The sequence below is a fragment of the Pseudescherichia sp. genome (assembly GCF_032052675.1).
In the GTDB taxonomy this organism is placed as follows: domain Bacteria; phylum Pseudomonadota; class Gammaproteobacteria; order Enterobacterales; family Enterobacteriaceae; genus Pseudescherichia.
Map to the genome: position 1 here is coordinate 111,179 of NZ_DAMBWA010000005.1, position 166,083 is coordinate 277,261.

Here is a 166,083-nt window from a genome sequence, read left to right on the forward strand (position 1 = left end):
TCATCATCCAGGGCGCGCTTGCAGAGCGTATCACCCCACGGCACAGAGAGCCCTTCCGGGATATTCATCTGCTTGCTGTTCCGGGCATACAGAATATGCTGAAGGCGGGCGTCAATATCGATTTTGGTCAGGTAGGTTGACTCCATTTCGGTCACCAGCTCAAGCATCTCTAGCAGCTGGCGAACCAGGCTTTCTACAGATTGTTCACTTGCGAGGGTTTCCGAGACGCGAGCCAGAATAATATCTGACATGTCTATCTTTTACTCCGGTATAAAGGAAAAACCCCTTATACGTTATGGTGAATATTTGGACTATGCGTACAGTAAAACATGAAAAGCGGCGGATTCATATATCATGTTTTCCCATCGGCAGGAAAACATCAGCGGTTTTGATCGCAGGCATGAATTACTGTGGTGACAATGACATGTCTCTCAGAGTAAAATTTCGCTTAGGAATTATCCTAACCGCAAATTCTTTTTTCTGTGAACGAGAGAGCTATGTTTCAGTTAAAACCGGGCAGCCTGGCGATGGTTATTGGCGCACAAACGCCTGCTGGACGCCGCAATATTGGTAAATCCGTAGAGCTGTTTGCCCTGTGTCAGCCAGGAGACCGTTTTCTTAACCCGGTTAACGGCGTGATAACCGACATGCCGGTGACAGCCCCACGCGCCCTATGGCTGGTTACCGGCGATGTCGTGGCCTTTGACGGCCAGCAGGGATTCGCGTTCGTACGTGCTGAACACCTGATGCCGCTTCTGCCGGATCCCCAGCCGGAAGAGGTCGACGCTCGTGAGTGGTGCTAACCCGCAGCCCACCTATTTTAAGGTATTGTGATACCAGTAAAAGATCGGTAATCTGAGGCTCCTTATGTTATCCGTAATTTGCCCCTGACATAAGGACTCCTGCATGGAACACACTCCTTTGAAAAAAACGCTGCGTATCGCTCTCGTAGGCGACTATAACCCTGACGTTGTTGCGCACCAGGCTATCCCTCTGGCTATTGATGATGCCGCCGCCGTGCAGGAACTGATAGCTGACTATGACTGGTTGGCAACCGATGAGATCGCCAGCGCAGACGACCTGGTGGGCTATGATGCCATCTGGGTCGTACCGGCAAGCCCCTATAAAAATGCCCAGGGCGCCTTTACGGCAATTCGCTATGCCCGCGAGAACGGCGTGCCGTTTCTTGGCACCTGCGGCGGATTCCAGCATGCGCTAATCGAGTATGCGCGAAATGTAATGGGATGGGACGATGCAGCCCATGCAGAAACCGATAGCGAAGGACGCATGGTCGTCACGCCGCTGGCCTGTTCGCTGGTGGAGCAAACCGGCACCATTGAACTACGTCCCAATACGCTGATTTCCCGTGCCTACGGCAAAGATGCGATTGATGAGGGCTATCACTGTAACTATGGCGTAGCACCAGAGTTTGCCGCCGAGCTGGATAAGAGCGATCTTCGGGTCACCGGCTGGGATGAAGAGGGGGAAGTGCGCGCCGTTGAACTGGTCACGCACCCGTTTTTTGTTGCGACGCTGTTCCAACATGAGCGTGCTGCGCTGAGCGGGCGTCCTGCTCCGCTGGTCCATGCCCTGCTGCGCGTCGCCAGTAATTAATCTTCTGTAGCGCCACCTCTACCGGGCGTCGATCTCGCGATCGCGTCCGGCAAAGATGCCAAATACGGCCATCACCACCGACAGCAGGGCGCAGGCGATGAGCGGAATACGCCAGTCGCCGCTGGCGTCGTGGATCTTACCCATTAGCGGTGGACCAAACGCTGCCAGCAGGTACCCCACCGATTGCGCCATACCGGAGAGGGCCGCCGCCTGATGCGCCGAGCTGGCGCGCAGACCGATAAAGGTCAGACCGAGGATCATCGTCGCTCCCGAACCAAAACCAAAGATGACCGTCCACAGCACCGCGTGAGCGGGAACCAGCCACAGCCCGGCGGCGCTGACGGCGCACATCAGCGCCACCAGCGCGGCGATGCTGCGCTGATCGCGCAGGCGGTGCAGAATAAGCGGAATAGCAATACCCGGCGCGGCGGTTGCCAGCTGTAGCAATCCGTGGAGGGAACCCGCCTGAGTTTCGCTGTAGCCCAGGCTGAGCAGGATCGCCGGTAGCCAGCCGATAATCACATAGTAGATAAGCGAGTTGATGCCTAAGAAGAGCGTCACCTGCCAGGCCAGGGACGATCGCCAGATCCCGCGGTTTTGCAAAGTGCCCGCCTGGGTCAAACTGCTCGCCGCCCGACGGCCTGTCTGGGGTAGCCACAGCAGCAGGGCGAGGAGTGGGAAAGCCATCAGCATCAGCAGCGCCCCCCGCCAGCCAAACCCATGTAGCGCAAGAGGCACAACCAGCGCCGAACCCAGCGCCGCGGCTGCCCCCATCGTCAGCGAATAGGCGCCTGTAAGCTTCGCAACCTGGCGGGGAAAATCGCGCTTAATCAACCCGGGCAGCAGCACGTTGCCCAGCGCAATCCCACAGCCGATGGCCGCCGTACCGATAAACAGCAGCGTCGCAGACGGCAGCGAGCGCAGGGCAATACCTGCACAGATAAGGATCAACGCCGTGGCGAGGCTACGCTCTATGCCAAACCGGCGTGCGGCACCGGCCGCCAGCGGGGAGATAAGCGCAAAAGCCAACAGTGGCAGTGTCGTCAGCAGCCCGGTTTGCGCCGTGGTCAGGCCGTAGTCAGCGCGAATGGCATCCAGCAGCGGGGCGGCACCGGTAAAGGTGACGCGAAGGGTGGTGGCAATCATTAAGATCCCGGCAATCAGCAGCATTCCCTGTTTGCGGCCGGAGGAGGTCAGGCTAGTCATTGTTTTCTCAGGTTGAATACGTTGCTGACAGGATAACGCTTTTTCTCAGGGATGAAAGCAGCGGACCGTGCCTGAATATTTTCTGCTTATATAGCCACATTCTATTTATGGATTTAGAGAGTTTATGGCGAGCATGGGGCTTAGATAAGCACATTCTTTGGCTGCACTGTTTTTCATAACTTTTCTGGATATGTAATGCACTTTTTGATATTTGTCTGCCGCCGATGCTTATGTGAACGTAGCGCTTAATACTTATAACAAGGGATAACAGGGATTAAGCATGGCAACTCTTACACAGTCTAAAAAAGCCTGGACGCTCTCCGCGCTGGCACTCCTTTCAACGCTCTCTTTTGCCGCTCACGCCGACAAACTGGCCGATATTAAATCGGCTGGCGTAGTGAAAGTCGCAACCTTTGATGCTAACCCGCCGTTTGGCGCAGTCGATCCTAAAACTCATGACATCGTGGGCTATGACGTTGACTTCGCTAAAGCGCTGGCCAAAAGCCTCGGCGTGAAGCTGGAGCTGGTCGCCACCAACCCGGCGAACCGTATTCCGCTATTGCAGTCCGGCAAGGTTGACCTGATCGTTGCCGACATCACTATTACGCCGGAGCGTGCGCAGGTTATCGACTTCTCTACGCCGTACTTTGTTACAGGCCAGCAGTTCCTGGTGGCGGCAGACGGCGCGGATAAGCTGGACGCCTACAGCAAGTCACGTATCGGCGCGGTGAAAGGCACGACCGGCGAACAGGCGCTGCATCAGCGCTTCCCGCAGGCGCGCGTGCTGGCCTATGACGATATTCCGCTGGCCCTGACCGCGCTACGTAACGGTAACGTACAGGCGATCACTCAGGACAGCACCATTCTGGCTGGCCTGCTGGCAGAAGCGCCGGATAAAGCCAAGTTCAAAATTCTGCCGGATCTGCTCTCTAAAGAGGAGATTGGTGTGGGCGTACCTAAAGGTGAAACGGCGCTGCTGAACGCGGTGAACGACGAGCTGGTGAAGCTTGAGCAGAGTGGCGACGCGGCCAAAATCTACGATACCTGGTTTGGTCCGCAGACCAAAACGCCTCAGCCGCGCAGCTTTAAAATAGAAGCGAAGTAATATGTTTGCAGGTCTTTTCTCCGCCTCTGTGGCCAGTGCCACGGAGGCGTTTCCCGTGCAGGCGGGCACGGTAGAGTTCCGCCAGGTCAGTAAGCGCTATGGCAATCACCCGGTCTTAAAGCAGATCGATCTTAAGGTTCATGCTGGTGAAGTGCTTGCCGTCTGCGGGCCGTCCGGCTCGGGTAAATCGACGCTGATCCGCCTGATCAACCAGCTTGAGACGGTGAGCGAAGGCGAAATCTACGTTGACGGTAAACCCACCAGCAGCCTGACAGGCAAGGCGCTGCGCGAGCTACGACGACATGTAGGCTTTGTCTTCCAACAGTTCAACCTCTACGCCCATCTTAACGCGCTGGATAATATCACCCTCGCGTTAACCAAAGTGCACGGCCAGCCGCAGCGTGAAGCGGAGGAGACGGCGCTGGCGCTATTGGAGCGGGTCGGATTACGCGATAAGGCGCACCATCTGCCCTCCCAGCTCTCTGGGGGCCAGCAGCAGCGAGTGGCAATCGCCCGCACCCTGGCGGCAAAGCCGCATATTATCCTGTTTGACGAGCCGACCTCGGCGCTCGATCCCGAGACGATCGGTGAAGTGTTACAGGTCATGCGCAGCCTGGCCCACAGCGGCATGACACTGATCGTGGTGACCCATGAGATGCAGTTTGCCCGCGAGATAGCCGACCGGGTGATCTTTATCGACGGCGGTGAAATTCTTGAGCAGGCTGCACCGGAACAGTTCTTTACCGCTCCGCTGCATCCCCGGGCGCAGCGCTTCCTGCAGAAGGTGCTTAACCCGCTGCATGCAGAAAACCGGGAGCTGTAATGAACATCCATCTCGACTGGGCCGGGGTGCTTACCGGCCAGCCTGCGCAGTGGATCCTTTCCGGTTTTCTCACCACTATTTGGGTCACCGTTGCTGGCATTTTACTGGCCACGGTGCTGACCGTACTGCTGCTCTCCCTCAGGCTGGCAGGAGGCGCGCTGGGGCGCGGAGTGGTCGCCGTATGGGTATCGCTGTTTCGCAACACGCCGCTGCTGGTTCAGCTGCTGTTCTGGTATTTTGCCGCCTGGAACCTACTGCCGCAGGGTTTTCGTCAGTACGTCAATGACGATCACGCCTTCAGCATCCTGCCGGGGGACGTCTGGTGGTTTACACCGGAGTTCCTCAGCTCTGCCTGGGCGCTGGGCCTGTTTACCGCCGCCTTTTTGGTGGAGGAGATTCAGGCCGGGCTGCATGCCGTAGCAAAGGGGCAGATTGAGGCGGCTAAATCGCAAGGATTCAGCGAGCTGGCGCTGTTTCGTTGGGTGCTGCTGCCCCAGGGGTTACGCAACGCCTGGCAGCCGGTGGTGGGACAGTATCTGAACCTGATGAAGCTCTCGTCGCTGGCGACCGGGATTGGCTTTGCCGAGCTAACCTATCAGACCCGGCAGATTGAGAGCTACAACGCCCATGCGCTGGAGGCGTTTGCCGTTGGCAGCGTTCTCTATCTGCTGCTGGGGCTGGTGATGAGCCTGCTGTTCAACGCGCCGGTGTGGTGGCGTGCCGCGCGACAGGAGAGGGCGATGGCGCGCAGGGAGGTGCATGATGATCGCTAATATCACGGTAATTACCGATAACCTGGACTATCTGCTGCTGGGCCGGGCGGCTCAGGGCGAGCCGGGCGGGGTGCTGCTGTCGGTGCTGATGACGCTTGGGGCGGCGCTGCTGGCTTTTCCCGGCGGGATCGCGCTGGCCTGCCTTGCCTGGCGCTTCAAGGGCTGGCCGCGCAACGTGCTGTTTGCCTGGGCGGAGATCATCCGCGGCATTCCGCTGATCTTCGTTATCTTCTGGCTGTGGTTTCTGCTGCCGATGTTAACCGGGGCCGATCTGCCCGGTGCGGTGACCGTGACTCTGGCGCTGGCGTGGTTTACCTCTGCCTCGGTGATGTACTCCACGCTTGCTGCCATCGGCTCGTTGCCCAAGGGACAGCATGAGGCGGCGCTGGCGGGAGGCTTCAGCAGCGTCCAGCTGCTGCGCTGGGTGCTGCTTCCGCAGGCGCTGCGTAACGCGCTTCCCTCTTACGTGGGGCTGCTCATTGCCCTGCTGAAAGACACGTCGCTGGCGTTTATTGTCAACGTCCCGGAGCTGACCACCGTCGCGGGCCAGGTCAACAGCCGGGTGCAGGTCTATCCGGCAGCGCTGTTTATCTTTACCGGACTGGTCTACTACCTTCTCTGTACCCTGTTGGAGCACTCGGTTAAGCGCTGGCAGCGCCGTAGCTTACTGGCGGCCAAGTAGCAGCGATACCAGACCCGCCGCAATCAGTGGCCCGACCGGCACGCCCCGGAACAGGGCCACGCCCAGCACCGTCCCTACCAGCAGTCCCGCTACCAGCGAGGGCTGCGCGCTCATTAGCGCGACGCCGCGTCCGCCAAGCCACGAAACAAAGATCCCAACCGCAATGGCAATCAGCGACTTCCAGTTTACAAAGGAGTGCAGCAGCGTTGAGGGCGGCAGCGTGCCGCTGGCGATCGGGGCCATGACGCCGATGGTGAGAATGATAATCCCGATGGTCAGGCCCTGTTTCTCAATCCACGGAAAATAGACGTTCAGCGGGGTCATGCGGATCATAATCAGCACCATGATCGACACGGCAACGGTAGTGTTGTGGCTAATGAAGCCAAGGGCAGTCAGGCCCAGCAGGATAAACAGCGTGGTATCGAACATAAAGGGTGGTTCCAGGCAAAAAAAGAAGCCCGCTTACTTTACCCTATCTGCGTATGGCAGCAGAACTTTTTCACCCCGCTACGAAAGTTCCTAAAAGTTTCACTTAAAAACAGTTTGGCTGTCATTGAATGTTCATGTCGCCCTATTATGAATGCTGTATCGCGCAGAAAAGAGACGACAAAATGAACGATCCGATGCTGACCGAGACGCTGATTATTACCTCATCCTTTTTAGGCATCATCGCCGTGCTGGTCGCGTCGGTGCTTATTCTGGAGCGGATGGGGTGACAGACGCCGGGTGGCGGCTAACGCCTTACCCGGCCTACACGTTCTGCATGCTGTTGTAGGCCCGTGCAAGCGAAGCGCCGCCGGGCAGCCGGTAAATCGCTTTACCGGCTGGGTAGGTGTTAGTTGTGAGAATCCGAGGTCTGTTTATGGAACAGCTCGCGGAAGACTGGGTAGATATCCTCCTGGTCGCGGATATGCTGCATAGCAAAGTTTTCAAACGTTGCCTGCAGATGCTCATACTCACGCCACAGGGTCTGATGCGCTCGACGGGTGATCTCGATATAGCTGTAGTAGCGCACCACCGGCAATATTTTCTTCGCCAGAATCTCATGACACAGCGGTGAATCATCGGCCCAGTTATCGCCATCCGACGCCTGCGCCGCATAGATATTCCACTGCGCCGGATCGTAGCGCTCCTTAACTACCTCATCCATCAGCTTCAGCGCGCTAGAGACAATCGTCCCGCCGGTCTCCTGAGAGTAGAAGAACTCATGCTCGTCGACCTCCTTCGCCTGCGTGTGGTGGCGGATATAGACCACCTCTACGTTCTTATAGGTTCTGCTCAGGAAGAGATAGAGCAGAATATAAAAACGCTTGGCCATATCCTTAGTGGCCTGGTCCATTGAGCCGGAGACGTCCATCAGGCAAAACATCACCGCCTGACTTGAAGGCTCCGGACGCTTCTCGTAGTTCTTGTAACGCAAATCAAAAGTGTCGATGAACGGGACACGCTCGATCTTAGCCCGCAGCTCAGCAATCTCCTTACGCAGTCGCTCCTCTTCCAGCAGCTGTGCAGGCTCACTCTTCGCAACGGTTGTCAGATCCTCCTCCAGCGCCCGCAGCTCGCGCCGTTTACCCGCCGTCATCGCCGTTCGGCGTGCCAGCGAATTTTGCAGCGAGCGCACGACGCTGATGTTGGCTGGCACCCCGTTGGAGGTGTAGCCCGAGCGGTGCGTTTTATACTCGTTAAGCTGCCGATGCTGGTTCTTCTTCAGGTTTGGCAGGGCCAGATCTTCAAACAGCAGGTCAAGGTACTCATCTTTCGAGATCTGAAAGACAAACTCGTCCTGGCCTTCGCCATCCTGGCTTGCCTGACCCTGGCCGCTACCTCCGCCACCGCCGCCGCCCTGCGGACGTTCGATACGGTCGTTCTGCACAAAGTGATCGTTGCCAGGATGTACACGGTTGCGTAGGCCACCCCGACCCTGGTGGAACATGGGTTCGCTAATATCTTCTGAAGGAATAGAGACGGACTCGCCGCTCTCTACGTCGGTCACCGAGCGCTTGTTGATCGCCTCGGAGATCGACTGCTTTATTTGCGATTTATAACGGCGCAAGAAACGCTGACGGTTAACCGTGCTCTTGTTTTTGCCGTTAAGACGCCGGTCGATGAACCAGGTCATAAGCCCTCCATCCACGGTGCTTTGCCGTTCCAGTGGTCGGCCCGGTAGGCGTGTGCGCTACCGGGCCTCTGTTTTAGGACGATTTACGAACGCGCAGATACCATTCGCACAGCAAGCGCACCTGTTTACGGGTATAACCTTTCTCCATCATCCGGTCGACAAAATCGTCGTGTTTCTTCTGCTCATCCGTAGAGGTTTTGGCGTTGAACGAAATCACCGGCAGCAGCTCCTCGGTGTTCGAGAACATTTTCTTCTCGATGACCGTGCGCAGTTTTTCGTAGCTGGTCCAGTTCGGATTGCGGCCGCTGTTATTGGCGCGGGCGCGCAGTACAAAGTTGACGATCTCATTGCGGAAGTCTTTCGGGTTGCTGATCCCGGCAGGCTTCTCGATTTTTTCCAGCTCTGCGTTCAGGGATTCACGGTCAAACAGCTGACCGGTATCCGGGTCGCGATACTCCTGATCCTGGATCCAGAAATCCGCATAGGTCACGTAACGGTCAAAAATGTTCTGACCGTATTCGGAGTAGGATTCCAGGTAGGCGGTCTGGATCTCTTTACCAATAAATTCGGCATATTTTGGGATCAGATAACCCTTCAGGAACTCAAGATAGCGTTCGGCCTGCTCTTGAGGGAACTGTTCACGCTCAATCTGCTGCTCCAGCACATAGAAGAGATGTACCGGGTTCGCCGCGACCTCAACGTGGTCAAAGTTAAAGACCCGGGAGAGAATTTTAAATGCGAAGCGCGTCGATAGCCCGTTCATCCCTTCGTCTACCCCGGCGTAGTCCCGATACTCCTGATAAGACTTCGCTTTCGGATCGGTGTCTTTCAGACTTTCGCCGTCATAGACACGCATTTTTGAGTAGATACTGGAGTTTTCCGGCTCTTTCAGACGCGAGAGGATAGAGAAGCGAGACAGCGTCTCGAGGGTTCCCGGCGCGCAAGGGGCATGAGCCAGCTCGCTGTGATTAAGCAGCTTCTCGTAAATTTTGATCTCTTCCGAGATGCGCAGGCAGTAGGGCACCTTCACGATATAGACGCGGTCAAGGAAGGCTTCGTTGTTCTTGTTGTTACGGAATGTCACCCACTCAGATTCGTTCGAGTGAGCAAGGATAATGCCGTTGAATGGCAGGGCGGAGATCCCCTCCGTACCGTTGTAGTTCCCCTCCTGGGTTGCCGTCAGCAGCGGGTGCAGCACCTTAATCGGCGCTTTAAACATCTCGACGAACTCCATGATGCCCTGGTTGGCCCGGCACAGCGCGCCGGAGTAGCCGTAGGCATCAGGATCGTTCTGGGCATGGTTTTCCAGCTTGCGGATGTCGACTTTACCCACCAGCGCGGAAATATCCTGGTTATTCTCATCGCCGGGTTCGGTTTTGGCGATGGCGATCTGCTCCAGGATGGACGGCCATACTTTTACTACCCGGAACTTAGTGATATCGCCACCAAATTCATGCAGGCGCTTGGCCGCCCACGGTGACATAATCGTGCCGAGATAGCGGCGCGGGATGCCGTACTCTTTCTCAAGGATCTGCGCATCTTCCTGCGGGTTAAACAGGCACAGAGGGTGGTCGTTTACCGGGCTACGCTCGCCGTTGGCGCTCAGTACATAGATCGGCACGCGCTGCATCAGTGATTTCAAGCGCTCAGCAAGGGAGGATTTACCGCCGCCGACCGGCCCCAGCAGGTAAAGGATCTGTTTCTTCTCTTCCAGCCCTTGTGCAGCGTGTTTCAGATAGGAAACAATCTGCTCGATGGCATCCTCCATGCCATAAAACTCTTCAAACGCTGGGTAACGTGCGACAACCCGATTCGAAAATAGACGGGAAAGCCTGGGCTCAAGAGCTGTATCTACCATCACGGGCTCGCCGATAGCCGTAAGTAGCCGTTCTGCCGCATTCGCATAGGCGCTGCGATCCTGGCGGCAAATGGTGAGAAACTCCTGCAGGGTGAACTCTTCGTCCTTGGCAGCTTCATAACGCTGGCGATAGTGATCGAATATATTCATGGCATGCCGTCCTTTCGTTTTAGCACAAGAAAAGAGCCGTTCATATGAATAGTGGAGGCTCCCGGAAGAGATAAGCTGAACGACGCTAGCTCTACTTCAGCACCGGAATACAGCAACCCTTATGCCAGGTTGTGAACGCCAGCAGTTAACGCGCCCGCGATACACCTTCTTAAAATTAAGCGTAGATGGCATTTGCAAAACTTGCATTGCACGGCAATCTACTTTCAATGACATATCAATAACTCATCTAAATTTATTTTCTTCATAGATAAAGGGTGGTGAAGACGATTCATCTCTCTGTCATCTAACCTTAAGCAGGTTGTCATGCTAAAAAAGCATGCTGTTGCGTTCAGTTATATAATAATCAGTGAAAAAATTTGGGATGACGGAGGCGGGCGGTTACACTGCTCCCGCTGATTATTTGACTACAGGAAGGAAAGGATTGTGACCAAACTCAAATTTCTGGCGCTTGGTGTATTTATCGCATCATGTGCCGCAACGGCAAACGCAGCGGGCCCTTGGTCGATTGGCGCGGGCGTCGGTGTGCTTGAGACACCTTATAAAGATTACGATCGCGAAGTCGCCCCCGTCCCGGTGATCAACTACGAAGGCGAGAACTTCTGGTTCCACGGCCTCGGCGGCGGCTACTATCTCTGGAACGATGACAGCGATAAGCTCTCTATCACCGCCTACTACAATCCGTTCCACTTCCGGCCGAAAGACAGCGATGACTGGCAGCTGCGCCAGCTCGATAAGCGTAAATCTACGCTGATGGCGGGTCTGTCTTATGTGCATAACACCCAGTACGGTTTTTTACGCACCTCACTGGCTGGCGACACGCTTGATAACAGCAACGGTATCACCTGGGATCTGGCCTGGCTCTACCGCTATACCAACGGCGGTCTAACCCTGACGCCGGGGATTGGTGCCGAGTGGAGCAGCGAAAACCAGAACGAATACTACTACGGCGTCTCGGGTCATGAGTCTCGTAGCAGCGGTCTGCGTACCTATGATCCAGACAGCGACTGGAGTCCGTACCTGGAGCTGAGCGCCAGCTACCAGCTGAACGATAGCTGGAGCGTATATGGCATAGGCCGCTATACCCGTCTGGGGGATGAGATCAAAGACAGCCCGATGGTTGATAAGTCCTGGGCCGGGGTCTTCTCTACCGGGGTGACGTACAGCTTCTAACGCTTATACTCAAAGCATCGTGCATTCCACATGCACGATCCAGACATATCAACAGGGCGCTTGCGCCCTGTTTGTTTTACGGTAGGGCAATCGTTCCAGGAGAATCAAACCAGGAGGAAACCATGACAGAAAAACGTGTGCAGTTTGCCGACAGCCAGCCGCTGGCCGCTATCGGGCAGGGCACCTGGTATATGGGTGAAAATCCCCGTCAGCGGCAAAACGAGGTGGCAGCGCTTCGCGCCGGACTGGATCTCGGCCTGACCCTTATCGACACTGCTGAAATGTACGCCGACGGTGGTGCAGAGGTGGTGGTAGGTGAAGCGATTATGGGCAGGCGCGACGAGGTGTTTCTGGTGTCGAAGGTCTATCCGTGGAATGCGGGGGGCCAGAAGGCGATTTCCGCCTGTGAAGCCAGTCTACGCCGTCTCGGCACCGACTATCTCGATCTCTATTTGCTGCACTGGCGCGGTAACTACTCTCTGGCCGAAACCGTTGCGGCGATGGAGACCCTGATCCGCCAGGGAAAAATCCGCCGCTGGGGCGTCTCCAATCTCGACTATAGCGATATGCAGGAACTCTGGCAGGTTGAGGGCGGGAAAGCATGCGTGACCAACCAGGTGCTCTACCATCTCGCCTCCCGCGGCATTGAATTTGATCTCCTGCCCTGGTGCCAGCAGCAGCATCTGCCGGTGATGGCCTACTGTCCGCTAGCTCAGGCTGGCCGCCTGCGCGATGGCCTGCTGGAAAACGCTACCGTTCGCGAGATCGCCCACGGGCATGACGTCAGTGCCGCACAGGTGCTGCTGGCATGGGTTATCAGCCATAAGGGTGTAATGGCGATCCCGAAGGCCGCCAGCGTCGCGCACGTTAAGGAGAACGCTGCCGCGCTCGATTTAACTCTGTCAGCGGATGAACTGAGCCAGCTTGATCGTGCCTTTCCGGCACCGGGCCGCAAAACGCCGCTGGATGTGGTGTAGAGAAAAAGCCCTCTCTGGGTGAGAGGGCACAGCGCGTTTAACGATTAACGCTTGCTCACGCGAATGGTTTGCGCCAGACGGGACGGCTTCTCTTCGGTGGTTTTCTGCGGTACGGTCACGCAGGCTGACTCCACGCAAACAAAGGTTTTGTAACCATCGTCCGGCATATCGGCCATGCTGACAGAGAGGGCCGGGCCTGGGTTCCAGCCCACCACGTTGCTGTGATGGTGGTGGATCACCTCAATCGCGCGATTTAGCGCACCGTCGTGGATAACGCTGCACGCTTCCGGATTGAGATAGACACGGTCGGTACGGTCCGGGAAGGTCTGCACGCCGTCGGTCAAAACATCTTCCTGGGCGTTGTTCACCTTATCGATAAAACGATCGCCGAGCCCGCTAACCTTCACCGCGCTGATGTCGCCCACGTTAAAATAAGTGTGCAGGGCGGAGGTGGTCTCAAACTCGCCGTGGGCTTCCAGCTCAATCTCACAGGTCTGGCAAAGCTTAAAGCGGGCAAAGAGGGTGAAATCGTGCGGCCACAGTTCACGGGTCGCGTCGCTGCTTTGCAGTTCAAAGGTCAGCACCACGCCGTTCTCATCTTCGTTATGGGCGGTGAGCGTCCACGGCAGGATGCGGGCAATACCGTGGGCGGGCAGACCCTGCTGCTGCGCCGGGCCAAACCACGGCCAGCACACGGGTACACCGCCGCGCAGCGCCACGCCATTTTTGAACGGCGTATTGCCGCTCAGCCACAGCACTTCCTCTTCGCCTGCCGGTTTAAACGAGAGCAGATGCGCGCCCTGTAGGGCAAAAGAGGCTTTTACCTGCGGGTGATCGATGACAAGCACCTCCAGCTCGTCCAGCTGGCGGCGGGAAATCACCGGGGTAATGTGTTCGACTACCGGAAGAGCAAAAATTTTATTAATCATATTCGTATCCCTCAATCCTCTGTCTTAAGCCAAAAAAAAGAGCGACCGAAGTCGCTCTTAAGTTGAGTGTCACATCTTATTTGGAGATGTGCGCAATCAGGTCCAGTACTTTGTTAGAGTAGCCGGTTTCGTTGTCGTACCAGGAGACCAGTTTAACGAAGTTGTCGTTCAGTGCGATACCTGCTTTGGCATCGAACACGGAAGTGCAAATTTCGCCGTTGAAGTCGGTGGAAACAACGTCGTCTTCGGTATAACCCAGAACGCCTTTCATTTCGCCTTCAGAAGCGGCTTTGATGGCTTTCTTGATCTCTTCGTAAGACGCTGCTTTTTCCAGACGTACGGTCAGGTCAACAACGGATACGTTCGGAGTCGGAACGCGGAACGCCATACCGGTCAGTTTGCCATTCAGTTCTGGCAGTACTTTACCTACTGCTTTAGCAGCACCGGTAGAGGACGGGATGATGTTCTGGGACGCGCCACGGCCGCCGCGCCAGTCTTTGTGAGACGGGCCATCAACGGTTTTCTGAGTAGCGGTAGTCGCGTGAACGGTAGTCATCAGGCCTTCGATGATGCCGAAGTTGTCGTTGATAACTTTCGCCAGCGGTGCCAGGCAGTTGGTGGTGCAGGATGCGTTAGAAACGATGTCCTGGCCTTCGTATTTGTCAAAGTTAGCGCCTTTAACAAACATCGGGGTGTTATCTTTAGACGGACCGGTCAGAACAACTTTTTTCGCGCCAGCAGTGATGTGCTTACGAGCAGTCTCGTCGGTCAGGAAGATACCGGTAGCTTCAGCAACAACGTCAACGCCGATTTCGTCCCATTTCAGGTTAGCCGGGTCTTTTTCAGCGGTAACACGGATGGTTTTGCCGTTAACAACCAGATGGCCGTCTTTGACTTCAACGGTGCCGTTGAAACGACCGTGAGTTGAGTCATACTTCAGCATGTACGCCATGTAGTCAGCGTCTAACAGATCGTTGATGCCAACGATTTCGATGTCAGAACGTTCCTGAGCAGCACGGAAAACAATGCGACCGATACGGCCAAAACCGTTGATACCTACTTTGATAGTCATATATTCCACCAGCTATTTGTTAGTGAATAAAAGGTTGGCTGTAAAATTACAAAAACCTTACGCAGCGTCAAGCGGAATCGTGTCAATCATTGCGACAAATCAATCCTGTGCATAACCTTTGCGCGGCGATGTCGTCTCACTATTCCAATCAGCTACAACCCGTATGGGGCCGCCGGCGTGGATTTTAAAGGGCATGCAGGATAAAAACGTGAAATAGATCACAATTCCTCCGCTACATTTTCGCACCGCCTAAGTTTAGAACAAAAGTCAGGACGCCACTGTTAATGTTTTGTTAGAATCACACAAAAGATGTAAATGACCCTATAGCGAGAAGCAAGCATATGGCTAATCACTCCTCTCAGGATGACCTGAAAAAAAGCCTTACTGAAATGCAGTTTTATGTGACGCAAAACCACGGCACAGAGCCGCCGTTCAGCGGTAAGCTGTTGCATAACAAGCGCGAAGGCGTCTATCACTGCCTGGTGTGCGATGCTGCCCTGTTTAACTCTCAGAGCAAATATGACTCCGGCTGCGGCTGGCCAAGCTTCTACGAGCCGGTCAGTGAAAATGCTATCCGGTATCTTAACGATTACTCACATGGCATGCAGCGAATTGAGATCCGCTGCGGCAATTGTGACGCCCATTTAGGCCATGTTTTCCCGGATGGCCCACAGCCGACCGGGGAGCGTTTCTGTGTCAATTCGGCCTCGTTGAGCTTCAACGATGAGGCTGACGGCGAGCAGATTAAGGGCTAGAGAATCGATTCAGCAAATTATTCCACCAAAGCGGGTGAACGATGGAAATTAATGAGCTTGTGGCAAGCATGACGCCGGAAGTTTATCAGCGGCTGGCGACGGCAGTTGAGACCGGGAAATGGCCCGATGGCGTGGCGCTAACGCCGGAGCAGAAAGAGAACAGCCTGCAGCTGGTGATGCTCTGGCAGGCACGTCACAATACCGAGGCGCAGCATATGACCATCGATACCAACGGCCAGATGGTGATGAAGAGCAAGCAGCAGCTGAAAGAGGAGTTTGGCATCGCGCCCAAACCGATCGCGACGTTCAAGTAATGCATTGGTAAACGCCGGGCGGCACTGCGTTTGCCCGGCCTACACACCCATGTAGGCCCGGTAAGCGTAGCGCCACCGGGCATTAATCAGGCGTGGGTCTCTACCCAATCTGCCAGCGTATAGAGCGTTGCCCCTTCGGACGCCATCTCCATAAACGCCTGAGCGCTGTCCTGCTTACCAATATTCACTCCCCGGCAGCCGTCGGTTATCACGTTGACCTGATAGCCCAGCTGTAGCGCATCCAGCACGGTAAATTTCACGCAGTAGTCCGTCGCCAGACCCAGCACGATAAGCTCGGTGATACCGCGCATGCGCAGCCAGGCATCCAGCCCGGTCTTCTGCTTATGGCCGTTGTCAAAAAAGGCGCTGTAGCTGTCAATGGTCCGGTTTTCACCTTTGTGAAAGACCTCGTCAATGGCTTTTTGCTGAAGCAGGGGATGCAGCTCGGCACCCTCGCTTCCCTGAACGCAGTGATCGGGCCAGAAGGTTTGCGGAAGCCCATCCAGCGTTCCCTGGGTATAGGGCTCTACAGCGTGCTGGCTGGCAAAGCTGCCATGATCGGCCGGGTGCCAATCCTGACTGGCTACTACCGCATCGCCACGCACTTTACACCAGTCGATCAGCGCATTAGCTACGTCAACTACGCTGTCGCCCTCCGGGACCGCCAGCGCCCCACCGGCACAAAAATCGTTCTGTATATCCACCAGCAAGAGTGCGCGTTGTGTCATGACAAGCTCCTTATTCGTCCGGGGTTAGCTCGCCGCGCAGGTTCTGGGTCATCGCCTGGCGAATGGCCTCGGCGTCCAGATCCTGGCTTAGCAGCCAGTGTAGCTTAGTCAACGTCGCCTCAACCGTCATGTCCGCGCCGCCGATGACACCCGCATGGGCCAGTGCGTTGCCGGTGGCGTAGCCGCCCATGTTCACCTTGCCAGACATACACTGGGTGAGATTAACCACCACAATGCCACGCGCGCTGGCTGCCTCCAGCTCGCGCAGAAACTCGCCATTCTGTGGCGCGTTGCCTACGCCATAGGAGCGCAGGATCAGCGCCTTTACCGGCTGGCGCAGGAAGTTGCGCACCACGTCGGCGGAGATGCCTGGATAGATCGTCACCACGCCGATCGGCTGCGGGGTAATGCGGTGAACAATTAGCTCACCGTTGCAGCGCGGCGCGCCGGGGTTGCCGAGGCGACGGATATGGATGCCCGCTTCCAGCAGCGGTTGCAGGTTCGGGGAGTCGAAGGCGTTAAAGCCGTCCGCGTGGGCTTTTGTGGTACGGTTACCGCGAAACAGACGGTTGTTGAAGAACAGCGTCACTTCGTTAATCGGATAGTTAGCCGCGACATAGAGGGCGTTGAGCAGGTTAATCTGCCCGTCAGAGCGCAATTCCGCGAGGGGTATTTGTGACCCTGTCACTATTACCGGTTTGCCAAGGTTCTCCAGCATGAACGACAGCGCCGAGGCGGTAAAGGCCATTGTATCGGTGCCGTGCAGGATCACAAAGCCATCGTAGCGATCGTAGTTAGCTTTGATATCGTCTGCGATGTGCTGCCAGTCTTCGGGGGTCATATCCGACGAATCCATCAGCGGATCATATTCGTGGATAGTAAAGTCTGGCATCTCTGGACGATGAAACTCGGGCATCAGCGCCAGCTGGCGTTGCAGATGGCCAGAGACCGGAATGTATCCCTGTTCCGAACGCTGCATGCCAATGGTCCCGCCGGTATAGGCGACGTAAATTGATTTTTTTTGCATGGTTGTCTGTTCTTCTACTGCAAAGAAAATCCCCCCGTTAACGGGGGGAGATGTATTATCGGATGTTGGCGCAGGTCAGGCAAAACGCGTAGCGGCTTTGCGGATCGTTAAATACCGCCAGCTTGTCAGTCTCGGTTTTGACCGTATCCGCCGCCGCTGCCAGCGGGGCGGGCAGGTAAGCCTGCAAGGCCTGCGGCAGCATGGCGCGGATCTCACCGGAGAAACCGTCCATCATGCGAGCCAGGAAGGTCGGCTCGTCCTGGTAGTACTCGATATGCCACTGCTTCAGCTTCGCCAGCTCGGCAGCTTTTGCCACGGCATCGTCGAAATCACCCAGCGCATCCACCAGACCGTTGTTTTTCGCATCCTCGCCGGTCCAGACGTGACCCTGAGCAATCTTATCGACCTGTTCCGGCGTCGATTTACGCGCCTGAGCCACAAGAGAGATAAAGCGCTGATAGCCGTTCTCGATGCTCAACTGCATCATCTCCTGCACCTGCGGCGGCAGAGCTTTAGTGACCGACACATCTGCCAGCGGGGAGGTGGCCACACCGTCCGTATGCACGCCCAGTTCATTAAGGCTCTTCTCGACGGTGTTAATCACCCCGAAGATACCGATGGAGCCGGTGAGCGTGCTGGGGTTAGCCACAATGTAGTTGGCCGGGGTGGAGATCCAGTAGCCCCCCGATGCCGCCATACCGCCCATCGAGACTACCACCGGCTTGCCCGCCGCCTTCGCTGCGGCCAGTTCGGCACGGATCACCTCTGAAGCGGTGACGCTGCCGCCAGGGCTGTTAACCCGCAGCACGATGGCTTTAACATTGGGGTCGATGCGCGCGTCACGGATCTGCGCGGCGGTGGTGTCACCCCCCACGTTGCCGGCCGACTCTTCCCCGTCCATGATCGCGCCGTTGGCAAAGATCACCGCCACGCTGCTGCCCACTTCACTCGGTTTTTTCAGTGGATAGTCATACATGCTAATCGCGCGATAGTTTTTATCCTCATCGCTCCAGCCAAACTGTTTTACTAACGCTTTTTCAGCATCGGCGCTGCTGCCCAGCGTATCAACCAGCTTGTTGTCCAGCGCGTATTTAGCGGTGTCGCCACCCACTTTGCGTAAGCCATCCAGCACGCCCTGGGCGCCTGGGAAGAGCTGCTGCGGGGTGATCTGGCGGTTGGCGGCAATCGTACCCAGGTAGTTCTGCCAGAGTTCGCCAATCCAGCGGCTGTCAGCCTCGCGCGCGGCGGGGGACATATCGTCACGGATAAACGGCTCAACGGCAGATTTATAGGTACCCACACGGAAGACGTGGGTCGAGACCTTCAGCTTGTCGAGTAGCGATTTGTAGTAGAGGCCGTTAGTGGCAAAGCCGTGCAGATCTACCATGCCCTGCGGCGAGAGCCACACCTTATTGGCAAAGCTGGCAAGGTAGTACTGCCCCTGGCTGTAGTTATCCCCGACGGCATAGACCGGTTTGCCGCTGTCGCGGAACGCCTTCAGCGCCTTGCCGATATACTGCATTGAGGGCTGATCGGCCCCGGCAAAGTTTTTCAGATCGAGGACAATACCCGTAATATTGCGATCGGCCTGCGCCTGGCGAATAGTCTCCACGATATCAAACAGGGAGTTCTCCTGCAGACGGTCAGAGCTGGCGCCAAACAGCTGGCGGCCCAGCGCGCTCAGCTTGCTGCTGCTGGAAGGTTTATCTACCACCACGCCGGTAATATCAAGAAGTAATGCACCCCGACTGGTATGCTCAGCCGTGCCAGAGCTCAGCTGCATCCAGATGCCGACGCCTACCAGAATCAACAAGATGAAAAAAATATTGAACACCAGCTCACGCATAAAGTTGAGCGCTCGCCACGTCCATTTAAAGAATCCGGCAATAATACGCCAAAGGGTTCGCATGTCTTCTCCCTAACCTGATTAACAACCACCGCACCCCGTGCGGGAATGTGCGGTTATCCTAATTACACGACGGCCTCTTGTCAGCAGGAATCACCGTCGGCGCTGTAACAAAGTTCCCGCGCATGTTAATTTTATGCCCAAATTTGATGACAGGAGTTAACTAATGGACGCACTAGAACTGCTCGTTAACCGTCGCAGCGCCTCCCGGCTGGCTGAACCCGCGCCGGCAGGGGAAATTCTTGAGAACATCCTGCGCGCGGGTATGCGTGCACCGGACCACGGTACGCTGCAACCGTGGCGCTTTTTCATCGTAGAAGGGGAAGGGCGCGAGCGTTTTAGCCAGCTGCTGGCGCGCGCAGCCACCGAGGCCGGGCAGGAAGAGAAGGATATCGATAAGGCCCGCAGCGCGCCGTTTCGTGCGCCGCTGATTATTGCGGTAGTTGCGCACTGTGAAGCCCACCCGAAGGTGCCGCGCTGGGAGCAGCTTCTCTCCGCAGGCTGCGCGGTAATGGCGATGCAGATGGCGGCGCAGGCGCAGGGCTTTAACGGCATCTGGCGCAGCGGGCCGCTAACCGACAGCCCGGTAGTGCGCGAAGCGCTGGCGTGCCGCGAGCAGGATCAGATTGTGGGCTTCCTCTACCTCGGCACGCCGCAGCTGAAGGCTGCTACCACGGTGAGCATCCCGGATACATCCCCTTTCGTCCGCTATTTCTAAGCGCTACCATAATGGGATCGAATTGACAGGAGATGTCCATGAGCGAGCAGGCTATTCGTTTAACACAGTACAGCCACGGTGCAGGTTGCGGGTGCAAAATTTCGCCAAAGGTGCTGGAGACCATTCTGCATAGCGAGCAGGCGAAATTTGTCGATCCTAATCTGCTGGTCGGCAATGAGACGCGGGATGACGCGGCGGTGTACGATCTCGGCAACGGAACGAGCGTCATCAGCACCACCGATTTCTTTATGCCCATCGTGGATAATCCCTACGACTTTGGCCGTATCGCCGCGACCAACGCCATCAGCGACATCTATGCGATGGGTGGTAAACCGATCATGGCGATCGCGATCCTCGGCTGGCCGATCGCCACGCTGTCGCCGGAGATCGCCCGGGAGGTGATCGAGGGTGGGCGCTTTGCCTGCCAGCAGGCGGGAATTGCGCTGGCAGGGGGGCACTCCATCGACGCACCGGAACCTATCTTCGGTCTGGCCGTTACCGGCATTGTGCCGACCGCGCGAGTGAAGAGAAACAGCACCGCCGAGGCGGGGTGCAAGCTATTTCTGACCAAACCGCTGGGGATTGGCGTCCTCACTACCGCCGAGAAAAAATCGCTGCTGCAACCAGAGCATCAGGGGCTGGCGCGGGACGTGATGTGCCAGATGAATATTGCTGGTGCCGCCTTTGCGAACATCCCAGGGGTGAAAGCCATGACCGACGTCACCGGCTTTGGCCTGCTCGGTCATCTGAGCGAGGTGTGCCAGGGGGCGGGCGTGCAGGCGCAGGTACGCTATGAGGCGGTGCCCAAGCTGCCTGGCGTAGAAGAGTACATTGCGCAGGGCGCGGTACCCGGCGGTACGCAGCGCAACTTTGCCAGCTACGGTCACCTGATGGGGCCTATGCCGCAGGCGTGGCGGGATCTGCTCTGCGATCCGCAAACCTCCGGCGGCCTGCTGCTGGCGGTCTCGCCGGAGGCGGAAGCGGAGGTGAAAGCCACCGCCGCCGAGTTTGATATCACCCTCAGCGCCATCGGCGAGCTGGTGACGGCCCGGGCGGGTCGCCCAATGATTGAGATTATTTAAGCAATGCGGTTGTTTATTGCCGAGAAACCCAGCCTGGGTCGCGCCATTGCCGACGTGCTGCCTAAGCCCCATCGCAAGGGCGACGGCTACATCGAGTGTGGCAATGGTCAGGTGGTGACCTGGTGCATCGGCCATCTGCTCGAGCAGGCGCAGCCGGACGTCTATGATAGCCGTTACGCCCGCTGGAGCCTGGCGGATCTGCCTATCGTGCCCGAGAAGTGGCAGCTGCAGCCGCGCGCCTCGGTCACCAAACAGATCAACGTGATCAAGCGTCTGCTCGGCGAGGCCAGCGAGATTGTTCATGCTGGTGACCCGGATCGCGAAGGCCAGCTGCTGGTGGATGAGGTGCTTGACTACCTCCAGCTCCCAGCGGAGAAGCGCCAGCGCGTCCAGCGCTGTTTGATTAACGATCTCAACCCGCAGGCGGTAGAGCGAGCCATTGGTCGCCTGCGCGCCAACAGCGAGTTTATTCCGCTCTGCGTCTCGGCGCTGGCGCGGGCAAGGGCCGACTGGCTCTATGGTATCAATATGACCCGCGCCTGGACGCTGCTGGGGCGCAACGCGGGCTACCAGGGGGTGCTCTCGGTGGGGCGCGTCCAGACCCCGGTGCTGGGGCTGGTGGTGCGCCGCGATGAAGAGATTGAGAACTTTGTCGCTAAAGATTTCTTTGAGGTCAAAGCGCATATCGTTACGCCGAAGGATGAGCGCTTTACCGCCCTTTGGCAGCCGAGCGAGGCCTGCGAGCCGCATCAGGATGAGGAGGGGCGTCTGCTCAACCGGACCCTGGCGGAGCACGTGGTCAAACGGATCTCCGGTCAGCCAGCCCACGTTACCCGCTATAACGACAAGCAGGAGTCGGAGCCCGCGCCGCTGCCGTTCTCGCTCTCTTCATTGCAGATTGAGGCGGCAAAGCGCTTCGGGCTGAGCGCGCAAAACGTGCTGGATATCTGCCAGAAGCTCTATGAGACCCATAAGCTGATCACCTATCCGCGCTCTGACAGCCGCTATCTGCCAGAGGAGCACTTTGCCGGACGCCATTCGGTGATGAAGGCCATTGGCGTGCACGCCCCGGACCTGCTGCCGCAGCCGGCGATCGACGCAGATCGGCGTAACCGCTGCTGGGACGATAAAAAGGTCGACGCCCACCACGCCATTATTCCCACGGCGCGCAGCAGCACGGTGAACCTTCATGAGAATGAAGCGAAGGTCTATGGCCTGATTGCCCGTCAGTATCTGATGCAGTTCTGCCCGGATGCGATGTTCCGCAAGTGCGAGATCGAGCTGGATATCGCCAACGGCAAGTTCCTGGCGAAGGCGCGTTTTCTGGCCCAGGCCGGGTGGCGGACCCTGCTCGGCAGCAAAGAGCGGGACGAAGAGAACGACGGCACGCCGCTGCCGGTGGTGGCGAAGGGCGATGAGCTGCTGTGTGAGAAGGGGGAGGTGGTTGAGCGCCAGACGCAGCCGCCGCGGCCTTTTACCGATGCCACGCTGCTTTCGGCCATGACCGGGATTGCGCGCTTCGTGCAGGATAAAGATCTCAAGAAGATCCTCCGCGCCACCGACGGTCTGGGCACAGAAGCGACTCGTGCAGGGATTATCGAGCTGCTCTTTAAACGTGGGTTCCTGCACAAGAAAGGGCGGAGCATTCTCTCTACCGACGCGGGACGGGCGCTGATCCACTCTCTGCCGGAGATGGCCGCAAGGCCGGATATGACCGCCCACTGGGAGTCAGTCCTGACGCAGATCAGCGAGAAACAGTGCCGCTATCAGGACTTTATGCAGCCGCTGGTGGGCACGCTCTATCAGCTGATCGATCAGGCGCGCAGTACGCCGGTTCGCCAGTTTAAAGGGATTGTTGCGCCGGGCGGCGGCGATAAGAAGAAATTCACTCGCCGTAGGCCCGGTAAGCGTAGCGCCACCGGGCAAGCCGAAACTTAAATTACACCCTGGCCGATCATCGCGTCGGCCACCTTCACGAACCCGGCAATGTTTGCCCCGCGCACGTAGTGGGTCTGTTTACCTTCGCCGCCGTACTCCACGCAGGCGTGGTGAATATCCAACATGATGTGGTGCAGGCGTGCATCGACTTTCTCTGCTTTCCAGCCCAGGCGCGCGGCGTTCTGCGCCATCTCCAGACCGGAAGTGGCGACCCCGCCCGCGTTGGCCGCTTTGCCTGGCGCAAACAGCACCCCCGCCTCAAGGAACAGATCGGTAGCTTCGATGGTAGTGGGCATATTCGCGCCTTCCGCCACCGCCTTCACGCCGTTGGCGATCAGCTGACGGGCTGCTTCCTCGCCCAGCTCGTTCTGGGTCGCGCACGGCAGAGCGATATCCACCGGCACGGACCACGGCTGCTTGCCTTCCAGCCAGACCAGGCCAAACTCGCGGGCGTAGTCGGCGAGACGGCCATCGCGGCTGGCTTTGATTTCGCACAGGCGCGCCAGCTTCTCAACCGTAAAACCAGCTTCATCTACCACGGTGCCGCCGGAATCGGAGGCGGTGATAACGCGAGCGCCAAACTGCATGGCTTTTTCGATAGCGTACTGCGCCACGTTACCGGAGCCAGAGACCGCCACACGCATCCCTTCAAAGCTCAGGCCGTGACGCTTGAGCATCGCGTCAGTGAAGTAGACCAGGCCGTAGCCGGTCGCTTCGGGGCGGATCAGGCTGCCGCCGAAAGAGAGTCCCTTGCCGGTAAAGACGCAGGCGCTGCTGTTGGAGAGCTTTTTCATCATCCCCGCCATAAAGCCCACCTCGCGGCCGCCGACGCCGATATCTCCTGCGGGAACGTCGGTGTCAGGCCCCAGATGGCGATACAGCTCGGTTATCAGCGCCTGGCAGAAACGCATCACTTCACCTTCGCTTTTGCCCTTGGGATCGAAGTCGCTGCCGCCTTTCCCCCCGCCCATCGGCAGGGTGGTGAGGGCGTTTTTAAAGGTCTGCTCAAAGCCAAGGAACTTAAGGATCGACAGGTTTACCGAAGGTTGGAAGCGCATGCCGCCCTTAAATGGGCCGATAGCAGAGTTAAACTGCACGCGCCAGGCGCGGTTGACCTGCACCTGATTCTTATCATCTACCCACACCACGCGAAACTGGATCACCCTCTCCGGCTCTACCAGCCGCTCAAGCAGCGACATTTGACGATAGTGCGGATTTGCTTCAAGAAATGGCCAGAGCGTGGTCATCACCTCGCGAACGGCCTGCGCAAACTCGCTCTGATGCGGGTCGCGCTGTTGAACATGGGTAAGAAATGATTCCAGAGAGCGTGCTTGATCCATAGAGATAAGTTCCTCTTATAATAAATTATGTGCGTTGTGTGAGCGTTTTAGCGCTGTTTTCGACTATACCACCCGTACCACTTTGCCAGGCAAGCGAAAAGTTGACCCGCAAAGGGAAATTTATAAGTGAGCCAAAGTCATAACTAAAAACGATGAGTAGATAAATTAAAGGAACCAGCCCGGTTTACCGTTATAGTGATCGTCAGAACTAAAAAAGGAAGCATCATCGATGAACCGTTACGTGATTGCACTGCTTGGACTTTTATCCGCTGGGGCGCAGGCTGACCCTATCCGCCCGGACGTGGAGGTGAACGTTCCGCCAGAGGTCTTTAGCGCGGGCGGACAGCGTCCGCAGCCCTGTAATCTGTGCTGTATCTATCAGGATCAGAACTACTCGGAAGGCGCGGTGATCAAGGCAGAGGGGGTACTACTGCAGTGCCAGCGCGACGAACGTACGCTCAGCACTAACCCGCTGGTGTGGCGGCGAGTACGGGAATAAGTGTGTTTAATGCCCGGCGGCCGCCTGCACGGGCCTACATGTGGCAAGCTCCGTAGGCCGGGCAAGGCGTATCCGCCGCCCGGCGTTATCTAACCGGATCAGAGCGTAAAGCTGGCCCATACCGGCGCATGGTCGGAGGGCTTCTCCATGCTGCGGATATCGTAATCGATGCCGGTCTCCTGGCAACGGCTTGCCAGCGACTGGCTGGCGAGCAGCAGATCGATACGCAGCCCACGGTTGTCATCAAACCCTTTTGAGCGGTAGTCGAACCAGGAGTAGCGATCCTGCGTTTCCGGGTTCGCGTGGCGGAAGGTATCCACCAGCCCCCACTCCAGCAGGCGGCCCAGCCACTCACGCTCTTCCGGCAGGAACGAGCACTTGCCGCCGCGCAGCCAGCGCTTACGGCTCTCTTCGCCGATGCCGATATCGAGATCCGTGGGGCTAATATTCATGTCGCCCATGATTAGTACCGGGCTATCCTTCTTCAGCTCGTTATCCAGATAGCTCTGCAGATCGGCATAAAACTTCTCTTTCGCCGGGAATTTTGTCGGATGGTCGCGGCTTTCGCCCTGCGGGAAATAGCCGTTGATCACTGTAATATTGCCGAGCGTAGAAGGGATCTCTGCCATGATGATCCGGCGCTGCGCCTCGCCGTCGTCACCGGGAAAGCCGCGACGCACTGAGACCGGTGTCTCTTTAGTCAGCAGCGCCACGCCGTAATGCCCTTTCTGGCCGTGATAAAAGACGTTGTAGCCCAGCTTCGCCACCTCTTCGAGCGGGAACATATCGTCGTGAACCTTTGTCTCCTGCAGGCCAATCACGTCCGGCTGGTGTTTCTCTACGATTGCCGCCAGCTGATGGGGGCGCGCGCGCAGCCCGTTGATATTAAAAGAAACAAATTTCATATTTTCTGCCACATAGCCAATAAGTAAGCCCAGATGTTAACAGAAAAAACGCAGCGTATCCGCTCTGGATTAGTAATATGCATCACGCCCTATAAAAGGGCAGTCTGCACCGCAATAGAGCGCTAAACGGCGGTAAGTTTCGCTTGCGATCACACTTCCAGAATTAAATTTTATCCCTGCATAAATCTGCTGCTCTCACACCTCGCCATCGGCCTTTTTAATAATATTATTCACTTTTTATGCAGTTTTATTGAATAGCGTTCTGCTGTAACTCATTGATATTTCGTTTCCGCTCCGACGTTATGCATTTTTATCGCTGGCTGGCACGATGCGTGCAATCTACATTCACAGGGCCAATGTTCACAATAATTAACATATTAACAACGTTTCATTTACCTGATGAGGTTGCTATGTCTCTGTCAGTTACGCGTGAGAGTTTTGATGAGTGGATGCTGCCGGTGTATGCGCCTGCACCTTTTATTCCGGTTCGTGGTGAGGGTTCCCGCCTGTGGGATCAGCAGGGGAAAGAGTATATCGACTTCGCTGGCGGCATTGCCGTTAACGCGCTGGGCCATGCTCACCCGGGCCTGTGCCGCGCCCTGAGCGAACAGGCGGGCAAGTTCTGGCATACCGGCAACGGCTACACCAACGAGCCAGCGCTGCGGCTGGCAAAACGACTTATCGATGCCACTTTTGCCGATCGGGTCTTCTTCTGTAACTCCGGCGCGGAAGCCAACGAGGCAGCGCTTAAGCTGGCGCGCAAATATGCGCACGACCGCTATGGCGCGCAGAAGAGCGGCATTGTCGCCTTTAAAAATGCCTTTCATGGCCGGACGCTGTTTACCGTCAGCGCCGGAGGCCAGCCTACCTACTCGCAGGATTTTGCCCCGCTGCCGCCAGATATCCACCACGCGGTGTTTAACGATATTGCCTCTGCTCAGGCGCTGATTACCGATGCTACCTGCGCGGTGATTGTTGAACCCATTCAGGGCGAAGGCGGCGTAGTGCCAGCGAAGCCCGAATTTCTACAGGCGCTGCGTGAGCTGTGCGATCGCCATAACGCGCTGCTGATCTTTGATGAGGTGCAGACGGGAGTGGGGCGTACCGGCGAGCTCTATGCCTATATGCACTACGGCATCACGCCGGACGTGCTGACCACCGCCAAAGCGTTGGGCGGTGGTTTTCCGATTGGCGCGATGCTGACGCGAGAGGCATTCGCCAGCGTGATGACCGTCGGCACGCACGGGACAACCTACGGCGGTAATCCGCTGGCCGCTGCCGTGGCGGGGGCGCTGCTGGATAACGTCAATAACAGCGCTTTCCTTGATGGTGTGAAGCAGCGCCAGCAGGCATTTGTCGAGCAGCTACAGGGAATCAATGCCCGTTTGGCCCTGTTTAAAGAGATCAGAGGCGTCGGCCTGCTGATTGGCTGCGAGCTGAACGCCGCCTGGAGTGGGAAAGCCAAACAGATCGCCCAGCTTGCTGCCGAGGAGGGCGCGATGGTGCTGATCGCCGGAGGCAACGTGGTGCGCTTCGCCCCGGCGCTAAATATCAGCGACGAGGAGATCCGCATCGGCATAGAACGCTTCTCCCACGCCTGCGAACGATTTCTTGCGGGGTACGCAACATGATGGTGATCCGTCCGATTGAGCACAGCGATCTGCCCGCCCTGATGCGGCTGGCGGGAAAAACCGGGGGCGGGCTCACTTCGCTCCCCGCCGACGAGGCCACGCTTGCGGCGCGTATCACCAGGGCACGACAGACCTGGCAGGGCGAGCTGCCCAAAAGCGAACAGGGCTATCTGTTTGTGCTGGAGGATACAGACAGCGGCACGGTGGCCGGAGTCTGCGCTATTGAGGTTGCCGTCGGGCTGAACGATCCCTGGTACAACTATCGGGTCGGCACCCTGGTGCATGCCTCCAAAGAGCTTAACGTCTACAACGCCTTGCCTACGCTGTTTTTAAGTAATGACCATACCGGTAGCAGCGAGCTGTGCACCCTGTTTCTCGATCCCGACTGGCGTAAGGCGGGTAACGGCTACCTGCTCTCTAAATCGCGGTTTATGTTTATGGCGGCGTTTCGCGATCGCTTTAACGAAAAGGTCGTCGCCGAGATGCGCGGCGTGATCAGCGAGGATGGCTACTCGCCTTTCTGGGATAGCCTGGGGAAAACGTTCTTCTCGATGTCCTTTAGCCGTGCCGATCGCCTGTGCGGCATCGGGCAAAAGGCTTTTATCGCCGAGCTGATGCCCAAGCATCCTATCTATACCCAGTTCCTGTCGGCGGAGGCGCAGGCGGTAATCGGAGAGGTGCATCCGCAAACTGCCCCGGCCCGTGCGGTGCTGGAGAAAGAGGGTTTTCGCTACCGGAACTACATCGACATTTTCGACGGCGGTCCAACGCTGGAGTGTGATATTGACCGGGTTCGCGCCATACGCAAAAGCCGCCTGGTAGAGGTGGCCGAAGGGCAGCCCGCGCCAGGGGAGTGGCCGCTCTGCATGGTGGCTAACGAGCAGTACCAGCAGTTTCGCGTCATGCTGGTAGCCGCTAACCCGGATACCGAACGGCTGGTGCTGAGCGCCGCCCAGCTGGACACCCTGAAATGCCACCCGGGCGACACGGTTCGCCTGGTACGCCTCTGTGCCGAGGAGAAAACAGTATGAGCTTATGGATTAACGGTGACTGGGTGACCGGTCAGGGCGTCCGGCGTGAGAAGCGCGATCCGGTGAATAGCGATCTGCTCTGGCAAGGAGAAGATGCAGATGCCGAGCAAGTTGCCCAGGCATGCCGGGCTGCCCGCACCGCCTTTCCCGGCTGGGCGTCGCAGCCTTTTGCTGCCCGCCAGGGCGTAGTGGAAAAATTTGCCGCGCTGCTGGAGGAGAATAAAAGCGCGCTGACGGAGATCATTGCCCGGGAGACAGGCAAGCCGCGCTGGGAAGCGGCAACGGAAGTTACCGCCATGATTAACAAGGCTGCCATCTCGATAAAGGCCTGGCATGTGCGGACCGGCGAGCAGCAGACGGCAATGGCGGACGGCGCGGCAACCCTGCGCCATCGTCCCCACGGCGTGCTGGCCGTTTTCGGCCCCTATAACTTCCCGGGGCATCTTCCTAATGGCCACATTATTCCGGCCCTGCTGGCAGGTAATACGCTGGTGTTCAAGCCCAGCGAGCTGACGCCGCACAGCGGCGAGGCGGTGGTGAAGCTCTGGGAGCAGGCTGGCCTGCCTGCTGGCGTGCTCAATCTGGTACAGGGCGGACGTGAAACGGGTCAGGCCCTTAGCAGCCTGCCGGATCTTGATGGCCTGCTCTTCACCGGCAGCGCCAGCACCGGTTACCAGCTGCATCGCCAGCTTGCCGGACAGCCAGAGAAGATCCTCGCCCTTGAGATGGGGGGAAACAATCCCCTGATCGTGGATGACGTGGCGGATCGTGATGCCGCCGTGCACCTGACGATTCAATCGGCGTTTATTACCGCCGGTCAGCGCTGTACCTGCGCCCGTCGCCTGCTGGTGAAGCGCGGCGCGGAAGGCGATGCTTTTCTCGCCAGGCTAGTGGAGGTTGCAGGTCGCATCGTGCCCGGTAGCTGGAACGCCGAGCCACAGCCGTTTATCGGCGGGCTGATCTCTGAGCATGCCGCTGAGCAGGTTTATCAGGCATGGCAGGCCCATGAGGCGCGCGGCGGCAGAACCCTACTGGCGCCGAAGCGCCTTAAGGCCGCAACCTCGCTGCTCACGCCGGGTATCATCGATCTCACCGGTGTGGCGAACGTGCCGGACGAGGAGGTATTCGGCCCGCTGCTGGGGGTCTGGCGCTACGATAGCTGGGAAGAGGCGATTACGCTGGCCAACGCCACCCGCTACGGGCTGGCCTGCGGCCTGGTCTCGGCGGATCGCGAGAAGTTTGATGCTCTGCTGCTGGCGGCGCGGGCCGGGATCGTTAACTGGAACAAACCTCTGACCGGCGCGGCAAGCACGGCCCCCTTTGGCGGCATCGGGGCGTCGGGTAACCATCGTCCCAGCGCCTGGTACGCCGCCGACTACTGCGCGTGGCCAATGGCGAGCCTGGAGTCTCCCAGTTTGACGCTGCCGGAGACGCTCAGCCCGGGGCTGCACTTTACACCGGAGGAGGGAGCATGAAGGCGCACGAGGTAAACTTTGACGGCCTGGTGGGGCTGACCCATCACTATGCCGGACTCTCTTTTGGTAACGAAGCGTCGACCAGGCACCGTAATCAGGTTTCCAACCCAAAACTGGCAGCGAAGCAGGGCCTGCTGAAGATGAAGGCACTAAGCGACGCGGGCTTCCCCCAGGCGGTGATCCCGCCCCAGGAGCGGCCCAACGTGGCGGTGCTGCGTCAGTTGGGGTTCAGCGGTAGCGATGAGCAGGTGGTTGGCAAAGCGGCAGCACAGACGCCGGAGCTGCTCTCGGCAGCCAGCTCGGCCTCATCCATGTGGGTCGCCAACGCTGCGACAGTCTGCCCCTCCGCCGACGCGCTGGATGGCCGGGTGCATCTCACCGTTGCTAACCTCAACAACAAATTTCATCGTTCAAGCGAAGCGCCGACCACCGAGGCGCTGCTGCGGGCTATTTTCCGTGACGAGGCTCGTTTCTCCGTGCATTCGGCGCTGCCGCAGGTAGCGCGCTTTGGCGACGAAGGCGCGGCAAACCACAATCGTCTTGGCGGGGAGTATGGTGAGCCGGGTCTTCAACTCTTTATCTACGGACGCGAGGAGCACGGCCACGCTGCACCCGAACGCTATCCTGCTCGTCAGACCCTGGAGGCAAGCCAGGCGGTAGTGCGGCTAAATCAGGTCCATCCGGATCGGGTCATGTTCGCCCAGCAGAACCCTACGGTCATTGACGAAGGGGTATTCCACAACGATGTGATAGCGGTAAGCAATCGCCAGCTGCTGTTCTGCCATGAGCGAGCCTTTGTTAAGCAGTGCGGGCTGCTGAGTCATCTGGCGGAGCGCGTGCCAGGCTTTCAGGCGATTCAGGTGCCGGAGGAGGCGGTATCGGTGAAGGATGCCGTAGCAACCTACCTGTTTAACAGCCAGCTGCTGAGCCGGGAAGATGGCTCGATGGTGCTGGTGGTGCCCCAGGAGTCACAGGAGCACACAGGCGTCTGGCGCTATCTCAACGGTCTTCTGGCAGAGGATAATCCGATCCGCGAGCTAAAAGTGTTCGATCTGCGGGAGAGCATGGCTAACGGCGGCGGTCCGGCCTGCCTGCGCCTGCGCGTGGTGCTGACGGAGGCGGAGCGGCAGGCGGTTAACCCGGCGGTGATAATGAACGATGCGCTCTTTAATCGACTCAATGAGTGGGTGGATCGCTACTACCGCGATCGTTTGACCCAGGCCGATCTTGCCGATCCACAGTTGCTGCGGGAGGGGCGGGAGGCGTTAGACCAGCTGTCGCAGCTGCTGGATCTTGGCTCGGTCTATCCTTTCCAGCGTTAACGGAGACGCTATGCAAGATTTTCTCGCTTTAACGTTGGCTGGAGCCCATCCTGATAAGCCACATGGTGACACTGTCACGTTTAGTTGGCGCTGGCACGCTGAAGGTGTGCTGGAGCTTATGCCGCATCAGCCTGTAGAGCGTGCCCTTGTGCTCTCAACGGGGATCCACGGCAATGAGACCGCCCCGGTTGAGATAGTCGATAGGCTATTAAAGGCGCTATTTGACGGCTCGCTGACGCTATGCTGGCGTGTGCTGGTGGTGCTGGGCAATCCTGAAGCGCTGCGTACCCATCAGCGCTATCTGCATGCCGATCTCAATCGCCTGTTTGGCGAGCGCTGGCAGGGTTATCCCCCCAGCCTGGAGACCGAGCGAGCAGCGCAGCTTGAGCAGGCGCTGGACCGCTTCTTTACCGACGGCGCGACAGAGACGCGCTGGCATCTCGATCTGCATACCGCGATACGCGGCTCGCATCACCTGCGCTTCGGTGTTTTACCCGCCCGTACAACGCCGTGGAATGAATCATTCCTGCAATGGTTAGGCGATGCGGGGCTGGAGGCGCTGGTCTTTCACCAATCACCGGGTGGCACCTTTACCCACTTTAGCTGCGAACGATTCAACGCGCTGGCCTGCACGCTGGAGCTGGGGAAAGCACTTCCCTTTGGCGAGAACGATCTTAGCCAGTTCGCGGTGACCCAGAGTGCCCTGGCGGCATTGCTAAGCGATACTCCCTGGACAAGCCAGCATAAACCCGTGCTGCGCTACCGCGTTGCGCAGCAGATTACGCGTCACGGAGAGAGCTTCCATCTCTGTATGTCTGCCCAGACGCTTAACTTCACGCCATTTAGCGCGGGAACTCTGCTGGCAGAAGAGGGGGAGAAGCGCTATGTAGTCCAACATGAGACAGAGTACGTATTATTTCCAAATCCAAACGTTGCCCCTGGCCTGCGGGCAGGTTTAATGCTTGTGGAGATGAAATAGAAAAGCGGTTGAGGGTATTACAGATTTTTCTTACAAAACTGCTTTATTAATAATCGATGGAGGAGTATGCTCCTCCATATTGCCTTCAAAATCATCGCTTTGAATATTTTCGCTACACCTCTCCATCTTTTTTCCTTATTATCTTCATAATTGCGCAGAAAGTGTTTTTTATACTTTCACTGTTTTACCGTTGCACTGATTAATTGACGAAAAAGGTCGTAAAGTTAATCTCGTCAACACGGCAACGTGCCGTAAGAATAACTGAAAGAAGGATAAAGACTATGCGTAAATTAACCGCTCTGTTTGTTGCCTCTACCCTGGCGTTCGGCGCTGCTAACATGGCTCACGCTGCCGAAACCACAGCCGCACCGGACAACGGCGCAGCAATGCACCATAAAGGCAAAATGGGTCCGCATCACGATATGATGTTTAAAGACCTCAACCTGACCGACGCGCAGAAACAGCAGATCCGTGAGATCATGAAGAGCCAGCGTGACCAGATGAAGCGTCCATCAGTGGATGAGCGCCGCGCCGCCCATAACATTATCGCCAGCGACACCTTCGACAAGGCGAAAGCGGAAGCGCAGATTGATAAAATGGCCGAGCAGAACAAAGCCCGTATGCTGGCCCATATGGAAACCCAGAACAAAATTTATAACATCCTGACGCCGGAACAGAAAAAGCAGTTTAATGCCAATTTTGAGAAGCGTCTGACAGAACGTAAAGCGCCAGAAGGTAAAATGCCTGAACCTGCTGAGTAATTCGGCACACTTTCTTAAGACCGCCGGTCTTGTCCACATCCCCCCATCGGGCTGTGGGCAGGCCCGGCGGTTTTTTCTTTGATCCCCTCTTTGTTAGCCGCTAACGAAACGGTATGCTCATGGCGAACAGCAATCGATAACAAAAAAGCGTGACGGCCTTAACCGTTGCGCGGACGCGCGTGCGTGTCATTGAGGGTGATGATGGAATACTTTGATATTCGTAAAATGCCGGTCAACTTATGGCGAAATGGCGCAGGGGAGACCCGTGAAATTTGCTGCTTCCCGGCAGCAACCCGTGATTTTGACTGGCGCGCCAGTATTGCTTCGCTTGCCAGCAACGGCGGTTTTCCGCAGTTTACCGGCGTAGACCGGGTAATTACCTTGATTGAGGGGGGAGAGGTCACGCTTGATGGCGGCAGCGCATTTAACCATACGCTTAAGCGACTCCAGCCCTTTACCTTCGCTGGCGAACAGCTGGTAAAGGCGCAGCTCTCTGACGGTCAGATGTCGATGGATTTTAATATTATGACTCGCCGGGATCGCTGTCAGGCGAAGGTGCGCGTTGCCGATCGCACCTTCACAACTTTTGCTTCACGGGGCGGGGTGGTGTTTGTCCTGAGCGGGGCGTGGCAGCTGGGAGATAAGCTGCTCACTGCCGATCAGGGCGCCTGGTGGCAGGAGGGGCATCATACGCTGCGGCTACTGAAGTCAGAAGGCCAGCTGCTGTTCAGCGAAATCACCTGGCTGCCGGGCCACTAATGCCGTAACTGCCCGCCTGCGGCTGGCGACACCGCAGGCGGGCAACGTTTACTCCGTCGGCCAGGGCAGTTCGGTAATATCGTGCTGACCGGTAATCAGCGGCTTACATAGGATCTTATATCCGTCCTGATCGAAGCTTGCCTGGGGACGCGGCAGGCTGGCCGCCTCGTCAAGCGAATCCACCGAGCCTAGCCACAGCCAGTTGTGGATAATGTGGTACTGCGTCATCTCGCCGCTGCTCTCTTTGAGCGCTACCGGGCCGCGCCACGGCCAGCACACCAGCCGCGTACGCTCAAGCGCGTCAATCAGTCGTTGATTATGCGCCTCTACGCTCTCCTTGCCGCAGCACGCGCCCGCGCAGCGGTTAAGCGCTGAGCGAAAACAGCCGCGGCCTCGGGTCAACGACTCCAGCCCCAGCAGACCGTAGCAGAGCTTTTGCTCGTCGGCGATGCTTTGCAGCGTTTGCAACGCTGCCCGGCGGTTGGCGAACAGACCATACAGCCCCGGCTGTGCCGAGAAGTCGACTTCACGGGCATAGACGACCTGCGGTTTTTCACCCTCCAGCAGCAGAGAGCAGAGCTGGCGATTACGCCGCAGCCGTTTGTTGAACAGCGGCTGCTGCTCCTTAATCAGCTGTGCCTCCAGCAACAGCGCGCCAATTTCACCGGCGGTACGCACCCAGGTGATGCGCCGCGACTGGCGCAGCATGGCGGCCTCATCCGCGGTGCGCAGATGGGAGAGCACGCGGCTGCGAATATTGATGCTCTTGCCGATATAGAGCGGCATCGCTTCACTTTCGCCATGAAAGAAGTAGACGCCGGGATGCTTAGGTAAAGCCTCAAGCCACGGCCGCAGATGTTCGGGATACTCATAGATAGCCGCCGCTTCAAAATCCAGACGCGGGGCCGATTGACGCCTCACCACAGATAAACTCCTGATACTGGTTACTTATCCAGTGTAGCAGGCAATGAGTGGTGAAAAAAGAGGCGGCTTGCGCCGCCTGAGGAATTTATTTTTTCCAGAAGTCGTCAAAAACGGTGATCGGCGGGCGGCGCTTGTGCTCGGTTTTCAGATACCAGCCCTCAATAATGCGGGCGGTGCCTTCATCCAGCGTTTTGCCTTCCAGATAATCATCAATGTTTTCATAGGTGACACCCAGCGCGGCTTCATCCGGCAGAGAGGGGCGATCGTCCTCCAGATCCGCCGTCGGCGCTTTTTTGTAGAGATGCTCCGGGCAGCCCAGATGTGCCAGCAGCTGTTTACCCTGCCGTTTGTTAAGGCGGAACAGCGGGTTGATATCCGTACCGCCATCGCCGTACTTGGTGTAAAACCCGGTTACCGCCTCGGCGGCATGGTCGGTACCTACTACGACACCCCCGGTCATGCCAGCAATGCTGTACTGGGCCTTCATACGTTCACGCGCTTTCTCGTTGCCGCGCACAAAATCGCTTAGCTCAATACCCGCTTCGCGCAGGGCCTGCTCACTGGCCAGCACGGCAGATTTAATATTAACGGTCAAGACGCGATCGGGCTTAATGAAGTTGATAGCGTCCTGGCAATCCTGCTCGTCAAACTGCACGCCGTAGGGCAGGCGCACGGCGATAAACTGCAGCGCTTCGTTGCCTGTCTCCTGACGCAGCTCACCGATCGCCATCTGGCTAAGCTTGCCAGCGAGGGTCGAATCCTGGCCGCCGCTGATGCCCAGCACCAGGGTTTTTAAAAACGGGTGCGCTTTAAGATAGGCTTTGAGAAAATCTACACTGCGGCGAACTTCTTCTTCCGCATTTACCGTTGGCTTGACGCCAAGCGCTTCAATAATTTCATGTTGCAGAGTCATTAAACATCCTCCGTTAGTGGCCAGCCGGGCCAGTGGCAATATCGCTCTCTAATAAAGCTAACCCGTTGGCACGCAAACGACAAGGCTGTCGCCGCTGAGTGCCGTAATTTACGGCGGTTTAGTAGCTTATAACAGTTTTATTAGAATTTTCCGAAAGTTATACCATGCCGAACGACGGGTTGAAAAAAGTTATTTTATATTCCAGGCTTAGATAACGCGCTGATACAACAGCGGATAACAAGAGGAAGGATTATGAATATGAAACTCGCAGGAATTATGGGTGCAGCAGCAGTTATGGCGATGCTGGCAGGGTGTACAGCTTACGATCGTACTAAAGATCAGGTCACCACGCCGGTAGTTAAAGACGTTAAAAAAGGCATGACCCGTGCGCAGGTTATGCAGATTGCAGGTAAGCCGTCCTCAGAAGTGACGATGATCCACGCCCGTGGTACCTGCCAGACCTATATCCTGGGTCAGCGCGATGGTAAAACTGAAACCTACTTTGTGGCGCTGGACGATACCGGCCACGTTCTGAATTCGGGCTACCAGACCTGTGCGGAGTACGATACCGACCCGCAGGCCCCGAAACAGTAATGCTATTTTAGCCTGAGCACGAAAAAACCGGCGTAAGCGCCGGTTTTTTTATGGCGTGAAGTCCATCAGGCCGGGATGGCGCTGATTTTACTTGCCCGGGACCAGACGCGGTGTCCCGCCAGCTGGGCCAGGAAATCATCGACAAAGGTGCCGGACGCATCATCTGCTTCGATAATGCCTGCCTCGCTCTGTGCATCTACTTTCAGCGTCTGCTTAAACTGCCGCGCATCGCCTGCCAGCGCAATCACCTTCAGGTGCTTATAGGCCTCCAGCAGGTAGTAGGCCGCGTCGCCGTTGTTCAGCAAATTGCTTACGTCACCGCCGGGAACGATAACCGCATCGACGGTCACCGAAGGCGATCCGGCAAAGGTGCCCGCCACCGACAGGCTTGAACCATCGTCGGCTGTTACTTCCCCCATTCGCGAGTAGAGCAGTTTGGCGTGTACGCCTTTCGCCCGCAGCCCCTGCAAAATAGTCAACAGTTCGCTGGCAACCACCTTATCGTTAAGCAAAATGGCAACCACTCGGCCCTTAACGCTGGCATCCGGCTGGGCGTAAAGGCTAAGCGACGGATCGCTTGCTACCCCGTTAACCTCTTTAGGTGGGGAGACGTTGAGCTGCTCATCCGTCAGGGAGATACCCAGATTTTTTGCTACCGACAGCGCCAGCATAGTATCAATGCAGGCCAGCTGATCGACGACCCGCTCGCGAATGTATCCGCGTACCACTTTGCTCAGCTCAAAGCTAAAGGCATCAATAATATGCTGCTGCTCGTGCGGGGTTTGGCTTTGCCAGAAGAGACGCGGATGAGCGTAGTATTCACCAAACGACGGGCTGCGCTCGCGGATCTTGTTGCCCTCGATCCGCTCTTGATAAGACTCAAAGCCGCCGCGTTTTGGTCCGGGAGGCGTTTCTCGCGGCCAGTTATCGTTGATCGAGTTCGGCTCGTAGTTCGCCGGGTTGGTATCGATATCCATGCGGTGCATGCCGTCGCGCTGGAAATTGTGGTACGGGCAGGTGGGGCGATTAATGGGAATTTCGTGGAAGTTTGGCCCGCCGAGGCGGCTGATCTGCGTGTCGGTATAGGAGAAAAGGCGCCCCTGCAGCAGCGGATCGTTGGTGAAATCCAGACCGGGAACGATATGGCCTGGGTGAAACGCGGCCTGCTCGTTTTCCGCAAAGAAGTTATCCGGATTGCGATTCAGCACCATTTTGCCCACTCGCTCAACGGGCACCAGCGCCTCGGGGATCAGCTTGGTCGGGTCGAGCAGGTCAAAATCAAACTTGAACTCATCCTCTTCCGGGATCAGCTGTAGCCCCAGCTCATACTCGGGGAAGTCGCCGGCCTCAATGGCCTCCCACAGATCGCGGCGATGAAAATCGGGGTCGCGCCCGGTGAGCTTCTGCGACTCATCCCACACCAGCGAAGCTTTACCCGCCACCGGCTTCCAGTGGAAGCGAACAAATGTCCCTTTGCCTTCGGCGTTAACCAGGCGGAACGTATGGATACCAAAGCCTTCCATTGTGCGGTAGCTGCGGGGAATACCGCGGTCCGACATGGCCCACATCACATTGTGCAGCGTCTCCGGCTGCAAAGAGACGTAGTCCCAGAAGGTATCATGGGCGCTCTGTCCCTGCGGGATGGCCCAGTGCGGCTCCGGCTTCACCGCGTGGACGAAATCGGGAAACTTATGCGCGTCCTGGATAAAAAAGACCGGCGTATTGTTGCCGACCAGATCGAAGATACCCTCTTCGGTATAGAACTTTGTGGCGAAGCCGCGAATATCACGCACGGTATCCGCTGAGCCAGCGCCGCCCTGTACGGTAGAGAAGCGGACAAATACCGGGGTCATCTTCTCGGGATCGCTGAGGAAATCCGCTTTGGTAATATCCTTGAGGCTCCTGTAGGGCTGAAAATAGCCGTGCGCCGCCGAGCCGCGGGCGTGAACAATACGCTCTGGAATACGCTCGTGGTCAAAGTGAGTGATCTTCTCCCGCAGGATAAAATCCTCCAGCAGCGTCGGACCGCGATTGCCCGCGCGTAAGGAGTTTTGATCGTCGCTGATGCGTACCCCCTGGTTAGTGGTCAGGGGAAAGTCTTCGCTGCCTTTGCGAAAGGTCTCCAGTGCGGTGAGCTTTTCATTATGCGTATCGGGAGCCTTTAAGCTGCCTGGGGCAGTGGGCTGCTCGCCTGGAGGGGTAGGGCGAGGATCGGGGCGGTGGGAGTTATCTTCGGGCGCCAGGGAGTCAAGGCCTGGCTGGGATTCGCTGGGATCGTGTACCGGTGAACGATGGCCGTGTGGGTTTTTCTCATTATGCGACATTGTGCTCGTCTCCTGTTTTCATTGCTGAAAGGGTGGCCGATGTAACGTCAAAAGCCTTATAACTATAGAGCAACCCCGTGTTTTTACCGTGAAATCGGCTATCATAGTGGCTGCCTGTATCTGCAATCTGTTTTAGTGAACCCGCGCTTATGAAACCTTTTCGTCAACAGAATCGTCCTGTTATCAGCTATGTACCCCGCGTGGAGCCTGCGCCGCCCGATCACGCCAATAAAATGGAGGGGTTTCGTGATGTCTGGCTGCTGCGCGGCAAGTACGTGGCGTTTGTGCTGATGGGAGAGCGTTTTCGCCGTTCACCGGCGTTTAGCATGCCCGAGGCGGCCCAGCGCTGGGCAGAGCAGATGCGTCAGGAAGGGGAGATTGACGAGGCGTAGCATTGCCCCAAAACGAAATGCCCGGCAGCGTCTGCCGCCGGGAACATGGATTTTAGCGATGCGCCAGTTCGGCACTCTCTTCGCTATTTAATACCTCTTTATCGGTCTGCTTCAGCCACTGGCTGGTGAGCGTTCCGGCGGTCATGGAGCCGTTAACGTTCAGCGCGGTACGGCCCATATCGATCAGCGGCTCGACGGAGATCAGCAGCGCCACCAGGGTAACCGGCAGGCCCATCGCAGGCAGAACAATCAGCGCCGCGAAGGTAGCCCCGCCGCCCACGCCCGCTACGCCAGCCGAGCTGATGGTGACCATACCCACCAGAGTCGCGATCCACAGCGGATCCAGCGGGTTAATCCCTACCGTCGGCGCGACCATCACCGCCAGCATCGCCGGGTAGAGACCGGCACAGCCGTTCTGGCCGATAGTAGCACCAAAGGAGGCTGAGAAGCTGGCGATAGACTCCGGCACGCCCAGGCGACGAGTCTGCGCTTCCACGTTCAGTGGAATAGAGGCGGCGCTGGAGCGGCTGGTGAAAGCAAAGGTCAGCACCGGCCACACTTTACGGAAGAATTTCAGCGGGCTAACGCCATTTACCGCCAGCAGAATACCGTGAACCACAAACATGATCCCCAGACCCAGGTAGGAGGCAATAACAAAGCTGCCGAGCTTGATGATGTCCTGCAGGTTAGAGCCTGCCACGACCTTGGTCATCAGCGCCAGCACGCCATACGGCGTCAGCTGCATCACCAGACGTACCAGCTTCATCACCCAGCTCTGCAGGGTATCGATAGCGGTCAGCACGCGCTGCCCCTTCGGCGCATCATCTTTCAGTAGCTTCAGTGCGGCTACGCCGAGGAAGGCAGCGAAGATCACCACGCTGATGATGGAGGTCGGATTCGCTCCGGTCAGATCGGCAAACGGATTTTTCGGAACGAAGGAGAGCAGCAGCTGCGGCACGCTCAGATCGGCGACCTTGCCCGCGTAGTTGCTCTGAATGGCGTTCAGGCGCGCGGTCTCTGCCGTACCCTGCACCAGCCCTTCGGCGGTAAGGCCAAACAGGTTCGTCACCAGGACCCCGACCAGCGCTGAAATCAGCGTCGTAAACAGCAGCGTGCCGATAGTTAAGACGCTGATTTTACCCAGCTGCGAGGCATTATGCAGGCGGGCTACCGCGCTCAGAATAGAGGCGAACACCAGCGGCATGACGATCATCTGCAGCAGCTGAACATAGCCGTTGCCCACCACGTTAAACCACTGGATCGAATCTTTCAGCACCTGGCTCTCTGCGCCATAGATGGCCTGTAACGCCAGGCCAAACACCACACCAATCGCCAGACCGACCAGCACTTTCTTTGCCAGACTCCACTGCTTATGGCGCGTCTGTGCCAGCAGAAATAGCAATGCTACGAACACCACGATGTTCGCAATTAATGGGAAATTCATTTCAGATCTCCTGAACGGTTTTTTATCAGGCGACGCGTTGCACGCCGCCCTGTTGCCGCCAAGGTTAGCAGAAGTGTGATTTAGGTCTTATATCCAAATGGAATGGGTTATAAGTAAACGTGCAAATTAGCCGACTTAATGACCGGATTGCTGGTTAATAAACCGATTGAACTCACCTTGCAGGGTATTGATCACCTGTGAAGACCAGCGCACTGCACTGTTATCGGGCACGCCCTGAGGCATCCATACAGCGTAGGTAAAGAGCACCATGCAAAGTACGCGCTCAAGTTGGTTACCACGCTGCGGCGTGAGAATAGGCAGGCGGAAACGCCAGCGGCAGGGCCACAGCAGCGGCACACCGGCGGGCGTCAGCATATCGGCCAGAATATGGCTCAGGTAACCCAGCACCATGCCCTGTAGGACATCGGCAGGGATAAACCAGCTATCGGGAACTTTAAGATAGAAGAGCGTTACGGCGATAAACACCGCCAGCAGGCTATGGGTAAACCCCCGATGGCCAAAGGCCCGGGCGATCGGTTTCGAGATCCACTTCAGACGCTGGCCAAGAAACGATTTCGGATGATCGATATCCGGAAGCAGGCAGGTAACAATGGCTGAGGGAACGACATGCCACCAGTCCCCTTGCGCGAGCACAGGAGTAAGCTCGGCGTTTTTGGCAAACACCGCGCAGGCAATGGAAAAAAGGAGGTGTCCTTCCGCCGTCATGATCATACTCACTTAACTGTCGAAGTATACAGTATAGGGTTTTTGTACAGTAGGCGGAAGAGGTGACGGTGTAACACTTTGTCACCGTTTTACTTTTTTTACATTAACGGGACAAAATGCATGCTATCCGCGCAGATCTTGCCCAGCGAGCTGGGCGAGCGACTCAAGTTTGACGTTGGCCAGCGCATAGCGCGGGTCCTGACGGTTCTCCTCCGCGGGCACCACGATGGCGCGCATGCGAGCCGCTTTAGCCGCAATCATGCCGTTAACCGAGTCCTCAAGCGCTACGCAGGTGAGAGGATCAACGCCAAGCTTTGCCGCGCAGTCGAGATAGACCTGCGGGTGAGGTTTACTGTAGGGCAGCGTCTGTGCTGAAGCCAGAGCATCGAAATAGTCGCTCAACTCGAAAAGCGACAGCACTTTCTCCAGCATATAGAGCGGCGAGGCCGAGGCCAGACCAATTTTGAGCCCTTCGGCTTTACACAGCGCCAGCGCCTCGCGCACGCCGGGCAGCAGCGGACGTCTCTCTTCGACCAATGAGAGGGTCCGCTGAATGATTCGGTCAGTCACTTCCTGTTTTCCTGGCCCGCTCCAGGGCTGCATGGCATACCAGAGATCGACCACCATATCGATACGTAGGCCCAGCGTATCGGGCATCTCATGGCGACGAGAGACATCGACACCGAGGCTGGATATCACCTCCAGCTCGGCCCGGTCCCAAAGCGGCTCGGAGTCGATAAGCAGGCCATCCATATCAAAAATAGCGGCGAGGATCTGACGCGGGGTTGACATAACAACCTCTCCTTGTGAGTGGAATAAATAGACAGATGAACGATCATTATGGCTGTTACCAGAGGATAACGCTTTTAAAGTCGGGCGAAAATCCTGTTCTGAAGGTAGACTTAACCCGCAAATGGAACGTCTTAAACAAGGGGAATTCATGACGTATCAACAAGCTGGACGCATTGCCGTGCTCAAGCGCGTTCTGGGATGGGTGATTTTTATCCCGGCGGTGGTATCCACCCTGATTTCCGTATTTAAATTTATGTACGATCACAGCGAAAAGCAGCCGGGGATTAACGCCGTCATGCTGGATTTCGCCCATGTCATGATTGAGATGATGCGTTTTAATACGCCGTTTCTTAACTTCTTCTGGTATAACTCGCCAACGCCTGATTTTCACCAGAAGCTGAATATCGGTTTTTGGATCATTTTCGCCCTGATTTTTATCGGATTGGCGCTGCAGGCCTCCGGGGCACGCATGAGCCGCCAGACCCGTTTTCTGCGCGAGGGGGTAGAGGATCAGCTCATCCTTGAGCAAGCGAAAGGGACGGACGGATTAACCCGCGAGCAGATCGAGTCGCGCATTGTCGTTCCCCGTCACACCATCTTCCTGCAAATTTTCCCGCTCTATGTGCTGCCCGTGATTGTCATCGTTGCCGGCTACTTCTTCTTTACCCTGCTCGGGTTTATGTAGCCGCAACACAAGCCTGGCCGCGCTGACTAAGCGGCCAGGATCCTGTCCAGCGACTGCTGGGCCGTTACCAGGTGCTGCCCACCAAAGAGGATCGCCCGGTTAAACAGCGTATAGAGCTGATAGACCGGCTGGCGCTCAAGAAAGCCGTTCGGCAGCGGCAACACCGCCTGATAGCCATCATAGATCTGCGGCGGCTGCTCCGGATGGAGCGGCAGCATCGCCAGATCGCACTCTCTGTCGCCCCAGTAGCAGGCCGGATCAAAAATGTAGGGGCCGTGCGGGCCAAGCGCGCAGTTGTTTGACCAGAGATCGCCATGCAGTAAAGAAGGCTGCGGCTGGTGGGAGGCGAGGCGCTGCTGGATATGCTCGACAATGGCATCAATATTGCCAAACGCCAGCCCCTTTTCCGCAGCCAGCTCAAGCTGCCAGCCGATACGCTGCTCGGCAAAAAAGGTTGACCAGCGACGCTGCCAGGCATTTGGCTGCGGGGTGGTAGAGAGATCGTTATCGAAGTCGAGGCCAAACTGCGGCTGCTCACTCCACTGGTGCAGTCGCGCCAGCTGCTGGCCGAGCAAAAAAGCGTTATGCGCGTCCAGCGGGCGGGGAGGGAGATACTCCATGACTAAAAAACTGTAGTCGCGATCGCTGCCGACTGCCGCCACCTCCGGGACGCTGACCGTACGGCTGCGTGCCAGAAGCTCAAGCTGATCTGCCTCAGCAGTGAAGATAGGCAGCATTTCGCGTTCATCACACTTCACAAACAGATCGCGACCACCGAAGCGGATATGCCATGCGGCATGGATCTCTCCACCCGGCAGTTCATTGCGCAGCTCGATTTCACCTTCACCCAGCTGCTCGCTTAATAGACGACTAACGGCTTGCCACATGCTCTCTCTCCCCTGCAATCTGCCAGATTAAAGGTTAGCGCGCTAACGCAGCGTAAAATACGATTTTGCGCACAGCCTGGAGGTCAGGCAAGCGCGATGGCACTTATTGCTGCTGTGCCGTCAGCCAGTTCTCCCAGGTCGTAACGTCAATATCGGGCTGCCGATCAAGCGCGCTCTCTGCGAGCGCCAGCGCATGCGCCTTAATCTCCTCTTCACTCAGCGGACTCACCAGGCCAAACGTATTGGTTCCCAGCTCATGGACCTTGCCGTCGTCATCGCTCAGGGTGAGTAGATACCCGGCAAGCGTGAAGGTGTTATTAAGTTCGTTGATTTCAGCCAAGCTATGCTCGTGAAACTTTACCGTTATTACGTAGCGAGTGATATCCCCACTGGCCATAGGTCACCTCTTTGTCATTACACATTGTTAATGCAACACTTTTTTGATAGGCGATTATCATTTCCGGCACAGATAATCATATATTTTTTGGGTATCTTCCTGAGCGCAGAGGCGTGTCCCGTGGTTGATCGTCGCCGCGCTGCCAGCAGCAACGCCAAAGCGCACCATATCCTCCAGCGAGGCCTTCTCTGCGAGCTTGAGCGTCATTGCCCCTACCATGCTGTCACCTGCGCCCACCGTACTCTGGCTTTTTACCGGAGGAGGAACCACCTGGACACACTGCTGTTCATCTACGCCCAGCGCGCCCTGCGGACCGAGGGAGACCACCACACGCTTTGCCTTGCCGCTGTTGACCAACTCCTGGGCGGCCTTGCGGACGTCGTCTGGCTGAGTGAGGTCCCGGCCGACCAGCGCGGCCAGCTCTTTTTGGTTCGGCTTCACCAGCTCGATGCCGCCAATCTCCAGGGCAGCGGCCAGCGCCTCACCGGAACTGTCAACGATGCAGCGGATGCCGTTGTCCTGCGCAGCCTTAATCAGCTGGCTCATTTTTTCTACCCTGACGCCCGGCGGTAGGCTGCCACTGATCACCAGCAGTGAACCGCTCTCTATTGTGAGCACCTGCTCTTCCAGCTGGCGGAATTCGTCGTCGCTCAGCGCGGCACCCGGCATCACAAAGCGGTACTGCTCGCCGCTGGATTCAACGTGTACGTGCAGGTTCTGCCGCGTCCAGTCATGCGTGGCGACCTGAATAGTCGTGACCTTCTCATCGGCCAGCAGGGCGGTAAGATGTTCTCCCGTTGCGCCACCGGCAGGGAAGATGGCCGTGACGCGTCCGCCAAGGTGCACGATGGCCCTAGCCACGTTAATTCCACCGCCGCCGGGTTCAAAAACTGGCGTGGTGCAGCGTAGCTTGCCTTCGGGATAGATCTGGGGGGTCAACGTCGCGCTGTCCAGCGACGGGGCCAGAGTCAGAGTATAGACTGCTGTCATTTTCATCTCCTTTCGCGTGGTTGCCCTAAGCCTGGCACTGAATTGCGGGAAGGGAAAGTAAATAACAGCATGATTTTACGAATAAATACGCATAAGCGTCAGGGGAGGGCATTATACGTTTATTAGGGGTTTGGGAGGCCTCTTATTCAAAAAACGAAATAAGAATACATTGCTATGTTATTTGAGCCTTTTTATAATTTGTTACCTTTCTTCAGATTGCTAAACATTGATCCTGAAGGAAGTTTCCAGGACCGTAGGTCCTCTTTTTTTTGCTGTACGGACTCTTTATAAATGAAGCTTTTGAAGACAGTACCCGCTGTAGTTATCCTGGCGGGAGGCGTGCTTGCGTCAATGAATGCTGCCGCAGATGATACCGTTTTTACTGTCATGGACGATCCCTCCTCAGCACAGAAACCCTTCGAAGGTAATGTGAATGCGGGCTACCTGAACCAGTCAGGTAACACGAAAAGTTCCTCCCTGACCGCTGACTCAACGCTGACCTGGTACGGCAACACGACCGCATGGTCACTCTGGGGAAACGCCAGCAATACCTCTTCTAACGATGAGCGCTCTTCAGAAAAATATGCAGTGGGCGGTCGTGCGCGTTATAACGTGACCGACGTTGACTACGTTTTTGGCCAGGCAAGCTGGCTCACCGATCGCTACAACGGCTATCGTCAGCGTGATATCCTCACAGCCGGTTATGGTCGTCAGTTCCTCAATGGTCCGGTACATAGCCTGCGTTTTGAATTCGGTCCAGGTGTCCGTTACGACGAGTACACCGACGGCGACAGCGAAACCCAGCCGCTGGGCTATGCCTCCGGTGCGTACACCTGGCAGTTTACCGACAACGCCAAATTCACTCAGGGCGTATCGGTATTTGGCGCAGACGATACTACCGTCAACTCCGAGACCGCACTTAACGTGGCGATTAACGAACACTTCGGCCTGAAGGTGGCCTACAACGTAACGTGGAACTCGGAGCCGCCGGCATCGGCACCGGAGCACACCGATCGTCGTACCGTCGTTTCGCTGGGCTATAAAATGTAATTGATTTTGGGCCGGTTATTCCGGCCCGCTTCGAAATTATCTTTTCGTGCTATTTAACCCTGCAACTACGTTTTATTTCCCTCAGAAAAGTGTTTCTCCTTTTTCTCTCCTTAATTTCATCTGCTGCAACACATTCAATTTATTTGACACTTTTTGATAAATAAACTGACTAGGCAAAAGTGTGATCTAGATCTACACTTTACCCACAGGCAAAAAAATAGCCTCCGCAGTAATGTATTAATTCAAATAGAGAAGAAACATTATGAAAACAATCAAAACACTCGCCGCCGCCACGGTGCTTTCCGCACTCTCATTTGGCGCATTCGCGGCTCAGCCAAGCTATAACACTGCCAGTCAAACTACCTACCCAAGCGCTACGTTCAACGCCGCAGACATTGAAGCGGGTTCGAATATTCAGCCCGGCTCGCAGAATACGGGACGTTCTACCGATGATGCTTTCGACGTGCATACGCTGGTAGCCGGTGAATGGTATTAATTTGGTAACCTTTAACAAACCCTGTTATTTCTCATTCATGTCGCTGCCTGACTAAGTAAAAAACCGGAGCGTGCTGTCCCGGTTTTTTTATAGTATGTGATGCTATGTAAAGTTTTCTAATTACACTCTTTTTACTGCTGCAGATAATTCTGAAAGCAAACCCGCTACCCGCGCAATAATGCGAGTAAATTCTGGGGAGCCTGATTTGCTATTTTCAGCACTGCGTTTTGACTCTCTTGCAAAATTTGCGCTTTAAGCATTTTGCTGGTTTCTAAAGCATAATCAGCATCCTGGATCCGGCTCTGCGCGGACTGCGTCGCAATTTTCTGCTGCGCCAGGACCGATTTGCTGGACTCAAAGCGGTTAATGGCAGCGCCGTACTGCGAGCGATAACCGTCAACCTTTGCCAATGCCCTGTCGAGCGAACCCATCGCCGAGCGAGCCGACTGGACGGTATCCAGCCGAGCGTCATTGATACCCAGCGTTTTGGTATCAGCCGGGGTCGTTTCCAGCGTCGTTGTCTCGATTTGATCGCCAAAGTTGGCGCTGGTGACTACCTGATAAGGGATACTCTTCTTCGGTGGCGCGGTCGGCTGGGCAGTAGGTGCCTCCAGATTTCCCCAGGTCAGCTTACTGGTAAATGAACCATTACCTACCACGACCACGATCAAATCCTCAGTGACATTATCAATCGTCACCCGTTCCAGCAGATTCGTACCGTTATTACCGTCGTTAAAGCCACCGGAAGTACTGTCCTCATAGCGGTCACCGTCCCCACTATAGGTGATGTTCATACCGTTATAGCTTAGTGAATCGCTGCCGTTGATATCCCAGGCCGCGCCGCCTTCGATCAGCATGGAGTCATCATACGTGGCGCCACTCTGGAAACCGTTAGCTTGCGAAAGCAAGCGCGTATCTGCGCTGGCGGCGTCAGTGATATTATTGCTCACCCAGGTGTAATCCGGATCGCTGACGTTAATCGGCGTGCCTGCCAGATGTTTACCGTCGCGGGTAAAGAGCTGAATATCATCATCCGCGCCAAGGGAATTGATGGTAATGGCAATATTGGTGGAACCGGCCGGAATATAGGCCAGCGGAATGATGCCTGAGCTAAAGGAGTAATCCTTGTTCGCCACCGGGAATTTGGTATTTACCGGAGCGACATTGCCGAGTAGCGCTGGCGGCAGCTCGGGATTTTCAGTAGCCAGCGGGTAAAGGCCAAAGATCTCCGTCCCTTCAGAAATACTGTCGATCCCGGCGAGAAGAGAGGCGAATTCATTTTGAATACTGGCGCGATCGCTCTCTGAGAGCGAGTCGTTCACCGACTGGATAGCAAGACCCTTAGCCCGAATAAGCATTGAGCTTATCGAACCGAGGCTGCTCTCTGCGGTTTGCGCCAGGCTGATGGCATCATCCAGCCCGCGGGAAACCACCGTGTCAGCATTTATGTTTGCGCCCATCCGATTGGCAATAGCGAGACCTGCGGCATCATCCTTTGCACCATTAATCCGCAGTCCGGACGCGAGCCTTTCGATCGATTGCTGAAGAATCGATGAGGTTCCCGACCGGGCTTTGAGACTGAGGCCTGCAATAGCGTTATGATTTATCGATTGCATGTGTTGTGTCGCGATGCTGTTTGCCCAATGTAGGTTATATCATCGGCAAAATTTGGCTTAACTTTAAAAAATAGGCCCTACGAAAAACGGTAGCGTCGGGCATGCAGTCGCCTATTTATCGGGATAGTGCGCCGGATCGCTTGACGTTAGCAGGGTTTTTCGGTGTGCTATGCCTTTAAATTCAGAGACAAACGAAAAGAGGGCACAATGGGTAACCAGGCAAAAGAGAGCGAGCTGTATGATGAGATGTGCCGCGTAGTGGGTAAGGTTGTGCTGGAGATGCGTGATTTAGGTCAGGAGCCGAAGCATATTGTGATTGCCGGCGTGCTGCGTACAGCGCTGGCGAACCAGCGAATTAAACGTGGTGAGTTAACGCGTCAGGCAATGGAGACGGTAATTAATGCGCTTGTTCCAGAAGGTAAAGGTTGAAAAGTGAAAAGGCCTCTTGCGAAGCCTTTATTTAACCTGTCACTTTATTCACCAGCTTGCTTGTGGGAATGCACATTGATGCGGTAAGGCGTTCCCCACAGGTCGCGCAAACTGCGCCATGTGGCAGCTTTTTCTCAGCGTTGTGCACTGAAAACTGAAACCTAAAGCCATTGCAGACGGGACACTGAAATTTGAGGTTTGGGATAACCCCTCCAGTCCGTTGAGTGGAAACTTACCCTAACACGTCTATTTGCTTTTGAGGGATATATCGTCAGATAAATAGCGCTTTTTTTGTCAAGATTTCTACCACGCGCAGATTTATACATTTAATAAACGTTATTACTTTTATTGATAATGCGTTTCAGTTTTTAATTTTACACATTTATTACAACCGGCCTGATGCTCCCCTTTAAAATAGCTCACACAGACCCAATAGTTAATAGAATGCAACGCTAGCCTTTTAACTCACTGATTAGACGTGTAGTATCAGAGGTGAGCTTATCAACAGCCGAGCAGGGTACAGGGTGATTTCTGTACAAATTTGTCAGAGTGAAGACGAAAACTTGCTTTAAGTCGTTGATAATAATTTGAAAAATAGTTTTGTATGTGACCTTTCGTGTGGGTCACCACTGCAAATAGAGGATCTCACATGCCTGTAATTACCCTTCCTGACGGCAGCCAACGCCAGTTCGATCGCCCTGTTAGCCCAATGGATGTTGCCCTTGATATCGGCCCTGGTCTGGCGAAAGCCTGCATTGCCGGTCGCGTTAACGGCGAGCTGGTCGATGCCAGCGATCTTATCGAAAACGATGCGCAGCTGGCGATTATTACCGCCAAAGATGAAGATGGCCTGGAAATTATCCGCCACTCCTGTGCGCACCTGTTAGGTCATGCCATTAAACAGCTGTGGCCTCATGCTAAAATGGCCATCGGTCCGGTTATTGATAACGGCTTCTACTACGATATCGATCTTGACCATACGCTGACCCAGGAAGATATCGACGCGCTCGAAAAGCGTATGCACGAGCTCGCCGAAACTAACTACAACGTCATTAAGAAGAAGGTCAGCTGGCACGAAGCGCGTGAAACCTTTGCTGCGCGCGGCGAAAGCTACAAAGTCACCATTCTTGATGAAAATATCGCGCATGATGACAGGCCTGGTCTGTATCATCATGAAGAGTACATCGACATGTGCCGCGGTCCGCATGTGCCGAATATGCGCTTCTGCCATCACTTCAAACTGATGAAAATTGCAGGGGCCTACTGGCGCGGCGACAGCAATAATAAGATGCTGCAGCGTATCTACGGTACCGCTTGGGCAGATAAAAAAGCGTTAAACGCCTATCTGCAGCGTCTGGAAGAGGCCGCAAAACGCGACCACCGTAAAATTGGTAAACAGCTCGACCTGTATCACATGCAGGAAGAGGCGCCAGGTATGGTTTTCTGGCACAATGACGGCTGGACTATCTTCCGTGAGCTGGAGACCTTTGTTCGCTCTAAGCTGAAAGCGTATCAGTATCAGGAAGTGAAAGGCCCGTTCATGATGGACCGTGTGCTGTGGGAAAAAACCGGCCACTGGGACAACTACAAAGATGCAATGTTCACCACCTCCTCAGAGAACCGTGAGTACTGCATCAAGCCCATGAACTGCCCAGGCCACGTGCAAATTTTCAATCAGGGTCTAAAATCCTACCGCGACCTGCCATTACGTATGGCGGAGTTTGGTAGCTGCCACCGTAACGAGCCGTCGGGCGCGTTGCACGGCCTGATGCGCGTGCGCGGGTTCACTCAGGATGACGCCCACATCTTCTGTACGGAAGAGCAGGTGCGTGATGAAGTGAACGCCTGTATTCGTATGGTCTACGATATGTACAGCACCTTTGGCTTCGAGAAGATCGTCGTCAAGCTCTCCACTCGTCCGGAAAAGCGTATCGGCAGCGACGAGATGTGGGATCGTGCTGAGGCGGATTTAGCAGTCGCGCTGGAAGAGAACAACATCCCGTTTGAGTATCAGCTGGGTGAAGGCGCGTTCTACGGTCCGAAAATTGAATTTACCCTGTATGACTGCCTCGATCGTGCTTGGCAGTGCGGTACGGTACAGCTGGACTTCTCTCTGCCGTCTCGTTTGAGTGCCTCTTACGTGGGCGAAAACAACGAGCGCCAGGTGCCAGTTATGATCCACCGCGCCATTCTTGGGTCGCTGGAGCGCTTTATCGGCATCCTGACCGAAGAGTTTGCGGGCTTCTTCCCGACCTGGCTTGCGCCAGTGCAGGTTGTAGTCATGAACATCACCGATTCTCAGGCTGATTACGTTAACGAATTGACGCAGAAACTACAAAATGCGGGCATTCGTGTAAAAGCGGACTTGAGAAACGAGAAGATTGGCTTTAAAATCCGCGAGCACACTTTACGTCGTGTCCCTTATATGCTGGTTTGTGGTGACAAAGAGGTTGAGGCCGGCAAAGTTGCCGTGCGTACCCGTCGCGGTAAAGACCTGGGTAGCCTGGACGTAAATGATGTTATCGAGAAGCTGCAACAAGAGATTCGCAGCCGCAGTCTTCAACAACTGGAGGAATAAGGTATTAAAGGCGGAAAACGAGTTCAAACGGCGCGTCCCAATCGTATTAATGGCGAGATTCGCGCCACGGAAGTTCGCTTAACTGGTCTGGAAGGCGAGCAGCTTGGCATTGTGAGCCTGCGAGAGGCTCTGGAAAAAGCTGAAGAAGCCGGGGTCGATTTAGTTGAAATTAGCCCTAACGCCGAGCCGCCCGTTTGCCGTATAATGGATTACGGCAAGTTCCTCTATGAAAAGAGCAAATCTTCTAAGGAACAGAAGAAGAAGCAAAAAGTTATCCAGGTTAAGGAAATTAAGTTCCGTCCTGGTACAGATGAAGGCGACTATCAGGTAAAACTCCGCAGCCTGATTCGCTTTCTCGAAGAGGGCGATAAGGCCAAGATCACACTGCGTTTCCGCGGTCGTGAGATGGCCCACCAACAGATCGGTATGGAAGTGCTTAACCGCGTGAAAGAAGATCTGAATGAACTGGCAGTAGTCGAATCCTTCCCAACGAAGATCGAAGGCCGCCAGATGATTATGGTGCTTGCTCCGAAGAAGAAACAGTAAGGCCATCAAGTAATCATACCTGTGGGCCACAAGCTCACGGGTCTGGTTCGCCTTTGTTTCGTTTATTAACAATGCGAAGTGGAAATTATTAAAATGCCAAAGATTAAGACCGTACGCGGTGCTGCTAAGCGCTTTAAAAAAACCGGTAAAGGTGGTTTTAAGCACAAGCACGCTAACCTGCGTCATATTCTGACCAAAAAAGCTACCAAGCGTAAACGTCACCTGCGTCCGAAAGCCATGGTTTCTAAAGGCGATCTGGGCCTGGTCATCGCGTGCCTGCCGTACGCATAAGTCGTTTACCTTTTAACCTTTTTTAAGAATAGATACAGGAGAGCATCATGGCTCGCGTAAAACGTGGTGTAATTGCACGTGCACGTCACAAGAAAATTTTGAAACAAGCTAAAGGCTACTACGGTGCGCGTTCACGCGTATACCGCGTTGCCTTCCAGGCTGTTATCAAAGCTGGTCAGTACGCTTATCGTGACCGTCGTCAGAAAAAGCGTCAGTTCCGTCAACTGTGGATTGCGCGTATCAACGCAGCAGCACGTCAGAACGGTATTTCTTACAGCAAATTCATCAACGGCCTGAAAAAAGCCTCTGTTGAAATCGACCGTAAGATCCTGGCTGACATCGCTGTATTCGACAAAGTGGCATTCTCTGCCCTGGTCGAAAAAGCGAAAGCAGCTCTGGCCTAAGCCAGTTAGAGAGAGGGAGCCTGGCTCCCTCTTTTTATTTGCAATGCCGTCATTTTGTTGACAATTTGCGGTCAACCCTTTTCAATAGGGCGACTATCCTTACCACACAAGGTAACGCAAGCATGAATGCTGCTATTTTCCGCTTCTTTTTTTACTTTAGCACCTGATCCCAGGGGGCTTGCGCGTGAAAGAAGAAACGAAAAACAGCGCCGGAAAGCCTCCCCAGGGAGGCTTTTTTTATGCCTGTATCTAAAAAATATGAGATCACCATAACGGTGTCTGCACCGACATAATGAGGAAAACCATGTCACATCTCGCAGAGCTGGTTGCCAGCGCCACGGCAGCCATTAACGAGGCTACCGATATTGCCGCATTAGATAATGTGCGCGTCGAATATCTCGGCAAAAAAGGGCAGCTGACCCTTCAGATGACAACCCTGCGTGAGCTGCCGCCTGAAGAGCGTCCAGCCGCCGGTGCGGTGATTAACGAAGCCAAAGAGCAGGTTCAGCAGGCGCTAAACGCCCGCAAAGAGACGCTGGAGAGCGCCGCGCTGAACGCACGTCTGGCGGCGGAGACCATCGATATCTCTCTGCCTGGCCGCCGCATCGAGAATGGCGGTCTGCATCCGGTTACGCGCACCATCGACCGTATCGAGAACTTCTTTGGCGAGCTGGGCTTTACCGTAGCAACCGGCCCGGAAATCGAAGATGACTACCATAACTTTGATGCCCTGAATATTCCAGGCCACCACCCGGCGCGCGCAGACCATGACACCTTCTGGTTTGACGCTACCCGTCTGCTGCGTACCCAGACCTCCGGGGTGCAGATCCGTACTATGGAGAACCAGCAGCCACCTATCCGTATTATCGCCCCTGGCCGCGTTTATCGTAACGACTACGATCAGACCCACACGCCAATGTTCCATCAGATGGAAGGGCTGATCGTCGATAAAAACATTAGCTTTACTAATCTGAAGGGCACCCTGCACGACTTCCTGAACAACTTCTTTGAGGAAGATCTGCAGGTACGTTTCCGTCCATCCTACTTCCCGTTCACTGAACCCTCCGCTGAGGTAGACGTGATGGGTAAAAACGGCAAATGGCTGGAGGTGCTGGGCTGCGGTATGGTGCACCCGAACGTGCTGCGCAACGTGGGCATCGATCCTGAAGTCTACTCTGGCTTTGCGTTCGGCATGGGGATGGAGCGTCTGACCATGCTGCGCTATGGCGTTACCGATTTACGCGCGTTCTTCGAAAACGATTTGCGTTTCCTTAAACAGTTTAAATAAAGGCAGGAAAAAATAATGAAATTCAGTGAACTGTGGTTACGTGAATGGGTTAACCCGGCGGTCGACAGCGAAGCGCTCTCCGATCAAATTACGATGGCAGGCCTGGAAGTGGACGGTGTTGACGCCGTGGCCGGCAGCTTCAACGGCGTCGTGGTTGGCGAAGTCGTCGAGTGCGGCCAGCATCCGAACGCTGACAAGCTGCGGGTGACTAAGATTAACGTCGGCGGCGAGCGCCTGCTCGATATCGTCTGTGGTGCGCCAAACTGCCGTCAGGGGCTGAAAGTAGCCGTGGCGACCATCGGCGCGGTGCTGCCGGGCGACTTCAAAATTAAAGCTGCCAAGCTGCGCGGCGAACCGTCCGAAGGGATGCTCTGCTCCTTCTCTGAGCTGGGTATTTCCGACGATCACAGCGGCATTATCGAACTGCCAGCGGATGCGCCGATCGGCACCGATATTCGCGACTACCTGAAGCTCGATGATAACACCATCGAGATCAGCGTGACGCCGAACCGGGCCGACTGCTTAGGGGTTATCGGCGTGGCCCGCGACGTTGCCGTGCTGAACAAGCTGCCGCTGACCGAGCCTGAGATCGCCCCGGTTGCGGCAACCATCAGCGATACGCTGCCAATTAGCGTTGAAGCCGCCGATGCCTGTCCGCGTTATCTGGGCCGCGTAGTCAAGGGTATCGACGTCACCGCGCCAACCCCGCTGTGGATGCGTGAGAAGCTGCGTCGCTGCGGCATCCGCTCTATCGACGCGGTGGTAGACGTCACTAACTTCGTTCTGCTGGAGCTGGGTCAGCCGATGCACGCCTTCGATCTCGGCCGCATTGAGGGCGGGATCGTGGTTCGTATGGCGAAAGAGAACGAGACGCTGGTCCTGCTCGACGGCAGCGAAGCGAAATTGCAGTCCGATACCCTGGTGATTGCCGACCATAACAAAGCCCTGGCGATGGGGGGTATCTTCGGTGGCGAGCACTCTGGCGTAAATGGTGAAACGCAGGACGTGCTGCTGGAGTGTGCCTTCTTCAGCCCGCTCTCAATTACCGGTCGCGCCCGCCGTCACGGCCTGCACACCGATGCCTCCCACCGCTATGAGCGCGGCGTTGACCCAGCGCTGCAGTATAAAGCGATGGAGCGTGCAACGCGCCTGCTGCTGGATATCTGCGGCGGTGAAGCCGGTCCGGTTATCGATGTGACCCACGAAGCAGCGCTGCCGAAGCGCGCAACCATCACCCTGCGCCGCAGCAAACTGGATCGCCTGATTGGCCACCACATTGCCGACGAGCAGGTAGGCGACATTCTCCGCCGTCTGGGCTGTGAGGTGACCGAAGGCCAGGACGAGTGGCAGGCAGTTGCGCCGAGCTGGCGTTTCGATATGGAGATCGAAGAGGATCTGGTAGAAGAGGTAGCGCGTGTCTACGGCTACAATAGCATTCCTGATGAGCCGGTGCAGGCGGGTCTGATCATGGGCAGCCACCGCGAAGCGGATCTGTCGATGAAGCGCGTGAAGACCATGCTCATCGACAAAGGCTACCAGGAGGTGATCACCTACAGCTTCGTGGATCCGAAACTGCAGCAGCTGATCCATCCGGGCGAAGAAGCGCTGATCCTGCCTAGCCCGATCTCCAGCGAAATGTCAGCCATGCGCCTGTCGCTGTGGACCGGTCTACTGGGTACGGTGGTCTATAACCAGAACCGTCAGCAGAGCCGCGTCCGCATCTTTGAAACCGGGCTGCGCTTTGTGCCTGATACGCAGGCGAATCTCGGCATCCGTCAGGATGTGATGCTGGCCGGAGTTATTACCGGAAGTCGCTATGAAGAGCACTGGAACCTGGCAAAAGAGACCGTCGATTTCTATGATTTAAAAGGCGATCTGGAATCCGTTCTCGATCTCACCGGTAAACTGGCTGACATTCAGTTTAAAGCGGAAGCCAACCCGGCGCTGCACCCAGGCCAGTCCGCCGCGATTTATCTGAAAGGCGAACGTATTGGTTTTATTGGGGTTGTGCATCCTGAGCTGGAACGTAAACTGGATCTGAACGGCCGGACGCTGGTGTTTGAGATCGAGTGGAACGCCATTGCAGACCGCGTAATTTCACAGGCGCGGGAGGTCTCACGCTTCCCGGCAAACCGTCGTGATATCGCGGTTGTGGTCGCAGAAAACGTACCCGCAGCAGATGTTTTGGCTGAGTGTAAGAAAGTTGGCGTAAATCAGGTAGTTGGCGTAAACTTGTTTGATGTGTACCGCGGCAAGGGCGTAGCGGAGGGCTATAAGAGCCTCGCTATCACCCTGATCCTTCAGGATACCGGCCGTACACTCGAAGAAGAGGAGATTGCCGCTACCGTTGCCAGATGTGTAGAGGCATTGAAAGAGCGATTCCAGGCATCATTGAGGGATTGAACCTATGGCGCTTACAAAAGCTGAAATGTCAGAATATCTGTTTGATAAGCTCGGGCTTAGCAAACGGGATGCCAAAGAGCTGGTAGAGCTATTTTTCGAAGAGATCCGTCGCGCTCTGGAAAATGGTGAGCAGGTAAAACTCTCCGGTTTTGGTAACTTTGATCTGCGTGATAAGAATCAACGCCCGGGACGTAACCCGAAAACGGGCGAGGATATTCCCATTACAGCCCGGCGCGTGGTGACCTTCAGACCCGGTCAGAAATTGAAAAGCCGTGTCGAAAACGCTTCGCCCAAAGCAGAGTAATCTGAACTAACCAAAAAGGCCGCCTGTGCGGCCTTTTTTCTTTTCACTGGCCGCTCTGCATCTTAAAATCACTCCCACGACGTTCAGCAGGATGGATCCTATGCTCGCTCTTGCCCACCTTCAGACCCGACGCCACGCCCGCTGGCTTGGCGGACTCTCACTGCTTCTGCTGCTTGCTATTGTGGTCAGCCTCTGTGCAGGCGATCAATGGATTGCGCCCAATGAGTGGCTGAGCCCTCGCGGTCAGCTTTTTGTCTGGCAGATCCGTCTTCCCCGCACCCTCGCGGTCGTGCTGGTCGGGGCGGCGCTGGCGCTGTGCGGCACCCTGATGCAGGCGCTGTTTGAAAATCCGCTGGCGGAGCCGGGCCTGCTTGGCGTCTCGAACGGCGCAGGCGTAGGCCTGATTGCCGCCGTGATGCTGGGGCAGGGGGCGCTGCCTGTCTGGGCGCTCGGGCTGTGCGCGATTGCCGGCGCGCTGATTATTACGCTGATCCTGCTACACTTCGCTCGCCGTCACCTCTCTATCAGCCGCCTGCTGCTGGCGGGCGTCGCGCTGGGCATTATTTGTAGCGCGCTGATGACGTGGGCTATCTACTTCTCAACTTCGTTCGATCTTCGCCAACTGATGTACTGGATGATGGGCGGTTTCGGCGGCGTTGACTGGCAGCAGGGGTGGCTGATGCTGGCCCTGCTGCCGGTAATGGCGTGGGTCTGCCTGCAGTCGCAGCCGCTTAATATGCTGGCGCTGGGGGAGACCTCCGCCCGCCAGCTGGGCCTTCCTCTGTGGTTCTGGCGCAACATACTGGTGGTTGCCACCGGTTGGATGGTGGGGGTCAGCGTGGCGCTGGCCGGGTCGATCGGATTTATCGGCCTGGTGATCCCCCACATTCTGCGCCTGTGTGGCCTGACCGATCACCGCGTGCTGCTTCCTGGCTGCGCACTGGCAGGAGCGACGGCGCTGCTGTTTGCTGATGTTATCGCCCGCCAGGCGCTCAACGCGGCGGAGCTACCCATCGGCGTCGTTACCGCAACGCTAGGCGCCCCGGTGTTTATCTGGCTACTGCTGAAGGCGGCAAGGTAATCGCGCCACCGCACTTAACTCCCTCTCGCGAAGAAACTTTTAGTATAAAATTGCGGATGAATGCACGTCGTCTTATTGTCTATTATTAAAGGCCGGAGAGAAAACCGGTGGCGCGTTTGATAACCAAGGGGATGCTATGCAACACGATATTCTGAACACTGAAGTGACGACGATTGATGGCGAGAAGACCACGCTGGCAGATTACCAGGGCAAGGTGCTGCTGGTGGTCAACGTGGCGTCAAAATGCGGCCTGACGGCACAGTATGAGCAGCTTGAAAACATTCAGAAGGCCTGGGCGAAAGAGGGTTTTGTGGTGCTCGGCTTCCCCTGCAACCAGTTTTTAGGCCAGGAGCCGGGCAGCGAAGAGGAGATTAAAACCTTCTGCAGCACAACCTATGGCGTTACCTTCCCGATGTTCAGCAAAATTGACGTCAACGGTGAGAACCGTCATCCGCTCTATCAGAAGCTGATCGCCGCCGCGCCAACCGCCGTTGCGCCGGAGAAGAGCGGCTTTTACGAGCGCCTGGCCAGCAAAGGCCGTGCGCCGCTCTATCCTGACGATATTCTGTGGAACTTTGAGAAATTCTTAATTGGCCGTGACGGGCAGGTCGTTCAGCGCTTTGCGCCGGACATGACGCCGGAAGATCCGATTGTGATGGAAGCCATCAAGCTGGCATTAGCAAAATAGTGAACGCGTTAATGACGCTACAGGATGTAGCGGAATCCGGCAGGCTGGGGCCAGTTACGGCCACGGTCAATGCCGGTGAGATCCTGCATCTGGTGGGGCCAAACGGGGCTGGAAAAAGTACTCTGCTGGTACGGATGGCGGGGCTGGCGAGCGGGCCGGGGAGCATCACGCTCAGCGGTACGCCGCTCGATGCCTGGCACGCCACCGCGCTGGCCCGGCGTCGCGCTTACCTTACCCAGCAGCAAACCCCACCCTTTGCCATGCCGGTCTGGCACTATTTGACGCTGCACCAGCCCGATCGCAGCCACACGGAGTTACTGCATGATGTTGCCGGTGCGCTAGGGCTAGATGATAAGCTTGGGCGTACCGCGAACCAGCTGTCGGGCGGGGAGTGGCAGCGGGTACGTCTGGCGGCGGTAATTCTGCAGATTCATCCGGCGGGTAATCCTGAGGGACAGCTGCTGTTGCTGGATGAACCGATGAACGGCCTTGACGTTGCCCAGCAGGCGGCGCTGGATCGTCTGCTTAGCGCCCTCTATCGGGCGGGTATTACGGTAGTAATGAGCAGCCACGATCTGAACCATACCCTGCGCCATGCCCAGCAGGCCTGGCTGCTGCGTAACGGCAAGCTGATTGCCAGCGGTCCACGCGATAGCGTGCTGACGCCGGCAAGGCTAGCCCAGGCCTACGGTATGCCTTTTCGTCGCCTTGACGTAGAGGGACATAGCGTACTTATTTCTACGCTGTAAACACAGAGCATATTGCGCGGCGCTTTCCCGCCACGCTAAATTACTGGAAAAATAATAAAGCAGAGGATCCGCCCCGCATGCGCCTATGGTTTCTTTTCGCCGCCGTGCTTTTTTTAGCAGGATGCAGCCACCACCGGGCTCCACCGCCAAATCCACGGCTGGCAGACTCTATCACCGTGATCGCCAATCTTAACGATCAGCTTAGCCACTGGCGGGGGACACCGTATCGTTACGGCGGCATGAGCCGACGCGGCATCGATTGTTCCGGTTTTGTACTGATGACATTCCGGGACCGGTTTGATCTGCGCCTGCCCCGGGAAACGCGTCAGCAGGCAAAAATCGGTACCGAGATTGATAAAGACGATCTGTTACCCGGGGATCTTGTTTTCTTTAAAACCGGATCGGGAGAAAGCGGCCTGCACGTTGGGATCTACGATACCGATAACCAGTTCATCCACGCATCCACCAGTCGGGGGGTGATGAAGTCCTCGCTTGATAACGTCTACTGGCGGAAAAAGTTTTGGCAGGCGCGCCGAATTTAACCAGTCTGGTGGGTAAAGTGTTAATAAAAAGCGGAGCGATTAGGCTCCGCTTTTTATTAAATAATACTTATTAATGAGTCCACTAATAGTTATCAACTATTGTATTAATCCGGTTTTGTCTGCTGGCGTTTATCCATTTCCCAGGATAATCTTTAATACTGGCTAAGGATAGTCTTATTCAATTCTGGATTAGGTATAGGGATAATGATTATATCACTCGATAAAACCTGGCGCTCAGAGCTGCTGTTCAATCCGGCACGTAATGCCGACGGAAAATTGCAGGGACTGGAGATCGTCGTTAACTTTGTAGGCGTAAATCGTGAAGAGCAGACGCCTGCAGAGCTGATTTTGCCTTACCTGGCCCCGCAGCAGACTGAAATGCTATTTATTGAGCAGTTACATCTGTTAAGCGTATGTCAGCTCTTCTTTATTCAACATCAGATTACCGCATGGATTAATATCACTCCGACAATTGTCGATCGGCTGTTGCAGGATGATGATTTAGCGGCTTCTGTTAATCGTTTCCCTTTTATTGAGTTTATGATTAATGAGAATTATCTGAACGTTAATGATGAGGGTGAGAATACTTCGCTCTCCCAATTAGGCAGCAGATATCCTCTTGTGTTGGCTAATTTTGGCGCGGGAGGGGCCTCTACCCGAGCCGTATTTGATGGGCTTTTTTCCCGCGTTATGCTGGATAAAAATTTTGTTTATCAGCGTCTCAAATCACCCTCTTTTCAGCCTTTTATGCAGGCTATCATCAACCAGGTGGAACCCTACTGCCGCTCAATGATGATTGCGGGCATAGACAGCGAGCAGACGCTGAAAAGAGTAGCGCCGTTTTCCTTTAGCGCGATGCAGGGACGCCTGTGGCCGCCAGTCCCCCCGGAGCAGGTTACCCAACTGGTAAAGTGATACCCGCGCACTCTGCCTGTGTTTATTCCTCCTGATACCTTCTACACTACAGACAGAGGAGGAACCATGACCCTTACATTTACGACACGCTGGCGCGATGAGCTGCCGGGATTTTATACTTCGCTTTCCCCTACGCCGCTGCGCAATGCGCGCGTACTGTGGCACAACGCTGCGCTGGCCCAGGAGCTGGGCGTGCCGGATGCGCTCTTTACGCCTGAGCAGGGGGCGGGCGTCTGGGGTGGTGAAACGCTGCTGCCGGGTATGTCGCCGCTGGCGCAGGTCTACAGCGGCCATCAGTTTGGCGTTTGGGCGGGGCAGCTGGGCGACGGCCGTGGCATTTTGCTTGGCGAGCAGCTACTGGCCGACGGCAAAACGGTCGACTGGCATCTTAAGGGCGCTGGACAAACTCCCTATTCCCGCATGGGCGACGGGCGCGCCGTACTGCGCTCAACCATTCGCGAAAGCCTGGCCTCCGAGGCGATGCACTACCTCGGGATCCCGACTACCCGGGCGCTGGCGATAGCCACCAGCGACACGCCGGTGGCGCGAGAGACGACCGAGCAGGGGGCCATGCTGATGCGGATTGCCGAAAGCCATCTGCGTTTCGGCCATTTTGAACATTTCTATTATCGCCGTGAACCAGAGAAGGTCCGTCAGCTGGCTGATTTTGCCATTCGCCACTACTGGCCACATCTTGCTGAGGAGAGTGACAAATATGTGCTCTGGCTGCGGGATGTGGTGGCGCGTACCGCAACGCTAATCGCCCAGTGGCAGGCGGTTGGTTTTGCGCATGGCGTAATGAATACCGACAACATGTCGATTCTTGGCTTGACCATAGACTACGGTCCGTACGGCTTCCTGGATGACTACCAGCCCGGCTTTATCTGTAATCACTCCGACTATCAGGGACGTTATCGCTTTGATAATCAGCCTGCGGTTGGCCTGTGGAATCTTCAGCGCCTTGCCCAGACGCTCTCGCCCTTTATTGATGTCGACACGCTGAACAGCATGCTGGATGAGTATCAGCAGGTTCTGCTGACGCAGTACGGTAAGCTGCTGCGTAGTAAGCTTGGGCTGTTCACCGAGCAGCGCGGCGATAATGAACTGCTAAACGCCCTGTTTGCCTTGATGGCGCGGGAAGGCAGCGACTATACCCGGACATTCCGTATGCTAAGCGTCACCGAACAGCACAGCGCCAGCTCGCCGCTGCGCGATGAGTTTATCGATCGTGGCGCGTTTGACACCTGGTTTAGCGACTACCGGGCGCGGCTGCAAAGCGAACAGATTGACGATGCCGAGCGCCAGCGGCGGATGAAAGAGGTTAACCCCGCGCTGGTACTGCGTAACTGGCTGGCCCAGCGGGCCATTAGCGATGCCGAGAAGGGCGATACCCAGGAGCTGGAGCGTCTGCATCAGGCATTACGCGATCCCTTTAGCGATCGTAGCGATGACTACGTTAGCCGACCGCCCGACTGGGGTAAACATCTGGAAGTGAGCTGTTCAAGTTAAAGAGCTTGCCCGCCGCAGCGGTGGCGGGCAAACTTTCAGAAGCGCGTGGCCACTGCGGCAGAGAGCTTCTCTACCAGCAGAGTGGTGTCTTCCCAGTGCAGACAGGGGTCGGTGATCGACTGTCCATAGGTAAGCGGCTGTCCGGCGACAATCTTCTGTGTTCCTTCCTGCAGGAAACTCTCCGCCATAATACCGGCAATGGCCGTTGAGCCGTTTCGGATCTGCTGACACACGTCATCGCATACTTCCAGCTGACGGCGATGCTGCTTTTGGCAGTTGCCGTGGCTGAAATCCACCACCAGATGCTCGGGCAGAGAGAACTCGCTCAGGGTATCGCAGGCCTCGGCAATCGCCTCGGCGTGGTAGTTAGGCGTTTTTCCGCCGCGCATAATAATATGGCCGTAGGGGTTACCGCTGGTCTGGTAGATGGTCATCTGCCCATTCTTATCCGGCGACAGGAACATGTGGCTCGCCCGCGATGCGCGAATAGCGTCAACCGCAATACGGGTGTTGCCATCCGTACCGTTTTTAAAGCCTACCGGGCAGGAGAGCGCAGAGGCCATCTCCCGGTGGATCTGACTCTCTGTAGTGCGCGCGCCGATTGCGCCCCAGCTAATAAGATCGGCAATAAACTGTCCGGTCACCATATCGAGAAACTCGGTCGCGGTGGGGACGCCCAGCTCATTAACCTGTAACAGTAGCGAACGCGCCAGCTCCATACCGTGATTGACCCGGTAGCTGCCGTTGAGATCCGGATCGGAGATCAGTCCCTTCCAACCCACAACGGTGCGGGGCTTCTCAAAATAGGTACGCATGACAATCTCAAGCGTATCTTGATGCTTTTCGCGCAGCGCCTGTAATCGGCGAGCATACTCTATCGCGGCATCAAGATCGTGGATGGAGCAGGGACCTACAATCACCAGCAGACGGCGATCTTCACCATTTAAAATTTTCTCAATCCGCCGACGGGAGGCGTTAACATGTTCCGCAACCTGTCTGGAGACAGGGTACCGCTCGGCCAGTTCGGCTGGCGTTACCAGGCTCTCAATGCGCGCAGTGCGGAGTTCATCAGTTTTATTCATGACTTATCTCAGAAATGGGCTGCTTCAACGGCAAAAGTGCCGGAAGTAATGGGCATCACGATAAACCAATCCTTGATGTTTTCAAGTATGAGGGTGATGCACATCACAATTCTGCGGGCAATGATAGCGGAAAATGGCTCTCCGTACTAGCTAATTAGTACATGCTGCGATTTAGCTTCATGATATCGAGGATCTTGGTAGCGATCTCCTCAACCGAATAGTTGGTGCTGTTCAGATAAGGAATATTATTTTTACGATAAAGGGCTTCTACCTCGGCCAGCTCAAGTCGGCACTGGCGCATTGATGCATAGCGGCTGTTTTCGACACGCTCTTCGCGGATAGCCGACAGGCGTTCAGCATTAATGGTCAGGCCAAAAAGCTTATGCTGTAGCGGCTTTAACGCCGCGGGGAGCACGAGGTTATCCATGTCATCGGCAATAAAGGGATAGTTGGCGGCGCGGATACCAAACTGCATCGCCAGATAGAGGCTGGTCGGCGTTTTGCCGCAGCGGGAGACCCCCAGCAAGATGACCTGTGCCTGCTCAAGGTTGCGCATCGAGATGCCGTCATCATGGGCGAGGGTATAATCAATGGCGGCGATACGCGCATCATAACGCGTCAGATTGCCCGGGTTAAGCCCGTGGGTGCGGTGCGTAATCGGTGTAGGATCGATCTTAAGCTCCTGCTGTAGCGGGGCCACCAGCGCCTGCACGATATCCTGGCAGAAGCCCTGGCTCTGGGTAATGATACTGCGGATCTCCGGTGTCACAATAGAGTAGAAGACCAGCGGACGGACGCCCGTCTGCTGGAAAATGGCGTCTATCTGCTCCTTGACCGCATTTGCGCGCTGGACGTTTTCCACAAAGGGGAGCGTGATGCTATGAACGGCAACGGGAAACTGCGACATAACCGCATGCCCGAGGACTTCTGCCGTTATGGCCGTCCCATCTGATATATAAAACACCTGGCGATCGGCTGAATTTTCCATTTTTTATCCCCCGTTAGCGTGATGGTGTTAAGGCTTGAAATAAGTTATGTACCATACTACTGCGCATCCTCTGCTTTCACAAAATGAAATGGTGTTTTTATTTTTACTAAAATGTGCATTTCACTTTTATTTTTCATGTATACAGATAATTTCAAAAAGAGTGCAAGCGAATCAGCGGGTTACAAAATAGCGTGAAACTGTCCGAAAAATAGAAAAATAAATTTGCTTGAACGATTCACCGTTTTTTTAAGCGAGCCAGTTATGCCAGGATAAATAGGTACGTCAGGTGTTGCTAACTCAATCATATATCATAAAAGGATTGTCCGATGTCCAACAATGGCTCGTCACCGCTGGTGCTCTGGTATAACCAACTCGGTATGAATGATGTTGACCGCGTTGGGGGCAAAAATGCCTCCCTGGGCGAAATGATCACGAATTTGTCTGAAACTGGGGTATCGGTCCCGAACGGGTTCGCCACCACGGCGGATGCGTTTAATCAGTTTCTTGACCAAAGCGGCGTCAACCAGCGTATCTATGAACTGCTGGATAACACGGACATTGATGACGTTGGCGAACTGGCAAAGGCCGGCACGCAGATCCGGCAGTGGATTATTGATACGCCTTTCCAGCCAGAGCTGGAAAAAGCCATTCATGAAGCCTATGACCAACTCTCAGAGGGTGACGCCGAGGCGTCGTTTGCCGTGCGCTCCTCTGCTACGGCAGAGGATATGCCGGATGCCTCGTTCGCTGGTCAGCAGGAGACCTTCCTGAACGTTCAGGGCTACGATGCGGTGCTGGTGGCAGTTAAGCACGTCTTTGCTTCCTTGTTTAACGATCGCGCTATCTCATACCGCGTGCATCAGGGCTATGACCATCGCGGCGTAGCGCTCTCTGCGGGCGTGCAGCGCATGGTGCGCTCTGATTTAGCCTCCTCTGGCGTTATGTTCTCGATCGACACCGAATCCGGCTTCGATCAGGTCGTGTTTATCACTTCTGCCTGGGGCTTAGGCGAAATGGTCGTACAGGGCGCGGTTAACCCGGACGAGTTCTACGTGCATAAGCCAACGCTGGCAAACGATCGCCCGGCCATCGTGCGCCGGACGATGGGGTCTAAAAAAATCCGTATGGTCTATGCGCCGAGCCAGGAGCACGGTAAGCAGGTACGCATTGAGGATGTGCCAGAGGCCGATCGCGATGTGTTCTCTTTGACCGACGATGAAGTTCAGGCATTGGCGAAGCAGGCAGTACTGATTGAGCAGCACTACGGTCGTCCGATGGATATCGAGTGGGCTAAAGATGGCCATACCGGCAAGCTCTTTATCGTGCAGGCGCGTCCGGAGACCGTGCGCTCCCGTGGCCAGGTCATGGAGCGTTATACGCTTCACGCTCAGGGCAAGGTGGTTGTCGAAGGCCGCGCCATTGGACACCGTATCGGTGCAGGGCCGGTAAAAGTTATCCACGATATCAGCGAAATGAACCGCATCCAGCCCGGCGATGTGCTGGTAACGGACATGACCGACCCTGACTGGGAACCGATCATGAAAAAAGCGGCAGCCATCGTGACCAATCGCGGCGGACGTACCTGTCACGCGGCAATCATTGCCCGTGAACTGGGCATTCCTGCGGTCGTGGGCTGCGGTGATGCGACCGACCGCATTCGCGATGGCGAAAAGGTCACCGTCTCCTGTGCGGAAGGTGATACCGGCTATGTTTACGCTGAGATGCTCGACTTCAGCGTGAAAAGCTCAAGCGTTGACACCATGCCGGACCTGCCGCTGAAGATCATGATGAACGTCGGCAATCCGGATCGCGCATTTGATTTCGCTTGCCTGCCAAACGAAGGCGTTGGTCTGGCGCGCCTGGAGTTCATCATTAACCGCATGATCGGCGTGCATCCTCGGGCGCTGCTGGAGTTCGACGAGCAGGAACCCGGCCTGCAAAACGAAATTCGCGAGATGATGAAGGGCTACAAATCACCGAAGGACTTCTATATCGGGCGACTGAGTGAGGGCATTGCTACCCTTGGTGCAGCCTTCTGGCCGAAGCGCGTTATCGTGCGGCTCTCCGATTTTAAATCCAACGAGTACGCAAATCTGGTTGGTGGGGAGCGCTACGAGCCGGAAGAGGAGAACCCGATGCTGGGCTTCCGCGGCGCGGGTCGCTACGTCTCTGACAGCTTCCGCGACTGTTTTGCCCTGGAGTGCGAGGCGGTAAAACACGTGCGTAACGATATGGGGCTGACTAACGTCGAGATTATGATCCCATTTGTCCGTACCGTTGAGCAGGCAAAAGCGGTGGTAGACGAGCTGGCACGTCAGGGCCTGAAGCGCGGCGAGAACGGGCTGAAGGTGATCATGATGTGCGAAATCCCGTCCAACGCTCTGCTGGCGGAGCAGTTCCTGGAGCACTTCGACGGCTTCTCTATCGGCTCGAACGATATGACGCAGCTGACGCTGGGCTTGGATCGCGACTCCGGCGTCGTCTCCGAACTCTTTGACGAACGCAACGAAGCGGTAAAAGCGCTGCTGTCAATGGCGATCCGCGCGGCGAAAAAAGAGGGCAAATATGTAGGTATCTGTGGTCAGGGCCCATCCGACCATGAGGACTTTGCCGCCTGGCTGATGGAAGAGGGTATCGATAGCCTGTCGTTAAACCCGGATACCGTGGTTCAGACCTGGCTAAGCCTCGCTGAAATCAAGTAATAGTTCATCATCTTCTTAAAGCCTCCCCAGCGCGGGGAGGCTTTTTTATTTGTTACCGATTTGTCTTTGGTCGAAACAATTTCTGTTGATGTGACGACACCTTGGTTTATTTAGCCATATCGAACTACCCTTACAGAGGCTAAAGCTGAAGCCATTCCAGCTCTATTTTTTTTAACCGTCGAAAATTGCGACATAAGCCGTAAGGTTATAAGGGAGAAGAAAAGATGGCCGATCAACATGTACATGTCCGAAACGATTACGATGACATATATACGCCGGGTAGAGGCGTCCCCCTAAAACGTATTTCATGGAGTGCAGTGTTTGCCGGTGTCATTATTTCAATGGTGCTCTACCTAATCCTTTCTATTCTCGGCACCGCGATTGGTGCCAGCACTATCGATCCTCTGGAAGAGCAAGATCCGATGGGGGGTATCGGCATGGGCGCGGCCATCTGGACTGGCCTGAGCATGCTGATCGCCATTGCTGCGGGCGCGTATGCCAGCGGCAGGCTGGCACAGCGAGAGGGTGCCTTGCATGGTCTGCTGATGTTTGGCGTCAACACCCTCATTAGCGCCTGGTTCGTCGTTATGCTGGCGAACAGCGCGGTCACCGGTGCCATGAATATTTTAGGGGCTGGTTTGCAGGCGGTAGGCAGTGGCGTCACGGCGGTTGCACCGTCAGTTAAAGATATGGCGAAAGAAAAACTCGCAGAGAATAATATTAATCTCGACAGTTTACAGGACGAGCTTGAAACGACGCTGCGACAAACGGGGAAACCGGAGCTGCAGCCAGAGGCCCTGCAAAATCAGGCGCAGAATGAAGCCAACAATGCTCAGAACCAGGCGGCAGCGACAGCTAACACGCCGCAGACGGCTGATACCGATATTGCCGGTTTTATTAAAGGCTTAATCGACAGAAATCAGAGCACCTTCCAGGCTGCGGATCGTGAAGCGCTGAAAAATATTATTCAGGCGCGTACCGGTAAATCTGATGCCGAAGCGGAGCAGATAGTTGCCCAGACAGAAAAAAGTTATCAGGAAGCGCGGGCGAAATTTGATGAGCTAAAAGCGCAGGCGGAGCAGAAAGCCCGTGAAGCGGGTGAGAAAGCGGCAGCCGCCACGGCGAAAGCCAGCTGGTTCACCTTCTTTATGCTGCTGATTGAAGCCGTGCTGGCGGGAGCAATGGGCATGGTGGGTCGTCGCACGCAGCCGCGTCAGGTAACCGCACACGATCGCACCCGATAATTTCGACTGTTATTGAACTCAAAGCCAGACCCCGGTCTGGCTTTTTTATGCAATTTTTAGGGTGAAAATATTTTATTGGTAACATAGTGGTTATTTCACAGTATCAAAAAGCTATACTCACCACTAACATCAATAACACTATCCTAAGCTATTTGTGGTGTTTTGGTGTATTTGTGCTTAAGAGTAATCTGACTATGTTGACAGTCAATCCACTCATAAACATAATTCATCGATAATACTTCGGATAAGAAGTAAACGATTAATGTTATGCCAAATTTTGGTATAACGTTTCTCTGACAGTTAAGAGACTGACAATGCAGCACGTAACGATCAAAACAACGCACTTCGCCGTGTGGATGGGGCACTTAATGCTTACCATCTGGGCTGGCGCAATTACGGGTGGCTTAATTGGTTTCGTCATCAGTTTGATTGATGGTGATGTTCGTTCTTTCGATGTAGGACTTTGCGCTGCCCTCGGAATGGAAACCTATGTAGTGCTGTTTCTTATTTATGTATTTGTAAGAGCTGCGCTGGGTTATGAGGATTATTGAATAAAATAATGACTAAACCCGTCTTACCGTGGTCGTTATTTTAACAGAGTGTTACAAATGTCATGATCATAGAGTGATACGGCGGTTCATAACATCTTTAAGCAGCCTACTGATAGAACAAACAATGCTTAATGCAACGTTGGATGGTTCTTAACCGTTTGGTTCAAAGACAAAAAAAAGCCCTTCGTGGGAGAAGGGCAAAGACTACACACAGCAATTCGTTGTTTCACTCAGGGGATTTCCATGCTTATAAATCAAAGCCTTGATTTATAACCGTGCCTTAATAGTAGGCATACCCCTTATTAGCGTCGATCAGATTCGTCTCAATAGTTAACCATAAGTTACGATTTTGAGACAAGCAAAATAGGAGATATAGCGTATATATAGTGGGTTGAAGGGTCCGACCAGAAAGGAAATATAAAGAATTTATAAGCAGGGCTTAATAGTAAAGCGGGTTACCCCGCTTTAACGACTATTTATTATTCAATTTGTGATCGCTAACCTGTTCCAGCAGATTATCATTCACCTCGCCTGGAGGAGGGACTTCGCGAACCCAGGCATCAAAAAGACGCCATGATACGGCGAGCAGAACTGGACCGATAAACAGACCGATCATGCCAAAGGCAATGAGCCCACCAATAACCCCCGAAAGGATAAGAATCAGCGGCAGATCGGCTCCCATGCGGATCAGCACCGGGCGGATGACGTTATCCAGCGTTCCGACTACGCAGCTCCAGACCAGCAGCACCGTGCCCCAGGTCGTATCCCCGCTCCAGTAGAGCCAGATAATGGCTGGAATAAGCACCGGCAGCGGACCAATCTGTACCAGGCAGGAGAGGATCATGATCACCGTAAACAGGGTCGGGTAGGGTACGCCGGTGATAGCCAGACCAATGCCGCCTAGCACCGCCTGCACTAGCGCGGTGACGACGACGCCAAGCGCCACGGCGCGGATCGCCTGGGCTGCCAGCAGCACGGCGGTATCACCCCGCCTGCCGGCCAGCCGCGTAGCAAAGTGACGAACGCCTTGTGCGACGCGCTCCCCGCGCCAGAACAGCAGGGCGCTGAACAGGAGCATTAGCGCACAGTGCATCATAAATCTACCAATGTGCGCAGCCTGGCCAACAAACCACGTGGTGGTGGCGCCTAAATAGGGTCGCACCTTAGCCATAATCGCGCTGCCACCCATATCCAGCAGATTATGCCAGCCAAGATAGAGATTATGGCCTACCAGCGGGATACTCCTGAGCCAGGCCAGATCCGGCGGGGTCAGGTCGCCGGAGGTAATAGCGCGAATTACCGGGCCGCTGCCATCGACCAGGCTATTAACCAGCAGCGCAATGGGAATAACAAACACCAAAATTAAGATCAGGGTCATAAACAGCACCGCCAGGGAGCGGCGGCCCGCCAGCACGCGCTGGAAGCGTAAAAACAGCGGCCAGGTGGCAATCACAATGGTGCCAGCCCAGGCAAAGCTGAGGATGAAGGGTTGCACTATCCATAAACAGGCAACGATCATAACGGCTAAAAACAGCACCGAGAGCAGGATCTGAGCCACATCTCCGGGCTGACGTCTGTTGATCATAAGATCTATCCACCTTTTTTATTCGCCGAACCGTCGGCGCAGCGTCTGTTTAATACACGAATACGGCTGTTTAATTCAGCGCGTTTTGACTGCGCTATTTTGCCCGTAATTCACAGGGGCGTAGCGTAAAAAAATGTGATACAACGATAAACGCACAACGCAAACAATACATTTACAACATTAACAGTCAGGCAGGGTCAACGGTAATGATCCCACAGATTTCTCAAGCACCCGGCGTCGTTCAGCTGGTGCTCAATTTTTTGCAGGCACTGGAGCAACAGGGTTTTACAGGTGATACCGCCACGGATTATGCCGATCGGCTAACAATGGCAACCGATAACAGTATTTACCAGCTTCTCCCCGATGCAGTGGTCTTTCCCCGTTCTACCGCCGATGTTTCCCTGATCACCCGGCTTGCCGGTGAGGCCCGCTTCCAGTCGCTGGTCTTTACGCCGCGCGGCGGGGGGACGGGCACGAATGGCCAGGCGCTAAACCACGGCATCATTGTCGATCTCTCCCGCTATATGAACCGCATCCTCGAGATAAACCCGGAAAAGGGTTGGGTACGTGTAGAAGCCGGTGTGATCAAGGATCAGCTTAACCAGTTTTTAAAACCCTACGGCTTCTTCTTCGCCCCGGAGCTCTCTACCAGTAATCGTGCCACGCTGGGTGGCATGATCAATACCGACGCCTCCGGGCAGGGATCGCTGGTCTACGGTAAAACCTCGGACCACGTGCTGGGCGTGCGGGCTGTGCTGCTGGGCGGCGACCTGCTGGATACGCAGCCGGTCTCGCTGGAGCTGGCGCGCACGCTTGGGCAGGCCCAGACGGCGCAGGGGCGGATCTATAAAACGGTCTATGATAGCTGCCTCGATAATCGCCAACTTATTATCGATAAGTTTCCCAAGCTAAACCGGTTCCTGACCGGCTACGATCTGCGGCATGTCTTCAATGATGAGATGACCACCTTCGATCTCACCCGCATCCTGACTGGCTCAGAGGGGACGCTGGCCTTTATTACCGAGGCGCGGCTCGATATCACCCCGCTGCCGAAGGTGCGCCGGCTGGTCAACGTCAAGTATGACTCCTTTAACTCAGCGCTACGCAACGCCCCCTTTATGGTTGAGGCTCAGGCGCTGTCTGTTGAGACCGTTGACTCTACGGTACTTAACCTGGCGCGGGAGGATATCGTCTGGCACTCCGTGCACGATTTGATCACCGATGTACCGGATAAAACCATGCTGGGGCTGAACATCGTTGAGTTTGCTGGCGATGATGTCGAGCTGATCGACGCGCGGGTGGATGCCCTCTGCCAACGGCTGGATGGGCTGATTGCTGCCCAGGAGGGGGGGGTGATTGGCTGGCAGGTGTGCAGCGAGCTGGCCGGTATTGAACGTATCTATGCGATGCGTAAAAAAGCGGTCGGCCTGCTGGGAAATGCCAAAGGCGCGGCGAAACCGATCCCCTTTGCGGAAGATACCTGCGTGCCGCCGGAACACCTGGCGGATTACATCGTTGAGTTTCGCGCGCTGCTCGACAGCCACGGGTTGAACTACGGCATGTTTGGTCACGTGGATGCAGGCGTGCTGCACGTGCGTCCGGCGCTGGATATGTGCGATCCGCAGCAGGAGATGCTGATGAAAAAGATCTCCGACGAGGTAGTGGCGTTGACGGCTAAGTATGGCGGCCTGCTATGGGGTGAACACGGCAAGGGCTTCCGGGCAGAATACAGTCCGGCCTTCTTTGGCGAGCAGCTCTTTGGCGAACTGCGCAAGGTCAAAGCGGCGTTCGATCCGCAGAACCGGCTTAACCCAGGTAAAATCTGTCCACCGGCGGGCCTCGATGCGCCGATGATGCAGGTCGATGCCGTGAAGCGTGGCACCTTTGACCGACAGATCCCTATCAGCGTGCGCTCCTCATGGCGCGGCGCGATGGAGTGCAACGGCAACGGCCTGTGCTTTAACTTCGATGCCAAAAGTCCGATGTGCCCATCGATGAAAATCACCAGCAACCGTATTCACTCCCCGAAAGGCCGCGCTACGCTGGTACGTGAATGGCTGCGGCTGCTGGCGGATCGCGGTATCGATCCTGGTAAGCTGGAGAAGGAGCTGCCGGAAAAACGCGCCAGCCTGCGCAGCCTGATTGAACGCACCCGCAATAGCTGGCATGCCCGCCACGGTGAGTATGACTTCTCCCACGAGGTGAAAGAGGCGATGTCTGGCTGTCTGGCGTGCAAGGCCTGTTCGACCCAGTGCCCGATTAAAATTGACGTGCCGGAGTTTCGCTCGCGCTTCCTTCAGCTTTACCATACCCGCTATCTACGGCCGTTGAGCGACCACGTGATCGCCAGCGTAGAGAGCTATGCCCCGCTGATGGCCCGAGCGCCAAAGACTTTCAACTTCTTTATGAGCCAGCCGTGGGTGCGATCCCTGTCGGCCACGCACATTGGGATGGTGGATCTGCCTCTGCTGTCGGTGCCCTCTCTGCAGCAGCAGATGGTGGGTCACCGCTCGGCAAACATGACGCTCGATGAACTCGAGCAGCTTAGTGCAGAAGAGCGGGCCAAAACGGTGCTGGTGGTGCAGGATCCCTTTACCAGCTACTACGATGCCCAGGTGGTAAGTGATTTTGTGCGACTGGTTGAGAAACTGGGCTACCAGCCGGTGCTGCTGCCGTTCTCTCCCAATGGGAAAGCTCAGCATATCAAAGGGTTCCTGACGCGCTTTGCTAAGACGGCGCAAAAAACCTCTGACTTCCTCACGCGGGTCGCCCAGCTGGGAATGCCGATGGTAGGCGTCGATCCGGCGCTGGTTCTCTGCTATCGCGATGAGTATAAGCAGGCCCTGGGAGACAAGCGCGGTGAATTTAACGTTCAGCTGGTGCACGAGTGGCTCCCTGGCGCGCTGGGATCTCATGAGGACAGGATACCAGGCGGCGAAGCATGGTACCTGTTTGGTCACTGTACTGAAGTTACCGCTCTGCCGGGCGCGCCGGGACAGTGGGCAAACATTTTTGCTCGCTTTGGCGCTAAGCTTGAAAACGTCAGCGTTGGCTGCTGCGGCATGGCCGGGACCTATGGTCATGAGATGAAAAACCATGCTAACTCGCTGGGCATCTACGAGCTCTCCTGGCACCAGGCCATGCAGCGCCTGCCGCGCAACCGCTGTCTGGCGACGGGCTACTCGTGCCGCAGCCAGGTGAAACGCATTGAGGGCAGCGGCGTGCGCCATCCGCTACAGGCATTGCTGGAGATAATGGGATGATCTGGAAACGTACGGCTACCCTCGACGCGCTGAATGCGATGGGCGAGGGCAATATGGTAGGGTTGCTTGATATCCGTTTCGAGCGCATCGGTGACGATGTGCTCGAGGCCACGATGCCCGTCGACGCCCGCACGCATCAGCCGTTTGGTCTGCTGCACGGCGGCGCCTCGGCGGTGCTGGCGGAAACCCTCGGTTCGGTGGCGGGTTATCTCTGCACCGAGGGCGAGCATAGCGTGGTAGGAATTGAGATCAACGCCAACCATATTCGCGCTGTACGCAGCGGTCGGGTGCGGGGCATCTGTTCCGCACTGCATGTCGGCGGCCGCCACCAGGTCTGGCAGATTGACATCCTGGATGAGCAGAATCGGCTGTGCTGCTCATCGCGTCTGACCACTGCCGTAGTCTAAAATTTTGCGGCAGGTTCTGCCTGCCGCTACCTCGCGATCTATTTTTTTCTTCCCCAGATGCGCTTTTTTAAAAACGTGCTAGAATCCGCGCGGATTGAATCTTCGGCTAATACCATTGTCTTAATCGAAGACCGTAACGCTGACTGACCTAATGAAGGGATTCGTTGTTTCCTTAAGCGCTACTTACTATAAGCTTAAAGGTAACAACGCTATGTGCGCTTCATTCAAACTCGCTTTTTTGCATCCTCGTCACTGGTCGACCTGGTTTGGTCTGGCCGTTCTGTGGCTTCTCGTTCAACTCCCTTATCCTGTGCTCTACCGCTTCGGTACCGGCCTTGGTCGCATTGCGCGCCCGTTTCTCAAGCGGCGAGAGAGCATCGCCCAGCGCAACCTTGAACTCTGTTTCCCTGAGATGACGCCTGCGCTGCGTGAGACGCTAATCGAAAGAAACTTTATGTCATTAGGTATGGGGCTGATCGAGACCGGTATGGCCTGGTTCTGGCCGGACAAGCGCGTGCGCCGCTGGTTCGACGTGGAAGGCTATCAAAACCTGGTCGAAGCGCAGAAAAAATATAATGGTGTGATGGTTGTTGGCGTGCACTTTATGTCGCTGGAGCTCGGCGGTCGGGTGATGGGGCTGTGCCAGCCGATGATGGCTACCTATCGCCAGCATAACAGTCCGGTGATGGAGTGGGTGCAGACCCGGGGCCGTATGCGCTCGAATAAGTCGATGATCGACCGTCGTAACCTGAAGGGCCTCGTCAGCGCACTGCGCAAAGGTGAAGCGGTGTGGTTTGCGCCGGATCAGGACTATGGCCGTAAAGGCAGCACCTTTGCACCGTTCTTCTCCGTAAACGCTGCGACAACCAACGGTACCTACGTGCTGTCGCGCCTCTCTGGTTCGGCGATGCTGACGGTGACGATGGTGCGCAAACCTGACGGCTCCGGCTATCAGCTGCATATCGGCAAGGCGATAACCGACTATCCGGTAGATAATGAGTTCGAAGCGGCCAGCTATATGAACCGGGTGATCGAGCGGGAGATTATGCGCGCTCCTGAACAGTATCTGTGGATCCACCGCCGCTTTAAAACCCGTCCTATGGGCGAAGCCTCCCTCTATCTTTGATGCTTAGATAAAAGCTGTCGTTTAACAGGCCTCACATGAGGCCTGATTCAAGCAACTTTTTTCCATCGACGCCTTTTCGGGATGGTTGTTTTGGCGGTAAGTTTGACTCCGCAAACGGAACAGACGGCTCCGTGGGGATAATGTTTGTCAGGGCAAAAGGTTGTGAAGATAAACTTAGAACCGTTGCAGACGGGGCACTTAAATTTCAGATTGGGGATGACCCCTCCGGCCCGTTGAGTGGAAACCCACCTTAGCACTCTTTTAATCAATTTCAGATAAATCATCACTCGCCTCTGCAATATTTTAGATGTTTCTTTCCTAATCGCATAAATAGGCATTAATTATACTTACTACTATCAAGCTGCTGATTTTAATGGGAAATAATAAAAACTTTATCATCTTGGGGGCACTATAGGGACATTGCCTTAAATTTCCGATCCAGCAGACCTACCTGATCATCGTCCATGTCGCCAATCCATTTAGAGTAAACGGTGTAAACCATTCGCGCGTTTTCATGCCCCATTTGGCTTGCTATGAATGCTGGGTTTGCGCCAGCAGAAAGCGACCAGCACGCATAAGTGTGCCTGGACTGGTAGGGATGGCGGTATCGGATGTCGGCCTTTTCCAGTCCTCGCTCCCAGCTGTATGAGATAGACCGTTTTGAATAAAAGCCAGCTTTGCTTCTCGATTGTGCTTTAGGTCGGAACACAAACGTTAGCGACTGCTTCTCTATCTTACCCAGTTCCCTGTAGTGAAAAATTATATCAGTTTGCTCCGTATTGCCAGTCAGCTCAAACTGCTCTTTAAGTGCAATCAATGCGGGTTTAAGCAGGGTAATGGTACGCTCTCCCGCGGCTGTTTTCGGCGGGACGAATAAGCCTTTGTTTGTGATATTGCGGCTGACATTAATTGTCCCTTTAACCAGATCCACATCTTCCCATGCGAGCGCACATATCTCACCATGCCGTAACCCCGTAAAGACCGCTAAGCGCCAGATGCGCGCATGGAAATCTGTAAGTACGGAGAGAAAGCGCTGAAACTCATCGTGTAGCAGTGGATCCGGTAGGTTCCGGCTCTTCTTTAATGGCTTTACGTTTTCGTAAGGCGCATGTGAAATAAACCGACTCTGATGAGCAAATCGCAGCATTGAGCATAGGGCGCTTATGCGCGAATTTACGGTATTCACTGCGCGGCCGTCTTTATTCAGCCACGGTGCCTTATAGTTCTTGACCGAGCCATACAGAAGCTCACGTCGATAGTTCAAAATGTCACTGTGCTGGATATCCTCAAGCGGCGTGCCAGCACCAACTATACGCTTTAGCGTATTGATGATGGATGTCAGGTTCTGAAAGCTGGCGGCTGATATCTCTATCTCTTTTACTGACAGAAACAGAGTGCAGAGCTCACCGAAGTTCTTGATGCTCTGGGTGGTTGCCTCGCCCGGGCGCAGCTTTGACTCAGGGAATCGCTGTTGGTAGTCGAATGTACCCAGCTGGATCTCACCGCTTATTAACGCGCGTAGGTTACCTGCCTTTTTGATATTGGCGTTATTAACTGTCCAACCTTTTAAGGTTTCCCGGCACCGCTTCCCACGATAGAGAAACCATATCCGTAGTTTTCCATTATGAATTTCTACACCTGTCGGCAAAGCGGGCATCATGCATCCTGAACAAGCTGGTTAATTTTTGGGAAGTTATACCAAACGACTGCACGGTCCTTACTGGCCTCTGCTGACTGAGGTAAACGTTTAAAATGGACACCCTCTACCCATGCACCTGCACGATAGCTTTTAATCTGGCGAGGGGTGAGGCCGGTTCTCTCGACTAAGCGAGATTCAACAACCCATTCTTCATTGAAAATTATTTGTGCCATATGAAGTACCTGGCGATCAGCACGAGTATAACTATGCTGATCGCGCGTTGATGATATTTCGATATCAAGACATCCGGCCAGCGAGGGCGCGCAGACGTCGCGCGCCGGTAATCGCCGTGGCCACATAGCTGGCGCTGCGGTTCTCGATCTCAACTGTTATCTTTGCCCCATCCACCTGAACGGTATATTTGCTGCTGGTGGCTCGGCTGGCGTAATCGCCGAACCGCTCAACATGACGGGCCAGCGCGGCATCGCATGCCCGGCGGGCCAGCGGAGAATCCTTCTTGCTTCGGTTGATTAGCCTCACTCAGCACCCTCCGGATCAAATACGTCCCAGCAGTTCCGCTCGATATTCGCAAGCAGCCGGCGATCCGCCACTTCGGTCAGCGACCGGCCGGTCAGCTCTGAGATTTGCTGGTTGCTGTGCATCAGCAGTAGCTTCAGCTCTTCATCGCTCCAGCGGGATTGTTTCTCGTTCATCTCGTTACCGGGAGGGTTTCCCCTCCCGCCTCCATCAGGCCGCGTATTCCGGCTTCATATCGTCCAGGGTAATGGCGAACTGGTCATACAGCTCGTCGCCCAGGTGACGCTTCGCCGCCGCCAGTGTCTGCTCGGCTTTAGCAAATTGTTCTTCAGCACCTGGCTCGCCGGGCTGGGGCAGGGAGTTGATCGCCGCCTCCACCTTGTTACGGGCATCAACCAGGTAGTAGCGCTTCACGGCTTTGTTTTTCAGCTCAGTGAACAGGGCCGAACCGAGAGTAGTTTTGGCCGCTTCGATATCCACCCGTACTGCTTTGGCGTTGTCGACGTCCTGAGCCGCTTCAATGCGATCCCGCAATTCATCAGCCAGAGCATCGATGTTTGCAGTGGACTCTTGCGCGCTGTGAGTGGTTGTTACGCCGTCACCTTTGATATCAGCCAGGCTCACGCGCTGGGCGGGTGCAGGATTGATTTCCCGCTCGGTACGCTGCTCAACTTCATCAGGCGTGTAAACGCCTAGGATCACATGCGGACAATACAGTCGCGCCCAGTATTTCACCCCGAGATAGGCTATCTGCTGCTTCGGGTTGGAAACCCACAGTGGGGAATTACGCGTCACGATGCCGGAAAGGTACAGCGGTTCGCCCCAGGTGATTTCGCTTTCACCTCTCAGGATCGCCCCGACCTGGATAAACAGGCCACTTTCATCCTCATCACTCCAGCCGCGCACGCGCTCGGTAACCGTATATTTCCCGTTCTTACCGGTTTTCTCTTTGGTCACTTCACTCGTTCTGGTGCAGCGTTCCCATTCACCGCCGTAGCGGTAATGAAAGCGACCATGAATAGCGTTTGAGCTGGCAATCACTGCATTAACCAGCTGGGCTTCATACCCCAGCACACCATTAACCAGATGTGTCTTTTGCGCGATCGCATAGGGATTCATACCCCATTGCATGGCCTGCATAACAATCGCCATACAGTCGGCGGGCTTGCCTACCAGGTGAGCCGGTACGGTAACCTGAGAGTCAGCCATCAGATTGGCAAAGGCAGTAAGCTGGCTCAGCGCCTGCACATTGAAAATAGCGTTGCTGGCAGAAATGGTGTTCGGTGCCTGCTGTTCTGCTGTGATGATATTGGTGTTTTCCATCGTCATTCCCCTTATGCCTGAGTACGCAGCGCTTCAAGGCGGCGCAGGTCGAAGTCGTTCAGTTCGTCGGTGTAGTCTTCGGTGATTGGCGCTGGCCACACGCCAGTGTCGAACGCGTTTGCGATGCGGTTCATCGTCTGGTGATACTCGAGCATGCCCAGCTCAATCAGCTCTTCGCTGGCTTCGACGATGGCGATCCAGTGGTAGCCCTCGTCTTTGTTGACGAAGATCCAGAAGAACTGGTCCAGCGCCGCGGCGCTCATGTACATGGCCGCGCTGAGGTGATAATCGCGATCGATGATTTCCCGGTGCAGACGGGCGCGCAGGCCGGACTGCTTAACGTTCCACATGCTGATAGTTTTCAGGTCAGCGCCGATACGCACCGCATCGATGTCAATTTCCACATCCGGGCGCACGCGGATTTCGAGGCCTGTCTCTTCGTCAATGCCGAAATAGCTGGTCTCTACGGCGCGGTTCGGGTGCGTCAGCAGCATGCCAGCGGTCGGGTGCGCCAGCAGCGCTTTCTGGATGGCCAGTGCGGTTTCCAGCTGCTGGCTGGTCACCAGCACCTTGCCTTCCGGGTTTTCGCGCCAGGCGTCCAGCAGCTCGTCGGCGAATACGGCATCCGGGCGGACCGCCTTGAGCGCCTGAATCATGTCGGCTTTGGTACCGGACACTTTCAGCGGCGCGGGCTTCTGTGCCTCCTGCGCAACCAGGTCAGGGTTGACGATCGCCAGCTGCTCCAACAGCGAGTCGCGGCTTCCGGTAGTTTTCACCGGCGCGGGCAGGGTGGCGTTGTACTCTTTGATGCAGGCCTTCATAGCTGCAGCGGTCTGCTTCTTATCGGCCTCGATGCGCTGGAAATCCTCCGGCAGCGCCATATAGCTCTCTGCAGTTTCGTCTACGGCTGCGCCCAGCGGCAGCGGAGCGGGCAAAGTGGCGTTATGAGCCTCCAGCAGCGCTTTGATATCGTCAGCGCTCAGCTGCGGCGGCAGACTGGCGTTGTACTCGTCGATGCAGGCGCGGATTGTCGCCGTGGTAGTGAGCGCACCTTCCGGGATCTCCGGCTCGATGCTGAACTCTGCGGCCAGTGTTTCCGGCTGCAGCGCCAGCGCATGCACCAGATTCCCCATATCCAGGACTTTGGAGCGTTCGCGCGCTATGGTCTTGGTGACGTGGCGCGCTTCGAAATACATCAGGGAGACGCGGGCATCTTTTACCATCGTGCTGCTGATGCCATTCGCGGCGTGGTAAACGTCGTTCGGCAGACCCTCATAACGGCCCGGCTCGAAATACGCTGGCCATTCCTTCGCGGCGGCCTCTGGCTCGGGAATATCCACTTCTGGTTCGATTACTGGCGTTTCTGGTTCGGTTTGAGGTAATTCCGGCTCATCCTGGTTCAGAGGTTCGATATTCTGGTCCAGCTCGGCGGCAACGTTGCTCGCCAGTTCCGGGGCAGCGGCGGCGAGGATCTCCGCCGGGCTCACACCGCCTGCTTGCCCAGCAGCTGCATCAGCACCTTCGACCGCTGGTACTTCAGCACCAGCTTCGACTTTGCCAGGGTCAGTCTCTTCCATCTGCACATTGCCAACGATCTCCACTTCTTGTTTTGCGACTTCATTTGAGGGGGTATTGATGACCGGGTTTGCTTTTTCACCCAGCAGGCCATCGATGGAGAACATGCCGCCGCCCAGGATCTCAACCGTAGGCTGAACATCAGCAGTTGCCGCCCACTTCGGTAAGTTGTGAACTTTGTTACCTGGCTCTTCTACAATCTGCTGCTCTTCGGTTTTTACCCACTTCGGCATAACGTGGTTCGTATCCGCCAGTTGGCTGTCGACTTCTTCAGATGCAGGCTCTTCAGCTGGTGCAGCAGTAGGGGTGATCAGCATCGACTCAATGGCCTGCCAGCGTGCCTCGCTGTCGTCATTCCCTGTATCAGGGATGAACGCCACTTCTTTGCCGTTCTGCGCGATATAGCTAATCAGCTTCGGAGTCTCGTTATGGATGCCTTCAGGCGCATTGCGGATCAGGACGAAAATGGCTGCGCGTGAAAAATCGAGTACGCCAGGCGTCTTGCGCAGCTGGGCACTCCACGAATTCCAGGGCTCTTCTTTATTGGTGATGATTTCTTTCGCCCGGCGCAGCACGCCGCCCGGGATCTCGTAGATGTTGTAATCCATAGGCAGCAGGGCGGCCGCGATTTCAATATCGAGAGTGTCGAGAGTGTGTTTCATGTCCGGGTTACGATCGGTGGTATTTCCGCCGGCGTTCGTGCCTGTGTCCGTGCGCTGAATGGTTGATACCCGGTTACCATTGATCCATTCCTTAGTGAGCAGGCCACGATCGATATAGTCCGTCGTTTTCCAGGCCTTCATGAACTGGAGCATCAGGGATAAATCAGGCGTCGCTTTGTCGGCTGGGAACACACGCTTAACAGCGTCGGTGAGCCTCCAGAATTCGAAGTCACGGAGCTTTTTCATTCCTTCGACATTCTCTGCGGCCAGCAGCAGGTTTTGCACGTAGGAGTTATCGGTGTCCATTTCCAGCTGCCGAACGGTGGTCAGCTGCTCGTTGTCGATGTGGTACGCGTACTCTTTCTCGGTGATAAACTGTGCGAGGAGACGGTGACGGAACGGCAGCGTAGGGACGGCGTGCAGCTCGGTCATGTCTTTTTCACGAAATGCCTGTACGAGAGCATGGACCTGGGTAGCTTCTACGGCTGAACCTTCCTGCACAACGTCTTCATCAGAGACATATTCACCCTCACCAGGTTCGCTGGTGTCGGCGAGTTCATGGGCGGGCAGCTTGCCGCTGAGCCAGTCCTCAACCAGTTGGTTGCGATCGCCTGCTTCGGCTGTAATCCAGCTTGACATGAAAGCTGACAGCCGCGCGGGTTCGTGTTCTTTATCCTGCGGGAAAACGTCTTTAACGGCCTGCACCAGTTTCCACTCAGCGTGAAGGCTGAGTTCGGCAATTTCAGGAACGTCATTTTTAGCCTGCAGCAGGCTCTGGAAGTAAACATTCTCTTCATCAGCTGCCAGTTCGTTGGCGACAATCTGCTGCTCCTGGCTGATCTCCGAAAGGTATTTTTCACCCAACAGATGCACGGCGAAGCGGACAGCCGGGGTACGATTTTCAAGCAGGGAGGTGCTGCCGGCGTTTGCGGAATCAGTGGCGGTTACCGGCGCGGCAGGGAGATCCGCATCGCTGGTGGTCACCGGGGAGAGGGTGGTTTCATCCTGCGATGCGGCGCCGGGGATCACGTTCCAGGTGCGCTGGTCTTCAGCCAGGGTATAGCGTTCGCACCAGGTGTAATCGATGGTGCTTTCTTCCGGCAGGTCATTGAACACCGGGAAATCAGTACGCACAGGCTTGACGTAGTCCTTACCGCGGCCAGTTTCGATGCCAGCTTCTTCCAGCTCAACGTCGAGCGTCAGGGCGGCGCGTGCTTCGGTTTTGGCACTAAACCAGATAACGCCGTCAGGTTTCCCCGACTTCTGCGTTGCCTTGATTAAGTAGAAAAATTCCATGTCAGATCCTCATTTTTGGATGTAAGATCCCCGGGCCATAGATAGCGCCCATTGGGTGTTGTTTTGGTTTGGTAAAAATTCCGGTGTACTTTGGTCGGTGGCACCGGACGTAGATCCCGCCTTGCGCGGGTTTACGTTAGCTTTCGTGGGCCATCTGGTCGTACGAAGCACAGCGAACAGAACAGTAATCGCGTTGCTCGCGGTCCAGCTGCGCGCCGCGAATGAAGAGCAATACGTTTTTTACTTCCTTGCCTTGCTCAATCGGCTGGCGGCAGTACGCGCATTTGGTCGAGTTACACATCATCAACTCCTCATAAATGGACAGTGGTACCGGCCGGCACTTCATCGGCGCGGACAATTCGTTCCACCGGATAACAGTTGCCTGCCACCTGCTGCTCAACGGCCGCCGCTTCACACTGCCTCTCGTTTTCATACACACCAAGCACCGCATCCTGAAAATCGCCGTTGGTCATGCCTACGGTCAGCACAAGCGCGAATAACGTATTCATTGGTGAGCTCCATGATTAGCGAACGAGCCGTGATATTTATTTCTGAACTCAATACTCACCAGCTCGGCAAGCTCTAAATCCTTAAAGCTTCCAACCAGGCTTTGATAGCCATTTACACAGCCGGCCACGCGCCAGGACTGCTCTCGTTTACACCAGGTCACGCCCTTAATACCGCTGGTGTTATCGGATCGTAATGCCTGGTTCTGCCCATTCTCGGAAGGTGAAGCCAACCTGATATTTTCAAGACGGTTGTCAGCACGGTTACCGTTTTTATGATCCACAAACTGTGGCGGCCACTCTCCGTACGAATAAAACCATGCAAGTCGATGAGCCTGATAAGCGACCCCATCGATTTTTATCTCGATATAGCCCTTGTGTGTTAAGCGACCAGCGACAGAGCCAATTTCAAAATTATTCACCTTTACCGCTCTGGTGAAATGCCCGGTAGCAGGGTCATAGCGAAGAACTGATTTCAGCCTTGCCATAGAGATAGTGTTCATTTTCATGAGTGAACCGTCCCCGCCGGTACCAGATGCGGCTGAATGCTGGGGGCGGCGAACGGCTGGCGGATATGGCGCAGGTTGCCCTGCGGCTCGTGCCAGTACATGCCTTCAATATGATTAAACGAGACGAGCCAAGCTGCGCCGGTGCGGCTGTTGCGCATCGCTACTGCTTTCCCGCTGTTAGGTACTGCCTGATTGGTAGTTGCCATCTCATCCTCTGCCGTTATCGCCCGGCTGGCGGAACGTTTATCGGAGCAACGCAGCGCGTTGTTGATGGAATGAGTTTACTCATTACTAAACCATTATGTAAAGTCTTTGGTAAACTTTTTCGTTGAGTTTGAGCTAAACCGTTATTTGCGCGAAGGTTTTTTTAGAGTTAGGCATGCTGGGCTGGATTACAGGCATAAAAAAACCGCCTTGTAGGCGGCTTGAGGCAGGGTATTTACTTACGCGAAGCTAATAGCTCTTTGAAAAGCTCGTTGAACTTGTCAAATTTAGACTCAAATTCAATAAGCATTTCCCGCTTGGCAGAATCAGGAAACCCTCTAAAGAACTTAATCAATTTTGTCTCATCAGCAGTAAGAACTAGCTCGTTTTGTGCCTTGTCTGGATGGTCATCGTCAACATCCAAGTAACCGGAAGGCATATTGTAGTCATGCTCGATCCTTCTGGCTGCCCTTTCTCCAAAGGAGCTCTTGCCATTTATCAACTGGGATAAATAGCTTTTCTCTTTTTCTGGTAGAGCCTTATCGGCAAACCAAGCCTTCAGGCGTCGTCTTCGGATTTCTGCTGTGGTCATGCTCGCATTTTGATTAGTAATTTCTAAACAAGCAAATACTTGACTATTGTGTTTAGTGATTAGTAAACTCATCCCACACCTTACTAGGAGGCTATATGCAGCTTAAAGATTACCTATCCCAACAGCGGGGCAACGCCAAATGGCTAGCCGAAAAGCTGGGTATATCCATGTCGTTCCTGTCCCAGATGGCCTCAAACGCATCACCTATTTCGCCTAAACGTGCGATAGAAATTGAAAGATTTACTGGCGGCATGGTCACGCGGGCGGACTGTCTGCCAACAGAGTGGGTGCACATATGGCCTGAATATAACCCACGCTCTATTGGTGCATCTGCCAACATAAACCTAAATAAGGCATAGCAAATGCAAATACTTACTTTTCAACAGAGTACATCTTTTTCACAGTCAGCGATGATAAATCGCTCTCAAGTCAAAGAGCCGAAACCTGTCGATATGCGCGACGCCGTTCGCGCCTGGGCAGCGGCAGCGGGGCAGGACGTCGTTACCGCACATATCGTGGATCAATGGCGCAGCTGCGGCGGCCAGGGTATCGAGTTTTCGGAAGATATTAGCCGCGCCCGGCAGAAGTTATTCCGCTGGCTCGATAACCGTTTCGATACCGAAGACTGCCGGGATCGGGTTCGCCAGCTGACGCCCGCAATTCTGGCCGTTCTTCCGCTGGAGCATCGCGGCGCGCTGGTGGGCGGAGACTGCAAGCTGACGCGCCTGGCGCAAGCCGAAAAGGAGGTTGCCGAGGCAAAGCGCGCGGTGCTGCTGGATGCACCCAGACATCAGAAGCTGAAGGAAATGAGTGAAGGAATAGCCGCGCTTTTCAGGCTTGAGCCGGATCTGGCCGGACCGCTGATGGCGATGGTAACGACGATGCTGGGGGCAATATGACAGGCCTGAAAATGGTGAAAGCCGCGCTGGTGGAACAGCAACGGCTTTCGGGTGCAAAAACAGGGAGTAATTGCGGAGAACAGTATGTCAAATACCGCTGAAATATACAAATTTCCTGCGCCAGCACCGGCGCAACAGGAGAGTCGCATGGCTGATCTGGATAAAGGCTATCTGCGTTTAGCCAATCAGATCCAGGACGCCTTATGTATCGTCGAGTTATCGGGTCGTGAGTTCCGGGTGCTGAACGCTATCGTTCGTCTGACGTATGGCTGGTCGAAAAAATCCGACCGTATCGCCAACAGCCTTATCGCAGACAAAACGACGCTCAAGGTGAAGCATGTCTCTGAAGCAGTGCTGAACCTCGCCTACCGGAACATTATTATCCTGCGCCGGATCGGGCAAACCAGATACATCGGGATTAATACCAGTCTGGATAAGTGGGCTTATACCAAGCCAAAATGCATGAAGTGCCCGGCGGATTTTCCGCGTGCTGAAGCTGGCACATGGGTGATTTCCATCCCTGAAAACAGGGATAACCATCCCCAAAATCAGGGAACAGCATCCCTGAAAACAGGGACAGCTATCCCTGAAAACGGGGATGGTAAAAATACCCCTCAAACCATCCCTGAAAACGGGGATGGTTATCCCCGAAAACAGGGAAAGGTATCCCCGAAAACAGGGAACACCAAAGACATTCTTTCAAAGACAAATATAAAAGATCTAACCCCCTATAGTCCCCCAGGGGGGAATGGGAAGTTTGATCCTCTGAGCATCCCTGTGCCTGAGTGGCTGAATGCGACAACCTGGAATGAGTGGGTCGCATATCGCCGCCAGTCTGGTAAGCCCATCAAAACCGAGCTGACCGTCAACAAAGCTTTCAGCCTGCTGAAGCAGTGCCTGGACGAGGGACACGATCCGGTGGACGTAATCAACGCCAGCATCGCTAACGGGTACCAGGGCTTGTTCAAGCCAAAATTCGGCCTCAGTGGTCGCAAGACGGGCCGGGATGTGAATCAAATTTCTCAGCCGGGTAGTGACATTCCAGACGGGTTCAGGGGGTAAGCGTGAAAAATATTATTGGCACTGGCAGCGCCCTTGAGCGTCTGAAAAAAATCATTCCGGCTAACGTGCAGCCGAAATTCAGCAATGCCCAGGAGTGGCAGGCATGGCAGGAATCCGAAGGCCGAAAACGCTCCGAGGAAATCGACAGGATGAACCAGCGCGCACGGTCAGAGAAGATTTTTGGTCGAGCCGGAATCCAGGCCCTGCACCGCAGCTGCTCGTTTGCAAACTACGAAGTGTCGTGCCCGGAGCAGCGTCAGGCGTACAGTCTGGCGAAAAGCTACGCCCAGAACTTTGGCGGCAGCGGATTCGCAAGCTTCGTGTTCAGCGGCGCGCCGGGTACCGGAAAGAATCATCTTGCAGCAGCAATCGGCAACCACCTGCTGGCCGCTGGCCACTCCGTTCTGGTTGTGACCATACCTGACCTGATGCTCCGGGTCCGCGAGTGCTATGACGACGGTCAGTCTGAGGCTTCGTTGCTTAACGACCTCTGCAACGTCGATCTCCTGATACTGGACGAAGTCGGTATTCAGCGTGGCTCCAGCGGCGAGAAGGTGATCATCAACCAGGTGATCGACCGCCGTCTATCATCCATGCGGCCAGTCGGCATCCTGACCAACCTGAACCACGGCGAGCTCGTTACCACCCTGGGGGCGCGCGTTATGGACCGCCTTCAGATGGACGGTGGTATCTGGGTCAATTTCGGCTGGGCGAGTTATCGCAAAAACGTCAGCCATCTGCGCATCGCGAAGTGAGGTGGCTATGAGCAATCGCTTAAAACCGAAGCAAAAGGCCATCGTAGAGTTCATCGAGGCAAACGGACCGGCAACGCCCCGCCAGATCCGTAAGCTGCTCGGCTGCGACATCCGTGAGGCTTACGACCGTCTCAAACGCCTGGGTATGGCCGGGATCGTCAAAAACATAGGCAAACCGAAACATCCGGAATACCAGCTGGTGCAGCGCTGGCAGGGAAAAATCAAACAGCCGAAGCAGCAGCAAACAACAGCGCCGTCGGTGGCCGACGTATGCCGCCAGAACTGGCAGGGCTACGAAATTCATAAAATTTTTGGGAGTGCGCGGGCATGAGTGAATCACTGAATAACAAAGAGCTGGTGGCCGTTGGTCATGAATTTGCAAAAGCACTGAGCAGCGACACGCCGATCATCGACATCGCCAAAATGATGTCTCGCCTGGCCGAACGGCTTGATTGCACAACGGCTGCGCTGCGCGAAAAGACGAAGCAGTGCGATGCACTGACGACGGAAAGCGTGGCCCGCGCCGAGATCATCGGTCAGCTGATCTGGCAGTACAGCGCCAGCGGCATTAAGCCTGTGCACAAATCGCTGAACCCGGCCTCCGCGCTACTGTATGACGCACTGGAGGTATTGCGGCAGCCAGCGACATCAGCAGCGGTTAACGAGCTGAAAGCGCAAGCTAAACCAGAAGGATGGAGGCTTGTACCGCTTGAACCTACACCCGAAATGTTGGCCGAAATGTGCCTCGTTGAAGGGTGGACAGAACGAGCGCTCAAAGCCAGATATCAGGCCATGCTTGCCGCTGCGCCGGGCGAGGAAGTGTGATGGATCCACTTCTGCAATACGCCACCAGCCGCATTATAGAGCTGGAGCGCCTGCTGCTGGTAAACGTGCCGGAAACAGTCTGGCCAGCAGAGGTTGGACTGGTTTACGCACAGGTTGAAAGCGCCGGGGATCTCCCGGCGCACCACCAGCGCCGCCTGAAGCATCACATCAACCGGATGTGGCTCGAAAAAATGCCGGTGCCATCGATCATCACCGCCGCCCGTTCGCTGGCCACTGCCATGGAGAAATACGCGTGAATTTACAGGAAATCATCGTTGATAACTTTGCCGGGGGCGGCGGGGCCAGCACCGGGATCGAGCTGGCTATCGGTCGCAGCGTGGATATTGCGATTAACCATGACCCCAACGCAGTGGCCATGCACAGCACCAACCACCCGGACACGCTGCATTACTGCGAGAGCGTGTACGAGGTAAAGCCAAAAGTAGCGACCTCCGGCCGCCCGGTAGCGCTTGCATGGTTTAGCCCAGATTGCAGGCACTTCTCCAAGGCAAAAGGCGCGAAACCCGTAGAGAAAGCCATCCGTGGTCTCGCCTGGGTTGTTTTGCGTTGGGGGCTTGATGTAGAGCCGCGCGTCATGAAATTAGAGAATGTCGAGGAGTTCAAGACCTGGGGGCCGCTGCTTGCTGGAGAGATGCGACCGGATCCTGCCAGGATTGGTGAAACCTTCCAGGCGTTTATCGGCATGCTGACTACTGGTATTGATCCAAATCATCCTGCCCTGGCCGAATGCTGTGAGTTCTTAAATATCCCGCTGGATAGTGAGGATGCGGCACGGCTGATCAAGGGGCTGAGATACGTTGTCGAGTTTCGTGAACTCAGGGCATGCGATTATGGCGCGCCTACTATTCGCAAACGGCTGTTTGTCGTTATGCGCAGAGACGGGAAGCCTATCGTCTGGCCAGAGCCGACACATGGGGATCCGAAAACGGCAGCGGTGCAAAGTGGCAAGCTTAAGCCCTGGCGGACTGCGGCGGAGTGCATTGACTGGTCTATCCCTGCGCCGTCCATATTCGACCGCAAAAAGGCCTTGGCAGAAAATACCCTCCGGCGCATCGCCCGGGGCATTCAGCGGTTCGTGCTGGATAGCGCCTCGCCGTTTATCGTGAAGTGCAACCACACTACCACGAAAGGCAAATACGACTGCTTCCGGGGCCAGGCACTGGCGGAGCCGCTGCAGACAATCACTAAAACGCACGGCTATGCCATCGCGGTTCCGCATCTGACAAAGTTCCGTACCGGTGCAACGGGGCAGGCAGTTACAGATCCGGTGCCAACCATAACCGCTGGCACGTCGGCGCGACCGGGCGGCAATGGCCACGCGCGGGGACTGGTTGAGGCGGCACTCGCGCCGTTTGTCTCCCGCCAGTTCGGTGCAAGCGTCGGCCACCGCGCGGACGAGCCGAGCGCTACGGTTACTGCGGGCGGCGGCGGCAAATCGCAGCTTGTAACGCCGACCCTGATCCAGATGGGTTATGGCGAGCGTCCGGGGCAGGATCCGCGTGTGCCCGGCCTGCATAAGCCAATGGGTACCGTTGTCGCCGGTGGCGGAAAGTTTGGGCTGGTGGCGGCGAATCTGGTTAAGCACTTCGGTGGGAACTACCAGGGCGCAGGCGTGGCGCTGGACGAACCGGCCCACACGGTCACCACTACCGATCATCATGGCCTGCTGACCTCGCACCTGGTGATGCTACGCGGTACCTGCAAGGATGGCCGGGTAGTTGACGCGCCAGCACCAGGGTTAACTGCGGGCGGCCTGCATGTAGGGGAGGTTAAAACCACCTTGGCGGTTGAGGCCTACGACCAGCAGCGCGCAGATCAAACGCTAACGTTCCTGCAGAAATATTGCGGCGCGAACTGCGACGGCCTGGTGACGATCAGCGGCGTGGTTTACCGCATAGTTGATATCGGCATGCGCATGCTGCAGCCTGCGGAGTTGTATCGTGCTCAGGGCTTCCCGGAGTGGTACATCATCGACCGCGACTACATGGGCACCCGCTACGCCAAAGACAAACAGGTTGCGCGTTGCGGCAACGCGGTACCGCCGCCGTTCGCTGAGGCGCTGGTGCGTGCAAATCTGCCGGAAATGTGTGTAGTGAAAGATAAGGCTGCTTAATTCCTTAAAAAGGAAGCCCACAATAGCCGGGCTTCCTTCAATTACATTACCTGTAAGCCAAAAAATCCAAATTAATGGTTACGGCTTTCCAGGTACTCCAGTACGATCATGATAATGACCGTTACCGGGCGTGCCAGTTTTAAGAAAAGAAGCAACATTTTGCTTTGACCTTTCTGATTCACGCCTCACTGCAAGCACCCATGGATTCGCCCTTGCAGATGTTGTATCTGAGTTAGCTGCTAGATACATTCGGCCTGAATATGGTTGGGGTGCAAGTTCAAGCATCACCAAAAACCAAGGCTGACTAAAACTCTTACAAAATCAAAAACAAAACAGTTTGATGCCTAAAAAAAATTGAAGGTTCGACTACATGTCGTTAAGCTTAACTCAGCTGCTAGGTACATTCGGCTCGGTAGATGAGGTGCGAACTCATCTACCAATTGGAAGGCCCGGGTTCATCACCCGGGCCTTTTTATTTTGGCTTGAAGGTAATGAAGGACTATATCTAGCCCCGCTGAAAGCTTGTGATGCCTACATCTTGCTGTTTGATTAGTATTCTAGTCTGGATTCTTTTCAGTACAAGAGTTGATTTTGAGGTTAAATTGCGGTTGCGGAAAGGTAATAATCGCTAAGTCCGCGAACGATAAAGGCTACAGGAAAGTCAATGTACTTGAAAAAAAATCTTACTGTGATTTAAGATAGCGAAATGCAACTAAAAACGAGAAAAATGTCTTTTTCGTGGGCCTTGAAAATCAAATTTGCGGCGATTTCAGAAAAAATTTATGCTCGTCGTAAAGGTTTTTAGAGCCATAAAATGGATTTTTCTCTGGAATTATCATTGATCCAAGTGCCCGTTCTCCGACCGAGCTGATCTCTCAATGCAGTCGCTGTGGGTAGCCTGACTGTTAAATAGCCTACAAAGCTCTGGATGAACGTGTAGAAATAAACGTAACATTGCTTCGCCCAACTTTGAGTACAAAATGTGGCTTGCCATGTTAGTGATCAACGTATCAGTACTCCTTTAACAGCCGCAAAAATCTGCGGGATGACTTATTTGAGCAGTTACGATATTACGCGTGGCGTAGCATACAATTGGCATCGGCAGAGGCTCCGCACTGCACCGTTTTGTTCGATGTAAGCAAAAAGTCGCTAACCCTTTTATCTCCCTTCATTGGCGGCACTTGCCGCGAGAGCACTTACACTCCCCACCTCGTCCGTAGTTTCAGCTAAACGTACAAGTAATATTCTTCATTAAGATTAAAATTTGACCTTATAAATCATTTACTTATTTTTGGTTGCACAAAAACATTTTATAAAATACTGTATATAAAAACAGTACAAGTTACCTATGGTTGCAGTGCCAGGATATAATTCAAACTTTCTGCCGCGCAGGTTATTAGAGAATTTACCCGATCTGCTAAGGTGGTTCGCATACAGAAGGTGAACAGCCAAAACTGGTTAGTCATAGTGAATTGAAGCGTCTAGGCGCTAAGGGGGTTAGTTGTGGATTTGGACATCGCTGAGGCGGTTAACATCATCAAGCAGCAGGGCGGTAAGTACCTTGTCACGTATGAAGACGGGAGGGTAACCGGGCTTGAGAAAGTGCGTCCTAATCAACACCTCCTTTCACTCGAGGATTTTATTGAGTTAGCAAAAGCAGCCGGATCGTTTGACCGGAACAATAACTCACTGACATAATCATATTGTCGCCTGAACAACGGCATCGGAGCATCGCAGCGCCACGGAGTGAACACCATGGCGCAGCAACTACAACTCATCAAGCAGTCCTCAGGAATCCTGATCCCCGCCACGCCGGAGACCAGCGATTTTCTGCAATCAAAATGTAAGCTGGGCGCGGTACTCGAGGCGGACTTCCGCCAGCTGCGTAACCCGGCCTTCCACCGAAAATTTTTCGCACTGCTGAATCTCGGCTTCGAATACTGGGAACCTACTGGTGGAGCGATCTCCTCAAATGAGCGCAGGCTGGTTACTGGCTATGCCAAATTCCTGGCCACGTTCGGTGGTAGCGAAGGCGCGCTGCTGGATGCCGCTGAGCAGTACCTGGCGCGCATTGCTGATAAGCGCGCCGGTAGTATCAGCCTCTGCAAATCCTTTGATGCCTATCGGTCGTGGGTGATCGTTGAAGCCGGCCATTACGATGCCATCCAGCTGCCTGACGGTACCCTCCGCAAACACCCCAGAAGCATTGCCTTTGCCAACATGGACGAGCCCGAGTTCCAGCAGCTCTATCGCGCAGCGCTCGACGTACTGTGGCGCTGGATCCTCTGCCGCGCATTCCGCAGCCAGGCGGAGGCCGAAAACGCCGCCGCACAGCTGCTGAGCTATGCGGGGTAATGGCGATGAAAGAGACCTGGTTCTACCACGTCGACTGCACCACGGCGCAGGCGGAAGAGCTGCTGGCGCAATACCGGCGCCGGGGCGTCAAAGTTGAGCGCAGCCTCAACCCTGATCACGTCACATGGACTGTCAGCGCCCTGCTGCCGGAAAGCAATAAGCCGCCGCGCCCGAGCCGGGTATGGCAAAGCAAGGCGTGGGGTTGAGCATGGCTAAGAAACCCCGCCGTAAGTGCGCAAACAAAGAGTGCCGCCAGTGGTTCCACCCGGCGCGCGATGGTCAGGTGGTCTGCTGCTACGAGTGCGCCACCATCATAGCCAAAGAGCAGACCGCAAAGAAACGTACCGAGGCTATGCGGGCTGAGAAGCAGCGCCAGCGCGAAGAGGCCAAAAAGCAGAGGGCACTGGATGCCGAACGCCGCCAGGCTGTTAAGCCACTAAGTCACTTCGTCAAGCAAGCCCAGCAGGCATTCAACGAGTTCATCCGGTACCGGGATCGTCATCTTCCGTGCATCAGCTGCGGCCGCCACCATGACGGGCAGTATCACGCCGGGCATTTCCGCACGACCGGCGCGAACCCGGAGCTGCGCTTTAACGAAGACAACTGCCATCGCCAGTGCGCCCCGTGTAACAACCATCTTTCCGGCAACCTGACGGCATACCGCCCGGCGCTGATCGCCAAAATCGGCCAGGCCCGCTTTGATGCCCTGATGGGGCCGCACGAACTACCGAAATGGAAGCGCGACGATTACATCAGGATCCGCGATGAGTACCGCGCAAAACTCAAAGAACTGAAACAGCAGGAGGCTGCGTGAAGCCTGAATTTATCGAATCACTCCGCATGCGCTGGCAGCGTCTCCGTATTTATCGCCGCCCGGGTTCGGTGCTGGTGGACTACCGCATTCTTCGAAATTTTATACGCATTTACCTTATTGCAGGAGCTGCAGCATGATCACTCAAGACCTGGAATTTGTACGTCAGCAGCTCATCGTTGCGACCGCAGATCTGAGCGGGGCGACAAAAGGGCAGTTGATGGCCTGGCTGGAGAACGCCCAGTTCGACACCGGTACGTTTAAGCGGAAGAAGCCGCGCGTGATGGATGAGATAACCGGCAAGATGATTACTCTGGATAACCCGCCGATCCCCGGCAAGCAGTCACACGCGAAAGGTTCACACATCCCGCTGGTTCAGCCTGTTGAATACTGCACCTCATCGTGGCGACGGGCGGTTCTGTCGCTGGATGAGCATCAGAAGGCATGGCTACTCTGGAACTACAGCGGAAACACGCGCTGGGAGAACCAGGTGGCGATCACCCAGTGGGCATGGGCGGAATTCGTGGAGCAGCTGGGCACCAGGAAAGTAGCTGGCAAAACGATGGGCAGACTGAAAGCGTTAATCTGGCTGGCTGCCCAAGATGTCAAAGCTGAGCTGGCTGGGCGTGACCTTTACCAACATCAGGATCTCGCTGCGCTGTGCGAAGTGAAACCTGATAACTGGAGCCATAACTACGTTGATTATTGGCGTGATATGCGCTCAATATTTACCGGGCTCGATAGCGACTCCCTCTTGTGTACAGTAAGAACACGATCACAACAAAAAGCAGCTAATTCGCAGCAAGGTATTGCAAAAGTCAATTAAATAGCTTACATTTTGACTAAATCTGATATCGTCGCCATAGCTTTGGTTGTCGACTGAAATTTAAAACCTCGCTTTGACGGGGTTTTTGCTTTTTGGTGGTATATTCCTAGGATGTCAAATCACAGGGGGTGATATGGGATTCTATTACGTGTACCAATACAAGCCGGAAAATGTGCCATTAGGAAAACATTTAAATGTATCCGATGAGTTTTCGGAGCGGGATGAAGCCAAGAGAGCGAAGTCCAAACACATGACTAATGATCCTGACTGTGTTTTCTCTGAAATCATACAGGCTGATTCGATAGAGGCAGTACTTCAAAGGGTACAGGCCGAAACACTTAATCGGCTTTAACCGATTTAATTTGAAAGTTTCTGTATTACCACTTCATTAGGGTCGCTTTGGCGGCCTTTTTCTATTTCAGGCTCCCGGAAACTCCCATCATCGCTTTGTCGTTAAGCATCCGGAGAGCCTGACCCTCTAACTACATACAGCACCCCGAAATCTATCGGAGGTGAGAGCATGTCTCATATGAGCAAACTTGTAACCGGCGTCGCCCTGGGCACTTCTGGCGGCACAATCGTTAACGGGATCCTGACAAAGTTCAGCCCGGATGAGTGGAGTGCGATCGGTGTGCTGGCGGGTATTGCCGGGATCATCATCACCGGCCTGGTTAACTGGTACTTCAAGCGCAAGGTAACGAACGCCCAGGTAAGAGCCCTGGAGAAGTACGGCCCCGCAGTCAAAGTCGGAGATGATTAAATGCCAATGACCAGCCGCCTGCGTAACAAACTCATCGCCGCCGCTGGTGGTGGTGCAATGCTGATCGCCTCTCTGTTCCTCGGCGGGCAGGATGGCGTCGAAGGGCGCAAGTACGTGGCCTATAAAGACGTGGCCGGAGTATGGACTATCTGTGATGGCCACACAGGCCGGGATATCGTGAAGGGGAAGACCTACACCGATCGCGAGTGTGACAATCTGCTGTGGAAAGACCTCCAGCCAGCCAAGAAAACGGTTGATAGTCTGGTCAAAGCGCCGCTAAACGAGTATCAGCGCGCCGCGCTCTATAGCTTTGTGTTCAACGTCGGCTCTGACGCGTTCTCGAAATCAACGCTGCTGCGTAAGCTCAACCATGGCGATCATGAGGGAGCGTGTGAGGAGATGCGCCGCTGGGTTTACGCTGGTGGTATGCGCTGGAAAGGATTGCAGAACCGGCGCGAGATGGAGCGAAGCTTGTGCCTGGCGGAGGGGAAGAATGACCTTTAGCATTCGAACAGTTCTGCTGATCGCTCTCGCGGTCATGCTGCTTGGTGTTGGCTATGGCGAGTTACGTTACCGTAATGGCTGGTACGCGCACGCCGACTACATTAACGCCCTGGCCGCCGATAAGCGCGCCAAAGCAGAAAAGGCTATTCAGCCTGTCGAGCAGAAAGCCGCCCAGGCCAGTGAAGAATCCAAAGTTATCTACCGAACAATAACCCGCGACGTGGTGAAATATGTCCAGGATCCGAATCGTACTGTATGCCAGTTTGACGATGATGCTGTGCAGCTGCGCCAGCGTGCCATCGACGCTGCCAACTCCATCAGCGGATTTGATGCAGCCCCCGTGCAAGGGAAGTGATGCTGGCGCAGACAGCGACGCGGATCTGCAATCAGACATCGAGACATTGCAATGCCTGCGCCAACTTCGGCTGGATAAGTACCGCTGGCAGGCCTGGTATAACGCAGTGAAATAAAAAAAGCCCTTAGAAACAGGAAACCCAGAGTGTTTCTAAGGGGTGCAAATGCACAATCGTTACAATACTAAGCATGCTGATTTCAATGATTTTTGCACTGAGATTTAGCCGGAAAGCATTTTTACAGGACAGAGGAATGTGTCATGGCTCAAAAACTGGCCCCAGTACTGTACTCATTGGCGATATAATGACCTATCCTGACCGCTACTAATTACAGCGGAGGGGATATGAAACAGCATGTGGATCCGAATAAGGTGGTCGTCTGGCAGTTAGAGTTCCGGTTCTCAACGAAAAGCGTATCGCTCGTACACGGCACCCACTTCATCCAGGCGCTGCAGAACGAGCCAGCCCACCAGCTCTATGACCGATTCTTTGATGAGATCGATATTGAGCTCAGGGCCGATTATGGCGATTACCAGCTGAGGAGCTGCAACATCCGGCCTGCAATTGTGAAAGAAGACTGACCGCCTCCGGGCGGTTTTTTTATTGGTAGCAACACGAGAGGCGCTATGTCAGTAGAAGGCAGCGATAACCCGGGTAAGTTTCGCGAAGAGTGGGACAAGCAGACAGGTAGTAAATAGCAGGCATTACACAGCGGCTCCCCCCATAGCGCATGACTATGAAAATTGCGAAGACCTATCATTTTTGAGGTATAGGAATAATCTCAGGCTAGTGATATTAAATACTCACTAAAACAAGTGGGGATCTGGTCTTGAAAATTTTAGGGTTAGATGAGCATAGAACACTTCGTGGGAGTGGAGTGTTAAAGTTTTTTGAGCTTGAGCGCGTTCCTAATAGTGACTGGGTTGAGATATTTGAAAGCCTGTTCACTCAGGAAAACGAGAAGACGTGGGTGGAAGGGTATTGCCTTGTCACTAATTGCCCCACAAGTGAGGTGGCAGCTCGCCTTAAGCTGATTGAGGAAAAATGTGTTGAGGCGAATGAGCTTCTAAAGAAACGACCCCCTTCTCTGTAGCACATCGAATTTGAAGCCGCCTCTGGGCGGTTTTTTATTGCCACCACATCAAGTCACCCGCATCTGCTGGTGGCTTTTTTTATGCGGTTCGCACGCGCACCAAAGAGAGTCTTTCAGCCGTGAGCCTAGGGAACCGCTTCTCTCGGGCGGCTGTCCCGTGCGACAGGCTCACATCTAAAAGGAAACCCGAATGAAATACTTATCGCCGCAGCAGGCGATGCTTGGCATGCGTGTCGTTCTGACCGACAGCGGCATGATCATCAAAAGCCCTGCTGGCTCTGCTGAGTACAACCTCAAAGGCCGCCGCATTAAAGTTACCGGCTACCCTGAATATTTCCCTGGCCTGCTGAGCGTGAAGGATAAGCGCACTAAGACAGGCGGATGGGTGAATATCTCAGCAGGAGAGTTCACGGCTTATCGTGAGGATGGTTCAGTTAGTGCACGCATTGGGCGTATCAACCCGCCAGAAGAACAAAAGCTGGTGGGCGCGACAGCCAGCTGGTCAACGAAGGTAAACACCGACGAGAACGGCCGCCGTTACGCTGCTGGTATGGGTGTTGCTGTCGAGGATGGCAAAGAGCAGGTTGCGTTTAAGGCTGAAAAGTTTGAGGTAAATAAAAGCGACACTCTGCAATTAAACAACGCGATCGCTACAGCAGCAGAGTTCAAGCCCCGCCTCTCTGACGAAATGCGTGACGCTGTCATTGACGCCATACGTGAGAGTGATGTGTTCAAGGTGCTGCTGAGCTCTCAGGATGCTCAGGCTTCGGCACTTGTCACCATGCAGCAGGCTATTGAACGGGCCGCAACCGACGCCATACGCAACGCGCTGAAGCCCGGCGGCCTGCTGTATCGAGGCATTTGATGGTATGGCTCATGACATTACACAGCGCCCATCTCCGCCGCCCCTGTTCGTAGATAACCCCGACTTCAAACCGTACATCCGCATCATACCCGCCGACGGCGTTCACGGATGGCTGCATGCCGAGATCCTCAGCGACGACGGCAATCTGCATAACCCTGATCATGCTCACCTGCTGGAGGCCGATCTGTGTTTCCTCTGGGCGTCGAATGCGTTCGATAAAAGGGGGCGGTCCGTACTGGGCCAGGCGGAAGAGGTAATGATGCGCGCCGGGGGCTGGCAAAAAGCCCGCATGGAGCAACAGATGTATGAATGGTTCGGGCGCATCCCTGACTTCATCATCACCCTTGCGGCAGATTACTGCGCTCAGTGTTCAGATTTGGAGTTCTGCGCGCTGGTGGAGCATGAGCTGTACCACATCGCCCAGGAGACGGATGAGTTTGGCGCGCCGAAGTTCACGCGTGAAGGGCAGCCGAAGCTGAAACTGCGTGGCCACGATGTGGAGGAGTTCGTCGGCGTCGTCCGGCGCTACGGAGCCAGCCACTATGTTCAGCAGCTGGTGGACGCTGCGAACAACCCTGCGGAGGTTGCCCATCTTGATATCGCCAGGGCATGTGGAACGTGCCTGCTGAAACTGGCTTAACTTTTGACTGATTATGACAGGCAGGTAACCAATGGCGGCATTAAAAGGAGAGGTCAAAGCCTTTATCGTCCAGTCGTTAGCCTGCTTTGATACGCCCACTCAGGTAGTCGAGGCCGTCAAAAAAGAGTTTGGCCTTACGATCACCCGTCAGCAGGTGGAATCACACGACCCGACAAAAGCGAACGGAAAAGGCCTGGCGCAGAAGTGGGTGGACATGTTCAACGCCACCCGTGACCGTTTTCAGAACGAAATCTCTGATATCCCGATCGCCAACAAAGCTTACCGGCTGCGTGCGCTGGATCGTATGGCGACCAAAACAGAGGGGATGAAGAACTTTGCGCTGGCATCCCAGCTAATCGAGCAGGCTGCCAAAGAAGTGGGCGACGCCTACACCAATAAGCATAAGTTCGAGCATTCCGGGCCGAATGGGGGCGCTATCGAGACAGTCACCATGAACAAAGACGATTACAAAGCTGCGCGGCGGGAGATGCTGGAGGATGACGACTGCTGAGCAAAAGCTTTTCGCCCGCCGCGTTGAGTGCGTGGAGGACGGACTATATTACGCGCGCTACTTCTTCAAACAGCGCACCGGCGGCAAGATGATCGTCGCGCCACATCACCAGGTGATCCAGCAGACGCTGGACAGGGTGATAGATGGCGAAATTCAGCGTCTGATTATCAACGTCCCGCCTGGGTACACAAAAACCGAGCTGGCAACGATCAACATGATGGGGCGCGGGCTGGCGCTCAACCAGCGTGCTCGCTTCATGCACCTGTCATACTCCCACCAGCTGGCACTGCTTAACTCGTCTACCGCGCGCGGCATGATCAAATCGCAGGCCTATCAGGCCATGTGGCCTATGTCGCTGCGAGATGATGCTGATAGCAAGGCGATGTGGTGGAATGAGTTCGGCGGTGGCGTCTATGCATCCTCCGCCGCTGGTCAAGTAACGGGCTTCCGCGCCGGGCACATGGAACCCGGCTGGCAGGGCGCGCTGATTATTGATGACCCGGTAAAACCGGACGACGCTTACTCGGAGATTGTCCGCGACGGCGTTAACAACCGCTTTAACGAAACCATCCAGTCACGTCTGGCGATCGAAACGACACCGATGATTGTGATTATGCAGCGCATTCACTATCACGATCTGAGTGGTTACCTGCTGCGTGGCGGCTCTGGCGAAAAGTGGCATCACCTCAATCTGCCGGTGCTCATCGATAACAGCCAGGCGTATTCGGCGCAGTACCCGGAGAACTCCCACGCTATCCCGATAGATCATGGTCTGCCTGATGGCTGGCTCTGGCCGTTCAAGCACAACGAGACACACCGCGTCTCCCTGTTCTCGCACCGGCGCACCGCCGAGGCGCAGTACATGCAGAAGCCGCGGCGTTTCAATGCAGAGGGTGCGCTGTGGAATGAGGCGATGATAAGCGCCTCCCGCGACCTGCAGATCCGTTTCGACAAGGTTCGCTCGGTAGTGGCCATCGACCCGCAGGCAACCAACAGCGATGAAAGCGACGAATCCGGCATTGTGGCAGCCAGTGCGTATGGTGCTGGTGACAAAAAGCAGTTCTCTGTTGATGGGGACTACAGCGGCAAGTATTCACCGGCTGGCTGGGCCAAAAAGGCCATGTGGGCTTACGATGAGCATGAGGCCGATGCGATCGTTATCGAAACGAACCAGGGCGGCGATATGGCCGAAGAAACGCTGCGTAACGCCGGGTATAAGGGCCGCATCATCCGTGTCCATGCAAGTAAGGGGAAATACGCCCGGGCAGAGCCGATATCTGCGCTTTATGAGCAGGGCCGCGTTGCGCACAACGGTAATCTCTATGTGCTGGAAAATCAGTTGATGGAGTACGTGCCGGCCACCGCTAAAAAGTCGCCTGACCGTCTCGACGCAGCTGTTTATGCGCTCACCGAACTCGGCGGCGCGCAGCCGATGGGCATGATGATTCCCAAACGGCTTCAGGGTAGATAAACTGAATGTAGTGAATGCGCAAGCTGATGCGCTTCGGGATCTAGCCAGGTAAAAATATGCCAAAACAAAATAAAATAATTATGCATCCACTGCTGGTTATTGATGAATGGCGAAAGGGATGCAGTTGCGCGATTAACACAACCGCTGGCGAAATGGGCCACCCCTCGCTTTGCTCTGTATGTACTGACGCTGCCATGCAGGCTATTGAACAATGGTTTGCAGAAAATCCGCAGTGGAAACCAGCAGCTACACCAGCAGTGGAGCCAGAAGAGGACGAAGGCCTTGATCCACTGTTCAATGAAGCTGTCCAGTTTGTTTTGACCTCCCGAAAAGCATCTATTTCTGGTGTGCAGCGTGAGTTCCGGATTGGTTATAACAGAGCTGCGCGGATCATTGAACAAATGGAAGAGCTGGGTGTTGTCTCACAACCTAATGCTAATGGGAACAGGGATGTTTTGCCGCCCGCTCCTGGTGAAATGTAATTAGCAGTTATCGAACACAGACCGCCTCCGGGCGGTTTTTTATTGCCTGAATCCACAAAACGGACCCCAGCATGAACAATAATCTTCAACTGGCCGTCAACCATGCGTTGGCCGATGCCAGCCTTGCGCGCGCCCGGATGCTGGCGGCTAACCCGACAATGGGGCTGGATGCCAAGCGCAGCACGGCGTGGTGCGAGTACGGCTTCAAAGAGGATTTGACCTTTGACGACCTCTATAGACTCTACCGGCGCGGCGGCATCGCTCACGGCGCGGTGCGCAAAATTACCAGCACCTGCTGGCTCAGCAACCCGGAGATCATCGAGGGGGAGAAGACCGACGAAACCCGCAAAGTAACTGCATGGGAGAGCAAGGCGAAAGCCGTCTTTACCCATCGCTTCTGGCGCACCTTCGCTGAAGCTGATTTGCGGCGGCTGGTGGGCCGCTACTCCGGCATCCTGCTTCACATTCGCGACGATAAAGACTGGAATCTCCCCGCCACGAAAGGTCGCGGCCTGGAGAAAATCACTGTTGCTTGGGCGGGCGCGCTAGTGCCCTCTGCATGGGATACTGGCCTGAACTCCCGTACCTACGGGCAGCCGAAGATGTGGCAGTACGTTGAACGCCTGCCGAACGGCAGCACCCGGCGCGTGGATGTGCATCCCGATCGCGTGTTTATCCTCGGCGACTATTCAGCGGACGCAATCGGCTTTCTGGAACCAGCCTATAACGCGTTCGTCAGCCTGGAGAAAGTGGAGGGCGGCAGCGGTGAATCCTTCCTGAAGAACGCCGCGCGCCAGCTGAATATCAACTTCGATAAAGAGATCGACTTCAGCAACCTGGCCTCGATGTACAACGTCGATGTCAATGAGCTGCAGGAGAAGTTCAACGAAGCCGCTGTTGAGGTTAATCGCGGCAACGATGCGCTGCTGACTACCCAGGGCGCAACGGTGACGCCACTGGTGTCCTCTGTCGCCGACCCCGGGCCAACTTACAACGTAAACCTGCAGACAGCGGGAGCTGCGCTGGATATCCCGACCAAAATCCTTGTAGGCATGCAGACGGGCGAGCGGGCCAGCACTGAGGACCAGCGCTATTTCAATGGGCGCTGCCAGTCCCGACGCGGTGATCTGTCGTTTGATATTGAAGACCTGTGCGACAAGCTGGTGCTGCTGGGCATTCTCGACGCGGTACCACAGAAAACGGTTATCTGGGATGACCTGAACGCCAGCTCCGGCGCTGAGAAGCTGGCATCCGCCAAAATCATGGCCGAGATCAACAGCGCGTCAGCAGCTACTGGTGAGCAGCCGTTTACTGGCGAGGAAATTCGCGTGGCCGCCGGGTATGAGGGATCGCCTGCACCGCTGGGAGAAGATGACGATGAAGAAAAAGACGAAGAGGATAAAACCTCCGATTCTGCCCGGAAACCTTAGCGACCCGACGGGCGCAGATCGCCTCGAACGCGGCGCGATGAATGAGTTTTCAAGGCGGGTTAAGCGTATCGCAAAAGCCTACCAGAGCATCCTCGACCGCATACCTGCATCACCCGCTGTGAACCTTCGTTACACCTTCGACCTCGATACCTCGCTTCTGTCCATGCTGCTGGAGAACGCCTCCGCGCTGGTCGATGAGATCCTCTATGGCGGTAACGAGACGAATTTCTGGTTCTGGCGCGATTACGTTAACCAGGCGTACCAGCGCGGCACGGCGCAGGAGTTCGCCAGTCTGTCTCAGCAGTCAACGGTATACGCCACCGGGCGGGAGAACCTCCAGCAGCTGCTGTTGAGCGAACCCTATCAGCGCCGTCTGCTGCTGGTGCGCACCCGTGTATTTGAGGAGATGAAAAACCTCAGCGCGCGGACGAAGTCGGACATGGCGCGGATCCTTACCGACGGCATGGGTCGGGGGCAAAACCCCCGTGATATTGCCAAAAGGCTCACTGAGCAGACCGGGATGGAGATTGGTCGCGCAAAGCGTATCGCCCGGACCGAAATAACCACGGCGCTGCGTCGCGCTCGCTGGGATGAGTCGGACGAGGCCGAGGCCCAGTACGGCATCATGACCCGGCAGATGCACCTCTCCGCACTTAGCCCGACGACACGCCGTAAGCACGCGCTGCGTCATGCCCACCTTTACACAACCGAGGAGGTTCGTGACTGGTACAGCGTTGACGGTAACGCCATCAACTGCAAATGCACGCAGGTAGCGGTGCTGGTGGGTGCCGACGGCAAACCGCTGAACCCGAACGTCATCGACATGGCGAAGAAGCGGCTGGATAAGGCACAGAAGGCCGGACTTGTTGCCAACCATCTACATTGCGGCTGCGGCCACCACCGGGCAGCTTAAACGAGAAACTACTATGACAATGCAAATCAACGTCACCACGCGGGTGAACAGCCAGACTATTCGCCGCGAGGTGCACAACGGGCGTGATCATCTCGTCCTGCCCAGCTATACGCTCCCGGCCAATGTCGTTATGAACGGCGGCCTGTACTCCGCCAGCGAAATTGACGCGCATTACGCCGGGCTGGAAGGCACGCTGGCCCCGCTGGGGCACCCGCAGGTTAACGGTCAGTTCGTTTCGGCCTTCTCGCCAGAAGGGTTAAACGTTGGTTTTGTCGGTGCGTGGAATCGCAACGTCAAAAAGTCCGGAAACCGCATCTACCTGGAAAAATGGGTTGATGTGAATAAAGCCAGCGAGTCAGAAGGAGGGCGTGAATTGCTCGAGCGAGTGGCTGCCATTGAGCGTGGCGAAGATGTGCCGCCCATTCACACCAGCGTCGCTGTATTCCTCGACCAGCTTGAGGCCAACGAAGAGCAGAAGGCGCTGGGTGCAGAGTGGGTGGCAAAGATTCACGGCATGGATCATGACGCCATCCTGCTGAATGAAGTCGGCGCGGCTACGCCAGAGCAGGGCGTCGGCCTGATGGTCAACGCCGACAATGCTACTCCACTGAAGGCTAACTCCGGCGCGCTGGTGGGCGAATCCTACCGGGAGCGAGAGCAGCGGCTTGATCGTGCGGCTAAGTCCCGGTTCGCCCCTGGCGAGAATGAATACGCCTGGGTGGCCGACTTCACCGACAGCCAGGTGGTCATCATCCGTAACGGGGGCAACGCCCAGGTGTTCGGCTATACGTCAGAGGGCGGGAAAATCACCTTCGACGACACCGGAACGCCGGTAGCCCGTCAGGAGTCCTGGGTAGCTGTCGTAACCAACAAATTCAAATCTTTTTTCACTCCGCAGGATCAGCCTGCAACCAACCACCAAACGGAGGGCGACATGCCTTTAACCAAAGAAGAAATGGAACAAATCGGCACCATGATCGGTGAGGCTGTAGCTACCAATACTAAAAAGGCGATTGAGCCTCTTGAGTTGCAAATCACAGCCCTTCAGACAAACCACCAGCAGCTTGCCGAAACCCTTACTGCTAATTCCCGCGCTGAAGAAAAGACGATGCGTGACGCTGTGCAGGCGGTTCACGGCGAGCTCGTGGCTAACGCCCTGTCAGGCCCGGCACTGAAAGAGATGTACAGCAAGCTGGGTACTGCCGCACCGCTGGGTGGTAATTCCGCGCAGACGCCTGGCGAAACCGGCGCTCCTGATCCGTCCGCTCATTTCCAGGCTTAACCGGCCCGTAACCAACCTTAAAGGAGACCGCGCATGGCATCCCGCTATCGTCGCGTAAATATCGACGGGCAGTCGCTCTACAAGACTGAAACCCGTACCACTGCCGCTGCCCTGCTGCCGGGCACTGCGGCGATCATCAATGGCGAAGACGTGTTTGCGCAGGCAACAGCGCTGACCGGACGCCTCTACATTATCGACTGCGCCTACCATCAGGGCCTGGGCATTCGTGACGCCGTGCCCGAAGGTGATTCCGCTGTGGGGAACTATGTGGAAGAGGGGCGCGAACTGGCGCTGCTGTGCGTGCCTGGTGCGTACAAAAAAGACAGCCCGATCAAGCTTGGTGCTGCTGGTCAGTTCACGCTGGCCACCGACGACACCGACGCGGTGATCGGCTACAGCCAGGACGAAGCCACCATTGCGGCAGGCACTACCGATTTCATCCGCGTTCGTATGCGTGTCGGCACTGCCGCCGCAGCCGCTGGCGCGTAATTCAAGGATAAAAGCACATGTATTTTTCACGAGAAACCCTGGCGGCTAACAGCCGCCTTGTTGGCCACTGGAATGAGCTGTGGGCTAACCGCAACATGTGGAACGCCCAGCACAACGCGATGATCGCCACTAACCGCGCTCACATGACGCCGGACATGCTGGCGTGTAACGCTGTGGGTGGCTTCGCCCGCGAGTTCTGGGCTGAGATTGATCGCCAGGTCATCCAGCTGCGCGATCAGGAGGTCGGCATCGAGATTGTCAACGATCTGCTGGGCGTGCAAACCGTGCTGTCGGTCGGTAAGACCGTCAAGCTCTATAACGTCGTTGGCGATATTGCTGATGATGTGAAAGTAACGATTGACGGTCAGGCCCCGTTCTCGTTCGACCAGACTGATTACGACAACGACGGCGATCCGATCCCGGTGTTCACTGCCGGTTACGGTGTGAACTGGCGTAACGTTGTAGGCATGAGCTCTGTTGGTATCGATCTGGTGCTGGACTCGCAGTCTGCGAAGCTGAAACAGGTCAATAAACGCCGCGTTTCGTACTATCTGGACGGCGACCGCAATATTCAGGTGCAGGGTTATAAAGCCCAGGGTATGCGTAATCACCGTAACACCAAGCGTATTAATCTTGGTTCCGGTGCCGGCGGCGCGAATATCGACCTTACCAGCGCTAATCAAACTCAATTGATTGCGTTCTTCGGTAAGGGGGCCTTCGGCTCAACAGCACGCGCTAACCGCGTCGCACAGTACGATATCATGTGGGTGAGCCCGGAGATCTGGGCAAACCTCATGCAGCCGTATGTGGTGAATGGTGTGGTCAGCGGCAACGTCCTGAATGCTGTGATGCCGTTCGCACCTGTCAAAGAGATCCGCCCGACCTTTGCGTTCAAAGATAACGAGTTCCTGGCGTACCAGCGCCGCAAAGAAGTGATCTCTCCACTGGTGGGCATGGCTCAGGGCATTGTGCCGCTGCCGCGCCCGCTGCCGAACGTTAACTACAACTTCCAGATCATGTCTGCTGAAGGTTTGCAGATTACCGCAGACGCAGAAGGCCTGTCCGGCGTTGTCTACGGCGCAGCTGCCTAAGGATACGCGATGGCTAAGTACGAAGTGATTCGCCCGTGGCACGGTGTTGCTGTCGGGGATATCGTGGAATTTGAGAGACTTAACCCGGCTTTTAAATCTAACGTCCGCCTGATGCGTGGCGAGGCCGGTGCGCTTACCCCGGCAACGCCCGGAGCAGGAAACGATGGGAAATCCCGCAAGGAGATTATTGCCGATCGCCTGAAAGAGCTGGGTATCGAGTTTAAAGGCACCCTGGGCGCTGAAAAGCTTTCGGAGCTGCTGCCTGACGGTGAGCTCGAGAAACTCTTCCCCGCTGAATAACAGCCGCCGCTCAGGCGGTTTTTTTATGCCCCGTTCCTGCGGGGCCTCTTATTTCAGGAGTCAGCCATGGTAAATCCCGAACAGGCGCAGCAGTACCTAAGCGGTCAGGGGATTACCCTGCCTGATTTCGTGCTGGCGGCGCTGGTGGAGCAGGTAAACGGCATCGAAACGTGCCTGAGCCTGCATTATCCGGCCGCCACAGCAATGCTTATCCAGCTTTATCTGCTGGCGCTGATGGGGCTGGGGCAGGGTGATAAATATCTGTCCAGCCAGACCGCGCCAAACGGCGCTTCCCGGTCGTTCCGCTACCAGTCGTTTTCCGATCGCTGGAAAGGCGCGCTGAACCTGCTGCGCGGGCTGGATAAACACGGCTGCGCGACGGCGCTCATCCCGCCCGACCCGACTGCCACCCCTGCATTCGGCGGTATCTGGATCGGCAAGGGCGGCTGTATGAGCAACGGGAGCCGCTGATGGCCCTGATATCCGTTAAGCAGCGCCTGCCAGAGCCGTTTACGAAGGTCTGGGTGCTGACTGACAGCGGCAGGAGGGTGACCGGCTACGTCAAAAGCAACGGCGAGTGGTTCATTTTCTGCCGCAAGGTCGCCGCCACAAAGCCGGAAGTCATCCGCTGGGAGGAGCCTTGAGCGCCACATCAGAATGGGTCTACACCAACCTCTGCACTGTTTATCCACTTAACGGTTATGACGACTGGAGCAACAGCTATCAGTATGGTGAGCCCTACCTTATAGCGAGCACATGGGAATCCGAGGCTAAAACCGTGACGGACGACAGCGGGAAAGAGTTCGTCTGTCAGCAGACTATCTATATCGAGTCGAAGCTGAACGGTGTGCTGATGCGCCTGCCGCAGCGCGATGATTATATCGCGCATGGTGATACCAGGAGTCAGCCAGATCCGCTTAAGGCATTTGCTGACAAAATTGTTGCCGTGCGCAGCGATGATATGAGCTTTTTCGGCGAAGACCCTGACTACCAAATCATGACATGAGGTGACTATGCCCGTAAAAGGCATTAAGCGCGTACAAATGAATGCCAAGAAACTGCTTGGTCAGGTTGCCGGGCCGGTGACAGAGCGGGTGATCACCGAGGTGATGATAGTCGGGATGGGTTATTCAGCACAGATAACGCCGATGGATACCTCCACGCTGGTGAATAGCCAGTTTCGTGAGTTGCGCCCCATCCCCGGCGGCATGACCGGACGTGTCGGCTTTACTGCCAGCTATGCCGCCCTGGTCAACGCAGCACCAGGCACGCTTAAAGGGCAGCCGCGCGCGAACGGCAACGGCAACTACTGGGATCCAAACGGCGAGCCTGACTTCCTGCGTAAAGGCTTCGAGCGTGACGGAATAAACGATATCCGGGCCACCATACGGCGAGGGTACAAGCTATGACCCGCAACGAGGTGTATGACGCCCTGCGCGCCTGGCTCCAGCAGCATGGTTTCGATACGGGTTATCGCGTGCAGAAGCGCTTTTTCATTGAACGGCCGGATTCACAGAACGAGCGCTACCTCATCATTCAGCAGAACGGCGGAGGAAGTGACGAGGAGGCGGTCTCCCGCGACTATTTCCGCATCATCCTGCTGGCCGGCCAGAACGATCCCGGTGTCGATGCCGTGGAAAATAATGCTGATGCCATCCGCCGGGCCATGAGCCTGGAGCATCAGACCGAATGCATCATCCTGATGCAGCCAGTCGGCGGCATTCCCGCCTTCAGAACCGAAGAGGGCCGTGTGGCCTTCGAAATCAACTTCAGAACCATCATTTCCCAGTAACGGAGTAAAAACTCATGGCATGTGAATCAGGTGCATTCACGGGGCTTGCTGTCGCCGTATATTACGCGATCGGCTGCCCTGAGGTTCAGCCAGCAGCGAACCAGTATAAGCGCCTCGGCATGATGCGCGGTAAAACCACGGGCGTGGAGTGGGAGACTGCCGACGCAACGGGCGACCAGAGCGCAGCGTTTACCCAGGAGAACGTCACCACCTATAAGAACGTGTCTTTCTCCGGTGACGGTGTAAGCCGTAAGGAGGCTATCTATGGCCAGCGGGCCATGAAACGCCACGTCTACAGCCCGTCAGCGGAAACCAGCAACCAGCCTTATGTCTGGCTGAAGATCATCTCCCCGCTGGATATCACCGAAGGGCCGTTCCTTGTCACGAGCTGGCAGGACGAAGCGCCCCACGATGATGTCGCTACCTGGTCGCTGGAAGCCTCCAGCGCGGGCAATGTCGATGTGCGTGACGTGGGCGATACCATCACTATCACGACCCAGCCACAGAGCCGCACGCTCGAAGAGGGCGACACGCTGACACTGACCGTGGCGGCCACCACTAGCGGCAGTTCTCCTTTGAGCTATCAGTGGCAGCGGGACGGTCAGGATATCGGCGGGGCGACGGCGTCAACGTACACCAAAGCCAGTGTGACTGCGGCAGACGATGGCACTTACGCCTGCGTCGTGTCATCCCCAACGACCAGCAGCGTATCGTCTGGTTTCGCGAACGTTGTAGTCACAGCTTAATTACGGGGCTTCGGCCCCTTTGAGGTTTTATGCAGGTCATCACTGATATCGGCCAGGCGGTGATCCGTGCTGGTGGCCGGGAGATATTCCTCAACCCTTCTTTTCTGGCGATGTCCCGGATCGGCGCGCCGGATGATATCGTCAGGCTGCTCGTCACCGTGCATGCCGGACACTACCCGACGCATCGTATTAGCGAGCCGGCCATCATGCGCGACGTGCTGGCACGCTGTTTTGCAGAGATGGCAGCGGCGGCGGCCCGGGTGGTTACCGCCTGCTGTACAGAGAACATCAGTCACCTGATAGGCACATACCAGGTCACAACTAAAGGTAAGCTGTTCTACCGGCCCGGTCTGCTGCCGGTTGCCGACGTGATAGAGCTGGCCCGACACTTGATCCGTCACGGCGTGATGGGGGACCAACCGCCAGAGCAGCTAAAAGGGCAGAAAAAAGAATATTCCAGTAATTTTGATGCCCGGTCATTCGTGTACACAGCCGTTGCTCACCTCGGCATGAGCGAGGCGGATGCATGGAACATGACAATGACCAGTTTCCGCGCCGCAATGAACGCCAAGTTCCCGGTGAAGGAGAAAGACAAGATCCCGACGGAAGAGGCCTATGATGAGGTCATGGACTGGGCTGACAGGATGGTTGAAATCGACACGCAAAGGAATTACGAGTAGTTTACATCCGTTTAAAATTCAAACTCACCTGAGAGTTTCTACTAACTTTGGTAGGCCGCCAATGGCAGGGAAGTGATGTTAAGATGTTTCTGATTGCAATCAAAGGAAACATAAAATGAAAAAGGCATTGGCTTTAGCCGCAGTAGTGATGATGTTGGCAGGATGTAGTTCTCGCGTAGCTGATTTAACCGTGGCGAGTACCAAAAACTATAATCTTAACTCGAATAATTTTGTTAAAGGCGCTCGCGTTAAAGCAGAAGACTCCGCTCCAGTAGTGCTCTTCCCGCTTGGGATCCCTAACGTGAAAACTGCCATCGACAGAGCAATCGAAAGAAACCGCTGCTCAGTTGCGTTATCAGACGTTGTAGTAACTCAGTTTAACCATTCTTTCCTGGTCGGTAAGTTTGGTTTCATCGTTGAAGGTACTGAAGTTATTGACCGTGGCCAGCCGGGTTGCGAAAACGCTAACTGATAATTAAGCCACCTTAGGGTGGCTTTTTTGTATCCCTCATCTGAAATCAAAAAATCAGGCATCACGTTGCGCTGTTGTGCTCACCTGATAGGATTAGTCCTATCTTTTACTGATGGGGATAAGGATATGCATATCGACATACCGGGCGCTATCAATGACTATTTCACAGTTAGTGGTTCGGAAGAAAAAACTTATAAATCAAACAGAAGCAGAATAAGGGCGCTTGTTGAAATACGGAACCAGAAAATTCAGCAGGTGATCGCTGATGGGGGAAACATACATACCGCATCCTTAGATTTACAAGATCAGGTAAGTGACTTTTTTTCTGAAGCTCCGGTTGAAGCACAAGTTGTGCTTTTTGAAACGCTCGCTGAAGAGATGCTAGCCTCAGCATCAGCAATAAATGATGAAACTACCAAACTCAACGCTCAAGTCGCATCAAGCGAGGCGACAGGTCATGCAATTGGCCAGTGGATAGGCGCTGGTATTTTGCTGGTGTTCCTTCTTTTTATGTTCGGTTTATTAAAATAGTAAGACTGATCTTGCCCCCAAAACCTCGCTCTGGCGGGGTTTTTTATTGCCCGGAGAAAAGCAAATGTCCGAGAATCTTGGGACTATAGAGTACATTATCAAAGCAGATACAGCACAGTTGCTGATGGCTGATAAGGAGGTGGTCAAAGCCACCGACAATATGCAGGATGGTTTTGACGCAGCTGATGATGCGGCGCAATCACTTTCTTCTTCTCTGGGCGAATTGAGTAAAATTGCCGCGGCTGTAATGGCAATCCTTTCTGTTAACCAGATATCGCAATATGCCGATGCATGGACCGAACTGAACAACAAACTAGCGAATGCGCTGCGACCAAATGAAGAGTTGGTGGACGTTACAGAGCGGGTATTCAATATCACTCAGCAAACACGCTCTAGCCTGGAGGCTACCGCCTCTCTCTATGCCCGACTGGAGCGTGCAACCCGCCAGTACGGCACGAGTGCGCAGGACCTTGTAAAACTCACAACGATAATCAACCAAGGCTTTGTGGTTTCAGGTGCTACCGCTGAAGAAGCAGAGAACGCGATTATCCAGTTATCTCAAGGCTTGGCGTCTGGTGCATTACGCGGAGAAGAATTCAACTCTGTAAACGAGCAGGGTAATCGTCTAATTGTCGCTCTTGCGGATTCAATGGGCGTGACAATTGGCCAGATGCGCCAGTTAGCCGCTGAAGGTAAGCTTACTACCGATGTTGTTGTGAATGGCCTGCTATCCCAAGGAGCAACCATTGGAGCTGAATTCGTCAAAACTACGACAACAATCAGCCAGGCAATGCAAGTTGCTGGCAATAATATTACCAAATTTATTGGAGAAAGCTCTTCTGTGAAAGCGGGTGTTGCTATCTTCAATGACGCCATAATCACAGCAAGCAATAATATTTCAGGTCTGAGCATGGCTTTGACCGCAGTCGCTGCTGTAATGGGAAGTCGATATATTGGCGCTCTGACTATGGCTGCTACAGCGCAAGTTCGTAACACTGCCTCGCAAATTGCTGCTGCCAAAGCAGCAGTAGTAACCACCTCAGCTGCTGAAGCACAAGCTGCTGCGCAATTACGCTCTGCTCAGTCTAGTAAGAACGCAGCAACCTCTGATCTCAATCTTGCTCAGGCCAGATTAAACACTCTTAAAGCAACTGCTGCTTCTTCTGTAGAAGAGGTCAGACTAGCGACTGCGGAAGCGCAAACCATCCGAACGCAGCTTGCGCAAATTAACTCTGAGAAAGCGCTTGAGGCTCAGCGTTTACGCGCTCAAATTACCGAGCAAGGCCGGATTCAGGCTGCAACTCGCATGGCTCAGTTGCAGCAGGCATCTGCTGCATTAACTACGCGACTTGCGGCTGCCGAGGCTACTGCCTCTCAATCCCGGGCGGCTGCAATTGCATCTGCAGAAGCTAAGGTTTCCGCTGCAAGAATCGCCTTGGCTAATGCCACTGGCGTCGCAACAGCAGCCAATGGTAGATTTATCGCATCGCAAGAGGCATCAGCAGTGGCATCACGAGCTGCTTCAGCTGCAGCCGCCTTGGCGAGAGGTGCTCTTTCCCTTATTGGTGGTCCTGCTGGTGCAGCCATGATTGCGGCTGGAGCCATATTCTATTTTTGGCAGAAAGCTCAGCAAGCCAAACAAGAGGCAATTGCCTTTGCTGATGGTTTAGACAAGCTCAACTCATCTTTAAAATCATTGAGCAACACTCAATTGCGAGGAACCATTGCTGATGCCAATGTGTCAATCCGGGCGCAAAAAGATGAAATAGCTGATTTAGAGTCGGATATCGCATCGCTTCAAAATCGCTACAAGAGCTTTACTCCAGCCGCCCAAGCTTATGCGGATTCAATGGGACAGGGAGCAGAATTTAGCCAACGGCAGGCTGAGGTTTCAGATGAACTGAACGGGAAGATTCGGGATCTCGCCAACAAAAAGGATAAGCTTGCTAGAACAGAAAATACTGCCTCAGAAGCGAACCGTTTGCTTACTAACAATATGCTCTCATCGATGGGTGTGCATGATCAACTCATTGAAAAAGGCACCACCCTGGAGAGAGTTCAAGGAGCTGTTGCGAAAGCCTTCGGTAATACTGCTGATGAGATTAACCGGGCCAATCAGGCCGGGCAGAATTTCAACCCCAAGTCACTACAAGTAGATCCCCCTACTGAGGGCGCAGATAAAATCATACTTAGTCTTGAGGAGCAAAATGAGCTTCTTAAGATTCAAGGTGATCGTCAGCGCGCCATTGCTAAAGCCAGGATGGAGACTTCAAAGGTCACTGACAACCCTAATCAGATTGCATCTGCCGAGCGTCTGGCTGCAGAAAATTACGATCTACAGGAAGCTGAGGAGGCGCGACGCAAAGCGCAGCAGCAGAGTGAGCAGCAGGGTAAAAACGCAGCCAATCAGATGGAGGCCAATGCTCAGAAAATTGCTGATTACAAACAGCGCGCAGAGACGGCTGCTGGGGCAACGCAGGATTTGTCCCGCGAACAGGCAATGCTGAGGGCGGAGCAGTCGCTTAATAAAAGCGCTACAGCTGGGCAAATTGAAGAGATACGGAAATACGCTGCTGCAGAGTGGGATGCTGCAAATGCAGTCAAACAGCGCCAGCTAATACAAAACTCTATACCCGAGCTGAAAGAGAATGCCAGTTTTGATGTTCAGAAAAAGGCCCTCGAAAGTCTTAAGGGCCAAAAGAATGCGAACGGTCATCTGCTTCTGTCTCAGGAGCAATATAGCCGAGCATCAGAACAGCTCGAGCAAGACCATCAAGTCGCTCTCGCAAAAATAAGGGCAGGCCAGGCAGTAACACCGCAGCAGTCAGCTGCCGGAGAGGTTGACCCCGTCCAGCAGCTTGCCAATCAGCACGCACAGCAGCTGGCGCTTATTCAGCAGTTTGAGCAGCAGGGAGTGCTGGCGCACCAGCAGGCTATTGAGCTAAAGAACGCTGCAGATACGGAATATGAGCAGCAACGTATCGCAGCGCAATGGGAGATCTTCCGCAACCAGAGCCAGGCTAATGAGCTGCTGGCATCTTCCCTTGATGGTCTCCAGAGCGGTGCGAGTAGCGCCATTACCGGCCTGCTAAGCGGAACGCAAAGCCTTCAGGAAGCCTTCGCCAACATTGGTACCACCATCCTGAATGGTGTTGTCAGTAGTCTTGTACAGATGGGGATGGAATGGGTTAAAAGCCAGTTGATGGGCCAAGCAGCCGCAGCCGCATCTCTGGCTTCAACTATGGCCCAGGCAACTGCCGCCGCTGCCGCCTGGGCTCCGGCGGCAATCAGTGCCTCCATTGCAACAATGGGAAGCGCTAACGCTGTAGGTCAGACTGCATATGCGGGATCGCTATTGGCAGCGAAAGGCATGGCGGTAGCCGGTGCGCGTCGCTACGGCGGCAACGTCTCTGCTGGCAATGCCTACCGGATCAATGAAAACGGGCAGTCTGAGATATTCCAGACAGCTGGTGGTCAGCAGATGTTCATTCCAAACCAGTCAGGAAAGGTTATTCCGGCGGATAAGGCTGGTGGCGCTACATCATTCAACCCCGTAATGAACCTCACCATCAATACTACTGGCGGGATAAGCAATGAGGAATTAGCGAGAATGCGTAAGGTCTGGAACAACGATATGTTGAAAATGCTGATCGACCAGCAGCGCCCCAACGGTGTACTCCGGAGGAAATGATGGCAGAAGTATTTTCCTGGAAGCCCCAGCGCAGCTACAGCGTTGATCGCACACCGAACGTAGCCGTCGTTAAGCTGGGTGATGGTTACGAGCAGAGGCAGGTTAAAGGCATAAATCCGCTGATGGCGAAATACAGCCTGGTTTTCCGGGGCGTAAGCGGGCCGTGCAGGGCTAATGCAGCAAAGGAGGCTGAAGCCTTCCTGCGGGCACGCATGGCGGTAGAGTCCTTCTACTGGACGCCATCCGATACAGGAGTGCAGGCGCTGTTTGTCTGTCGCTCCTGGGGCATGGTTAAAAACGGGCCGCTGTACGAACTGACGGCCACATTTGAACAGGTACCACGTTAAGCCGAAACATGGGAGAGTGAAAATAATGAGCAGCGCACAGAGCAAGATAGACACACTTCGATTAGAAAATGAACTTGTTAATCTTGAAAAAAAAGTAATGCTAACTTATAGCGAGGTGATTTTTTTATTGAAACAGATTGAAAAGGAAAAAAATTTAAGATTCATGAGTGAAGGGGTTAATATCCAAGAGGCATGCGATGACTTGAGATTATTTAACAGTAATGAATGTTATTTATGGGCGGAGCATGCTAAGTTGCAACTTCTTTCTGGGTTTATGTCTATGAAAAGAGCCATATTAAATGGCTCTGCTTAATATCAAGTTACATTAATGTTGTATTTTGCTGAGTTGAGGTAGGGCGTTGCATTTAAGAATGAGCCATTGACGGATTTTATTATATATTGAAGCATGTGGAATAAGTAAAGTAAGTTGCCGTTTGCGCTGTCAGAATAAATCCAGCTAAATTTCTCTTCTCCATATCTGAATTTATTTGTATTCAAACCTTCTATAAAGTTATCATATTGCACGAAACCTTTTTGTAAAACAAAGGCCGCATCTAGCGATGGGCTTGGCATAGAGAACCTAGTAGGGTTGTTTGGCAGGGTAGGTATGGTAATACCGTGCTCCTCATGAGCTTTTTTTAACCAATTATAAATGGTGGAAATATTTTGAGGGCCGTCGTATGCTATAAGGAAGTTTCTGATGCCCTTGGTGAAAGTAGGTACTCCAAAAATCTCATTGATACTGGGAGCTAAATTTTTTGAGTTGTAAGCTGCTTTAACCGCCTGCTTCATATCTTCATATGTTAGCGTAGATTTTACTTCTAATGTGGCAACAACTGATTCAATTAAATAAGCATTGATACCTCCGCCAAAATTTAATTTAGGGTACTCATTTCTATATAAAACGATATCATATTGATTTCGTTGTTCTCCTGCTTTTGAATTGGAGTCTATTATTTCCCCTGTTCCAATAGAGATACTTGCGGGTAGATGATCTCTCAAAAATTCCGAGATAAAAGCCTCTCTAGGAGTGCCTTTATGTAAAGAGTGGCCTGTAATTGCAACACTCTTTCCTTGTGATACTAAAATTTGCTCTTTTAAGTCAAAATGTTCTTTAAGCATTTATTATCAAGCCTTAACCAGAGGTGATCAGCCATCCCTCCTTTGCTGAATACGTCCATGCCCCAAACATGGACGGGCTGAATACCCAACATACCCAGGGATGTAAATCAGCGACATCCTGATATTCAACCAGTAGCCACCTCCGGGTGGCTTTTTTATGGGAGATTTTCGTGCGCAACATTCCACCAGAGCTAATTATCGACAGCATTGATGCAGGAGTCGGCGCGTTTATCGATCTCTTTGAGGTTGACCTGCAGCCATTCGGCGGTGACGTTCTCCGCTTTCATTCCGGCACGAACGGTTATTTCGGCGATGTCATCTGGCGCGGCCTGGTTTACCCGGCGTACCCAATCGCTGTAGAAGGCTTTGAGTTTAAAAACGAGGGCACCTATGCCCGGCCCACAATGGCGGTCGCGAATATCTCCGGGCTGATTTACGGCATTAACCACGATTTTAATGATCTCTACGGCGTGGTGGTGACCCGCCGGCAGGTGCCGGTTAAATACCTGGATGCGGTGAACTTCCCGAACGGCAACCCGGACGCAAACCCGACAATGGAGGCAGTCTCGCGCTTTGTTGTGGAGGGGATGACAGAAGAGACGTTCGAGCAGGTGACGTATGAGCTGGCGACGCCTGTGGACTGCGATAACGCCATCATACCGGCTCGCACCATCCTGGCCGACGTGTGCCAGTGGCAGTACCGCGGAACCGGGTGTAACTATGACGGTCCGCCGGTGGCAGATGAGCGTGATAACCCAACCACCGATCCGGCAAAGGATAAATGCTCGCACCGCCGCTCCGGCTGCCGCTTTCGTTACCCGCGTCCCGAGCCGATGCCAATCAGTAGCTTCCCCGGCTCCCAGAAGGTGTCCTGATGCAGGAATTACTCGATTATGCGGCCTCGTCGCAGGATGAGGTGTGCGGCCTGATCATCGATGGCACCCGGCTTTACCCCTGTCGCAACATTCATCCCAGCCCGGAGAGTCATTTCCGGATCAGCGACGGCGACTGGCTGGCAGCGGAGCGAGAGGGCGAGGTGACCGCCATATTTCACTCTCACCCGATGAACTCCCCGGTGCTCTCCGGCGCTGACCGCCGGGCACAGGTTGTAACAGGTCTGCCCTGGTGGCTGGCGTGCAACGGTGCGCTGCGTAAGTTTCGCCCGGTACCGCACCTGCTGGGCCGCCGGTTTCAGCATGGCGTCACAGACTGCTACACGCTGTTTCGCGATGCCTATCACCTTGCTGGTGTGGATCTGCCGGACTTTGAGCGGACAGATGGCTGGTGGCTGCGTGGTGAAAACCTCTACATCAAAAATATGGCAGCCAATGGCTTTCACCCGGTCCCTGCCAGCGATGCACAGCCCGGCGATGTGATCATCCGCCAGCCATTCCCGGGCGCTGACCCCTGCCACGCGATGATCCTGCTTGAAAGCGGCAGGGTGCTTCATCACGACTGCGCCGGGCACCTCAGCAGGCGCGAGGATTATCGCCTGGCCTTTATGAGGCAAACCCATTCTATCTGGAGGCACGAACAATGCTCCGATTTAAATTTAGCGGGCATTTACGCCGACATTTCAGCGAAATCAAATTAGCCGTCGATACGCCTGCGCAGGGGCTGCGCCTTCTGCTGGCGCAGGACCGAGCCTTCAAGAAAGCCTTTCTGTCGTCGCCTGTGCAGATCCGCGTTGATGGCGATGAGCTGGACGATGATAACGCGCGCTTCCACATGGACCGCCAGCTGGGTAGCGGATCCACCATAACGTTTGTCCCGATCGTGGAAGGGGCAGGGCTGGAAACCGGCACCATAGTTGCCATCGTGGCCATCACGATGTCGGTCGCCTCGGTCGCCTATTCGCTGTACATGTCCCGCAACATGAAAACCAAAACCTCAGCCGAGGCAGCGGAAAATAACACCATCACCAACAACTCATTCACCAGCACCGAGAGCCGTGTCGGCCAGGGCCATCCGGTCGCGCTTCTGCTGGGTGAAATGGTGGTGGCCCCCAACGTGGTATCTCTCGGCATCGACACGTCGAACAACCAGGACTGGACAGAATCTATTAGCTAAGGTGGCGTTATGTCTTCAGGCGGCGGCAAAGCCAGCACTCCTAAACTCCTCGACGATAATCTCAAATCCAAACAGTTTTACCAGGTGCTGGATCTCATCGGCGAGGGGCCAATTTACGGCCCGGTGGATCAGGAGCACCTGTCCTCTTTCATGGTGAACAAAACGCCAGTTACCGACGCCCGCGGCAATATCAGCATTCCTGGCATTAGTGTTGCCTGGCGACCAGGTTCAGAGTTTCAGAGCCCGATTAATGGCTTTGCAGCAGTCCAGGCATCAACCATCGTTAATGCGGATGTAACTTTCGATACGCCGCTGGTGCGAACCGTCAGCGATTCTGACGTGACCCGTGTACGCCTGAATATCGGTGTTACCGGGCTGGTGCAGCAGGACACCAAGGGCAATCAGCAAAATAGCACTGTCACCATGGTGATTGAAACCCGCACGGCTAACGGCGCGTGGGATATTCAAAAGACGGTAAGCATCACCGGCAAGATCTCCGGGGAATACCTGGAAGCACATGTTATCGATGCTCCGGACGTTAAACCGTTCGATATCCGTGTCCGCCGCATCACTCCGGATAGCGTCAGTGACCTGCTGGCTAACGGCACCATCTGGAACAGCTACACCGAAATCACCGACGACAATCTGTCGTATCCGTTCTCGGCCATGGTTGGGGCAGTAATCGACCGTGACCAGTATACCGATACACCAAACCGCACCTATCACCTGCGCGGCCTGATCGTCGATGTGCCGGATAATTACGATCCAGTTACCCGCACCTATTCCGGGCTGTGGCTGGGTGGCTTCAAAAAGGCATGGACCAATAACCCCGCATGGATTTTCCGCGAACTGGTGAAAAACGAACGATTTGGCCTGGCCCGGCGAGCCGGTTATATAGATGTCGATGACGGCATGTTGTACGTTCTTTCGCAGTATTGCGACCAACTGGTAAACGACGGCTATGGTGGGCTTGAACCGCGCCTGACGCTTAATGCCTATGTGACCGAACAAATCAGCGCACGCGAGTTGCTGGATAAAATCGCGGGCATGTTCCGCGGTATTGCGCTGTGGGATGGCTTGCGCCTCACGGTTATGCTGGACGCGCCGCAGGATCCGATCGCCACCATCGCAAACGCTAACGTCGTTGACGGCAAATTTACTCGCAGTTCCGTTAAACGCTCTGAAAAATATAATGCCGTGGTGGTCTCCTGGACTGATCCGGATAACGGCTGGGAACAGGTGAAGGAGTACGTTTCTGACGATGACGAGATCGCCCGGGGCATATATAACGAGACCACGCTGGAGGCGTTTGGCTGCACGTCCCGCGGCCAAGCCTGGCGCGCCGGGAAATGGCTACTTGAAACGGCAAAGCGGGAGAGCAGCCGCTTAACATTCCAGATGGCGCGCGACGCCATTGGGTTCACGCCCGGCGATATTGTTGAGATCATGGATAACAACTATGCCGGAACCCGCTTGGGTGGGCGCATTATCGGCCATTCAGGGAAAATAATCTCCGTTGATGCTGACGTTTCTGAGCTGGTATCGCCGGGCGACAGCATGTCGATTATGGATCGCACCGGGAAAATGGGCAGGCATGAGATCGCCAGCGTCGCCGGGCGCAACATTACCCTGCGCAATGCGCCCGCCTGGGTACGTGACGGCACCGTTTTTGCGATCTCCACCAGCGAGGTATCGGTCCGGTTATTCCGAATCCTCAGCATCGCCGAGACGGAGAACAACTCCGTTTACAGCATCACCGCTGGGCAGCATGACCCGAACAAACAGGCCATTGTTGACGATGGTGCAGTGTTTGATATCCCGAATGACACCCTGAACGGGTACCGGGTACCGAACATTGAAAACCTGCGCATCCTGAATACCAACAGCGAGACCGTGCAGGTTACCGCCACGTGGGAAACGGCTACCACCACCAAAAAGCTGGTGTTTGAGCTCTGTGTTTATAACGAGGCTGGTGCGGTTGTGGCGCAGTACGAAACCGACCAGTTTCGCTATGAGTTCTACGGCCTGAATGCCGGGAGCTACACGCTGGGTGTGCGTGGCCGCAACGAGAACGGGATGAAGGGGGCCGAGACGCAGGTTAGCCTGATTATCGGCGCGCCGCGCCCGCCTAACTCTGTTCAGTGGATCCCGGGGCCGCTCCAGGCGACGCTGGTACCGGTTATGTCGGTCACTGCCACTACGGATACTTCCTTCGAGTTCTGGTACGCCGGGGAAACGCCAGTACCACCAACTGTCGATATCGAAAACAGCACGCAGTTTCTTGGCCGGGGGTATCAGTGGACCATCCAGCAGCTGAAATTTGATCACACCTACTACGTGTACGTCCGCACCCGTAACGCCTTTGGCGTGTCTGATTTTGTTGAGGCCTCGGGTAAACCAACCGACGATTTCAGTGATATCACTGACGCTATCCTGGATCAGATTGCAGAGACTGAACTCTTCAAGGACCTGATCGAGAACGCCGTAAACAGCAACCAGACCATCGCCGACATGGCTGCATCTATTGCAGATAATGCCGACCAGCTGGCGGCCGCTGTCGGCGCAACCCGGGAAACCGCCGAGGGGATTATCCAGAATGCTCTTGCGATCTCCGAGGTGGCGTTCCGGCAGTCTGCCCAGCAGGGTGCTAACTCCGCTCAGTTTGAGCAGCTGCGCGAGGTGATCGCGATGGAAACTGAGGCGCGGGTTACCGATGTCACCCGCCTAGATGCGGAAACCGAAGCTAACGCGGCAGGCATTACCGAAGTGCGCCAGGCGCTGGCCAGTGAAACGGAGGCGCGGGCAACGGCGGTTAATCAGCTTACTGCAGCCACTAAAACAGCTTCAGAAAAAGCTGGCGCGGCAGTGGAGGAGTCCGCAAAGAATACCGCGGCGATCACCGAGCTCGATCAGGTGGTCACGACGCTGGACAGCTCTACTGCCTCACGTTTCGAGGAGATCACCGGCAAAACGGATACTGCCAGTGGCGGGGTACAGAACACGGCGATCGCGCTGATTCAGAGCACCCTGGCGAACGTCAACCTGCAGCAGCGCCTGAGCGTGCAGTACGGTGATAATAAAGCCGGGATTACGCGCATTGACAACGTGATGGCCGATGCCAGCCGTGCCGTCAGTGAGTCGCTGAAAACGCTGGACGCAGCGGCAGGCGGCGGAACGTCTAACGTCACCGACCTGGCCAGAACGCTGGCTGATTTCTCGTCAGTCTCGGCGCAGAAAATCAACTCGATGACGGTGACCCTGAACGGGCAGACGGCGGCGATCACCCAGAACGCCCAGGCCACAGCGGACCTCAGCGGCAACATCAACGCGATGTACAACATCAAAGTCGGTGTTTCCAGTAACGGCATGCTCTACGCAGCGGGTATGGGGATCGGTGTACAGAACAGCCCCAGCGGGATGCAGTCACAGGTGGTGTTCCTCGCTGATAGGTTTGCGGTTATGACGCAGGTTGGCGGTGCTGTCACCCTGCCGTTTGTTATCCAGAACGGGCAGACATTTATCCGCGACTCGTTCATCCAGGACGGAACGATCACCAACGCCAAAATCGGCGCATTCATCCAGTCCAATAACTATGTGCCGGGATCGTATGGATGGCGTCTGGATAAGGGGGGCACGTTTGAGAACTATGGCAGCGATGCGACCGGCGCTATGAAGCAGACCAACACCACCATCAGCATCAGGGACGCAAACCGTCTGCGGGTACAGATCGGCAAAATTACGGGGGTATTCTGATGGCACTGGGGATTCAGGCATGGGGGGTCCAGACGTGGGATGCCAACAGTAACCCGAATAACTACGGGCTGGTGCCGATAAGCGTTCTGGGTTTTTTTTCAGTGGCTGCCGGACAGCAGTCAGGCGCGGCGAGCTATGTGGTCCCTGCCGGGTTTCGCATGGAGTTTATGCAGGTAACTGCCAGCGACAGCTACACTACTGCGCGCCGCACCATAACCGTGTCAGGAGGCACTATCACCGTGGGCGCGGCGGCAGACAATAACTTCGGTGCCGGTACCTATCCGGCGATTAACGGCTTCGTTATTGCTTATCTGAGGGCTGCTTAATGGACTGGGGAGCACTACTTGTAACTGAGAGCGGCGCACCGTTTATCACGCCGCAGTCAATACCGCTGGCGATGTACAGCAAAAAAAGCGCTGGCATATCTGGCTCTGCCGGTTCGGTCACAACTATTTCACAGACGTTTCCCTCCGGCAGGCCTGTTATCCCGTTCGTATACTCGACCACTAACTGTGTTGTCAGTTACACAGTAGGCGGGAATGTCTGCACCGTAACGTTCCGCAACTCAACGGCAGCCGGTACAGCATACGTGTACTTTTTCACGATTTTCGAACAGCCGTTGCCGGACTGGGGGATTGCCATCTGGGACGAGCAGGGCGTGTGCATTCTGACAAACGAGACACGGGTACTTACTGACGTGCAGGCGGTCGGCACTAACGGCAGTGACAGCGCCGGTTTTTCGATTAATACCACGCTGCCCGGTAAATTTGGCATCGTTCCGTCAATGTCCGGCCTGGCGACAGGTGTCATCCTCGACGGGGGAACGCGACCTTGGTCCTCGCAATACAGCTTCTCTGCCGTTTTCAATGGAGGCACCACCCAGATCGCACAGGCTACTACCGGGGGCACTGCCGGAAGTGGGGTATCTAACCTTGTCTACCACAACATGAAAAACAGCGTTTATGCGCTTAACCTCGCTAACTACGACTGACAGCTAATCACATTCCACAGCAGACCCGCCGCGAGCGGGTTTTTTATTGTCCGGAGAACACATGATTTACACCACTGGCACGATCGCCGGCAGCGGCAACACACTCACTGGTACCGGCACTAATTTCACCGCAGCGGGCACGCTGATCCGCAACGGTTGTACTGTAATCGTACTGACCAGCCCACCTCAGGCATTCCAGATCACCGGCGTTACCAGCGCCACGCAGCTGGCGGTGTCGCCCGCAGTTAACCCCGCCATCCCGGCAGGTACCCGTTACGCGATCCTGCTCAGCGATTCGTTAAGCGTTGACGGCCTGGCGCTGGATATTGCTGAGACGTTCGGCATGTATCAGCGCTACATGGGCGGGTTTGCTGACGTAGTGCAGTCCAGCGGCATCGTGACGATCACCATCAATGGTAAACCTGTCACCGTGCCGGGCCTACAATCAGTCGTTCAGAAAGACTCGACCGGAACGGTGCCGGTTTCTCTTGGCGGTACCGGCGCGCCGACTGCTGCGGGAGCCCGAAAAAACCTGGGGCTGGGTAGCGCGGCTCTGGCTGATATTGGTCTGAATAACGGTGACGTCATGACGATGGGCGGTTCCAACTACTGGAACGCCATCAGGATCTCATCGGTATTCGATTACAATACTGTTTCAGCGTTCCTGTCGACGTATCAGCAAACGCCATCATTCCCCGGAACAGGGCAGGGTACGATTATTAATACGGCTATGGAATCGAACAATAAATATGGTTCCCGCTGGATTGGTGACTCCTCAGGCGTGCCTTATTTCCAGGCAAAAATAAATGATGTCCTTTCCGACACTTATAAAATCTGCGCGATCGGCAAAACGGTCACAGCCGACGCAAATGGATTTATTAAGTTGTCCTCTCCTGTCATAAAACTATTCACTGATGGCACATGCGAAGCGAACGAAGAAGCCGAAGGCGTAACTGCTACTCGCGCGTCAGTTGGCGTATACAAGGTAACAGGATCCGCCGGGCTAAATAGCGACGGTATCTGGACCATCGAAATTCCACAGGACCTCAACGGCAACAGGCTTTGTTTTGTTGACGTTAAGACAACTAAAAGCGGGGTGATAACGCTATCCGTATTTAGACGTCGTTTCGACATCGATACAGCAATGGTGGTTGCAGGTGAGCCGATGGATATTCCTGACGGGCGCTGGCTGGATCTGCGTCTCGATATGCCAGCTAATTCTGTGTATAACCAGAAGCGCCTGGCAGCAGAGGCGGCAATGGCTGAAGCCGAGGCGCTGGCAATAAAAGACGCTGAAAATACAGATCAAAGTATTAACTCTGATAATCAATAGGCCGCACTGCATAAAAACTCTTTAAGTATAACCCCCTGGATAACTCATCAGACCCTGCATAAGCAGGGTCAACGGCAGCTATGAGCGAAAGGCGGAAGTTATGATTTATCGTAAATAACCTGCATCTGAACTTTCTAATTAAACGTGGATTTCTCCAACGACAGTCCACGTAAAGGCTTTCATCATATGTAAACGCTAAAACTTTCTGTTCCGAAAGCTGGAATACATCATCAGATATCTTTTAAGATTGCGAAGCGTCATCAGCTTTATCAGCGTTCGTAAGCTCATGTTTTTGTTGCGGATATAGTACAGAGTAAACAGCTGATATTTTTTACTGGATGCATTTAGTTTGCATTTATGTTTCCGGTAAAAATCAAGATAGCCTGCAAACTTTCGTCCTGAGCAGGTGATACGGGCTTCACCATGATTGACATAGAGCACCTGTGTGATGTCATCCAGTTTGAAAGGATCACCATACGTTTCTGCCAGCCGGTAAAATGCATCATAATCCTGAGCAGCACTCAACTTCTCGTCGAACAGTGTTTGCCTCAGACGGTCGGTTAATGTCAGCATCTGATTACCAATTATATTTCTCTTATCAAACAGGCTCTTTCTGTAAGCAGGTTTCGGATACGTCTGTAATTCACTTATATGGTGATAGCCCCTACTGTCGCAGATGTAATCATTGGCATACAAAAAACCGTGTTGCTCGAGTTTATATTGAAAAGTAAGAAAGGAAGAGAGACGGGTAGGCAACCATTCATCATCATCATCCAGGCCAGTAATTAAATCACCTCGTGCAATTTTTATTGCCTGATTCCGGACAGCACAGGCACCGGAATTAAATTCATTACGAATATACGTAATTCGCGGATCATTAATATCTTTAATAAATGCCTGCAACTGCTGAAAGGATGAGGAAAAATCATCAATAATAATGAGTTCCCAATGCGAGTAATCTTGTTTAAGAACCGACTGTATAGCACGAATCGTCAGTGTTTCACGATTCCATGTGGGCATATAAACAGATATGAGAGGCTGGGAGGAAAGTGTAACATTCCTTGTGCGCTCACATTCTGTAGGCACACCAGTAAAAGTGGAGGCGTTGACATCACTTCCGGAAAAGTCAACACCAGTGCAGTCCGCATGCTGGAAAATGGCCCCTTCTGTTTTACAGTGACTCATATTTGCTCCCTTAAGCTTGGCATATGAAAAATCAGCACCACGCAGATCGCTGAACGAAAGATCGCTCCCGATGAAATTTATACTTCGCAAGTTGAGGCCCTGGAGATCCATGAATCGTAGGTCTGCGCCTGACATATCCAGTTGAGGGTGAGGATTTTTCAGAGCATTGCTGTGATAGCTCAGCAGTTTTCTTTGAATTTTTTTCTTGCTGTTCATGTTTAACTTACTGTAAGTACATATTACAAACCATGAACACAGTTAAACACTCTTATTACCCTCCAGCAATCAAGGGCATTCATTTTCAGAAATATGCTATAGACCCGCCGACGCATAGTTACATCTTTTCACTAAATCTTTCTAATTGTATGGCAAAATAATCATCTGTGAGTTGAGGGTGTCAGGTCAAAAACAGGGCGTAATTCCGAGTTCATATGCTCTCGCAGACTAATAAATTGTGAGATTAGAACGCCCGCTTATGGCACATAACCGATACCCACTTATTAGCTTTTTTAAGTTGAGCGCGGCGCATTTGGGCTTATACGGGCAGAGGATCCAGCAAGCCTGGCAGATGAAGCGTGAAATGCTCTCGCCGCGCTACACGATGCGGTGGCCGGATGTGCTGCTTGTACGTGCCCAGTAAGATTGTTTTGACAGAGAATTTTGGGGGCATATTGGGGGCATGGAACGCTCTAGGGACACATTTAGGGACACGAAATTGTCCTCATATGTCCTTGTATGTCCGACATGTGCAGGTACTAACTTTATGAAAAGTTTATAACTTCATGTTTTAGCGTTTTTTTTGCTGCTAATCGCATAAATAGGCATTGCCTATACATGTTTCATTTTTGTTATCAAATGGCGAGTGTTGCTCGTTAAAAAACAGTTTTTTCAACGACTTGCTATCAAAAATCCTTTCCTGTTAACCCTAGCAGCAGGGTCTATGCTTAATAGAAGTGTGCAAATTGGGCGATTAACGCGAATAACCCTGCGGATTAGAGGTTGAAGTGATAATCATTATCACTAACATAGCGTTATGTCCTTCTGACGTAATCATGTGAGGTATACCTATGGAATTGCATTCAGGGACTTTCGATCCAAACAATCCGGGCTGGCAAGGGCTAACGTTGACCCCTGCGGCAGCGGAGCATATTCGCGCACTGACCAGCAAGCAGCCGGCGCTGCGCGGCGTTCGCCTGGGTATCAAACAGACGGGCTGCGCGGGTTTCGGCTATGTGCTGGACACCGTGACCGAACCAGCGAAAGACGATCTGCTGTTCGAGCTAGACGGTGCGCGCCTGTATGTTCCTTTGCAGGCCATGCCGTTCATTGATGGAACGACTGTCGACTATGTGCGCGAAGGATTAAACCAGATATTTAAATTTCATAATCCGAAAGCTCAGCACGAGTGCGGCTGTGGTGAAAGCTTTGGGGTATAGGCGGTACTATGTCTCGTAATGTTGAGTCTCATAAAAGTGAAGCAATGGACGATGTCCAGACCTGGTCAGGCCCTCTTAACTATAAAGAGGGTTTCTTTACCCGGTTACAGACCGACGAGATGGCTCACGGCATCAATGAAGATGTCGTGCGGGCCATTTCGGCTAAACGAAATGAACCTGAATGGATGCTTGAGTTCCGCCTGAATGCGTATCGGGCATGGCTGACTATGGAGGAGCCGCACTGGCTCAAGGCGCACTATGACAAGCTCAACTATCAGGATTATAGCTACTACTCTGCGCCATCCTGCGGCAACTGCGACGACACCTGCGCCTCTGAGCCGGGTGCGGTGCAGCAAACCGGTGCCAATGCCTTCCTGACCAATGAAGTAGAAGAGGCGTTTAACCAGCTGGGCGTTCCGGTGCGTGAAGGCCGCGAGGTGGCGGTGGATGCCATTTTCGACTCCGTCTCTGTAGCAACCACCTACCGGGAGAAACTCTCGGAGCAAGGGATCATCTTCTGCTCGTTCGGGGAGGCAATCCACGATCACCCTGAGCTGGTGAAGAAATACCTCGGTACCGTTGTGCCGAGCAACGATAACTTCTTTGCCGCTCTGAATGCCGCCGTGGCCTCTGACGGCACCTTTATCTATGTGCCGAAAGGCGTGCACTGCCCGATGGAGCTCTCAACCTATTTCCGTATTAACGCGGAAAAAACGGGCCAGTTCGAGCGCACCATCCTGGTGGCTGATGAGGGCAGTTACGTCAGCTATATCGAAGGCTGCTCAGCACCGGTGCGCGATAGCTATCAGCTTCATGCTGCGGTAGTCGAGGTGATCATCCATAAAGACGCGGAGGTGAAGTACTCCACCGTGCAGAACTGGTTCCCGGGGGATAACAACACCGGCGGCATCCTGAACTTCGTGACCAAGCGCGCACTGTGCGAAGGTGAGAACAGCAAGATGTCATGGACGCAGTCCGAGACCGGCTCGGCGATCACCTGGAAATATCCCAGCGTTATCCTGCGCGGCGATAACTCCATCGGCGAGTTCTACTCTGTGGCGCTGACCAGCGGCCACCAGCAGGCTGATACCGGCACCAAGATGATCCATATTGGTAAGAACACCAAATCGACCATTATCTCTAAAGGGATCTCGGCGGGGCAGAGCCAGAACAGCTACCGTGGGCTGGTGAAAATCATGCCGACGGCGACCAACGCGCGTAACTTCACCCAGTGTGACTCGATGCTGATTGGACCTGACTGTGGGGCGCACACCTTCCCCTACGTCGAGTGCCGCAATAACAGCGCCCAGCTGGAGCATGAGGCGACCACTTCGCGCATTGGGGAGGATCAGCTCTTCTACTGCCTGCAGCGTGGCATTAGCGAAGAGGATGCAATATCCATGATTGTTAACGGCTTCTGTAAAGATGTCTTCTCCGAGCTGCCGCTGGAGTTTGCTGTAGAAGCACAAAAACTGCTGGCAATTAGTCTTGAACACAGCGTCGGTTAAGGAATAAGGGAATCTCTATGTTAAGTATTAAAGATTTACAGGTATCCGTTGAAGATAAAGAGATCCTGCGCGGTCTGAGCCTTGAGGTACGCCCCGGCGAGGTCCATGCCATTATGGGACCCAACGGCTCCGGTAAAAGTACGCTGTCGGCTACCCTTGCTGGCCGGGAAGACTATGAGGTCACCGGCGGCAGCGTTGAGTTTAAAGGCAAAGATCTGCTGGAGCTGGATCCAGAGGAGCGAGCAGGCGAAGGCGTCTTTATGGCGTTTCAGTACCCGGTGGAGATCCCCGGCGTCAGCAATCAATTCTTCCTGCAAACCGCCCTCAACGCCGTGCGCAAGCATCGTGGACAGGATGAGCTAGACCGCTTTGATTTCCAGGATCTGATGGAAGAGAAGATCAAGCTGCTGAAGATGCCGGAAGATCTGCTCACGCGCTCGGTCAACGTTGGCTTCTCCGGCGGGGAGAAGAAGCGCAATGACATTTTGCAGATGGCGGTGCTTGAACCTGAGCTGTGCATCCTGGATGAAACCGACTCCGGGCTGGATTTTGATGCGCTGAAGATTGTCGCCGATGGCGTGAACTCTCTGCGTGACGATAAACGCGCCTTTATTATTGTGACGCATTACCAGCGTATCCTTGACTATATCAAGCCAGACTACGTGCATGTCCTCTATCAGGGGCGCATTGTTAAATCCGGTGATTTTACGCTGGTCAAACAGCTGGAGGAGCAGGGCTATGGCTGGCTTACCGAACAGCAGTAACGCACTGCAACAGTGGCATCATCTGTTTGAAGCCCGGGGCGGGAACCGCTCTGAGCAGGCCCAGCAGCATCTGCAGCAGATGCTGCGCTTAGGTCTGCCGACGCGTAAGCATGAAGACTGGAAATATACCGCTCTGGACGGGCTGCTGAAGAGCCAGTTTGTCGCGAAAAGCAGTCACATTAGCACTGAGCAGCGCGATGCCCTTGCGCTGCCGCTCGACGCGCTGCGGCTGGTCTTTATCGACGGGCAGTTTGATGCGGATTTAAGTGACAGCCTTGATGGCAGCGGGTATAGCGTGTCGATCAATGACGAGCGTAGTACTTTGCCCGCGCCGGTGCAGTCAGAGGTATTTTTACATCTTACCGAAAGCCTCTCGGCGAGCGTGACGCACATTCGCGTGGCCCGCAACCAACGGCCTTCTAAGCCGCTGCTGCTGATGCACATCACTCAGGGAGTGGACGGTGAGGAGATGAATACCGTTCACTACCGGCACCATCTTGAGCTGGCCGAGGGCGCTGAGGCAACGATCTATGAGCACTATGCCAGCCTGAACGAACGTGGCCATTTTACCGGCTCGCGCCTGACGATGAACGTCGGGGCTAACGCACAGCTGCACCATGTGAAGCTGGCCTTTGAGAATGCGGGCAGCTACCACTTTGCCCATAACGATCTCTTTATGGCGGCTGATGCCACGGCCTGGAGCCACAGCTTCCTGCTCGGCGGAGCCGTGCTGCGGCACAATACCAGCACTCAGCTTAACGGTGAAAATACCACTCTGCGCATCAATAGCCTGGCGATGCCCGTCAATAACGAAGTATGTGATACCCGCACCTGGCTTGAGCACAATAAAGGCTTCTGTAACAGCCGCCAGCTGCATAAAACCATCGTTAGCGACAAAGGCCGAGCGGTATTTAACGGCATGATTAACGTTGCCCAGCATGCAATCAAAACCGATGGGCAGATGACCAACAACAATCTGCTGTTGGGTCGACTAGCGGAGGTGGATACCAAGCCGCAGCTTGAAATCTATGCCGATGATGTGAAGTGCAGCCACGGGGCAACCGTTGGCCGCATCGATGATGAACAGATGTTTTACCTGCGCTCGCGCGGTATCGATCAACAGGCCGCGCAGCAGATGATTATCTATGCCTTTGCCGCTGAACTGACGGAAGCCATCAGTGACGAGGCGCTTAAGCAGCAGGTGCTGAGTCGTATTGGTCAGCGCCTGGCAGGGGGCAACGCATGAGTTATTCCGTGAGCGATGTGCGGGCGGATTTTCCCGTCCTGTCGCGTGAAGTGAACGGCGTGCCGCTGGCCTATCTGGACAGCGCTGCCAGCGCGCAAAAACCGAATCAGGTTATCGACGCCGAGGCCGAGTTCTATCGTCACGGCTATGCCGCTGTACATCGGGGGATCCATACCCTGAGCGCCGAGGCAACGCAGCGGATGGAGAACGTGCGCGCACAGGCGGCCGGTTTCCTCAATGCCCGGACGGCGGAGGAGATTGTCTTTGTCCGCGGCACCACCGAGGCGATCAACCTCGTCGCTAACAGCTGGGGCAGCAGCCAGATCCGCGCCGGGGACAACATCATCATTACGATGATGGAGCACCATGCCAACATCGTTCCGTGGCAGATGCTGTGCGAGCGTACCGGGGCTGAGCTGCGGGTGATCCCGCTCAACGCTGATGGCACATTACAGCTGGACGTCTGGCGCGAGCTCCTTGACGATCGCACGCGTCTGCTGGCAATTACCCAGGTCTCTAACGTACTGGGTACTGAAAACCCTATCGCCGAGATGACCGCGCTTGCCCATCAGCATGGTGCGAAGGTGCTGGTGGACGGTGCGCAGGCGGTGATACACCATAGCGTTGACGTGCAGGCGCTGGACTGCGATTTCTATGCTTTTTCCGCGCACAAACTGTATGGGCCTACCGGCATCGGCATCCTCTATGTCAAAGAGGATATTCTTCAGGCGATGCCGCCGTGGGAAGGGGGCGGGTCAATGATCGCCACCGTCAGCCTGGCGGACGGGACAACCTATGCTCGTGCGCCGTGGCGCTTTGAGGCGGGCACCCCAAATACCGGCGGGATTATCGCCCTCGGCGCGGCCATAGAGTACGTCAGTACGTTGGGCCTCGATAATATTCAGGCTTATGAGCAATCTCTAATGGCCTATGCGCTGGCTGAGATGGCCACCGTACCGGATATCACCCTCTATGGCCCAGCGCAGCGTCAGGGCGTAATCGCATTTAATCTGGGCAAGCACCACGCCTATGACGTAGGTAGTTTCCTCGATAATTACGGCGTGGCGGTGCGCACCGGCCATCACTGTGCAATGCCGCTGATGGCATTTTATAATGTACCGGCAATGTGTCGTGCATCGCTGGCTATTTACAACACCCAGGAAGAGGTGGATCGTCTGGTAGCCGGGCTGAAACGTATTCATCAGCTGCTGGGCTAACAAAGGAGCGGTTATGGCTGAATTACCCGATAAAGAGCGGCTGCTGCGTAACTTTACACGCTGCGCTAACTGGGAAGAGAAATATCTTTATATCATCGAACTGGGTCAGCGCCTGCCCGCCTTGAGCGAACAGGCACACAGCGCAGAGAACACGATTCAGGGCTGCCAGAGCCAGGTCTGGATCGTAATGCAACAGAATGAGAGCGGCATTATTGAGCTTCAGGGTGACAGCGACGCGGCTATTGTAAAAGGGCTGATTGCCGTCGTCTTTATTCTTTACCAGCAGATGACGGCTCAGGATATTGTCGCTTTTGATGTCCGTCCGTGGTTTGAAAAAATGGCCCTCGCCCAGCATTTAACGCCTTCGCGCTCCCAGGGACTGGAAGCGATGATCCGCGCAATTCGTAACAAAGCCGCTAACATTAGCTAAACTGTTTATATAGCTTTCATCCTGTTACGCGAGGTGGATCTCCGCCTCGTGTAATTTTCAGCTTTCTGGCGCTGGGCCAGTGAATACGGGAACCTCAGTATGAAACGCGCGTCTCTAATAACAGTGAGTCTTGTCAGCGCTTTTAGCGCTATTCAAACTGCCCACGCAGCGGACTATTTACTGCCGCCGCCGGGTAGTCGTCTTATTGGTCAAAATCAGACCTACACCGTGCAGCCTCAGGATCGTAACCTGCAGGCAATAGGCCGTCACTTCGACACGCCCGCAATGCTGCTTATTGAAGCAAATAACACCATTGCACCGGTGCCGAAGCCGGGAACGGAGATGACAATTCCTACCCAAATGCTGCTGCCCGATACGCCGCGGGAAGGTATTGTCATCAACCTGGCCGAGCTGCGGCTCTACTTCTATCCGCCGGGTGAAAACAGCGTGCAGGTCTACCCTATCGGTATAGGCCAGCAGGGGCTTGAAACGCCCGTTACGCTGACCCGGATTAGCCAGAAGATACCTAACCCCACCTGGACCCCGCCTGCGGGCATACGGGCGCGCTCGCTTGCCAAAGGCATTACGCTTCCCGCCGTTGTGCCTGCGGGGCCAGGTAACCCGCTGGGACGCTTTGCGCTGCGTTTGGCAGAGGGGAGGGGGGAGTACCTCATACATGGAACCAACGCCCCTGACAGCGTCGGGCTCCGCGTTAGCTCCGGCTGCATCCGAATGGCTGCACCGGATATCCAGGCACTCTTTTCTCAGGCATCCACCGGTATGCCGGTACGCATCATTAATGAGCCAGTGAAGTACTCTGTTGAACCTGACGGTAAACAGTACATTGAAGTGCATCGCCCGCTGTCGCAGCAGCCGGAGGAGAATACGCAAACCGTGCCTATCACCTTAACCGCAACCTTTAGCGACACTATTCGTCAGGCGGGGGGCGATCGGGCAACGGTTGATAAGGCTATGCTGCGTCGTGCAGGCTATCCGGTGAGCGTGCCGGTGGTAAAGAGCGAGTCTGGTCCAGCGGCGGTGCTGTCAGCGCACAACAGCACTTCTTCCGCAGTGACCGGAGCAGGGAGTGAGAGTTCGGGAGAGCTGATAACGCAGTAGTGAAAGAAGCTGATAAATCGCGGGCAAAAAAAATGGCGCACAGTGTGCGCCATTTTATTACAGGAACTCTTACTTACGGTAAGAGTGAGCCTGGTTGTCCAGACGCTGGTTAGCGCGAGCTGCGTCGTCTTTAGCAGCCTGAACGTCAGAACGGATTGCGTTCACGTCGTTGCTCAGCTGGTCAACTTTAGCGTTCAGAGTCTGAACGTCAGAAGACAGCTGGTCGATTTTAGCGTTGCTGGAGCAACCTGCCAGCAGAGTAGAACCCAGGATTACCGCGCCCAGTACCAGTTTAGTACGATTCATTATTAATACCCTCTAGATTGAGTTAATCTCCATGTAGCGTTACAAGTATTACACAAAGTTTTTTATGTTGAGAATATTTTTTTGATGGGAATACACCTAAATTTGATCGTTCGCTCAAAGATGCACCGACTTTAGCGAAAAAGGCAAAAAAGCTGTGTGAAAACAGACCATTTTCATCGGATATATCTTATGAAATACGACGTTAAATAGTCTAATCCGATTTGCATTTCTATTGACAGTGGCTATTGAAGGAATAAAAAAAGCGCCCGTAAGGCGCTTTTATTGCAAATTAATAGAGCTGTTAATAATTACAGTACATGCACGGAAGCAGTATTAGTTGTGCCGCTCGGAACCAGCGCACCGGAAACCATTACGACCACGTCGCCTTTCTGTGCCAGCCCGCTCTCCAGGGCGATCTCTTTACCCTGCAGGTAGAAATCATCAGTGGAGGCAATTTCCTTCACCAGCTGCGCGACAACGCCTTTGCTCAGCACCAGCTGACGAGCGGTCAGTTCATTGGTAGTCAGCGCCAGAATGGTGGCGTCCGGGAAGTATTTACGTACCGCGCGAGCAGATTTACCGCCCTGAGTCGCGACAACGATCAGCGGCGCTTCCAGTTTTTCAGCAGTCTCTACCGCACCACGGCAAACGGCTTCGGTGATGCGCAGCTTACGGCTGTCGTTGTTGAAGTCCAGACGGCTGGTCATCACGCGGTCGGTACGCTCGCAGATGGTTGCCATGATGGTCACCGCTTCCAGCGGGTATTTACCCTTAGCAGATTCACCGGAGAGCATGACGGCATCGGTGCCATCAAGAATGGCGTTGGCCACGTCGCCGGCTTCTGCGCGAGTCGGACGCGGGTTCTTGATCATGGAGTCCAGCATCTGGGTAGCGGTGATGACCACTTTGCGCGCGCGGATACATTTTTCGATCATCATCTTCTGGGCGAAGATAACTTCTTCTACCGGGATCTCAACGCCCAGGTCGCCACGGGCAACCATGATGCCGTCAGAGGCTTCGAGGATTTCGTCGAAGTTATTCAGACCTTCCTGGTTTTCAATCTTGGAGATGATCTGAATGTTCTCACCGCCGTGCGCCTTCAGGTGCTCACGGATTTCAACTACGTCAGAGCGTTTACGGATAAAGGAGGCCGCAACGAAGTCCACGCCTTGCTCACAGCCGAAGATCAGATCCTGCTTGTCTTTCTCGGCAAGGGCAGGCAGGGCGATAGAGACGCCCGGCAGGTTAACGCCTTTATTTTCGCCGAGGTCGCCGTTGTTCAGCACTTTACAAACAACCTTGTTACCTTCGATAGCGGTCACTTCCATACCGATCAGGCCATCGTCGACCAGCACGGTATTACCGACGGAGAGGTCGGTGGTGAAGCCTTCATAGGTCACCGCAACGATGTCGTTGTTACCGACTACGGATTTATCGGTGGTGAAGGTAAAGGTCTGGCCTGCTTTCAGGGAGACGTCGTTGCCGCCTTCCAGCTTGATGGTGCGAATTTCCGGCCCTTTGGTATCCAGCAAAATCGCGGCTTTTTTGCCGGTTTTGCTCATCACGTTGCGCAGATTCTGGATGCGCTGACCGTGTTCTGCATAGTCACCGTGAGAGAAGTTGAGACGCATAACGTTCATACCGGCGTCCAGCATCTTGGTTAACATCTCTTCGGATTCGGTTTTCGGGCCGATGGTGCAAACAATTTTGGTCTTTTTCATGACAGTCTTAGTCTTTAAGTTGTGAAGGATAGGAGAATAGTGCTCCGGGGGCGCACCGCCGCGGAGTCAAACCTGTGTTGCGAAAGTTGCGATGCCACAGCCTAAGGATAGGTGACATCAAAAGAGCGTGCAGAGTAATGTGTGCTTGAGTTTCAGCCCAAAACGGGAGTATGCGATGTGATAGTTGAATTTTACAGTTCAATGAGCTGAAACCATTCAATAGCGACCAGGCAACTATTATACGCTGAAAAAAGAGCAAAAGGAAAATGAAAACAGCGTTTCAAAAAGGTTCTGTGCAGTTTCACAACGAAGTGTGATCAAGGTGTTAAGTCTTCACATACTGATAAAATTTCTCATTAGCAGCGAGTCCAGGCGCTGACGGAGGATTGGTCGCTTTTTGCGCCGTTGCTTTCCAATAAACCGTTTTTCATAACGTTTTTATCATTATCATTTCTCTGTTATTAAGCGCATTTTCATCTTTGTTGAGGAAAGATTTTTTTATCAGGAGAAGATAAATGGGAAATATATCTGCGCACTTTAATCGTAAGGAGTTTGCATGCCACTGCGGCTGTGGGTTTGCAGCCGTGGATAAAAAGCTTAACGAAATTTTGGAGGATGTTCGTGGTTATTTTAATGTGCCGGTGATGATAAATTCAGCGTGCCGCTGTGCGGCTTATAATCAAAAAGTGGGCGGTGCGCAGAAAAGTCAGCACGTCCACGGTCTGGCCGCTGATATTGCGGTGGTAAATATTCCACCGGACACCGTAGCAGACTACCTGGAGCGTATGCACAGCGCTTGCTCGATTGGGCGTTACGACACCTTCACACATATCGATGTGCGTGATACCCCAGCGCGCTGGGATCGGCGCAGCAGATGATGCATAGCAACAGGCGTGGCGTGATCAAGTTTACCGAAGCGAGTGATATACTCGCTTCATGGTCGTCTTAATAGAGAAGGCCTTAGATAAAAATATTTATAATATTCTTAAGTTGCAGCACCAGCTTACTCGCACTCTTCTGCTTACCATGATAGAGATGAATAGTTGGATGGCGGTCTTTGATAGGTAAGTAGACAACGCCATCAACTTTAAACATAGTGGCTATTTTTCTGGTAAGAAATGAACAACCTTTTCCGGAACGAACGTTATAGAGTAGACCTGTCAGGTTAAGATTATGCTCAATGAAGGTGATTTCAGCGAGGTGCTCTTTAGCCATTTGATAAAAACTTCTCTGGAGATAATCAGTTGAGAGATCTTTCCAGATAAATATATTAGTTTTATTATTTCTGGGATGATAGTCATCAGGCATACAGAGCACTATCTCATCACCCTTCCATTTATCAACATCGCAATCCGCATTAGGTGAGATTTCACGTAATGATATAACAATGGTGTTTTTACTCTGTATTTCATCAATATCAGTCAATTTAACAACATAACGTTCACAATTGAATAAAATATTTTCACTTTTCATTGCCATTACGATCTGTTGATAAAGAAGTTCAGGGACGCTGATATCAAAAAGAATCGTAAACGGGCTTTCAGCATGACCAGAACGACACTCGTTCTCGAGAGCCAATATCATTTCGTAGATAGGTTTGCATTTTTGATAATATTCAACTGCTAATTCTGTCGGCTCCAGACTGTTGTAGGTGCGATTAAACAATTTTCCCCCGAGGTAATCTTCAAGTTCAAAAATGGCTTTGCTCAAGGGGGAACGGGTGATACAGAGGGCCTCGGCTGCTTTAGCAAAATTGCGTACCTCCATAGTAACCATAAAGTATTTCATCTTTTTAGCAAGTAATACGCCCATTCGGCTATCTCCAATGATGCTATAAGAGTAGTGTCAAAACGTCGTTCGTACGTCTAAAACTATATTGATTTATGATTGTTATGTCATTGACCTGTCCATTGCTATCGCACAATAAACGTTAAATGGATCAGGATGAGGATTATTTTTGGAATGACTCTACTCATTTTATGAACACTATTACATCGCAATAGCAATATCATCAACTTTGACAGCCTGAGAAAAGGCAGGATTAAGGAGGCGCTGTAATGACTCCCTTAAACATTATCAATGGCCCAAAGCCATCACAGGTCGCAATGATTATGGCTCTTTCAACTATTATTGGCCATGACCCAGATACCTTTATCGCCGCTTTTGCTGGCAGTATCATATTTGTGGTTTCTGCCATCGATTTTGCTATCTGGGCTCGCATTTTACTGTTCGGCGCCTCGATGATTGTCGGTTTAACCTGTTCAGATTTTTGTGCCCAAGTGTTATCACTGCTGAGCGGTAAACTATTTGGTTTAACACTTGATGTCCCTCCTGGGGTTGGTGCTGTGATAGGGGCGGCGGCGGCAGTGCGATTGCTTATGTACTTAAGCACCCGGCCTAAAAAAGTCGGCTCGATTTTTGATCGCAATTTCAGGAAAGATGAGAAATGATTTTATTTTATTATAGCTATATGATTAATATTCTTGTTGCAGGTATGATTATCTCAAAGATCGTTTTTACCTGCGTGGTGCCTGCCTCGCATCACCCCGCCTACTCTTGGGTGACATGGGCTTTAGCTGTGGCTTGCAGTGCGCTCATCGTCTGGATTCTTCAAGGTCATCTTCGGCTAGCCGAGCTGGCGCAAACGGTTATCAACGTTCTATTTTGCATGGCTCTCTTCTCTGCCGATGGCGATGTTGCCTTTTTGATTAAAGGGAAGGATATACATCCGTAATCTGAGTCGTCGGGTTTCTGTTAATAACATTAATAGTAGATCGTGCTGGGGACGGGCTACTTACAGGCGGTTGTTAAAGCAGCGGGAAGGTGTGCTTAATTGATAAATATCACAATGATAATGTGAATTTAAAAGATTAGTGATTTTAAAATATTTACCATTGTTAACAGATAGTGATAGAGGGGAAAATGAATATCAGTCACGATTTGTTTTATCGCAGCGGTCGGGTTCTTAGCTTACATTATGAGGTTTTCAAGGGTGACGATCGCGCGTTGATTAGTATAGTTGAAGATGGGGAACGGTATGATCTCTATTATTGTGACTATCCCATTCAGGATGTACGGTTCGTACAGAATCAGAGTGCGGATGAGATAATGATCTCCTGGCTTGCATGGGTAGACGGCCAGCGCATGCACTCCAGAACCTATTTTCTCAGTTTTGACGATGCGTTTATTGTTCAACGCGTCGATCTGCTTAAAACAACCTATATCGGCAGAGAGAAAAACATCCTGCCAAGGACGCTGCAATTTGAAAATTATTTGCTGTTAGGGCAGGTTAATCTGGTAGAAGGAAGAGTCAGCGTAAGCGTGTATGATATCGATACACTCAGTGAAGTTCTGCCAGTAACCTTAATAGAGGAGTGCATAAGCTATGATTTTTATCATGTACCTGAACGCTGTACAGAAAAATTTTATGTGACGAAAGTTGATCCGCACGAAGCTGCCATTATGTTCTATGATGAATTCGACGAGCGGTGTGTCTATGCCTGTCGAATTGATAGCACAACGCGTATCGGCAGTGGATGTGAACAATGATGTTCTTGTCAAGTTTAAAGCCATAAATGTTGATATATAGGCAATAAATTACGTTGTTTCCCCTGGTTCGTGAATGTCTGACGTTAGCTGATCTTATATAAATGCAGGCCCGCCGCGACGAGCCTGATAATAACCTCAGGCCTCAGCGAAGTTCAATAGTGCATCACCATCGAGGCGGTAACGTACCCACTCGCTTTGAGGCAGTGCGCCGATGCTGAGATAAAAATCGATAGAGGGCTGGTTCCAGTCAAGAACGCTCCACTCCAGGCGGCCGCACTGACGTGTGACTGCGCACTGAGCGATATATTTCAGCAGCGCCTTGCCCGCGCCCTTGCCGCGATATTCTGGTGAGACGTACAGGTCTTCCATATAAATACCGTTACGTCCGAGCCAGGTTGAGTAGCTGGTGAAAAAGACGGCATAGCCTACCGTTTTCCCATCGATTTCGCAGATCAGTGCTTCGGTTTTACTTTCAGCGCCAAACAGCGTTTTACCAATCTCTTCCGGCGTGGTTACCACCTCTTCCGGCGCTTTTTCATACACCGCCAGCTCATAAATCATATCGTAAATCGCGTTCACGTCTGTCGGGCGGGCCTGGCGAATCGTGATACTCATTGTTTTTCCTGTCATATCTGTAAAAGGCAAATGCAGGTGCATAGCATAAACGTTATTCAAAGAATAATTAAGTGCAATGACTCCCCTGGCTGAGAGGACCCTAACGACGCGGATTAGATGGAGTAGCGATAACCGGCAGTGGGTAGTATTGAGGGGGCGAGCGTCAGGTAAGGCGGTGATAATGCGGTTCTGAACGCTGACTCACCGCACAAAGCAAAAAGCCCGCTAAAAGCGGGCTTCTTTAAATTTGGCTCCTCTGACTGGACTCGAACCAGTGACATACGGATTAACAGTCCGCCGTTCTACCGACTGAACTACAGAGGAATCGTGTGAACGCAGCGAATATTAGCGGCTTAAAATTTTTTGTCAAACTTCATTTGAATCAATGTCGTTCGTCTGCTGCTTCTCTCACCACTCTGTTGTTTTTCGCAACAAAATAGCCGCAAAATACTTTGCAGGATCGGCATTTCTCCCTCATCATTTGAAATGAGGTTTCAACTTTCTCTCTCGCACTCTCGCTAAGGTCCATTTTGAACGTCACTGCCGCTCTACGACAGGCCGTCGTGCGCACGTCCTGGTATAAAAAACGTAATAGTTACCGAGTCCTTTTCTGGCGTGAGATCACTCCGCTGGCGGTACCTATCTTTCTGGAGAATACCTGCGTACTGCTGATGGGGGTGCTGAGCACCTTTCTGGTCAGCTGGTTAGGTAAGGAGGCGATGGCGGGCGTCGGTCTTGCCGATAGCTTTAACATGGTTGTGATGGCCTTCTTCGCCGCTATCGACCTGGGGACCACCGTGGTTGTGGCCTTTAGCCTGGGCAAGCGCGACCGACGGCGTGCACGTGCGGCGGCGCGGCAGTCGCTGGTGATTATGACCCTCTTTGCCGCCGTGCTGGCGGCGGTGATCCACTATTTTGGCGCACAAATTATTGACGTTGTTGCAGGAGAGGCGACGCCAGAGGTGAAAGCGCTGGCGCTGACCTATCTGGAGCTGACGGTGCTTAGCTATCCGGCTGCCGCAATTGCGCTTATCGGTAGCGGGGCGTTGCGTGGGGCAGGGAACACCAAAATCCCGTTAATGATTAATGGTGGGATGAACATCCTCAATATCATTATCAGCAGCGCGCTGATCTACGGCGTCTTCTCCTGGCCGGGGATAGGCTTTGCCGGTGCCGGGCTGGGCCTGACCATCTCCCGCTATATTGGCGCGGTGGCCATTATCTGGGTGCTGATGATTGGCTTCAACCCGGCGCTGCGTATTACTCTTAAGAGCTACTTTAAGCCGCTAAACTTTGCCATTGTTTGGGAAGTCATGGGTATCGGTATCCCGGCCAGTATTGAGTCAGTGCTTTTCAACAGCGGCAAGCTGCTGACGCAGATCTTCGTCGCTGGAATGGGAACCAACGTCATCGCCGGTAACTTTATTGCCTTTTCCGTGGCGGCGTTAATCAACCTGCCGGGAAACGCCCTTGGCTCCGCCTCAACGATCATTACCGGTAGACGGCTGGGTAAGGGGCAGATTGGCCAGGCCGAGCGCCAGCTGCGCCATGTTTTTTGGCTATCGACTATTGGCCTGACCGCCATTGCGTGGTTCAGCGCACCGTTTGCAGGCCTGCTGGCCTCGTTCTATACCCCTGAACAGGATGTTCAGGAGGTGGTAAAAGTGCTGCTCTGGCTTAACGCCGCCTTTATGCCTATTTGGGCCGCCTCGTGGGTGTTGCCAGCGGGGCAGAAGGGGGCACGTGACGCGCGTTTTGCGATGTGGGTCTCGATGCTTGGCATGTGGGGCTGCCGCGTGGTGGCAGGTTATACACTTGGCGTAGTATTGGGCATGGGCGTGGTAGGCGTCTGGCTGGGGATGTTCCTCGACTGGGCGGTGCGCGGCGTACTCTTTTACTGGCGTATGGCCAGCGGTCGCTGGCTATGGAAATATCCGCGGGTTAAGCGGCAGGATGTACAGTAAACATCCATGCAGAGCGGATTTTTGTGCGGCTTGGGGAATAATTGGGCAATCGGTCGATTTTTTTAAATCACCCTTTGACAAGGCCACCCCTCGTCGTTAATATTCGCCCCGTTCACACGATTCCTCTGTAGTTCAGTCGGTAGAACGGCGGACTGTTAATCCGTATGTCACTGGTTCGAGTCCAGTCAGAGGAGCCAAATTTTAGTCTCAAGACATCTCAGTGGGTCTTAAGACGTTTTAAAGCAAGTTAGATTGACCCGGCAGTCCAGATAAGGATTGCCGGGTTTTTTGACGTCTATTGTTTTTGGGGCTTAATCGGGGTCTCACGGTTCGTAGAGTGGGCAGTATAATCACGATCAGGGGATTGCCCACTATTTCGCTAGCAGGCAAACCCTATCTTTTCACGCGCGATGGACAGGAAAGCCTTTACCGCGCCGCTATTCTCGATCTTTCGGCTGATCAGCATCAGATTAGCCGACAGTTCCGGGGCATCCAGCGGAAGGTACACCAGCCCCGGAATAGAAATACTCATCAGCGGCTCTGGCACCAGCGCCAACCCTTGTCCTGCGGCCGCCAGGGTGAGGACGCTCAGGGTGCTGGAAGTAAGATGCGCGATCTGGGGCGCCCGGCCCAGTATTCGAGTGAGCGCCGTATAAAGCGGCTCATCGGCGCTGTGAGCATCGTAAAAAATGATCGGCTCATCCGCCACCATAGCCACCGTCAGATAAGGCCGATCGGCCAGCGGATGATCGTCGGCGATAGCCACCAGACGATTCCAGACACCGACCGTTTCAGACAGCAGCCCCGGGGTGTGGAGGTGGCTGTGATCCGGCGTATAACCAATATCGAGTTGACCGGAGAGGATCGCATCCGCCTGTAACAGCGGTGCGACTTCACGCACTACCAATTCGGCATCAGGATAGGCTTTGCGAAACGCCCGCATATCTTTTGTTAGTTTACCGCTGAACACGGCGTTTCCAGCAAAACCGATGCGCACCCGACCGCTTTCGCCGCGTATCGAGCGCTGCACCGCTAGCCGGGCGTTTTCCGCCTGATCCAGCGTGCGCTGCGCCTCTACCTGCAACAGGCGTCCGGCTTCGGTCAGCACGACTTTTCGGCTGGTACGCACAAACAGTGGGCCGCCCAGTTCCTCTTCCAGCGCTTTGATCTGCATACTGAGCGCAGGTGGCACAATATTTAACCGCTCTGCGGCGCGACCAAAATGACCCTCTTCCGCGACAGCGAGAAAATAGCGTAGATGACGCAGCTCCATATACCGCCCTTATTATTCATTTAAACTGAACAATTGGTCAGTTTCATCTACTGGATTTTACCTTTAATAGCCATCAAACTGAAGTTCGTCTCACTCTGGAGTTAATACGCTATGCATACTTATCTGGAAGATCGGCAACAAATAACCGACCTGCTCACGGGATGGATCCATCGCGATCTGGGCGAGTGGGATCAACTGCGCGATCTGTTCCACCCAGACGGCACTATTGAGATCACCTGGTTTGAAGGACTGGCCAGCGATTTTGTGGACGGCTCAATGCGCATGGGCGCATCGGACGCGCGCACCAAACATCTGATCGGCACGCCGGTTGTTACCTTTAATGCCGACGCCACCAAAGCGATCGTCGAAACCAACGCGATGATCATCGCCGAAAACGTGAAGTTGAATATTGGTTGCACTGCCCACAACCGCTTTTACGACATGATTGAGAAACGCAGCGGCACCTGGAAGTTGTTCCACCGCCAGAGTATTTACGATATGGGCAGTTTTACCTTCCCGCTCGGCGTGGTCGATATCGATCAGGAGACGGTAGCGAAGTACCCGCGTGAATACGCGGCGCTTGCCTATCTGCTGGATAAAAGTGGCTTCCCGGTTGATCGCGTTTTCGCAACCCGCGGCAGCGACCTTGAGAAGCAAATGAAGACTGCGGGCCAGCGCTGGCTGGAGGCCTGATCTTAACGATGCTGTGTGCCGCCTGGGCACCGAAAAATTATTTAACCAAAGCGAAGGAAACGCATGAAGCCAAAACATTTACTCAGAAAACTTATGGCTCTTCTGCTCACGACATCGCTGCTGCCCGCTGCCGCGTCGGCTACCCAGGTCCTGATCTACAGCGATCATGAGCCTTTGGGAGGTATGCGTACCCGTTTTATTAACGACGTGTTTTTTCCTGCGATTGAAAAAGAATCGCAGGGCCGCCTGAAAGTCGATGCGCACTGGGGTGGCGAGCTGAACAACAGCTATGAGGCATTAGGTAAGGTCAGCCAGGGTGATGTCGATATGGCGACCGTTGTGCCGGAATATACTGCTGACCAGTTGCCGTTACACCAAATCTTCAAAAGCTTTCCCGTCGGCCCAACCGGCGCGCATCAGGTCGATTTTTTCCGCCGTGCCTACGCTGATATCCCGGCGTTCCCGGCAGAGCTGAAGAAAAACAATGTGGTGAGTGTTTTTCTGGAAACTGGCTATCCGCTGGCCTTTTTCAGCAGCAAAGCAATGCCGGATCTGGGCGAGATTAAGGGTGGCACATGGCGCTCCGCCAGCTTCTGGCACCGGGATTTTCTGCAAAACGCGGGGGCGATTCCGGTCACCATGCCTTGGGGCGAACCGACCTATAACGCGCTAAAAACCGGCGCGATTGATGGCATGATGCTGAACGTCGACAGCGGTTACGATCTGAAAGCCTATCGGTACGCGCCCAATGTGCTGATCTCTAAAGATCTGTGGCTGGGGCACCTTTACATTCTGGCGATGAACGAAAAAACCTGGGACAAACTTTCCCTGGAAGACCAGGCGGCGATCCAGCGCGCGGCCCAAACCGCGTACCAGTCCCTGGGCTCGGTGATGGACAGCAGTTTTAACACCCAGATAGACGATTTGCGTAAAGCCGGTGCCACGGTGCGCATCCTGAAACCGCAGGAAGTTGCGCAATGGCAAACCACCACCCACTATCAGGCCGCGCAGGCTAAGTGGGTAAAAGAGCAAGAAGCGAAAGGCGTCAACGATGCGGAAACGGTGATGAAGCAGGTTAACGCCATCATGAATGAGGCCATGCAGCAGAAGGCGCACAAAAACTGATAAGCCGCCTGCATTAGGCAACAACGGATCTCGCGTCTCCAGGCAGCGTTGAAAGCGCTGGCGGAAGCACGCGGCTTCAAGGCCGGAGACGCATTGCAGAAATGAAACGGAGAGCATGGGAAGGCGTAAAGAAAACGGCTCCTGTTGCAGGAGCCGTCATCGTAACGATTACCGGAACGGCGGCTCGTTGAAGGTCCTTAGCTTACGCGAGTGCAGGCGGTCGCCTTCGGCGCGTAGCAGGTCAATCGCCCGGATACCAATCTGTAAGTGCTCCGAAATTGCCCCCTCATAAAAACGGTTCGCCTGGCCCGGCAGTTTGATCTCGCCGTGCAGCGGCTTGTCAGAGACGCAGAGCAGGGTGCCGTAGGGAACGCGGAAACGGTAGCCCTGGGCGGCAATAGTGGCGCTCTCCATATCTATCGCCACCGCGCGGCTCAGGTTAAAGCGGAGAGCCGAGGCGCTGTAGCGCAGCTCCCAGTTGCGATCGTCAGTGGTGACCACTGTCCCGGTACGCAGCCGCTGCTTGACCTCTTCACCAGGCATACCGCTTACCGCTTTAGTGGCGTCGTACAGCGCACGCTGAACTTCCGCGATGCTCGGGATAGGAATATCCGGTGGCAGCACCGCATCCAGGACATGATCGTCGCGCAGATAGGCGTGCGCCAGCACGTAGTCACCAATCGACTGACTCTCACGCAGGCCGCCGCAGTGGCCGATCATTAGCCATAATGCGGGCCGCAGTACGGCAAGGTGATCGCAGATGGTTTTGGCGTTTGACGGCCCCACGCCGATGTTAACCAGCGTAATGCCTTCCCCGTCGGCGGTGATCAGATGCCAGGCGGGCATCTGATGCTTCTTCCATGCCAGATCGGAGATGGCCTCTTCCGGCGCTTCGGTCTCGGCGGTGATCCAGACTCCACCGGCACAGGAGAGCGCAATGTAGGGGCTATCTGGATCGAGGATCTGGCTACAGCCCCAGCGTACAAACTCATCCACGTAGCGGGTGTAGTTAGTAAACAGCACGAAGGGCTGGAAGTGCTCGACAGGCGTGCCGGTATAGTGGCGCAGGCGTGCCAGCGAGAAGTCAACGCGGCGTGCGTCAAAGTGCGACAGCGGATAGAGCTCCGTAGGGTGAAACAGCCCATCGGCGGTCTCATCGCCAATCTGTGCCAGCTCGGTTGTGGGGAAGTGGCGGGTCAGGCCAGCGCTCATGGAGCGATCCAGCGTGAGGGCAGAGCCGTCAATCACGTAGGGATAGGGGATCTCATGCTGAGAGGGCCCAACTTCAATCAATGCGCCATAGTCATTGTACAGCAGCGTTAACTGTTCCAGCAGATAGGCGCGAAAGAGACCCGGACGTGTGATGGTGGTGGTATAGCGGCCCGAGTGGGTAAAGCGACCGTAGGCGCGCGTTTTCGGCGGATTGGTACTATTCCCATCCCAGGAGACTGACAGCTCCGGATAGACAAACTTGCCCTGGGCACGCGTCAGGGTGTCAGGCAGCGAGCCATCCTCAATATACTGGCCGATGGCGTTGCGTAGCGCGTTGACCGACTGCTCATACAGCGCATCAAGCTTCTCCAGCGCCTGTTCAGGCGTTAAACCTTCACCCATGTTATGCATCGTTATCTCCTTGTTCGCAGGTGTGCTGACATACACGATAGTATGTCACAGGAATATGAAACAAAAGGGTGGGATAATTTCATACTTTAGCCACGCCCTGCCTGCCTATACTCCTGTGATCGATCGCTGCCGGATCTCCTTTGATGTCGATTATAGAACGTCTCTTTACCCTTCAGCATGGAAGCCGGAATAGTGGGGCGCTGCTCCTGCTGGTTACTCTCTCTTTACTCACGCATTACGCTTACGGCTACTATCCGCCGGATCCCCCCGCGGAGTGCAGCAGTAGCATTGATGATGTCGAGCGCGGGCGCTGCCTGCTGGATCGGGTGTACCAGGCAGGCAACACGGCAGCCGAGGTAGGTTTAGACCGAGCGGCATACCGTCAGCAGGCGGGGAGCGCGCTGGCGCAAATTGAAGAGATGGCAGCGCCACCGGCCTGGCTACTGTCTGAGGCGCGCTTTGCCTGGGCATGGGCCAACGATCCGGATAATAGCGTCTTTAACGACCCGGTAAGCGAAGAGGCGGACAGGCTTACTATTGCGCACTATCAGACGGTCTGCTGGCCACCCAATCTGGAAACCTACAGCGTTGAGCACGATATTTCTCAGCTGCTTTGTACCGTAGCGAGGCAGCGTATCCATCTGTTGGAAAACGGCCTCGATCGGGCTCGCCCGGATGATGCGGCTATGAAGGCGGTGATGGGGTTTATCGAGCGTTACCCTCTGCTGAAAAGCGATACGGGGCTGGATGAGGCCAATCAGCGTCTGGCTCGACGATTAGTCGTCCTGGGTCTGGGATTCGCTTCTGCCGAACGGGTGGGCACCCAGTTCAAACAGGCGGCGGGGCTTGCTTTTATGATGCTGTCGGTTGCCGATACGCAGCGTGATGGGCCGGATCGCGAGGCGGTTGCCTTTGCTGCCGGTATCGCGCAGCTTGTCGATTTATTCAGGCCTGCAGAGCTCCCCCGGCAGGATTACAACATTAAACTGGTGGCTTTAAGCCACCGTCTGCTTTCCGCCGCATTTCCGCCGGAAAGTCATGTCGTCATCAATAGTAGCCAGCTACAAACGGATATGGATATCGATATTGCGCTAAATCCTGTCTATCCACCCGCCATGCGCAGCGCGGCGGCAGCCGAGGCCAGAGGGCTAATAGAGAGCCTAACCCAGAATGCCCTTCAGCAGCGGGAGTATGCTACGCAACGGGAGCGGTTGGAGGTGGTGCAAACGCTTTTTGAGCGGCTTGAGCACGCTATGCCAGAGCCAGAGCCAGAGCCAGAGCCAGAGCCAGAGCAGCATCCTGAATTTGCCGCTGTTTGCCCTGTTGAGATATAAAAAAACCGGCCAGAGCGGCCGGTTTAGGTATCAGATTTTGCAGGCGTCGCCGCAGTCATCATCGGCGATAATCGCCTGCGCTTTTTTATCAGCGTCTTCCAGACGTTCCGCATTGCGCTCCTGCGCTTCTTCAAGCCCGGCGAACTCCAGGTTGTCGAGATCAATTTCCATTAGCTACCCCTTTTTAAAGCCGATTGAATCAATACTGTAGCATTATATGCCATCCACCTGGGATGGCGAGAAATGCTCATCCGCGACGCAATCAGGCCTCTTTAGGCCAGCGCTGCATCGCCACAGGGAACGGCATCGCCTCTGGCTGGGCTGGCGTTCTTACCACCAGGCTAGGCAGGGCCAGCTCAATCTCATTTTCATTCAGCTTTTCAATGATGCGAATATTAATCTCCTGCTGAATATCCATGTACTTGTTGTAATCCGCCGTATTAACAATATGAACGACCTCATAGGTCAAACGATCCGCATTAAACGCCAGCAGATGGGCGCGATCGAACTTTGTCTCACCTACCTCATTGATAATAGTTTTTACCATGTCACCCACGATGCGCAGCTTTTCCGGCGGCGTAGCGAGGGCCACACCAAAGGTGAAAACGATACGGCGGGTCTGCATGCGCTTGTAGTTATGAATAGTCTGCTGCAGGAGCTGGGCGTTGGCGCAGACAATCTGCTCTCCGCTGAGGCTGCGGATACGGGTCGTCTTCAGCCCGATATGTTCAATGGTACCGGCCACGTCGTTAAATACCACAAAGTCGCCAATCTCGAAGGGCTTGTCGAAACCGATCGACAGGGAGGCGAAAACATCGCTCAGCACGGTCTGTACCGCCAGGGCGATAGCAATACCGCCAACGCCAAGGCTGGCCACCAGAGCGGTAATATCGACGCCAATATTTGCCAGAATCGACAGCAGCATCATTGACCAGACAACGACGCGCAGGATCATGCCCAGAATCACCATCGTCACCGGATTTTTATTGGAGCCCGGCGCGTAGAGGAGATGGCGCATCCAGGACTGCACACCCTGATCGAGCCAGATAGCAATCTGGATAGCGATCACAAAGAACCAGATATGCGACACGGTTGAGAACAAGCGATCGGGTAAGTCGACGAAGCGCAGGCTGAACAAAAAGGCTGCAATAAAGAGCAGTAGCTTGTTAGTGCGCTTCAGGATATCGAACGCGATAAAGCGGGAGTGGGTGCTGTTTCCCTCTTTTTTGCTGGCCTGCTGGATGGTTTTATACACAAAATTCAGCAGTCGGTTGGTCAGCCAATAGGTAATCAATGTGACAAAAAAGACGATAGCCAGATTGATCCAAAAAGCGGGGGACATCAACACCGTAACCATATTGAGTCGTGCCAAATACTCCATTTTACCTCCAGTCTATAGCGCAAGAACATTACAGTATAGACGCCATGAATCAGAGGTCAGCCCAGGGCGAGTAAACGGGTAAAATGAGAGACGGGAAGCAAAGCTGAAGAAAAAGCACCAAATCGCAGGAAATGATTTGGTGCGTCCGAGTGGACTCGAACCACCGACCCCCACCATGTCAAGGTGGTGCTCTAACCAACTGAGCTACGGACGCACTGAAGGATGGTGCGTTCAATTGGACTCGAACCAACGACCCCCACCATGTCAAGGTGGTGCTCTAACCAACTGAGCTATGAACGCAACGTTGTGTGTGACAACGGGGACGAATATTAGCGGCAGGCGGCGGTCGTGGCAAGCAGAAAAAAGCAGTTTTATCACTGATTTCACGCGATTGCAGAACTTTTATACATAAAGCTCACATTGTATTGAAGCATAAGGATGATTTTTAATCATAAATCCTTTTGCACTGTATTTAAACGGCGATAAACCCGCCATCGACAAACAGCTCTTCGCCACCTACAAAGCTGCTCTCTTCGGAGGCCAAAAACAGTACCGCCTTAGAAACCTCTTCGGGCTGGGCTAGCCTGCCGAATGGTGTGGTCTGCTGCATCCACTCCTCAGCGCCGCTATTACTATCCAGATAGGCCTGCATTGCAGGCGTCATAACCATGCCCGGCGATACCGCATTAACGCGAATGCCCCGGCTTTTCAGGTCAGTTGTCCAGGTTCGGGCGAATGAGCGGATTGCTGCTTTTGTGGCGCTATACACAGAGAGGCCAGCAATGCCTGTACTCCCCGCAACCGAGCCAGCGAGCACAACCGCACCGCCAGCAGACATCAGGGGTAAGGCTTTTTGTACTGTTAAGACCGTGCCCTTAACGTTTATGGTAAAGACCCGGTCAAAGTGATCGTCATCAATACTGCCGATGGGCGCAGATTCGGACACCCCGGCATTGGCGAAGACCACGTCAATATGTCCATGATCCTCCGCTATTTTTGCATAGAGCCTGTCAAGGTCCGCAGCCATGCCGACGTCCCCCTGAATGCCTACGGCACCGTTACCGATCTCGTTAAGCGCCTCATCAAGGCGCTCCTGGCGACGACCGGTGATATAGACGTGCGCGCCTTCTGCCGCAAACATCTTCGCTGTCGTCAAACCGATACCGTCGCTGCCACCGGTGATCACCACGACCTTTTTTTCGAATCTCATCGCCATAGATAGTCTCGCTCTTGGTTAAGTGGAGGGTTGCTCCATTTATTATGTGGAGTTACCCTCCATTTAGCAAGTATCACCAGGAGAAAAAAGAGTTGGCTCACGAACCCCCACTACGCGCCGATGCGCAGCGAAACAAAACGCGAATTCTCGCTGCGGCCGAGGAGATTTTTTATGAAAGGGGCGCAGGCGTCTCGTTAGAAGATGTCGCGAAGCGTGCAGGCGTCGGTATTGGTACGCTCTATCGACGTTTCCCGACGCGTGAAGCACTGCTGGCGGCGGCATATAGCGATCGGTTTCTGGCTTTATCAGAGGCCAGCCGGGTAAGAGCCCTTTCGCTTGCTCCGCTGGATGCGTTGCGTTTGTATCTCGAAGAGCTCGTCCAGTATACCAATGTCTACCGTGGCATTGCGGCGTCGCTCGGCACTGTTCTTCAGATCGGAACGCCAGGATGCGTTGCAACTCGCGAGGAGGGGACACGACTTTTGCAGAATGGACAGGCGACAGGAGCAGTTCGGACTGATATCAGTTTTGATGACCTGGTGTGTATCGCAACGGCAATTTCACTCTCTACTGAGCAAGAGCGCGCCCCGCAAGCGCATATTGCGCATCTGGTCGGTGTATTTCTGCATGGCATTGTCTTGCGCTAGCGGCGTTTAACCGCAGATAAAAAAGCCGCCCGTAGGCGGCTAGTCGTGGATTATCGCGCGGCGCGCTGGAGGATCACGCTTGAGGGCTGACGCTGCAGGAAGCGCATCCGCAGCATCATCAGGATCGCTGCCGAGGTCAGGCCGATAATAAAGCCCATCCAGAAACCTGCCGGGCCCATGCGATCGACGACCAGATCGGTCAGCGCCAGCACATAGCCGCTCGGCAGCCCCAGCACCCAGTAGGCGGTGAAGGTGATGAAAAAGATCGAGCGGGTATCTTTATAGCCGCGCAGGATGCCGCTGCCCACCACCTGAATGGAGTCAGAGATCTGATAGATCGCTGCCAGCAGCATCAGCTGCGCCGCGAGGTGCACCACCTCGGGGTTATCGTTATACAGCAGGGCGATATGCTCCCGCAGCGATACGGTAAAGATGGCGGTAAGCACTGCCATGCAGACGCCCACGCCTAAACCGGTGCGCGCAGCAGTCTGCGCGTCCAGCGTCGATCCCTGACCCAGGCGAAAACCCACGCGAATGGTCACCGCCGCCGCCAGCGACATCGGCAGGACAAACATCAGCGAACTAAAGTTAAGGGCAATCTGGTGGCCCGCTACATCAACGATACCCAGCGGGGAAACCAGCAGCGCGACCACGGCAAAGAGCGTCACCTCAAAGAAGAGCGCCAGCGCGATCGGCAGGCCAAGCTGCACCAGACGTTTAAGGACGCTGAAGTCGGGCCTGGCAACGTGCTGATCCTGGCGGATGTCGCGCATGGAGCGGGCATGCTTTACGTAGGAGAGCATACAGATAAACATCACCCAGTAGACCGCCGCCGTGGCCACGCCGCAGCCAACGCCGCCCAATTCCGGCATGCCGAAGTGACCGTAGATAAAGATGTAGTTAACGGGAATGTTCACCAGCAGGCCAATAAAGCCAAACACCATGCCGGGCTTGGTCTTTGCCAGACCTTCGCACTGATTACGTGCTACCTGGAAGAAGAGGTAACCCGGTGCGCCGCACAGCAGGGCGCGAAGATAGCGTACGGCTTTGTCCGCCAGCTCCGGATCAATATTATGCATAGCATGAATAATATGCCCGGCATTCCAGAGGACAATCATAATTAACACCGAGACGAAGCCCGCCAGCCAGAACCCCTGACGCACCTGTTGGGCAATGCGATCGCGACGGCCCGAACCGTTAAGCTGGGCGATAACCGGCGTCAGGGCCAGCAGCAGGCCGTGGCCAAAGAGAATGGCCGGAAGCCAGATAGAGGTGCCGATCGCCACCGCCGCCATGTCGGTGGCGCTGTAGCCCCCCGCCATGACCGTATCAACAAATCCCATCGCGGTTTGCGCTATCTGCGCAAGGATCACTGGGATAGCCAACGCCAGCAGCTGGCGTGCTTCGATATAATACTTCTGCACGGAAACACCTGTATATTGTTGTTATTGGTAAGCATGAAAAAGCCGCCTTAACTGGCAGCAAGAAGAGATTGCAGGATAAATAGCCAGACCATTGTAACGGGGAACGGCGAATATGCCAGAGAAAAAACAGCCTGGGCGGGTGCAGCGCTGGCAACCTCTTTTTCCACCTGTTATTGTGCAATTATCAAAACGGCTTGCGCCGAATTAATGGTTACAGGAGTTGTAGGCATGTTTACTGGTATTGTACAGGGCACGGCAAAAATCGTGTCCATTGATGAAAAACCCAACTTCCGCACCCACGTCGTCCAGCTGCCTGAGTCGATGCTGCCGGGGCTGGAGACCGGCGCGTCTGTGGCGCATAACGGCTGCTGTCTGACCGTCACCAGCATCAATGGCCCGCTGGTCAGCTTTGACCTGATGAAAGAGACGCTGCGTATTACCAACCTGGGCGAACTGAGCGTAGGCGGCGAGGTGAACGTTGAACGTGCGGCGAAGTTTAGCGATGAGATCGGCGGCCATCTGATGTCGGGGCATATTATTACGACCGCAGAGGTGGTGAAAATTCTGACCTCAGAAAATAACCGCCAAATCTGGTTTAAAGTTCAGGACGCCAACCTGATGAAATATATTCTTTATAAAGGCTATGTTGGCGTGGATGGTATTAGCCTGACGGTGGGTGAGGTGACGCCGACGCGTTTCTGTGTGCATCTGATCCCTGAAACGCTGGAGCGCACTACGCTGGGCAATAAGAAGCTGGGGCATAAGGTGAATATCGAGATCGACCCGCAGACCCAGGCCATTGTGGATACGGTTGAGCGCGTGCTGGCGAGCCGTGAAGCGGCGATGATTGCCGCCTCGGTCAGCGGCAGCGAAGAGTAATTAAATAAAAAACCCCGGCCTGCCGGGGTTTTTATTAGCATCGGTCAGCGCGCCACGCGCAGGCCGTTTTCGACACCGCGGCTGAACACGACCTGCCAAAGCTGGATATCCCGGGCACGAAAGGCACCTGCGCAGGCGTTCAGATAGTAGCTGAACATGCGCTTAAAGCGTTCAGAGTAGTTATCGGCAATGTCCGGCCATGCGGCCAGAAAACGCTCGTGCCAGGCCATCAGCGTAGTATCGTAATCAGCGCCAAAGTTATGCCAGTCCTCCATGATAAAATGGGGCTCGCTGGCATTCGCAATCTGGCGCACTGACGGCAGGCATCCGTTGGGGAAGATATACTTATCTATCCACGGGTCTACGTGATGGTCGGTTTTTTTCGAACCAATGGTGTGGAGCAGGAACAGTCCGTCGGGCCGGAGGTTGCGATCGACCACCTCAAAGTAGGTGGCATAGTTTTTCGGCCCCACGTGCTCAAACATGCCAACGGAGACGACACGGTCAAACTGATCCTTAAGATCGCGATAGTCCTGGAGCAGAATAGTTACATCCAGCCCTTCGCAGCGCGCCTGGGCCATCTTTTGCTGCTCTGCTGAAATGGTCACCCCGGTCACGCTGACGCCGTAGTTTTTGGCCATAAAGTACGCCAGACCACCCCAGCCGCAGCCAATATCCAGCACACGCATGCCGGGCTGCAGCTGCAATTTTTCGCAGATTAGCCGCAGTTTTGCCTGCTGCGCCTCCTCCAGCGTCTGCGCCTCTTTCCAGTAAGCGCAAGAGTACTGCATATAGGGATCAAGCATGCGGCTGAAGAGATCGTTGCCGAGATCGTAATGCTCTTTACCGACTATCCAGGCGCGTTTCTGGCTTTGCAGGTTGAGTACCCGCGCCGCCGCAATCCTTAGCGTATCTTTAACGTGGCGCGGCATCTGGTTTTCCAGCCCGGCGCGAAGCACCTTGCTAAAAAATATATCCAGCCGTTCGCACTCCCACCAGCCGTCCATATAGCTTTCGCCCAGCCCGAGTGAGCCCTCTTTTAGGACGCGCTTAAAAAAACGGGGGTTTTTTACCCGGATATCCGATGGGGCAGTGCCGTTGATAGCGATGCCCGCGCGGCTTAACAGTTCGTTTGCGATACGGAACCAGTTATCGCTCTGTATGTTGACTTCTTCTATACACGATGAACTCATAGCTTCTCCATCACCCTATGTGATCAGAACCTTCAAACAGCGTAGACGCTTTTAATGGTTTGTGAGAAATCCCACGGAACGGGCCGTGAGCTTGATATCCGACGTAGAACAGAGGAAGGGAGATAGCCCTTGCCGAAAATGCCGTCCGTGGGAGAACAGGCGCGATCCTGCGCCTGTGAAAACATACTTATTTTTGTTAATAAAAATTATCGAAATGAGTATAGGCCGCAAAAACGGGTCGTTCAACCTATTATGGTTAGTTAACTAATTATTTTGCTGCTTGTTTTTGTCCCCAATAGCCCAGTCCGGCCAGCAAAACAGTCAGCAGCATAACGCTGGTTGTGGTAAGCAGAGGCGTAGCGATGAGCGTTGAGACCAGCAGACTGGCTAAAAAGCAGAGACCCAGCTGGAGGGTATTTTGTAGCGCCGCTGCACGTCCCGCCCCCTGAGGAAACGGGCTCAGCGCCTGGGCCACCACAATCGGATAGATTGCACCGTTAGCCATCGCCATCACGCAGAACGGAACCAGCAGCAGCGTCAATGAGACCTGTGGCAGGAAGGCCACCAGCCAGACGGCAACCACGCTCAGCGCATAGCCAGCCAGCAGCCAGGGCAGCAGACGCGGCCCCTGCCAGCGCTGAAGGGCTGCCCGACAGCCATAGCCTCCCACCAGAAAAGCGATGGTTTGCGGGACATAGCTCAGGCCAATCGCCGCGGGGCCATAGCCCAGAGCACTGAGAATAAACGGCGAACCGGTAAGCCAGGCGAAAAAGCTGGCTGAGCAGGCGGCGTAGATGGTGACGTTTCCGCAGTAAAAGCGAGAGCGTAACAGCAGCCCGAAGGTAACGGGTGTCGTTTGCGGATGATACTTTTTTACCGGTTTTTTAAGGCGAAGTGCGGGCAGCATCAGCAGCAGCGTGATAACAAACAGCACCATAAAGATGTTCTGCCAGTGGGAGTGGGCGAGGATCCAGCTTCCCAGCAGCGGCGCGAGGGCGGGGGAGAGCCCAACCAGCGGCATAATAGTGGCAAAAATACGGTTAACCCGCTGAGCCGGATAGTAGTCCGTTACCAGCGTCTGCCAGGTGACCGCGGCGGCACATACCCCCACGGCCTGAACAAAACGCAGTATCAGCAGCATGGTGCCGTCGCGCACCCATAGCATGCCGATGCAGCCAAAAGCAAACAGTCCCAGCCCGCAGAGGAGGACCAGCCTGCGGCCAAAGCGATCGGAGAGCGGGCCCCATATCAGCTGGGCAAGGGCAAAGCCGGCCAGAAACAGGCTAAGGCTGGCACTTACTGCCGATGCAGGGGTATTAAGATCCTGCTGAATAGCCGTAAACGCCGGCAGGTACATATCCGTTGCCAGAAAGCCCAGCACGCTCAATCCCGCTAGCCAGACTAAAAATCCTTTACCAGGTAACATCATCTTTCCTTCTTATTCTCTTTCACGATAGAGGTTAAACAGTGCAGATCACAAAGCGGCAAAGTGTAGGCAGTGCATTACCGGTTGTGAAACGGTAATATTTGCGCAGTGCATTCAAATTTTTTGCAGGCAGAATATGTGGTCAGATTACTCCCTTGACGTCGTAGATACCGTGGCTCGTACCGGAAGCTTTAGCGCCGCTGCTCAGGAGCTGCACCGGGTTCCCTCCGCCATCAGCTACACGGTACGACAGCTTGAAGCGTGGCTGGCCGTGCCGCTGTTTGAACGACGGCACCGGGACGTGGTGTTAACCCCGGCAGGAAGCTGGTTTTTGCAGGAGGGGCGTTCTGTCATCAAAAAAATGCAGGTCACCCGACAGCAGTGCCAGCAGATAGCTAACGGCTGGCGTGGCCAGCTTGCTATCGCCGTGGATAATATCGTCCGGCCCGAGCGCACCCGGCAGATGATTGTCGACTTCTATCGTCATTTTTCAGACGTTGAGCTGCTGGTGCAAAAAGAGGTGTTTAACGGCGTCTGGGATGCGCTGGCCGATGGGCGCGTGGAGCTGGCTATCGGTGCGACCCAGGCCATACCGGTGGGTGGGCGCTTTGCTTTTCGCGATATGGGCATGCTCAACTGGCGCTGCGTCGTGGCCGCTCATCACCCGCTGGCGGGTATGGATGGCCCGCTGAGCGACGATCTCCTGCGCGGCTGGCCGTCACTGGTATGGGAGGATACCTCCCGGCTACTGCCCAAACGCATCACATGGCTGCTGGACAACCAGCGGCGAATGGTGGTGCCGGACTGGACCTCCTCCGCCGAGTGCCTGAGCGCCGGGCTATGCATCGGCATGGTGCCAGGCCATTTTGCCAGGCCGTGGCTCGATCGCGGTGAGTGGGTGGAGCTGCAGCTGGAGGAGCCGTTTCCGGATGCGGCCTGCTGCCTGACCTGGCAGCAAAATGATAACTCGCCCGCGCTGGGCTGGCTGCTGGACTATTTAGGGGATAGCGAAACGCTTAATCGGGAGTGGCTGCGGGAGCCAGTGTAAACGGCTCCCGAGGCGTTGATCGGCGGCGGATGCTTAACGACGATAGTCGCGGAAGGGGCCGTCGGCCACCGAGCGGCGCTCGATCAGCCGGGGATGAACCTCAATCGACTGCGACTCTTCACGCTTGTTGACGATGCGGTCCATCAGCATATTGAATGCGGTTTCACCCAGCGAATCTTTAGGCTGGTGGATGGTCGTCAGTGCAGGGGTGAAGAAGCGAGCGTTACGCACGTTATCATACCCAATCAGCGATACATCCTGCGGCACGCGCAGGCCCATCTCGTCGACGGCGCAGAGCGCGCCCATCGCCATCACATCGCCGCCGCAGAACACGGCAGTAGGGCGATGCGGCTGGGAGAGGATCTGCTGCATCGCGCGGTAGCCGGACTCAGGTTCAAAGTCGCCCTGCACAATCCAGTTTTCCGGTACGTTAATCAGCGCCTCTTCCATCGCTTTCATAAAGCCGGCCAGGCGGCCTGCGCCGGTATTACGCTCGAGCGGGCCGGGGATCACACCGATTTCGCGGTGGCCGCGTTCGACCAGGTAGCGGCCAGCCATATAGCCACCCTCAAAGGCATTATCGATGACCGAGTCGGTGAAGTCGGCTTTTGCCTCACCCCAGTCCATCACCACCATAGGGATATGGCGATACTCCTCCAGCATGCTAAGCAGCGGGGCAGGGTATTCAGAGCACATTACCAGCAGGCCATCGACGCGCTTCTGCGCCATCATCGACAGATAGGCACGCTGCTTCTCGAGGTTGTTCCAGGCGTTACCCAAAATCAGGGTGTAGCCTTTCTGGAAACAGTTCTTCTCTACTGCCTCGATAATCTCAGCAAAATAGGGCGCTTCGCTGCTGGTCGCCAGCAGGCCAATCGATTTGGTATGGTTAACCTTCAGGCTGCGAGCCACGGCGCTGGGTGAATAGTGCAGCTCTTTAATGGCTGCCCACACTGCGTTACGCGTCTCTTCTGCAACAAAACGCGTTTTGTTAATTACATGTGATACGGTTGTGGTGGAAACGTTTGCTCGTTTCGCTACGTCTTTTATAGTTGCCATTCAATGTCACTCCAAACCACGACGTAAGCTCCTGAAAATAGTGTAGGTAAACGTTTGCCTCTACTCAGCCTGCACGCAACTTTTGGGGATGCGATTCGCCGGGAAAACGACACGGAACGTCAGGAGGGGTCTATGGCCGGTACGCGAATAAATTTAGCGTGGAATTTTGTCTTATCTTGATGAAAAGGGGAAGCGTTAAAACGCATATCACCCCAAATCAAAGAAGATTTTTGCCCATAAATGTGTAAAAATGCGCAAGCTCACTTTTTGTGGGGTAATTAGAATGGAGAGAAATTGATGAGTGCAGATCTGAAGTTTTCCCTGATGACGACCGTTGTTGTGCTGGGCCTGATTGTTGCTGGTGCGCTGACCGCTGCGTTAAATTGATTTAGCATGAGGGAGAGCCCTCTCCCTCTGTTTCGGCATCCCCTCTGGCGCCGCGTTAATTGTTATCAAAATGGCAATAAACTTTTGTTAGTTTGATAACTTCTGTTTTTTTGTGATAAATGTCATGCTTTTGACTTCTGTGACAGTGTCGCCTGATCGACACGGCAATTCTGGAGTCAAAATATGAAAATTAACTTTCCCCTGCTGGCCCTGGCGATTGGGGCATTTGGCATCGGGACCACCGAGTTCTCCCCGATGGGCCTGCTGCCAACTATCGCCCGCGGAGTAGATGTCTCTATTCCGGCAGCGGGAATGCTCATCAGCGCCTACGCCATTGGCGTCATGGTGGGTGCGCCGCTGATGACGCTGCTGCTCTCCCATCGTGCTCGCCGTAGCGCGCTGATCTTCCTGATGGCAATCTTTACCCTGGGCAACGTGCTGTCCGCACTCTCTCCCGACTACACCACCCTGATGCTTTCGCGCATCATCACCAGCCTTAACCACGGTGCCTTCTTTGGCCTGGGGTCGGTCGTGGCAGCCAGCGTCGTGCCGAAAGAGAAGCAGGCCAGCGCGGTGGCCACCATGTTTATGGGGCTGACCATCGCGAATATCGGCGGCGTACCGGCGGCAACGTGGCTGGGTGAAACCATCGGCTGGCGCATGTCGTTTCTCGCCACCGCGGGCCTTGGCGTGATCTCGATGCTGAGCCTCTTCTTCTCCCTGCCAAAAGGCAGCGCCGGAGAGCGTCCGGAGGTGCGTAAAGAGCTGGCCGTGCTGGTGCGTCCGCAGGTGCTGTCAGCTTTACTGACCACCGTGCTGGGCGCAGGGGCAATGTTTACGCTCTATACCTACATCGCCCCGGTATTGCATGAGATTACCCATGCTACGCCGCTGTTTGTTACCGCGATGCTGGTCCTGATTGGGGTGGGCTTCTCCATCGGCAACTACCTGGGCGGCAAGCTGGCGGATCGCTCTGTAACCGGCACCCTAAAAGGCTTTTTCCTGCTGCTGATCGTTATCATGCTGGCAATCCCGCTGCTGGCGCGTAACGAGCTGGGTGCGGCGGTGAGCATGGTCATCTGGGGTGCGGCGACCTTTGCCGTGGTGCCACCGCTGCAGATGCGTGTGATGCGCGTGGCTCATGAGGCGCCAGGCCTGTCATCATCCGTCAACATCGGTGCTTTCAATCTCGGTAATGCGCTGGGCGCTGCCGCGGGGGGCGCGGTGATCTCGGGAGGACTGGGGTATAGCGTAGTACCGGTGACCGGCGCGCTGATTGCGGTGCTGGCACTGCTGCTGGTGCTGGTGTCAGGGCGCGGCCAGGCCGAACGTGAGTACGCGGTAGAGTAAGGGAACGTTGTGTCCTGCCACGGAGGGCAGGACGCTGAATTAACGAAGGGTTTTCGAGGTCATTACCCGGCGTGCCCCCACATAGTGGCGCTGCCAGTAGTCTTCGTTCAGGGAGGTGATCTGAATATCCTGACCGCTGCGCGGAGACTGAATGAATTTACCGTTACCGACGTAGACGCCAACGTGATCGGCCGTGCCCCGGCCTTGGGTACGGAAGAAGACCAGATCGCCACTCTGTAACTCACGGGTATTTACCGGAGACGCATCGCGAAGGTGGTACATCTCATTGGCCGTACGGGGAATGCGGAACTTGACCAGATCCTTATAGGCGTAATAGACCAGACCGCTGCAGTCAAAACCGGTACGCGGGGAGGAGCCTCCCCAGCGATAGGGCTTGCCGATCTGATCCATCAGTTTATTCATTGCCGTTTTCTGCGCTTTTTGCACACGCGCTTTATGTAGATCCGCCAGCGTCTCCGGCTTATCGTTTTTTGCCTTCACACAGCGCGTCTTATGCCCTTTGCGCACGGTGCATTTTTCTGCACCCGCGAGGGAGGCAATCTTATCTGGGCTGTTTTTGGTGCGGCGAGAGGCGACTTTGCTGGTTTTCGCGCTGCTTGATGCGCGTTTGGTGCTGGAAGAGACGGTCTTGACGGTGCTTGCTTTTGTACCGGTTTTTTTAGTTGTATTTTTTGCAGTGCCACTGCTTTTCTTTGAGGTCTTTTGGTTAGTGCTTTTACTCTTTCGCTCTGATGTTTTTGCCAAATGCGTTTTTTGCACGGCAGAGGGCCGCGCCTGTTCGGACGCCCAGGCCAGCGGCGTGAACGTCATTGAGGCAAAAACTAAAGCACAGAGCGTGATCGAGATTTTATTTATCCGCGCCACTGAGCAATCCCCTGAGTCAGTCAAGTAACGAATACGACATGCGTGTGATTTACAAAACTCGTCGATTCTAAAGCATAAAATGCCAAAAAGTTAATAAACTTTTTGCATCACAGCTCTGTTTCGTTAGCAAGCGCAAAAAAAAGCATCACTTAACCCTGTTTTGTGCTCACGAGATGACCAGTTGTGAAGGGCCGGACGCTTAGCAGCACAATTTTTACGGCAACTTTACCCTTCAGACGATAAACTAACGGTTGGTGAACAAAATGTTATTTTACCTGCTGGTGTGAAAAGCTAGAATGTCACATCACGCCGTAAGACGTTAAGGAAGTAAGACAATGAGCACAACCGTAGAGAAAATTCAGCTGCAGATCGCTGAAAACCCGATCCTTCTGTATATGAAAGGCTCCCCTAAGCTGCCAAGCTGCGGCTTCTCCGCCCAGGCCGTGCAGGCACTCTCCGCGTGCGGCGAGCGTTTTGCCTATGTTGATATCCTGCAGAACCCGGACATCCGCGCTGAGCTGCCAAAATACGCTAACTGGCCGACCTTCCCACAGCTGTGGGTTGATGGCGAACTGGTTGGCGGCTGCGATATCATCATCGAGATGTATCAGCGCGGTGAGCTGCAAACGCTGATCAAAGAGACGGCGGCGAAGTACAAAACTGAAGAGCCTGACGCAGAGTAAGCGTTACCGCCTGCTTAACAAGCCCTTCTGACAGATGAAGCCAGACAGTGAAATAACTGCCTGGCTTTTTTTACCTACTCTGATGCATTTATGTCAGTGGTAAAGTAAATACGCCACACTATTTCCTCTTGTTTCACTTTTTAATATTTTTAATTATGTCACTGTCAAATTCCTAATTTTATAAAACGCTGCCTTGTTTGCTTTACGCTGCGCTGGATTGGGAGTAAATATTACTGCGCCCATTTACCCTGTCGGCTATATACCCAGCCAGGGGCGTTAATTAATTCAGGAGATAAATATATATGTCTGAATCATTTCAGAACGAGATACCTCGTGCGCGCGTTAATATAAAGCTGGATCTTGTGACCGGAGGTGCCCATAAAAAAGTTGAGCTGCCGCTAAAGCTTTTAAGTGTGGGTGACTTCAGCAATGGCAAGGCAGAAGGCCCGCTTTCTGAACGTGATAAAATCAATATCAACAAAAATAATTTCAATAGCGTGCTGGCCGATCTCAATCCTGAACTCAATCTCACCGTCAAAAACACCCTTGCGGATGACGGCTCTGAAGAAAATGTGAAGCTGTCCTTTCGGGATATGAAGGATTTTGAGCCTGAAGCAGTGGCGCGACAAATTCCTCAGCTTCGAGCCATGCTCTCTATGCGTAATCTGCTACGCGATTTGAAATCCAACCTGCTCGATAACGTCACTTTCAGAAAAGAGCTCGAAGCCATATTAAAAGACCCCGCGCTTTCCGACGAGCTGCGCAATGAGCTGAATGCCCTGGTCCCAACTCAGGCTTAATAACAGAACGCTTTTTAACGGAATAATAACGAGTAAATGCTAATGTCAGTCAATAACGAATCGCAAAATCTGGCGGGGAGCACCGCTGCCGTAAACACGCTGCCGCAGAGTGGGGTATATGCCTCTCTGTTTGAAAAGATCAATTTAACCCCCGTAGCCGAACTCGGTGATGTAAACGGATTTGATGATAATACGGTCATGGCGGAAACGTCCGCTGATGCCCGCGTGACGGCCGCAGTAAAAGTATTTATGCAGTGTCTGCAAAAATCCGGACAGAAAGTGGAGAAGCTGGATAAAACGATCCTCGACCACCATATTGCGGAGCTGGATTTCCAGATCGGTCGCCAGCTTGACGAAGTGATGCACCATGAAGCCTTTCAGCGCACGGAGGGCATCTGGCGGGGCCTGAAATCGCTGGTGGATAAAACCGACTTCCGCCAGAACGTCAAGCTGGAGCTGCTTGATTTATCCAAAGAGGAGCTGCGTCAGGATTTCGAGGACGCGCCGGAAATTATTCAGAGCGGGCTGTATAAGCAGACCTATATCGCAGAGTACGACACCCCGGGGGGAGAGCCCATTGCTGCAGTGATCTCGGCATATGAGTTTGATGCCTCCGCGCAGGATGTGGCGCTGATGCGTAACATCGCAAAAGTCTCTGCGGCTGCTCATATGCCGTTTATTGGATCTGTGGGGCCGGCATTCTTTTTAAAGGAGAATATGGAGCAGGTCGCAGCCATCAAAGATATCAGCAACTACTTCGACCGCGCCGAATATATCAAATGGAAAAGTTTCCGCGACACTGACGACGCCCGCTACCTCGGCCTGGTAATGCCGCGCGTGCTGGGGCGTCTGCCGTACGGCCCGGATACCGTTCCGGTGCGCAGCTTCAACTACGTCGAGCAGGTGAAAGGCCCGGATCACGATAAATACCTGTGGACCAACGCCTCGTTCGCGTTCGCCGCGAATATGGTGAAGAGCTTCATCAACAACGGGTGGTGCGTGCAGATCCGCGGCCCGCAGTCCGGCGGTGCCGTGCAGGATCTGCCCATCCATCTGTATGACCTCGGCACCGGCAACCAGGTGAAGATCCCCTCTGAGGTGATGATCCCGGAGACCCGCGAGTTTGAGTTTGCCAACCTGGGCTTTATCCCGCTCTCCTACTATAAAAACCGCGACTACGCCTGCTTCTTCTCAGCCAACTCCACCCAGAAACCCGCGCTGTATGACACAGCGGATGCCACGGCTAACAGCCGCATCAACGCCCGTCTGCCATACATCTTTCTGCTGTCACGTATCGCGCACTACCTGAAGCTTATTCAGCGCGAAAACATCGGCACAACTAAGGATCGTCGCCTGCTTGAGCTGGAGCTTAATACGTGGGTGCGCGGTCTGGTGACGGAAATGACCGACCCGGGCGATGCGCTGCAGGCCTCGCACCCGCTGCGCGACGCAAACGTGGTAGTGGAGGATATCGAGGATAATCCGGGCTTCTTCCGCGTCAAGCTGTTTGCCGTGCCGCATTTCCAGGTGGAAGGGATGGACGTCAACCTGTCGCTGGTCTCCCGGATGCCGAAGGCGAAAGCGTAAGGCGAGGTATCGGGAATGAAAATTTATCGTCCACTTTGGCAGGACGGGGCCGCGCTGGCCCCGCAACAATTCCAGCAGCAGGCCCGCTGGAGTGCGCACGTTGCCGACAGGGTCGCCCGGATGGGAATTTCTCATCCCTGGGGTGTCGGGGCCGCAGAGTTCGACGACGCTGCGCTGGCGCTCTCACGCCTGAACGCCACCCGTCTGGTGGTGCGCTTTCAGGACGGTACCCTTGTTGATACGGACCTGGCAGACAATCTTCCTCCGGTCTGTGATTTATCTAGTGCAGCCGGCCATGAGGCTGTTGACGTGGTTGCCGCGCTGCCGCTACTGAGCGCCAGTGGCGGCAACCTCGATAACGGCCAGGACAGTGAGCGCCCGCGTCGCTGGAAAGCTGAGCGCGTGGTGGTGCAGGACCTGGCGGGCCATGAAAGCGGGGAACTGTCCATTCTGCGTAATGCACTGACCCTGCGTCTCTCCAGCCAGGAGAACACGGCCTGGCTGACCTGTCCGGTGGCCCGTCTGGTGCGTAATGCGCAGGGGCAGTGGAGCCGGGATCCGGCCTTTATCCCGCCGATGCTTTCCGTTTCTGCCAGCCCGCGGCTGATCGCTGAACTGGGGGACCTGCTGGTCCGGCTGCAGGCCCGCCGTCGCCGCCTGATGGCCATGCGCCGTGAGAGTAATGCGCGGATGGCCGACTTTGCGGTCGCGGATGTGTCCCTGTTCTGGCTGCTCAATGCCCTGAACAGTGCGGAGCCGGTGCTGACGGAGCTGATGCAGACGCCCGATCGCCACCCGGAACTACTGTACCGTGAACTGGCCCGTCTTGCCGGCAGCCTGTTGACCTTCTCACTGGAGCATGATGCCGGCGATATTCCTGTTTATCAGCACGATGCACCGGAACAGGTATTCCCGCCGCTGCTCACACTGCTCGATAAGCTGCTGGAAGCGAGCCTGCCGTCACGGGTGGTGAGTATCCACCTGGAGCATCAGGACCAGATCTGGAAAGGTGCCCTGCACGATGCGCGCCTGCGCGAAGGGGCCGATTTCTACCTCTCAGTACGCTCCTCCATGCCGAACCATGAGCTTCAGACGAAATTCCCGCAGCTGTGTAAAGCAGGCAGTTTTGATGATGTTTCAGAGGTGGTGAATGTGGCCCTAAGCGGGATGGTGATCACGCCCCTGGCCCATGTTCCGGCGGCGATCCCGCTGCGTCTTGAGAACCAGTATTTCTCGCTGGATCTGAGTACTGAGGCAGCACGCTCCATGCTTGAGGCGGGCAGCTGTACCTTCTATACCCCGCGCTCTCTGGGGGATGTGGATCTAGAACTCTTTGCGGTACTGCGTACATGAATAAATCCGAACTCAGCCAGACAGAACGCATCTTCTACCCGGGCTGGCTGATGGCTAGCCAGCTGCGGGGCGGTCAGGAAGTCCGTGATGGAGAAGGGCTCTATCGCCGGGCCTGCCGGATGGTGCAGGAGGCCCGTACGTCCCTGACCGACGCGTGATACAGCGACATCAGCCGCGACCATATGGTTTATGCCCTGTGTGCACTGCTTGATGAGAGTGTGATGAACCGGGGCACCACCGATGATGGTTACCTGACCTGGCGTCGTGACCCACTGCAGGCGCACTTCTTTGGCACACTGAACGCCGGAGAGGATCTGTGGGAACGCGTTCGAAGTCTGCTGAAAGAAACCGCCCCTGATGCAGCCGTCCTGACCTGTATGTACCGGACCCTGCAGCTGGGGTTTGTGGGTCAGTATCGTGCCCGGGATGATGAGCGTCGTGAGGATATTGTTCGCGCGCTCGCTGAACGGGTGCCGGCGTTCACCCTGGCGCAGGACGCTCCCCTTGTTGCCCGGGCTTCACGTCTGCGCAGTGGTCGTCGCGGGTACTGGCTGACTTGGATTGTGGCCACTGTCGCCCTGGCGGCACTCTGGTTCGTCCTCTCATCTTCGCTTGCCGGGCTGGTAAGCCAGAACATCAGGCCGGGGTAAGCGATGCGGGATGCGTATCGGAGTCTGTTAACTGCCCTGGGTGCCGTCCTGGCGCTGTGGCTCATCCTGGGATTCTGGCCCCTGTCCACGGGCAGCCGTGTGGCACTCACTCTGCTGGTCGTTCTGGTGTCCGGCGTGATGTTCTGGCAGCAGCGCCGGGCCTCTCAGGCGCGGGCAACCGCTGTCAGGGAGATTGTGGGTGAAAACCTGCCGCCGGAAGATTTCCAGGGGGCGGTGATCCTCGTCTGCGGTGACAGCACGCCTCTCTTTGTGTCCGGATCCCGTCACCGGGAAACCCGGCAGGGCTGGTATCTGTGGGTGAAGGATGCGGAACAGCTGCCGCTTTTTGCACAGCACCTGAGTCGGGTGCGTCCGGCCCTGGTGTCGCAGATCTCCGTTCTGCTGGCGGTGATACCTGAGCAGCATACATCCGGTGATGATTTTACCCAGTCTCTGCGGGGCTGGCAGCGTGCTGTCGTCCAGTGCCGTGCGGCATTCAGCACCATCCCGCCGCTGTGGACCGTGACCTGGGTATCGCCTTCTGCGGCCTGCACGAATGCCGAGCCCGTCTGGTTTACCACGGTAAGCCTGCGAAGCGGCATTCAGGTCTGTCAGCCCGGTCAGGGCAGTGTGTCACTGACGGAGTGGACCCGGGAGACCGGGTCAAACGAACGGTTTTCCCGTCTGAGCCAGGGCCTGTGGCTGCACAGCCTGCTTGCCTGGCAGAATAGCGCGGTCAGTGACCTGCTGTCGGTACGCCACAGCGAGCTGCCGGTAATGAAGCCCTGCGTGCAGGGCATGTGCATGGTGCCGGTGAGCGGTATCGCGGACAATCTCTGGCAACAGCACATCAGCTCCCTGACAGCGCTGGCACCTGCAGTGGCCGTGACCAGTGAGCCACTGCCGCTGCCTGAACTGCTGCTGCCGGCGTTACCGCGCAGACGTGGCGTCAGTCGCAGAATGGTGTTCTGGCGTTACGCCGGGTTACTTGGCGGAATTTTCCTCGCGCTGGCCATGCTGGCGTCCTGGGTGAACAACCAGCGCCTTATCCGTAATGTTGGCGATCATCTTGCGTTATATCACCAGCTGACGGGTAAGCCTGTTGCACCAAAACTGCGGGCGCAGCAGCGCCTCAGAGCCGATGACGCATTGCTGGACGACTGGCAGCGCCGCGGGGAGCCACTGCGTTATCGCCTGGGGCTGTATCAGGGGCTGCGCCTGGTGCCGCCCGTTGAGGCCGCCGTCAGTGACTGGGCACCTCCGCCACCGCCTCCACCTGTCATTAAGAAAATCATTCAGGGTCCGAAAACCATCCGCCTCGACAGCATGTCGCTGTTTGATTCCGGTAAAGCAGATCTGAAGCCGGGTTCGACCAAAGTGCTGGTGAACTCACTGGTGGGTATTAAGGCCAGGCCGGGCTGGCTGATTGTGGTGGCGGGATACACCGACAGCAGCGGGGATAAGAAACCTAACCAGCTTCTCTCTCTGAAACGCGCCGAGTCGGTGCGTAACTGGATGCGTGACACGGGCAGCGTGCCGGAAAGCTGTTTTGCGGTGCAGGGCTATGGCGAAAGCCGCCCGGTCGCAACCAATGACACGCCGGAAGGCCGGGCGCTGAACCGGCGTGTCGACATCACTCTGGTGCCGCAGGCGAATGCCTGTCAGGTGCCAGGTAATCACAGCGTTGCCATGACCGGCAGCGCCCTTAAAAAGTAAGAAGGAGTTTTGACATGGCAATTCCGGTTTATCTGTGGCTGAAAGACGACGGTGGTGCGGACATTAAAGGGTCCGTGGACGTTCAGGACCGTGAAGGCAGTATCGAAGTGGTGGCTCAAAAACACGATTTGTACATCCCGACCGATAACAACACCGGCAAACTAACCGGCACCCGCATTCACACGCCGTTCAGGTTCACCAAGGAGATCGACTCCTCAAGTCCCTACCTGTACAAGGCGGTGACTACCGGGCAGACCCTGAAATCAGCCGAATTTAAGTGGTACAAAATCAACGATGCGGGCCAGGAGGTGGAGTACTTCAACACGAAGCTGGAGAACGTCAAGCTGGTGAAGGTCGCGCCAGAAATGCACGACATCAAGGATCCCTCCTACGAGAAGCATAACCATCTCGAAACCGTCGAGCTGCGTTACGAAAAAATCACCTGGACCTATAAGGACGGCAACATCATTCATTCCGACTCATGGAACGAACGCG

At 54.8% G+C, this 166,083-nt stretch carries 172 protein-coding genes, 4 tRNA genes, 1 other RNA gene, 6 pseudogenes and 1 other annotated feature (1 of these 184 running past the window's edge); of the genes and pseudogenes, 126 read left to right on the forward strand and 57 right to left on the reverse strand.

All coding sequences use genetic code 11. From position 1 onward, the window contains the following. On the reverse strand, window positions 1-251 hold the beginning of the coding sequence (locus RTX96_RS08980) for a GGDEF domain-containing protein (protein WP_103821159.1). The gene continues 778 nt to the left of window position 1, outside the view; the window shows 251 of its 1,029 coding nt (coding positions 1-251); the start codon lies at window positions 249-251; its stop codon lies beyond the left edge, outside the window. A 246-nt stretch (window positions 252-497) separates the two neighbouring features. Here RTX96_RS08980 and RTX96_RS08985 point away from each other — a divergent pair, with 246 nt between their 5' ends. Both RTX96_RS08985 and RTX96_RS08990 read left to right on the forward strand, forming a co-directional pair. Beyond that, window positions 498-803 carry a hypothetical protein gene (locus RTX96_RS08985; protein ID WP_312670765.1) on the forward strand — a complete coding sequence of 102 codons (306 nt, stop codon included), beginning with the start codon at window positions 498-500 and terminating at the stop codon, window positions 801-803. A 103-nt stretch (window positions 804-906) separates the two neighbouring features. Then, window positions 907-1,614 (forward strand): CTP synthase, encoded by a 708-nt coding sequence (locus RTX96_RS08990; protein ID WP_103821157.1) that lies wholly within the window; start codon window positions 907-909, stop codon window positions 1,612-1,614. An 18-nt stretch (window positions 1,615-1,632) separates the two neighbouring features. Here the strand turns inward: RTX96_RS08990 and RTX96_RS08995 are convergent, their stop codons facing one another. Further along, window positions 1,633-2,820: a CynX/NimT family MFS transporter gene (locus RTX96_RS08995; protein ID WP_312670766.1), complete on the reverse strand. Its 1,188-nt coding sequence runs from the start codon at window positions 2,818-2,820 to the stop codon at window positions 1,633-1,635. Window positions 2,821-3,100: 280 nt separating this feature from the next. Between RTX96_RS08995 and RTX96_RS09000 the strand changes: the two genes are divergently transcribed. From RTX96_RS09000 to RTX96_RS09015, 4 genes are read left to right on the forward strand one after another with little or no spacing between them, the layout of a single operon-like run. Beyond that, entirely contained in the window at window positions 3,101-3,925 is an 825-nt protein-coding gene (locus tag RTX96_RS09000; protein WP_103821155.1) for an ABC transporter substrate-binding protein, read from the forward strand. A 1-nt stretch (window position 3,926) separates the two neighbouring features. Next, a complete protein-coding gene (locus RTX96_RS09005) occupies window positions 3,927-4,748 on the forward strand; it encodes an amino acid ABC transporter ATP-binding protein (RefSeq protein WP_312670767.1) in 822 nt (273 codons plus the stop codon). Continuing rightward, complete coding sequence (locus tag RTX96_RS09010) at window positions 4,748-5,521, forward strand: amino acid ABC transporter permease (protein ID WP_312670768.1); 774 nt, start codon at window positions 4,748-4,750, stop codon at window positions 5,519-5,521. Before RTX96_RS09005 ends, RTX96_RS09010 begins: the two co-directional genes overlap by 1 nt. After that, window positions 5,511-6,203, forward strand: coding sequence for an ABC transporter permease subunit (locus RTX96_RS09015; protein ID WP_312269687.1), 693 nt, complete (start codon window positions 5,511-5,513; stop codon window positions 6,201-6,203). Before RTX96_RS09010 ends, RTX96_RS09015 begins: the two co-directional genes overlap by 11 nt. Here RTX96_RS09015 and RTX96_RS09020 read toward each other — a convergent pair. Further along, a complete protein-coding gene (locus tag RTX96_RS09020) occupies window positions 6,186-6,632 on the reverse strand; it encodes a DUF441 domain-containing protein (RefSeq protein WP_103821151.1) in 447 nt (148 codons plus the stop codon). The genes RTX96_RS09015 and RTX96_RS09020 overlap by 18 nt on opposite strands. 182 nt (window positions 6,633-6,814) lie before the next feature. Between RTX96_RS09020 and yoaI the strand changes: the two genes are divergently transcribed. Next, complete coding sequence (gene yoaI, locus RTX96_RS09025) at window positions 6,815-6,919, forward strand: small membrane protein YoaI (RefSeq protein WP_279538280.1); 105 nt, start codon at window positions 6,815-6,817, stop codon at window positions 6,917-6,919. 119 nt (window positions 6,920-7,038) lie between these two features. On the opposite strand, the gene RTX96_RS09030 is transcribed toward yoaI, so the two are convergent. Next, complete coding sequence (locus RTX96_RS09030; RefSeq protein WP_312269686.1) at window positions 7,039-8,322, reverse strand: YeaH/YhbH family protein; 1,284 nt, start codon at window positions 8,320-8,322, stop codon at window positions 7,039-7,041. A 73-nt stretch (window positions 8,323-8,395) separates the two neighbouring features. Then, on the reverse strand, window positions 8,396-10,330 hold the full coding sequence (gene yeaG, locus RTX96_RS09035) for a protein kinase YeaG (protein WP_103821147.1): 1,935 nt from the start codon (window positions 10,328-10,330) through the stop codon (window positions 8,396-8,398). A gap of 444 nt (window positions 10,331-10,774) precedes the next feature. On the opposite strand from yeaG, the gene RTX96_RS09040 reads away from it, so the two are divergent. Beyond that, window positions 10,775-11,521, forward strand: coding sequence for a MipA/OmpV family protein (locus RTX96_RS09040; protein ID WP_103821146.1), 747 nt, complete (start codon window positions 10,775-10,777; stop codon window positions 11,519-11,521). 122 nt (window positions 11,522-11,643) lie between these two features. Continuing rightward, entirely contained in the window at window positions 11,644-12,498 is an 855-nt protein-coding gene (locus RTX96_RS09045; RefSeq protein WP_312670769.1) for an aldo/keto reductase, read from the forward strand. A gap of 44 nt (window positions 12,499-12,542) precedes the next feature. Here RTX96_RS09045 and RTX96_RS09050 read toward each other — a convergent pair whose 3' ends face one another. Then, window positions 12,543-13,427, reverse strand: coding sequence for a D-hexose-6-phosphate mutarotase (locus RTX96_RS09050; RefSeq protein WP_312670770.1), 885 nt, complete (start codon window positions 13,425-13,427; stop codon window positions 12,543-12,545). Between the two features lie 76 nt (window positions 13,428-13,503). Next, window positions 13,504-14,499, reverse strand: coding sequence for a glyceraldehyde-3-phosphate dehydrogenase (gene gapA, locus RTX96_RS09055; protein ID WP_103821143.1), 996 nt, complete (start codon window positions 14,497-14,499; stop codon window positions 13,504-13,506). A gap of 341 nt (window positions 14,500-14,840) precedes the next feature. Here gapA and msrB point away from each other — a divergent pair, with 341 nt between their 5' ends. Both msrB and RTX96_RS09065 read left to right on the forward strand, forming a co-directional pair. Beyond that, window positions 14,841-15,254 (forward strand): peptide-methionine (R)-S-oxide reductase MsrB, encoded by a 414-nt coding sequence (gene msrB / locus RTX96_RS09060; protein WP_103821142.1) that lies wholly within the window; start codon window positions 14,841-14,843, stop codon window positions 15,252-15,254. A 41-nt stretch (window positions 15,255-15,295) separates the two neighbouring features. Beyond that, window positions 15,296-15,568, forward strand: coding sequence for a YeaC family protein (locus RTX96_RS09065; RefSeq protein WP_103821141.1), 273 nt, complete (start codon window positions 15,296-15,298; stop codon window positions 15,566-15,568). A gap of 86 nt (window positions 15,569-15,654) precedes the next feature. Here RTX96_RS09065 and pncA read toward each other — a convergent pair whose 3' ends face one another. The 3 genes from pncA to sppA are packed head-to-tail and all read right to left on the reverse strand — an operon-like array spanning window position 15,655 to window position 19,232. Next, complete coding sequence (gene pncA / locus RTX96_RS09070) at window positions 15,655-16,296, reverse strand: bifunctional nicotinamidase/pyrazinamidase (RefSeq protein WP_312670771.1); 642 nt, start codon at window positions 16,294-16,296, stop codon at window positions 15,655-15,657. A gap of 10 nt (window positions 16,297-16,306) precedes the next feature. After that, complete coding sequence (ansA, locus tag RTX96_RS09075; RefSeq protein WP_103821139.1) at window positions 16,307-17,323, reverse strand: asparaginase; 1,017 nt, start codon at window positions 17,321-17,323, stop codon at window positions 16,307-16,309. A gap of 55 nt (window positions 17,324-17,378) precedes the next feature. Next, entirely contained in the window at window positions 17,379-19,232 is a 1,854-nt protein-coding gene (gene sppA / locus RTX96_RS09080; RefSeq protein WP_312670772.1) for a signal peptide peptidase SppA, read from the reverse strand. A gap of 163 nt (window positions 19,233-19,395) precedes the next feature. Here sppA and RTX96_RS09085 point away from each other — a divergent pair, with 163 nt between their 5' ends. Genes RTX96_RS09085 through RTX96_RS09095 form a run of 3 tightly spaced genes read left to right on the forward strand, consistent with a single transcriptional unit; the run spans window position 19,396 to window position 22,967 of the window. Then, entirely contained in the window at window positions 19,396-19,947 is a 552-nt protein-coding gene (locus tag RTX96_RS09085) for an NAD(P)H nitroreductase (RefSeq protein ID WP_312670773.1), read from the forward strand. Between the two features lie 38 nt (window positions 19,948-19,985). After that, on the forward strand, window positions 19,986-21,029 hold the full coding sequence (gene selD / locus RTX96_RS09090; RefSeq protein ID WP_103821136.1) for a selenide, water dikinase SelD: 1,044 nt from the start codon (window positions 19,986-19,988) through the stop codon (window positions 21,027-21,029). Between the two features lie 3 nt (window positions 21,030-21,032). Then, window positions 21,033-22,967, forward strand: a complete 1,935-nt coding sequence (locus RTX96_RS09095) for a DNA topoisomerase III (protein WP_312670774.1) — start codon at window positions 21,033-21,035, stop codon at window positions 22,965-22,967. Here the strand turns inward: RTX96_RS09095 and gdhA are convergent. Then, on the reverse strand, window positions 22,964-24,307 hold the full coding sequence (gene gdhA, locus RTX96_RS09100; RefSeq protein ID WP_312670775.1) for an NADP-specific glutamate dehydrogenase: 1,344 nt from the start codon (window positions 24,305-24,307) through the stop codon (window positions 22,964-22,966). The two genes, RTX96_RS09095 and gdhA, sit on opposite strands and share 4 nt — an antisense overlap. A 229-nt stretch (window positions 24,308-24,536) precedes the next feature. Between gdhA and RTX96_RS09105 the strand changes: the two genes are divergently transcribed. Next, complete coding sequence (locus RTX96_RS09105) at window positions 24,537-24,806, forward strand: YnjH family protein (protein WP_103821133.1); 270 nt, start codon at window positions 24,537-24,539, stop codon at window positions 24,804-24,806. A 98-nt stretch (window positions 24,807-24,904) separates the two neighbouring features. On the opposite strand, the gene xthA is transcribed toward RTX96_RS09105, so the two are convergent. After that, complete coding sequence (gene xthA, locus RTX96_RS09110; RefSeq protein WP_103821132.1) at window positions 24,905-25,711, reverse strand: exodeoxyribonuclease III; 807 nt, start codon at window positions 25,709-25,711, stop codon at window positions 24,905-24,907. 410 nt (window positions 25,712-26,121) lie between these two features. On the opposite strand from xthA, the gene RTX96_RS09115 reads away from it, so the two are divergent. The 7 genes from RTX96_RS09115 to ves all read left to right on the forward strand — a co-directional run bounded on the left by RTX96_RS09115 (window position 26,122) and on the right by ves (window position 33,669). Beyond that, window positions 26,122-27,342: an aspartate aminotransferase family protein gene (locus RTX96_RS09115; RefSeq protein WP_312670776.1), complete on the forward strand. Its 1,221-nt coding sequence runs from the start codon at window positions 26,122-26,124 to the stop codon at window positions 27,340-27,342. Next, window positions 27,339-28,373 (forward strand): arginine N-succinyltransferase, encoded by a 1,035-nt coding sequence (gene astA / locus RTX96_RS09120; RefSeq protein ID WP_312670777.1) that lies wholly within the window; start codon window positions 27,339-27,341, stop codon window positions 28,371-28,373. The genes RTX96_RS09115 and astA overlap by 4 nt, the downstream gene beginning before the upstream one ends. Beyond that, on the forward strand, window positions 28,370-29,848 hold the full coding sequence (gene astD, locus RTX96_RS09125; protein WP_312670778.1) for a succinylglutamate-semialdehyde dehydrogenase: 1,479 nt from the start codon (window positions 28,370-28,372) through the stop codon (window positions 29,846-29,848). Before astA ends, astD begins: the two co-directional genes overlap by 4 nt. Beyond that, window positions 29,845-31,170: an N-succinylarginine dihydrolase gene (astB, locus tag RTX96_RS09130; protein ID WP_312269674.1), complete on the forward strand. Its 1,326-nt coding sequence runs from the start codon at window positions 29,845-29,847 to the stop codon at window positions 31,168-31,170. The genes astD and astB overlap by 4 nt, the downstream gene beginning before the upstream one ends. 10 nt (window positions 31,171-31,180) lie before the next feature. Beyond that, complete coding sequence (astE, locus tag RTX96_RS09135) at window positions 31,181-32,149, forward strand: succinylglutamate desuccinylase (RefSeq protein WP_312670779.1); 969 nt, start codon at window positions 31,181-31,183, stop codon at window positions 32,147-32,149. A gap of 281 nt (window positions 32,150-32,430) precedes the next feature. After that, a complete protein-coding gene (gene spy, locus RTX96_RS09140; RefSeq protein ID WP_103821126.1) occupies window positions 32,431-32,910 on the forward strand; it encodes an ATP-independent periplasmic protein-refolding chaperone Spy in 480 nt (159 codons plus the stop codon). Between the two features lie 201 nt (window positions 32,911-33,111). Then, a complete protein-coding gene (ves, locus tag RTX96_RS09145) occupies window positions 33,112-33,669 on the forward strand; it encodes an environmental stress-induced protein Ves (RefSeq protein ID WP_103821125.1) in 558 nt (185 codons plus the stop codon). A gap of 48 nt (window positions 33,670-33,717) precedes the next feature. Here ves and cho read toward each other — a convergent pair whose 3' ends face one another. Both cho and nadE read right to left on the reverse strand, forming a co-directional pair. Beyond that, entirely contained in the window at window positions 33,718-34,593 is an 876-nt protein-coding gene (gene cho, locus RTX96_RS09150) for an excinuclease Cho (RefSeq protein WP_103821124.1), read from the reverse strand. 85 nt (window positions 34,594-34,678) lie between these two features. Continuing rightward, window positions 34,679-35,506, reverse strand: a complete 828-nt coding sequence (gene nadE / locus RTX96_RS09155) for an ammonia-dependent NAD(+) synthetase (protein ID WP_103821123.1) — start codon at window positions 35,504-35,506, stop codon at window positions 34,679-34,681. 252 nt (window positions 35,507-35,758) lie between these two features. Here nadE and osmE point away from each other — a divergent pair, with 252 nt between their 5' ends. Further along, window positions 35,759-36,100 carry an osmotically-inducible lipoprotein OsmE gene (osmE, locus tag RTX96_RS09160; protein WP_103821122.1) on the forward strand — a complete coding sequence of 114 codons (342 nt, stop codon included), beginning with the start codon at window positions 35,759-35,761 and terminating at the stop codon, window positions 36,098-36,100. A gap of 65 nt (window positions 36,101-36,165) precedes the next feature. On the opposite strand, the gene katE is transcribed toward osmE, so the two are convergent. Next, the gene (gene katE / locus RTX96_RS09165) at window positions 36,166-38,424 is read right to left on the reverse strand and encodes a catalase HPII (protein WP_312670780.1); all 2,259 of its coding nucleotides are present in this window, start codon (window positions 38,422-38,424) and stop codon (window positions 36,166-36,168) included. Between the two features lie 125 nt (window positions 38,425-38,549). On the opposite strand from katE, the gene cedA reads away from it, so the two are divergent. Continuing rightward, window positions 38,550-38,816, forward strand: coding sequence for a cell division activator CedA (gene cedA, locus RTX96_RS09170; RefSeq protein ID WP_268109324.1), 267 nt, complete (start codon window positions 38,550-38,552; stop codon window positions 38,814-38,816). Between the two features lie 52 nt (window positions 38,817-38,868). Here cedA and RTX96_RS09175 read toward each other — a convergent pair whose 3' ends face one another. The 3 genes from RTX96_RS09175 to hxpB all read right to left on the reverse strand — a co-directional run bounded on the left by RTX96_RS09175 (window position 38,869) and on the right by hxpB (window position 41,778). Beyond that, window positions 38,869-40,260: an L-cystine transporter gene (locus RTX96_RS09175; protein ID WP_103821119.1), complete on the reverse strand. Its 1,392-nt coding sequence runs from the start codon at window positions 40,258-40,260 to the stop codon at window positions 38,869-38,871. A 135-nt stretch (window positions 40,261-40,395) separates the two neighbouring features. Further along, window positions 40,396-40,986 carry a metal-dependent hydrolase gene (locus RTX96_RS09180; RefSeq protein WP_103821257.1) on the reverse strand — a complete coding sequence of 197 codons (591 nt, stop codon included), beginning with the start codon at window positions 40,984-40,986 and terminating at the stop codon, window positions 40,396-40,398. A 123-nt stretch (window positions 40,987-41,109) separates the two neighbouring features. Beyond that, the gene (gene hxpB, locus RTX96_RS09185; RefSeq protein ID WP_312670781.1) at window positions 41,110-41,778 is read right to left on the reverse strand and encodes a hexitol phosphatase HxpB; all 669 of its coding nucleotides are present in this window, start codon (window positions 41,776-41,778) and stop codon (window positions 41,110-41,112) included. A 148-nt stretch (window positions 41,779-41,926) separates the two neighbouring features. On the opposite strand from hxpB, the gene RTX96_RS09190 reads away from it, so the two are divergent. Beyond that, window positions 41,927-42,463: a YniB family protein gene (locus RTX96_RS09190; protein WP_103821117.1), complete on the forward strand. Its 537-nt coding sequence runs from the start codon at window positions 41,927-41,929 to the stop codon at window positions 42,461-42,463. Window positions 42,464-42,489: 26 nt separating this feature from the next. Here RTX96_RS09190 and RTX96_RS09195 read toward each other — a convergent pair whose 3' ends face one another. The 3 genes from RTX96_RS09195 to pfkB all read right to left on the reverse strand — a co-directional run bounded on the left by RTX96_RS09195 (window position 42,490) and on the right by pfkB (window position 44,737). Next, a complete protein-coding gene (locus RTX96_RS09195; protein ID WP_103821116.1) occupies window positions 42,490-43,350 on the reverse strand; it encodes a fructosamine kinase family protein in 861 nt (286 codons plus the stop codon). A gap of 103 nt (window positions 43,351-43,453) precedes the next feature. Beyond that, window positions 43,454-43,747 (reverse strand): type V toxin-antitoxin system endoribonuclease antitoxin GhoS, encoded by a 294-nt coding sequence (ghoS, locus tag RTX96_RS09200; protein WP_103821115.1) that lies wholly within the window; start codon window positions 43,745-43,747, stop codon window positions 43,454-43,456. Between the two features lie 57 nt (window positions 43,748-43,804). Next, complete coding sequence (pfkB, locus tag RTX96_RS09205; protein ID WP_312670782.1) at window positions 43,805-44,737, reverse strand: 6-phosphofructokinase II; 933 nt, start codon at window positions 44,735-44,737, stop codon at window positions 43,805-43,807. 291 nt (window positions 44,738-45,028) lie between these two features. Between pfkB and RTX96_RS09210 the strand changes: the two genes are divergently transcribed. Both RTX96_RS09210 and RTX96_RS09215 read left to right on the forward strand, forming a co-directional pair. Beyond that, window positions 45,029-45,787 carry a YdiY family protein gene (locus tag RTX96_RS09210; RefSeq protein ID WP_103821113.1) on the forward strand — a complete coding sequence of 253 codons (759 nt, stop codon included), beginning with the start codon at window positions 45,029-45,031 and terminating at the stop codon, window positions 45,785-45,787. 262 nt (window positions 45,788-46,049) lie between these two features. Further along, window positions 46,050-46,283, forward strand: coding sequence for a hypothetical protein (locus RTX96_RS09215; protein ID WP_103821112.1), 234 nt, complete (start codon window positions 46,050-46,052; stop codon window positions 46,281-46,283). 164 nt (window positions 46,284-46,447) lie between these two features. Here the strand turns inward: RTX96_RS09215 and RTX96_RS09220 are convergent, their stop codons facing one another. Then, a complete protein-coding gene (locus RTX96_RS09220) occupies window positions 46,448-47,899 on the reverse strand; it encodes a flagellin (protein WP_312670783.1) in 1,452 nt (483 codons plus the stop codon). A gap of 207 nt (window positions 47,900-48,106) precedes the next feature. Here RTX96_RS09220 and fumD point away from each other — a divergent pair, with 207 nt between their 5' ends. The 15 genes from fumD to selO all read left to right on the forward strand — a co-directional run bounded on the left by fumD (window position 48,107) and on the right by selO (window position 61,626). Continuing rightward, a complete protein-coding gene (gene fumD, locus RTX96_RS09225) occupies window positions 48,107-48,328 on the forward strand; it encodes a fumarate hydratase FumD (protein WP_312670784.1) in 222 nt (73 codons plus the stop codon). A 649-nt stretch (window positions 48,329-48,977) separates the two neighbouring features. Beyond that, complete coding sequence (gene thrS / locus RTX96_RS09230; protein ID WP_103821109.1) at window positions 48,978-50,906, forward strand: threonine--tRNA ligase; 1,929 nt, start codon at window positions 48,978-48,980, stop codon at window positions 50,904-50,906. Window positions 50,907-50,909: 3 nt separating this feature from the next. Continuing rightward, a complete protein-coding gene (gene infC / locus RTX96_RS09235) occupies window positions 50,910-51,452 on the forward strand; it encodes a translation initiation factor IF-3 (RefSeq protein WP_039058207.1) in 543 nt (180 codons plus the stop codon). 93 nt (window positions 51,453-51,545) lie between these two features. Further along, window positions 51,546-51,743: a 50S ribosomal protein L35 gene (gene rpmI / locus RTX96_RS09240; RefSeq protein WP_001124225.1), complete on the forward strand. Its 198-nt coding sequence runs from the start codon at window positions 51,546-51,548 to the stop codon at window positions 51,741-51,743. 47 nt (window positions 51,744-51,790) lie between these two features. Next, window positions 51,791-52,147 carry a 50S ribosomal protein L20 gene (gene rplT, locus RTX96_RS09245; protein WP_007374646.1) on the forward strand — a complete coding sequence of 119 codons (357 nt, stop codon included), beginning with the start codon at window positions 51,791-51,793 and terminating at the stop codon, window positions 52,145-52,147. A gap of 117 nt (window positions 52,148-52,264) precedes the next feature. Beyond that, window positions 52,265-52,388, forward strand: a sequence feature (Phe leader region). Further along, window positions 52,270-52,314 carry a pheST operon leader peptide PheM gene (gene pheM, locus RTX96_RS09250; protein ID WP_001386830.1) on the forward strand — a complete coding sequence of 15 codons (45 nt, stop codon included), beginning with the start codon at window positions 52,270-52,272 and terminating at the stop codon, window positions 52,312-52,314. (Overlaps the previous feature by 45 nt.) Window positions 52,389-52,451: 63 nt before the next feature. Continuing rightward, entirely contained in the window at window positions 52,452-53,435 is a 984-nt protein-coding gene (pheS, locus tag RTX96_RS09255) for a phenylalanine--tRNA ligase subunit alpha (RefSeq protein ID WP_312269661.1), read from the forward strand. A 15-nt stretch (window positions 53,436-53,450) separates the two neighbouring features. Next, the gene (gene pheT, locus RTX96_RS09260) at window positions 53,451-55,838 is read left to right on the forward strand and encodes a phenylalanine--tRNA ligase subunit beta (RefSeq protein ID WP_103821106.1); all 2,388 of its coding nucleotides are present in this window, start codon (window positions 53,451-53,453) and stop codon (window positions 55,836-55,838) included. 4 nt (window positions 55,839-55,842) lie between these two features. Next, the gene (gene ihfA, locus RTX96_RS09265; protein ID WP_006820203.1) at window positions 55,843-56,142 is read left to right on the forward strand and encodes an integration host factor subunit alpha; all 300 of its coding nucleotides are present in this window, start codon (window positions 55,843-55,845) and stop codon (window positions 56,140-56,142) included. Window positions 56,143-56,242: 100 nt separating this feature from the next. Then, window positions 56,243-57,223 (forward strand): vitamin B12 ABC transporter permease BtuC, encoded by a 981-nt coding sequence (gene btuC / locus RTX96_RS09270; RefSeq protein WP_312670785.1) that lies wholly within the window; start codon window positions 56,243-56,245, stop codon window positions 57,221-57,223. Between the two features lie 136 nt (window positions 57,224-57,359). Then, the gene (locus RTX96_RS09275) at window positions 57,360-57,911 is read left to right on the forward strand and encodes a glutathione peroxidase (RefSeq protein ID WP_103821104.1); all 552 of its coding nucleotides are present in this window, start codon (window positions 57,360-57,362) and stop codon (window positions 57,909-57,911) included. A gap of 11 nt (window positions 57,912-57,922) precedes the next feature. Further along, on the forward strand, window positions 57,923-58,660 hold the full coding sequence (gene btuD / locus RTX96_RS09280) for a vitamin B12 ABC transporter ATP-binding protein BtuD (protein WP_181016655.1): 738 nt from the start codon (window positions 57,923-57,925) through the stop codon (window positions 58,658-58,660). A 77-nt stretch (window positions 58,661-58,737) separates the two neighbouring features. Further along, window positions 58,738-59,202 carry a C40 family peptidase gene (locus RTX96_RS09285; RefSeq protein WP_103821102.1) on the forward strand — a complete coding sequence of 155 codons (465 nt, stop codon included), beginning with the start codon at window positions 58,738-58,740 and terminating at the stop codon, window positions 59,200-59,202. A 204-nt stretch (window positions 59,203-59,406) separates the two neighbouring features. Continuing rightward, a complete protein-coding gene (locus RTX96_RS09290; protein ID WP_312670786.1) occupies window positions 59,407-60,117 on the forward strand; it encodes an EAL domain-containing protein in 711 nt (236 codons plus the stop codon). A 66-nt stretch (window positions 60,118-60,183) separates the two neighbouring features. Then, entirely contained in the window at window positions 60,184-61,626 is a 1,443-nt protein-coding gene (selO, locus tag RTX96_RS09295; protein ID WP_312670787.1) for a protein adenylyltransferase SelO, read from the forward strand. Window positions 61,627-61,661: 35 nt separating this feature from the next. Here selO and aroH read toward each other — a convergent pair whose 3' ends face one another. Both aroH and RTX96_RS09305 read right to left on the reverse strand, forming a co-directional pair. Then, window positions 61,662-62,708 (reverse strand): 3-deoxy-7-phosphoheptulonate synthase AroH, encoded by a 1,047-nt coding sequence (gene aroH, locus RTX96_RS09300; protein ID WP_103821099.1) that lies wholly within the window; start codon window positions 62,706-62,708, stop codon window positions 61,662-61,664. Between the two features lie 154 nt (window positions 62,709-62,862). Continuing rightward, window positions 62,863-63,696 carry a pyruvate, water dikinase regulatory protein gene (locus tag RTX96_RS09305; protein WP_103821098.1) on the reverse strand — a complete coding sequence of 278 codons (834 nt, stop codon included), beginning with the start codon at window positions 63,694-63,696 and terminating at the stop codon, window positions 62,863-62,865. Between the two features lie 326 nt (window positions 63,697-64,022). Here RTX96_RS09305 and ppsA point away from each other — a divergent pair, with 326 nt between their 5' ends. From ppsA to RTX96_RS09320, 3 genes are all read left to right on the forward strand, one after another. Beyond that, complete coding sequence (gene ppsA / locus RTX96_RS09310) at window positions 64,023-66,398, forward strand: phosphoenolpyruvate synthase (protein WP_312670788.1); 2,376 nt, start codon at window positions 64,023-64,025, stop codon at window positions 66,396-66,398. 224 nt (window positions 66,399-66,622) lie between these two features. Then, on the forward strand, window positions 66,623-67,642 hold the full coding sequence (locus tag RTX96_RS09315; protein WP_312269929.1) for a hypothetical protein: 1,020 nt from the start codon (window positions 66,623-66,625) through the stop codon (window positions 67,640-67,642). Between the two features lie 368 nt (window positions 67,643-68,010). Beyond that, window positions 68,011-68,193 (forward strand): hypothetical protein, encoded by a 183-nt coding sequence (locus RTX96_RS09320; RefSeq protein WP_312670789.1) that lies wholly within the window; start codon window positions 68,011-68,013, stop codon window positions 68,191-68,193. Between the two features lie 169 nt (window positions 68,194-68,362). On the opposite strand, the gene rprA is transcribed toward RTX96_RS09320, so the two are convergent. Then, window positions 68,363-68,470, reverse strand: an RNA gene (gene rprA / locus RTX96_RS09325) — antisense sRNA RprA. Window positions 68,471-68,665: 195 nt separating this feature from the next. Then, on the reverse strand, window positions 68,666-69,778 hold the full coding sequence (gene ydiK, locus RTX96_RS09330; protein WP_312670790.1) for an AI-2E family transporter YdiK: 1,113 nt from the start codon (window positions 69,776-69,778) through the stop codon (window positions 68,666-68,668). 206 nt (window positions 69,779-69,984) lie between these two features. On the opposite strand from ydiK, the gene RTX96_RS09335 reads away from it, so the two are divergent. The 3 genes from RTX96_RS09335 to lpxP all read left to right on the forward strand — a co-directional run bounded on the left by RTX96_RS09335 (window position 69,985) and on the right by lpxP (window position 74,574). Beyond that, window positions 69,985-73,041: an FAD-binding and (Fe-S)-binding domain-containing protein gene (locus RTX96_RS09335; protein WP_312670791.1), complete on the forward strand. Its 3,057-nt coding sequence runs from the start codon at window positions 69,985-69,987 to the stop codon at window positions 73,039-73,041. Next, window positions 73,038-73,448 carry a 1,4-dihydroxy-2-naphthoyl-CoA hydrolase gene (gene menI, locus RTX96_RS09340; protein WP_103821092.1) on the forward strand — a complete coding sequence of 137 codons (411 nt, stop codon included), beginning with the start codon at window positions 73,038-73,040 and terminating at the stop codon, window positions 73,446-73,448. Before RTX96_RS09335 ends, menI begins: the two co-directional genes overlap by 4 nt. 211 nt (window positions 73,449-73,659) lie before the next feature. Further along, window positions 73,660-74,574, forward strand: coding sequence for a kdo(2)-lipid IV(A) palmitoleoyltransferase (lpxP, locus tag RTX96_RS09345; protein WP_268108232.1), 915 nt, complete (start codon window positions 73,660-73,662; stop codon window positions 74,572-74,574). Between the two features lie 409 nt (window positions 74,575-74,983). Here lpxP and RTX96_RS09350 read toward each other — a convergent pair whose 3' ends face one another. The 11 genes and pseudogenes from RTX96_RS09350 to RTX96_RS09400 form a co-directional block, all read right to left on the reverse strand. Next, the gene (locus tag RTX96_RS09350) at window positions 74,984-76,231 is read right to left on the reverse strand and encodes an Arm DNA-binding domain-containing protein (protein WP_312670862.1); all 1,248 of its coding nucleotides are present in this window, start codon (window positions 76,229-76,231) and stop codon (window positions 74,984-74,986) included. Next, the gene (gene xisR, locus RTX96_RS09355) at window positions 76,231-76,446 is read right to left on the reverse strand and encodes an excisionase family protein (protein WP_312670792.1); all 216 of its coding nucleotides are present in this window, start codon (window positions 76,444-76,446) and stop codon (window positions 76,231-76,233) included. The genes RTX96_RS09350 and xisR overlap by 1 nt, the downstream gene beginning before the upstream one ends. A 64-nt stretch (window positions 76,447-76,510) precedes the next feature. After that, window positions 76,511-76,753, reverse strand: coding sequence for a DUF4060 family protein (locus tag RTX96_RS09360; RefSeq protein WP_312670793.1), 243 nt, complete (start codon window positions 76,751-76,753; stop codon window positions 76,511-76,513). Next, complete coding sequence (locus RTX96_RS09365; RefSeq protein ID WP_312670794.1) at window positions 76,750-76,926, reverse strand: hypothetical protein; 177 nt, start codon at window positions 76,924-76,926, stop codon at window positions 76,750-76,752. The genes RTX96_RS09360 and RTX96_RS09365 overlap by 4 nt, the downstream gene beginning before the upstream one ends. A 34-nt stretch (window positions 76,927-76,960) precedes the next feature. Further along, window positions 76,961-78,110: pseudogene (locus RTX96_RS09370) on the reverse strand (RecT family recombinase). Next, window positions 78,085-81,606: a RecE family exodeoxyribonuclease gene (locus tag RTX96_RS09375; RefSeq protein WP_312670795.1), complete on the reverse strand. Its 3,522-nt coding sequence runs from the start codon at window positions 81,604-81,606 to the stop codon at window positions 78,085-78,087. The pseudogene RTX96_RS09370 and the gene RTX96_RS09375 overlap by 26 nt, the downstream one beginning before the upstream one ends. A 136-nt stretch (window positions 81,607-81,742) precedes the next feature. Beyond that, complete coding sequence (locus RTX96_RS09380) at window positions 81,743-81,907, reverse strand: YdaE family protein (protein ID WP_181016653.1); 165 nt, start codon at window positions 81,905-81,907, stop codon at window positions 81,743-81,745. Window positions 81,908-81,917: 10 nt separating this feature from the next. Next, window positions 81,918-82,115 carry a DUF1482 family protein gene (locus tag RTX96_RS09385; RefSeq protein WP_042394186.1) on the reverse strand — a complete coding sequence of 66 codons (198 nt, stop codon included), beginning with the start codon at window positions 82,113-82,115 and terminating at the stop codon, window positions 81,918-81,920. Then, on the reverse strand, window positions 82,112-82,621 hold the full coding sequence (locus tag RTX96_RS09390; RefSeq protein WP_312670796.1) for an HNH endonuclease: 510 nt from the start codon (window positions 82,619-82,621) through the stop codon (window positions 82,112-82,114). Before RTX96_RS09390 ends, RTX96_RS09385 begins: the two co-directional genes overlap by 4 nt. After that, a complete protein-coding gene (locus RTX96_RS09395; RefSeq protein ID WP_312670867.1) occupies window positions 82,618-82,827 on the reverse strand; it encodes a hypothetical protein in 210 nt (69 codons plus the stop codon). Before RTX96_RS09395 ends, RTX96_RS09390 begins: the two co-directional genes overlap by 4 nt. A gap of 233 nt (window positions 82,828-83,060) precedes the next feature. Beyond that, window positions 83,061-83,489: a hypothetical protein gene (locus RTX96_RS09400; RefSeq protein ID WP_312670797.1), complete on the reverse strand. Its 429-nt coding sequence runs from the start codon at window positions 83,487-83,489 to the stop codon at window positions 83,061-83,063. Window positions 83,490-83,512: 23 nt separating this feature from the next. Here RTX96_RS09400 and RTX96_RS09405 point away from each other — a divergent pair, with 23 nt between their 5' ends. From RTX96_RS09405 to RTX96_RS09610, 42 genes and pseudogenes are all read left to right on the forward strand, one after another. Then, complete coding sequence (locus tag RTX96_RS09405; protein ID WP_312670798.1) at window positions 83,513-83,776, forward strand: YdaS family helix-turn-helix protein; 264 nt, start codon at window positions 83,513-83,515, stop codon at window positions 83,774-83,776. A 3-nt stretch (window positions 83,777-83,779) separates the two neighbouring features. After that, window positions 83,780-84,316 (forward strand): toxin YdaT family protein, encoded by a 537-nt coding sequence (locus RTX96_RS09410; protein ID WP_312670799.1) that lies wholly within the window; start codon window positions 83,780-83,782, stop codon window positions 84,314-84,316. 84 nt (window positions 84,317-84,400) lie between these two features. After that, complete coding sequence (locus RTX96_RS09415; protein ID WP_312670800.1) at window positions 84,401-85,378, forward strand: replication protein; 978 nt, start codon at window positions 84,401-84,403, stop codon at window positions 85,376-85,378. A gap of 2 nt (window positions 85,379-85,380) precedes the next feature. Next, window positions 85,381-86,133: an ATP-binding protein gene (locus RTX96_RS09420; protein WP_312670801.1), complete on the forward strand. Its 753-nt coding sequence runs from the start codon at window positions 85,381-85,383 to the stop codon at window positions 86,131-86,133. 7 nt (window positions 86,134-86,140) lie between these two features. Beyond that, window positions 86,141-86,464 (forward strand): hypothetical protein, encoded by a 324-nt coding sequence (locus RTX96_RS09425; RefSeq protein ID WP_312670802.1) that lies wholly within the window; start codon window positions 86,141-86,143, stop codon window positions 86,462-86,464. After that, window positions 86,461-86,958: a hypothetical protein gene (locus tag RTX96_RS09430; protein WP_312670803.1), complete on the forward strand. Its 498-nt coding sequence runs from the start codon at window positions 86,461-86,463 to the stop codon at window positions 86,956-86,958. Before RTX96_RS09425 ends, RTX96_RS09430 begins: the two co-directional genes overlap by 4 nt. Beyond that, entirely contained in the window at window positions 86,958-87,215 is a 258-nt protein-coding gene (locus tag RTX96_RS09435) for a hypothetical protein (RefSeq protein WP_312226774.1), read from the forward strand. Before RTX96_RS09430 ends, RTX96_RS09435 begins: the two co-directional genes overlap by 1 nt. Next, window positions 87,212-89,092, forward strand: a complete 1,881-nt coding sequence (locus RTX96_RS09440) for a DNA cytosine methyltransferase (protein WP_312670804.1) — start codon at window positions 87,212-87,214, stop codon at window positions 89,090-89,092. Before RTX96_RS09435 ends, RTX96_RS09440 begins: the two co-directional genes overlap by 4 nt. A 1,503-nt stretch (window positions 89,093-90,595) precedes the next feature. Beyond that, window positions 90,596-90,790 (forward strand): hypothetical protein, encoded by a 195-nt coding sequence (locus RTX96_RS09445; protein ID WP_312226772.1) that lies wholly within the window; start codon window positions 90,596-90,598, stop codon window positions 90,788-90,790. Window positions 90,791-90,847: 57 nt separating this feature from the next. Then, window positions 90,848-91,447, forward strand: coding sequence for a DUF1367 family protein (locus tag RTX96_RS09450; protein WP_312670805.1), 600 nt, complete (start codon window positions 90,848-90,850; stop codon window positions 91,445-91,447). Beyond that, window positions 91,447-91,653: a hypothetical protein gene (locus tag RTX96_RS09455; RefSeq protein ID WP_312670806.1), complete on the forward strand. Its 207-nt coding sequence runs from the start codon at window positions 91,447-91,449 to the stop codon at window positions 91,651-91,653. The genes RTX96_RS09450 and RTX96_RS09455 overlap by 1 nt, the downstream gene beginning before the upstream one ends. A 2-nt stretch (window positions 91,654-91,655) precedes the next feature. Beyond that, window positions 91,656-92,261 carry a recombination protein NinG gene (locus tag RTX96_RS09460; protein WP_312670807.1) on the forward strand — a complete coding sequence of 202 codons (606 nt, stop codon included), beginning with the start codon at window positions 91,656-91,658 and terminating at the stop codon, window positions 92,259-92,261. Next, window positions 92,258-92,398 carry a YlcG family protein gene (locus tag RTX96_RS09465; RefSeq protein ID WP_312670808.1) on the forward strand — a complete coding sequence of 47 codons (141 nt, stop codon included), beginning with the start codon at window positions 92,258-92,260 and terminating at the stop codon, window positions 92,396-92,398. The genes RTX96_RS09460 and RTX96_RS09465 overlap by 4 nt, the downstream gene beginning before the upstream one ends. Beyond that, window positions 92,395-93,084 (forward strand): bacteriophage antitermination protein Q, encoded by a 690-nt coding sequence (locus RTX96_RS09470; protein WP_312670809.1) that lies wholly within the window; start codon window positions 92,395-92,397, stop codon window positions 93,082-93,084. Before RTX96_RS09465 ends, RTX96_RS09470 begins: the two co-directional genes overlap by 4 nt. 77 nt (window positions 93,085-93,161) lie before the next feature. Then, a pseudogene (locus tag RTX96_RS09475) lies at window positions 93,162-93,436 on the forward strand (hypothetical protein); the annotation flags it as partial. A 177-nt stretch (window positions 93,437-93,613) separates the two neighbouring features. Beyond that, window positions 93,614-93,844: a class II holin family protein gene (locus tag RTX96_RS09480; protein ID WP_312670810.1), complete on the forward strand. Its 231-nt coding sequence runs from the start codon at window positions 93,614-93,616 to the stop codon at window positions 93,842-93,844. 6 nt (window positions 93,845-93,850) lie between these two features. Then, on the forward strand, window positions 93,851-94,348 hold the full coding sequence (locus RTX96_RS09485; RefSeq protein ID WP_312670863.1) for a lysozyme: 498 nt from the start codon (window positions 93,851-93,853) through the stop codon (window positions 94,346-94,348). Next, window positions 94,338-94,703, forward strand: coding sequence for a hypothetical protein (locus RTX96_RS09490; protein ID WP_409418559.1), 366 nt, complete (start codon window positions 94,338-94,340; stop codon window positions 94,701-94,703). The genes RTX96_RS09485 and RTX96_RS09490 overlap by 11 nt, the downstream gene beginning before the upstream one ends. Window positions 94,704-95,045: 342 nt before the next feature. Continuing rightward, window positions 95,046-95,282, forward strand: a complete 237-nt coding sequence (locus RTX96_RS09495) for a hypothetical protein (RefSeq protein ID WP_312670811.1) — start codon at window positions 95,046-95,048, stop codon at window positions 95,280-95,282. 702 nt (window positions 95,283-95,984) lie between these two features. Then, window positions 95,985-96,659, forward strand: coding sequence for a DUF1983 domain-containing protein (locus RTX96_RS09500; protein WP_312670812.1), 675 nt, complete (start codon window positions 95,985-95,987; stop codon window positions 96,657-96,659). Between the two features lie 4 nt (window positions 96,660-96,663). Continuing rightward, window positions 96,664-97,299 (forward strand): putative metallopeptidase, encoded by a 636-nt coding sequence (locus RTX96_RS09505; protein ID WP_312670813.1) that lies wholly within the window; start codon window positions 96,664-96,666, stop codon window positions 97,297-97,299. 31 nt (window positions 97,300-97,330) lie between these two features. Then, window positions 97,331-97,810 carry a DUF2280 domain-containing protein gene (locus RTX96_RS09510; RefSeq protein ID WP_312670814.1) on the forward strand — a complete coding sequence of 160 codons (480 nt, stop codon included), beginning with the start codon at window positions 97,331-97,333 and terminating at the stop codon, window positions 97,808-97,810. Further along, window positions 97,797-99,281: a DNA-packaging protein gene (locus tag RTX96_RS09515; protein WP_312670815.1), complete on the forward strand. Its 1,485-nt coding sequence runs from the start codon at window positions 97,797-97,799 to the stop codon at window positions 99,279-99,281. Before RTX96_RS09510 ends, RTX96_RS09515 begins: the two co-directional genes overlap by 14 nt. Before the next feature lie 203 nt (window positions 99,282-99,484). Next, a pseudogene (locus RTX96_RS09520) lies at window positions 99,485-99,763 on the forward strand (DNA translocase FtsK); the annotation flags it as partial. A 71-nt stretch (window positions 99,764-99,834) separates the two neighbouring features. After that, window positions 99,835-101,193, forward strand: a complete 1,359-nt coding sequence (locus RTX96_RS09525; RefSeq protein WP_312670816.1) for an anti-CBASS protein Acb1 family protein — start codon at window positions 99,835-99,837, stop codon at window positions 101,191-101,193. Further along, entirely contained in the window at window positions 101,141-102,106 is a 966-nt protein-coding gene (locus RTX96_RS09530; protein WP_409418560.1) for a phage minor head protein, read from the forward strand. The genes RTX96_RS09525 and RTX96_RS09530 overlap by 53 nt, the downstream gene beginning before the upstream one ends. Before the next feature lie 13 nt (window positions 102,107-102,119). Continuing rightward, window positions 102,120-103,388 carry a hypothetical protein gene (locus RTX96_RS09535; protein ID WP_312670818.1) on the forward strand — a complete coding sequence of 423 codons (1,269 nt, stop codon included), beginning with the start codon at window positions 102,120-102,122 and terminating at the stop codon, window positions 103,386-103,388. A gap of 33 nt (window positions 103,389-103,421) precedes the next feature. Continuing rightward, the gene (locus tag RTX96_RS09540; protein WP_312670819.1) at window positions 103,422-103,877 is read left to right on the forward strand and encodes a hypothetical protein; all 456 of its coding nucleotides are present in this window, start codon (window positions 103,422-103,424) and stop codon (window positions 103,875-103,877) included. A 17-nt stretch (window positions 103,878-103,894) separates the two neighbouring features. Continuing rightward, entirely contained in the window at window positions 103,895-104,968 is a 1,074-nt protein-coding gene (locus tag RTX96_RS09545) for a major capsid protein (protein ID WP_312670820.1), read from the forward strand. A gap of 9 nt (window positions 104,969-104,977) precedes the next feature. Further along, window positions 104,978-105,268, forward strand: coding sequence for a hypothetical protein (locus tag RTX96_RS09550; protein ID WP_312670821.1), 291 nt, complete (start codon window positions 104,978-104,980; stop codon window positions 105,266-105,268). 66 nt (window positions 105,269-105,334) lie between these two features. Then, window positions 105,335-105,739 (forward strand): hypothetical protein, encoded by a 405-nt coding sequence (locus RTX96_RS09555; RefSeq protein ID WP_312670822.1) that lies wholly within the window; start codon window positions 105,335-105,337, stop codon window positions 105,737-105,739. After that, window positions 105,739-105,912: a hypothetical protein gene (locus tag RTX96_RS09560; RefSeq protein WP_312670823.1), complete on the forward strand. Its 174-nt coding sequence runs from the start codon at window positions 105,739-105,741 to the stop codon at window positions 105,910-105,912. Before RTX96_RS09555 ends, RTX96_RS09560 begins: the two co-directional genes overlap by 1 nt. Next, on the forward strand, window positions 105,909-106,274 hold the full coding sequence (locus RTX96_RS09565) for a hypothetical protein (protein ID WP_312670824.1): 366 nt from the start codon (window positions 105,909-105,911) through the stop codon (window positions 106,272-106,274). The genes RTX96_RS09560 and RTX96_RS09565 overlap by 4 nt, the downstream gene beginning before the upstream one ends. A gap of 7 nt (window positions 106,275-106,281) precedes the next feature. Further along, window positions 106,282-106,677 (forward strand): hypothetical protein, encoded by a 396-nt coding sequence (locus RTX96_RS09570; protein ID WP_312210126.1) that lies wholly within the window; start codon window positions 106,282-106,284, stop codon window positions 106,675-106,677. Next, window positions 106,674-107,060: a hypothetical protein gene (locus RTX96_RS09575; protein WP_312670825.1), complete on the forward strand. Its 387-nt coding sequence runs from the start codon at window positions 106,674-106,676 to the stop codon at window positions 107,058-107,060. The genes RTX96_RS09570 and RTX96_RS09575 overlap by 4 nt, the downstream gene beginning before the upstream one ends. A gap of 14 nt (window positions 107,061-107,074) precedes the next feature. Beyond that, on the forward strand, window positions 107,075-107,806 hold the full coding sequence (locus RTX96_RS09580) for a phage tail tube protein (RefSeq protein WP_312670826.1): 732 nt from the start codon (window positions 107,075-107,077) through the stop codon (window positions 107,804-107,806). A 29-nt stretch (window positions 107,807-107,835) separates the two neighbouring features. Continuing rightward, window positions 107,836-108,486 carry a DUF6246 family protein gene (locus RTX96_RS09585; protein ID WP_312670827.1) on the forward strand — a complete coding sequence of 217 codons (651 nt, stop codon included), beginning with the start codon at window positions 107,836-107,838 and terminating at the stop codon, window positions 108,484-108,486. A 115-nt stretch (window positions 108,487-108,601) separates the two neighbouring features. Next, window positions 108,602-108,958, forward strand: a complete 357-nt coding sequence (locus tag RTX96_RS09590; protein ID WP_312209795.1) for a hypothetical protein — start codon at window positions 108,602-108,604, stop codon at window positions 108,956-108,958. Between the two features lie 126 nt (window positions 108,959-109,084). Beyond that, complete coding sequence (locus RTX96_RS09595; protein WP_032676268.1) at window positions 109,085-109,489, forward strand: hypothetical protein; 405 nt, start codon at window positions 109,085-109,087, stop codon at window positions 109,487-109,489. Between the two features lie 64 nt (window positions 109,490-109,553). Continuing rightward, window positions 109,554-113,180: a tape measure protein gene (locus tag RTX96_RS09600; protein WP_312670828.1), complete on the forward strand. Its 3,627-nt coding sequence runs from the start codon at window positions 109,554-109,556 to the stop codon at window positions 113,178-113,180. Beyond that, a complete protein-coding gene (locus tag RTX96_RS09605) occupies window positions 113,180-113,527 on the forward strand; it encodes a phage tail protein (protein ID WP_312670829.1) in 348 nt (115 codons plus the stop codon). The genes RTX96_RS09600 and RTX96_RS09605 overlap by 1 nt, the downstream gene beginning before the upstream one ends. Window positions 113,528-113,552: 25 nt before the next feature. Then, window positions 113,553-113,840 carry a hypothetical protein gene (locus RTX96_RS09610; RefSeq protein WP_312670830.1) on the forward strand — a complete coding sequence of 96 codons (288 nt, stop codon included), beginning with the start codon at window positions 113,553-113,555 and terminating at the stop codon, window positions 113,838-113,840. Window positions 113,841-113,842: 2 nt separating this feature from the next. Here RTX96_RS09610 and RTX96_RS09615 read toward each other — a convergent pair whose 3' ends face one another. Next, window positions 113,843-114,649, reverse strand: a complete 807-nt coding sequence (locus tag RTX96_RS09615) for a DUF6602 domain-containing protein (RefSeq protein ID WP_312670831.1) — start codon at window positions 114,647-114,649, stop codon at window positions 113,843-113,845. 170 nt (window positions 114,650-114,819) lie between these two features. Between RTX96_RS09615 and RTX96_RS09620 the strand changes: the two genes are divergently transcribed. From RTX96_RS09620 to RTX96_RS09650, 7 genes are all read left to right on the forward strand, one after another. Continuing rightward, entirely contained in the window at window positions 114,820-115,524 is a 705-nt protein-coding gene (locus RTX96_RS09620; RefSeq protein ID WP_312670832.1) for a phage minor tail protein L, read from the forward strand. After that, the gene (locus RTX96_RS09625; RefSeq protein WP_312670833.1) at window positions 115,524-116,243 is read left to right on the forward strand and encodes a C40 family peptidase; all 720 of its coding nucleotides are present in this window, start codon (window positions 115,524-115,526) and stop codon (window positions 116,241-116,243) included. The genes RTX96_RS09620 and RTX96_RS09625 overlap by 1 nt, the downstream gene beginning before the upstream one ends. Continuing rightward, entirely contained in the window at window positions 116,186-116,719 is a 534-nt protein-coding gene (locus tag RTX96_RS09630) for a tail assembly protein (RefSeq protein ID WP_312670834.1), read from the forward strand. Before RTX96_RS09625 ends, RTX96_RS09630 begins: the two co-directional genes overlap by 58 nt. 9 nt (window positions 116,720-116,728) lie before the next feature. Continuing rightward, window positions 116,729-120,472 (forward strand): DUF1983 domain-containing protein, encoded by a 3,744-nt coding sequence (locus tag RTX96_RS09635; protein WP_312670835.1) that lies wholly within the window; start codon window positions 116,729-116,731, stop codon window positions 120,470-120,472. Further along, complete coding sequence (locus RTX96_RS09640; protein WP_312670836.1) at window positions 120,472-120,798, forward strand: hypothetical protein; 327 nt, start codon at window positions 120,472-120,474, stop codon at window positions 120,796-120,798. The genes RTX96_RS09635 and RTX96_RS09640 overlap by 1 nt, the downstream gene beginning before the upstream one ends. 263 nt (window positions 120,799-121,061) lie before the next feature. Next, window positions 121,062-121,463 carry a hypothetical protein gene (locus RTX96_RS09645; protein ID WP_312670837.1) on the forward strand — a complete coding sequence of 134 codons (402 nt, stop codon included), beginning with the start codon at window positions 121,062-121,064 and terminating at the stop codon, window positions 121,461-121,463. Window positions 121,464-121,524: 61 nt separating this feature from the next. Further along, window positions 121,525-122,796, forward strand: coding sequence for a phage tail protein (locus RTX96_RS09650; RefSeq protein ID WP_312670838.1), 1,272 nt, complete (start codon window positions 121,525-121,527; stop codon window positions 122,794-122,796). A gap of 195 nt (window positions 122,797-122,991) precedes the next feature. On the opposite strand, the gene wcaA is transcribed toward RTX96_RS09650, so the two are convergent. After that, window positions 122,992-123,882 (reverse strand): colanic acid biosynthesis glycosyltransferase WcaA, encoded by an 891-nt coding sequence (gene wcaA / locus RTX96_RS09655; protein ID WP_312670865.1) that lies wholly within the window; start codon window positions 123,880-123,882, stop codon window positions 122,992-122,994. A 36-nt stretch (window positions 123,883-123,918) separates the two neighbouring features. After that, window positions 123,919-124,197, reverse strand: a pseudogene (locus RTX96_RS09660) (pentapeptide repeat-containing protein); the annotation flags it as partial. A 325-nt stretch (window positions 124,198-124,522) separates the two neighbouring features. Between RTX96_RS09660 and RTX96_RS09665 the strand changes: the two are divergent. From RTX96_RS09665 to RTX96_RS09700, 8 genes and pseudogenes are all read left to right on the forward strand, one after another. Beyond that, window positions 124,523-124,621, forward strand: a pseudogene (locus RTX96_RS09665) (DUF4113 domain-containing protein); the annotation flags it as partial. A 427-nt stretch (window positions 124,622-125,048) separates the two neighbouring features. Next, the gene (sufA, locus tag RTX96_RS09670) at window positions 125,049-125,417 is read left to right on the forward strand and encodes a Fe-S cluster assembly scaffold SufA (RefSeq protein WP_103820840.1); all 369 of its coding nucleotides are present in this window, start codon (window positions 125,049-125,051) and stop codon (window positions 125,415-125,417) included. Between the two features lie 8 nt (window positions 125,418-125,425). Beyond that, entirely contained in the window at window positions 125,426-126,925 is a 1,500-nt protein-coding gene (gene sufB, locus RTX96_RS09675; protein WP_103820841.1) for a Fe-S cluster assembly protein SufB, read from the forward strand. Between the two features lie 17 nt (window positions 126,926-126,942). Then, complete coding sequence (gene sufC / locus RTX96_RS09680; protein ID WP_312670839.1) at window positions 126,943-127,689, forward strand: Fe-S cluster assembly ATPase SufC; 747 nt, start codon at window positions 126,943-126,945, stop codon at window positions 127,687-127,689. Then, on the forward strand, window positions 127,664-128,935 hold the full coding sequence (sufD, locus tag RTX96_RS09685) for a Fe-S cluster assembly protein SufD (protein ID WP_312670840.1): 1,272 nt from the start codon (window positions 127,664-127,666) through the stop codon (window positions 128,933-128,935). The genes sufC and sufD overlap by 26 nt, the downstream gene beginning before the upstream one ends. After that, window positions 128,932-130,152, forward strand: a complete 1,221-nt coding sequence (gene sufS, locus RTX96_RS09690; RefSeq protein WP_312670841.1) for a cysteine desulfurase SufS — start codon at window positions 128,932-128,934, stop codon at window positions 130,150-130,152. The genes sufD and sufS overlap by 4 nt, the downstream gene beginning before the upstream one ends. Window positions 130,153-130,165: 13 nt before the next feature. After that, on the forward strand, window positions 130,166-130,582 hold the full coding sequence (sufE, locus tag RTX96_RS09695; protein WP_042394762.1) for a cysteine desulfuration protein SufE: 417 nt from the start codon (window positions 130,166-130,168) through the stop codon (window positions 130,580-130,582). Window positions 130,583-130,681: 99 nt separating this feature from the next. Then, window positions 130,682-131,701 (forward strand): L,D-transpeptidase family protein, encoded by a 1,020-nt coding sequence (locus RTX96_RS09700; protein WP_312670842.1) that lies wholly within the window; start codon window positions 130,682-130,684, stop codon window positions 131,699-131,701. Between the two features lie 69 nt (window positions 131,702-131,770). On the opposite strand, the gene RTX96_RS09705 is transcribed toward RTX96_RS09700, so the two are convergent. Both RTX96_RS09705 and pykF read right to left on the reverse strand, forming a co-directional pair. Beyond that, window positions 131,771-132,007, reverse strand: a complete 237-nt coding sequence (locus RTX96_RS09705; protein ID WP_007374746.1) for a major outer membrane lipoprotein — start codon at window positions 132,005-132,007, stop codon at window positions 131,771-131,773. A 308-nt stretch (window positions 132,008-132,315) separates the two neighbouring features. Continuing rightward, complete coding sequence (pykF, locus tag RTX96_RS09710; RefSeq protein WP_103820847.1) at window positions 132,316-133,728, reverse strand: pyruvate kinase PykF; 1,413 nt, start codon at window positions 133,726-133,728, stop codon at window positions 132,316-132,318. Between the two features lie 515 nt (window positions 133,729-134,243). On the opposite strand from pykF, the gene RTX96_RS09715 reads away from it, so the two are divergent. Continuing rightward, entirely contained in the window at window positions 134,244-134,606 is a 363-nt protein-coding gene (locus RTX96_RS09715) for a D-Ala-D-Ala carboxypeptidase family metallohydrolase (RefSeq protein ID WP_103820848.1), read from the forward strand. An 82-nt stretch (window positions 134,607-134,688) separates the two neighbouring features. Here RTX96_RS09715 and RTX96_RS09720 read toward each other — a convergent pair whose 3' ends face one another. Further along, on the reverse strand, window positions 134,689-135,540 hold the full coding sequence (locus RTX96_RS09720) for a LysR family transcriptional regulator (RefSeq protein WP_103820849.1): 852 nt from the start codon (window positions 135,538-135,540) through the stop codon (window positions 134,689-134,691). A 245-nt stretch (window positions 135,541-135,785) separates the two neighbouring features. On the opposite strand from RTX96_RS09720, the gene RTX96_RS09725 reads away from it, so the two are divergent. From RTX96_RS09725 to RTX96_RS09735, 3 genes are all read left to right on the forward strand, one after another. Continuing rightward, on the forward strand, window positions 135,786-136,178 hold the full coding sequence (locus RTX96_RS09725) for a putative holin (RefSeq protein WP_103820850.1): 393 nt from the start codon (window positions 135,786-135,788) through the stop codon (window positions 136,176-136,178). Beyond that, on the forward strand, window positions 136,175-136,462 hold the full coding sequence (locus RTX96_RS09730) for a phage holin family protein (RefSeq protein WP_103820851.1): 288 nt from the start codon (window positions 136,175-136,177) through the stop codon (window positions 136,460-136,462). The genes RTX96_RS09725 and RTX96_RS09730 overlap by 4 nt, the downstream gene beginning before the upstream one ends. Window positions 136,463-136,650: 188 nt before the next feature. Continuing rightward, window positions 136,651-137,277, forward strand: coding sequence for a hypothetical protein (locus RTX96_RS09735; RefSeq protein WP_312670843.1), 627 nt, complete (start codon window positions 136,651-136,653; stop codon window positions 137,275-137,277). A 135-nt stretch (window positions 137,278-137,412) separates the two neighbouring features. Here RTX96_RS09735 and RTX96_RS09740 read toward each other — a convergent pair whose 3' ends face one another. Beyond that, entirely contained in the window at window positions 137,413-137,892 is a 480-nt protein-coding gene (locus tag RTX96_RS09740) for a GNAT family N-acetyltransferase (RefSeq protein WP_312670844.1), read from the reverse strand. A 248-nt stretch (window positions 137,893-138,140) separates the two neighbouring features. Beyond that, window positions 138,141-138,216: transfer RNA gene (locus RTX96_RS09745), tRNA-Asn, on the reverse strand. Window positions 138,217-138,419: 203 nt separating this feature from the next. Between RTX96_RS09745 and RTX96_RS09750 the strand changes: the two genes are divergently transcribed. Further along, window positions 138,420-139,856: an EmmdR/YeeO family multidrug/toxin efflux MATE transporter gene (locus RTX96_RS09750; protein ID WP_103820854.1), complete on the forward strand. Its 1,437-nt coding sequence runs from the start codon at window positions 138,420-138,422 to the stop codon at window positions 139,854-139,856. Window positions 139,857-139,977: 121 nt separating this feature from the next. Further along, a tRNA-Asn gene (locus tag RTX96_RS09755) sits at window positions 139,978-140,053 on the forward strand. 182 nt (window positions 140,054-140,235) lie between these two features. On the opposite strand, the gene RTX96_RS09760 is transcribed toward RTX96_RS09755, so the two are convergent. Continuing rightward, complete coding sequence (locus RTX96_RS09760) at window positions 140,236-141,129, reverse strand: LysR substrate-binding domain-containing protein (RefSeq protein WP_312670845.1); 894 nt, start codon at window positions 141,127-141,129, stop codon at window positions 140,236-140,238. A gap of 111 nt (window positions 141,130-141,240) precedes the next feature. On the opposite strand from RTX96_RS09760, the gene RTX96_RS09765 reads away from it, so the two are divergent. Further along, window positions 141,241-141,822 (forward strand): nuclear transport factor 2 family protein, encoded by a 582-nt coding sequence (locus RTX96_RS09765; RefSeq protein ID WP_312670846.1) that lies wholly within the window; start codon window positions 141,241-141,243, stop codon window positions 141,820-141,822. A gap of 93 nt (window positions 141,823-141,915) precedes the next feature. After that, window positions 141,916-142,947, forward strand: a complete 1,032-nt coding sequence (gene dctP, locus RTX96_RS09770) for a TRAP transporter substrate-binding protein DctP (RefSeq protein WP_312670847.1) — start codon at window positions 141,916-141,918, stop codon at window positions 142,945-142,947. 168 nt (window positions 142,948-143,115) lie between these two features. Here dctP and RTX96_RS09775 read toward each other — a convergent pair whose 3' ends face one another. Beyond that, a complete protein-coding gene (locus tag RTX96_RS09775) occupies window positions 143,116-144,570 on the reverse strand; it encodes an AMP nucleosidase (protein ID WP_103820857.1) in 1,455 nt (484 codons plus the stop codon). A gap of 143 nt (window positions 144,571-144,713) precedes the next feature. On the opposite strand from RTX96_RS09775, the gene RTX96_RS09780 reads away from it, so the two are divergent. Next, a complete protein-coding gene (locus tag RTX96_RS09780; protein WP_312670848.1) occupies window positions 144,714-145,904 on the forward strand; it encodes a hypothetical protein in 1,191 nt (396 codons plus the stop codon). Between the two features lie 30 nt (window positions 145,905-145,934). Here the strand turns inward: RTX96_RS09780 and RTX96_RS09785 are convergent, their stop codons facing one another. The 5 genes from RTX96_RS09785 to RTX96_RS09805 form a co-directional block, all read right to left on the reverse strand. After that, window positions 145,935-146,075: a hypothetical protein gene (locus tag RTX96_RS09785; protein ID WP_103820859.1), complete on the reverse strand. Its 141-nt coding sequence runs from the start codon at window positions 146,073-146,075 to the stop codon at window positions 145,935-145,937. A gap of 91 nt (window positions 146,076-146,166) precedes the next feature. Then, entirely contained in the window at window positions 146,167-147,285 is a 1,119-nt protein-coding gene (locus RTX96_RS09790) for a mechanosensitive ion channel family protein (RefSeq protein ID WP_312670849.1), read from the reverse strand. Window positions 147,286-147,422: 137 nt separating this feature from the next. Next, a tRNA-Val gene (locus tag RTX96_RS09795) sits at window positions 147,423-147,499 on the reverse strand. 9 nt (window positions 147,500-147,508) lie between these two features. Next, a tRNA-Val gene (locus RTX96_RS09800) sits at window positions 147,509-147,585 on the reverse strand. 172 nt (window positions 147,586-147,757) lie between these two features. Further along, a complete protein-coding gene (locus tag RTX96_RS09805; RefSeq protein WP_312670850.1) occupies window positions 147,758-148,501 on the reverse strand; it encodes a glucose 1-dehydrogenase in 744 nt (247 codons plus the stop codon). Window positions 148,502-148,593: 92 nt separating this feature from the next. Between RTX96_RS09805 and RTX96_RS09810 the strand changes: the two genes are divergently transcribed. Next, a complete protein-coding gene (locus RTX96_RS09810; RefSeq protein WP_312670851.1) occupies window positions 148,594-149,148 on the forward strand; it encodes a helix-turn-helix domain-containing protein in 555 nt (184 codons plus the stop codon). A gap of 50 nt (window positions 149,149-149,198) precedes the next feature. Here RTX96_RS09810 and mdtK read toward each other — a convergent pair whose 3' ends face one another. Continuing rightward, window positions 149,199-150,572 (reverse strand): MdtK family multidrug efflux MATE transporter, encoded by a 1,374-nt coding sequence (gene mdtK / locus RTX96_RS09815; RefSeq protein ID WP_103820862.1) that lies wholly within the window; start codon window positions 150,570-150,572, stop codon window positions 149,199-149,201. Between the two features lie 228 nt (window positions 150,573-150,800). Here mdtK and RTX96_RS09820 point away from each other — a divergent pair, with 228 nt between their 5' ends. Then, window positions 150,801-151,451, forward strand: coding sequence for a riboflavin synthase subunit alpha (locus RTX96_RS09820; protein WP_312670852.1), 651 nt, complete (start codon window positions 150,801-150,803; stop codon window positions 151,449-151,451). Between the two features lie 44 nt (window positions 151,452-151,495). Here RTX96_RS09820 and cfa read toward each other — a convergent pair whose 3' ends face one another. Both cfa and punC read right to left on the reverse strand, forming a co-directional pair. After that, window positions 151,496-152,644, reverse strand: a complete 1,149-nt coding sequence (cfa, locus tag RTX96_RS09825; RefSeq protein WP_103820864.1) for a cyclopropane fatty acyl phospholipid synthase — start codon at window positions 152,642-152,644, stop codon at window positions 151,496-151,498. A 268-nt stretch (window positions 152,645-152,912) separates the two neighbouring features. Then, the gene (punC, locus tag RTX96_RS09830; RefSeq protein WP_312670866.1) at window positions 152,913-154,070 is read right to left on the reverse strand and encodes a purine nucleoside transporter PunC; all 1,158 of its coding nucleotides are present in this window, start codon (window positions 154,068-154,070) and stop codon (window positions 152,913-152,915) included. 136 nt (window positions 154,071-154,206) lie between these two features. Between punC and punR the strand changes: the two genes are divergently transcribed. After that, window positions 154,207-155,118, forward strand: coding sequence for a DNA-binding transcriptional activator PunR (gene punR, locus RTX96_RS09835; RefSeq protein WP_103820866.1), 912 nt, complete (start codon window positions 154,207-154,209; stop codon window positions 155,116-155,118). Between the two features lie 33 nt (window positions 155,119-155,151). Here punR and purR read toward each other — a convergent pair whose 3' ends face one another. After that, window positions 155,152-156,177, reverse strand: coding sequence for an HTH-type transcriptional repressor PurR (purR, locus tag RTX96_RS09840; RefSeq protein WP_103820867.1), 1,026 nt, complete (start codon window positions 156,175-156,177; stop codon window positions 155,152-155,154). 297 nt (window positions 156,178-156,474) lie between these two features. Here purR and RTX96_RS09845 point away from each other — a divergent pair, with 297 nt between their 5' ends. Continuing rightward, on the forward strand, window positions 156,475-156,564 hold the full coding sequence (locus RTX96_RS09845) for a YnhF family membrane protein (protein ID WP_103820868.1): 90 nt from the start codon (window positions 156,475-156,477) through the stop codon (window positions 156,562-156,564). A 183-nt stretch (window positions 156,565-156,747) separates the two neighbouring features. Continuing rightward, window positions 156,748-157,914: an MFS transporter gene (locus RTX96_RS09850; protein WP_312268016.1), complete on the forward strand. Its 1,167-nt coding sequence runs from the start codon at window positions 156,748-156,750 to the stop codon at window positions 157,912-157,914. 39 nt (window positions 157,915-157,953) lie between these two features. On the opposite strand, the gene RTX96_RS09855 is transcribed toward RTX96_RS09850, so the two are convergent. After that, window positions 157,954-158,799, reverse strand: coding sequence for an NlpC/P60 family protein (locus tag RTX96_RS09855; protein WP_312670853.1), 846 nt, complete (start codon window positions 158,797-158,799; stop codon window positions 157,954-157,956). A gap of 335 nt (window positions 158,800-159,134) precedes the next feature. On the opposite strand from RTX96_RS09855, the gene grxD reads away from it, so the two are divergent. From grxD to RTX96_RS09890, 7 genes and pseudogenes are all read left to right on the forward strand, one after another. Beyond that, window positions 159,135-159,482, forward strand: a complete 348-nt coding sequence (grxD, locus tag RTX96_RS09860; protein WP_312670854.1) for a monothiol glutaredoxin 4 — start codon at window positions 159,135-159,137, stop codon at window positions 159,480-159,482. 302 nt (window positions 159,483-159,784) lie between these two features. Continuing rightward, complete coding sequence (tssB, locus tag RTX96_RS09865) at window positions 159,785-160,282, forward strand: type VI secretion system contractile sheath small subunit (RefSeq protein ID WP_103820871.1); 498 nt, start codon at window positions 159,785-159,787, stop codon at window positions 160,280-160,282. 36 nt (window positions 160,283-160,318) lie between these two features. After that, complete coding sequence (gene tssC / locus RTX96_RS09870) at window positions 160,319-161,869, forward strand: type VI secretion system contractile sheath large subunit (RefSeq protein WP_312670855.1); 1,551 nt, start codon at window positions 160,319-160,321, stop codon at window positions 161,867-161,869. Window positions 161,870-161,884: 15 nt separating this feature from the next. Continuing rightward, window positions 161,885-163,222, forward strand: a complete 1,338-nt coding sequence (gene tssK / locus RTX96_RS09875; protein ID WP_312670856.1) for a type VI secretion system baseplate subunit TssK — start codon at window positions 161,885-161,887, stop codon at window positions 163,220-163,222. After that, window positions 163,219-163,872 (forward strand): annotated as a pseudogene (gene tssL / locus RTX96_RS09880) (type VI secretion system protein TssL, short form). The gene tssK and the pseudogene tssL overlap by 4 nt, the downstream one beginning before the upstream one ends. A gap of 3 nt (window positions 163,873-163,875) precedes the next feature. Then, on the forward strand, window positions 163,876-165,588 hold the full coding sequence (locus RTX96_RS09885) for an OmpA family protein (protein ID WP_312670857.1): 1,713 nt from the start codon (window positions 163,876-163,878) through the stop codon (window positions 165,586-165,588). A 14-nt stretch (window positions 165,589-165,602) separates the two neighbouring features. Beyond that, window positions 165,603-166,083, forward strand: a 481-nt coding sequence (locus tag RTX96_RS09890) for an Hcp family type VI secretion system effector (protein WP_312670858.1), incomplete at its 3' end; no start/stop codon positions are given.

Coding starts and splice junctions, on each gene's coding strand:
- RTX96_RS09000 (WP_103821155.1), top strand. CDS start 3,101: ATGGCAACTCTTACACAGTCTAAAAAAGCCTGGACGCTCTCCGCGCTG.
- RTX96_RS08995 (WP_312670766.1), bottom strand. CDS start 2,820: ATGACTAGCCTGACCTCCTCCGGCCGCAAACAGGGAATGCTGCTGATT.
- RTX96_RS09600 (WP_312670828.1), top strand. CDS start 109,554: ATGTCCGAGAATCTTGGGACTATAGAGTACATTATCAAAGCAGATACA.
- RTX96_RS09510 (WP_312670814.1), top strand. CDS start 97,331: ATGGCGGCATTAAAAGGAGAGGTCAAAGCCTTTATCGTCCAGTCGTTA.
- RTX96_RS09760 (WP_312670845.1), bottom strand. CDS start 141,129: ATGGAGCTGCGTCATCTACGCTATTTTCTCGCTGTCGCGGAAGAGGGT.
- RTX96_RS09065 (WP_103821141.1), top strand. CDS start 15,296: ATGGAAATTAATGAGCTTGTGGCAAGCATGACGCCGGAAGTTTATCAG.
- pheT (WP_103821106.1), top strand. CDS start 53,451: ATGAAATTCAGTGAACTGTGGTTACGTGAATGGGTTAACCCGGCGGTC.
- RTX96_RS09425 (WP_312670802.1), top strand. CDS start 86,141: ATGAGCAATCGCTTAAAACCGAAGCAAAAGGCCATCGTAGAGTTCATC.
- tssC (WP_312670855.1), top strand. CDS start 160,319: ATGCTAATGTCAGTCAATAACGAATCGCAAAATCTGGCGGGGAGCACC.
- rplT (WP_007374646.1), top strand. CDS start 51,791: ATGGCTCGCGTAAAACGTGGTGTAATTGCACGTGCACGTCACAAGAAA.
- selD (WP_103821136.1), top strand. CDS start 19,986: ATGAGCGAGCAGGCTATTCGTTTAACACAGTACAGCCACGGTGCAGGT.
- RTX96_RS09500 (WP_312670812.1), top strand. CDS start 95,985: ATGAAATACTTATCGCCGCAGCAGGCGATGCTTGGCATGCGTGTCGTT.
- selO (WP_312670787.1), top strand. CDS start 60,184: ATGACCCTTACATTTACGACACGCTGGCGCGATGAGCTGCCGGGATTT.
- RTX96_RS09010 (WP_312670768.1), top strand. CDS start 4,748: ATGAACATCCATCTCGACTGGGCCGGGGTGCTTACCGGCCAGCCTGCG.
- RTX96_RS09385 (WP_042394186.1), bottom strand. CDS start 82,115: ATGAATACGTTATTCGCGCTTGTGCTGACCGTAGGCATGACCAACGGC.
- RTX96_RS09540 (WP_312670819.1), top strand. CDS start 103,422: ATGGCATCCCGCTATCGTCGCGTAAATATCGACGGGCAGTCGCTCTAC.
- astB (WP_312269674.1), top strand. CDS start 29,845: ATGAAGGCGCACGAGGTAAACTTTGACGGCCTGGTGGGGCTGACCCAT.
- RTX96_RS09220 (WP_312670783.1), bottom strand. CDS start 47,899: ATGCAATCGATAAATCATAACGCTATTGCAGGCCTCAGTCTCAAAGCC.
- RTX96_RS09700 (WP_312670842.1), top strand. CDS start 130,682: ATGAAACGCGCGTCTCTAATAACAGTGAGTCTTGTCAGCGCTTTTAGC.
- RTX96_RS09735 (WP_312670843.1), top strand. CDS start 136,651: ATGAATATCAGTCACGATTTGTTTTATCGCAGCGGTCGGGTTCTTAGC.
- RTX96_RS09470 (WP_312670809.1), top strand. CDS start 92,395: ATGATCACTCAAGACCTGGAATTTGTACGTCAGCAGCTCATCGTTGCG.
- sufE (WP_042394762.1), top strand. CDS start 130,166: ATGGCTGAATTACCCGATAAAGAGCGGCTGCTGCGTAACTTTACACGC.
- RTX96_RS09740 (WP_312670844.1), bottom strand. CDS start 137,892: ATGAGTATCACGATTCGCCAGGCCCGCCCGACAGACGTGAACGCGATT.
- sufD (WP_312670840.1), top strand. CDS start 127,664: ATGGCTGGCTTACCGAACAGCAGTAACGCACTGCAACAGTGGCATCAT.
- RTX96_RS09725 (WP_103820850.1), top strand. CDS start 135,786: ATGACTCCCTTAAACATTATCAATGGCCCAAAGCCATCACAGGTCGCA.
- RTX96_RS09395 (WP_312670867.1), bottom strand. CDS start 82,827: ATGGCAACTACCAATCAGGCAGTACCTAACAGCGGGAAAGCAGTAGCG.
- RTX96_RS09430 (WP_312670803.1), top strand. CDS start 86,461: ATGAGTGAATCACTGAATAACAAAGAGCTGGTGGCCGTTGGTCATGAA.
- RTX96_RS09335 (WP_312670791.1), top strand. CDS start 69,985: ATGATCCCACAGATTTCTCAAGCACCCGGCGTCGTTCAGCTGGTGCTC.
- RTX96_RS09050 (WP_312670770.1), bottom strand. CDS start 13,427: ATGATTAATAAAATTTTTGCTCTTCCGGTAGTCGAACACATTACCCCG.
- osmE (WP_103821122.1), top strand. CDS start 35,759: ATGAATATGAAACTCGCAGGAATTATGGGTGCAGCAGCAGTTATGGCG.
- RTX96_RS09315 (WP_312269929.1), top strand. CDS start 66,623: ATGGCCGATCAACATGTACATGTCCGAAACGATTACGATGACATATAT.
- RTX96_RS09495 (WP_312670811.1), top strand. CDS start 95,046: ATGAAACAGCATGTGGATCCGAATAAGGTGGTCGTCTGGCAGTTAGAG.
- RTX96_RS09410 (WP_312670799.1), top strand. CDS start 83,780: ATGCAAATACTTACTTTTCAACAGAGTACATCTTTTTCACAGTCAGCG.
- tssK (WP_312670856.1), top strand. CDS start 161,885: ATGAAAATTTATCGTCCACTTTGGCAGGACGGGGCCGCGCTGGCCCCG.
- RTX96_RS09455 (WP_312670806.1), top strand. CDS start 91,447: ATGGCGATGAAAGAGACCTGGTTCTACCACGTCGACTGCACCACGGCG.
- RTX96_RS09515 (WP_312670815.1), top strand. CDS start 97,797: ATGACGACTGCTGAGCAAAAGCTTTTCGCCCGCCGCGTTGAGTGCGTG.
- RTX96_RS09490 (WP_409418559.1), top strand. CDS start 94,338: ATGACCTTTAGCATTCGAACAGTTCTGCTGATCGCTCTCGCGGTCATG.
- RTX96_RS09450 (WP_312670805.1), top strand. CDS start 90,848: ATGGCGCAGCAACTACAACTCATCAAGCAGTCCTCAGGAATCCTGATC.
- tssB (WP_103820871.1), top strand. CDS start 159,785: ATGTCTGAATCATTTCAGAACGAGATACCTCGTGCGCGCGTTAATATA.
- astA (WP_312670777.1), top strand. CDS start 27,339: ATGATGGTGATCCGTCCGATTGAGCACAGCGATCTGCCCGCCCTGATG.
- RTX96_RS09650 (WP_312670838.1), top strand. CDS start 121,525: ATGATTTACACCACTGGCACGATCGCCGGCAGCGGCAACACACTCACT.
- RTX96_RS09030 (WP_312269686.1), bottom strand. CDS start 8,322: ATGACCTGGTTCATCGACCGGCGTCTTAACGGCAAAAACAAGAGCACG.
- RTX96_RS09805 (WP_312670850.1), bottom strand. CDS start 148,501: ATGGCGATGAGATTCGAAAAAAAGGTCGTGGTGATCACCGGTGGCAGC.
- hxpB (WP_312670781.1), bottom strand. CDS start 41,778: ATGTCAACCCCGCGTCAGATCCTCGCCGCTATTTTTGATATGGATGGC.
- RTX96_RS09175 (WP_103821119.1), bottom strand. CDS start 40,260: ATGAATTTCCCATTAATTGCGAACATCGTGGTGTTCGTAGCATTGCTA.
- RTX96_RS09095 (WP_312670774.1), top strand. CDS start 21,033: ATGCGGTTGTTTATTGCCGAGAAACCCAGCCTGGGTCGCGCCATTGCC.
- RTX96_RS09435 (WP_312226774.1), top strand. CDS start 86,958: ATGGATCCACTTCTGCAATACGCCACCAGCCGCATTATAGAGCTGGAG.
- RTX96_RS09635 (WP_312670835.1), top strand. CDS start 116,729: ATGTCTTCAGGCGGCGGCAAAGCCAGCACTCCTAAACTCCTCGACGAT.
- spy (WP_103821126.1), top strand. CDS start 32,431: ATGCGTAAATTAACCGCTCTGTTTGTTGCCTCTACCCTGGCGTTCGGC.
- RTX96_RS09350 (WP_312670862.1), bottom strand. CDS start 76,231: ATGCCCGCTTTGCCGACAGGTGTAGAAATTCATAATGGAAAACTACGG.
- xthA (WP_103821132.1), bottom strand. CDS start 25,711: ATGAAATTTGTTTCTTTTAATATCAACGGGCTGCGCGCGCGCCCCCAT.
- lpxP (WP_268108232.1), top strand. CDS start 73,660: ATGTGCGCTTCATTCAAACTCGCTTTTTTGCATCCTCGTCACTGGTCG.
- sufS (WP_312670841.1), top strand. CDS start 128,932: ATGAGTTATTCCGTGAGCGATGTGCGGGCGGATTTTCCCGTCCTGTCG.
- gdhA (WP_312670775.1), bottom strand. CDS start 24,307: ATGGATCAAGCACGCTCTCTGGAATCATTTCTTACCCATGTTCAACAG.
- btuD (WP_181016655.1), top strand. CDS start 57,923: ATGACGCTACAGGATGTAGCGGAATCCGGCAGGCTGGGGCCAGTTACG.
- RTX96_RS09375 (WP_312670795.1), bottom strand. CDS start 81,606: ATGGAATTTTTCTACTTAATCAAGGCAACGCAGAAGTCGGGGAAACCT.
- aroH (WP_103821099.1), bottom strand. CDS start 62,708: ATGAATAAAACTGATGAACTCCGCACTGCGCGCATTGAGAGCCTGGTA.
- sufB (WP_103820841.1), top strand. CDS start 125,426: ATGTCTCGTAATGTTGAGTCTCATAAAAGTGAAGCAATGGACGATGTC.
- RTX96_RS09610 (WP_312670830.1), top strand. CDS start 113,553: ATGAGCAGCGCACAGAGCAAGATAGACACACTTCGATTAGAAAATGAA.
- RTX96_RS08990 (WP_103821157.1), top strand. CDS start 907: ATGGAACACACTCCTTTGAAAAAAACGCTGCGTATCGCTCTCGTAGGC.
- RTX96_RS09180 (WP_103821257.1), bottom strand. CDS start 40,986: ATGACGGCGGAAGGACACCTCCTTTTTTCCATTGCCTGCGCGGTGTTT.
- menI (WP_103821092.1), top strand. CDS start 73,038: ATGATCTGGAAACGTACGGCTACCCTCGACGCGCTGAATGCGATGGGC.
- RTX96_RS09820 (WP_312670852.1), top strand. CDS start 150,801: ATGTTTACTGGTATTGTACAGGGCACGGCAAAAATCGTGTCCATTGAT.
- sufA (WP_103820840.1), top strand. CDS start 125,049: ATGGAATTGCATTCAGGGACTTTCGATCCAAACAATCCGGGCTGGCAA.
- punC (WP_312670866.1), bottom strand. CDS start 154,070: ATGTTACCTGGTAAAGGATTTTTAGTCTGGCTAGCGGGATTGAGCGTG.
- RTX96_RS09005 (WP_312670767.1), top strand. CDS start 3,927: ATGTTTGCAGGTCTTTTCTCCGCCTCTGTGGCCAGTGCCACGGAGGCG.
- RTX96_RS09640 (WP_312670836.1), top strand. CDS start 120,472: ATGGCACTGGGGATTCAGGCATGGGGGGTCCAGACGTGGGATGCCAAC.
- xisR (WP_312670792.1), bottom strand. CDS start 76,446: ATGGCACAAATAATTTTCAATGAAGAATGGGTTGTTGAATCTCGCTTA.
- katE (WP_312670780.1), bottom strand. CDS start 38,424: ATGTCGCATAATGAGAAAAACCCACACGGCCATCGTTCACCGGTACAC.
- RTX96_RS09715 (WP_103820848.1), top strand. CDS start 134,244: ATGGGAAATATATCTGCGCACTTTAATCGTAAGGAGTTTGCATGCCAC.
- RTX96_RS09415 (WP_312670800.1), top strand. CDS start 84,401: ATGTCAAATACCGCTGAAATATACAAATTTCCTGCGCCAGCACCGGCG.
- RTX96_RS09595 (WP_032676268.1), top strand. CDS start 109,085: ATGCATATCGACATACCGGGCGCTATCAATGACTATTTCACAGTTAGT.
- RTX96_RS09405 (WP_312670798.1), top strand. CDS start 83,513: ATGCAGCTTAAAGATTACCTATCCCAACAGCGGGGCAACGCCAAATGG.
- ydiK (WP_312670790.1), bottom strand. CDS start 69,778: ATGATCAACAGACGTCAGCCCGGAGATGTGGCTCAGATCCTGCTCTCG.
- pfkB (WP_312670782.1), bottom strand. CDS start 44,737: ATGACAGCAGTCTATACTCTGACTCTGGCCCCGTCGCTGGACAGCGCG.
- nadE (WP_103821123.1), bottom strand. CDS start 35,506: ATGACTCTGCAACATGAAATTATTGAAGCGCTTGGCGTCAAGCCAACG.
- RTX96_RS09210 (WP_103821113.1), top strand. CDS start 45,029: ATGAAGCTTTTGAAGACAGTACCCGCTGTAGTTATCCTGGCGGGAGGC.
- dctP (WP_312670847.1), top strand. CDS start 141,916: ATGGCTCTTCTGCTCACGACATCGCTGCTGCCCGCTGCCGCGTCGGCT.
- ihfA (WP_006820203.1), top strand. CDS start 55,843: ATGGCGCTTACAAAAGCTGAAATGTCAGAATATCTGTTTGATAAGCTC.
- yoaI (WP_279538280.1), top strand. CDS start 6,815: ATGAACGATCCGATGCTGACCGAGACGCTGATTATTACCTCATCCTTT.
- RTX96_RS09765 (WP_312670846.1), top strand. CDS start 141,241: ATGCATACTTATCTGGAAGATCGGCAACAAATAACCGACCTGCTCACG.
- sufC (WP_312670839.1), top strand. CDS start 126,943: ATGTTAAGTATTAAAGATTTACAGGTATCCGTTGAAGATAAAGAGATC.
- RTX96_RS09320 (WP_312670789.1), top strand. CDS start 68,011: ATGCTTACCATCTGGGCTGGCGCAATTACGGGTGGCTTAATTGGTTTC.
- punR (WP_103820866.1), top strand. CDS start 154,207: ATGTGGTCAGATTACTCCCTTGACGTCGTAGATACCGTGGCTCGTACC.
- astD (WP_312670778.1), top strand. CDS start 28,370: ATGAGCTTATGGATTAACGGTGACTGGGTGACCGGTCAGGGCGTCCGG.
- RTX96_RS09575 (WP_312670825.1), top strand. CDS start 106,674: ATGACCCGCAACGAGGTGTATGACGCCCTGCGCGCCTGGCTCCAGCAG.
- fumD (WP_312670784.1), top strand. CDS start 48,107: ATGGGTAACCAGGCAAAAGAGAGCGAGCTGTATGATGAGATGTGCCGC.
- RTX96_RS09580 (WP_312670826.1), top strand. CDS start 107,075: ATGGCATGTGAATCAGGTGCATTCACGGGGCTTGCTGTCGCCGTATAT.
- ppsA (WP_312670788.1), top strand. CDS start 64,023: ATGTCCAACAATGGCTCGTCACCGCTGGTGCTCTGGTATAACCAACTC.
- RTX96_RS09460 (WP_312670807.1), top strand. CDS start 91,656: ATGGCTAAGAAACCCCGCCGTAAGTGCGCAAACAAAGAGTGCCGCCAG.
- ansA (WP_103821139.1), bottom strand. CDS start 17,323: ATGCAAAAAAAATCAATTTACGTCGCCTATACCGGCGGGACCATTGGC.
- RTX96_RS09720 (WP_103820849.1), bottom strand. CDS start 135,540: ATGGGCGTATTACTTGCTAAAAAGATGAAATACTTTATGGTTACTATG.
- RTX96_RS09380 (WP_181016653.1), bottom strand. CDS start 81,907: ATGTGTAACTCGACCAAATGCGCGTACTGCCGCCAGCCGATTGAGCAA.
- RTX96_RS09570 (WP_312210126.1), top strand. CDS start 106,282: ATGCCCGTAAAAGGCATTAAGCGCGTACAAATGAATGCCAAGAAACTG.
- RTX96_RS09390 (WP_312670796.1), bottom strand. CDS start 82,621: ATGAAAATGAACACTATCTCTATGGCAAGGCTGAAATCAGTTCTTCGC.
- RTX96_RS09190 (WP_103821117.1), top strand. CDS start 41,927: ATGACGTATCAACAAGCTGGACGCATTGCCGTGCTCAAGCGCGTTCTG.
- RTX96_RS09705 (WP_007374746.1), bottom strand. CDS start 132,007: ATGAATCGTACTAAACTGGTACTGGGCGCGGTAATCCTGGGTTCTACT.
- astE (WP_312670779.1), top strand. CDS start 31,181: ATGCAAGATTTTCTCGCTTTAACGTTGGCTGGAGCCCATCCTGATAAG.
- RTX96_RS09615 (WP_312670831.1), bottom strand. CDS start 114,649: ATGCTTAAAGAACATTTTGACTTAAAAGAGCAAATTTTAGTATCACAA.
- RTX96_RS09275 (WP_103821104.1), top strand. CDS start 57,360: ATGCAACACGATATTCTGAACACTGAAGTGACGACGATTGATGGCGAG.
- ves (WP_103821125.1), top strand. CDS start 33,112: ATGGAATACTTTGATATTCGTAAAATGCCGGTCAACTTATGGCGAAAT.
- pncA (WP_312670771.1), bottom strand. CDS start 16,296: ATGACACAACGCGCACTCTTGCTGGTGGATATACAGAACGATTTTTGT.
- RTX96_RS09535 (WP_312670818.1), top strand. CDS start 102,120: ATGACAATGCAAATCAACGTCACCACGCGGGTGAACAGCCAGACTATT.
- RTX96_RS09365 (WP_312670794.1), bottom strand. CDS start 76,926: ATGAACGAGAAACAATCCCGCTGGAGCGATGAAGAGCTGAAGCTACTG.
- RTX96_RS09215 (WP_103821112.1), top strand. CDS start 46,050: ATGAAAACAATCAAAACACTCGCCGCCGCCACGGTGCTTTCCGCACTC.
- RTX96_RS09780 (WP_312670848.1), top strand. CDS start 144,714: ATGTCGATTATAGAACGTCTCTTTACCCTTCAGCATGGAAGCCGGAAT.
- RTX96_RS09505 (WP_312670813.1), top strand. CDS start 96,664: ATGGCTCATGACATTACACAGCGCCCATCTCCGCCGCCCCTGTTCGTA.
- RTX96_RS09115 (WP_312670776.1), top strand. CDS start 26,122: ATGTCTCTGTCAGTTACGCGTGAGAGTTTTGATGAGTGGATGCTGCCG.
- RTX96_RS09530 (WP_409418560.1), top strand. CDS start 101,141: ATGAAGAAAAAGACGAAGAGGATAAAACCTCCGATTCTGCCCGGAAAC.
- btuC (WP_312670785.1), top strand. CDS start 56,243: ATGCTCGCTCTTGCCCACCTTCAGACCCGACGCCACGCCCGCTGGCTT.
- pheS (WP_312269661.1), top strand. CDS start 52,452: ATGTCACATCTCGCAGAGCTGGTTGCCAGCGCCACGGCAGCCATTAAC.
- cfa (WP_103820864.1), bottom strand. CDS start 152,644: ATGAGTTCATCGTGTATAGAAGAAGTCAACATACAGAGCGATAACTGG.
- RTX96_RS09730 (WP_103820851.1), top strand. CDS start 136,175: ATGATTTTATTTTATTATAGCTATATGATTAATATTCTTGTTGCAGGT.
- RTX96_RS09285 (WP_103821102.1), top strand. CDS start 58,738: ATGCGCCTATGGTTTCTTTTCGCCGCCGTGCTTTTTTTAGCAGGATGC.
- thrS (WP_103821109.1), top strand. CDS start 48,978: ATGCCTGTAATTACCCTTCCTGACGGCAGCCAACGCCAGTTCGATCGC.
- RTX96_RS09630 (WP_312670834.1), top strand. CDS start 116,186: ATGCTCCGATTTAAATTTAGCGGGCATTTACGCCGACATTTCAGCGAA.
- gapA (WP_103821143.1), bottom strand. CDS start 14,499: ATGACTATCAAAGTAGGTATCAACGGTTTTGGCCGTATCGGTCGCATT.
- RTX96_RS09290 (WP_312670786.1), top strand. CDS start 59,407: ATGATTATATCACTCGATAAAACCTGGCGCTCAGAGCTGCTGTTCAAT.
- RTX96_RS09790 (WP_312670849.1), bottom strand. CDS start 147,285: ATGGAGTATTTGGCACGACTCAATATGGTTACGGTGTTGATGTCCCCC.
- RTX96_RS09590 (WP_312209795.1), top strand. CDS start 108,602: ATGAAAAAGGCATTGGCTTTAGCCGCAGTAGTGATGATGTTGGCAGGA.
- RTX96_RS09085 (WP_312670773.1), top strand. CDS start 19,396: ATGGACGCACTAGAACTGCTCGTTAACCGTCGCAGCGCCTCCCGGCTG.
- purR (WP_103820867.1), bottom strand. CDS start 156,177: ATGGCAACTATAAAAGACGTAGCGAAACGAGCAAACGTTTCCACCACA.
- RTX96_RS09545 (WP_312670820.1), top strand. CDS start 103,895: ATGTATTTTTCACGAGAAACCCTGGCGGCTAACAGCCGCCTTGTTGGC.
- RTX96_RS08985 (WP_312670765.1), top strand. CDS start 498: ATGTTTCAGTTAAAACCGGGCAGCCTGGCGATGGTTATTGGCGCACAA.
- RTX96_RS09785 (WP_103820859.1), bottom strand. CDS start 146,075: ATGGAAATTGATCTCGACAACCTGGAGTTCGCCGGGCTTGAAGAAGCG.
- RTX96_RS09560 (WP_312670823.1), top strand. CDS start 105,739: ATGGCCCTGATATCCGTTAAGCAGCGCCTGCCAGAGCCGTTTACGAAG.
- RTX96_RS09585 (WP_312670827.1), top strand. CDS start 107,836: ATGCAGGTCATCACTGATATCGGCCAGGCGGTGATCCGTGCTGGTGGC.
- RTX96_RS09195 (WP_103821116.1), bottom strand. CDS start 43,350: ATGTGGCAAGCCGTTAGTCGTCTATTAAGCGAGCAGCTGGGTGAAGGT.
- yeaG (WP_103821147.1), bottom strand. CDS start 10,330: ATGAATATATTCGATCACTATCGCCAGCGTTATGAAGCTGCCAAGGAC.
- RTX96_RS09555 (WP_312670822.1), top strand. CDS start 105,335: ATGGTAAATCCCGAACAGGCGCAGCAGTACCTAAGCGGTCAGGGGATT.
- RTX96_RS09850 (WP_312268016.1), top strand. CDS start 156,748: ATGAAAATTAACTTTCCCCTGCTGGCCCTGGCGATTGGGGCATTTGGC.
- RTX96_RS09480 (WP_312670810.1), top strand. CDS start 93,614: ATGAGCAAACTTGTAACCGGCGTCGCCCTGGGCACTTCTGGCGGCACA.
- msrB (WP_103821142.1), top strand. CDS start 14,841: ATGGCTAATCACTCCTCTCAGGATGACCTGAAAAAAAGCCTTACTGAA.
- RTX96_RS09400 (WP_312670797.1), bottom strand. CDS start 83,489: ATGAGTTTACTAATCACTAAACACAATAGTCAAGTATTTGCTTGTTTA.
- RTX96_RS09105 (WP_103821133.1), top strand. CDS start 24,537: ATGAACCGTTACGTGATTGCACTGCTTGGACTTTTATCCGCTGGGGCG.
- RTX96_RS09015 (WP_312269687.1), top strand. CDS start 5,511: ATGATCGCTAATATCACGGTAATTACCGATAACCTGGACTATCTGCTG.
- grxD (WP_312670854.1), top strand. CDS start 159,135: ATGAGCACAACCGTAGAGAAAATTCAGCTGCAGATCGCTGAAAACCCG.
- RTX96_RS09845 (WP_103820868.1), top strand. CDS start 156,475: ATGAGTGCAGATCTGAAGTTTTCCCTGATGACGACCGTTGTTGTGCTG.
- RTX96_RS09885 (WP_312670857.1), top strand. CDS start 163,876: ATGCGGGATGCGTATCGGAGTCTGTTAACTGCCCTGGGTGCCGTCCTG.
- pykF (WP_103820847.1), bottom strand. CDS start 133,728: ATGAAAAAGACCAAAATTGTTTGCACCATCGGCCCGAAAACCGAATCC.
- RTX96_RS09550 (WP_312670821.1), top strand. CDS start 104,978: ATGGCTAAGTACGAAGTGATTCGCCCGTGGCACGGTGTTGCTGTCGGG.
- RTX96_RS09525 (WP_312670816.1), top strand. CDS start 99,835: ATGAACAATAATCTTCAACTGGCCGTCAACCATGCGTTGGCCGATGCC.
- RTX96_RS09625 (WP_312670833.1), top strand. CDS start 115,524: ATGCAGGAATTACTCGATTATGCGGCCTCGTCGCAGGATGAGGTGTGC.
- RTX96_RS09305 (WP_103821098.1), bottom strand. CDS start 63,696: ATGGAAAATTCAGCCGATCGCCAGGTGTTTTATATATCAGATGGGACG.
- RTX96_RS09045 (WP_312670769.1), top strand. CDS start 11,644: ATGACAGAAAAACGTGTGCAGTTTGCCGACAGCCAGCCGCTGGCCGCT.
- ghoS (WP_103821115.1), bottom strand. CDS start 43,747: ATGGCCAGTGGGGATATCACTCGCTACGTAATAACGGTAAAGTTTCAC.
- RTX96_RS09485 (WP_312670863.1), top strand. CDS start 93,851: ATGACCAGCCGCCTGCGTAACAAACTCATCGCCGCCGCTGGTGGTGGT.
- rpmI (WP_001124225.1), top strand. CDS start 51,546: ATGCCAAAGATTAAGACCGTACGCGGTGCTGCTAAGCGCTTTAAAAAA.
- RTX96_RS09605 (WP_312670829.1), top strand. CDS start 113,180: ATGGCAGAAGTATTTTCCTGGAAGCCCCAGCGCAGCTACAGCGTTGAT.
- RTX96_RS09775 (WP_103820857.1), bottom strand. CDS start 144,570: ATGCATAACATGGGTGAAGGTTTAACGCCTGAACAGGCGCTGGAGAAG.
- RTX96_RS09020 (WP_103821151.1), bottom strand. CDS start 6,632: ATGTTCGATACCACGCTGTTTATCCTGCTGGGCCTGACTGCCCTTGGC.
- sppA (WP_312670772.1), bottom strand. CDS start 19,232: ATGCGAACCCTTTGGCGTATTATTGCCGGATTCTTTAAATGGACGTGG.